The sequence below is a fragment of the Pseudarthrobacter sp. NPDC080039 genome (genome assembly GCF_040702335.1).
In the GTDB taxonomy this organism is placed as follows: Bacteria; Actinomycetota; Actinomycetes; order Actinomycetales; family Micrococcaceae; genus Arthrobacter; species Arthrobacter enclensis_A.
In genome coordinates this window covers 182,869-402,826 of the sequence record NZ_JBFBKY010000003.1, presented here as the reverse complement: position 1 = coordinate 402,826, position 219,958 = coordinate 182,869, and the positions used below count along the sequence as shown (strand labels likewise).

The 219,958-nt window shown below is 66.8% G+C and carries 211 protein-coding genes and 4 tRNA genes (1 of these 215 cut by a window edge); 113 read left to right on the top strand and 102 right to left on the bottom strand.

The annotated features are described in order from the left end of the window. Positions 1 to 165: 165 nt before the first annotated feature. A complete protein-coding gene (locus tag AB0313_RS05865) occupies positions 166 to 642 on the bottom strand; it encodes an Hpt domain-containing protein (RefSeq protein ID WP_366304234.1) in 477 nt (158 codons plus the stop codon). 594 nt (positions 643 to 1,236) lie between these two features. On the opposite strand from AB0313_RS05865, the gene AB0313_RS05860 reads away from it, so the two are divergent. From AB0313_RS05860 to AB0313_RS05850, 3 genes are read left to right on the top strand one after another with little or no spacing between them, the layout of a single operon-like run. Further along, positions 1,237 to 1,887: a hypothetical protein gene (locus AB0313_RS05860; protein ID WP_366304232.1), complete on the top strand. Its 651-nt coding sequence runs from the start codon at positions 1,237 to 1,239 to the stop codon at positions 1,885 to 1,887. Then, positions 1,884 to 2,303, top strand: a complete 420-nt coding sequence (locus AB0313_RS05855; RefSeq protein WP_366304230.1) for a DUF5305 family protein — start codon at positions 1,884 to 1,886, stop codon at positions 2,301 to 2,303. Before AB0313_RS05860 ends, AB0313_RS05855 begins: the two co-directional genes overlap by 4 nt. After that, positions 2,300 to 3,721, top strand: a complete 1,422-nt coding sequence (locus AB0313_RS05850; RefSeq protein ID WP_366304228.1) for an EAL domain-containing protein — start codon at positions 2,300 to 2,302, stop codon at positions 3,719 to 3,721. The genes AB0313_RS05855 and AB0313_RS05850 overlap by 4 nt, the downstream gene beginning before the upstream one ends. 90 nt (positions 3,722 to 3,811) lie before the next feature. Here the strand turns inward: AB0313_RS05850 and AB0313_RS05845 are convergent, their stop codons facing one another. From AB0313_RS05845 to AB0313_RS05830, 4 genes are all read right to left on the bottom strand, one after another. Further along, positions 3,812 to 3,949 carry a hypothetical protein gene (locus tag AB0313_RS05845; protein WP_366304226.1) on the bottom strand — a complete coding sequence of 46 codons (138 nt, stop codon included), beginning with the start codon at positions 3,947 to 3,949 and terminating at the stop codon, positions 3,812 to 3,814. A 307-nt stretch (positions 3,950 to 4,256) separates the two neighbouring features. Continuing rightward, positions 4,257 to 4,811: a copper resistance protein CopC gene (locus AB0313_RS05840; protein ID WP_366304224.1), complete on the bottom strand. Its 555-nt coding sequence runs from the start codon at positions 4,809 to 4,811 to the stop codon at positions 4,257 to 4,259. A 12-nt stretch (positions 4,812 to 4,823) separates the two neighbouring features. Next, on the bottom strand, positions 4,824 to 5,558 hold the full coding sequence (locus AB0313_RS05835) for a YcnI family protein (protein ID WP_366304222.1): 735 nt from the start codon (positions 5,556 to 5,558) through the stop codon (positions 4,824 to 4,826). 124 nt (positions 5,559 to 5,682) lie between these two features. Beyond that, positions 5,683 to 6,273 (bottom strand): hypothetical protein, encoded by a 591-nt coding sequence (locus AB0313_RS05830; protein WP_366304220.1) that lies wholly within the window; start codon positions 6,271 to 6,273, stop codon positions 5,683 to 5,685. Between the two features lie 171 nt (positions 6,274 to 6,444). On the opposite strand from AB0313_RS05830, the gene idi reads away from it, so the two are divergent. The 3 genes from idi (at position 6,445) to AB0313_RS05815 (ending at position 9,146) form a co-directional block, all read left to right on the top strand. Next, positions 6,445 to 6,999, top strand: coding sequence for an isopentenyl-diphosphate Delta-isomerase (gene idi, locus AB0313_RS05825; RefSeq protein ID WP_366304218.1), 555 nt, complete (start codon positions 6,445 to 6,447; stop codon positions 6,997 to 6,999). Positions 7,000 to 7,165: 166 nt separating this feature from the next. Then, a complete protein-coding gene (locus AB0313_RS05820) occupies positions 7,166 to 8,101 on the top strand; it encodes a lipid kinase (RefSeq protein ID WP_366304216.1) in 936 nt (311 codons plus the stop codon). Positions 8,102 to 8,933: 832 nt separating this feature from the next. Next, positions 8,934 to 9,146 (top strand): hypothetical protein, encoded by a 213-nt coding sequence (locus AB0313_RS05815; protein WP_366304214.1) that lies wholly within the window; start codon positions 8,934 to 8,936, stop codon positions 9,144 to 9,146. Positions 9,147 to 9,327: 181 nt separating this feature from the next. Here the strand turns inward: AB0313_RS05815 and AB0313_RS05810 are convergent, their stop codons facing one another. The 5 genes from AB0313_RS05810 to AB0313_RS05790 form a co-directional block, all read right to left on the bottom strand. Continuing rightward, on the bottom strand, positions 9,328 to 9,771 hold the full coding sequence (locus tag AB0313_RS05810) for a YdeI/OmpD-associated family protein (protein ID WP_366304212.1): 444 nt from the start codon (positions 9,769 to 9,771) through the stop codon (positions 9,328 to 9,330). Between the two features lie 75 nt (positions 9,772 to 9,846). Further along, on the bottom strand, positions 9,847 to 11,115 hold the full coding sequence (locus AB0313_RS05805; protein WP_366304210.1) for a hypothetical protein: 1,269 nt from the start codon (positions 11,113 to 11,115) through the stop codon (positions 9,847 to 9,849). Next, positions 11,112 to 11,615, bottom strand: a complete 504-nt coding sequence (locus AB0313_RS05800; RefSeq protein ID WP_366304208.1) for a hypothetical protein — start codon at positions 11,613 to 11,615, stop codon at positions 11,112 to 11,114. Before AB0313_RS05800 ends, AB0313_RS05805 begins: the two co-directional genes overlap by 4 nt. Before the next feature lies 1 nt (position 11,616). Then, positions 11,617 to 12,753, bottom strand: a complete 1,137-nt coding sequence (locus AB0313_RS05795; RefSeq protein ID WP_366304206.1) for a hypothetical protein — start codon at positions 12,751 to 12,753, stop codon at positions 11,617 to 11,619. Positions 12,754 to 12,829: 76 nt separating this feature from the next. Beyond that, on the bottom strand, positions 12,830 to 13,285 hold the full coding sequence (locus tag AB0313_RS05790; protein WP_366304204.1) for a hypothetical protein: 456 nt from the start codon (positions 13,283 to 13,285) through the stop codon (positions 12,830 to 12,832). A gap of 382 nt (positions 13,286 to 13,667) precedes the next feature. Between AB0313_RS05790 and AB0313_RS05785 the strand changes: the two genes are divergently transcribed. Both AB0313_RS05785 and AB0313_RS05780 read left to right on the top strand, forming a co-directional pair. Further along, positions 13,668 to 15,068 carry a glutamate decarboxylase gene (locus AB0313_RS05785; RefSeq protein ID WP_366304202.1) on the top strand — a complete coding sequence of 467 codons (1,401 nt, stop codon included), beginning with the start codon at positions 13,668 to 13,670 and terminating at the stop codon, positions 15,066 to 15,068. Between the two features lie 23 nt (positions 15,069 to 15,091). Beyond that, the gene (locus AB0313_RS05780; RefSeq protein ID WP_366304200.1) at positions 15,092 to 15,961 is read left to right on the top strand and encodes a class II glutamine amidotransferase; all 870 of its coding nucleotides are present in this window, start codon (positions 15,092 to 15,094) and stop codon (positions 15,959 to 15,961) included. Positions 15,962 to 15,982: 21 nt separating this feature from the next. Here AB0313_RS05780 and AB0313_RS05775 read toward each other — a convergent pair whose 3' ends face one another. After that, the gene (locus AB0313_RS05775; protein WP_366304198.1) at positions 15,983 to 16,720 is read right to left on the bottom strand and encodes a hypothetical protein; all 738 of its coding nucleotides are present in this window, start codon (positions 16,718 to 16,720) and stop codon (positions 15,983 to 15,985) included. A 221-nt stretch (positions 16,721 to 16,941) separates the two neighbouring features. On the opposite strand from AB0313_RS05775, the gene AB0313_RS05770 reads away from it, so the two are divergent. Further along, the gene (locus tag AB0313_RS05770) at positions 16,942 to 18,105 is read left to right on the top strand and encodes a hypothetical protein (RefSeq protein WP_366304196.1); all 1,164 of its coding nucleotides are present in this window, start codon (positions 16,942 to 16,944) and stop codon (positions 18,103 to 18,105) included. 34 nt (positions 18,106 to 18,139) lie between these two features. Here the strand turns inward: AB0313_RS05770 and AB0313_RS05765 are convergent, their stop codons facing one another. Both AB0313_RS05765 and AB0313_RS05760 read right to left on the bottom strand, forming a co-directional pair. Continuing rightward, positions 18,140 to 19,078, bottom strand: a complete 939-nt coding sequence (locus AB0313_RS05765; RefSeq protein WP_366304194.1) for an undecaprenyl-diphosphate phosphatase — start codon at positions 19,076 to 19,078, stop codon at positions 18,140 to 18,142. A gap of 9 nt (positions 19,079 to 19,087) precedes the next feature. Next, positions 19,088 to 19,660, bottom strand: a complete 573-nt coding sequence (locus tag AB0313_RS05760; protein ID WP_366304192.1) for a phosphatase PAP2 family protein — start codon at positions 19,658 to 19,660, stop codon at positions 19,088 to 19,090. Between the two features lie 117 nt (positions 19,661 to 19,777). Between AB0313_RS05760 and AB0313_RS05755 the strand changes: the two genes are divergently transcribed. Next, on the top strand, positions 19,778 to 20,275 hold the full coding sequence (locus AB0313_RS05755; protein WP_366304190.1) for a DUF2127 domain-containing protein: 498 nt from the start codon (positions 19,778 to 19,780) through the stop codon (positions 20,273 to 20,275). Here AB0313_RS05755 and AB0313_RS05750 read toward each other — a convergent pair. Beyond that, positions 20,186 to 21,541, bottom strand: a complete 1,356-nt coding sequence (locus AB0313_RS05750; RefSeq protein WP_366304269.1) for an FtsW/RodA/SpoVE family cell cycle protein — start codon at positions 21,539 to 21,541, stop codon at positions 20,186 to 20,188. The genes AB0313_RS05755 and AB0313_RS05750 overlap by 90 nt on opposite strands. 324 nt (positions 21,542 to 21,865) lie before the next feature. Here AB0313_RS05750 and ftsW (AB0313_RS05745) point away from each other — a divergent pair, with 324 nt between their 5' ends. Continuing rightward, a complete protein-coding gene (ftsW, locus tag AB0313_RS05745; RefSeq protein ID WP_366304188.1) occupies positions 21,866 to 23,122 on the top strand; it encodes a putative lipid II flippase FtsW in 1,257 nt (418 codons plus the stop codon). An 18-nt stretch (positions 23,123 to 23,140) separates the two neighbouring features. Here ftsW (AB0313_RS05745) and AB0313_RS05740 read toward each other — a convergent pair whose 3' ends face one another. The 6 genes from AB0313_RS05740 to AB0313_RS05715 all read right to left on the bottom strand — a co-directional run bounded on the left by AB0313_RS05740 (position 23,141) and on the right by AB0313_RS05715 (position 27,617). Beyond that, positions 23,141 to 23,506, bottom strand: a complete 366-nt coding sequence (locus AB0313_RS05740) for a Sec-independent protein translocase TatB (RefSeq protein WP_366304186.1) — start codon at positions 23,504 to 23,506, stop codon at positions 23,141 to 23,143. A gap of 63 nt (positions 23,507 to 23,569) precedes the next feature. After that, entirely contained in the window at positions 23,570 to 24,043 is a 474-nt protein-coding gene (locus AB0313_RS05735; protein WP_366304184.1) for a cupredoxin domain-containing protein, read from the bottom strand. A gap of 61 nt (positions 24,044 to 24,104) precedes the next feature. After that, the gene (locus tag AB0313_RS05730; RefSeq protein ID WP_366304182.1) at positions 24,105 to 24,833 is read right to left on the bottom strand and encodes a class F sortase; all 729 of its coding nucleotides are present in this window, start codon (positions 24,831 to 24,833) and stop codon (positions 24,105 to 24,107) included. 46 nt (positions 24,834 to 24,879) lie between these two features. Continuing rightward, positions 24,880 to 25,632, bottom strand: a complete 753-nt coding sequence (locus AB0313_RS05725; RefSeq protein ID WP_141940419.1) for a hypothetical protein — start codon at positions 25,630 to 25,632, stop codon at positions 24,880 to 24,882. Positions 25,633 to 25,765: 133 nt separating this feature from the next. Beyond that, positions 25,766 to 26,416, bottom strand: a complete 651-nt coding sequence (locus tag AB0313_RS05720; protein WP_366304180.1) for a hypothetical protein — start codon at positions 26,414 to 26,416, stop codon at positions 25,766 to 25,768. A gap of 19 nt (positions 26,417 to 26,435) precedes the next feature. Further along, a complete protein-coding gene (locus AB0313_RS05715) occupies positions 26,436 to 27,617 on the bottom strand; it encodes a sodium:calcium antiporter (RefSeq protein WP_366304178.1) in 1,182 nt (393 codons plus the stop codon). Between the two features lie 166 nt (positions 27,618 to 27,783). Here AB0313_RS05715 and AB0313_RS05710 point away from each other — a divergent pair, with 166 nt between their 5' ends. Next, on the top strand, positions 27,784 to 28,296 hold the full coding sequence (locus tag AB0313_RS05710) for a hemerythrin domain-containing protein (RefSeq protein WP_366304176.1): 513 nt from the start codon (positions 27,784 to 27,786) through the stop codon (positions 28,294 to 28,296). A 36-nt stretch (positions 28,297 to 28,332) separates the two neighbouring features. Here AB0313_RS05710 and AB0313_RS05705 read toward each other — a convergent pair whose 3' ends face one another. Further along, complete coding sequence (locus AB0313_RS05705) at positions 28,333 to 29,016, bottom strand: VTT domain-containing protein (protein ID WP_366304174.1); 684 nt, start codon at positions 29,014 to 29,016, stop codon at positions 28,333 to 28,335. A gap of 128 nt (positions 29,017 to 29,144) precedes the next feature. On the opposite strand from AB0313_RS05705, the gene AB0313_RS05700 reads away from it, so the two are divergent. Together AB0313_RS05700 and AB0313_RS05695 are read left to right on the top strand one after the other, a co-directional pair. Continuing rightward, positions 29,145 to 29,753, top strand: coding sequence for a hypothetical protein (locus tag AB0313_RS05700; protein ID WP_366304172.1), 609 nt, complete (start codon positions 29,145 to 29,147; stop codon positions 29,751 to 29,753). Between the two features lie 177 nt (positions 29,754 to 29,930). Beyond that, on the top strand, positions 29,931 to 32,159 hold the full coding sequence (locus AB0313_RS05695; RefSeq protein ID WP_366304170.1) for a transglycosylase domain-containing protein: 2,229 nt from the start codon (positions 29,931 to 29,933) through the stop codon (positions 32,157 to 32,159). Between the two features lie 48 nt (positions 32,160 to 32,207). On the opposite strand, the gene AB0313_RS05690 is transcribed toward AB0313_RS05695, so the two are convergent. The 3 genes from AB0313_RS05690 to AB0313_RS05680 all read right to left on the bottom strand — a co-directional run bounded on the left by AB0313_RS05690 (position 32,208) and on the right by AB0313_RS05680 (position 34,720). Further along, positions 32,208 to 33,122, bottom strand: coding sequence for a DMT family transporter (locus tag AB0313_RS05690; protein WP_366304168.1), 915 nt, complete (start codon positions 33,120 to 33,122; stop codon positions 32,208 to 32,210). Positions 33,123 to 33,180: 58 nt separating this feature from the next. Continuing rightward, on the bottom strand, positions 33,181 to 34,074 hold the full coding sequence (gene lgt / locus AB0313_RS05685; protein WP_366304167.1) for a prolipoprotein diacylglyceryl transferase: 894 nt from the start codon (positions 34,072 to 34,074) through the stop codon (positions 33,181 to 33,183). Between the two features lie 109 nt (positions 34,075 to 34,183). Beyond that, the gene (locus AB0313_RS05680) at positions 34,184 to 34,720 is read right to left on the bottom strand and encodes a MarR family transcriptional regulator (RefSeq protein WP_222116058.1); all 537 of its coding nucleotides are present in this window, start codon (positions 34,718 to 34,720) and stop codon (positions 34,184 to 34,186) included. Positions 34,721 to 34,761: 41 nt separating this feature from the next. Here AB0313_RS05680 and AB0313_RS05675 point away from each other — a divergent pair, with 41 nt between their 5' ends. Continuing rightward, complete coding sequence (locus tag AB0313_RS05675; RefSeq protein ID WP_366304166.1) at positions 34,762 to 36,258, top strand: DHA2 family efflux MFS transporter permease subunit; 1,497 nt, start codon at positions 34,762 to 34,764, stop codon at positions 36,256 to 36,258. 28 nt (positions 36,259 to 36,286) lie between these two features. Here AB0313_RS05675 and AB0313_RS05670 read toward each other — a convergent pair whose 3' ends face one another. Continuing rightward, on the bottom strand, positions 36,287 to 36,748 hold the full coding sequence (locus AB0313_RS05670) for an Lrp/AsnC family transcriptional regulator (RefSeq protein WP_141946154.1): 462 nt from the start codon (positions 36,746 to 36,748) through the stop codon (positions 36,287 to 36,289). A gap of 160 nt (positions 36,749 to 36,908) precedes the next feature. On the opposite strand from AB0313_RS05670, the gene AB0313_RS05665 reads away from it, so the two are divergent. Genes AB0313_RS05665 through AB0313_RS05655 form a run of 3 tightly spaced genes read left to right on the top strand, consistent with a single transcriptional unit; the run spans position 36,909 to position 40,833 of the window. Then, positions 36,909 to 38,135 carry a thiamine pyrophosphate-dependent dehydrogenase E1 component subunit alpha gene (locus tag AB0313_RS05665; RefSeq protein ID WP_366304165.1) on the top strand — a complete coding sequence of 409 codons (1,227 nt, stop codon included), beginning with the start codon at positions 36,909 to 36,911 and terminating at the stop codon, positions 38,133 to 38,135. After that, positions 38,132 to 39,256: a transketolase C-terminal domain-containing protein gene (locus AB0313_RS05660; protein ID WP_366304164.1), complete on the top strand. Its 1,125-nt coding sequence runs from the start codon at positions 38,132 to 38,134 to the stop codon at positions 39,254 to 39,256. Before AB0313_RS05665 ends, AB0313_RS05660 begins: the two co-directional genes overlap by 4 nt. Positions 39,257 to 39,258: 2 nt before the next feature. Then, positions 39,259 to 40,833, top strand: coding sequence for a dihydrolipoamide acetyltransferase family protein (locus AB0313_RS05655; RefSeq protein ID WP_366304163.1), 1,575 nt, complete (start codon positions 39,259 to 39,261; stop codon positions 40,831 to 40,833). Between the two features lie 177 nt (positions 40,834 to 41,010). Here the strand turns inward: AB0313_RS05655 and AB0313_RS05650 are convergent, their stop codons facing one another. From AB0313_RS05650 to AB0313_RS05635, 4 genes are all read right to left on the bottom strand, one after another. Next, positions 41,011 to 42,093 (bottom strand): DUF5808 domain-containing protein, encoded by a 1,083-nt coding sequence (locus AB0313_RS05650; protein ID WP_366304161.1) that lies wholly within the window; start codon positions 42,091 to 42,093, stop codon positions 41,011 to 41,013. Then, on the bottom strand, positions 42,090 to 42,482 hold the full coding sequence (locus tag AB0313_RS05645) for a GntR family transcriptional regulator (protein WP_141940431.1): 393 nt from the start codon (positions 42,480 to 42,482) through the stop codon (positions 42,090 to 42,092). The genes AB0313_RS05650 and AB0313_RS05645 overlap by 4 nt, the downstream gene beginning before the upstream one ends. 261 nt (positions 42,483 to 42,743) lie before the next feature. Then, the gene (locus tag AB0313_RS05640) at positions 42,744 to 44,072 is read right to left on the bottom strand and encodes a DUF6596 domain-containing protein (protein WP_366304159.1); all 1,329 of its coding nucleotides are present in this window, start codon (positions 44,070 to 44,072) and stop codon (positions 42,744 to 42,746) included. Continuing rightward, positions 44,048 to 44,383, bottom strand: a complete 336-nt coding sequence (locus tag AB0313_RS05635) for a YciI family protein (RefSeq protein WP_366304157.1) — start codon at positions 44,381 to 44,383, stop codon at positions 44,048 to 44,050. The genes AB0313_RS05640 and AB0313_RS05635 overlap by 25 nt, the downstream gene beginning before the upstream one ends. A gap of 198 nt (positions 44,384 to 44,581) precedes the next feature. Here AB0313_RS05635 and AB0313_RS05630 point away from each other — a divergent pair, with 198 nt between their 5' ends. Then, positions 44,582 to 46,039, top strand: a complete 1,458-nt coding sequence (locus tag AB0313_RS05630) for an FAD-dependent monooxygenase (protein WP_366304155.1) — start codon at positions 44,582 to 44,584, stop codon at positions 46,037 to 46,039. Positions 46,040 to 46,085: 46 nt separating this feature from the next. Here AB0313_RS05630 and AB0313_RS05625 read toward each other — a convergent pair whose 3' ends face one another. Next, positions 46,086 to 46,502, bottom strand: a complete 417-nt coding sequence (locus tag AB0313_RS05625) for a VOC family protein (protein ID WP_141940435.1) — start codon at positions 46,500 to 46,502, stop codon at positions 46,086 to 46,088. Between the two features lie 510 nt (positions 46,503 to 47,012). Further along, complete coding sequence (locus AB0313_RS05620; protein WP_366304153.1) at positions 47,013 to 47,750, bottom strand: GAF and ANTAR domain-containing protein; 738 nt, start codon at positions 47,748 to 47,750, stop codon at positions 47,013 to 47,015. 142 nt (positions 47,751 to 47,892) lie between these two features. On the opposite strand from AB0313_RS05620, the gene AB0313_RS05615 reads away from it, so the two are divergent. Next, a complete protein-coding gene (locus tag AB0313_RS05615) occupies positions 47,893 to 49,098 on the top strand; it encodes an acyltransferase (protein WP_366304151.1) in 1,206 nt (401 codons plus the stop codon). A gap of 17 nt (positions 49,099 to 49,115) precedes the next feature. Here AB0313_RS05615 and AB0313_RS05610 read toward each other — a convergent pair whose 3' ends face one another. From AB0313_RS05610 to AB0313_RS05600, 3 genes are all read right to left on the bottom strand, one after another. Continuing rightward, positions 49,116 to 49,838 carry a cation transporter gene (locus AB0313_RS05610; RefSeq protein WP_366304149.1) on the bottom strand — a complete coding sequence of 241 codons (723 nt, stop codon included), beginning with the start codon at positions 49,836 to 49,838 and terminating at the stop codon, positions 49,116 to 49,118. Then, positions 49,835 to 50,161 (bottom strand): metalloregulator ArsR/SmtB family transcription factor, encoded by a 327-nt coding sequence (locus tag AB0313_RS05605; protein ID WP_366304147.1) that lies wholly within the window; start codon positions 50,159 to 50,161, stop codon positions 49,835 to 49,837. Before AB0313_RS05605 ends, AB0313_RS05610 begins: the two co-directional genes overlap by 4 nt. 87 nt (positions 50,162 to 50,248) lie before the next feature. Continuing rightward, on the bottom strand, positions 50,249 to 51,784 hold the full coding sequence (locus tag AB0313_RS05600; RefSeq protein ID WP_366304145.1) for an LCP family protein: 1,536 nt from the start codon (positions 51,782 to 51,784) through the stop codon (positions 50,249 to 50,251). Positions 51,785 to 51,986: 202 nt separating this feature from the next. Here AB0313_RS05600 and ftsW (AB0313_RS05595) point away from each other — a divergent pair, with 202 nt between their 5' ends. Continuing rightward, positions 51,987 to 53,267, top strand: coding sequence for a putative lipid II flippase FtsW (gene ftsW, locus AB0313_RS05595; RefSeq protein WP_307304706.1), 1,281 nt, complete (start codon positions 51,987 to 51,989; stop codon positions 53,265 to 53,267). Then, positions 53,257 to 54,528 (top strand): MFS transporter, encoded by a 1,272-nt coding sequence (locus AB0313_RS05590; RefSeq protein WP_366304143.1) that lies wholly within the window; start codon positions 53,257 to 53,259, stop codon positions 54,526 to 54,528. The genes ftsW (AB0313_RS05595) and AB0313_RS05590 overlap by 11 nt, the downstream gene beginning before the upstream one ends. Positions 54,529 to 54,995: 467 nt before the next feature. Here the strand turns inward: AB0313_RS05590 and AB0313_RS05585 are convergent, their stop codons facing one another. Further along, complete coding sequence (locus AB0313_RS05585; protein ID WP_366304142.1) at positions 54,996 to 55,769, bottom strand: ANTAR domain-containing protein; 774 nt, start codon at positions 55,767 to 55,769, stop codon at positions 54,996 to 54,998. 205 nt (positions 55,770 to 55,974) lie between these two features. On the opposite strand from AB0313_RS05585, the gene AB0313_RS05580 reads away from it, so the two are divergent. Further along, positions 55,975 to 56,493: a MarR family transcriptional regulator gene (locus AB0313_RS05580; protein ID WP_141940441.1), complete on the top strand. Its 519-nt coding sequence runs from the start codon at positions 55,975 to 55,977 to the stop codon at positions 56,491 to 56,493. Positions 56,494 to 56,555: 62 nt separating this feature from the next. Beyond that, on the top strand, positions 56,556 to 56,996 hold the full coding sequence (locus AB0313_RS05575; RefSeq protein WP_366304139.1) for a hypothetical protein: 441 nt from the start codon (positions 56,556 to 56,558) through the stop codon (positions 56,994 to 56,996). A gap of 174 nt (positions 56,997 to 57,170) precedes the next feature. On the opposite strand, the gene AB0313_RS05570 is transcribed toward AB0313_RS05575, so the two are convergent. Further along, the gene (locus AB0313_RS05570; protein ID WP_307304691.1) at positions 57,171 to 57,494 is read right to left on the bottom strand and encodes a hypothetical protein; all 324 of its coding nucleotides are present in this window, start codon (positions 57,492 to 57,494) and stop codon (positions 57,171 to 57,173) included. A gap of 315 nt (positions 57,495 to 57,809) precedes the next feature. On the opposite strand from AB0313_RS05570, the gene trxB reads away from it, so the two are divergent. Beyond that, a complete protein-coding gene (gene trxB / locus AB0313_RS05565) occupies positions 57,810 to 58,787 on the top strand; it encodes a thioredoxin-disulfide reductase (protein WP_366304137.1) in 978 nt (325 codons plus the stop codon). Positions 58,788 to 58,838: 51 nt separating this feature from the next. On the opposite strand, the gene AB0313_RS05560 is transcribed toward trxB, so the two are convergent. Beyond that, on the bottom strand, positions 58,839 to 59,180 hold the full coding sequence (locus AB0313_RS05560; RefSeq protein WP_141940444.1) for a hypothetical protein: 342 nt from the start codon (positions 59,178 to 59,180) through the stop codon (positions 58,839 to 58,841). 188 nt (positions 59,181 to 59,368) lie between these two features. On the opposite strand from AB0313_RS05560, the gene AB0313_RS05555 reads away from it, so the two are divergent. From AB0313_RS05555 to AB0313_RS05540, 4 genes are all read left to right on the top strand, one after another. Continuing rightward, positions 59,369 to 59,983, top strand: a complete 615-nt coding sequence (locus AB0313_RS05555; protein WP_366304135.1) for a PAS and ANTAR domain-containing protein — start codon at positions 59,369 to 59,371, stop codon at positions 59,981 to 59,983. Between the two features lie 72 nt (positions 59,984 to 60,055). Next, the gene (locus tag AB0313_RS05550) at positions 60,056 to 60,493 is read left to right on the top strand and encodes a hypothetical protein (RefSeq protein WP_366304133.1); all 438 of its coding nucleotides are present in this window, start codon (positions 60,056 to 60,058) and stop codon (positions 60,491 to 60,493) included. 90 nt (positions 60,494 to 60,583) lie between these two features. Continuing rightward, a complete protein-coding gene (locus AB0313_RS05545) occupies positions 60,584 to 61,801 on the top strand; it encodes an MFS transporter (protein ID WP_366304131.1) in 1,218 nt (405 codons plus the stop codon). Between the two features lie 58 nt (positions 61,802 to 61,859). Next, complete coding sequence (locus AB0313_RS05540; RefSeq protein ID WP_366304129.1) at positions 61,860 to 62,561, top strand: alpha/beta hydrolase; 702 nt, start codon at positions 61,860 to 61,862, stop codon at positions 62,559 to 62,561. Between the two features lie 93 nt (positions 62,562 to 62,654). Here the strand turns inward: AB0313_RS05540 and AB0313_RS05535 are convergent, their stop codons facing one another. The 3 genes from AB0313_RS05535 to AB0313_RS05525 all read right to left on the bottom strand — a co-directional run bounded on the left by AB0313_RS05535 (position 62,655) and on the right by AB0313_RS05525 (position 65,583). Continuing rightward, positions 62,655 to 63,770, bottom strand: coding sequence for an ABC transporter substrate-binding protein (locus AB0313_RS05535; RefSeq protein ID WP_366304127.1), 1,116 nt, complete (start codon positions 63,768 to 63,770; stop codon positions 62,655 to 62,657). Positions 63,771 to 63,847: 77 nt separating this feature from the next. Beyond that, positions 63,848 to 64,732 (bottom strand): ABC transporter permease, encoded by an 885-nt coding sequence (locus AB0313_RS05530; RefSeq protein ID WP_307304672.1) that lies wholly within the window; start codon positions 64,730 to 64,732, stop codon positions 63,848 to 63,850. Next, on the bottom strand, positions 64,729 to 65,583 hold the full coding sequence (locus tag AB0313_RS05525; protein WP_366304125.1) for an ABC transporter ATP-binding protein: 855 nt from the start codon (positions 65,581 to 65,583) through the stop codon (positions 64,729 to 64,731). Before AB0313_RS05525 ends, AB0313_RS05530 begins: the two co-directional genes overlap by 4 nt. 186 nt (positions 65,584 to 65,769) lie before the next feature. On the opposite strand from AB0313_RS05525, the gene AB0313_RS05520 reads away from it, so the two are divergent. From AB0313_RS05520 to AB0313_RS05510, 3 genes are all read left to right on the top strand, one after another. Then, a complete protein-coding gene (locus AB0313_RS05520; RefSeq protein ID WP_366304123.1) occupies positions 65,770 to 67,413 on the top strand; it encodes a sensor histidine kinase in 1,644 nt (547 codons plus the stop codon). Then, a complete protein-coding gene (locus AB0313_RS05515; RefSeq protein ID WP_366304121.1) occupies positions 67,406 to 68,074 on the top strand; it encodes a response regulator in 669 nt (222 codons plus the stop codon). The genes AB0313_RS05520 and AB0313_RS05515 overlap by 8 nt, the downstream gene beginning before the upstream one ends. 467 nt (positions 68,075 to 68,541) lie before the next feature. Further along, positions 68,542 to 68,925 (top strand): VOC family protein, encoded by a 384-nt coding sequence (locus AB0313_RS05510; protein WP_307304661.1) that lies wholly within the window; start codon positions 68,542 to 68,544, stop codon positions 68,923 to 68,925. A gap of 192 nt (positions 68,926 to 69,117) precedes the next feature. On the opposite strand, the gene AB0313_RS05505 is transcribed toward AB0313_RS05510, so the two are convergent. Continuing rightward, positions 69,118 to 70,023: a phosphatase PAP2 family protein gene (locus AB0313_RS05505; RefSeq protein WP_366304119.1), complete on the bottom strand. Its 906-nt coding sequence runs from the start codon at positions 70,021 to 70,023 to the stop codon at positions 69,118 to 69,120. Between the two features lie 36 nt (positions 70,024 to 70,059). Then, positions 70,060 to 71,232, bottom strand: a complete 1,173-nt coding sequence (locus AB0313_RS05500; protein WP_366304117.1) for an MFS transporter — start codon at positions 71,230 to 71,232, stop codon at positions 70,060 to 70,062. Between the two features lie 53 nt (positions 71,233 to 71,285). On the opposite strand from AB0313_RS05500, the gene AB0313_RS05495 reads away from it, so the two are divergent. The 9 genes from AB0313_RS05495 to menD all read left to right on the top strand — a co-directional run bounded on the left by AB0313_RS05495 (position 71,286) and on the right by menD (position 83,606). Next, a complete protein-coding gene (locus tag AB0313_RS05495) occupies positions 71,286 to 72,275 on the top strand; it encodes an ABC transporter ATP-binding protein (RefSeq protein WP_366304115.1) in 990 nt (329 codons plus the stop codon). Between the two features lies 1 nt (position 72,276). After that, positions 72,277 to 73,899, top strand: coding sequence for a hypothetical protein (locus tag AB0313_RS05490; RefSeq protein ID WP_366304113.1), 1,623 nt, complete (start codon positions 72,277 to 72,279; stop codon positions 73,897 to 73,899). Continuing rightward, positions 73,896 to 74,390: a MarR family transcriptional regulator gene (locus AB0313_RS05485; protein WP_366304111.1), complete on the top strand. Its 495-nt coding sequence runs from the start codon at positions 73,896 to 73,898 to the stop codon at positions 74,388 to 74,390. Before AB0313_RS05490 ends, AB0313_RS05485 begins: the two co-directional genes overlap by 4 nt. After that, on the top strand, positions 74,387 to 75,403 hold the full coding sequence (corA, locus tag AB0313_RS05480; protein WP_141942967.1) for a magnesium/cobalt transporter CorA: 1,017 nt from the start codon (positions 74,387 to 74,389) through the stop codon (positions 75,401 to 75,403). Before AB0313_RS05485 ends, corA begins: the two co-directional genes overlap by 4 nt. 97 nt (positions 75,404 to 75,500) lie before the next feature. Then, complete coding sequence (locus AB0313_RS05475; RefSeq protein WP_366304109.1) at positions 75,501 to 76,835, top strand: Nramp family divalent metal transporter; 1,335 nt, start codon at positions 75,501 to 75,503, stop codon at positions 76,833 to 76,835. 87 nt (positions 76,836 to 76,922) lie between these two features. Next, the gene (locus AB0313_RS05470; protein WP_366304107.1) at positions 76,923 to 78,383 is read left to right on the top strand and encodes an ornithine decarboxylase; all 1,461 of its coding nucleotides are present in this window, start codon (positions 76,923 to 76,925) and stop codon (positions 78,381 to 78,383) included. A gap of 30 nt (positions 78,384 to 78,413) precedes the next feature. After that, entirely contained in the window at positions 78,414 to 79,433 is a 1,020-nt protein-coding gene (locus AB0313_RS05465; protein WP_366304105.1) for an o-succinylbenzoate synthase, read from the top strand. Between the two features lie 177 nt (positions 79,434 to 79,610). Further along, positions 79,611 to 81,677 carry a PhoX family phosphatase gene (locus AB0313_RS05460; protein ID WP_366304103.1) on the top strand — a complete coding sequence of 689 codons (2,067 nt, stop codon included), beginning with the start codon at positions 79,611 to 79,613 and terminating at the stop codon, positions 81,675 to 81,677. A gap of 150 nt (positions 81,678 to 81,827) precedes the next feature. Then, a complete protein-coding gene (gene menD / locus AB0313_RS05455) occupies positions 81,828 to 83,606 on the top strand; it encodes a 2-succinyl-5-enolpyruvyl-6-hydroxy-3-cyclohexene-1-carboxylic-acid synthase (RefSeq protein ID WP_366304101.1) in 1,779 nt (592 codons plus the stop codon). Positions 83,607 to 83,704: 98 nt separating this feature from the next. On the opposite strand, the gene AB0313_RS05450 is transcribed toward menD, so the two are convergent. From AB0313_RS05450 to AB0313_RS05435, 4 genes are all read right to left on the bottom strand, one after another. After that, positions 83,705 to 84,481 (bottom strand): amino acid ABC transporter ATP-binding protein, encoded by a 777-nt coding sequence (locus AB0313_RS05450; protein WP_366304099.1) that lies wholly within the window; start codon positions 84,479 to 84,481, stop codon positions 83,705 to 83,707. After that, positions 84,478 to 85,434 carry an amino acid ABC transporter permease gene (locus AB0313_RS05445; RefSeq protein WP_366304097.1) on the bottom strand — a complete coding sequence of 319 codons (957 nt, stop codon included), beginning with the start codon at positions 85,432 to 85,434 and terminating at the stop codon, positions 84,478 to 84,480. Before AB0313_RS05445 ends, AB0313_RS05450 begins: the two co-directional genes overlap by 4 nt. Positions 85,435 to 85,469: 35 nt before the next feature. Beyond that, positions 85,470 to 86,423: an ABC transporter substrate-binding protein gene (locus AB0313_RS05440; protein ID WP_141942956.1), complete on the bottom strand. Its 954-nt coding sequence runs from the start codon at positions 86,421 to 86,423 to the stop codon at positions 85,470 to 85,472. A gap of 189 nt (positions 86,424 to 86,612) precedes the next feature. Continuing rightward, complete coding sequence (locus AB0313_RS05435) at positions 86,613 to 88,013, bottom strand: isochorismate synthase (protein ID WP_366304094.1); 1,401 nt, start codon at positions 88,011 to 88,013, stop codon at positions 86,613 to 86,615. Between the two features lie 124 nt (positions 88,014 to 88,137). Here AB0313_RS05435 and AB0313_RS05430 point away from each other — a divergent pair, with 124 nt between their 5' ends. From AB0313_RS05430 to AB0313_RS05415, 4 genes are all read left to right on the top strand, one after another. After that, a complete protein-coding gene (locus tag AB0313_RS05430) occupies positions 88,138 to 88,914 on the top strand; it encodes a demethylmenaquinone methyltransferase (protein ID WP_307304882.1) in 777 nt (258 codons plus the stop codon). Positions 88,915 to 88,917: 3 nt separating this feature from the next. Then, positions 88,918 to 90,249, top strand: coding sequence for a geranylgeranyl reductase family protein (locus AB0313_RS05425; RefSeq protein WP_366304092.1), 1,332 nt, complete (start codon positions 88,918 to 88,920; stop codon positions 90,247 to 90,249). Beyond that, entirely contained in the window at positions 90,246 to 91,346 is a 1,101-nt protein-coding gene (locus AB0313_RS05420) for a polyprenyl synthetase family protein (RefSeq protein ID WP_141942948.1), read from the top strand. The genes AB0313_RS05425 and AB0313_RS05420 overlap by 4 nt, the downstream gene beginning before the upstream one ends. Positions 91,347 to 91,790: 444 nt before the next feature. After that, positions 91,791 to 92,579, top strand: a complete 789-nt coding sequence (locus tag AB0313_RS05415; RefSeq protein ID WP_366304090.1) for a type IV toxin-antitoxin system AbiEi family antitoxin domain-containing protein — start codon at positions 91,791 to 91,793, stop codon at positions 92,577 to 92,579. 167 nt (positions 92,580 to 92,746) lie between these two features. Here AB0313_RS05415 and AB0313_RS05410 read toward each other — a convergent pair whose 3' ends face one another. Further along, a complete protein-coding gene (locus tag AB0313_RS05410; RefSeq protein WP_141942944.1) occupies positions 92,747 to 93,175 on the bottom strand; it encodes a hypothetical protein in 429 nt (142 codons plus the stop codon). A gap of 52 nt (positions 93,176 to 93,227) precedes the next feature. Further along, a complete protein-coding gene (locus AB0313_RS05405) occupies positions 93,228 to 93,881 on the bottom strand; it encodes a trimeric intracellular cation channel family protein (RefSeq protein WP_141942942.1) in 654 nt (217 codons plus the stop codon). A 61-nt stretch (positions 93,882 to 93,942) separates the two neighbouring features. Here AB0313_RS05405 and AB0313_RS05400 point away from each other — a divergent pair, with 61 nt between their 5' ends. Genes AB0313_RS05400 through AB0313_RS05380 form a run of 5 tightly spaced genes read left to right on the top strand, consistent with a single transcriptional unit; the run spans position 93,943 to position 99,678 of the window. Then, a complete protein-coding gene (locus tag AB0313_RS05400) occupies positions 93,943 to 94,800 on the top strand; it encodes a sirohydrochlorin chelatase (RefSeq protein ID WP_366304088.1) in 858 nt (285 codons plus the stop codon). A 54-nt stretch (positions 94,801 to 94,854) separates the two neighbouring features. Further along, positions 94,855 to 96,600, top strand: a complete 1,746-nt coding sequence (locus AB0313_RS05395) for a nitrite/sulfite reductase (RefSeq protein WP_366304086.1) — start codon at positions 94,855 to 94,857, stop codon at positions 96,598 to 96,600. Further along, entirely contained in the window at positions 96,600 to 97,328 is a 729-nt protein-coding gene (locus tag AB0313_RS05390) for a phosphoadenylyl-sulfate reductase (protein ID WP_366304084.1), read from the top strand. The genes AB0313_RS05395 and AB0313_RS05390 overlap by 1 nt, the downstream gene beginning before the upstream one ends. Next, positions 97,325 to 98,269, top strand: a complete 945-nt coding sequence (gene cysD / locus AB0313_RS05385) for a sulfate adenylyltransferase subunit CysD (RefSeq protein WP_141942934.1) — start codon at positions 97,325 to 97,327, stop codon at positions 98,267 to 98,269. The genes AB0313_RS05390 and cysD overlap by 4 nt, the downstream gene beginning before the upstream one ends. After that, positions 98,269 to 99,678, top strand: a complete 1,410-nt coding sequence (locus AB0313_RS05380; RefSeq protein WP_141942932.1) for a GTP-binding protein — start codon at positions 98,269 to 98,271, stop codon at positions 99,676 to 99,678. Before cysD ends, AB0313_RS05380 begins: the two co-directional genes overlap by 1 nt. 90 nt (positions 99,679 to 99,768) lie before the next feature. Here AB0313_RS05380 and AB0313_RS05375 read toward each other — a convergent pair whose 3' ends face one another. Further along, the gene (locus AB0313_RS05375) at positions 99,769 to 100,206 is read right to left on the bottom strand and encodes an SRPBCC family protein (RefSeq protein WP_366304081.1); all 438 of its coding nucleotides are present in this window, start codon (positions 100,204 to 100,206) and stop codon (positions 99,769 to 99,771) included. A gap of 74 nt (positions 100,207 to 100,280) precedes the next feature. Between AB0313_RS05375 and AB0313_RS05370 the strand changes: the two genes are divergently transcribed. From AB0313_RS05370 to AB0313_RS05340, 7 genes are all read left to right on the top strand, one after another. Continuing rightward, on the top strand, positions 100,281 to 101,447 hold the full coding sequence (locus AB0313_RS05370) for an RtcB family protein (RefSeq protein ID WP_366304079.1): 1,167 nt from the start codon (positions 100,281 to 100,283) through the stop codon (positions 101,445 to 101,447). A 130-nt stretch (positions 101,448 to 101,577) separates the two neighbouring features. After that, positions 101,578 to 102,708 carry an ABC transporter substrate-binding protein gene (locus tag AB0313_RS05365; RefSeq protein WP_366304266.1) on the top strand — a complete coding sequence of 377 codons (1,131 nt, stop codon included), beginning with the start codon at positions 101,578 to 101,580 and terminating at the stop codon, positions 102,706 to 102,708. 27 nt (positions 102,709 to 102,735) lie between these two features. Further along, positions 102,736 to 103,461, top strand: a complete 726-nt coding sequence (locus AB0313_RS05360; protein WP_141942926.1) for an ABC transporter ATP-binding protein — start codon at positions 102,736 to 102,738, stop codon at positions 103,459 to 103,461. Next, positions 103,451 to 104,485, top strand: coding sequence for an ABC transporter permease (locus tag AB0313_RS05355; protein ID WP_307304597.1), 1,035 nt, complete (start codon positions 103,451 to 103,453; stop codon positions 104,483 to 104,485). The genes AB0313_RS05360 and AB0313_RS05355 overlap by 11 nt, the downstream gene beginning before the upstream one ends. 221 nt (positions 104,486 to 104,706) lie before the next feature. Beyond that, positions 104,707 to 105,165, top strand: coding sequence for an SRPBCC family protein (locus AB0313_RS05350; protein WP_141942923.1), 459 nt, complete (start codon positions 104,707 to 104,709; stop codon positions 105,163 to 105,165). 74 nt (positions 105,166 to 105,239) lie between these two features. After that, positions 105,240 to 106,502, top strand: a complete 1,263-nt coding sequence (cobA, locus tag AB0313_RS05345; RefSeq protein ID WP_366304076.1) for a uroporphyrinogen-III C-methyltransferase — start codon at positions 105,240 to 105,242, stop codon at positions 106,500 to 106,502. An 87-nt stretch (positions 106,503 to 106,589) separates the two neighbouring features. Then, on the top strand, positions 106,590 to 108,056 hold the full coding sequence (locus AB0313_RS05340; protein ID WP_366304074.1) for an FAD-dependent oxidoreductase: 1,467 nt from the start codon (positions 106,590 to 106,592) through the stop codon (positions 108,054 to 108,056). A 94-nt stretch (positions 108,057 to 108,150) separates the two neighbouring features. Here the strand turns inward: AB0313_RS05340 and AB0313_RS05335 are convergent, their stop codons facing one another. The 3 genes from AB0313_RS05335 to AB0313_RS05325 are packed head-to-tail and all read right to left on the bottom strand — an operon-like array spanning position 108,151 to position 110,539. Further along, a complete protein-coding gene (locus AB0313_RS05335) occupies positions 108,151 to 109,389 on the bottom strand; it encodes an SRPBCC family protein (protein ID WP_366304072.1) in 1,239 nt (412 codons plus the stop codon). Positions 109,390 to 109,417: 28 nt separating this feature from the next. Then, a complete protein-coding gene (locus AB0313_RS05330) occupies positions 109,418 to 110,245 on the bottom strand; it encodes a DUF1206 domain-containing protein (protein WP_141942917.1) in 828 nt (275 codons plus the stop codon). Positions 110,246 to 110,248: 3 nt separating this feature from the next. Continuing rightward, entirely contained in the window at positions 110,249 to 110,539 is a 291-nt protein-coding gene (locus tag AB0313_RS05325) for a hypothetical protein (protein WP_366304070.1), read from the bottom strand. A 159-nt stretch (positions 110,540 to 110,698) separates the two neighbouring features. Between AB0313_RS05325 and AB0313_RS05320 the strand changes: the two genes are divergently transcribed. After that, positions 110,699 to 111,238, top strand: coding sequence for a hypothetical protein (locus AB0313_RS05320; RefSeq protein ID WP_141942913.1), 540 nt, complete (start codon positions 110,699 to 110,701; stop codon positions 111,236 to 111,238). Positions 111,239 to 111,311: 73 nt separating this feature from the next. Here the strand turns inward: AB0313_RS05320 and AB0313_RS05315 are convergent, their stop codons facing one another. After that, the gene (locus AB0313_RS05315) at positions 111,312 to 111,992 is read right to left on the bottom strand and encodes a FadR/GntR family transcriptional regulator (protein WP_366304068.1); all 681 of its coding nucleotides are present in this window, start codon (positions 111,990 to 111,992) and stop codon (positions 111,312 to 111,314) included. A gap of 4 nt (positions 111,993 to 111,996) precedes the next feature. Continuing rightward, a complete protein-coding gene (locus tag AB0313_RS05310; RefSeq protein WP_366304066.1) occupies positions 111,997 to 113,292 on the bottom strand; it encodes an MFS transporter in 1,296 nt (431 codons plus the stop codon). A 135-nt stretch (positions 113,293 to 113,427) separates the two neighbouring features. Between AB0313_RS05310 and AB0313_RS05305 the strand changes: the two genes are divergently transcribed. Beyond that, complete coding sequence (locus tag AB0313_RS05305) at positions 113,428 to 115,029, top strand: CYTH and CHAD domain-containing protein (protein ID WP_366304064.1); 1,602 nt, start codon at positions 113,428 to 113,430, stop codon at positions 115,027 to 115,029. Between the two features lie 34 nt (positions 115,030 to 115,063). Here AB0313_RS05305 and AB0313_RS05300 read toward each other — a convergent pair whose 3' ends face one another. Continuing rightward, positions 115,064 to 116,500, bottom strand: coding sequence for a PucR family transcriptional regulator ligand-binding domain-containing protein (locus tag AB0313_RS05300; RefSeq protein ID WP_366304062.1), 1,437 nt, complete (start codon positions 116,498 to 116,500; stop codon positions 115,064 to 115,066). Positions 116,501 to 116,667: 167 nt separating this feature from the next. On the opposite strand from AB0313_RS05300, the gene AB0313_RS05295 reads away from it, so the two are divergent. Both AB0313_RS05295 and gabT read left to right on the top strand, forming a co-directional pair. After that, complete coding sequence (locus tag AB0313_RS05295; RefSeq protein WP_366304060.1) at positions 116,668 to 118,098, top strand: aminobutyraldehyde dehydrogenase; 1,431 nt, start codon at positions 116,668 to 116,670, stop codon at positions 118,096 to 118,098. 82 nt (positions 118,099 to 118,180) lie between these two features. Further along, complete coding sequence (gabT, locus tag AB0313_RS05290) at positions 118,181 to 119,551, top strand: 4-aminobutyrate--2-oxoglutarate transaminase (RefSeq protein ID WP_366304058.1); 1,371 nt, start codon at positions 118,181 to 118,183, stop codon at positions 119,549 to 119,551. A 79-nt stretch (positions 119,552 to 119,630) separates the two neighbouring features. On the opposite strand, the gene rarD is transcribed toward gabT, so the two are convergent. After that, positions 119,631 to 120,659 (bottom strand): EamA family transporter RarD, encoded by a 1,029-nt coding sequence (gene rarD / locus AB0313_RS05285; RefSeq protein WP_366304056.1) that lies wholly within the window; start codon positions 120,657 to 120,659, stop codon positions 119,631 to 119,633. A gap of 118 nt (positions 120,660 to 120,777) precedes the next feature. On the opposite strand from rarD, the gene AB0313_RS05280 reads away from it, so the two are divergent. The 9 genes from AB0313_RS05280 to AB0313_RS05240 all read left to right on the top strand — a co-directional run bounded on the left by AB0313_RS05280 (position 120,778) and on the right by AB0313_RS05240 (position 131,584). After that, positions 120,778 to 121,773, top strand: a complete 996-nt coding sequence (locus tag AB0313_RS05280) for a DNA topoisomerase IB (RefSeq protein WP_141942898.1) — start codon at positions 120,778 to 120,780, stop codon at positions 121,771 to 121,773. A 75-nt stretch (positions 121,774 to 121,848) separates the two neighbouring features. Continuing rightward, positions 121,849 to 123,279: an FAD-dependent oxidoreductase gene (locus AB0313_RS05275; RefSeq protein ID WP_366304264.1), complete on the top strand. Its 1,431-nt coding sequence runs from the start codon at positions 121,849 to 121,851 to the stop codon at positions 123,277 to 123,279. Between the two features lie 66 nt (positions 123,280 to 123,345). Further along, complete coding sequence (locus AB0313_RS05270; protein WP_366304054.1) at positions 123,346 to 123,960, top strand: TetR/AcrR family transcriptional regulator; 615 nt, start codon at positions 123,346 to 123,348, stop codon at positions 123,958 to 123,960. Then, the gene (locus AB0313_RS05265; protein WP_366304052.1) at positions 123,960 to 125,234 is read left to right on the top strand and encodes a nucleotide disphospho-sugar-binding domain-containing protein; all 1,275 of its coding nucleotides are present in this window, start codon (positions 123,960 to 123,962) and stop codon (positions 125,232 to 125,234) included. The genes AB0313_RS05270 and AB0313_RS05265 overlap by 1 nt, the downstream gene beginning before the upstream one ends. Positions 125,235 to 125,315: 81 nt before the next feature. Beyond that, positions 125,316 to 126,695, top strand: a complete 1,380-nt coding sequence (locus tag AB0313_RS05260; protein WP_366304050.1) for a GAF domain-containing protein — start codon at positions 125,316 to 125,318, stop codon at positions 126,693 to 126,695. A gap of 169 nt (positions 126,696 to 126,864) precedes the next feature. Next, complete coding sequence (locus tag AB0313_RS05255) at positions 126,865 to 128,388, top strand: aldehyde dehydrogenase family protein (protein WP_366304048.1); 1,524 nt, start codon at positions 126,865 to 126,867, stop codon at positions 128,386 to 128,388. Positions 128,389 to 128,427: 39 nt separating this feature from the next. Next, positions 128,428 to 129,450, top strand: coding sequence for an alcohol dehydrogenase AdhP (gene adhP / locus AB0313_RS05250; RefSeq protein WP_366304046.1), 1,023 nt, complete (start codon positions 128,428 to 128,430; stop codon positions 129,448 to 129,450). Then, on the top strand, positions 129,450 to 129,857 hold the full coding sequence (locus tag AB0313_RS05245; RefSeq protein WP_366304044.1) for a DUF779 domain-containing protein: 408 nt from the start codon (positions 129,450 to 129,452) through the stop codon (positions 129,855 to 129,857). Before adhP ends, AB0313_RS05245 begins: the two co-directional genes overlap by 1 nt. 173 nt (positions 129,858 to 130,030) lie before the next feature. Next, a complete protein-coding gene (locus AB0313_RS05240) occupies positions 130,031 to 131,584 on the top strand; it encodes an amino acid permease (RefSeq protein ID WP_141942885.1) in 1,554 nt (517 codons plus the stop codon). Between the two features lie 139 nt (positions 131,585 to 131,723). Here the strand turns inward: AB0313_RS05240 and AB0313_RS05235 are convergent, their stop codons facing one another. From AB0313_RS05235 to AB0313_RS05225, 3 genes are all read right to left on the bottom strand, one after another. After that, entirely contained in the window at positions 131,724 to 132,359 is a 636-nt protein-coding gene (locus tag AB0313_RS05235) for a DUF2461 domain-containing protein (protein WP_141942883.1), read from the bottom strand. A 138-nt stretch (positions 132,360 to 132,497) separates the two neighbouring features. Then, positions 132,498 to 133,994 (bottom strand): catalase, encoded by a 1,497-nt coding sequence (locus AB0313_RS05230; protein ID WP_366304042.1) that lies wholly within the window; start codon positions 133,992 to 133,994, stop codon positions 132,498 to 132,500. Between the two features lie 7 nt (positions 133,995 to 134,001). Further along, entirely contained in the window at positions 134,002 to 134,487 is a 486-nt protein-coding gene (locus AB0313_RS05225) for a Fur family transcriptional regulator (protein ID WP_018769037.1), read from the bottom strand. 80 nt (positions 134,488 to 134,567) lie between these two features. On the opposite strand from AB0313_RS05225, the gene AB0313_RS05220 reads away from it, so the two are divergent. After that, the gene (locus tag AB0313_RS05220; RefSeq protein WP_366304039.1) at positions 134,568 to 135,839 is read left to right on the top strand and encodes an MFS transporter; all 1,272 of its coding nucleotides are present in this window, start codon (positions 134,568 to 134,570) and stop codon (positions 135,837 to 135,839) included. Positions 135,840 to 135,867: 28 nt separating this feature from the next. After that, on the top strand, positions 135,868 to 136,734 hold the full coding sequence (gene htpX / locus AB0313_RS05215) for a zinc metalloprotease HtpX (RefSeq protein ID WP_141942876.1): 867 nt from the start codon (positions 135,868 to 135,870) through the stop codon (positions 136,732 to 136,734). A 184-nt stretch (positions 136,735 to 136,918) separates the two neighbouring features. On the opposite strand, the gene efeB is transcribed toward htpX, so the two are convergent. The 4 genes from efeB to AB0313_RS05195 form a co-directional block, all read right to left on the bottom strand. Continuing rightward, a complete protein-coding gene (efeB, locus tag AB0313_RS05210; protein ID WP_366304037.1) occupies positions 136,919 to 138,295 on the bottom strand; it encodes an iron uptake transporter deferrochelatase/peroxidase subunit in 1,377 nt (458 codons plus the stop codon). Next, complete coding sequence (gene efeO / locus AB0313_RS05205) at positions 138,292 to 139,488, bottom strand: iron uptake system protein EfeO (protein WP_366304035.1); 1,197 nt, start codon at positions 139,486 to 139,488, stop codon at positions 138,292 to 138,294. The genes efeB and efeO overlap by 4 nt, the downstream gene beginning before the upstream one ends. Before the next feature lie 31 nt (positions 139,489 to 139,519). Continuing rightward, positions 139,520 to 140,380, bottom strand: a complete 861-nt coding sequence (efeU, locus tag AB0313_RS05200) for an iron uptake transporter permease EfeU (RefSeq protein ID WP_366304033.1) — start codon at positions 140,378 to 140,380, stop codon at positions 139,520 to 139,522. A 265-nt stretch (positions 140,381 to 140,645) separates the two neighbouring features. Next, on the bottom strand, positions 140,646 to 141,137 hold the full coding sequence (locus AB0313_RS05195; protein WP_141942870.1) for a YajQ family cyclic di-GMP-binding protein: 492 nt from the start codon (positions 141,135 to 141,137) through the stop codon (positions 140,646 to 140,648). Positions 141,138 to 141,322: 185 nt separating this feature from the next. Between AB0313_RS05195 and AB0313_RS05190 the strand changes: the two genes are divergently transcribed. From AB0313_RS05190 to AB0313_RS05180, 3 genes are all read left to right on the top strand, one after another. After that, on the top strand, positions 141,323 to 141,577 hold the full coding sequence (locus tag AB0313_RS05190) for a hypothetical protein (RefSeq protein WP_141942868.1): 255 nt from the start codon (positions 141,323 to 141,325) through the stop codon (positions 141,575 to 141,577). A gap of 166 nt (positions 141,578 to 141,743) precedes the next feature. Continuing rightward, positions 141,744 to 141,825 (top strand) — tRNA-Tyr (locus tag AB0313_RS05185). A 186-nt stretch (positions 141,826 to 142,011) separates the two neighbouring features. Then, the gene (locus AB0313_RS05180) at positions 142,012 to 142,437 is read left to right on the top strand and encodes a CBS domain-containing protein (RefSeq protein WP_366304030.1); all 426 of its coding nucleotides are present in this window, start codon (positions 142,012 to 142,014) and stop codon (positions 142,435 to 142,437) included. 95 nt (positions 142,438 to 142,532) lie between these two features. Here AB0313_RS05180 and AB0313_RS05175 read toward each other — a convergent pair whose 3' ends face one another. Together AB0313_RS05175 and AB0313_RS05170 are read right to left on the bottom strand one after the other, a co-directional pair. Next, a complete protein-coding gene (locus AB0313_RS05175) occupies positions 142,533 to 143,507 on the bottom strand; it encodes a LysM domain-containing protein (RefSeq protein ID WP_366304028.1) in 975 nt (324 codons plus the stop codon). 289 nt (positions 143,508 to 143,796) lie between these two features. Next, positions 143,797 to 144,585 (bottom strand): potassium channel family protein, encoded by a 789-nt coding sequence (locus tag AB0313_RS05170; protein WP_307304520.1) that lies wholly within the window; start codon positions 144,583 to 144,585, stop codon positions 143,797 to 143,799. Between the two features lie 72 nt (positions 144,586 to 144,657). On the opposite strand from AB0313_RS05170, the gene AB0313_RS05165 reads away from it, so the two are divergent. Both AB0313_RS05165 and AB0313_RS05160 read left to right on the top strand, forming a co-directional pair. Then, the gene (locus AB0313_RS05165; RefSeq protein ID WP_366304026.1) at positions 144,658 to 145,212 is read left to right on the top strand and encodes an acyl-CoA thioesterase; all 555 of its coding nucleotides are present in this window, start codon (positions 144,658 to 144,660) and stop codon (positions 145,210 to 145,212) included. A gap of 94 nt (positions 145,213 to 145,306) precedes the next feature. Further along, positions 145,307 to 145,735 (top strand): thioredoxin family protein, encoded by a 429-nt coding sequence (locus AB0313_RS05160; protein WP_141942845.1) that lies wholly within the window; start codon positions 145,307 to 145,309, stop codon positions 145,733 to 145,735. Positions 145,736 to 145,802: 67 nt separating this feature from the next. Here AB0313_RS05160 and AB0313_RS05155 read toward each other — a convergent pair whose 3' ends face one another. Beyond that, complete coding sequence (locus AB0313_RS05155; RefSeq protein WP_141942843.1) at positions 145,803 to 146,081, bottom strand: antibiotic biosynthesis monooxygenase; 279 nt, start codon at positions 146,079 to 146,081, stop codon at positions 145,803 to 145,805. Positions 146,082 to 146,184: 103 nt separating this feature from the next. Here AB0313_RS05155 and AB0313_RS05150 point away from each other — a divergent pair, with 103 nt between their 5' ends. Beyond that, entirely contained in the window at positions 146,185 to 147,861 is a 1,677-nt protein-coding gene (locus AB0313_RS05150; RefSeq protein WP_366304023.1) for an AMP-binding protein, read from the top strand. On the opposite strand, the gene AB0313_RS05145 is transcribed toward AB0313_RS05150, so the two are convergent. The 7 genes from AB0313_RS05145 to AB0313_RS05115 all read right to left on the bottom strand — a co-directional run bounded on the left by AB0313_RS05145 (position 147,858) and on the right by AB0313_RS05115 (position 156,178). Next, entirely contained in the window at positions 147,858 to 148,466 is a 609-nt protein-coding gene (locus AB0313_RS05145; protein WP_366304021.1) for a hypothetical protein, read from the bottom strand. The two genes, AB0313_RS05150 and AB0313_RS05145, sit on opposite strands and share 4 nt — an antisense overlap. A gap of 209 nt (positions 148,467 to 148,675) precedes the next feature. Beyond that, entirely contained in the window at positions 148,676 to 150,475 is a 1,800-nt protein-coding gene (locus AB0313_RS05140; RefSeq protein WP_366304019.1) for a glycoside hydrolase family 15 protein, read from the bottom strand. A 30-nt stretch (positions 150,476 to 150,505) separates the two neighbouring features. After that, positions 150,506 to 151,624 (bottom strand): enolase C-terminal domain-like protein, encoded by a 1,119-nt coding sequence (locus AB0313_RS05135; RefSeq protein WP_366304017.1) that lies wholly within the window; start codon positions 151,622 to 151,624, stop codon positions 150,506 to 150,508. A 3-nt stretch (positions 151,625 to 151,627) separates the two neighbouring features. After that, positions 151,628 to 153,418, bottom strand: a complete 1,791-nt coding sequence (locus AB0313_RS05130; RefSeq protein ID WP_366304015.1) for a thiamine pyrophosphate-requiring protein — start codon at positions 153,416 to 153,418, stop codon at positions 151,628 to 151,630. 2 nt (positions 153,419 to 153,420) lie between these two features. After that, positions 153,421 to 155,076 carry a GMC family oxidoreductase gene (locus AB0313_RS05125; protein WP_366304013.1) on the bottom strand — a complete coding sequence of 552 codons (1,656 nt, stop codon included), beginning with the start codon at positions 155,074 to 155,076 and terminating at the stop codon, positions 153,421 to 153,423. Beyond that, positions 155,073 to 155,714, bottom strand: coding sequence for a gluconate 2-dehydrogenase subunit 3 family protein (locus AB0313_RS05120; protein WP_307304497.1), 642 nt, complete (start codon positions 155,712 to 155,714; stop codon positions 155,073 to 155,075). Before AB0313_RS05120 ends, AB0313_RS05125 begins: the two co-directional genes overlap by 4 nt. Beyond that, on the bottom strand, positions 155,711 to 156,178 hold the full coding sequence (locus AB0313_RS05115) for a hypothetical protein (protein ID WP_222116071.1): 468 nt from the start codon (positions 156,176 to 156,178) through the stop codon (positions 155,711 to 155,713). The genes AB0313_RS05120 and AB0313_RS05115 overlap by 4 nt, the downstream gene beginning before the upstream one ends. 94 nt (positions 156,179 to 156,272) lie before the next feature. Here AB0313_RS05115 and AB0313_RS05110 point away from each other — a divergent pair, with 94 nt between their 5' ends. Beyond that, positions 156,273 to 156,767, top strand: a complete 495-nt coding sequence (locus tag AB0313_RS05110; RefSeq protein ID WP_366304010.1) for a MarR family transcriptional regulator — start codon at positions 156,273 to 156,275, stop codon at positions 156,765 to 156,767. Between the two features lie 100 nt (positions 156,768 to 156,867). On the opposite strand, the gene AB0313_RS05105 is transcribed toward AB0313_RS05110, so the two are convergent. From AB0313_RS05105 to AB0313_RS05095, 3 genes are all read right to left on the bottom strand, one after another. Beyond that, the gene (locus AB0313_RS05105; protein ID WP_366304008.1) at positions 156,868 to 157,869 is read right to left on the bottom strand and encodes an aldose 1-epimerase family protein; all 1,002 of its coding nucleotides are present in this window, start codon (positions 157,867 to 157,869) and stop codon (positions 156,868 to 156,870) included. Then, entirely contained in the window at positions 157,866 to 158,936 is a 1,071-nt protein-coding gene (locus AB0313_RS05100; RefSeq protein ID WP_141942798.1) for a glucose 1-dehydrogenase, read from the bottom strand. Before AB0313_RS05100 ends, AB0313_RS05105 begins: the two co-directional genes overlap by 4 nt. 147 nt (positions 158,937 to 159,083) lie before the next feature. Next, entirely contained in the window at positions 159,084 to 160,070 is a 987-nt protein-coding gene (locus AB0313_RS05095) for a 3-methyladenine DNA glycosylase (RefSeq protein WP_366304006.1), read from the bottom strand. Between the two features lie 156 nt (positions 160,071 to 160,226). On the opposite strand from AB0313_RS05095, the gene AB0313_RS05090 reads away from it, so the two are divergent. Then, entirely contained in the window at positions 160,227 to 160,634 is a 408-nt protein-coding gene (locus AB0313_RS05090; protein ID WP_141942794.1) for a VOC family protein, read from the top strand. A gap of 17 nt (positions 160,635 to 160,651) precedes the next feature. Here AB0313_RS05090 and AB0313_RS05085 read toward each other — a convergent pair whose 3' ends face one another. Further along, complete coding sequence (locus AB0313_RS05085) at positions 160,652 to 161,839, bottom strand: SLC13 family permease (protein ID WP_366304003.1); 1,188 nt, start codon at positions 161,837 to 161,839, stop codon at positions 160,652 to 160,654. A gap of 59 nt (positions 161,840 to 161,898) precedes the next feature. On the opposite strand from AB0313_RS05085, the gene AB0313_RS05080 reads away from it, so the two are divergent. The 5 genes from AB0313_RS05080 to AB0313_RS05060 are packed head-to-tail and all read left to right on the top strand — an operon-like array spanning position 161,899 to position 167,213. Further along, the gene (locus AB0313_RS05080; protein WP_366304001.1) at positions 161,899 to 163,284 is read left to right on the top strand and encodes a cystathionine beta-synthase; all 1,386 of its coding nucleotides are present in this window, start codon (positions 161,899 to 161,901) and stop codon (positions 163,282 to 163,284) included. A 27-nt stretch (positions 163,285 to 163,311) separates the two neighbouring features. Next, on the top strand, positions 163,312 to 164,475 hold the full coding sequence (locus AB0313_RS05075; RefSeq protein ID WP_141942788.1) for a cystathionine gamma-synthase: 1,164 nt from the start codon (positions 163,312 to 163,314) through the stop codon (positions 164,473 to 164,475). Between the two features lie 52 nt (positions 164,476 to 164,527). Next, a complete protein-coding gene (locus tag AB0313_RS05070) occupies positions 164,528 to 165,034 on the top strand; it encodes a helix-turn-helix domain-containing protein (RefSeq protein ID WP_141942786.1) in 507 nt (168 codons plus the stop codon). A gap of 5 nt (positions 165,035 to 165,039) precedes the next feature. Beyond that, a complete protein-coding gene (locus AB0313_RS05065; protein ID WP_366304262.1) occupies positions 165,040 to 166,407 on the top strand; it encodes an MFS transporter in 1,368 nt (455 codons plus the stop codon). Positions 166,408 to 166,442: 35 nt separating this feature from the next. Then, entirely contained in the window at positions 166,443 to 167,213 is a 771-nt protein-coding gene (locus tag AB0313_RS05060; RefSeq protein WP_366303999.1) for an SDR family oxidoreductase, read from the top strand. Between the two features lie 21 nt (positions 167,214 to 167,234). Here the strand turns inward: AB0313_RS05060 and AB0313_RS05055 are convergent, their stop codons facing one another. Next, positions 167,235 to 168,425: an acyl-CoA dehydrogenase family protein gene (locus AB0313_RS05055; protein WP_366304260.1), complete on the bottom strand. Its 1,191-nt coding sequence runs from the start codon at positions 168,423 to 168,425 to the stop codon at positions 167,235 to 167,237. A 42-nt stretch (positions 168,426 to 168,467) separates the two neighbouring features. Next, positions 168,468 to 169,112, bottom strand: coding sequence for a hypothetical protein (locus AB0313_RS05050; RefSeq protein WP_366304258.1), 645 nt, complete (start codon positions 169,110 to 169,112; stop codon positions 168,468 to 168,470). A gap of 223 nt (positions 169,113 to 169,335) precedes the next feature. Between AB0313_RS05050 and AB0313_RS05045 the strand changes: the two genes are divergently transcribed. The 6 genes from AB0313_RS05045 (at position 169,336) to AB0313_RS05020 (ending at position 174,755) form a co-directional block, all read left to right on the top strand. Continuing rightward, the gene (locus tag AB0313_RS05045; protein ID WP_307304471.1) at positions 169,336 to 169,989 is read left to right on the top strand and encodes an MOSC domain-containing protein; all 654 of its coding nucleotides are present in this window, start codon (positions 169,336 to 169,338) and stop codon (positions 169,987 to 169,989) included. A gap of 393 nt (positions 169,990 to 170,382) precedes the next feature. After that, positions 170,383 to 172,383, top strand: a complete 2,001-nt coding sequence (locus AB0313_RS05040; protein WP_307304469.1) for a DEAD/DEAH box helicase — start codon at positions 170,383 to 170,385, stop codon at positions 172,381 to 172,383. Positions 172,384 to 172,683: 300 nt separating this feature from the next. Beyond that, positions 172,684 to 172,755 (top strand) — tRNA-Thr (locus AB0313_RS05035). Positions 172,756 to 172,815: 60 nt separating this feature from the next. Continuing rightward, positions 172,816 to 172,889, top strand: a tRNA-Met gene (locus AB0313_RS05030). Positions 172,890 to 173,188: 299 nt separating this feature from the next. Beyond that, positions 173,189 to 174,142 carry a hypothetical protein gene (locus AB0313_RS05025; RefSeq protein ID WP_366303996.1) on the top strand — a complete coding sequence of 318 codons (954 nt, stop codon included), beginning with the start codon at positions 173,189 to 173,191 and terminating at the stop codon, positions 174,140 to 174,142. 58 nt (positions 174,143 to 174,200) lie between these two features. After that, positions 174,201 to 174,755, top strand: a complete 555-nt coding sequence (locus AB0313_RS05020; RefSeq protein ID WP_366303994.1) for a dihydrofolate reductase family protein — start codon at positions 174,201 to 174,203, stop codon at positions 174,753 to 174,755. Between the two features lie 18 nt (positions 174,756 to 174,773). On the opposite strand, the gene AB0313_RS05015 is transcribed toward AB0313_RS05020, so the two are convergent. Genes AB0313_RS05015 through AB0313_RS04995 form a run of 5 tightly spaced genes read right to left on the bottom strand, consistent with a single transcriptional unit; the run spans position 174,774 to position 182,914 of the window. Further along, positions 174,774 to 176,012 carry an MFS transporter gene (locus AB0313_RS05015; protein ID WP_366303992.1) on the bottom strand — a complete coding sequence of 413 codons (1,239 nt, stop codon included), beginning with the start codon at positions 176,010 to 176,012 and terminating at the stop codon, positions 174,774 to 174,776. A gap of 38 nt (positions 176,013 to 176,050) precedes the next feature. Continuing rightward, positions 176,051 to 176,833 (bottom strand): respiratory nitrate reductase subunit gamma, encoded by a 783-nt coding sequence (narI, locus tag AB0313_RS05010; RefSeq protein WP_366304256.1) that lies wholly within the window; start codon positions 176,831 to 176,833, stop codon positions 176,051 to 176,053. A 17-nt stretch (positions 176,834 to 176,850) separates the two neighbouring features. Beyond that, on the bottom strand, positions 176,851 to 177,471 hold the full coding sequence (gene narJ / locus AB0313_RS05005; RefSeq protein WP_366304254.1) for a nitrate reductase molybdenum cofactor assembly chaperone: 621 nt from the start codon (positions 177,469 to 177,471) through the stop codon (positions 176,851 to 176,853). Between the two features lie 26 nt (positions 177,472 to 177,497). Further along, complete coding sequence (narH, locus tag AB0313_RS05000) at positions 177,498 to 179,204, bottom strand: nitrate reductase subunit beta (RefSeq protein ID WP_366303990.1); 1,707 nt, start codon at positions 179,202 to 179,204, stop codon at positions 177,498 to 177,500. Continuing rightward, on the bottom strand, positions 179,204 to 182,914 hold the full coding sequence (locus tag AB0313_RS04995; RefSeq protein WP_366303988.1) for a nitrate reductase subunit alpha: 3,711 nt from the start codon (positions 182,912 to 182,914) through the stop codon (positions 179,204 to 179,206). Before AB0313_RS04995 ends, narH begins: the two co-directional genes overlap by 1 nt. A 104-nt stretch (positions 182,915 to 183,018) precedes the next feature. On the opposite strand from AB0313_RS04995, the gene AB0313_RS04990 reads away from it, so the two are divergent. Next, positions 183,019 to 183,669 carry an SDR family oxidoreductase gene (locus tag AB0313_RS04990; protein ID WP_366303986.1) on the top strand — a complete coding sequence of 217 codons (651 nt, stop codon included), beginning with the start codon at positions 183,019 to 183,021 and terminating at the stop codon, positions 183,667 to 183,669. On the opposite strand, the gene AB0313_RS04985 is transcribed toward AB0313_RS04990, so the two are convergent. Then, positions 183,666 to 184,898 (bottom strand): ROK family protein, encoded by a 1,233-nt coding sequence (locus AB0313_RS04985; RefSeq protein ID WP_366303984.1) that lies wholly within the window; start codon positions 184,896 to 184,898, stop codon positions 183,666 to 183,668. The two genes, AB0313_RS04990 and AB0313_RS04985, sit on opposite strands and share 4 nt — an antisense overlap. A 96-nt stretch (positions 184,899 to 184,994) precedes the next feature. Here AB0313_RS04985 and AB0313_RS04980 point away from each other — a divergent pair, with 96 nt between their 5' ends. The 11 genes from AB0313_RS04980 to AB0313_RS04930 all read left to right on the top strand — a co-directional run bounded on the left by AB0313_RS04980 (position 184,995) and on the right by AB0313_RS04930 (position 195,902). Further along, positions 184,995 to 186,707 (top strand): glycoside hydrolase family 13 protein, encoded by a 1,713-nt coding sequence (locus AB0313_RS04980; protein WP_307304449.1) that lies wholly within the window; start codon positions 184,995 to 184,997, stop codon positions 186,705 to 186,707. 31 nt (positions 186,708 to 186,738) lie between these two features. Continuing rightward, positions 186,739 to 187,680, top strand: a complete 942-nt coding sequence (locus tag AB0313_RS04975; RefSeq protein ID WP_366303982.1) for an aldo/keto reductase — start codon at positions 186,739 to 186,741, stop codon at positions 187,678 to 187,680. A gap of 165 nt (positions 187,681 to 187,845) precedes the next feature. Next, positions 187,846 to 188,709: a CoA ester lyase gene (locus AB0313_RS04970; protein WP_141942759.1), complete on the top strand. Its 864-nt coding sequence runs from the start codon at positions 187,846 to 187,848 to the stop codon at positions 188,707 to 188,709. 27 nt (positions 188,710 to 188,736) lie between these two features. Then, positions 188,737 to 189,678 (top strand): DUF2797 domain-containing protein, encoded by a 942-nt coding sequence (locus AB0313_RS04965; protein ID WP_366303979.1) that lies wholly within the window; start codon positions 188,737 to 188,739, stop codon positions 189,676 to 189,678. Between the two features lie 43 nt (positions 189,679 to 189,721). Continuing rightward, complete coding sequence (locus AB0313_RS04960; protein WP_141942754.1) at positions 189,722 to 189,946, top strand: DUF3188 domain-containing protein; 225 nt, start codon at positions 189,722 to 189,724, stop codon at positions 189,944 to 189,946. A 68-nt stretch (positions 189,947 to 190,014) separates the two neighbouring features. Then, positions 190,015 to 190,476, top strand: a complete 462-nt coding sequence (locus AB0313_RS04955; protein ID WP_366303977.1) for a MaoC family dehydratase N-terminal domain-containing protein — start codon at positions 190,015 to 190,017, stop codon at positions 190,474 to 190,476. Positions 190,477 to 190,478: 2 nt separating this feature from the next. Next, the gene (locus AB0313_RS04950; protein ID WP_366303975.1) at positions 190,479 to 190,916 is read left to right on the top strand and encodes a MaoC family dehydratase; all 438 of its coding nucleotides are present in this window, start codon (positions 190,479 to 190,481) and stop codon (positions 190,914 to 190,916) included. A gap of 10 nt (positions 190,917 to 190,926) precedes the next feature. Continuing rightward, positions 190,927 to 192,204 carry an MFS transporter gene (locus AB0313_RS04945; RefSeq protein WP_366303973.1) on the top strand — a complete coding sequence of 426 codons (1,278 nt, stop codon included), beginning with the start codon at positions 190,927 to 190,929 and terminating at the stop codon, positions 192,202 to 192,204. A gap of 22 nt (positions 192,205 to 192,226) precedes the next feature. Beyond that, positions 192,227 to 193,294, top strand: a complete 1,068-nt coding sequence (locus tag AB0313_RS04940) for a UDP-N-acetylmuramate dehydrogenase (protein ID WP_366303971.1) — start codon at positions 192,227 to 192,229, stop codon at positions 193,292 to 193,294. Between the two features lie 34 nt (positions 193,295 to 193,328). Further along, the gene (locus AB0313_RS04935) at positions 193,329 to 194,432 is read left to right on the top strand and encodes a winged helix DNA-binding domain-containing protein (RefSeq protein ID WP_366303969.1); all 1,104 of its coding nucleotides are present in this window, start codon (positions 193,329 to 193,331) and stop codon (positions 194,430 to 194,432) included. Between the two features lie 432 nt (positions 194,433 to 194,864). After that, on the top strand, positions 194,865 to 195,902 hold the full coding sequence (locus tag AB0313_RS04930) for a polysaccharide deacetylase family protein (RefSeq protein WP_366303967.1): 1,038 nt from the start codon (positions 194,865 to 194,867) through the stop codon (positions 195,900 to 195,902). Between the two features lie 58 nt (positions 195,903 to 195,960). On the opposite strand, the gene asd is transcribed toward AB0313_RS04930, so the two are convergent. The 11 genes from asd to AB0313_RS04875 all read right to left on the bottom strand — a co-directional run bounded on the left by asd (position 195,961) and on the right by AB0313_RS04875 (position 206,162). Then, positions 195,961 to 197,091, bottom strand: coding sequence for an aspartate-semialdehyde dehydrogenase (asd, locus tag AB0313_RS04925; RefSeq protein ID WP_141942742.1), 1,131 nt, complete (start codon positions 197,089 to 197,091; stop codon positions 195,961 to 195,963). A 205-nt stretch (positions 197,092 to 197,296) separates the two neighbouring features. After that, positions 197,297 to 197,713, bottom strand: a complete 417-nt coding sequence (locus AB0313_RS04920) for a hypothetical protein (RefSeq protein WP_141942740.1) — start codon at positions 197,711 to 197,713, stop codon at positions 197,297 to 197,299. A gap of 2 nt (positions 197,714 to 197,715) precedes the next feature. Continuing rightward, complete coding sequence (locus AB0313_RS04915) at positions 197,716 to 198,360, bottom strand: hypothetical protein (protein ID WP_141942738.1); 645 nt, start codon at positions 198,358 to 198,360, stop codon at positions 197,716 to 197,718. A gap of 23 nt (positions 198,361 to 198,383) precedes the next feature. Further along, on the bottom strand, positions 198,384 to 199,352 hold the full coding sequence (locus AB0313_RS04910) for a WXG100 family type VII secretion target (protein ID WP_366303964.1): 969 nt from the start codon (positions 199,350 to 199,352) through the stop codon (positions 198,384 to 198,386). Positions 199,353 to 199,467: 115 nt separating this feature from the next. Next, positions 199,468 to 199,686 carry an NF038396 family protein gene (locus AB0313_RS04905; RefSeq protein WP_141942736.1) on the bottom strand — a complete coding sequence of 73 codons (219 nt, stop codon included), beginning with the start codon at positions 199,684 to 199,686 and terminating at the stop codon, positions 199,468 to 199,470. Between the two features lie 4 nt (positions 199,687 to 199,690). After that, positions 199,691 to 200,275, bottom strand: a complete 585-nt coding sequence (locus AB0313_RS04900; protein WP_141942734.1) for a dihydrofolate reductase — start codon at positions 200,273 to 200,275, stop codon at positions 199,691 to 199,693. Further along, on the bottom strand, positions 200,272 to 201,075 hold the full coding sequence (locus tag AB0313_RS04895; RefSeq protein ID WP_141942732.1) for a thymidylate synthase: 804 nt from the start codon (positions 201,073 to 201,075) through the stop codon (positions 200,272 to 200,274). Before AB0313_RS04895 ends, AB0313_RS04900 begins: the two co-directional genes overlap by 4 nt. A gap of 25 nt (positions 201,076 to 201,100) precedes the next feature. Then, entirely contained in the window at positions 201,101 to 202,069 is a 969-nt protein-coding gene (locus AB0313_RS04890; protein WP_141942730.1) for an NUDIX hydrolase, read from the bottom strand. 9 nt (positions 202,070 to 202,078) lie between these two features. Then, positions 202,079 to 204,328, bottom strand: coding sequence for an RNA degradosome polyphosphate kinase (locus AB0313_RS04885; RefSeq protein ID WP_307304414.1), 2,250 nt, complete (start codon positions 204,326 to 204,328; stop codon positions 202,079 to 202,081). Between the two features lie 131 nt (positions 204,329 to 204,459). Beyond that, the gene (gene mshD, locus AB0313_RS04880) at positions 204,460 to 205,428 is read right to left on the bottom strand and encodes a mycothiol synthase (protein ID WP_141942726.1); all 969 of its coding nucleotides are present in this window, start codon (positions 205,426 to 205,428) and stop codon (positions 204,460 to 204,462) included. Positions 205,429 to 205,463: 35 nt separating this feature from the next. Next, positions 205,464 to 206,162, bottom strand: coding sequence for a response regulator transcription factor (locus tag AB0313_RS04875; RefSeq protein ID WP_018769102.1), 699 nt, complete (start codon positions 206,160 to 206,162; stop codon positions 205,464 to 205,466). Between the two features lie 339 nt (positions 206,163 to 206,501). Between AB0313_RS04875 and AB0313_RS04870 the strand changes: the two genes are divergently transcribed. The 5 genes from AB0313_RS04870 to AB0313_RS04850 all read left to right on the top strand — a co-directional run bounded on the left by AB0313_RS04870 (position 206,502) and on the right by AB0313_RS04850 (position 211,264). Further along, positions 206,502 to 207,269, top strand: a complete 768-nt coding sequence (locus tag AB0313_RS04870) for a permease (protein WP_366303959.1) — start codon at positions 206,502 to 206,504, stop codon at positions 207,267 to 207,269. A 173-nt stretch (positions 207,270 to 207,442) separates the two neighbouring features. Next, positions 207,443 to 208,051, top strand: coding sequence for an FABP family protein (locus AB0313_RS04865; protein WP_141942722.1), 609 nt, complete (start codon positions 207,443 to 207,445; stop codon positions 208,049 to 208,051). Between the two features lie 131 nt (positions 208,052 to 208,182). Next, the gene (locus tag AB0313_RS04860; protein WP_174237527.1) at positions 208,183 to 209,265 is read left to right on the top strand and encodes a glycine cleavage T C-terminal barrel domain-containing protein; all 1,083 of its coding nucleotides are present in this window, start codon (positions 208,183 to 208,185) and stop codon (positions 209,263 to 209,265) included. Next, positions 209,265 to 209,690 (top strand): ankyrin repeat domain-containing protein, encoded by a 426-nt coding sequence (locus tag AB0313_RS04855; protein ID WP_141942720.1) that lies wholly within the window; start codon positions 209,265 to 209,267, stop codon positions 209,688 to 209,690. The genes AB0313_RS04860 and AB0313_RS04855 overlap by 1 nt, the downstream gene beginning before the upstream one ends. 50 nt (positions 209,691 to 209,740) lie before the next feature. Next, a complete protein-coding gene (locus AB0313_RS04850; RefSeq protein ID WP_366303956.1) occupies positions 209,741 to 211,264 on the top strand; it encodes a DHA2 family efflux MFS transporter permease subunit in 1,524 nt (507 codons plus the stop codon). On the opposite strand, the gene AB0313_RS04845 is transcribed toward AB0313_RS04850, so the two are convergent. From AB0313_RS04845 to AB0313_RS04825, 5 genes are all read right to left on the bottom strand, one after another. Next, positions 211,226 to 211,942, bottom strand: a complete 717-nt coding sequence (locus tag AB0313_RS04845; protein ID WP_366303954.1) for a GNAT family N-acetyltransferase — start codon at positions 211,940 to 211,942, stop codon at positions 211,226 to 211,228. The two genes, AB0313_RS04850 and AB0313_RS04845, sit on opposite strands and share 39 nt — an antisense overlap. A gap of 27 nt (positions 211,943 to 211,969) precedes the next feature. Further along, a complete protein-coding gene (locus AB0313_RS04840; protein WP_141942714.1) occupies positions 211,970 to 212,995 on the bottom strand; it encodes an ATP-dependent 6-phosphofructokinase in 1,026 nt (341 codons plus the stop codon). A gap of 204 nt (positions 212,996 to 213,199) precedes the next feature. Next, the gene (locus AB0313_RS04835) at positions 213,200 to 213,454 is read right to left on the bottom strand and encodes a PspC domain-containing protein (protein ID WP_307304398.1); all 255 of its coding nucleotides are present in this window, start codon (positions 213,452 to 213,454) and stop codon (positions 213,200 to 213,202) included. 3 nt (positions 213,455 to 213,457) lie between these two features. Continuing rightward, a complete protein-coding gene (locus AB0313_RS04830) occupies positions 213,458 to 213,715 on the bottom strand; it encodes a hypothetical protein (protein ID WP_141942710.1) in 258 nt (85 codons plus the stop codon). 1 nt (position 213,716) lies between these two features. Next, complete coding sequence (locus AB0313_RS04825) at positions 213,717 to 215,315, bottom strand: PspC domain-containing protein (RefSeq protein ID WP_366303951.1); 1,599 nt, start codon at positions 215,313 to 215,315, stop codon at positions 213,717 to 213,719. 125 nt (positions 215,316 to 215,440) lie between these two features. Between AB0313_RS04825 and AB0313_RS04820 the strand changes: the two genes are divergently transcribed. Continuing rightward, complete coding sequence (locus AB0313_RS04820) at positions 215,441 to 216,826, top strand: PspC domain-containing protein (protein WP_366303949.1); 1,386 nt, start codon at positions 215,441 to 215,443, stop codon at positions 216,824 to 216,826. Further along, positions 216,823 to 217,512 (top strand): response regulator transcription factor, encoded by a 690-nt coding sequence (locus tag AB0313_RS04815; RefSeq protein WP_174237526.1) that lies wholly within the window; start codon positions 216,823 to 216,825, stop codon positions 217,510 to 217,512. The genes AB0313_RS04820 and AB0313_RS04815 overlap by 4 nt, the downstream gene beginning before the upstream one ends. Positions 217,513 to 217,674: 162 nt before the next feature. Here AB0313_RS04815 and AB0313_RS04810 read toward each other — a convergent pair whose 3' ends face one another. Beyond that, positions 217,675 to 218,892 (bottom strand): pyridoxal phosphate-dependent aminotransferase, encoded by a 1,218-nt coding sequence (locus tag AB0313_RS04810; protein WP_307304387.1) that lies wholly within the window; start codon positions 218,890 to 218,892, stop codon positions 217,675 to 217,677. 277 nt (positions 218,893 to 219,169) lie between these two features. On the opposite strand from AB0313_RS04810, the gene AB0313_RS04805 reads away from it, so the two are divergent. The 3 genes from AB0313_RS04805 to nusG all read left to right on the top strand — a co-directional run. Further along, positions 219,170 to 219,242 (top strand) — tRNA-Trp (locus tag AB0313_RS04805). An 82-nt stretch (positions 219,243 to 219,324) separates the two neighbouring features. After that, positions 219,325 to 219,609 (top strand): preprotein translocase subunit SecE, encoded by a 285-nt coding sequence (gene secE, locus AB0313_RS04800; RefSeq protein WP_141942702.1) that lies wholly within the window; start codon positions 219,325 to 219,327, stop codon positions 219,607 to 219,609. A 113-nt stretch (positions 219,610 to 219,722) separates the two neighbouring features. Then, positions 219,723 to 219,958, top strand: the 5' end (the start) of a protein-coding gene (nusG, locus tag AB0313_RS04795) for a transcription termination/antitermination protein NusG (RefSeq protein ID WP_366303946.1). It continues 577 nt past the right edge of the window; 236 of the gene's 813 nt are visible here — the first part of the coding sequence; its start codon is at positions 219,723 to 219,725; its stop codon lies beyond the right edge, outside the window.

The window sequence follows — 219,958 nt, the reverse complement described above, 5'->3', positions numbered from 1 at the left end:
CTGCCCTCGATACGCCCGTACTTGCTTCTGCCGATTGCGAACCGACATCCAACACCTCCGTAATCGGGTGTTGCTTCGACCGGTTGAATACGCCTAGGTTGCCTGTTCAGAGGCCGTCCCCGTCGCGGCGTCGTGGAGAACGATTCTGAGTATCAGGCCAACTGATCAGGCGGAGGGCAGGTCGTGCTGGCGCCGGAGTTCTGCGATGGTGTCGTGGCCGTGGATGGCTATCAGTGCCAGCAGGGTGGGGGCCTCACGGAGATTGCCTTGCCGGAGGGCCGTATCCAGGGTGTGGGCCAGATGCGCCAGGCGGGAGCCGCCCACCAATGCCGAGGTGACTTTCAGGCTGATAGCCGCGTCGATGGCCATCGTCAGGTCTTCCTGTTCAACGGAGTTCCTTAGCCGGGCGTGGCGCTGGTCCCACAGTCCCGCGAAGTCGCGGGCAAACTGCAGTGCCATGCCAGGCGCACCCGTATCTTCTGTCAGCGCTTCGAGAGCGGCAGGTTCAAGCAGCGGCAGCATCTCCACGGCAGGGTCCCTTACGGGAGTGACCGGGAGTCCCACAGTATCGGCGCCCGTGGAGAGGCCGGCGGCTACCTCCGCCGGGTCCCCGGGGTGCGTTGATGATGTTGAAGCGGCCATCCTCCCACGCTATGACGCCGGAGCCAGGCAGAGGGCCATTGTCGGCTGATCCTGCGGAAACACTTGGTTTGACTTGAGCCTGTGTCGCGGCGGGGTCGGCAGGCCTTTGCTGGCTGACTTTGATCGGGCCATTTTCGAAGCACGAATTTTGCGCAGATTTACCCCGAGATTCCCATGATGCTTTAGCGCGTTCAAAGGTTCGCACAGGTTAATCCAAGGACGGTGCTAATTGTGGTTTGCCGCTGGTAGCTTCGATGAGTCGAAGGGTCTACGGACAGGGTCAGCGATGACAGTGGGGCTGAAAAGTGCTGCTGCCGACGCTCACCGGCCGGCAGTGTCCTTGGCCCCGCCATCCAGTTGTACTTGGGGGTTGCGCCGCCGCGGGGTCCGCTCAGGGGCCTGCCAGCCATCGACCCACTCAAGCCTCAGGCCCATGACCTCGTCGGCCGTGCCATAGTCCATATCCCGCAAGGCGGCCTGTGGCTTCAGGACCTCACGAGCCCCCCGGGCCTGGCCCTTGCCACGTTTGCTCTGTTGGCAGGTGGCAGGGCCGCAGCCACCACCCGCCGCAGCCGAAAACGAAGGAGAACAGCAGTGTCCCGCCACATCAGCTCCAGTCCCACCCCGGCACTCAACCTTGGCGGACTGCCGTCCTCCTTGCGGATCTCGGCAGCTCTGTGCGCTGCTTTCGCCGTCCTGGGCACCGTCCTCGGGATCTTCGCCTGGTCCGGGCCTCTCGAAGCAGCCTCCACATCACAAGTCAAGAGCGGCACCCGAATGGACTTCTCCTACACCGCTGCCGTTGGGACCAGCCCCGCCTACGACGGAACCACAGCCAACTCACCGGACCCCGTCTTCCGTAAACTCAGCGACACCGTGGACGTGCACTTCGCCTACCACGGAGATCCCGGCACGGTGCGCGTCACCGCGGTCCTGTCCACCCAGGGCGGCTGGCACGCCACGACCCCCCTGGCCGGGCCCGTGACCTTGAACGGTTCCGGCGACGACGGGAAAGTCACCCTAGACCTGAAGGCCCTGGAAGCCAAGGCACAGGCAGCCTCGGCCATCACAGGCCTGCCCGCCACCCCACTTTCGGTCGTCGTCACCCCGCAGATCACAACAGCCGACGGAGCCACCTTCGCGCCCGGCCTCAAACTCACTCTCACACCCCAGCAGCTGGCCCTGACCGGGGCCCCCGACACGCTCCGTGTCACCGATACCGCAACTACGGAGAAGACGCCATGACCCCCCGGATGCTCGGCGTCAACGGCCTGAACATCACGGCCGCGGCCGCCCGGTTAATCTCCGGGGTCCTGCTCGCCGCGGCCCTGGCCATCGGGGTGATCGTGGTGGTCTTTGCCCGCCGGACTGCCCCGGTAGATGAGGCTGCGGCGATCCGCCGCCGCTACGCCGCGCTGCTGGTCCGGGTCCACCCCATGCCCGCAGCGCAGGGCAGGCCGGTTATCGACGTCACCACGTTCTCAACCCTGGCCAAACTCGCCGAACGCTACGGTCTGCTGGTCCTGCACTGGTCCCGCAGCGGTGTTGAAACCTTCATCGTCCAGGATGAAAACATCACCTACCGCTACCGGACGGGCCCGAACCACGCAGCCGCTGCTACCGAGCCAGTGGACGCTGACCCTGCTACCGTGCAGTCATGACCGCATCCACAGACGGCAACGGTCCCCCGCCTCTGGCCCCGGCACCACCACGGGACACGGCCGGCCCAGTGCCGATCACTGCCGGACGCCTTCTGCTGTGCGTCCTGTCTGTACAGGCCGCCTTAACCCTCGCGGTTACGACGGCGCTGCATGCTTTCGGCCAAGACTTTCCCGACTCACCGGTCGTTGTCATCCTCCCGGGCTCGATCGCCGCAGCGCTCGTCGCCGCTGCAGTCATCCGAAACCGAACCCATCAGGATCCCCGCGAGTCATTCATCCCCGGGCGCATCGGGGATCTCCTGGGCGCAGGCCCGGACTGGCTCTGGGCCGTGGACAGTAAGGGGATCTTCACTTTTTCCAGCCAGGCAAGCGCTTCCCTGCTCGGCTATGCGCCCTCGGACCTGTTAGGCAGGCCTCTCAGCACTGTCCTTGACGACGCCGACCGGGCCAGCGCGCGCCGAAACGGCGCCCACCTCCACGATCAGCGTACGGGCGAGTGGGCCGGCGTCGTTGTTGCTTTCCGCCACCGCAACGGGACATCAGTGTGGATCGGAGTCACCGGCACCGCCCGCCGGGCTCCCGACGGTACAGAACATGGCTTCGAGGGTGTCGGCAGGCTTCTGCCGGGCCAGACGGTCCGGACCCTCCTCCACGGACGCAGCATGGAACACGCCGGCAAGACGGGCCGGGCACGGGCCATCATCACCGCTTTCCAGCCCGTCCACAACCTCAGCACCGGTACCATCACCGGCGTCGAAGCCCTGGCCCGGTTTCCCGGCGACACGAGCCTCAGCCCCGACCACTGGTTCACCGATGCCACCACAGCAGGCCTCGTCCGCGAACTGGATTTCGCAGCCCTGCAAACGGCACTGCAGGACGCAGCCGGTCTGCCCGCAAACCTCACCGTCGCACTGAACCTTTCACCGGAAACCTGCCTCGACCCGCGCCTGCCCCGCCTCCTGGACGAAGCAGGCATCCACCCTCACCGGATCGTCCTGGAACTAACCGAACGGCAACCCGTGGATGACTACGACTCCCTCCTCACCGCCCTGGCGCCCCTGCGGAACCGAGGACTAAGGGTAGCGGTCGACGACGCAGGCTCCGGCTTCTCCTGCATGCGCCACATCCTGCAACTCCAACCAGACATCATCAAGCTGGACCGCTCCCTCATCACCGGCATCCATGCCAACCCGCGACAGCGCGCCCTCGGTGCCGCAATGGTTCAGTTCGCCCAGGAAACAGGCGCCACCATCGTCGCCGAAGGAATAGAAACCGAAGCCGACCTCGCCACCGCCCGCGGCCTGGGAATCCACGCCGGACAAGGCTACCTCCTCGGCCACCCCACAACCCACGCCGCGGACTGGGCAACATGGCACGCGGCGGCTGCCTGTTCCGCCACAGATGAGCAGGCTGCGTAAGCTGGGCAAGATCAGGCTCTGGCCCGGCACTGCCAGAGGCCAGTCCGTCCCAGGCCGGGACTACCAGCGTGCGTCCAAGTCCCAGCCGCGTTAGGCGCAGGCAGCGCGCGAGAACTGCTCCACGGCCCAGCCCAGGATGACCTCATCAAAATCGTTCAGAATCGGGACGACACGGATGAAAGCATCGAGTTCCATTTCACTGCCCTGCCGCAGAACGAGCTCGGCCACATGGGCTCCTTGAACACGACACAAGCCTCGGGCCGGCGCCGCTCGTCGCCCCCGTCACTACACGCACATCTTCTTCATTCCGGTATGCGTCGCTGATGCCTCCGTGTTGCCGGTGGGGTCCGTCGCCTTGGCCTTGTACGTGAGCCGACCGTCGCTCAGGCTCGAGAGGTTCAGGCCGCCACGGCCAGGGCCGTTCACAACCCGGAAAGCACAGGGATGGGCCAGCCGCCTCGGAGAAGCCCGATTGGCTGCGGAAACTGCTGTTTCCGGATTAGCAACGGGCTGTGGAGGTGGCGGCCGGCGCGCTTTACCCCTCGCCCTCCGGGTTCCGCAGCCGCCGCCGGATCAGCAGCCCGACCACCACCAGCCCGACGAGCAGGACCGCACCAACAATCCCCGCCACCACAAGTTGCGTAGGAAGGCCGGCATCCGCGGCCGCAGCAGGCGCGGCCGACGGCACCGAGTTCGGGCCGCCGGCGGTGAAGATGAACGTCCCCTCAATGGGATGGCCGTCCGAGGACACCACCCGCCACACCACCGTGTACTTGCCTTGCGGAGCCCCTGGCTTCACCGCCTGGCTGACCTGGTTGTCAACGATCGAAACCGGGCCGTCCGCCTGGTCTGTCCCGCTGGCATCCTCCACGCGCACGATCGAGTTGATCGCGATGGGGGTGTGGTCGAAGGTCAGCTCGATCTTCTCGGGCATGGTGCTGACCGTGGAACCGTTGGCCGGGTTGCTGGACTCCAGGGAGTCGTGCGCCTGCGCCGGCGCCGACGAAAACAGCAGGAAACCGGCGGTGGCCAGCGGTAGCAGCACGCGGGCCAGCCACGCCGCCGGGCTTTGGGATTGAGACTTCTTCATGAGTATTCCCTCCTACTTTCCGGCGGCGCGGGTCCGGCGGCCGGCGAGGACCAGGCCCAGTGCCGCAGCACCGAGCACGAATCCTGCCGCCCCCAGTACCACGCCCCACACGGACGCCGCATCGCTTGAATCCTGGGCTGTCCGGCTCACTGTCTCGGCACTGGGCGACGGTGACGCCGTGGTGGCGGCAGCGCCGTCGTCGGCCGTTGTCACGAACGACGGCGCCGGGTGCTGGGGCTCCGGCTGCCCCTCGGCGCTCTCCTCGTCCCACTTCACCACGCTGCCGTCGGTGTACGTCTGGGCCGCCTTCAGGGTGACCCTGGTGCCCTCGGCGGGAAGCCGGCCCACGGACAGCGAGAACGCCTGGTACTGGTTCTGGCCCAGCTGGTGGGCTTCATCGGCAGTCCAGACCACCGAGGTGGGCGCCTTGGTGACCGTGGTGCCGGAGATGGTGACGGGCTTGGGCAGTTCGCCGGTGATCACCTGCGCGGTCCAGCCCTCCACGGGCTTCACGGAGACGGAGGTGAAGGGTGTGTCGGTTGGCAGCGTGACCTCGAGCTTGCTGGTCTTGGCGGTGGGGGACTCGTTGGGGACGTTGAACGTCAGGTGGGAGTAGCCGTTGGCGCCGGTATCGTCCGGGTTCACGCTGACGTGCGCGGACGCGGCGGTGGCGCCGGCGGCGACCAGTCCCGCGGCGGCAGCGGCGGCTGACAGGGTTTTGAGGGTACGGCGGAATGAGGTGTTCAAAGCAAGCCTTCCAAAGGGTGCGCCACAAGGGCCGCGTGGGCGGCGGCGCGGAAAAGAGGGGACAACGCGGGGGCCCACTGCCTGCTTGCGGCAGGTGGGGACGGCGCGGAGAGAGCGGCAGCCGCTAGAGCGCGGCGTGGAAGGCCGGTGGCCCGCGCAGGGCAGGCAGGCGCAGGTTGCGCCACCGGAAAGGAATAACGACGGCGGCCGGCGCGGGAATGCGCGGCCACTCCGGAACGGCAACGGCAGCCAGGATCCGGACCAGCGGGCGCAGCCAGGCGGCCAGCGCCCATACGGCGGCTTCGCCCCGGGCAAGGACCAGGGCGGTGGCCAGGGTTGCCGCGGCGTGCAGGGCCAGCATCACGGCCCCGGGTACGGCGGCGTGTTCAGGTATCAGGGCCGCGGCCGCAGGGGACAGCGGGGAGACGCCGTGGGCATGGGTGCCCGCAGCGGGAGTGAAGGTTGCGGACACGGAGAGCGCGTCGAAGGCCCAGTGGAGGAGCAGTTGGCTGGACCCCAGGAGCCCGATCATCGCCGGGGCGCTGATCGTGGTTTTCGAGAGGATGGTGACTGGCGCCAGCACCAGGGCCACGATCCCTGCCACGATGGCCGGCTGGGGCAGTACCCCGCCGGCCAGCACGTGGGCCCATGCGGCCAGGGCGAACATGGCCGCGGTGAAGGCCACGGCACGGGGGAGGCGGAACGGTGCACTCATGCCACTCGCCGCCCTTCCATCCGCTGTTGCCACCTTCCACTGTAGGGAAAGCCGGGCGGCGGCGGGTAATCCGGGGCGGTGATCGGGCCGGGGAGGCCCGGGGACCGCGGTATCCGCCAGGGCGGCCCCATATCCGTAGGTAAAGTAAGCACGGGCACCATGGGAGGGCAATTGAACCGGAACGCAGAGCAAGTGGTCCTGGCGGCCGACGACGGAACACCTATAGGCGTCCAGGACAAAGCCACCGTGCACTCCGCTGACACACCGCTGCACCTGGCGTTTTCCGCCCACGTGTTTGACCGCGCCGGCCGCATCCTCCTCACCCGCCGTGCCCTCACCAAGCTCACGTGGCCCGGCGTCTGGACCAACTCCTTCTGCGGCCACCCCGCCCCGGGCGAGGACCTCGAGGACGCCCTGCGGCGCCGCGGGGAGTACGAGCTGGGTCTCCGCCTGGAGCAGGTGGAGCTGAAGGTGCCCGACTTCCGGTACCGCGCCGTTGATGCCTCCGGCGTGGTGGAGAACGAGATCTGCCCCGTCTTCACGGCACGTGCTGCATCGCCGCTGACGCCCCGCGCCGATGAGGTCATGGAGTGGCAGTGGACCGATCCCGCGCTCATCACTGCCGCCGTGGCCGCAACACCCTGGGCCTTCAGTCCCTGGCTGACCCTGCAGCTGCCGCTGCTCTACCCGGACCGGTTCGGCGCGGCGCCCTTACCCCTGGGTTGACGTACGACGCCGGACGTAAGCTGATGGGGTGCTGAACGGTTCAAACATAGGTATCAACGTTGGGACGCTGGTGGCAGTGGGCGTTGCCCTGTACATCGTGCTGGTGGTGCGCCGCAGGAAGTGAGCGCCGGTGCCGCTCCCGGTTCCGCCACCTAGGAAGGTCCCCATGAAGGCTGCCCGGGACGCGCACTCCGTTGCGCTGGTGATCAACGCCGGCGCACGCCTTGCCGCAGCCGGGCCGGAGCAGGCGCTGGGCAAGCTGCAGAAGGCCGGCCTGCCCATCTCCTCCGTGCACTACGTGGGGACGGGAACGGAACTGACCGGGGCGCTGGACCGGGTGCTTGCGGCGGAATACGACCTGGTGGTTGTAGGCGGCGGCGACGGCACCGTGTCCTACGCCGCCGGGCGGCTTGCTGGAACCGGAACCGTGCTGGGGGTCCTGCCGCTGGGGACGGCCAACGACCTTGCCCGGACCCTGGAGATCCCGTCCGGCTTGGACGCGGCTTGTGCTGCGCTCGCGGACGGAAAAGTGGTGGACATCGACCTGGGACGGGCCAACGGCGAGCCGTTCCTCAACGTTGCGTCGGTTGGGCTGTCAGTCGGTGTGACCGAGAGCCTGAGCCCGCGCCTGAAGCGGTCCCTGGGTCCGCTGGCCTACGGCGTTGCCGCAGTCCGCGCGTACGCCCGGCACAAGCCGTTCCGCGCCCGGCTTGAGTTCCCCGCGGGGGACCACCGGACGCTCGAGCTGGAGAACATGCTGCAGGTGGCGGTGGGCAACGGCCGGCATTACGGCGGCGGCAACGCGGTCTCGCCCACTGCGGGGATCGACGACCACGCCCTTGATATCTATGCCATCCCGGGGGCGCCGCTGCGCGAGCATATAAGGATCGCCCGCATGCTGAAGGACGGCAGCTTTGTTGAGCGGGACGGCGTGTACCACCTGACCACGCAGCAGCATGTCCGGCTGGTCACCGAGCCGCCGCTGCCGGTAAACCTCGACGGCGAGATCGCCACGGTCACCCCTACGGACTTCACCATTGAGCGGAATGCGGTGCACGTCGTGGTGCCGCACCACAGCAACGCAGCGCGGCTCGACGGGTAGCGGGCAAACGAAAAGCCCCACGGGAAATGTCTCGTCCGCGGGGCTCCTCAGGTGCATCCCTACCCAGCGGGACTCTTCATAAACCCGGCAACCAAGCCGGGCCTTCGACGTGGCCGCGGGCCGGCGTCGTACTTTCCTTCAACGATGAGGGGACCGACGGCTTTTTTCGGATCGACGCTGATCCGTGCCTCCGCCGTCGGCCCCTGGCCTGTGGGATGTGGAATGGGTTGCCTGGCGGCGCCGCTTCTTGGCGCCGCCAGGCATCTGAGACCATCGGTTTTATCCGATGCAGGAGCGGGTTGACTGGGCCCAGTCCCCAGGTGCATTAAGCTGCGTTCCCGTCCTTCACGGATCACTTTGGATGGAGCGCCTCAAGGTCTTGCCGGGATTCGATCAAGACTGCATCAAGGTCGGCGCAAATTTGGTTGGCGGCATTTAGGAGTTGCGGGATTCTCGACGCACTGCCGCATTTTCGACGCGAACATTCCCTGGCGCGGCGGTTATCTGGGCCGCGAAGATGCACCTGTGCGTCGCGGAATGAATTGCGCGTCGACAAAGCCCCGAACTTCTGAGCCCCCGGGCCTATGGGGGTGCCTAGGTGCAGGTCCCCCACGGAAGCTCCTCCTGAATTGGGTATCCGGAGTGGTCATGCGGGGTACCGGCTACCCTTTTGGCGCCCCTGGTGCCCGTGTAGCGTTTGGAACTGCCGGAGAGTTCCGCGTTGGCGGGACTCAGATTTGTGGGGAATCGGCTGGGGGACCCAGTTGCGCCCGCCCAGGTCCTGGGCTGGCCGCATCTTCACCTGCCCTTGCCGAATCCAAGGAGCCAACCCATGTTTAAGCGCAACATGCCCGTTCTTGCTGCCGTCTTCCCTGCGCTGTTCCTTTCCGCAGTGCCCGCCACCGCTAGCGCCGCCTCTGACGATGAAGCCCTCAACACCTACGTGGACTGCCCGTTGGAGCGTATCGGCACTCAGTTGGTCCGCTGCGACAACCTCACCGGCACGGGAGCGGAGGCACCGTTCTGGATACCCGAGCAGAAGTAGCACCTACGCTGCAGCGCCCCTGGTGCCCGGTTCCCGCATCCGAGAGCCCGCTTACCCTTACAATCCCACCAATTAGTAAGTAGACTGATGAATGAGGGCGTGGTGTCCAGCAGTGCGGCGCTGCGTTCTTATCCATTCCGGGCGCTGCCGTCGCCAGCGAAAGCTTCCGCCTCCGCGAATGCTACTTCTTGTTGGCCTTGAGGTCTTCTATCACCTTGGCAATCCGACGCGACCGGGTTTCCGCCGTTTTCGCATCGGCGATGGGCTCCACGTAGCGGCGCTGGCTGCTGTAGTTCAGGGTTGCGTAGAAGGCTTTCGCTTCGGGTTCGGAGTCCAGAGCGGCGGCGAGGTCGACGGGAATTTCAACGACCCGCGGTTCGGTGTCCAGTTCCAGGTCCACCTCGACGGTGTCCCCGGCGGCTACTCGCGTAAGCTCCCGGTGCGCGGCGCTCACGCTGACCATGTTCCGGCCACCCATTACGGCAACGCTGCTGCGGTAGCTTTCGCCGTTGATCGTGACGATCACCGGCGGGCGGCGGCCGGCATCAAGGGCATGGACCACGTGCTCGGGTACCTCGATGCCGGTCTTGTTGCCGCTGCCTTGGATCGTCGTGGTGAATTTCATTCCCACAGTATGCGGTACTGCCTTTCCGGGATGGATGCAGGCGGCGCGGATGCGGGTTCCGCGCCGCCTCTGGCGTCAGAAGCGTGTCGCCGCTGTTGGGGTGGGGCTGGCCGTGGTGGCTAGTGCGTTCCCCGCGAGGTCGGCCAGGCCGGCGGCGGGGGTGTAGATCGGACTGCTAAGTGGAGAGGATGTGGGCACTGAACCTGAGGACAGGGCTCCCAGGGTGATGACCAGCGAATTGCTCGTCGAATCCCAGCTGAGCGTGGACGGGTTCTTGATAGTGGAACTGTTGCCGTTGGACGTGCCGGCAAAGACGGCCGGCGTTCCCGCCACGTAGTCCGCGCCCAGATTAATGGTCCCGATGGCAAGTCCGGCGCAGCCGGTGGTAGTGAAGCTGATGGTGTCCTTGGTGGCATCCGTACCGTTGGTGATCGTGGCGGTGCCGTTGATGGCTGAGCCGGTCCAGCCCGGGCAGAATTTGTTGAGGTTCATGGCCTCGGTGAACGGGATGTTGACCGTGTCACCAGCGTCAATGGTGCCAACTTTCGCCCCGCCGCTTGTTCCGTTCGCCAGCGCCATTGCTTTGGTGCCCGGTGGGGTGGTGTCGATTTTGACTGCCTGGCTCTTTGCGGTCCCCACGTTGCCCGCCTTGTCGGTGGCGAAGTAGGACACGGTGTGTGTCCCCTCTCCGGTCACCGGGACAGAGGCAATGGCGCCGTTCACTGTCTGCTGCGCGCCGCCGTCGACCGTGTAGGAAATGGAGGCGACGCCGGAACCTGACGTCCCGTCGTCGGCGGTGATGGTGACGGTGACCGGGCTGGTGTTGTTCCAGCCCGCGGCGTTGGGCGTGGGTGAGACCGACGCGGTTGCCGTCGGCGGAGTGGTGTCGATGCTGGCTCCGGTGCTGCGCGGGCTTTCCGCGCCGGTCCAGAGGGCGATGGTTGGGGTGACCGTGTAGTACCAGACGCCGCCGGGCACGTTCGATTCGGTGCACGTCAGTGTGGTGACGGTCCCGGCGCAGCCGCCGGTGGCCGCCGTCGCGGTTCCGCCCGTGGCCGTGGAGTAGCGGGAGACCAGGTACCCGGTGGCCGGGCGGCCGTTGCCGGTGCTCCCCGCGGCCCAGCTGACGGCCACGGAGGTGCCGGTGGCGGTCGCGGTTGGCTTGGAGCCTGCCAGGAGGGCGTCGGCAGCGGCGGCTGCGTTGTTGCTGCTGGTGGTGGCGGCCCAGAAGGCGTAGGCCGGGGTGCCGGCGCCGAGCAGGAGGGTCAGGGTGGCGGCGATCCACGGCAGCCTGCGCTGCCGGCGGCCGCTCGTGGACTGCTGGCTTCTGGTGGTTGAGCTCATTTCCGCGCCTCCACAGTGACGGGCAGGCTGAAGGTGGCGCCCTGGCAGGCTGCGAGAGAGGTGGTGTCCATGGCGGCCGCTCCGGGGAGGGTGATGAGCGCTGACGAGTTCGCGGCAACGTACGTTGCGGGTGACAGCGGGGCAGTGGTCCCGGTGAAGCTGACGCCGGTGGTGGTGCAGCCGGGGTGGTTGGCGTCCGCCGCCGCGGGGCCGTTGGGGGCAACGCTGTAAACCTGGACGTCGTAGGGGTTGGGGTTGGTGAGGTGGAGTACGACGTCGGCGCTGCCGCCCGGGATGAGCGTCGTCTTGGGGGTGTCGCCGGCTACCAGGGCGTCCACGGTGACGATCTGCATGGTGGCCGCTGTTGCCGACCCGGACCCGGACCCTGTGGCGCTCCAATAGGCATAGGCGGTTCCGGTGCCCGCCGTCACCAGGAGTGCGGCCAGGGCTGCACCCCCGATGCCGCGCTTGGTGCGGACCGTCCTTGCGGTGCTGGTCATCTCAGTTCCCCTGTCCTGATCCGGAGTATGCGAGCTGGAGGGTTGCGCCTTTGCAGCCGTCCTGGTTGGCGGAGGTGTCCAGCATGCCCACCCTCGGCCACGCCGCCTGGGCGACTCCGATAGTGGAGAGGGAGCTGCTTCCGGTTGGGACAGCCACCGGGTAGGCGCCGCTGAACTGCGTGACGGTGAAGTCCTGCGCGGTGCAGGCGAGGTTTTTCGCCACCGCGTCCGCGCTCCTGGCAACCCCCGTGATGGCTACGGACAGGTTGGTCACGGAGAGGGGCTTGCCGGTGGGGTTGCTGATCTGCAGGTCCAGCCCGGCCGACGTGCCCGGGGACAGTGTTCCCGGGACGTTCCCGGAGAGCGTGAACTGCTTGATGGTGGAGTCCAGGACCAGTTGGACGTTGGCATAGGCGTACTGGGTCTTCCCGGTGGAGTCCACGCCGCTTCCCACCAGATACAGGCTGGAGGTTCCGGTGGGGGAGGCCGCCGTGGTGGCTACCTGCAGCGTGGTGGAGTTACCCGTTGCGGGGTTCGGCGAGAACGACGCCGTCGCACCGGCCGGGAGCCCGCCCATGACGCTGAAGCTGACAGGTCCGGTGAAGTTGTTGCGGCTCAGCTGCAGGGTATACACGGCGGTGGCGCCCGGTGGCATGGTCACCGAGTCCGGGGTGGCGCTGACGGAGAACGAGGCGGAGACCTTGTAATTCACGGTGAGGCTGGCGGTGGTGCTGCCGGAGACCTTGCCGCTGGTGCCCGTGATGGTCAGGGAGCTGGTACCCGCGGGGGTGCTGGCCGTGGTGGCGGCAGTGAAGGTGGCCGTTGCCGTTCCGCCGGAGCTGAGGGAGACGGACGACGGCGAGAAGGCACCGGTTGTTCCTGCCGGCAGTCCCGCGCTGGTCAGGTTGACGGTACCGCTCAAGCCCCCGGTTGAGGTTACTGTCACCGTGTAGGAGGCCGACTGTCCCTGCTGGACGGATTGGCTGGCAGGGGAGACCTGCATTGTTATGCCCGGTTTGGGATTACTCGCTGCCGCGATCAGCGCACCTGCGCTGACAAGCACCAGCATCAGCGCGATCAGTGTCGCCTTGATACCGATCCGCGTTCGCCGTCCTGGCTGTCCGTCCTGGTTGTGCACCCTGTGCCCCCTCGTGTTTGGTGCAGATGACGGCAAGCCGGGGGCGGTTTGTTGCCGCCCCCGGCCCGCCCGCTTGTTAGTGGCTGGTCACGGTCACCGTGATGGTGGCACCCTTGCAGGCGTCCTGGGGTTGGGTGGGGTCATCCTTGAAGGAAATGGTTCCCGCACCGAGAGTCGCGGTACCTCCGGCCGTAATGGTGGTGGTGTTCGTTGGGACCGAGGCCGCGAACCAGTTAGCGTCGCAGCCGTTATTCGCAGTCACGACTGCGTTGTCCAGGGTCACTGTGGTGCTGGACGTGTTCGGGTTGGTCGCCGAGTAGGTGATTGGCTCGGAAGCGCCCGGCGTGAGACCGCCCGCAAAGCCCGCGGAGATCTGGATCGTGGCCGATGTGGTACCGCCCGATGCCACGGCTGTTCCACCGCCGGAACCCGTGGTGCTCCAGTAGGCGTAGGCCGCACCGCCGCCGGCAGCCAGCAGGGCGGCGGAAGCGGCAACGGCTGCGATCTTGGACTTCTTGGTCATTTTGCGCATGGAGAGACTCCTTCTAAATGTGATTGAGAACCCGTTCCCCCATAGGTGGCTCCATCCAGGTGCCTTCCGGTGGATCGATGACCCAATGATTTCGGTCCGGGTCACAGCGCAACAACACGTACCGGTACCCGATTTTCCAGAGAGTCGAGAAATCCGCTACTTGGATTGCCGACCCACTACTCAGCGGCTTCGGGATGTACTTGACCTTCGTAGGCCCAACAAAAGCCCGCAAAGTGAGCGCTGAGAGGGCCGGAATAAGTGGTCGCGAGGCTTCCTCTTCCGTGCCGTTTCCTCCGGCTCCGTGAATAATACGGAGTGCTGGGAACAGCGGAAGTGCAGCGGCAGGCACCTGCCTGCGGCGACGGCGGCGAAGGAGCTGGACATGACAAGGGCACACCGGAGCACACGGCACGAGCCCGAAACGAGCGTTGAGCTGAACCCGTTGTTCAGCCGCCCGGGGGAGTCCACCATCTTTCCGCGCTTCACCATCCCGGACAGCGAGTCCCTCCCGGGCACCGCCTACCAGGTGGTGCACGACGAGGTGATGCTGGACGGCAACTCCCGCCTGAACCTGGCCACCTTCGTGGGGACCTGGATGGAACGGGAAGCCTCCCAGCTGTATTCGGAAACGTTCGACAAGAACATGATCGACAAGGACGAATACCCGCAGACGGCGTTGATCGAGACCCGGTGCTGGCGGATGCTCGCGGATCTGTGGAACGCGCCCGATCCATCGGCGGCCATCGGCACCTCGACTGTTGGATCCTCCGAGGCGTGCATGCTCGGTGGCCTGGCCCTCAAGCGCCGGTGGCAACACCGCCGTCGTGCCGCTAAAAAGCCCACGGACGCACCGAACATCGTCCTCAGCTCCGCCGTGCAGGTGTGCTGGGAGAAATTCTGCAACTACTGGGAAGTGGAAGCCCGGTACGTGCCCGTGTCCGCGGAGCACCCCACCCTGGACGGGCACGACCTGGACCGCTACGTGGACGAGAACACCATCGGCGTGGTGGCCATCATGGGCGTCACCTACACAGGCGCCTACGAACCCGTGGAACAGATTTCCGCCGCCCTGGACCGCATCCAGGCCAGCACTGGCCTGGACATCCCCATCCATGTGGACGGCGCCTCCGGGGCCATGGTGGCCCCGTTCCTGCAGCCCGAAGTGGTCTGGGATTTCCGCCTCCCCAGGGTGGCCTCCATCAACACCTCCGGCCACAAATACGGCCTGGTGTACCCGGGCCTTGGGTGGATCGTGTGGCGGGACGCCAACGCACTGCCCGAAGACCTGGTGTTCCACGTCAGCTACCTGGGCGGCGACATGCCCACCTTCGCCCTGAACTTCTCGCGACCCGGCGCCCAGGTGCTGCTGCAGTACTACCTGTTCCTCCGGCTGGGCTTTGCCGGCTACAGGTCCGTGCAGGCCAGCTCCCGCGACGTCGCCCTGTACCTCTCCCACGAAATCGGGGCCATGGACGCCTTCACCCTGTGGAGCGACGGGTCCGACATCCCGGTCTTCGCCTGGCAGCTCACGGACGGCCATACCGAAAACTGGAACCTGCACCACCTCTCCGAGCGCCTGCGCATGAACGGCTGGCTGGTCCCGGCCTACCCGCTGCCCGACGGGCTCAGTGACATTACCGTGCAACGGATCGTGGTCCGCAACGGCTTCACCCGCGACCTGGCAGCGAGTTTCCTGGCCGACCTGAAGAAGGAAGTGGCCTACCTGGACGCCCTGGAGGCGCCCATGCCCGCGCAAAAACAGAAGCAGGCGTTCCACCACTAGCCGTTCCTGCAGGGGAGTGTCCCATGTGTCGATTGTTCGGGCTGCACGCCGGGTCCCGGCCGGTCCATGCCACCTTCTGGCTCCTGGACGCCCCGGACAGCCTGTCCGAGCAAAGCAGGCGCGAGCCCGACGGCGCGGGGATCGGCACGTTTGATGACGACGGCGGCCCCCGGGTCACCAAGCGTCCGCTCGCCGCATGGGAGGACCACGCCTTCGCCCGGGAGGCACGGCGGCTGACCAGTACCACTTTCCTGGCCCACGTCCGATATGCGAGCACGGGCGCACACACCATGGTGAACACCCACCCTTTCGAGCAGGACGGGCGGCTGTTCGCCCACAACGGCGCCTTCCACGGCCTCGACCGGATCGACCAGCGCCTGGAGGATCTGGGCGCGGCCGGACTGGTGCGCGGCCAAACCGACAGTGAACGCCTCTTCGCCCTCATTACGGCCGAGAGCCGGCGGGCGGACGGGGACGTTGGCGAGGGCATCACCCGTGCGGTGGGCTGGGTGGCCGCCCAGCTGCCCGTCCTGGCACTGAACATCATCGTGACATCAGCAACAGACCTCTGGGCGCTCCGCTACCCGGCCACCCACCCGCTGTACATCCTGGAAAGGGATCCCTCAGCCGAGCCTGCCCCGGCCGCGCCCCTTGACGCCAGAAGCCACCGGATCCGGTCTCGAAGCACCGAACTGTCCGTTTCCCGTTCGGTCCTCTTTGCCACCGAACCCATGAACCACAACCCCGGATGGCGGCCCATGGCGCCGGGGGAGCTGGTGCACGTTGGCCCGGACCTGGGAGTGGCCTGCACCTTTCCCTTCCCGGACCAACCCAAACACCTGCTCACGCTCGCTGACCTGGAACCGTCCGCGGCGGCGTCGCAAACGTCCTGACGGCACGCGTCGGGCTGGTGGCTACGTGGCGGGCGTTGCAGCCTTCTTTTGCAGCGCCTCGGCCATCTTCTGCACCTTGGCACCGTAGCCGCCGTTCAGCGCGGTGTCCTTGATCTTGTTCGCCTGGGCATCCAGGTCAGCCGGGGCGGCGTTCTTCAGGGCCGTCAGGTCCGACTGGAGGTTTGCGGGCAGCTTGGCGAACACCTTCGGGTGGCTGATGAGCTGGTCGGCCACCTGCTGGAGCCCTGCCCCCGGGTTACCCGAGTTGAAAGCGGTGCGCAGTTCCTGGCGCAGGCCTGCCATGCTGGTGGCGGCCTTCTCCACGGCATCCGCGCGCTTCTGGATCTCCGCGCCGTAACCGCCGGACAGCGCGGTGGTCTTGATCTTGTACGCGTCCTTCACCCTGCCCGCCGGAGCGGCATCCTTGAGGGTGGTCACGTCCGCCTGGAGGGCAGCAGGGAGCTTGGCGAACACCTGCGGGTGGTTGACCAGGGCTGCGGCTGCCTTCGCCGCGCGGTCCCCGGCAGCCTGCGGGCTGTTCGCCGTCAGGCTGAGGAAGGCCTGCAGGCCGCCGAAGCCCTTCGCCGTGTGGGCCCTCGTGGTGGCGGTGGGGGAGGGCGAGGTTGCCGAGGCGGGTGTCGCGTTCGATGATGCAGACGCTGCGCCGACGCCGGCAACGGCCATGGCACCGGCAGCCAGGACAGCTGCCGCACCGACGCCGATGCGGGTTTTCATTGACGGAATTGATGGCTTCACCACGGTGTGTCCTTCCAAAGATCCCGTGCCTCCATACCTGACCGCATGGACCGGCACGGGTTCACTGTAGAAGCTCAGGCTGGGGAAAAGCTGGATGCCGGCCCTGCCGGGGGCTGTAAGTTTTCGTTGCGCCCGGCTGTCCATAAGGTGGGAGGGGGCTTGTAGTGTTGTCGCCGCCCGGAGGGCCGGTAGCTGGACTGTTTTCGTGATCGGTGAGGTGCGGCGTGGCTGGAGTTTCTGTCTGGTTGGGTTTTTCGGCGGGCGTGCTCCTGCTCATCTGGACCTGGATAAGCGTGATCGGCACGCTCATTGTGCCGCGCCAGCACAAGGACAGGCTGTCCGCTTCCGCGGCCTGGATGGCCAAGGCGATCTTTGCAGTGGCGCGGCGCCCCATCAGGACCTACTGGCGGCTGGACCGGCTCCTTGCCTGGCAGGCACCCATGTCCCTGTTCATCAGGCTCGGCCTGTGGATGATCCTGTTCTACCTGTCCTTCGCCCTCATGCTCCTGCCGTTCGTCCAGGACGATCCGCACCGGGCGTTCAGCGAGGCTGGTTCCGCGCTGTTCACCCTTGGCTACGCCCCGCCGGACGAGCTGGGAAACACGTTGCTGGTCTACTCGGCAGCCTTTACCGGTTTGGTGGTCATAGCCCTCCAGATCGGTTACCTGCCCACCCTGTACGCCGCCTTCAACCGCCGCGAATCCGAAGTGACGCTGCTGGTGTCCCGGGCCGGGGCGCCGGCATGGGGGCCAGAGCTCCTCATGCGGACCAGGTTCGGCCTCTCCACCGTGGACAGCACTGCCGAACTTGGCACCCTCTACGCCACCTGGGAACAGTGGGCTGCGGAAGTCGCCGAGTCCCACAGCACATACCTGACGCTGTGCACTTTGCGCTCACCCTTGCCGGAGTCCAACTGGCTTACCGCGCTGCTCAGCGTCATGGACAGTGCGGCCCTGCAGCTCTCACTCAGCCCCGGCACGGCTCCCACCCTGCGGGCACGGCTGCTGCTCAGGATGGGTTTCTCCTGCCTGAACCAGATTGGGCACGCACTCTCCATGCCCGTAGTGGAGGACGTGGACCCGGACGGGGAGACGGAACTGACGTTCGCCGAGTTCAACACGGCCGTTGAGATGCTCAAGTCCGTGGGTTATCCCGTGGAGCACACGGCGGAACAGGCATGGCCGCACTTCCGCGGATGGCGCCTTAACTACGAGGCGGTGGCCTATCGGCTTGCCTACGCCATCGATGCGCCTCCGGCCTTGTGGAGCGGGCCGCGGCGACTGGCCGCACCCCAAATCCCGCCGAAGCGGCCGGCGAATCGGGTGGCCACAGAAGCCAAGCCCGAGGATCCCCAGCTTGATATCCGCGGCCCCGGCCAGGTCCCGTAGACCGCGGCGCGGCGCTGCCCTGGGCTTCCTGCACTTACCCCTGTCCCATCACCAGCATGGCCACGAAGTAGATGGCACCGCCGACGACGCAATAGATGGCGAAAGGCTTCAGGGTCTTGGTCTCGAAGAACCTGAGCAGGAATTTGGTGGCGAACCAGGCGGCGACCGCGGAGCAAAGCGCTCCGACGAGGAAGACGCCCCGCTGATCGGCCATAGCGGGGCTGAGCAGCTCGGGGAGCTTGAGGACCGCTGCTGCGCCAATCACCGGGGTGGCCAGCAGGAAGCTGAACCGGGCGGCGTTCTCGTTGTTCAGCCCGGACAAAAGGCCTCCCACCATGGAGGAGCCGGACCTGGAGATGCCTGGCACGAGGGCCGCCGCCTGCGCCGCGCCGATGCCCAGGGCCTGTTTCCAGGAGAGCGCTGTTGCAATCCCGGCGTCGGAGTGCGAAGCGTCCGCTGCCGGTTCCTGTGGTTCCCGTACGCCGTGCGGCCTGGTCTGGGCGGTGGCGGAAAGAGCCTCGACCCGTTGCCGCTCCCGGCTCCGAAGCCGCTCGGCCGTGAACAGGACAAGGCCGTTCAGGATCAGGAAGCCGGCTGCGGTCAGTGGCGAGGCGAACAGTGAACGGATCGGTTTTTCCAGGGCGAGGCCGAGGATTCCGGCCGGGATCGTACCGACGACGAGGAGCCAGCCGAGTTTGGCGTACGTGTCCGTTGGGCTGATCTTCCTGGCGCGCACAGACCGGGCCAGGCCCTTGAAGATCTCAATCCAGTCCTTAAGGAAGAAGATGAACAAGACAATGGCTGTGGCCAGGTGGGTGGCAATGAGGAACGTCAGGAAGGCGCCGGAGTTCTGGTCGAGATTCCACCCGAACACCTTGGGGAGAATAACGCTGTGGCCCAAGCTCGAGATGGGAAAAAGCTCGGTAAGCCCCTGGAGAAAGCCCAGGACGGCAGCCTGGATCATATTTAGCATGGACCGAGCCTATATACGCCGGGTGTCAGGAAGAGAAATGGAGGGCGAATTCCAGATGGGCCAATTCCGGCTCACCAGGGCTGATCCGATTCCGACGGCGGTCCCCAGGATGACATCAGAGGGCCAGTGCGCCCCGATATGGACCCGCGAATAGGCCACCCCGGCGGCGACGGGAATGACGGCGGCGCCCAAAGCCGGGCTGACCATGGTCACGCCGCCGGCAAAGGCTGCCGCAGCCGCTGAATGGCCCGAGGGCAAAGACGATCCCCTGTATTCGGGCGCCCAGGACAGAAACCCGGGCAGCTGCTGCGGCCGCGTCCTGAAGGGAAGGACAAGCTTGAGGGATCCGTTTGCGGCCGACGCCACCGCGAGCGCCACCAGCCCACGCATGGCGGCCTTCCGCGAAACCCCGCCGCGCAAGGCCATGGCACCTGCCACTGCCAGCCACAGCGGGCTCTTGTTGGCGCTGATGGAAAGCCCATGCAGTCCGGCGTCAACGGCGGCGCCCGAGCGGCGGTTGACGCCCTTGACGATCGTTGTGTCCAATGGCTCGGCACTGTCATTGTGTTCGCTCGGATGCATCACCGGATCTTACGCAGGCGGCCTGAGCACAGGCACTGAAAAAGCTGGGAACATGCCTCATCACTGCTTGGCCCGCCGTTGCCGACATAGACTGCAGGGATTGTCGAAGGGAAGCCCATGGAAAAAACGCGGCCGGGAACCGGCGCTCTGGACAGGACCTTCCGGGTCTCCCTTATCCTCAAGGGGCTGGACGGAGTCCTGGAACTGATCGGCGGCCTCCTTCTCCTGCTGGTCACGCCAGAGCAGATCGGAGCCCTGGCGAGGTTCCTTACCCAGCACGAACTCGCCCAGGATCCGCACGACGTCGTTGCCAACAGCCTGCTGCACCTGACCGCCAACCTCTCAGGGTCGGCGTCGTTGTTCGGCGCTGTCTACCTGCTTCTGCACGGCGCGGTGAAGATCGTCCTGGTCTGGGCTGTCCTGAAGGAAAAGCTCTGGGCCTATCCGTGGATGATTGCCTTCCTGCTCGTTTTCATCGCGTACCAGGCCTACAGGATTTCAGTGGCCTTCTCATGGGGCATGGTGCTACTCACCGCGTTTGACATCTTCATCGTGTGGATTACGTGGCACGAGTACCGGCTCAGGCGCGGGCAGAGCCGCGTGTCCGTGGGCTGACCCGGTTCCCTGTGGCCCCGGTTCCCGGGCCGAATGGCTGATGCCCAGCAGCAGCGCCACGATGACCCAGTTGGCCAGCAGGGAGGACCCGCCGGCCGAGAGGAAGGGAGTGGTCAGACCCGTGAGCGGGATCAGGCGGGTCACCCCGGCAATAATGATGAAGCACTGCAGCGCCATGGCGAATGACAGTCCGCAGGCCAGCAGCTTTCCGAACGCGTCCTTTGTTCCCAGCGCTGCGCGGAACCCGCGGGTGAACAGCAACAGGTAGAGCAGCACGATAGCGAAAAGTCCGATCACGCCCAGCCCTTCACCCAGTGATGCCACGATCATGTCGCTGTTGGCAAACGGCACAAGGTCCGGCCTGCCCAGGCCCAGTCCCTCACCTACCAGGCCGCCCGAGGCCATGCCGAACAGGCCTTGGACTACCTGGGAACTTCCCCCGGGGAAGCGCCCGTACACGGCAGGATCAAACGCGTTCTGCCAGGCATCGATGCGCAGCGCGACGTGCGGGAAGATCTTCGCAGCTCCGTACATGCCGGCGGCCATCAGGACAAGGCCGAGCCCGAGCCAGGTGACGCGGCTGGTGGCGACGTAGATCATGACCATGAACAGTCCGAAGAACAGGATGGACATGCCCAGATCGTGCTGGAAGACCAGCAGACCCACGGCGGCGGCCCAGGCGGTCACCATCGGCCCCAGATCCTTCACCCGGGGGAACTGCAGGGGCCCGATCTTCCGGCCGGCGAGCAGAATCAAGTCCCGGTGGGTGGACAGGTAGCCGGCGAAGAACACCGCCAGCGTGATCTTCGCGATTTCGCCGGGCTGGAATGTCATGGGACCAAGCCGGATCCAGACGCTGGCACCGTTGATGTCGCCGGCGGAAATCCCGGGCACGAGCGGCAGGACCAGCAGGAGGACGCTCACGGCCAGCGCGATGAAGGTGTACCGGCCCAGCTTCCGGTGGTCCCGCAGGAACCACACCACGAGGGCCGCGACCAGCATCGAAAGCCCTGTCCACCTGAGCTGGTTCGTGCCGGCGTCGCTTCCGGCTGCCTGGTCAAGGCTTTGGATGGCGGCGATACCCACCCCGTTCAAAGCCACCACGATGGGGAGGATCAGCGGGTCCGCGTATTTGGCGCGCAGCCGCAGAATTGTGTGGATTCCGGCCGCGAGGACGGCCTGGATGCCAACCTGGACCCAGAAGTCCTGCCCCAGCGGCTGATGCCTGTCCAGGGAAACTGTTGCGCTGGCCCCCGCACCGATCATCAAGGCAAGCACCAGGAGCAGTGCCTCTACGTCCCGGCTACGGGCTGCGTTCCCAGACTGGCCACCGCTCAATGCTTGCTCTCTTCTCATAGATCCCGGGGTGGTTCTGGCCTTGCACGGCACACGGGAACCAATTGTTCACTTCACGCCCGCAGTCTGGGAAAAAGCGTGGAATAACCGAAAAAAGACCTGTGAATTGCACGCCCGCGGTGCGTCACGCCTCCGTTTCCCGGGCCGCCGGCCGTAGTGTGACTGGCGGTCGGAGTACGTTCCGCGCTCAGGGCCCCAGGGGAAAGCCGGAATCCACGCTTGAGGAATGACACCATGCCCGTTGGACAAAAGCACCTCCGCCCCGTCAGGAACGTCAGGGGACGGCTGGGGAAACTGGCAGTCTGGTTTGAGGATGACTCCCCGGGACGGTTGCGGCCCCTGATCCTGGCCTCCGTCCTTAGTTTGTCGGCCATCGGCCTCGTGGAGGTGGCATCGGCGTCGTCTGTTGAATCCGTGGCGGCCGGAAACAATCCCTATGACCTGCCGCTGAGGCAGGGCGTGTGGACCATAGCGGGCGTAGCGATCATGCTGGTGCTGGCCCGGCTGCCGGTGGACCGTATCCGGAAGCTTGGATGGCCGCTGCTCATCGGAGCGATCCTCGCCCTGATACTCGTGTTCACCCCGCTGGGCATGACCGTTAACGGCAACCGGAACTGGATAGGAGTGGGAGGCTTCAGCGCCCAGCCCTCCGAATTCGCCAAACTCGCGCTGATCGTGTGGGCGGCCGGAATTCTGGACCGGAAGCAGGCCCTGCTCGGGCAGTGGAAGCACGCGGTGATCCCGCTGCTGCCCGCAGGCGCCGTGATCATGGCGGTGGTGGCCCTGGGCCACGACCTGGGAACCACCCTCATCATCATGATGATCCTTGCCGCCACCATGTTCTTCGGCGGGGTCCGGATGAAGGTCTTTTCCGTGGCGGCACTGATATGCGCGGTGGCCGCCGTGCTGCTGGCAGCCAGCAGCGGCAACCGCATGGGCCGGATCTTCAGCTGGTTGGGCGCAGGCTCCGGTGACGACACCCAGGGCGTGGGGTACCAGGCCACAAACGGACTCTACGCCTTGGCATCCGGTCGATGGTTCGGCGTCGGGCTGGGCCAGAGCCGCCAGAAATGGAACTGGATACCGGAAGCGCACAACGACTTCATCTTCACCATCCTTGGGGAGGAGCTGGGCCTTGCCGGCACCCTGCTGGTCCTGGCCCTGTTCGCCGTCCTGGCCGTCGCCGTCGTTAAGACAATTGCGGGCAGCAGGGACACCTTTTCCCGGATCGTGGCCTGCAGCATCATCGCCTGGATTATCGGCCAGGCAGTCCTGAACATGTCCATGGTCACTGGCCTGCTGCCCGTGATCGGTGTTCCCCTGCCCTTCATCTCCTACGGTGGTTCAGCGATGGTTTCCTCCCTCGCAGGAATCGGCGTGATCCTGGCCGTCACCCGCCCACCCGCAGCACCGCCGTCGTTATCCGGACCCCAGGCCAAGCGGTTCCGCCTGCTCCCGCCCAAACGAAACTCGTCCCGGACCAAGGGGTGAGGTCCTGAGGGGGGCAGATTATGTAGCTTCCGAGTCGAAGGGTGCCTGCCCGGGCAAAGGGTTGCGCGGCGGGGACGAAACCTCGGTGGCGGCGGGTTTGTCTGCGGTGGTGCCCGGGTGGAGGCCGGCAGGGCTGTCCAGGATTGCGTCGCGGAGGATCCGGCGCGGATCGTACTGGCGCGGGTCGAGCTTTTTCCAGTCGATGTCGTCGAAGTCAGGGCCGAGTTCATCGCGGAGCTGTTCCTGGGCGCCAGCGGCCATGCGGCGCACTTCCCTGACCAGGTGGCCGAACTTGGCAGCGTATTCCGGCAGTTTGTCGGGCCCCAGCACCAAGGCGCCGATGATGAGGAGGACGAATAGCTTTTCGGCGTCGATACCGAACACCACAGTATTTTACCGCCGCTGTTGTCACAGTAGTGCGGGGTAAAGTGCGCCGCACTGCCTGGCTCACGTGACGGCCAGGGTTCCGTGCATGTTGGAGTGGTAGGTGCAGTGGTACGGGTAGGTGCCAGCCTTGGCCGGGGCGCGGAACGTGGCGCTGCTCCCGGGTTTGACGACGACGTTGAAGGAACCGTCGTCAGCGGTCACAGTGTGGGCTTCGTTGTCCATGTTCATGACCGTCACTGTCGCCCCGGCAGGGACGCCGTCCGGGACGGTGTAAGCGAACGACTTGATATGGATCGTCAGGCCAGCGCTCATTCCGGGCGACGCCGATGATCCTCCCATCGTGGTTCCCATGGACGATTCCATGGGTGAACCTGGCATGCCCTCCATGGATGCGGACGGGGACGCCATCGACGCCGGAGAATCTGATGATGGGCTGGACCCACTGCCGGTGGTCCCGCAGGCCGCGGCTCCGATGAGGGTGGCCGCACCGATCAGGGCAATGGCCAGGCGTTGCGGAGTCTTTATCGTCTTCATGGTGTTCCCTTTCAGGGAGCGGACGCGGCCTCTGGGCAAAACGAGGGCGGAGGTGCCGGTTTTAGGCGGGGTGGCTGGAGGTGAGGTGGGCGTAGACAACGGTATTGTCCAGGTACTCCCGGCTGGCCGGATCATAGCCGCCGCAGGTGATCAGGCGGACCTCCGGGCGGTCCGCGTTCTGATAGACCTCCACCGTGGGAAACGCTGATTTGTGGTAGATGTCCACCCTGTCCACGGTGAACACGGCGGCGGTGTGGTCCGCACGGGTGACGGTGATGTTCTGGCCGGCGGTGAGCTCGTGGAGCCGATAGAACAGGCCAATATCGCTGGTGGTGCTGTTGACGTGGCCCAGGATCACCGCAGACCCCGTCTGGCCAGGGGTGGGCGAGTCCTGGTACCAGCCGGCGGGGGACCCGGGTTCCCCGGACGGGGTCTGCACTTCGCCGTTGGCTTGCTTCCCCAGGGGAGTCAGGGCCGCGTCCACGCCGATGGCGGGAACTTCCACCCGTACCGGCACGGAGGCGGGCAGCGCGGCGTCCGGAGCGGGAGGAACGGCCGCGGACGGCCGGAGAGGCGATGCAGTGACCGGGTCGGTTGAGGGAGGTGGGGCAGAACTGGTGAGCGCGCCTGATGCAGCCACCGCCGGTGCGTTCAAGGCGGCGGCTCCAGCAGCGCCGGGAGGTTCGGCATGGAGGCCGAGACCGATGGTGGTGATGCCGCCGGCCAGGAGCAGCGCAGCCGCCGCGGACGCGATGGTGCGTCCGCGGCGGCTGCTGTTTTCAGATCCCATCAGATCCCATCAGATCCCTGCTTGTCCCGTGGCCCTTGACCAGGCGTTAGGCTGCCATCTTGCGGCGGAGGGCGTAGGCACCGCCGGCTGCCAGGACCAGGCCACCGCCGGCAGCGAGCAGGCCCAGGTCAGGTCCTGCCGGGGCAGGGGTGGTGATGCCGGTGCCGGGCGCTCCAGCGGGCATGGCCTTCAGGCTTCCGCACAGCGCCGGTGATGTGGCGGCCAGGGGCAGGGACGGCACCAGGTCGCTGGGCTCCTTCTGGGCCGCCGCGGGCAGGGTGGCGGGGTCCAGGCCATGGACAACTACGACGGCGGTCCCGGCCTTGAGCGAATCAGCGGTCTTCGCGTCCAGGGTGAAGGTCCGGTTGTAGGTGTAGGAGGCGCCCGAGGGTGCGACTTTCAGATCGGTGCCGGCCGCGGGGCTGGTGTCCCCGCTGGTGGAGAGGGTGGCGCCGATGCCGCCGTAAAACGGGGCACCTTCGGTGGTGCTGATCACGCCGTCTTTGCTGGTGTCGGCGGACATGTCCGGGCAGGTGCCCTGGGCGCCGATGTGGATGTGCTGGACGTGGGGGTACGGGCTGCCGTTGAACATGGCAGCGAGCCCGGAGACCTTCTCTGTGACGGTGGCTTGGTCGCCGTTGACGGTGATCATGACGGATCCGGAGGCGTTGCTGCCGTTGATCGCGGCGAGGTTGGCCTGGTACATCGTGTTGCTGTCAGCGGCGAGTGCGGGACTGGTGGAGAGTGCGAGGGCGCCCAAGGCAAGGGCCGGGGCGATCAGGAAAGCGGATTTCTTCATGGCATTTTCCTCCGTTGGAAATGGGCGCTCCCCTGATGGGCACGTCCATGATGGTGACACTTAGGGTTCGTTGTGCTCCACATCACGGATGGGCGGGGTGGACGGAAAACTGTTTCCCACGGGCCGTGCCCTCCTATTCGGACCAGCAGGCCAGCACGGCTGTGGCTATCTGGTAAGCCAAAGCATCCCGGGACACGTCATGGGGGCCCAGCGCGCCGGGAAGAGCGGCCGCGTCGACGGTAAGGACGAAGTTGTCTTTTACGAAGACCGCGGAAGCAGGTGTTTGAAACGCCGGAAAGCCCAGGTTTGCCATCCCTTCAATGGGAACCGCCCCGACGGTTTTTTGTTGCAGCCCCTCGAAATAGGCATGGGCAGCCTGCGGATCGGAGGCTTCCTTGACGCTGAGTACCAGCGGGCCTGCGGGCAGGCCATAGGTGCAGGTGTAGAGCCTGTCCGTCCAGGAATTTGTCGTGTCCGGATCGGAAGGGAGGGACAGGATCCGGACGATGTTCGCCCGCGTCTCGTCCCCGCACACCATCGTCGCGGCCGCCGAGGGGCCTTCCGGCACAGCAGCGGCGGTTTGCCCAGCCGGTCGTGGTGCAGAGACGCCGGCGCCGGCAGAGGCATCCGGCGAAGCGGACGTACCCGCCCCAGGGCTCCGGGATACCGGCTCTTCACCGGCAGCCGCGGCGCAACCGGACAGGACCAGCATGAGGGACGCGGCAAGGACGCACATCCGCACGCGGGGTCGGTGGATCTCCTGCGGCCTGCTTTGTGAACCCATGGCTACGCCTTCCCGACACTTATTGGCATGACGTTCCCGTCCCTACCGAGTGTTCGTAGCCGGGGCCAATACGGACCGGTGGGGCGGAATCCGATTCGAGCGAGCCACGGGGTGCGGCCGAACGTGCCTTCGTGGATTCAGGACATCGTGGCCACTGCGAACAGCCCGGCGACGCCGACGAGGTAGAGGACCAGGACCACCAGGGAGTCCACCCCATGCCGAGGCGCTTCTTCTTCGGGCGGAAGAGGAGGCCCAGGAGGTAGGCCAGGGTCAACAGGATCGCCAGGGCGGTGAGGTAGATGTCGGTGGCCTGCGCCTGGGGCAGCACCGGCTTGCCGGTGATGAGTACGGCTACCAGGAACAGGACGGGAAGGAAGGCGTTGCCGCCGAAGATGTCGCTGAAGGCCAGTTTGTAGTCGCCCTGTTTCACGGAGGCCAGGCCGGTGGAAATTTCGGGCAGGGACGTGGCCAGGGCCAGGAAGGTCGCCCCGCAGAGGACCCCGGATAAGCCGATATGCCCCGCGATCGCGTCCCCGCTGCGCTCCAGTACGACGCCGGCGGCCAAGGTTGCCAGGGCCGCGAGGGCGAAGATCAGGGCTGCCTTCCCCGTGCTGGTGTGGCGGTTCTGTTGGCTGGACTTCTTTTTGGAATGGCCCTGGGGCTTGTCCTGGCCTCCAGGTGCGTCCCCTTGCTGGTGCCAGGGAAGGCCCTTCTGTGAACGTTGGACGAGGATCAGTCCGAGCACCCAGATGCCGGCGATCAGCACTGCGGCGGGAGTCAGGCGCAAGGCCACAAGCGAGCCCGGCATTTGGCTGCCGGCGATCACCACGCCCAGGACTGCGATGACAATGACGGCTTCGATGACCAGGGTCAGGGACGCGGCCTTGTAGCTGAGGGGATCGGTCCCCCTGGTTCCGAACAGGTCAAGGATGACCAGTACGACGGTTTGGATGGCGATACCACCCAGGATGTTCCCCACCGCCACGCCGATGTTGTTGGATAACGCCGCGCTGACCGTAATGGCGATCTCCGGCAGATTGGTGGCGACGGCAAGCAGGATGAGGCCGCCCAGCGCCGAACCCAGGTGCAGTCTGTCATCAAGAACGTCCGTCTGTTTGGAGAGTTGAATTCCGGCCACCCAGATCACCGCCGCGCCAGCCGCGAAAATCAGGACCAGAACTGCCACGGGCAGAGTCTCCATGCCTTCCCCTCCTGGGTTTTTGTCGTCTTCCAAGAGAACCCCTACCCAGTAACGGGGGTGGAACCCTGAATCCAAGCTGGGAATCGTGGCCTGGCAGTTGCGGGGTGGTGAATGGCTGCATCGAGGGTAAGGGTTAAGGGATACCTCCCCTGCTGAAAGGACCACCATGGACATTGTTGAAGTGATTTTGAGCGACCACCACGAGCAGCGGCGCCGGTTCGCCTTGCTTGATGAGATGCACGGCAGCGACCCGTCCAGCCTGGAAGCTGTGTGGAAGCAACTCCGTATCCTGCTGGAAGTCCACGCCAAGGCAGAAGAAGAGCTCTTCTATCCGGAGTTGATGGAACTGGGGAAGGGCGCAGGCGGGAAGGATTCCGCCGCGGACGAAACCACTGACGCGATCCATGACCACAACGAAATCCGGGACGCCATCAGCGAGGTGGACGGGCACCCGGCGGGTTCCCCCGAGTGGTGGGCGGGGATAGCGAAGCTCAACGAAGCCAACGGCGACCACATGGCGGAGGAGGAACGCGAAGGCCTGACCGACTTTCGGCAGCACGCGGCCCTTGAGCTGCGGCATCGCCTTGGCCTGTCATTCAGCATTTTTGAGTCCCGGCATGCCGCGGGGATTGAACCGGAGGATGTCAGCCCGGAAGCGTACGTCCGCGAGCACGAGTAGGGCCAGGGCCTGCCACACCGATGCCGCCAATCAGGCCTACTGGCTCCGTTTCTGCCGCCGGCTCTTCAGCAGTTCAACGCCAACCGGGACGAATGAAACCACGACGATCACTACAAAGATCAGGTCGATATTGGCCCCGATCCAGGCGTATCGGCCCAACCAGAAACCGAGGAGCGTAACGCCTGCGCCCCAGAGCAGGGCGCCCAGGGCGTTGTAGGCAAGGAAGGCGCCGTAACGCATTCTTCCCACGCCTGCGGTGACGGGAAGAAAGGTCCGCACTATTGGAACGAAGCGGGCCAGGACCACGGACCTGCGACCGTACTTGAGGAAGAAGTTGTGCGCCTTGTCCGCGTATTCGCCGCGCAGAAACCTGGAACCGGGCCTGTTGAAGACCGCCGGCCCTGCTTTCCTGCCGATGAGGTACCCGGTTTGGTCCCCGCCGAGCGCGGCAAGAAACGCGGCGCCGGCGAGGACGCCGACGGGGACCTGAATGATTCCCGTTGCCGCCAGGAGTCCCGACGTGAACAACAGGGAGTCCCCGGGGAGGAAGAACCCCACCAGAAGGCCTGTCTCCACGAAAAGGAATGCGCACACGATCAAGACGAGCCAGGGGGCCAGGGCCGGATCACGCAGGAACTCGTTTGGATCCATCCAGGCAGGCAGCAGGCCCGTCACCGGACGGACGGAAGAGGCCGTGGCGGCCAGGGGGAGAAGGCTCATGGGCCCAAGTTATGCCACCAACGTTAACGCTGGCTTGCGGGTGCCCGTCCGTCCTCGTGTCCCAGGTGCCGTGCCGGCATGCCCGCCCATCACCCGAAGCTTCGCAAAATTACTAATCATGCTTACTGGTGCCTGCTGAGGAGGCATCGCCTGGTACCGCCCGTGGTGGCAGGACCCCTTCTGCTGCCGCTCCGTCCTGGGTGTTCCCGTTTGATAGGCCGGCCGCCCCGGCCGCCGACGGAAACCAGGCGCTCGCCGTCAATACCACCGACGGCTCGGTGAAGTACAGCGTTGCCTTCGCGCTGGTGTGGGCAGACGACGGCGGGCCTGTCACCACCAACAATGAGGCTTACGCATTCGCCAGCTGTTCGGGCTGCGCGGCCAGCCAATTGGTACTGACCCTCAACGGGCCGCTGGACGGGGACAGCAAGCAGCAACTCGAGGCCCTGTGGGCGCAAATCGCCGAATACGGGCGGAATATCCAGAACGTTCCGCTCTCTGACATCCAGTCGACCCTTAACGGTACAAGGAACAGATCGCGGCCATGTTCAGGATGGGCCGTCCGCTCCCGCGGAGGCACCCGCTCCGGCAGCGACTTACATGGGCACTGCCCCGGCGGCCGGGAACATGGAAGGGGGCAACCGACGTCGTCTGTTGACGACGCCACGCCGGCACCTACATCAGGTACCGGGACGGGGGAGACCCTGGCGGCGACGCCGTCGTCCAGCGCAGGTTAAGCAGGATGACCTGCCGGTACCCGTCGCCGGGGAGCCTTACCGGGGCCTATCAGGTTCGAAGAGTAGGGTGAAGGCACGGTTGCCGGCATGGACGCAGGTGTGCGACGCCCGTGACGGGGACCTGTCCGGGGAAAGGCAACCGTTGCAGTAATACGACGTCGGGAACCGGAGATACACATGTCCAAGGGAGCCTCTTCCACATCCACGCCGAACGCGCACCGGGGCCGGAACCTGTTCCGTGCCACCGGCATAACGCTGGGCTGGTTCCTGGGCTTCATTGGCGTGAGCGCACTGTGCGGCGCCCTGGTGGCCGGGTTGATGGTTCCGGCCGCAGCCCTGGCGGAGACGGCGGTTACGGGCAGCACTGCAGCGCTGTCCACCAACCTCCCCAAGGATGTGTTCGCGGCGCCGCCGGCCCAGATGACGCGCGTGCTTGCAGCGGACGGGTCCCAGATTGCCACTCTTTTCAGTGAGAACAGGACCCGGATAACGCTGGATCAGATGTCCCCCAACATCAAGAATGCGATCGTGGCAATCGAGGACTACCGCTTCTACCAGCACGGCGGTATTGACCCTGCGGGCATCCTGCGGGCCGCGATGATTGACGCCGCCGGCGGCCACCAGGGGGCTTCCACGCTGACCCAGCAGTATGTGACCAACATGCTCAACGAGAACCTGATTGCCCAGGGCAAGGACGCCCAGGTAGTGCTCAACGGGCAGAAGAGCATGAACAAAAAAATCCAGGAGATGAAGCTCGCCATCGGCCTGGAGGAGCAGTACTCGAAGGACCAGATCCTTGCCGGATACCTGAACGTCGTTGGTTTCAACGCCAACGCATACGGGATCCAGGCGGCGAGCCAGTACTTCTTCTCCGTGGATGCCAAGGACCTCACCTTGCCCCAGGCCGCGCTGTTGGCCGGCCTGGTGAACGGCCCCTCGCTCTACGATCCGACAGTGCACCCGGAAGCGTCCAAATCCCGGCGGGACCTGGTGCTGGACGCAATGCTGGAACACGGCTACATCGACCAGCGGCAGCACGACGACGCCGTGAACACCCCCATTCAGCTCAAACTCAATCCCCCGAAACAGGGTTGTGCCTACGCTTCCCAGGCGCAGTACTTCTGCGACTACGTCCTGCACCAGATCGAGAATGACCCGTCCTACGGGGCCACCCAGGACGAGCGGGACCAGAAGATCATGGCCGGCGGCCTGACCATCAAGACCACGCTGGACCCGCGCCTGGAGGGGCCGGCCCAGACCCAGGTGGACGCCACGACGGGCGCGAACCCGGACAAGTGGGGCACCTCGCTGGTAACCATTGAACCGGGCACCGGGAAAGTCCTGGCCATGGCGCAGAACTCCCGGAAGCTGCCCGGCGAAGGCACCGGTTTTGTGTCCGACTACAACTTCAACGTGGACAGCGCTGACGCGGCCGGCAACAGCCTGGGCGGTGTGGGCGGCATGCAGCCCGGCTCGACGATGAAACCCGTCACCCTCGCCGCCTGGCTTGGCGAGGGGAAGTCAACCAACCAGGTTGTCGATGCTTCCCGCCGCCGTTATGGCATCAACTATCCGTGGAAGACCACCTGCCATCCCGTCCAGGGCTGGTTCGACAGCACCGTGCCGCAATCGGCGGACCTGCAAAACGATGAGCCCAACTGGTACCGGCCCATGACGGTCCGTGAAGGCATCTACCAATCCATCAATACGGCCACGTTCGCCTCCCTCGCCGGGCTCAATGATGTCTGCGACGTCCAACGCGCCGCAGATGCCATCGGCCTGCACCTGGGCAGCGGTAAAGACGAAAAGATCGACCTCTCAACCCTGGGAAATATCCTGGGCAGCCAAAACGTGGCCCCTCTGACCATGGCCAACGCATTCGCGACGTTCGCGGCCAACGGCACCTACTGCGCCCCCATGTCCATCACTGAAGTTGATGACGCCCAGGGAAACAAGATCGGCGGCCAAACATCGTCCTGCCAGGCCGGCGCCCTGAAACCGGATGTGGCCAAGGCGGTCACCAACGTGCTCCAGGACGTCCTCACGAAAGGCTCCGGCCTGTTGATCCCGCAGAAACTCGGGGTGCCGGATGCCGCCAAGACCGGTACCAACGAATGGAACAACCAGACCTGGGTGGTGGGCTACACCAAGGGCCTGGCCACGGCGTCCTTCTTCGGGGACCCCTTTAACGGTGGACCGGGCCGGTTGGGACGGAACGTCACCATCAACGGCAAGTTCTACCCGGCCGTCGATGGAGCCTTCATTGCGGGCCCGCAGTGGGCCCAGTACATGCAGGCGGCCGTGGGCCTCTACGACCATGGCAACTTCGACGCACCGCCGCAGAACCTCATCAGTGGCCCGTCAGACCAGCGCGGGAAGACTGCTTCACCGAGCGCAGGCCGCTGAACGCCGGCCTGGAGCCTGCCAGGCTGACGGACGGAAGAGAAGCCGGCGCTATGGTTTCACTCCCGGCCTCGCCGGCTTCCGGACCCCCGCGAGCAGGAAGACCCCGGCGATGGCGGTTGCACCGGACAGGAGGAACAGGACAATCGCAAGCGGAGGCGCCGTGTCCGCCTCGCCGAGGATGGTGACACCGATCGCCACGGCAACCAGGGGGTCGATGACGGTGAGTCCGGCGACCACCAGTTCGGGCGTTCCCCGGCTGTGGGCGTTCTGGACCAGGAAGCTCCCTGCGAGGCCGGCAACGACCAGGCCGGCGACGCATGTCAGGGACAGCCACTCGAAATCGCCCTGGAACAGCCGGCCGATCACGGTTTTGGCCAGGGCCGCGACGAATCCGAACAGGACCCCGGCGCCGGCGGTGAAGACCACCGCGCCCGCCCGGTGGCGCCACAACACAAAGGCGACGGCCACGCAGGCAAGGACCGCGGCCAAAACGATGAGGATGGTGACCAGGTGCCGGTCGCTGATCTCCACGTCCTGTGCTGACAGCGCCGCTACCGCAACGAACACCCCCACGCCGCCCATGCACAACCCGACGGCGGTGAGGGACCGGCGGCCGGGGGACCTGCGGGTTATCCGCGCCGTGGCCAGCGTGGTGACCACCAGGGCCACCGCACCGATGGGCTGGACCACGATCAACGGGGAGAACCGGAGGCTGGTGAGCTGGAGGAGGATGGCGCCGCCCAGCATCGCTGTCCCGGCAAGCCACTTTGGATTTCGAACGAGGGCCTGGAGGCGTCCTCCGCCCATGCTTCCGACAGCACGCCCGGAAGCGGCAGGCTGGTCTTCCACGGCCCGGTGCTGGAACAACGTTCCAAGCGCAAGCAGGATGGCGCCGGCCACCGCGATAGGGATCCCAAGCCAGTGGTAGGACGTTAGGGCGGACACCGACGCTGCCTGGATCATGATCAGACCTTACCCAAGCCTGCGGGATCACGTCGGTATCCCGGGGACCGCTGTAAGTCTAGGAAAGTTCGTTCTGGGAAACTTTTCCTGACGCCGGAATGGGCCCTGGATCCACGGCCGTCGATCGTCTGCGCCGGAACAACAGGGCAAAGGCGGCAGCGCCGGCCAGGAATATCAGTCCTGCCACCCAGGTGTTTACCCGCAGGCCCAGAATCACGTTGGCGTAGTCGGACCTCATCAATTCAAAGGCGAAGCGTCCCGCCGTGTAGCCGGCAACGTAGAGTGCGAACACGCTGCCCGCACCCAGAACGAAGCGCCGGTCCAGATACAGCAGGACGGCTCCGACCGCTACGCACCAGATCGATTCGTAAAGGAACGTTGGCTGAAAATAGCCGATGACCACGGGAGCTCCCGAAGGGCCCAGAACGGCGGAACCGGAAGCGGGATCCATCTGATGGATCTGAAGCTTCCAGGGAAGGGTGGTGGGATCCCCGTACAGTTCGTTGTTGAACCAGTTTCCCCACCGGCCCAGGGCCTGGGCGAAGACCAGGCCCGGCGCCGCGGCGTCCATGAACGCCACCAAAGAGACGTGCTTCCGGCGACAGCCAACCCAGGCGCCGACGATACCCAACGCCACGGCACCCCAAATCCCCAGTCCACCGTCCCAGATTGCAAAGGCGTTCCACGGATTCCTGCCTGGCTGGAAGTACAGCTCGGGGTCGGTGATGACGTGGTAGGCGCGCCCCCCGATGATCCCGGCCGGGACCGCCCACACACAGATGTCCAGGACCTGTTCGGCCTGGCCGCCCCTCGCGTGCCAGCGCCGGGACGTCAGCCAGACAGCAAAGATGATGCCGGCCATGATGCAGAGCGCATAGAAATGGATGGTCAGCGGGCCGATGTGAAAAGCGCTAACCGTCGGGGAGGGGATGAATGGGCCGTTGTCGGTCATGGGGTCCTGTTCTGGAGGTCTGCTGCGGTCGCTCTTTTCGGGGCCGGTTCGTCCCGTACGACGAGGAGGCCGGGCCGATACTGGGGCGCCGGCGACGCAGTACCGTACATCATGGTGTCTGGTTTTGCTGGCTGTGGTTCTGGCCTTGGAGTTCGTCCTCCAATTCCAGCAGTGCGGCGAGGGCTGCAAGGGCAGGGATGGCGTCTTCTATCGCCTGCTGTTCTGCTGGAGTGAGTTGCCGCAGTGCCTGGCCCAGCCTTCGGTGGTTGGCTGCCTGCCACCCCGAGAGGACTTCCGCTCCGGCGCTGGTGAGTTTGAGGGTCACGGCCCGGCGGTCTCCGGGCCTGGGGGTACGGGTGACCAGCCCTGAAGTCACCATTTGTTGGATGAGGCTGCTCACGGTGTTGGTGGCCAGCCTTTGACGCTCCGCCAGGTCGCGGACTCCGATGCCCGGCTCATCGGCCAGCCGCTGAAGGACCTCCACCTGTGCCATGGGCAAAGACTCCCATGGGAAATCCTGCCGGACGCTCGAGCGCAGGACCCGGCGAAGGCGCGTTATCACTCCCGTCAGCGACCATGCATCCGCGCCGGAAGGGTCATGCGCAGGTGCCGCAGCGGGGGAAGAGGGGACACGCATCGTGTTCATACCGTGAGCTTATCCTTTTAGTTCCCACGTAGAATAGTTCTGTGACAGAACAAGATGCCCGCCAGGGAGTCCCCTTAGCCCCCGATTCAGCCGTCGGCTGGGGGAAACTGTTGCGGGAACCGGCCCGGCCGGACTGGGTCCGAAGGCGGCCGGGGGCTGCCTGGCTGGTGGTTGCCACCGTGTGCATTGGTGCTTTCATGGGCCAGTTGGACGCCAGCATCGTGACATTGGCGGTCCCAAGCATCAGAACCGAAATGAACGCTTCGCTCGCGCAGGTGGAATGGGTTGCCCTGATCTACCTGCTGGTGCTGGTGGGCAGCATCTCGGCCGTCGGCCGCCTGGCAGACATGGTGGGGCGGAAACTGCTCTACACCTACGGTTTCGCTTTGTTTACCCTCGCTTCCCTGGGCTGCGCGCTGGCGCCGGACATAACCTGGCTCCTGGTGGCCAGGGGGGTTCAGGCGGTAGGGGCGAGCATGCTCCAGGCGAACAGCGTCGCGCTGATCCGGACCAGCATGCCCGCCGGGAAGCTCGGCAAGGCCATCGGGCTTCAAGGGGCCGCGCAGGCGGTTGGCCTGGCCATGGGCCCTTCCGTGGGCGGCATCCTCATTGGCCTGGGCGGCTGGCGGTGGGTCTTCTTCGTCAACATTCCCGCAGGCGTGATCGGGGTGGTGCTGGGCTGTTTGCTGCTGCCTCGAACCCGGGTCAAGGCTCCCCTGGTGAGGCTGGACTGGCCAGGGCTGGTGGCCCTGATGCCGGCTGTTGGTGCCCTCCTTCTGGCATTGTCCGAGGCATCCCGGTCCGGTTTCGGTAACCCTCCTGTTCTGGGCCTGCTGGCATCATCAGCTGTTCTGTTCGTCGTGTTTGTCCTGCTCGAACGCCGGGCGCGGCATCCCTTGGTGGATCTCTCACTGTTCCGCACCGGGACCTTCAGCCGGGGCATCGCGACCGGCCTGCTGAGTTATCTCGTGCTCTTCGGGGTTCTGTTCGTCACGCCCCTGCACCTGGAGTCCGAGTATTCCCTGCCACCCGCCCAAGCAGGTTTGCTGCTGACGGTGCTTCCAGTGGCACTTGGACTCGTGGCTCCTGCTGCGGGTTTTGTCGCGGACCGGTCCGGAGCCCGGCTGCCCACCTCGGCCGGTATGGGGCTGGCCGCGGCCGCCCTGGCCATCCTGGTTTGGCCTTCGTCGAGTCTGTGGATTACTGCGGCCGGCTTGGCTGCCCTGGGCCTGGGATTGGGCCTTTTCACGCCGGCAAACAATGCTGCGGTGGCAGCCGCCGGACACGATCACCAGGCGGGCATGGTCAGCGGCGTGATGAACATGACCCGGGGAGTGGGAACCTCTCTCGGCGTGGCATTGGGGGCAGCAGCATATTCGCTCGCCCCTGCCCTTGCAGACAGTGCAGGGGTGCCAGGTGGGTCCGGTCTCGGTTTCCAGATGGCCGCCGCACTCCTGGCGGTCCTTGCTGCCGTGGCGGCAGCCCTGTCATTACTCGGACGGCCCTCCGTGCCGGCCTCGGCACGCCTCAGGAAGTAAGGGGGCCGGCCAGCGGCGGAGCCGCTTCCTACCGCGTATCCACGTCCTCGAATACCAGGAACGTCTGCGTATCCAGCACGCCCGGCATGGTCTGCAGCTGGTCGAAGATGACCCGGCGCAGGTCGATGTTGTCCACGGCGCGGACCAGCAGGATGACGTCGAAGTCCCCGCCCACCAGGGCGATGTGGTGCACCTCGGGAATGGCTCCCAGCTGGTCCCGCAGTTCACGCCAGGAATCCTGCTTCAGCTTCAGCGTCACGTACGCGGAGGACTTCAGCCCTGCCTTGATGGGATCCACCAGCGCGGTAAACCGGGTCAGCACCCCATCAGAAGTCAGCCGGGAAATCCGGGAGTAGGCGTGCGCACGCGAGATGTGCACGTTCTCGGCCACCTGTGTCACGGACATCCGGCCGTCCCGGGTCAGCTCCGAAATAATGCGGCGGTCAATCTCATCCAGCGGAACCTCGGCAGCAGCATCCTTGCCCGGCATTTTGTCCACGACTCCCGTCGGTAATCCACGTCACAGTTACAAATCGTCTTCCATAGTAGGGACTTCGGAGCAGCTTCTCCATGATTCGCCCAGGTACTGGATACGAAACCTCCGCCAGGACAATACTGGGAGGGAATAGTGGCTACCGAAGGACGGACCAATGACGATCTCCGCAGACCACACCGTGCCGGACACCACCAGCACCGCAGCGCCAGGAAACGCGCTCACGGAAGCTGTGAAGAAGTTCGGCATCACGGTGGAGGACTACATGCTCCCCGCCCGGCACCAGATCCAGATGGTGGACCCGGACGGCCGGCTCATCCCCGAAGGTGAGCAGGGCACCCAGCCGGGCCACGAATACCCCGTACCCGGCGACAAGGAACTGCTGGCAGCGTACGAGCAGCTCGTCGTCGGCCGCCGCGTCAACGACCAGAACTCCGCCCTGGTCCGGCAGGGCCGCATGGCCGTGTACCCGTCCAGCCACGGCCAGGAAGCCTGCCAGGTGGCCGCGGCCCTCTGCCTCTCCGAGGGTGACTGGATGTTCCCCACCTACCGCGACGCCGTCGCTGTGATGACGCGCGGCGTTGACCCCGTCCAGGTGATGACCATCTTCCGCGGCGACTGGCACAGCGGCTATGACCCCCTCAAATACAAGGTGGGCATCCAGTGCACGCCGCTGACCACCCAGCTGCTGCACGCCGTCGGCGTCGCCCACGCCGCCAAGTTGCGCGGCGAGGACACCGTGGTGCTGGCCATGTGCGGTGACGGCGCCACCAGCGAAGGTGACTTCCACGAGGCGCTCAACTTCGCCGCCGTCTTCCACCTGCCGGTGATCTTCTTCGTCCAGAACAACAAGTACGCCATCTCGGTGCCGCTGGCGCACCAGTCCGTGGCGCCGTCGCTCGCGCACAAGGCCGTGGGCTACGGCATGGCGGGCGAACGCGTGGACGGCAACGACGTCGTGGCGCTCCTCGCCGTCCTGGACCGCGCCGTGAAGCTGGCCCGCGAAGGCTCCGGACCGCTGCTGGTGGAGGCCAACACCTACCGCATGCAGGCCCACACCAACGCCGACGACGACACCCGCTACCGGGAAAGCGCCGAGGTTGCGGAGTGGCGGGCCAAGGACCCCGTCAACCGTATGCGCACCTACCTCACGGGGAGGGGGCTTTTGGACGACGACGGCGAGGCCCGGATCCGCGACCACGCCGAGGCGGTTGCCGCGCAGCTGCGCGAGGGCCTGGGCGAGGACGTGCCCGTGGACCCGCAGGAACTCTTCCGCCACGTCTTCGCTGCGCAGACGCCCCAGCTGAAGGAACAGTCGGCCATGCTCGCCGACGAGATGGCCCGCGACGCCGCAGCAACCGATTCGAAGGAGGGCGGCAAGTGAGCCCCACCATCACCACATCGTCCGAGGCCAACGGCAACGTGTCCGTCGCCACCGCCCGCGCGGCAGCTTCAGCCGCCGCGTCCGCCGAAGCAGCCGGACCGCAGCCGGTCACCATGGCCAAGGCACTGAACACCGCACTCGCCGACGCCATGTCCGCCGATTCCTCCGTCCTGGTGTTCGGCGAGGACGTGGGCATGCTGGGCGGCGTCTTCCGCATCACCGACGGACTCACCGCCATGTTCGGGGAGCAGCGCTGCTTTGACACCCCGCTGGCCGAATCCGGCATCGTGGGCATGGCCGTGGGCATGGCGATCAACGGGATGCGCCCGGTGATCGAGATGCAGTTCGACGCCTTCGCGTACCCCGCATTCGAGCAGATCGTCAGCCACGTGGCCAAGATGCACAACCGCACCAAGGGCGCCGTGAAGCTGCCCCTGGTGATCCGCATTCCGTACGGCGGCGGCATCGGGGGAGTGGAGCACCACTGCGACTCCTCCGAGTCCTACTACGCCCACACCGCCGGCCTGAAGGTCTACACCCCGGCCACCGTTGCAGACGGTTACCGGATGCTCCGCGAGGCCATCGACTCCGACGATCCGGTGGTCTTTATGGAGCCCAAAAAGATGTACTGGACCAAGGACTCCGTGGACCTTTCGGAGCTCCGGCGCCTCCACGAGGACTCCCGTGCGGAAGGCACGACGGCGGGACTCGGCACTGAGGGCCGTGCCGCCGTCGCGCGTCCGGGCACGGACGCGACGCTGATTGCGTACGGTCCGTCCGTCCCCACCGCGTTGGCCGCCGCCGAGGCGGCAGCTTTGGAGGGGCGTTCGCTCGAAGTAATCGACGTGCGGACCATCGTGCCGTTCGATGACGCCACCGTGTGCGAATCGGTGCGCAAGACTGGCCGCGCCGTGGTGATCGCCGAGGCCCACGGCTTCGCGTCCGTGTCCTCCGAGATCGTGGCCCGGGTGCAGGAGCGCTGCTTCCACTACCTGGCCGCCCCCATCCGGCGCGTGACCGGGTTCGACGTCCCCTACCCCGCACCCAAACTCGAGAAGTACTACCTGCCCGGCGTGGACCGCATCCTCGACGCCGTTGACGACCTTCAGTGGGAGAACTGACCATGAGCGAACCACGTGTGTTTTTGCTGCCGGACCTCGGCGAAGGCCTCACCGAAGCCGAGCTGGTGTCCTGGCACGTTGCCGTCGGTGACGAGATTTCCGTCGATCAGCCGATCGCGGAGGTTGAGACCGCCAAATCCGCCGTTGAGGTGCCGTCCCCTTACGCCGGGATCGTGGCCGAGCTGCACGGCCAGCCGGGCGAGACCATCGACGTGGGGAAGCCGCTGATCTCGGTGACGCCCTTTGGTTTCGCTCCCGTGGGTGCCGCGGATGATGCCGCCCCCGCCCCTTCGCCGGACAGCAGTCGTCCTGCGGACGATGCTGCCGGCTCAGGAAGCGGCCCCGGACTTCCCAATGCTCGCAAGCTCGCATCGGGTCCCTCGTCCGGTTCCTTAGAAGCCACTCCCGCGGCGGCATCATCCGCGGCGACCGAGGCGGAGACCTACCGCGAAGAGGAGAAGGCCGGATCCGGGAATGTGTTGATCGGGTACGGAACTCCGGGCGGCCATGGCCAGGCCCGGCGTACCCGTGCACGGAAGTCTTCCGTAGCTGTGGACGAGCGGACTGAATCCGCTTCCGCCGAGCTGTCCAAGGAGGATGAGCTCGCACTGCTCCGCACCCGCGTACCCGGGAAGTTGGGGGCTGTGATCTCGCCGCTGGTCCGGCGCATGGCCCGGGAGCACGGCGTGGACCTGGGCGACATCTCCGGCTCCGGCGACAGCGGACTGATCATGCGCCGCGACGTGGAGGCGGCGATGAAGACGGCGGCGCCGGCGGCAGCACCGGAAGCCGCGCCTGAAGCCGAGCCTGTTGAAGCGCCGTCGGGTCCTGTTGAGCCCGTCGAAACCAAGGGCACCGACCCCCGCACCGGCCTTGGCGTTGCCGCCCGCACTCCGGTCCGCGGGGTCCGGAAGGCTGTGGCCACCAACATGGTCCGCAGCCGTTCCGAGATCCCAGAAGCCACCGTGTGGGTGGATGTGGATGCCACCGCGCTGATGGAGCTGCGCGAGGGGCTGAAGGCGGGCGGCGCGGAGGTCCCCGGCCTGCTCGCGTTCATTGCGCGGTTCGTCACGGCAGGCCTGAAGAAGTACCCGGAGCTGAACACACGCATCGAGACGGCGGAGGACGGGACTCAGGAGATCGTGTCGTTCGACGGGATCAATCTGGGCTTCGCCGCCCAGACCGACCGGGGCCTGGTGGTCCCGTCCGTGCGTGGTGCCGAGAGGCTCAGCGCCAGGGAGCTGGATGCGGAGATCCGCCGGCTCACCCAGGTGGCCCGCGATGGCAAGGCGACTCCTGCTGAGCTGGGCAGAGGCACGTTCACGCTGAACAACTACGGCGTGTTCGGCGTCGACGGCTCAGCGGCGATCATCAACCACCCGGAGGTGGGCATCCTCGGTGTGGGGCGGATCATCGACAAACCATGGGTGGTTAATGGTGAACTGGCTGTCCGGAAGGTCACCGAGCTAACTCTGACGTTTGACCACCGGGTCTGCGACGGCGGCACGGCCGGCGGCTTCCTCCGCTTCGTCGCCGACGCCATCGAAGCCCCGATGTCGCTCCTGGCAGACATCTAGCCTCGCTCCTGTCGACGCGCAGAACTGTCCCCGACGCGCAAACAGGCCGGCGCACCCCATATGCGGGCAGCGCCGGCCTTTTTGCGCCTCGAAACTTCGTTTGGGTATCCCCCGGGGGTAGCCCGCCACACGAATGGCGGACGTGCGACGGCGGACGCCTGCCGCCGTCGTACGTGCTCATCCTTCAAAGCGGAGCGTGACCACCAAGCCGATCAGCGCGACTATTCCGGCCAGCAGCATCGCTGCCCGTGGGTTACCGAAGTTCAAAGTCCACCCGATGCCGAATCTGCGGGGGACCAGCAGCGCCGGGTCTTCCCGGTTGATGTAGATCACGCCGCCGCGCCAGTACCTGTCATCATCGCGGTGGGTAAGCCCCGTGTCCTCCCCGTTTCCGCCGCGGTCCCTGTTGTTCCTGGCCAGGACCGCGACTGCTGCCGCCACGGAGGCCAGGACGGGGACCACGATCACCAGCGGCGCCCACCGGGTAACAGTCCCGGTCCACATCAACAGCGACGACCCCATCAAGCCCAGATCGATCATGGCGACCAGTCCAAGCAGCGCCTTGGCACTTAGCGTCATGTAGTGCCGGCCCCAGCGCGAGGATCCCACCGGGCGGGCCGGGTCCAGATCGGGTCTGCTGCGGACGATCGCCGCCGCAATCCCTGCCAGCAGCGCTGTGAGGCCGAGCTGCAGGAAGACCAGCGAAAAAGCCGAGCCGACTGACTTCACTTCCAGCCTGTTGGGCAGACCGTTGGCGCCATAGTGCACTGCGAGGGTTTGGGGCATGGAGGGGTACATCACGACGCCGATGACCGCCGTCGCAGCCGTGATGACCGCCGCCGGCGCCACCCAGCGCCAGGGGAACCGCGGAGGACTGGTTCGCAGCTCCGTGTCCACCGCGATGCCCTGGTGCAGCCCCTCGAACCAACCACCGGCACGCTTCGCTGCCCGGATCTCCTGATGCGCCAGGAAGAAGCAGCCGTACCAGGTACCAACCAGCACCAGCACCGACAACGGCAGCAGCAATGGCTGCCCGGTTACCGCCACGCTGCCCACACCGGCTGCGGCAATGACACCACCGCACAGCAGGACCCGCCGCCGGTAAATGCGCGTTTGCCTGGTAACCACCTGGTTGGCAGCGTATTGTGCCGGGACGCGGACCCCGAAGGGAATGGTGTCACTGGTCACCGATGGCAGCACCAGGGCCAGCAGCAGTACCAGTCCCAGCAGCACGAAACCCAGAATGACGGAAACAATCATCGCGTGTCCTCCTGCTTTGCGGGACCAAAGGAAGTGAGCAGTGTTTGGCAGGTCCTGAGCACCTCGTCGGGAGGTATTCCACGGGCCACGGCCTCGGCCAGGAGGGTCCGGGCCCTGGCGGTCCAGTCGGAGGGGAGGACCTGGTCCGTGGCAGCCGCGGTCACCACCGCCCCGGTCCCGCGGCTAAGGCGGATCAGCCCTTCCTGCCGAAGGAGGTCGTAGGCCTTGTTGACCGTATGGAAGTTGACGCCGAAATCAGCGGCGAGCGTGCGGGTGGGCGGCAGCGGGCTGCCTTCCGTCAGTGCGCCGTGCGCGATCGCTTCCACGACCTGGTCCCGGATCTGCTGATAGATCGGTACGTCGGCGCTCAGGTCCACGTTGAGGATCAACGCACCTCCAACCCTTCCCTTTGTTCTATTAGTTATAGAACAAAGTTGTGGCCGCCGCCAGGGGTCTGAACATAGGGGAAAGACGGGAGGCCGGGGTGGAGGTTTCGGTTTTTTCCGCCAGGGTCTTTACGCCCAGGCTGCAGGTTATTAAAGTGATAGGCGTCATAGTCCGGATGGGCGCCGGGGAGCGTCCGGGAAGGGGGAGTGCATCACCGCTGACCATTACCTGATGACAATTGACAACTACGTTGAAAGCCCCTCCTAGGAGGGGCTTTCCCCTTGTCCCGGAAGGCCCCGGCTTTCGGGCGGCTCGCTTATCCGAGACCGGAGGAATCGCCGCTCCGCTTGGTTGTCGGTGAGGATCAGAGCCTCCTCAAAAGCCAGCCGGGCCTCCGCCGCACGCCCAAGCCGCGCCAGGAAATCACCCCGGGCCGCGGCCAAGTACGGGTAACGGGCCAGTTGTGGTTCGGCACCGAGGGCATCCAGCTCTCCGAGGGCTTCCGCGGGGCCCAGCGCGAAGCCCAGGGCGATGGCCCGGTTGAGCCGGACCACGGGGGAGGGCCACGTTGCCAGGAGCAGGTCGTAGAGGCCCAGGATCTCGTGCCAGTCCGTGTCCGCCCAGGATCCACTCTCGTCATGCACCGCTGCAATAGCTGCCATGAGGGCGAAGCGGCCTGGCGGACGCGCCGCCAGTGACGCACCCAGCAGCCGCACCCCTTCCTCGATGGCCTGCCGGTCCCACATCGACCTGTCCTGGTTTTCCAGCAGGACCAGATCCCCTTGTCCGTCCAGCCGGGCGCCGGTGCGGGCCCCGGTCAGCAGGATCAGCGCCAGCAGCCCCGCCACGTCGGGGTCCTCCGGGAGGAGCGCGCGCAGCATCCGGGCCAGCTCGAGCCCGCGCCCGGCCAGGTCTCCGCGCATCAAGTCCGCTCCCGACGGAGCCGTGTGCCCCGTGGTGTAGACCAGGTACACCACCGCCAGCACCCCATCAACCCGCTCGTGCAGCTCCGACGCCCCCGGCACGCGGTACGGGATGTGCGCGGCCGCGATCTTCTTCTTTGCCCTGGTAAGACGGGCCGCCATCGTGGTCTCCGGGACGAGGAACGCCCGGGCCACCTCGGCGGTGGAGAGCCCGCACAGGAGCCGCAGCGTCAGGGCCACCTGGGCCTCGAGTGCCAGGGCCGGATGGCAGCAGGTGAAAATGAGCCGGAGGCGGTCGTCCGGGATGTCCTCTCCTTCCGGACCCGCTCCTTCCACAACGGCCTCGTCAACGCCGCGCTCTCCGGGGCTGACCAGCTTGGGCAGGGCACGCTCCGCCGTGGCTGTCCGACGTCGAACGTCCAGGGCCCGCCGTCGGGCCGTCACCGTCAGCCATGCCCCGGGGTTGGTGGGGATCCCGCTCCTGCCCCACGTGGACAACGCGCTGGCGTACGCGTCCTGCACAGCCTCCTCTGCGGCGTCGATGTCACCGGCAACCCGTACCGTCGCCGCCAGCACGAACGCCCACTCCCGGCGGTGCGCATCCGCAACCGCGGCAGCAACTTCTGTCCTGGCGGCCCCCGGCATCAGCTGGCCACCCGCACCGGCCATACTTCGACTCCGACGCCGGCGGGAACCTCCTTGGCGATCTCAAGGGCCTCGTCAAGGTCGGCTGCTTCGATCAGGTAGTAGCCGCCCAAGGTCTCCTTTGACTCCGCGAAGGGTCCGTCCGTCACCGCGAATCCGCCGGACCCATCACGCCGGATTGACGTCGCCGTGGAGGACGGGTGCAAGGCGGCTCCGCCGATCAGGCAAGAGCCGCGCCGCCGCTGGAACTCCTGGTAGCTGGCGCTGATGGATTCCCCTTCGGCCTGCCGGGCCACCGCCTCGTCCTGGTAGATCAGGATCAGGTACTTGGACATGTCATGCTCCCTTCTGTCGTGGTCACGGGCTCCTCATTGGAGAAGCTCCTACCCATACGACGCACACGGGAAGCGGAAATCGACACCTGCCACAAAATCTCCTCGCATTTTCAAGATACCGCGCAGCGGGGGCCTTGCCGCAAGGCCCCCGGGCTGCCCCATACTGGCGGTCCACAACAAAGGAACGGCGGGGACAACATGCGCGATGTAGTGATCGTGGGCTGCGGACCGACGGGACTGATGCTGGCCGGGGAACTGCGGCTGGCTGGTGTGGACGCGCTGGTCCTGGAGCGGCGCCGGTCCCAGGAGCTGGCCGGCTCCCGGGGCGGCGGAATCCATTCGCGCACCATCGAGCTGCTGGACCAGCGCGGCATTGCGGACCGGTTCCTGGCCGAGGGCAGGACAATCCAGACGGCGACCTTCGGCGGCACCCAGCTGGACCTGGCCGGCCTGCCCACGCGCCACCCCTATACGCTGGCGCTCTTCCAAAACCACATCGAGCGGCTGCTGCTGGAGTGGGTCCAGGAGCTGGGGGTGAAAATTTGGCGTGGTGTGGAGGTCACGGAAGTTTCAGTGGACGACGCCGGCGTGGAGGTCCGGCTCGCAGGTGGCGGGACGGTGCGGGCCAGGTACGTTGTGGGCGCCGACGGCGGCCACAGCGTGGTGCGGCGCTCGGCAGGAGTTGCGATGGCGGGCCCGGGCGCTACCCGCAGCACCCTCATTGCGGAGGTCAGGGTGGCGGGGGAGCCGGTCCAGCAGGGGAAGGTGGACAGCCGGGGGATCCACGGGCTCTATCCGATGGGTGACGGGTTGGTCCGGGTGGTGGTCACGGAGGCCTCGCTTGGGCCGGCGTCCGGACCCACCTTGGCGGACTTGAAGCAGGCGTTGACCGATGTGTTCGGAACGGACTTCGGCGTGCACAGCCCTGTCTGGCTCTCGCGGTTCACGGATGCCACCAGGCAGGCCGAGTCCTATCGGAAAGGCAGGGTGCTGCTGGCCGGCGACGCCGCGCATGTCCACTCACCCACCGGCGGCCTTGGCATCGGGCTCGGACTGCAGGACGCCGTCAATCTCGGCTGGAAGCTGGGGCAGGTGGTGCGGGGGAGCTCCGGCGAGGAACTGCTGGACACCTACCACGCGGAGCGCCACCCGGCAGGGGCGCGGGCCCTCAAATACACCATGGCGCAGTCCCTCTTCCAGAAGTCGGACCCGCGGCAGGAAGCATTGCGTGATCTGCTCGACGAGGTGCTCGGCGTTGATGCTGCCGGCACGCCCATCGCCGCACTCATCGCGGGGCTGGACGTGGCCTACCACCCGGGAGCGGGCCATCCGCTGCTCGGCCGGCGCATGCCGGACCTGGACATCACCTCTGATGATGGCCCGGTGCGGGTGTACGCGCTGCTGCACCAGGCCCGGCCGGTGCTGCTGGATTTCGGTGGCCCGGCCCTGGAAGCCGGCCGCGCAGGAAACGCGCTGTACGTGCCGGCAGCGTACGACGGCGAATGGCAGCTTCCGGTATTGGGTTCGGTGGTGCCGCCCACGGCGGTCCTGGTGCGGCCCGACGGCTACGTCGCGTGGGTGGGTGGAGGCACTGCGGACGGCCTTGCCAACGCACTCAAATCATGGTGTGGCGACGTGCCGCCGCGAATCACCTAAACGCCGACGTCCGGCGGACGTGCCGCTGCGGACAGCTGCTGCCGCGCTACTGCTTCGGGCCTGCGATGTTGACGAGCCAGGGAATGCCGAACTTGTCGGTGCACATGCCAAAGGCATCGCCCCAGATGGCCTTTTCCAGGGGCATGGTGACCGTGCCGCCGTCGGACAGCTTCTCCCAGTACCCCCGCAGTTCGGCTTCGTCGTCGCCGCTGAGGGAAACGCTGAAAGTGTTCCCCGGGGTGTAGTCCATGCGCGCCGGCGTGTCTGAGCCCATCAGGGTGAGCCCCGACGGGCTGTCGAGCTGGGCGTGCATGACCAGGTTGTCTTCGGAGGGATCCTGGCTTGCGTGGAAATCGGCGAAGGTGCTGACGTTCAGCTCGCCGCCAAAGACGTCCTTGTAGAACTCCATCGCCTCCCGGGCGTTGTTGCGGAAACTCAGGTAGGGGTTGAGACGCGTGGCCATGGGGGCTCCTTTATTAACGGACGTCGGTGTCGGCACCGGCCATGCTAGCAGCGCGATGCGCGGACATAGAAGGGGGGCGGCAGTGGAAAGGGGGAGCGCACTAACCCGCTGTTGCGCTCACCGTATGGTCCCGGATCGGGGCGGCCGCGATCTCCCGGAACGCATTGATACCGCCAGGGCGCCGGTGCTGCTCGCTACAGATCCATTAATTGGGGGAAATTGAGCAAAAATTGGGTATTTAGTCCCTACACCGGAGTGGCAGACCATTGTTAGGCTGGCTGAAGGTCAGGCAGGTGGCCCGATTTTTGCCATCGGAGGAATGCCCTTGACCGTCCTGTCCCCACCCCAACTTTCCTTTGGCGCGCCGCCGCCCTTTTAGCCGGCGCGGGTGTGGCCCAGGGAAACCATATTTCGGGGGTGGGCCACATCCGCGCCTTATACTCCGGGGGCCATCAGCGTCGCTGGCTCCCGGGCCCGTCTTTATCAGTGCGGCCGTCCAGCGCAACCGTGTCAGTCGTCGAAGTGGGCCGTCGCGTCTGCCGGGCCTGAAAACCGGTTGACCAATGCTTGGGCAAGCTCGTTGAGCTTCTGGTTGCGGGTGTTGGAGGCGCTGCGCAGCAGGTCGAAGGCCGCGTCCTTGCTGCATTTGTTCTGGGCCATGATGATGCCGCAGGCCAGGTCAATGACCGTCCTGGTGTCCATTGCCGCTTTCAGGTTCTCGGCGCGCTGGTCTGCGGAGGCGATCCGGATGGCAAGGCGCAGCGCTTTGGCCGCCATGTCGGCAAACCTTACTCCGCTGGCCACCGCCTGCTCATCGAACAGTCCTCCGGCGGGGGCGAAAAAATCCAGGACCGCACCAGACTCACTGTCCAGTGCCATGGGGATGCCAAGGGCGCTGGCGACGCCGGCGGTGGCCAGTGCGCTGCGGTACTCTGGCCAGCGCCCGTCTGATGACACATCGCCCATGAGGACGGGGACGCCGGTTTGCAGGGCTTCCACGCAGGGGCCATCACCCAGCGTCTGCTCGATCCGGTCAAGTACCACGGCCCTGCCGCTGCTGCCTCCGATAGTGGCGGTGTGCTTGCGCCGGTGCAGCGTTATGGCGCATTCAATCTCTACACCGATGCTGCCGGTCATTGTGGCTGCTGCATAGTCCGTAATGCCGTCCAGCACAGATTTGATGTCCTCCGTGCGGGCGATCAGGTCGACAATGCCTTCAAAATCGTCCGTGATCTGTGGTTCCGGCATGTCTTCAATCTAGGAGCGCCGGGCACCTCCCACAAGCCGCAGTTCTGTGCGCACACCCATGCTTCTCCCAGCCGGGACACAGCCCGGTTATGGAAACGTTATATATGCTTGCTTAGTGGTTTTGAGGTCAAGCAGTGGAACTTTGTCAGCAGCGGACGGCGAGGCCGTGCCCGGAGCAGGACTCATCGCGGGGCGGAAGCACGCCCTGGACGGGCTTCGCACCATCGCCGTGGCAGGCGTCTTCTTCTTTCACACGGCTACCGAGTCGATGCCCGGTGGCTCCATCGGCGTCGACGTCTTCTTCACGCTGAGCGGTTTCGTCATCACCCTGTTGATCATGAAGGAATGGATGGCCACTGGCCGGCTCCGCCTGGGCATCTTCTATGCCAGGCGCTTGGCGCGCCTTTGGCCCGCGCTGCTGGCACTCTGCGCGGTGATCGTGGGCGTCGGCCTCGTGTTCCCGGCCTCAGGCTGGGGCGGCCAAACGGGGTTCGTCCTTCCGGCCGCCGGCTACGTGATGAACCTGGCGCACTTCGGCGCATTCGGCCAGTCCATCGCCGGCGAAACCCTCGGCCCCACCTGGACGCTCGCCGTGGAGGAACAGTTCTACCTCGTATGGCCGCTGCTCCTGCTGGCGATGCTCCGATTCTGGAGGGTCCGCACCGCAGCGGTGGCTACCGCAGCCGTGGCCGCCGCTTTCGTGCTGAACCGGTTCCTGCTGGTCAATGCCGGCCAGCCGCTGGCCCGGATTTACAACGGACCGGACACCAGGGCCGACGAACTGCTGGCCGGCTGCACGCTCGCCCTGCTGTTCACCGCAGTCCGGAAGGGCTCCCGAGTCCACAACGCCCTGGCGTCCGCCGCCCGCTGGGCCGCCCCGGTTGCCGGCGCCGCCCTGGTTGCAGCATTGTTCCTGCTCAAGGAACCGGACGCCCCGGGTGCCTGGTTCAACACTTTCTGGAGCGTTGGTCCCACGGTGCTGGCCGTGCTGGCCGCCGTGCTGATCGGATCCCTGGTCCTGCAACCTGCCGGGTTCTTCTCGCGGTTCCTCAGCCACCCCTGGCTGTCCCGTCCTGGCCGGGACTTGTCCTACGGCATGTATCTGTGGCACCTGCCTGTCTACCTGCTGCTGATGCGGCTGATTCCGTCCCTGCCCCTTCGCATCGCCCTGACTGCAGCGCTTACCGTGCTGCTGGCCTACGCGTCCTTCCGCTTTGTGGAGCGGCCGCTCCGGCGCTGGGCGAACAAAAGGCTGGATCCCGCCGTCGTGCCTTCCCCGCCTGCAGGCACCGGCCCGGCCAAACCGGCAATGCCGGAACGTGAGCCGGAGGGACAACTGGCCCGCTGACAAAAGGAGTTTGTCCGTCAGCTCTCCCTGATCCCGGGAATGCCGAGCACGCTCCGGGACGCTGTCGCTGAGTATCCCGGGCAGCACGCGGCAACCTCCGGTTCGCTGCCGGCGGCGCCTGGAACACCGCAGCAGGCCTCGCCGTGCCACGCGTTGATGCCCTCGCGGACGGCGATGGCCGCAATCACCAGGGCCGCTCCGGCATCTGCCCACCACCAACCCAGTGTGCTGTTCAGGACCAGTCCCACCAGCAGTACGGCGGACAGATAGGTGCACAGCAGGGTCTGCTTCGAGTCCGCCACCGCAGATCTGGATCCCATTTCGCGGCCGGCCCGGCGCTGGGCCCAGGACAGGACGGGCATGACGGCCAGGCTCAGTGCTGCGATGGCGATGCCGGGCGCCGAGTGCTGCGCTTCACCGCCGCCGGCCAGGGAACGGATGGAGTCCGCGGCGACGAAGGCCGCCAGGGCGAAGAACGACACGGCGATGATCCGGAGCGTCAGATGCTCTCGCCGCTGGGGATCCTTGGCCGAAAACTGCCAGGAGAGGGCCATTGCGGAGGCCACCTCTATTACCGAGTCCAGACCAAACCCGATCAGCGCTGAGGAATCCGCGGTGCCTCCCGCCCACAACGCCACCACCGCCTCGACGATGTTGTAGCTGATGGTGGCTGCCGCAAAAATCCTGATCCGCCGCGTCAGTATTCGCCGCCGCGTGGCAGATACATTCATGGCGCTCATGCCAGGCACTCTCCGTTGGGGGCGCAACAGGCGGGGTCCACGGCAAGGACAACGGTGATTAGGTCCTTTATGGCATGGCCGATCCCGGCATCCGCGAGTTCGTACCGGGTGCGGCGCCCGTCCGGAACGGCAACCACCAATCCGCAGCCCCGCAGGCACGTGAGGTGGTTGGACATGCTCTGCCGGGAGACACCCACGCTGTCCGCAAGATCAGAGGGATAGGACGCGCCCTCCGCCAGCGCCAGGAGCACGCGGGCGCGGGTGGGATCCGAGACGGCGTGGCCGAAGCGGGCCAGTACCGGGGCATGGGTGAGGGTTTGCATGGATCGAAAGTACAGCGGATGCTGTATTCACGCAAACGTGGATTGCGGGGTCTGGGGCCCCGCAATCCACGTTCCGCGAACGGTCTTCTATCCCATCGGGTTGGTGGACTCGCAGGTCTGGTCGCTGCCGGTCTGCGCCACCACGCCGCCGGAGGAATCCGCGGGCGACGGCGGAGCGGCGGGTTTGGTGCCCGTGGCAAAGTCCGTGCCGGCGTACAGTTGCACGCCCTGGATGTTCGCCACCTTCTGGACACTGCTGGCCGGCAGGCCGAACAGCGAGGCCACATCCGCGGCGACATCTTCGAACCCGGCGGAGTAGTAGACCATGGTCTGGCCCTGCGTCTGGGCCGGCAGCTTGGTCAGCTTGGTGAATCCAGCCCCGGAGAGCATCCCGGCGATCGCGTTGCTGCGGCCCGATATGCCTGTGCCGTTGGCAATGGAAACCGGCTGCAGGGCCTTGTCATAGGCAGGCGCCGCGGGTGTTGCGGGCGTGCTGGCGGGGGCCTCCGGGGCGGGCTGGCTCAGGTCCGGGCTGTTGCGCAGCGCCTTGAAGAAGTTGGACGCCGCCGGTTCATCCAAGGCAAGCCGGTTGGGGTCCTGCGGCGCCGGCACCGTGGGTACGGTGATGAAGTTGACGCTGGCGGGATCGATGTTCTTCAGCCGGTTGGAGATGGTCAGCAGCGAGGGAACCGAGGACAGTCCCGGATCCACCGTCAGGTTCTTGGTGACAACATCGGCGATGGTCAGGACCTTCTCCGGGTTGCCCAGCGTGCCCTCGGACTTCAGTTTGCGGGTGAGTGAGGCGAGGAAGCCCTGTTGGGCCTTGATCCGGCCCAGGTCCCCGCCGTTGGTGAAGGCGTGCCGGGTGCGCAGGAAGGCCAGGGCCTGTTCCCCCTGCACCTGCGAGGTGCCGGCGGGCAGGTGCAGCCCGGAATCGGGATCGTCCACCGCGGAGCTGACGCACACGTCCACGCCTCCCACGGCGTTGGACAGCTCCTTGACGGCGTTGAAGTCCGCCATCATGAAGTGGTCCACTTCCAGCCCTGTGAGCTTGTTAACGGTGTCCACGGCGCAGCCGATCCCGGCCTGCTTCATGGCGCTGTTGATCATGGCATCCTGCTGTTCCGGGTACTTCTGTCCGGTTTTGGAGTCCGTGCACGCAGGGACGTCCACCAGCAGGTCGCGGGGAAAGCTGACCACGTTGACGTGCTTGTTGTCGGCTGAGATGTCCAGCAGCATCATCACGTCCGACTGCCCGTAGCCGGAGGAGTCATCGGGCGAACCGTACTGGCTGTTGTTGCCGCTGCGGGTGTCCGAGCCCAGGACCAGGATCTGCAGACGGTCCGTGCTGTCATTGACGGCCCCTTCGGTCCGCTGTCCGCCTGCCGAGAGCTGGGAGGTGCTGATGTTGGACTGCAGCCGCCACACCCAGTAGCCGCCGAACGCCAGCACGCCCAGAAGCAGCACGGACACCACCCCGGTGATGACCTTGACCCACCGCGGGGCACGGCGGGAAGGCCGGAGGTGGCGCGAACTGGCGGCGTACAGCTGGCCTTGGCCCGGGTAGGCTAAGGGGCTGGAGCCTTCCTGTTCCGGGCTTGGGGATTTTCTGGAACCGAACACGACAAGATGACCTTCGGGAGGGGACAGGTTTCCGATACCCTACATGCCGAAGCTGGCAATTTCCCTAGAACTGGTGGCGCGGCGCGTGTGCCTGCGCCCTATGCCCCGGCGGAGGCGTACTGTGTTTTCTCGGCGGTACCCGCCCCCGGTGACGGACCCGACCATGCGGGAAGCCCGGGTGTGCAGGCTGAGGAACGGACGGATGAACACAGGACACAAGCAGCGCGCGGGCGGACGTCCTGCCCGGCGCGGGCTGGGCAAGCTGGCGGTGTGGCTGGAAGATGATTCGCCCGGACGCCTCCGGCCGCTGATCCTCGCCGTGGTCCTCACGCTCTCGGCGATCGGACTCGTTGAGGTGGCCTCGGCGTCGTCAGTGGAATCCGTGGCGGCCGGAAACAATCCGTACGATCTTCCCCTGAAGCAGGCCATGTGGACCGTGGCCGGCGTGGTGATCATGCTGGTGCTGGCACGGATGCCGGTCCCCCGCATCCGGAAACTGGGCTGGCCGCTGCTGATCGCCTCCCTGGTTGCCCTGGTGCTGGTGTTCACGCCCCTGGGCATGTCAGTGAACGGAAACCGGAACTGGTTGAGCGTGGGTGGGTTCACCGCGCAGCCGTCCGAGTTCGCCAAACTCTCGCTGATTGTCTGGGCTGCCGCAATCCTGGACCGCAAGCAGGCGCTGCTGGGCCAGTGGAAGCACGCCGTCATTCCGCTGGGGCCCGCCGGCGGGCTGATCATGTTCATCGTGGCGCTGGGGCATGACCTGGGCACCACCATGATCATCATGATGATTCTTGCCGCCACCATGTTCTACGGCGGAGTGCGCATGAAGGTGTTCTCTGTTGCGGGCCTGATCTGCGCGGTAGCGGCCCTGGCGCTCGCGGCCACCAGTGGAAACAGAATGGGGCGCATCTCATCCTGGCTGGGCATGGGGTCCGACGAGGACGCGCAGGGCATGGGCTACCAGGCGCAGCACGGTGCGTATGCGCTCGCCTCCGGCGGTTGGTTCGGCGTGGGCCTGGGACAAAGCCGGCAGAAGTGGAACTGGATCCCCGAAGCCCACAACGACTTCATCTTCTCCATCCTCGGGGAGGAGCTTGGCCTGGCCGGCACACTGCTGGTGCTGGGCCTGTTCGCCACCCTGGCCGTTGCGGTGTTCAAGACCATCGCCCGGACCACTGACACATTCTCCCGGATTGTCGCCTGCAGTGTGATCACCTGGATCCTTGGACAGGCGGTGGTCAACATCGCCATGGTGAGCGGGCTGCTTCCGGTCATCGGCGTGCCACTGCCGTTCATCTCTTACGGCGGCTCGGCCATGGTGTCCTCGCTCGCCGGAATTGGGGTGATCCTGGCGGTCACCCGCCCTGAAGGCGATGTTCCGCACCCTCCCCGTTCCCGTGCCTTCCGCCGTCGCCGCAACCTGCCGGGCCCGGCCGTCCCCAGCTCCGCCCCGAAGCAGGCCCGGGAGCATGCGCACTAGCGGCAGCGCCGGCGGGACGATTCCCGGGGCGCCCCTGACCGCCATACGCTTCATCCTGGTTTTCGGGATTGTCAGTGCGCTCATGGACATGGTGTACGAAGGCGCCCGGAGCGTCACCGGACCCTACCTTGGTGCCCTGGGGGCGTCTGCGCTGCTGATCAGCGTGGTCACCGGTGCCGGCGAAGCGGTTGCACTGGTTCTCCGGCTGGTGTTCGGGCGGCTGGCCGACCGTCCGGGGCTGCGCTGGGCGCTGGCCATCAGCGGCTATGCGCTGACCGCCATTTCCGTCCCCTTGCTGGGAATTTCCGACGCGCTGTGGATTGCCTGCCTCCTGGTCCTCGCCGAGCGGCTGGGCAAGGCGGTGCGAAGCCCGGCGAAGGACACCATGCTCGCGGAGGCCGGTTCGGCGCTGGGTCAGGGAAAGGCGTTCGCCCTGCATGAGGCGCTCGACCAGGTGGGCGCCTTGGTGGGGCCGCTGCTCGTGGGGGTTGCCTTGGCGCTCTCGGGCAGCTATGGGCCCGGATTCCTGCTGCTGGCCGTTCCCGGGATTGCAGCCATGCTCATTCTGTTCTGGCTTCGCCGCAGGGTCCCTGATCCTGCTGTGTATGAGGCCCCCACCGTGCAGCCCGCCGCCGTATCCCCGGGCCCGCAGCCGGCAACGCCCGGCGTCGATCCTGCCCAGGCCGTGCCCGGGGACGTTCCTCCCATGCCGCGCCAGTACTGGGTCTACGCCGCGTTCAGCAGCCTGACCATGTTCGGCTACGCAACGTTCGGGCTGCTCTCGTTCCATTTGGTGGCCGCCGGGCTCCTCCCGCCGGCGCTTGTCCCGGTCCTCTACGCCGGTGCCATGGGCGTGGACGCGGTGGCAGCACTGGTATCCGGTTGGCTTTTCGACCGCATCGGGCTGAAGGTCCTGCTGGCGCTGCCGGTGCTGGCCGCAGCTGTCCCGTGGCTGGGCTTCAGCAACAACACCGCGGCTGCCGTCGTGGGGGTGCTGGTGTGGGGAGCGGCCATGGGGGTGCAGGAAAGCACTATGCGGGCCGGTGTGGCGGGCCTGGCCCCCGCGGTCCGGCGGGGGAGTGCCTATGGCATGTTCACGGCCTGCTACGGGCTCGCCTGGCTGGCCGGAAGCTTCGTCATCGGCCTGCTCTACGAGCGCTCAATTCCTGCCTTGGCCATCACCATCACGCTCATCCAGGCAGCCGCACTGGGCGTCTTCGCCGTGCTCCGTCTGCACGCTCCGTCCAACGAAACTGCCTAGGCAACAGCCGCCGCGGTCTCCGGGCACTCGGCGCAGTGGACGTGGGCAACCAGGGAACCGGCGTCGTCCTTTTGGAAGTGGGTGACGTGATTGGTGGTCCTGCCGCAGGTGGGGCAGAAACTCTGGCTTTGTTTAGTCCACATGCATGAATAATACGGAACGCCATGGCAAAGGAAAGGTCACGGTGGCCAAGTATGTGGATCCCCGCATTCTTCCTTTACCGGATCTTGACCGAACCTGCTGGCGATCCTTCAGGCAACACTGAGTTTCGCCGCGTAGCTTGGGCTCATCGGCAGGACGGAAGGAGCGCAGGACAATGACCATTACCGACTACTTCATGGCTCTCGGCGGCATGCTGGCTTCACTTGGGTGTGCAGGGCTGGTGGCGGCCGGCCTTATCCGGGCACGGGCGCGCCACTAAGGCATCACGCCGCCGCAGCGGGCGTCTGAGGCGTCCCGCGTCTGTATCAGGCAATTGCCGGGGGCTCGAACCGGGTTCCGGGCGCGCCGCTGGGCATCGCCTTGAGGATACTGTCCGCCACACTGCGGACCTTGAGATTGCGGTTCCTGGAGGTACCTGCGAGCTTGCCGAATGCCTCGGCATAGGAGCAGCGGTTCTGCGCCATGAGCACTCCGCAGGCAACGTCAATGCTGGTCCTGCTTTCCAGTACCTGTTTGAGGTTGTCCCCGGCACGGATAACGCCATGTACGTCAAGGGCCAGTTTCAGGCTTTGTGAGGCGACTCCGGCGAACCAGGATGCCTCATGGACCACCCTGGCGTTGAAGCCGAAGTTTGGCGGGCCCAGGAATATGACGGCGCCGGCGGAGCCCGCCTGGAGTTCCAGGGGAACGGCGAGTGCTGAGCCGAAGCCTCTTTCCAACAGCCGCCTGCGGTACGCCTGCCAGCGTGAACCGCCCACATTGACCACTGCGGGCGCAGCCAGTGCCGAGCCGAGTGCCGCCGGTCCGTCCGCCTGCTCATCTTCGGCCGCGGCAACGCTTGCCGCCTCCGGAGTGCTTCCGGCGATGGAAGGACAGCATCGCTGCCGGTGCAGCACCGCGGCGCACTCGACGGGCGCACCGGCCGTGGTACTGATCCAGCGGGCGGCGCCGTCGGCGAGCTTTTGCAGCGATCCCGCCTCCCCGTCGGCCCCTGTCACCAGGTCCAGCAGGAATCCCTGCCGCTCGGGCCCCTTGTTGTTTGCCGGGCCAACCGCCACCCTGCACCCCCGTCCGGTCATACCCCGTCAGCCTCCTGCCGCGGGTTTCCTAGAAACTTATTGGCGACCGGGTGGTGGCGGCACGAGTAGCAGGTACTCTACTTTTCCCCGGGCCCTGCGTGAGTGCCTGTGCGGCCTTTTCAACGTGGTGAAGGTGGGATCCGTCCAAGTGGGCTACCATTGGTTTGTTAGACAGCCAAGCAAGTAGGATATCGAAGGAATTCGCATGAACCCGCACGGTGCAAGCGAAGGCCACAGCTACCCACCTGTGGAAGGCGGACAGCCCGGACCCGTTGACATCATCAACGCCCTCCGGGAGTTCCGGACCTCAGAAAGCGCCATGCGCCGGCGCACGCGCTCCTCCGTTGCGATGGGGGAGACCGACCTCCTGGCGCTGCGCTACCTCATTGACGCAGATGCTGCCGGCGCAGGAATCCGTCCCACCGAGCTCGCGGGCCGCCTCGGCGTGACGTCAGCGTCAATGACCAGTTTGGTGGACAGGCTGGTTGCCGGCGGCCATGTCACTCGTGAGCCCCACCCTTCGGACCGTCGGGCCGTCATCCTCCGTCCTACTCCCGGTGCGGAGGAGGAGGTCCGGCACAACCTCAACCAGATGCACCAGCGAATGCTGGAGGCAGCCGAGTCGCTGACCCCGGACGAGGTTCAAGCGGTGATGAACTTCCTGATGCGCATGCGGGAAGCGGTGGAGGCTGTCAATGCCGCGTCCGCTGCCGTCCGCAGGTAGACAAGGGCGTAATCCTAGTTAGACTAGCTACATTGTTAGTTAACTATCGGATGGCGGCTCGCATGACTGCAGTACTTGAACCCCAGGCACCGGGAGAGTCGCTCCCCGTCCCGGGACATGATGAAGTTCCGCGCCATGCATCAGCGCCCATGGTGCTCGAGGACCCGGCTGCTCCCTTCCACTGCGGCGCGGCGATGACGGCCGCCCCGGTTGCCATAGCCGAACTGGGATGGGCGCCGCTGGAGCTGGGCGCAGCCGAATGGACCTGCCCGTGCGGCCACAGGGTGGACGGGGGGACAGACGGTGAGCCCCTCGAAGCCGTCCGCCTGGCCTCGGCCCGGCTGGAGAGCCTTCAATGGGAGCTTGACGCAGCGCAGGAACGGTTCGAGAACGCTGTCCGGAGCGCCTCCCGCGCAGGCGTGGGGCAGGAGGCTCTGGGCAGGGCGGCCGGCCTCAGCGCACTGGAGCTCCGGGAATTCCTGGCCGGCGGCCCGCTGGCCTAAATGTGGTTGCAGCCCCGGGCCGGGAGGGCTGGGGCTGCATAGTCCGCGTGTCCCCGAAGTGCAGCCATCCGTCTGTTCAGATGCAGCTGCACTCCGGGTCGTCTGGAGTGGATAAGGAAAGAGTGGACGGCCGGTTCTGGCCCGAAAGGTGGGCGCCGCGAGCGGCCGGGACTGCTAGGCGGCCAGGCGGCCTGCGGAGGGACGTGGATGTCGGCGCCCGGCCAGCACGCTGATGGTGCAGGGCACCTGCGCCGGATCGATTTTGGCGGGCAGGTGCCTTGTTTCCGAGGCGGTGCGGAGCATGTCCAGCGCCTCCTGGTCCACCAGGGCGCTGGAGACATCCAGTTCCAGGTCCAGTCCTCCCTTGAGGGATTTGGCACGCTTAGCGACGACATAGAGGGCGTTGACGCTGTGGATGGTGATATGCCCCTTTGCAATCACCTGGGCCTTGCTGTGGTCCAGATCAACCCGGACCACGATGTTTAGCTTTGAGTTCAAGTTGTAAAGCCTTCCCCGGCATTGGCTGCGACGCTGCAGCTTCTTGCATGGCCTGTTTGCTTAAGCCTCCATTAGATTAGGCAACCAATGTGATGCGCGCAACACAGTGACGTTTATTACATCGAGTGCAGTTTCCTCTCAGTTGGGCGGCCGTGGGTAGGTTGGAACCACGCTCCGGCCTCTTTCGCCGCCCAGCTTGCAGGGGCGTGCACCCGCAAGCAGTGAAAGAATCGGACCTGGTGATTGACTAGTCATCGAACCCCCGCCCGAGCAGCGCGGGCACGCCCCCGCAGTACCGCCACCGAAGGACACCCAATGAGCAAAGAACAGCTGATCATTATCGGCTCCGGCCCGTCCGGCTACACCGCCGCCATCTACGCCGCCCGCGCCGCCCTGAACCCCTTGGTCCTGGCGGGGTCCGTCACTGCCGGCGGCGCGTTGATGAACACCACCGAGGTGGAGAACTTCCCCGGTTTCCCTGCCGGAGTCCAGGGCCCGGAACTGATGGACGGCCTGCAGCAGCAGGCTGAGAAGTTCGGCGCACGGATCGAGTACGACGACGCCACGTCCGTTGACCTCAAGGGTCCCGTGAAGCGCGTGGTCACCGGGGGAGGGGAGACCTACGAGGCCCCGGCCGTCATCCTGGCCACCGGGTCCGCGTACAAGGAACTGGGGCTGCCGGAGGAGAAGAAGTTCAGCGGCCACGGTGTCTCCTGGTGCGCCACCTGCGACGGGTTCTTCTTCCGCGACCAGGACATCATCGTGGTGGGCGGCGGCGATTCCGCCATGGAGGAAGCCACCTTCCTGACCCGCTTCGGAAAGTCCGTGACCGTCGTGGTCCGCAAGGGTGAACTGCGCGCGTCCCGCATCATGGCCCAGCGCGCCAAGGACAACCCCAAGATCCGCTTCGCCTGGAACTCCGCCGTCACCGCCATCCACGGCGACGGAAAGGTCACCGGCGTGACCCTCACGGACACCCGCTCCGGCGAAACCCGGCACCAGGACGCCACCGGCATCTTCGTTGCCATCGGCCATCTGCCGCGCACTGACCTGGTTGCCGGCCAGGTGGACCTGGACGAGGAGGGCTACATCAAGGTGGATTCGCCCACCACATGCACCAATTTGCCGGGAGTCTTTGCCTGCGGCGATGCGGTTGACCACCGGTACCGCCAGGCCATTACCGCCGCCGGTACCGGCTGCGCTGCCGCACTGGATGCCGAGCGGTTCCTCGCGGCGCTGGAGGATGCCGCCAGTATCGCCACCGCGCTGGTGGAGGAACCGACGCACAGCTAGGGCTCCTGCCCGGGTACCAACCGCGCCCGGGCAGGACGAAGACTCCCCGGTTCAGACGACCTCGGGGAGTCTTCCTGTTAATACGGAAACGGGTGCAGCCGACCACCGCTCACGTTCGGGCTCATATGAGATCACTATGGAGGCCTCGTTCCCGCGTGCTTCGTCGATGGCCAGGAGCAGGGCATCCTCCATGTGCCTTGCGTATTCCAGCCGCTCGGGCAGCGAACCCTGCAGGTCGCCGTCGTCAATCAATACGTGGCCCTTGCCGTCCACGATGACCTTCAGTGAAAACCCCTGGTTCTCATGAAGGGACCCGCGGGTGGAAGATATTTCGGTGACCCGGTCCGCGCGGACCAGCCCGTTGCCCAGCGTGCGGATCCATACTTCACCCATGAATTGACCTCCCCTTGGATTGGGACGCGCTTCAGTGCCCCATAAGGCGAACGCTACTCCTCGCGGGGCCTTTTGTGACCCCCGCTTTTTGCCGACCCCGGGTCTTTCGCCTGCTTCGCGCGGAAGGAATTTGGGCTAGTGTGATGCCGATAGCCGACTGGGGTGTTTAGCCGACTTTGGAGAAAGATATGTGGTCAAACCATGATACCTACCTTTTTCCGCTTCGCGCCGGTACCGAGTGCCCGTCCGGCACCTTCGAACTGGATGTGGCCACAGGAAAGATGAAATGGTCCGAGGGGATGTTCCGCATCCACGGACTGCGCCGGGGGGAGGTGGTTCCCACCTTCGACCTGCTGATGGCGCACAAACACCCGCAGGACCGCGAGCCGCTCCGTGCCGTGTGGAAGAACCTGCTGCAGTCGGGAGGCCAGGGAGCCCTGCTGCACCGCGTCATCGACGTCCCAGGGAGGGAACGGCGCGTGTTTTCTGCTCTGCAGGCAGAGGCTGCAGCCTCCGGCCGGGTGGAGCAGGCGCGCGGGTTCATGGTGGATGTGACCCAGAGCCTCCGCATCGAATCCCAGCAGGCGGCTACTGAAGCAATCGAGGGCGCCTACGCGCACAAGGCCGTGATTGAGCAGGCCAAGGGAATCATCATTGCACTGCAGGGGGTGGAACCGCCGGTTGCGTTCCAGATGCTGGCCGCCCGTAGCCAGCACGCCAACGTCAAACTGCATATTGTGGCCGAGGAACTGGTGAACGCCGCCGTCAACGGCAAAGCCAGGGAACTTCTCGAGGGATACTGACCACCGGCTGACCCTTGCCGGTGGGACCTTCGGCACTTCCGGCCCCGCTGCACACAGGGCGACCCTGTTGCCATGGCGGAGAGGACCTCAATCCACCCGAGCCGCAGCGGCAGCGTTGGCTCCGCCGTGGTGAACGCCCTGCTGCTCTACGGGATCAACATCTGGCCCGGCTGGCAGGTTCTGCCCTTCCTGACGGCGGACATGGCCCGCGTGCTGGACCTCATCAATGCCACCCTGGTTGCAGGCATCATCGTGAACGTGGTCTGCGCGGTGATCCGTTCCAGGGCACTCCTGGCCCTCGGGAACCTGGTGGCTATGGGTATTGGCCTGGCGGCGGTGCTCCGGCTTTGGGAGTTCTTCCCCTTCGACTTCGGCGGGAGCTGGTCCGGCTGGCCGGTGCTGGTGCGGGTTTTCCTGGTGCTTGGAATCGTGGGCTCGATCATCGGTGCTGTGGCGGAGATCATCAACCTGTTCCGCGCGCTGGCCGGGTTCTCGCCCAAGGCACGCTGAGCCTGCCTATGCACGCCGCCCGGCACGGGATTTGTCGGGTGCCTCACACCCCATCCTGCGGCGAAAGGGAGCGGCCATAGGATAAATCCGATGACTTCCCCGAATGATCCCCAGCCCTTCAGCCTGCGCGAAATTGCCGTGGCCGCTTTTGGTCCCACGCTCCTGTTCGGCATCGGGCAGGGTGCCATCCTCCCGGTAGTGGCGTTGTCGGCCCGCGAACTGGGTGCCTCCGTGGCTGTCGCGGCATTGATCGTCACCCTGATCGGGCTGGGGTCCTGGTTCTTCAACCTCCCTGCATCCCTGGTGACCCTCCGTTTCGGTGAGCGCTGGTCCATCGTGGGCGCCGCCGTCGCAGCCGGCCTGGCCCTGGCCGCCGCCGCCATGTCCGCCCTGGCCCCGAACGGGCTGTGGCTGCTCGCCGCGGCGATGACCGTCGTGGGGATGTCCGGCGCGGTGTTTGGCCTGGCCCGGCAGAAGTACCTCACCGAGGCCGTGCCCGTGCCCTTCCGCGCCCGGGCGCTGTCCACCCTGGGCGGCGTGAACCGGATCGGTGTGTTCATCGGCCCGTTCGCCGGGGCGGCTGCGATGCAGTTCCTTGGCATCGCGGGTGCCTACTGGGTGGGGGTGGCGGCGATGGCGGCCGCCGCGCTGCTGTCCCTCACCATCCCGGATCTTACGACGCCGGACGTCCAGCCAGGCGGGGACGCCGGCCCCCAGCCCACGCTGCGGAGGGTCGCCGTCTCACATGCGGGCGTGTTCCTTTCGCTCGGCATGGGCATCCTGCTGCTCAGCGCGCTGCGGTCCTCGCGCCAGGTGGTGATTCCGCTCTGGTCCGACCACCTGGGCATGGACGCCACCTCCGCGTCCCTTATCTACGGGCTGTCCGGCGCCATCGACATGCTGGTGTTCTATCCCGCCGGAAGACTCATGGACCGCAAGGGGCGGCAGTGGGTGGCGGTTCCGTCCACGCTGATCATGGGCACCGCGCTGCTCCTGATCCCGCTCACCGGTTCCTTTGCGGGGCTGCTGCTGGCGGCGCTGCTGATCGGCTTCGGCAACGGCATCAGCTCCGGGCTGGTGATGACCCTCGGCGCCGACTTCTCCCCGGACCGCGGCCGCGGCCAGTTCCTGGGCCTCTGGCGGTTCATGGCGGACGCGGGCTCCACCGGCGGCCCAGTCCTGCTCTCCGGGGTGACGGCGCTCGCCTCCCTGGGCCCGGGGATCTCAGCCACGGGCATCCTGGGGTTTGCGGCGGCGGCCGTGTTCGCCGTCGTGATTCCCCGCCTGAAGCACCGCCGCAACTACTAAGGGTGTGTTTGCGGCCCGGTTTGGTGGGTAGGGCGTTGGCCGAGGCTATTCTCGACACATGAGTGATCCCGGCGCCGCCGCCCGCATCAGTCCGCTGCAGAAGGCTGTGTGGTGGGCTCAGGACTATGTGTACGCCGCGGGGTGGCAGGTCCGCGGATTCCTGTCCCGCGTGCAGCCGGAGTCCTTCCGCAACGGCACCAAGGCGCCCGTGCTGATCATCCCCGGAGTGTACGAAAACTGGCAGTTCATGATGCCGCTCATCCAGGCAATCCACGATGCCGGGCATCCCGTGCACGTGGTGACGGTGCTTCAGCGGAACAAGCTCAAGGTGCCGGACGCCGCCAGGCTGGTGGCCCAGCACGTGGAGGAGGCGGGGCTGCACAATGCCATCCTGGTGGCGCACAGCAAGGGCGGCCTGATTGGCAAATACACCATGCTGTCCCTGGATCCCGAGCACCGGATCGACCGGATGATCGCCGTGTGCGCCCCCTTTTCCGGATCACGCTACGCCCGCTACATGCTGCTGCCCAGCCTGCGGATCTTCTCCCCGCGGAACCCGCTGACGCTCCAGATGTCCCGTGAACTGACCGTCAACAGCCGCATCACATCCCTGTACGGGCCGTTCGATCCGCATATCCCCGAAGGCAGCGTCCTTCCCGGTGCCACGAACATCGAACTGCCGGTGGCGGGCCACTTTCGTATCCTGGGGGACCCCGGAACGGCCCGCATCATCGTGGAGCAGCTGGACCTTCCTGCCTGACGGCGCTGCGTGGCCGCACGCGCGGTAAAGGCCGTGCTCCCCCGGAAAGCGTGGGCTTTCCGGGGGAGCACGGCCTATCATTTTTGGGCTTTCCTAGCCGTCGGTACCTGCGGGGGTGGTGGTAGCCGTGTAGCCCTCAAGCTTGAGTGCCGCCAGCGCGTACTTCTGGTCGAACGTGTCGGCGATGTTGACCTTGGACGTGTCCACCCCGATGGTCTTCTCCTCATCGAACACTGTCTTCGGGCCACCGGCGGGCATGATGCCGTCCGGGAGGAACTGGCCCTTGTCCTGGTCGAGGGCCTTGACGTAATCGTCCTTGCTGATGGTGCTGTTCTGGACGAAAGCCGGTGGCAGCTTGTCCGCAATTTCCCGGGCTGAGTGGGTGCTGATCCAGTGCATGGTGTCCACCAGCGCGTCCACTACCTTCTGGGCTTCATCCTGGTGGCTGTTCACCCAGTCGGTCTGGGCGAGCAAACCCGCCGACGGCAGCGTGCTGCCAAGGGCCGCTTTGGCGCCGTCCGCCGATGCAAGGTCAATGGCCGGCACCGCCAGGTTTTTCGATTCCAACGCGCCGACCGTCGGCTGGGTGGTCATCACGCAGTCCGCGGAGCCGCGCTGGATGGCGGCGATGGCCGTGGCACCGGCGCCCACGGCAATGGTGTGGTAATCGTTCTTGGACAGGCCGGCTTTGGACGCGATGAACTGGGTGAGCTCGTCAGTCCCTGAGCCGAGGTCCGTCACGCCGACGGTCTTGCCCTTGAGGTCGGCGCCGGAGTGGACGTTGGCGTTGGGGCTGCACATGATGCGCTCGCCGGGGGCGCCGGACAGCTGGATGAGGTTGGTGACCTTCTTGCCCTTGGCCTGGAAGTCCACGGTGTGGATGTACCAGGCTCCAGCCATATCCACCTGTCCGGACGCCATGGCTTCCTCAGCACCAACGCCGCCCTGCTGCTCGGTGGAGAGTTCCATCTTGACCCCATACTTCTCGTAGTAGCCCAGCTGTTGCGCCAACTGGTAGGGGAGGTAGATCTGCTTGTCGATGCCGCCCACCATCATTTTCACTGTGGGCATGGTGCTGCTGTCAGCGGAGGCACTTCCGCTTGCCGAACCGCCGCTGGCTGCGGGGGTGGTGCTGTTGCCGCACGCTGCCAGGCTGAGGGCAACGGCTCCGGCAGCTGCGGCGGCGAGGATAGGGCGCTTCATCATCATTGTTGTACGCATCCTTTTGTTGGTCCCGTCAGGGACATGTTTTTTCTTGGTACTGCGGGGGGAAGGCTGTTCCGGGCTCAGATTGCCTGGGCCTCTGAACGGTTCGGCGGACGCCACTTGAGGAGCCTGTGCTCAAGCATGTTGATCAGGGATTCGGCAAACAGGGTGACGACGGCGATGATCACCATGCAGGCGAAGACAGTGTTGGGGTCGAACGTTCCCTGTGCCTGGCTGATGATGAGGCCTATTCCTTTCTGTGCGCCGAGCACCTCGGCAACGAGGGCGCCGATGATCGCGAAGCCGAATGCCGTGTGGAGGCTGGCGATAATCCACGTCATGGCGGACGGGATGGTTACGTGCATCGCCACCTGGTAGGGCGAGGCTCCCAGTACCCGGACGTTCGCCACCAGGTTCTGGTCCACCTCGCGGACGCCCTGGAAGGCGTTGAAGAACACGACGAAGAAGACCAGTACGGCCGCGAGCAGGATTTTCGGGAAGACGCCCAGGCCGAATGCCACGATGAAGATCGAGCCGAGCACGATGCGCGGAATGGAGTTCACGATCCTGATGTAGGGGCCCACGACGGCGGACAGGTATTTGTTGGAGCCCAGGAGGATGCCCAGAACCACGCCCACGGTGGTTCCGAGCAGGAAACCCAGGAACGCCTCCTGTGCAGTGACCCCCAGGTTCTCCCAGATGGTGCCGAAGGCCGTGCCTTCAGTGAAGAGCCGGACCAGGCTGTCCCAGATCTCGGATGGCTGGCCGAAGAAGAACTTATCCACCCACCCTTCGGTGGTGAACCATTGCCAGCCGCCGACCACCGCGACGGCGAGGGCTATCCGGCCAATCCAGATGGACGTGGAGCGGCGGCGCGCTTTCAGCCGGCCCGCATCCTTCGCTGCTGCCTCTGTGTCCACTGCTTTTTCGCCTTTGCGCGTTTCATTGTGGGTAAGTGCCGTCATGCCGCACCTGCCGTCAGTGCGTACGCGCGCGTGACCTCATCCTTGAGGGATTCCCAGATGCGGCCCTGCAGGTCAAGGAACTGCTCCTCGTGGCGGATTTCCTGGACGTTGCCGCGGGGCCGGGGGAGGTCGATGTCGAAGACGTCCTTGATGGAACCGGGGCTGCTGGTCATGATGACCACCCGGTCGGAGAGTGCCACGGCCTCGTCCAGGTCATGGGTGATGAACAGGACCGACGGGCGCAGTTCCTCCCACAGCTTGAGGAGTTCGTTCTGCATGATGGCCTTGGTCTGCACATCCAGTGCTCCGAACGGCTCATCCATGAGCAGGATCCGGGGATTGTTGATCAGGGCAGCCGCCATGGCGACGCGCTTGCGCATGCCGCCCGAGAGCTGGTGCGGGTAGCGGTCCTCGAATCCGGCCAGCCCAACACGGCGCAGCCAGTCCCGGGCAAGGTCGGTGGCCTCCCGCTTTGGCATTCCCAGCAGGATGGGCCCCATCATGACGTTGCTGAGGACGCTCTTCCAGGGAAACAGCGCATCTGCCTGGAACATATAGCTCACTCCGTTGGTGATGCCTTCGACCAGGTTTCCGCCGACCCTCACCGATCCCGCGCTGGGGTGCTCAAGGCCGGAGACCTGGGCCAGGGTGGTGGATTTGCCACACCCAGTCGGTCCGACGATGGAGCAGAACTGCCCGGGTTCGACCGTCATGCTCACGTCCCTGATGGCGGTGAAGGTCTCGCCCTTCGGCGTGAGGTAGCGCTTGGTCAGGCCCGTGACGTCAATGCGGGCGCCTTCTCCGGCTATATGGGGCAGGCCGGGCGGCCGGGCTGTGTGGGGTGTCTTCATTGCAAGACCTCGCTGTCTTCTGTTCATGTAGTTCAGGTTCGTGATGTGCATCACTGGAACTGTGTGAAGCTTAGGAAGTGATCATTCCGGCCAGAAAGACTTCAGTAAGATGTGTGCTTTAGCCGCAAAAGTGCACGTTTTGTGCATTTTCTGCTCCCCAATCAAAACCCTTCAGCAGGGGCCGGAATGAGCCAGGGATCCTGGGCCCGGCGGCGGTTCCGGACAGGTCGGCGATTTTCCACGCTGACAGCCCAAATCCTCCTGGCCTCGCTGTCGCTGCTGCTCTTCACGGTGGCCCTGGGCGGCTTCCTGTTTTCGATGGTCAGCAACCAGACCCTGGACCAGCAGTACCAGCTGCGGGCGCTGGGCATTGCGACAACCACCGCACAGATGGCGGAAATCCGCTCAGCCCTCCCGGCCGGGGACCCTGACCACGTCATCAATGGAATCGCCCGTCAGGTCATGACTGCCGCCCGGCCTGACTACGTGGTGGTGACCGATACAGAGGGCACGCGCTTCTCGCACCCCGACCCAAGCCTGATCGGGCGCAGGCTGGAGGAACCGGTGGCGGTCCTGGACGGTCAAACCCACGTTGGTTTCGACCCAGGAAGCCTTGGCCGGTCCGCCAACGCCAAGGCTCCTGTCTTCGGTGCGGACGGCGCGGTGATAGGCCAGGTGTCGGTGGGTATCGAGGACACGCAGGTCCTCAGTAACCAGTTGCAGAACATCTGGCTGATCACGGGATTCTCCGCGCTGGTCCTGGCCCTGGGGGTCGCGGGGTCGCTGCTGCTTTCACGCCGGATCAAACGTGTCACCTTCGACCTGGAGCCGGCCGAGATCGCCTCCCTGTTGCAGGAACGGGAGGCGCTGCTGCACGGTATCCGTGAGGCCGTCGTCGGGCTCGATGACCACGGCAAGGTGACAGTGATCAATGAGGAGGCCCGGCGCCTCCTCCACCTGGAGGGGGAAGCTTTGGGGAAGCCCATTGCAGATCTGCTGCCGCACGGCCGGCTCCGGGACCTGCTCGCGGGCGGGCTCCCGGGGGCCGACCAGGTGGCGCTGACCGATGACGCACTGCTGGTTGTCAACCGCATGCCCGTCTCCACCGCAGGCCGCAGCATCGGTTCCGTGGTCACGCTGCGGGACCGCACCGAGATCGAAAGCCTGGTGCGGGACCTGCATTCCATCCAGGGCCTGATGGAAGCGATGCGGGCCCTGGAACACGAGTACGCCAACCGGCTCCATATCGTTGACGGTCTGCTGGAGATGGGGGACCTGGAGCAGGCCAAGAGGTATGTTTCGCAGGTGTCCGCGATGTCCAGGTCGCTGGGTGAACGGCTGCGCGCCACCATCGCCCCGCCGGAGCTCGCGGCGCTGTTGCTGGCCAAGGTGGCGGTTGCCGCCGAACAGGACGTGCAGATGGAAGTGACCGAGGACTCCCGTTTGGAACATCCGGAAGTGGATCACGCAGAACTGGTGACCATTGTGGGGAACCTCCTGGACAATGCCGTGGATGCGCTCGCCAATACGCCCAGGCCGCGCGTGGTGACGGTGCAGTTCGACGACGCGGACGGGGTCTTCATTTCCGTCAGGGACAACGGGCCCGGCGTCCCGGCGGACAAGATCGACCAGGTGATGGTGGACGGGTACTCCACCAAGGACTCCCGGCCGGGAATGCGGCGGGGCATCGGGCTTGCCCTGGTGAGCAGGATTGTGCGCAGGGCAGGTGGAACGCTGGATGTGTTCCCAGGGCCGGGCGGTAACTTTGAGGTATGGCTGCCGGCAAAGACGCAGGCAACGGTTGACGACAGGAGCGCACGCGTTGATTAAGACGCTCGTAGTGGACGACGATTTCCGGGTTGCGGGCATTCATGCGTCCCGGGTGGCGCGGGTGGAGGGGTTCGAGTGCGTGGGCCAGGTGTACAGCGCGGCCGCCGCGCGCGAGGCAATTGGGCGCCTGGACCCGGACCTGCTCCTGCTGGACATCCACCTGCCGGACGAAGACGGGCTTTCCCTCCTGCGGTCTTTGCAGGCGGCCGGCACGCAGGTTGACTGCATCGTGATCACGGCCGCCCAGGAATTGGCAACGGTGAAGTCCGCGATGGCCAGCGGAGCCGTCTACTACCTGGTCAAACCGTTCGGTTTCGAGCGCCTTCGTACCCAGCTGGAGGCCTACCGGAAGTGGCGGGAAGAGCTGGAATCGGTGTCGACGGCAAACCAGGCAACGATCGACAACCTGTACAAAGCGCGGCTGGCAGGGATCAAGGCTGCGGCCCCGGCACCGCGCCTGCAGCCAACAATGCAGAAAGTGTTCGACGCCGTCCGGGCAGCACGCAGGCCCGTCAATGCCGCCGAAATAGCCGAGCAGCTCGGGGTCAGCCGCCCAACGGCCCAGCGCTACCTGAGCACCTTGGAACGCAAGGGCCTCCTGGTCCTGGACCTCACTTACGGCAGCACGGGCAGGCCGCTGAACTCCTACACGGTTTCCTGAGCCGCGGGCACCCAGCCTGCCCAGTCGGCGCCTTCGGGTATCAGCGCAGCCCAGAACTGCTTGAAATTTCAAATACCTTGAGCATTTGTTGACTCTTTACCCCCTCGCGTCCTGAGGTTGCCCGGGCATTGTTGTCCGCAGCTGGACAAACCGAACCCATAAAAGTCCGGGGTATCCACGATGAAGAACAGCACTCCAGGCACAGGCCGCCAAGTCTGAAGCCCCTGATTCCTCCGGCCAGCTCGGCGGAAGAAGGTGCCGCTGCCTCCCCCCATGCAGTGGCACCGTCTCCCGCCGAGCTGGCGATCCACATCTTCATTTCCGACGCGCAGGTGCATTTCCGCTGCCGGCATGCGGGCCGCGAAAAGTAACACGCTGCTCGAGTACGAATATCCGCGTCGGCGGGGGGTGCGCGTCCCTTCCGTGTCCTACGGCAGGCAGCTGTAGCCCTTCCGTACACTGGCACCATGTCATGCCGAATCAGCGAACTGGTCCTGAACTGCTCAGACCCCGAGCTGCTGGCGCGGTTCTGGTGCGGCGTCCTTGGCTACGTGGAGCTCGACCGGGAGGACGGCGCGATTGAGATCGGGCCGCCGGACGCCGGATTCGGGGGAGCGCAGCCAACGATCTTCCTGAGCCCCAGCAGCAATCCACGGACGGGGCGGCTTCCGCTGCACATCGACGTCAACCCCGTGGACCGGGACCAGGATGCCGAACTGGAACGCCTGCTGGCTCTTGGAGCGCGGCCGGCTGATGTAGGGCAGACCGGGGACGAGCAGTGGCACGTCCTGCAGGATCCGGAAGGCAATGAGTTCTGCCTCCTGCGTAAGCGGCTGGATCCCCTGCCGTAAGGCTGGATCGAGGTATGACGCGGGAGGGAGTACCCGGCGGCGCCTGCTTCAAGACGCCGCCCGGGCACCTGTAACTATTCACACCGCGGCTCAAGCTGCCGTGTTCAATTCGCTCAAGGTCTGATCAGGATTTCCCTGCGCGGAGCATTCTCGTGCCAGCCCAGCGGGTGATACCCAACCCGGGGTGACCGGTCAGAGGCGCGGCGCGTCCCGCCGTCGCGCCGCAAACGCGAACAATGACGTAGTGGCAACGGTGGCCAGGTAGCCCGCGATCACAATCAGTGAGATCCCGGCCCAGAAGTAGTTGGTGGTGCTGGTCTCCTGCCAGGGGCTTGGCGCGATCCTGATCAGCGAATACACCGCGACGCCGGCCGAGGCGAGCCCGATCAGCACCGGCAGCGCGAGCCAGATCCGGGCAGAACCGAGGTGTTGGCCAAACCCGTCCCACTCGTTCCAGGAGCCGCGGCGGAGGATCAGCCAGCCGGCCGGAATCATGAAGGCCCCCACCAGCAGGAAGGCAGCCACCACGTCGGCCGGGCGGTGCCACTGGTTGATCAGGGTGGACGCTCCCGAGGCGATGGCGAAGGTCCCCCCGACGAAGCCCGCCATGGGGCGCCAGCGCGGGGACGCCATGAGGAACACGGCCGCCGCAGCGGACGCCGCCAGGGTGGTGTGCCCGGAGGGCAGCGAGTTCAGTTCCAGCGTCAGTACGCCTTTGTCCGGGCGCGGCGGCAGCAGGTCCTTCAGGACCTGGGTGGCCACGTTGGCCGCTATGCAGGCGGCCACGGCAATCCCTGCCTCTGCCCAGTGCCGCCGGATCACCGTGACGAACAGCACCACGACGGCGGCCATCACCAGCGAGATGGTGGGCAGCCAATCGAGGAACTGGGTGGCAGCCTTGCCGGCAGGCCCATGGATGTCCACGGCTTCCACCAGGGCCGACTCATCGATGAACTGTCCGGTGGCCGTCTGGACAAAGAACCAGTAGGTGGCAACCAGGCCCGCAATGCACCCCACGGTGGACAGCACGAACAGGAACGCCGAGCCCGGGGCGGGGCGGGCCAGAGTCCTGGTGGGCAGTTGCCGTGAAGAAGTCATCGCGGTTAAGGGTGACACAAAAAACTGGAAGGCTGCTCAGGAAGCGGGCTTGACCGGGTCCAGGCGGGGGATGCTTGCGGCGGCCACCAGCAGCGCCAGGGCGGCCAGCCCGAACGGCAGCGCCGTGGCCGTGGCGATGCCGCCCACCAGCAGGGGTCCGCCGGCGTCGCCCAGTTCCCGGCCCAGTTCCGCGGAGCCCATGGTGCGGCCCATCCGCTCGGGTGGCGTGGTGTCCGCCAGGTGGGCGAAACCGAGCGGCGTCACCGCGCCGATGCCGGTTCCTATGCACGCCGCGGCCAGGAAGATGGTGACCACGCCGGGGGCGGCGGCAACCAGTCCGATGCCGGCGGCAATCAGCAGCAGGCCCGTCGTCGCGCCTTTATTGTCGGTGACGGCGTTCCGGTCCCGCAGCCTGCCGATCCACGGCTGGGTGAGGACGGAGCCCAGCGCCACCACGCTCACCGCGGCCGTGCCCGCGAAGGCGTCCATGCCGTGCCGCGTGGCCAGCGCCGGGAGGAAGCCGACGGCGGCGCCCAGGGCGCCCGTCGAGGCGGCCAGCACCAGCGTGGGCACCAGGAAACGGCGTTCGCCCACCTGGCGGGCGAGGTCCATCACCGTATACCGTTTCCGGGGCAGCGGCGCCAGGTGCGGCACGGACACCAGCACCCACAGCGCAGTCACGGCCGCCAGCGCCGACAGCGTGCCGAACAGCAGCGGGAAGCCGCCGGCCAGGATCAGCCCGGCTCCCAGCGGCGGCCCGACGATGTAGCCCAGGCTCTTCCACGATCCGTAGCGGCCAAAGTAGGTCCCAGCCTTGCCGCCCCGGGCCATCCTGGCCACCATCGCTGATGACGCCGGTGAAAACGCCGAGGCGGCCGCACCCTGTCCCAGCCTGGCCAGGGCAAGGACCAGGGGGTCCGCCGCCCCCAAACCAATCAGGGACAGCGCGGCGAAGGCAACGAGTCCGCCGACGACGACAGGCTTGGTTCCGACGCGGTCGCTGAGCGCTCCGAAGACCGGCTTCAGGAACACCTCCGCCACGTCGTAAAGGGCCAGCAGGATACCGAGGTTGAGCAGGGTCAGGCCGATGTTGCCGCTCTGCGCGCCCAGACCTGCGGCGATGCTGTGGGCCCCGAACGCGGTGACGAACCCTGCCGCATAGAGAGGCGCCGTGGCCTGCGCGCCGGGCGTCGGGTTGTCGGGGGTCATAGGTGGGACTTTAGTACCTTCACAAAATTGTGAAAACTTCGAAGACTTGAAGGATGAACGCGGTTGTCCAGACAGCAAACCTGCATAAGCACTTCGGCCAGGTCCGGGCCCTGGACGGACTGGACCTGGAGGTCAGGAGCGGCGAAATCCATGGCTTCCTGGGGCCCAACGGGGCCGGGAAGTCCACCACCCTCCGCGTTCTCCTGGGCCTGGCCAGGGCGACGTCCGGGTCCGTTAGCGTTCTTGGCTTCGAGCCGTGGACGCAGGCGGCAGAGCTGCACCGGCGGCTGGCCTATGTTCCCGGCGACGTCCGGCTCTGGACCAATCTTTCCGGCGGCGAAACCATTGACCTGCTCTCCCGGCTGCGCGGCGGTACGGCGGACGGCCCCGCCTACCGGCGCCGCAAGGACCGCCTGTGCCGGGTGTTCGACTTCGACCCCGCCAAGAAGGGGCGCGCCTATTCCAAGGGCAACCGGCAAAAGGTGGCCCTGATCGCAGCCCTTGCCACCGAAGCCGAGCTGTACCTGCTGGACGAGCCCACCAGCGGCCTTGACCCCCTGATGGAGGAGGTCTTCCGCGGGGAGCTGCTGGCCGCCGTCGACCGCGGGGCCACCGTGCTGCTCTCCAGCCACATCCTGTCCGAGGTGGAAGTGCTGTGCCACCGGGTGAGCATCATCCGTGCCGGCAGGATTGTCGACGGCGGCACGCTGGAGTCCCTGCGCCACCTCACCAGATCCGAGGTCTCGTTCGCCGCGGACGGCCTGGAGCCGGAGGCCCTGGCCCGCCTTGCCGCGGTGCACGACCTGGCCGTCGACGCCGGCAGGGTCCGGTTCAGCGCCGATTCGGACCGGATTGCGGAAGTGCTCCCCGCCCTGGGCGCCTTGGGCGTGCAGGGCCTAACCATCGTGCCGCCGTCGCTGGAGGAGCTGTTCCTGCGGCACTACGGGGATGCGTCCGTCAGCGCTGAAGCCCCGGCCCAACCGGTGGCTGAAGGCAACCATGGCGGCCGCCGGCACCTGCTGGGCGCGAGGGGGCGGAGCTGAAATGGCGGTCCTCCTGGTCCTGTGGGGGCAACGGCTGCGCCGGGACCGCTGGCAGCTGCTCAGCTGGGTGGTGGCCATCGGAGCCTTCGCGCTGTTCGCAGCCGCCGCTGTCACCCAGACCTACGGCAGCGTGGCCAGCCGCACCGAGATCCTGCAGGTGGCCATCGCAACCCCCGCCATCCTGATGCTGCGCGGGCTGCCCCGCGGCGCGGACCAGGGGGCCTTCACCTTCTTCCTGATCTACGCGTTCCTGGCACTGTTGGCTGGCCTGATGAGCACCTTCCTGGCGGTGCGCCACACCCGGGCGGACGAGGAAACCGGTGCAGCGGAACTGGTCGCTTCTACTCCCGCGGGCCGCCTGCTCCCCAACACCGCCACCCTGCTCCATGGCATCACCGCCAACCTCCTCGTGGCACTCGCGGTCTACGGCGGCTTCATGTCGCAGGGGCTGGAGCCCCAAGGTTCCCTGACAGCCGGAGCCGCAACGGGCGTCGTCGGCCTCGCCTTCCTTGGCGTGGGACTGCTGGTGGCCCAGTTCATGGGGACCTCCCGCGGCGCCAACGGCGTGTCCGCTGCCCTGGTGGTCCTGGCCTACGTGCTCCGTGGGATCGGGGACGCCACGGGAACGCCGGGTGCCAGCGGGACCACCATGACCGAGGGGGCTGCCAGCTGGTTCTCTCCCATCGGCTGGGGCCAGCAGACGTTCGCCTTCTCGGGAGACAGGGCTTGGCCGTTGCTGTTGCCACTCGCGCTGGGCGCCGCCTGCCTTGGGGGAGCGTGGGTGATCCTCCGCACCCGGGACAGCGCGGCCAGCGTGTGGGGCACCAGGCCGGGACGAGCCGCCGCACGTCCCGGACTTCGAAGCCCGGTGGCCCTTGCCCTGCGGCTGCAGGCGGGCTCCATCATTGGCTGGGGCCTGAGCGGGCTGGCCCTGGGGTTGCTGGCGGGCTCACTGGGAAAGGCCATTGCCGCCGTCGACACCCCGGACACCAACATCACCGCCATGCTGCGCGCCATGCTCCAGTCCCAGGGGACCTCGCTCACCCAGCTCATGGTTTCGGTGCTGTTCTCCATGGCCGGGGTCCTGGCCGCGGCCTGCGCACTCCAGGCCGTCATCAGGCTGCGCCAGGAGGAAGCGGCCGGAACCGCCGAACTCCTGCTGTCCGCCCCGGTGGGGCGGGTCCGGTGGCTGGCCGGGTACCTGGTGCTGGGCGCAGCAGCCGTGGTGCTGGTGGTGGGCCTGGCCGGCGTCGGGGCCTGGGCCACGCTCGCCGGCTCCGGTGACGGGACCATGCCGGCAGATGCGCTCTGGCAGACCGCCGTGGCCCAGCTGCCGGCGGCGCTGATCTACCTGTCCGTACCGGCCCTGGTGTTCGTTCTCTGGCCCGTCGCTACCATCGCCGCCGGCTGGGCGCTGCTGGCCCTTGGCGTGGTGTTGGGAATCCTGGGGGCCATGCTGGGCATCGACCAAAGCCTGCGCGACCTGTCCCCATTCGCCCATACACCGGTCCCGCGCGGGGCTGCCACGGACTGGAGCGGTGCGTGGTGGATGCTGATGATTGCCGCCGCTGCAGGCGCGCTGGCGGTTGCAATGATGCGGCGGCGGGAGGTTGCCTCGGAATGAGCGCGGACACGGGCGTGGCCGATACGCAGACTCCGGAACTGACCGCCGCCGCTGCCGAAAGGACTGCTGCCGCCTTCGCCGCGGCCGGCTTCCCCAAGATGCCGGCACGGACGCTGCTGGCGCTGGTGTCCTCGGAACAGGGGAGCCTTACCGCCGCCGAACTCGCGGAGCGGCTGGGCGCCAGCGCCGCCGCCGTGTCAGGGGCCGTGCGCTACCTGCAGACTGTTGGGTTCGTCCACCGCGTCTCCCAACCGGGCAGCCGCCGCGACCTCTACGCCCTGCACGAGGATGAGTGGTACGTGGTGTCCATGCGGAACAGTCCCATCTACGACAAACTCGCGGAACTGACGGACGCCACAGCCGGAACCCTCCCCGAAGGCTCGCCGGCACGCAAACGGGTAGCGGAAATGGCGCGGTTCTACCGCTTCCTCAACTCCCGGCCGCCGGCACTGCTGGACGACTGGGAACACGAGCGGGAGGCCGGGCAATGACCATCATCGACAACGCGGTCTACGTCAACGGACTGCGCACGGAGGACCCTGAGGACCTGGACGAGACCTACTTCCTGCTCCGCCAGCGCGAGGGAATGGCATGGATAGGCCTGTACCGGCCCGACCCGGAGGAACTGCAGTCCGTGGGGGAGGAATTCGATCTCAACGCCCTGGCCGTTGAGGACGCCCTTGCCGGCCACCAGCGGGCCAAGCTGGAGCACTACGGCGAGTGCCTGTTCCTGGTGCTGCGCCCCGCCCGGTACCGCGACGACGAGGAGAAAGTGGACTTCGGCGAGATCCACGTCTTTGCCGGCGACGAGTACGTGGTCACCGTCAGGCATGCCGAGTCCCCGGACCTGGCCAAGGTCCGCCGGCGCATGGAGTCCATGCCGGAGTTCCTGGCCCTGGGGCCGGACGCCGTGCTGTACGGGATTTTGGACCAGGTGGTGGATGAATACGAGCCGGTTGTGGCCGGCCTGGAGAACGACATCGACGAAATCGAGGACGACCTGTTCGGGGCCGATCCGGACGTTTCCCGCAGGATCTACGAACTGTCCCGCCAGGTCATTATCTTCCAGCGGGCCACGAGTCCGCTCTCGGGAATCCTGCAGGCCCTGATGGCCGGAACCCCGGACCGCGAGCAGGCCGGCGAGCTCAGGGACCACTACCGGGATGTCCTGGACCACGTAATCCGGCTCAACGAGCGCGTAGCCTCCTTCCGGGCCCTGCTCCAGAACGCGCTCGCCGTCAACGCGGCCCTGGTGGCCCAGCGGCAAAACGATGAGATGCAGCGCATGACCGAGTCCAGCTTTGAGCAGAATGAGCAGGTGAAGCGCATATCCTCCTGGGCTGCCATCCTTTTTGCTCCCACACTGGTGGCGTCCATCTACGGCATGAACTTCACCAATATGCCCGAACTGACGTGGACGTATGGCTACCCCTATGCGCTGGGCCTGATGGTGGCCATGGGTTTCGTCCTGTACCTGGCGTTCAAGCACAACAAGTGGATCTAAGACGACGCTGATCCCCTCTTCCCAGCTTCTTGCCCTACTATGGGCTACTAAATCCTAAGCTTGCTTAGTATTTGAAGGCCGATGAGGGAGGATAAGGATGACGTCGAAAGCAGTTGTGCCTGAGGAAGTGCCTCCTCCCCAGAAGTCCCGCCTGCGCCGCTTCGGCTCGCTGCTCGGTCCCGGACTGGTGACCGGAGCAGCGGACGACGATCCGTCGGGTATTGCCACTTACGCAAAAGCCGGCGCGACGTTTTCCAACGGAATGCTGTGGACCGTGCCGGTGACGCTGCCCATGATGATGGCCGTCCAGGAGATCTGCGACCGCACGGCGCTGGCCACCGGCGAGAGCCTGGGCAGGCTGGCCCGGCGCAAGTTCTCCCGCCGCCCCCGGGTGGTGATTGCCGTGCTGATCGTCGCCCTCCTGGTCGGCAACATCCTCAACGCGGCGGCGGACCTGATGGCGATCGGGCAGGGCATGGAGATGCTCGGCGCCGGGCCCGACCACCTGTGGAGCGCCATCGCCGGGGTTGGGATCGCGGTTGCGCTCATGAGTGGATCGTTTGCCGCCATCGCAAAAGTCTTCAAATGGCTGTGCGTCACGCTGCTTGCGTATGTGGCGGTCCTGTTCGTTGCCAATGTCAACTGGCCCGACGTGCTGGAGGGCCTGCTGGGACTGAAATTCAGTTTCGCCCCGGAGTACCTGGGCCTGATCGTCGCTGTCCTGGGCACCACCATCTCGCCCTACCTGTTCTTCTGGCAGAGCGCACACCGGGTGCAGGAACTGCGGGCGGAGGAACATGGCGGCGAGGAAGCCGTGGGACTGAAGGACCGGCCGGACGCTGCTGCCGCTGCCCATACCCTGCGGAAAGCGCGGGCGGACGTTTTCATCGGCATGGTCTTTTCCGTCCTGGTGATGTTCTCGATCATGGCGGCCACCGCGGCAACCCTGGGCAAGGACGGCACGGACGTGAACACCGCGGCCGACGTGGCCAAAGCCCTGCAACCGATAGTGGGACCGGCCGCCACGTTCCTGTTCGCCGCCGGGTTCATCGGCACGGGCGTCCTGGGCGTGCCGGTGCTGGCCGCCTCCGGCGCAGCCGGACTCGCCGGCCTGCTGGGCAAGGACTGGGGCCTTGACCTCAGCCCCCGGCGCGCCCCCTTGTTCTACGCCCTGCTGGGCGTAGGCATGGTTGCCGGTGTCCTCATCAGCTTCTTCTCAACCGACCCCATCGGGCTCCTGGTTTTCAGCGCCACCGTCAATGGCATCGCTGCGGCCCCGTTCCTGGTGGTCACCATACTGATCTCCAGGGACAAAGCCATCATGGGCGATTACAAAAACGGCCGGCTCGCCGCCACCCTGGGCTGGTTCACGGCGGCAGTGATGCTGGTGGCCGGCAGCATCGGCGTCTGGACCACCCTTACCGGAGCCTGACCGCCTGGCTGGACTGCGTCGTCGTCCGCCTTTACGAGCAGCATGCGCAACGAAACCCGACCGACCCCCCACCGAAAGTGAGTGACCATGGACCACAACGAAGCGCCGTTGCTGGACGCACTGGACAGCTACCACAAGTTGGACCGCTACGGCTTCACACCGCCGGGCCACCGGCAGGGGCGCGGGGCTGACCCGCGCGTCCGGAACATCCTGGGGCCGGACACTTTTCGTGCCGACGTCCTTGCCTCGGCAGGACTGGACGACCGCTCGTCATCCGGCGGGTATTTGAAGAAGGCTGAACAGCTCATGGCCGATGCCGTGGGTGCGGACCAGGCCTTCTTCTCCACCTGCGGCAGCTCACTGTCGGTGAAGGCAGCCGTCATCGCCGTGGCCGCCGGCAAAGGTGATCTGCTGGTCAGCCGCGATGCGCACAAATCCATCACCGCCGGGCTGGTGTTCTCCGGCATCCAGCCGCGCTGGATCCGGCCGCGCTGGGACCCCAACCTGCACATTGCCCACCCGCCGTCCCCCGCGGACGTGGAGGAGATGTGGGAGCGGTATCCGGATGCCGCCGGCGCGCTGATCGTCAGCCCCACACCCTACGGCACGTGTGCGGACATCGCCGCCATCGCCAAGATATGCCACGACCGCGGGAAACCCCTGATCGTTGATGAGGCCTGGGGCGCACACCTGCCCTTCCATAAAGGCCTGCCCACGTGGGCGATGAGCGCCGGCGCTGACGTATGCGTGGTGTCGGTGCACAAGATGGGTGCCGGTTTTGAGCAGGGGTCGGTCTACCACCTCCAGGGGGACCTGGTGGACGCCGCGCACCTGTCCCAGTGCGCGGACCTGTTGATGACCACCAGCCCCAACGCCATCCTGTACTCGGCCATCGATGGCTGGCGCCGCCAGATGGTCCAGCACGGGAAAGAACTGCTTGGCAACGCCCTGGACCTTGCCAAGAGGCTGCGCAGCGACATCGACGGGCTCCCCGGGATCCATGTGCTCGAGGACGAGCTCCTCGCCGAGGAATCCTCGCACGACCTGGACCGGCTGCAGATTCTCATGGACCTTTCGGGGCTGGGGATCAGCGGCTACCAGGCGGCGGACTGGCTGCGGGAAAACTGCCGGATCGACATGGGGCTCAGTGACCACCGCCGCATCATGGCAACCATGTCCATGGCCGACGACGACGCCTCCGCAGAGCGGCTGCTGGCGGCGTTGCGCGCGCTCATCGACGCCGCTCCGTCACTTCCGGCCCCTCCGGAGGTTTCCCTGCCCTCGCCGTCGGACCTGGAACTGGAATCCGTGGCCCTCCCGCGGGATGCCTTCTTCGGGCCCCGCGAGGATGTGCCGGCGCGGGAGGCTGTGGGACGGATCGCCGCGGAGCAGATCACCCCGTATCCGCCGGGTATCCCGGTGGTTGTTCCCGGCGAACGGATCAACGAGGCCATCGTGGAATACCTGGAATCGGGGCTGAAGGCGGGCATGGTTCTGCCCGACCCTGCCGATCCGTCGCTGGGCACCATCCGGGTGGTGCGGGAGTAGGGGCGGCGTCCCCGGCGTACAGTAAACGGCATGCCCAACACCGGTCTCCCGCCTGCTCCCGGCTTGCCCGCCCCGCCGCTCGAGGAACTGCTGGCGGGCGCGCACGTGGTGAGCCTGCCCATGAGGGTAAAGTTCCGCGGCATCATGCAGCGCGAGTCCCTCCTGCTCCGCGGGCCAATAGGGTGGGGGGAGTTTTGCCCGTTCCCCGAATACGGCGACGCCGAGGCTTCACGCTGGCTGGCCGCCGCCATCGAGGCAGGGTGGCAGGGCTTCCCCGCTCCTCTGCGTGACAGCATTCCCGTGAATGCCACGGTGCCCGCCGTCTCCGCGGACCGGGTGCCGGAGGTGCTGGCCAGGTTCGGCCGGGTGGACGCGGTGAAGGTCAAGGTGGCCGAGCAGGGACAGTCGCTGGACGACGACGTCGCCCGGGTCCATGCGGTCCGCGCCGCGCTGCCGGCTGCGGCCATCCGTGTGGACGCCAACGGGGGCTGGGACGTGCCGGGCGCCGTGGCGTCACTGACCCGGTTGGCGCCGGTGGGGCTCGAGTATGCCGAGCAGCCGGTCCCGTCCATCGAGGGTCTGGCAGAGGTCCGGTCCCTGTTGCGGGCCGCCGGGACACCCGTGCTGATCGCGGCGGACGAGAGCGTCCGCAAGGAAACCGACCCCCTCAAGGTGGCACGGGCCGGCGCCGCCGACCTTCTCGTGGTGAAGGTGGCACCGCTAGGGGGAGTGCGGCGCGCCCTGGACATCGTGGCACACGCCGGACTTCCCGCCGTCGTGAGCTCCGCCCTGGACACGTCCGTGGGCATCCGCGCCGGCCTGGCGCTCGCTGCCGCCCTTCCCGAACTGCCTTACGCCTGCGGCCTGGGAACGGTGTCCCTGTTCGAATCGGACATCACCCTTGACCCGTTGGTGGCGGACGACGGCGCCATCCGCCTCCGGGACGTTGCCGCCGACGCCGGGCTGCTTGAGCGGTTTGCGGCTCCCGCGGAACGCCGGGACTGGTGGCTGGACCGGCTCCGCCGCGTCCATGCCCTCCTCACCCACTGACACGCGCCCGTCTCCCCGGACGCGCCATCACTTGTCGTGCCTTTTTCCCGGATGCGCCATCACGTTCCCGCGGGTCACGGGCGGTTAACCGTAACTTCACCGAACGGACGGTTTTCGGTAGGAACGGGCTGGAAGGGTGAACGGGCACCCAAAAGACATTCCTTTGAAAGGTTCCCCATGTCTGAAACTGCCCGCAAATTCACCCTGCTGCCCATGCTCGGCCATACCAAGGGCAAGCGCAGCCCCGTTACATGCGCACTCAAATGCGACAACGCCTGCGCCGGCGAGGTCTGCAACACCAGCTCCAACAGCTACTTTCGCGACATCGCCTCCACCACCCTGTCCCGCCGCGCCGCCCTGGGCCTGGGCGCCGCCGGTGCTCTCGCCGTCGTCCTCGGTTCCGCCGTGACTTCCAACGAACCTGCCTCCGCCGCCGGCCTGTCCAAGGCCGCCAAGGAAGGCTTCGGCAACTCCAAGCTGCAGTTCACCGCCATCAAGCCGGTGGACAAGGCCGTTGACGCGTTCACCGTGCCGGAGGGCTTCACCTGGCAGCCCATCATCCGCTGGGGTGACCCGCTGTTCAGCGATTCCCCTGAGTTCGACCTGGACAACCAGACAGCGGCAGCCCAGGCGCGCCAGTTCGGGTACAACAACGACTACACGGACATTGTGGAAATCCCCGGCAGCAAGGGCCGCCGCGCCGTGCTGTTCACCAACCACGAGTACACCAACGAAAACATCATGGTTCCCGCCGGCTATGACGCCGCCGAAACCCGTGCCATCGGCCGCGCAGCGCACGGCCTGGCCGTGGTGGAACTCGAGCGCAAGAACACCACCAAGCCGTGGAGCTACGTCAAGGGCGCCCCGCTGAACCGCCGCTACCTCTCCGACACCACCTACGAATTGACCGGCCCCGTTGCCGGCTCGGCCCTCGTCAAAACTGTCGCCGATCCCTCGGGCCGCGCCATCAAAGGCACGTTCGGCAATTGCTCCGGCGGCACCACACCCTGGGGCACCATCCTCTCCGGCGAGGAAAACTTCAACGGCTACTTCGTGGCCGGCGGCACCTCCGCCAGCGACAAGCGCTACGGCCTCACCGCCAAGCCCACCGCCCGCAAGTGGGAACTGGACGATCCCCGCTTCGACACCCGCAACGCCGGCTACGAAAACGAAACCAACCGCTTCGGCTGGATCGTGGAAGTCGACCCCTTCGACCCCACCTCAACGCCCAAGAAGCGCTCCGCGATGGGCCGCTTCAAGCACGAGGGCGCCAACGTGATCGTGGCCGAATCCGGTCACGTGGTGGCCTACATGGGCGACGACGAGAAGTTCGACTACCTCTACAAGTTCGTCTCGGCGGATAAGTACATCGAGGGCGACCGCAGGCACAACATGAACCTGCTGTCCGAGGGGGACCTGTACGTCGCCAAGTTCACGGGCAATTCACCGGCGGCCGAGATTACCGGAACCGGGGCGCTGCCCTCCGACGGCGCGTTCGACGGCGCTGGCGAATGGCTGCCTCTGGTGGTAGGCGGTAAGTCGGCCGTCCCGGGCATGTCCGTCGAGGAGGTCCTGGTGTACACCCGCCTGGCCGCTGACAAGGTGGGCCCCACCAAGATGGACCGCTGCGAGGACGTCCAGCCCAGCCTGCACACCGGAAAGGTCTACGTGGTCTGCACCAACAACTCGGACCGCGGTACCGGCACTAAGGAAGGTGCCACGGAGGTCAACCCGCGCACCCAGAACCGCGACGGGCACATCGTGGAGATCACCGAAACCGGCGATCAGGCCTCCACCAAGTTCAACTGGACCCTCCTGATGGTCTGCGGCGATCCCGCGCAGGGCGACGTCACCTACTTCTCCGGCTACCCGGCGGACAAGGTCTCGCCCATCTCCTGCCCGGACAACGTGGCCTTCGACTCCGTGGGCAACCTCTGGATCTCCACCGACGGCGCCCCCTCCGGCATCGGTTACAACGACGGCCTCTTCAAGGTCACCCTTGACGGTGCCGAGCGCGGCAAGGTGGAGCAGTTCCTTTCCGTCCCCCGCGACGCCGAAACCTGCGGCCCGGTCATCCACGACGACGAGCGCACCGTGTTCGTCTCCGTGCAGCACCCGGGCGAGGAAGGCACCTTCGAGGCACCGCACTCCTTCTTCCCGGACTACGTCCCGGCAGGCACGACGCCGGCACCCGGCAAGGTGCGCGCGCCCCGTCCCGCCGTGGTCCAGGTGTTCCGCGGCTAACCCCCTCCCCACCGGGACGCGCCATCACTTTTGGCTGCTTTTCCGTAAACGCCCCATCACCTTCCGGCCTTCTTCCGGCAGAAGGTGATGGGGCGTTTCGGATTTTGGTGCAGGAAGTGATGGGGCGTTGGAGGGTGGCAGACTGGTTGGGTGACTTTGCCGAACGAACCTGCACCGGACACCTCCGCCGACACCGTGCCCGGAAGCTCCACCGAACCTGCCGGCGCCGCGCCTGAGTTGAGGGCGCTTGCTGCAGCGCGGATCGCCGTCGAAGTCCTGCTCGACGGCGGCGTGCGGCACGTGGTGGTATCGCCGGGTTCGCGATCGGCCCCCATGGCCTACGCACTGGCCGAGGCGTCCGCCGCCGGCCGGGTGGACCTGCTGGTCCGGATCGATGAGCGGTCCGCAGGCTTCACGGCGCTGGGCCTTGCCCTGTCCACCGGCTCCCCGGTGGCCGTCGTCACCACGTCAGGGACCGCCGTCGGGAACCTGATGCCTGCCGTGATGGAGGCGAACCACGCCGCCGTCCCGCTGATCGTCCTGTCTGCGGACCGGCCTGAGGAACTGCGGGGGACGGGCGCCAACCAAACCACGGTGCAGCCGGACCTGTTCGGCGAGCAGGTGAGGTTCGCCGCGGATGTTCCCGCCGGGAGCAGTCCCGAGCGCGCCATCCAAACCGGACTTTCCGCGGCCACGGGCGCGTTCCCCGACCTGCCTCCGGGCCCGGTCCAGCTGAACCTCGCGTTCCGTGACCCGCTGGTTCCTTCGGCGGAAGAGGGCCTGCCGGAGGCCGTGGAGCGGCAGCATTACCGGGTGGGCGCCGAAGCGCTGGTCATGAACCTCCCGCCGGCACCGGAGACCCTGCCGGAACGGCGGACCGTGGTGCTGGCAGGGCATGATGCCGGCCCGGTCGCCGAAGCGTTCGCCCGCGCCCATAACCTCCCTCTGCTGGCCGAACCGTCCTCCAATTCCCGCTTCGGCCCAAACGCGGTAGGCCCGTACCGGCTGCTCCTGGAGCATTTTGGGCCGGACTCGCCGCAGCCGATCGAACGCGTGGTGCTGTTCGGGCGGCCCACACTGTCCCGGCCCGTGGCCCACCTCCTGGCCCGCGCCGATGTTGAGGTAGCGCTGTACCAGCCGGTTCCCGTCGCCTGGTACGAGGCCGGCCGCCGCACCGAACTGCCGCTGGAAAACCTCGCCGACCTCGCGGATTTTGCCGGACGCGGCACCTCCGAGTGGCTGGACACGTGGCTCCTGGCCGGATCTGCCGCGCAGCATGCGCTGGACCAGGTGGTATCCGCCGAGGCCGCCGCCACCGGGCCTTCGGTTGCTTCCCTGGTCTGGAGAAATGCCCGCGGCCAGCTGCTGCTGGGTTCCTCCAACGGCATCCGCGATGTAGACCTCGCGGGCCTGCCCGCCCCGGATCCCGCCGCCACCGTCTATGCCAACCGGGGCCTGGCCGGGATCGACGGCACCATTTCCACCGCCACCGGCATCGCGCTGGGCGGACGGCAGGAGACCACCGCCCTGATGGGCGATGTCACCTTCCTGCACGACGCCGGCGGCCTCCTCCTCGGCACGGGGGAGGAACAGCCGGACCTGCGCATCGTGGTCCTCAACGATGCCGGGGGCGCCATCTTCGGGCTGCTCGAACACGGGGGAGTGGAAGAAGGCGGACACTACGGGGACGCCGTCGAGCGACTCTTTGGCACCCCGCACTCCGTGGACATCGCGGCACTCGCCGCAGCGTACGGCGTCGGACATTCCCTGGTAAGTACGACGGCGGGACTCGCCGAGGCGCTGGCCCGCCCCATCCAGGGGCGCAGCATCGTGGAGGTCCGCACGGACCGCCGGTCGCTGCGGCAGTTGCACGCCAGGATAAAGGATGCCGTGTCCGCCGCCGTGGAGGCCGTGCTCTCCGGCCAGTAGCAACGACGCGCAAAATTCCCCATGACGCGGAAATGCCCTGTCGCTGCCGGAATACCGGCAGCGACAGGGCATTTGCGCGTCGAAACTGTGGAACCGCGTCAGAGCACGCGGCTTAGGAACTCCTTGGTGCGTGCGTGCTGCGGGTTGGCGATGATCTCGCGCGGATCGCCCGACTCCACCACCACACCGCCGTCCATGAAGGTCAGGGTATCGCCGACTTCACGGGCGAAGCCGATCTCGTGGGTCACCACGATCATGGTCATGCCCGACTTTGCCAGGTCCTTCATCACGTTCAGGACATCGCCCACCAGCTCCGGATCGAGCGCCGAGGTGGGCTCGTCGAAGAGCATGAGCTCCGGCTCCATGGCCAACGCCCGGGCGATGGCAACCCGCTGCTGCTGGCCGCCCGAGAGCTGGGAGGGGTAGTGTCCGGCACGGTCGCCGAGCCCCACCCGGTCCAGCAGCTCGAGGGCACGCTTCTGCGCCTCGGACTTGGACTGGCCCTTCACGTGCACGGGTGCTTCCATGACGTTCTGCAGCGCGGTCTTGTGCGGGAACAGGTTGAAGCGCTGGAAGACCATGCCGATCTCGCGGCGCTGGGCGGCGATCTCCTTGGTCTTCAGGTCGTGGAGCTTGCCGTTGACCTCGCGGTAGCCGATCAGCTGGCCGCCTACCGAGATCCGGCCGGCGCTGATGGTTTCCAGGAGGTTCACGCAGCGCAACATGGTGGACTTGCCGGAACCCGAAGGTCCGATCACCACCGACACCTCGCCCTGGTTGACGGTCATGTCGATGCCCCGGAGCACATGGTGGTGCCCGTAGTACTTGTGGAGGCCTTCGATCTTCACCAGCGGCTTTACTGCTGTGATCGTCATCGTGCACTCTCCTCGGGGAAGTCCGTCTTCATTGAGCGGTGCGCGTCGGCGCCGGCACCTGCGGCCTTCGCCGCAGCCGGGTTCACCGCTGCGGGGGCGGCGTTGTCCACGCCCTTGCCGTAGTAGGCCTCAAGGTAATGCTGGCCGACCATCAGGACGCTGGTAACCAGGAGGTACCAGAATGCCGCAACGATCAGCAGCGGAATGGGGAGGTAGATGCGGTTCGCAAGGGCGTTGGTGGCGAACGTCAGGTCCAACGTGAACGGAACCGCGAGGACCAGCGAGGTGGTCTTCAGCATGCCAATGGTTTCGTTGCCGGTGGGCGGAACGATGATCCGCATGGCCTGCGGCAGGATGATCCGCCACATGATCTTGCCCTTGGACATGCCCAGCGCCTCGGCGGCTTCCTGCTGGCCCTTGTCCACGGACTTGAGGCCGGCCCGGAAAATCTCCGCGAGGTAGGCGGATTCGTTGAGGCCCAGGCCGAGGATCGCAGGGATCAGCCCCTTGCTGGGATCCGACAGTGCGTAGCTGAAGAGTTCCGGTCCAAACGGGATGCCCAGGGTAATGGCAGGGTAGAGAACCGTCACCAGGCCCCAGAACACGAGCTGCGTGTAGACAGGCGTGCCGCGGAAGAACCACACCCACACCCAGCTGGTCCAGCGGAACACCGGGTTGTCGGACTGCCGCATGACGGCCAGCAGGATGGCGAGGACGATGGCCAGCACCATGGACGCGACCGTCAGCAGGAGGGTCCACCCCACACCCTGGACGACTTTTACGTCCAGGATGTAGGTGCCCACAACATCCCAGCGGAAGTTGGGGTTGGTGAACAGGCTTTGCAGGAATCCTGCAACCAGCAGAAGGATGATGATGGCGCTGACCCACCGGCCGGGGTGGCGCACCGGTACTGGGTTGTTCAGTACCGGTGTATCCCGATGTTGGTGTTCCATGTGCACGCCTGACTTGTCGTCGGTAACGCGAAAACTCAAGACTTAACCGCCGGGTTGACCTCGGACTTGCTGATGGCGCCCTCGGAGTTGCCCCAGCCGTCCAGGATCTTCTTGTAGGAGCCGTCCTGCATCAGCTTGGTGACGGTCTTCTGGATGACGTCTGCCCAGGCGGTGTCAGCCTTGGCCACGGCAATGCCCTGCGGAGCGGAGTCGTAGACGTCGCCCAGCTTCTCAAGCTGGCCGTTGGTCTGGGTCAGTGCGTAGCCGATGATGGGGGAGTCGGCGGCCATGGCGTCGATGCTGCCGTTCACCAGGCGGGTGGTGACATCCGTCTGGTTCTTCAGGGTGACGATGTCGATCGGCTTCTTGCCGTCAGCAACGCACTTCTTGTTCCGGTCGGCCAGGTCCGGGTCTTCCTGGACGGTGCCGGTCTGCACGCCGATGGACTTGCCGCACACGTCGTCCAGGGAGAACTTGTTGGGGTTGCCCTTCTTCACGGCCCAAGCGGTGCCCGCGTTGAAGTAGCTGACCATGTTCACTGCGCCCAGGCGCTCCGGGTTGATGGTGAAGGAGGAGATGCCCAGATCGTATTTGGGGCCCAGTGCCGGGAGGATGCCGGTGAACTCCGCGGTCTGGACCTGTACCTTCAGGCCCAGGGTGGCGCCGATGGCCTTGGCGATGTCAACGTCGTAGCCGACAGGAGTCTGGCCGTCCGGACCGAGGAATTCGGCGGGGGCGTAGCTGGTGTCGGAGCCAACGGTGATGGTGCCCTTGGACTTGATGGCGTCCGGCACCATGGCGGCCAGGGCGTCGTCCTTCTTGACCGTGGTGGGATCAAAACTGGTGCTGGCGCTGGCCGATGAGGAGGCCGCGCTGGAGGGACCCGTTTCCGAGGCGTTGGTGCACGCTGAGAGGGCCAGGGCGCTGATGGCGATCATAGTGGCGGCGGTCAGCTTGGTGGTGCCCAGGAGGGTACGGGGAGTCTGCATTTCTTACCTTTTGTTGCAGGGGCTATGAGGTACTAACGCGGCTTATAGTGTAACGCTCAACAAGAGAGGTACGTCACACGCAACTAAGTTTCACTATTGGATAACTGTAGTGGGGTGAAAATCAACCCCTTCCGCGACGGACTTGTCTGGCATCCCGGACTTCTTACCCATTCGGGCGGGAAAGGAACGTCAGCTGCTGATGCCCAGGGACTCGAGCATCGGCCGGAACTTGGCCCATGTCTCCGCCAGTTCAGCCTCCGGCTGGGAGCCATCCACGATGCCGCAGCCGGCATACAGCCGTACGGTGTCTGCAGCTTCGATCACGGCACCGCGCAGCGCAATGCCCCACTCACCGTTTCCTGCAGCGTCCAGCCAGCCCACAGGTCCGGCGTAGGGGCCGCGGTCCAGATGCTCCAGCTTGCGAATCAGTTCGCCGGCCACCAGCGTGGGGGTACCGCAGACTGCGGCGGTGGGATGCAGGGCGTTGATCAGGGCCAGGCAGGTGGGGACGTGGCCTTCCACCTCGGTGAGTTCGGCCTTGACATCGGACGCCAGGTGCCACACGTTGGGCAGCTCCAGGATGAAGGGCTCATCGTGGGCATTCATCGCCTCCGAGAACGGCGCCAGCTGCTTTGTCAGCGACTGGATGGCGATCTCATGTTCGTGCCGCTGCTTTTCCGAGCCGGCCAGCACGCGCGTTGCGTAGTCCATCGGCGGCCCGTCCTCGCCATGCGCGTCCCGGCGGTCCAGGGTGCCGGCCAAAACTCGGGCCTGGGCGGTGCGCCCTTCCACCTGGATCAGCATCTCTGGGGTTGCCCCCACCAGTCCGTCCACGCCATAGGTCCAGCATTCCCGGTACCTGGCGGCGAGCTCGCGCAGCACGTCTGCGGCATGTACGCCGGAAGGAATAGTTGCCACCACGTCCCGGGCCAGCACCAGTTTCTCCAGGGCGCCCGTGCGGATCTCGGCAACACCCGCGGCAACGGCCTCCATCCAGGCTTCCTCGCTCAGCGAGCCTGTATGCAGCGTTGCGCCGGCAGCCAGCGGAAGGGGGCGGACGACGGCGCCGCCTGCCTGGCCGGCCACGTCACCCAGGGAAGCGTCCCCGGCGGAGTCCGCTGCCGCCGTCGTGCCTTCCACGGCCCGGGCAGTCGCGGAACCGCCGCCCAGCCAGCGGTCCAATGCCGCGTGGGCGCTCTCTCCGGTGAGCGGCCCGCCGTCGAACGTCAACTGGGTAAGCCACGCCTGGTTGTCCCGCACGCCCACCACGATCTCCGGCACGATCAGCCGCGACTCGTGGGCGGAGGTCTTTGAGAAGGCAAAGGAGCCGAAAGCGACCGGTCCGGTGCCGGGCAGCTCCACGGAGTCCGCCACCTCGGCTTCGAGGACCAGGTGCCGCCACCAGATGTCGGCCTCCAGGAACCGGTCGGGCCCCGTGGAGGTGAAGCGTGCGATCTCGCCGAAACCCGCCAGTCCGGCTTCGCGGCGCGTCCAGCAGAGGACATCGTCCCGGACCAGAAACGAAGGCAGTCCCCCGGGGAATGCTTTGCCATCCAGGGGGACCGTCAGGGTGCGGAACGTGCTCGTCATGATGAGACAACACTACTCCCGCGTACACCGCGGCCTTCCCTGTGCCTCCGGCACGCCCGCACGGTGCCTCCGCCGTGAAGCAGGGCTGGTCAGCAGGCTGCCGAACATTTGAGACAATGTCATGGTGAACCGAGCATCCTTGGATAAGCGTCCGGACGAAGTAGCCACGATGTTTGACGACGTCGCACCGAAATACGACGTCGTCAACGATGTCCTGTCCCTGGGGCAGACCCGCCGCTGGCGGAAGATCGTGGTGGACGCCATGGAAGTTTCCAAGGGCCAGCGGGTCCTGGATCTGGCGGCCGGAACCGGCACCTCCAGCGAGCCGTATGCCGATGCCGGCATAGACGTGGTCGCCTGCGATTTCTCCCTGGGCATGCTCAAGGTGGGCAAGCGCCGCCGCCCCGACATCAACTTCGTCGCGGGGGATGCCACCAACCTCCCCTTCGCGGACAACACCTTTGACGCCAGCACCATCTCGTTTGGCCTGCGTAACGTGAACGAGCCCAAGAAGGCGCTGAAGGAGATGCTGCGCGTCACCAAGCCCGGCGGCCGTGTGGTCATCGCCGAGTTCTCGCAGCCCGTGGTTCCGCTGTGGCGCACCATGTACACCGAATACCTGATGCGCGCGCTGCCCGCGATCGCCACCAAAGTGGCCTCCAACCCGGACGCCTACGTCTACCTCGCCGAGTCCATCCGGGCCTGGCCGGACCAGGACCACCTGGCCGCATGGCTGCAGGAGAGCGGCTGGGAGAACGTCACGTACCGCAACCTTACCGGCGGCATCGTGGCCGTCCACCGTGCGTTCAAGCCCGCGGATTCCGCATCCAACGGCGCCGCTGCCGCCATCGCCGCGCACAAGGGCCCGGTGGCCAAGCTGCGCCGCAATATCGTCCGCTGACCTGTGAAGGTACTGATTGTCGGCGCGGGGCCGGCCGGATCCACCGCCGCGTACTACTTGGCCAAGGCCGGCATCGACGTCACGGTCCTGGAGAAGACCTCGTTTCCGCGCGAGAAGGTGTGCGGCGACGGGCTGACCCCGCGCGCCGTCCGCGAGATCCAGAAGCTGGGCCTGCCGCACCCCGAGAACGACGGCTGGCGGCGGAACAAGGGCCTGCGCCTGATCGCCGGCGGCCGCACCATCGAGCTGCCCTGGCCCGAGGTGTCCGATTTTCCGCAGTACGGGCTCATCCGGACCCGGCTGGGCTTTGACGAGGAACTGGCGCGGCACGCTGAGGCTGCCGGCGCCACCGTCCTCGAGCGGCACAGCGTCACCGATGCCCTCCGGAACGACGCCGGCCGCGTCACCGGGGTCCGCGCAGCGCTCCTTGACGGGTCCGGACGCAAGACGGGGGAGACGCGCGAGTTTCCTGCCGACGTCGTCCTCGCTGCCGACGGCAACTCCACCCGCACCGCCGTGTCCCTTGGGATCCAGAAGCGTGACGACCGCCCCCTCGGCGTCGCCGTCCGCACCTACTTCACCTCGCCGCGGACCGATGACGACTGGATGGAAGGCTGGCTGGAGCTTCCCGGCCGCGACGGGAAGCTGCTGCCCGGCTACGGCTGGGTGTTCGGCGTGGGCGACGGCACCTCCAACGTGGGCCTGGGCATCCTGAACTCCTCCAGGGAATTCGGCAAGCTCGACTACAAACAGGTCCTGCGCGAGTGGACCGCCGGGATGCCCGCCGAGTGGGGCTTCACGCCGGAGAACCAGGTGGGCGAGATCCGCGGCGCGGCCCTGCCCATGGGCTTCAACCGCACCCCGCACTACGCTCCCGGCCTGCTGCTGCTCGGCGACGCCGGCGGCATGGTCTCCCCGTTCAACGGCGAGGGCATCTCCTATGCCATGGAATCGGCGCGCTTCGCCGCGGAATTCATCATCGACGCCTCCTCGCGCTTGGCTGCTTCGGGCGGGGCGTACGACGCCGACGCTCACCTGTCGAGGTACGCGGACTACGTGCGGGGCCAGTGGGGATCGCACTTCACCCTGGGCCGGGCCTTCGCCGCGCTGATCGGGAAGCCCGCCGTCATGAAACTGGCCCTCCGGACCGGCATGCCGATTCCGGTGCTGATGAGGTTCGTGGTCCGGCTCCTCGCCAATCTCACGGACCCCGCCGCGAAGGGCTTCGAGGACCGGGTGATCCGCGTCCTGGAAGCGCTGGTTCCAGCCACATCCAATACCCCGCCAGCTCCGAACCAGCGGTATCCGCAACAAAAAGTTAGGGTTAACCCGTGACCAAATCCGCAGACCACAGCTGGACGCACGCCGGGCACGGCCTGCCGGACTCCGAACCCAGCCTCAACACCACGGCCATCGCCACCGGACTCCAGCTGCCGGCAGGCTTTGCGGCCATCGCGGGGGATGCCGAGCTGGGCCCGGCCATCACCACCAACCTGGCCAAGGTGGAGAAGAAACTCCGCGAAGCCATCGCCAACTCGGATCCCCTGGCTGACGCAACGTCGCGCCATCTGGTGGAAGCCGGGGGCAAGCGTATCCGGCCGCTGCTGACCCTGCTCTGCGCCCACCTCGGTGATGCGTCGCTGCCCGCCGTGGTGCAGGCCGCCGTCGTTGTGGAACTGACCCACCTGGCTACCCTTTACCACGATGACGTCATGGACTCCGCCCCGCTGCGCCGCGGAGCGCCCACGGCGCACGAGGTGTGGGGCAACTCGGTGGCTGTCCTTACCGGTGACCTGATCTTTGCCCGCGCCTCCATCCTGGTCTCAGAGCTGGGCGGCCGCGCGCTCGGCATCCAGGCCCGCACCTTCGAACGGCTCTGCCTGGGCCAGCTGCACGAGACCGTCGGCCCGCGCCCCGGCGAGGATCCGGTGGCGCACTACCTGTCGGTTATCGCTGACAAGACCGGCTCGCTGGTGGCGGCCTCAGGACAGTTCGGTGCCATCTTCTCCGGGGCCGACGCCGCCTATGAGGACGTGCTGGTGGAGTACGGGGAGAAGGTGGGCGTGGCGTTCCAGCTCGCCGACGACGTCATTGATGTCACCGGCGTCAAGGTCAAGTCCGGCAAGTCGCCGGGGACGGACCTCCGCGAAGGGGTGCCCACCCTGCCGGTGCTGCTCCTGCGCAAGGCCGCCGAGGATGGCGACCAGTCCGCCGTCGACCTTTTGACGCTCATCGACGGCGACCTGTCCTCCGACGAAGCCCTGGCTGCCGCCGTCGCAGGCCTGCGCGAGCATCCGGTCACCGCCGAGTCCTGGGTAGTGGCGCGGCAGTGGGCCGACGAGGCCATCGCCGCCCTGGCGCCGCTGCCCGATGGCGTGGTCAAGGAGTCCTTGTCCAACTTCGCGCGGGCAGTGGTGGACCGCGCCAGCTGATTTTCAGGCAGGAGCCCCGGTGCCGCTGGTGTGAGTTTGCCACCCGGCGCCGGGCTTCCTGCTTTAACGGGATAGCCCCGGTTCCCAGCATCCGAAGTTGCTGTGAACCGGGGCTATCTCTCCGTTCGCATCAGACCCGCCGGAGGCGTTTAGCGGATCCGTGAATAGCTTATGACAGCTTTGTCACAATATGCAAGTCGCTTTTTACCGGAGATGTCATCGGCTTTTCCCGCTGGGCATGCGGCTGTCGTGGGGCATGCGATGCGGGGCTCGTTCGGAATGCGTGACTTTTGGGCGCCGGAATTCCCAAACACGCCTGCTTACGGCTTGCCGGTCGCAGAAGAAGCGCATAAGTAACGCATTCCGGTTGGCGACGAGGCCGAAGTATCCACATACAACCGCCCTCCACCGGCGGTTGCGCGCTCAGCAGGCCACCATCGACGAATGGACATCACCGATTACCTGCGGCGGCGCGGGGGAGTGGCCCGGTCCGGGGACCTGAGGAAAGCAGGTTTCAGCCGCGCGGGGGTGAGGCAGGCCGTGGAGCTCGGTCTGGTCACCAGAATCCGGCGGGGCATCTATGGAGCGCCGGAGGGAGGCATTCTCACTCCCGCCCTGTCGGCGGGCGGCCGGCTCACATGCCTGTCCGCGGCGCCGGTCTACCAACTCTGGACGCTCACTGAGGCTACGTCAGTACACCTTTGCCGCAGCCATCCGACCAAAACGCCGGGCCTGACCGACCACGGCCGTCCAAAGCATCCCGCTCACAGTTGGCTCCCCGTGGTTGGCCTTGCAGATGTCCTGCTCCATGCTCTGCACTGTCTGCCGGCATTCGAGGCTCTTGTCATGGTGCAATCAGCTGTGGGAAGCGGCAGTATCTCGTTGGACTTCCTCTATTCAAAATGCTGCGGCCGCCGCAACGGGCGGGTGCGTTCCACCCTCGACCTGGTTATTCCACGGGCCGATTCACTGCTGGAGGTCCTCGCGAACACGCATTTCATTCGTGCAGGATTGCGGGTTAAACGGCATGTGGTGATACCCGGGGTTGGTGAGGTGGACTTCCTGGTGGAGGACCTGATTGTCGTCGAGACTGATGGCGCCACCCATTTTGAGCCAAAATCCGTCAAGCGGGACCAACGGCGCAACAACCGCAGCATTCTGGGCGGCTACTTGGTGCTGCGGTACTACTACGAGATGTTGTTTACGCGCCCGAGTCCATGGTGGCTGAGGTGATGGCAGTGCTGGAACTCTGGCGAAGCGGACAGGTTCCTGCCGGTGTGCGGCCGGAGGCGTGACCGGAATGCGTAGCTTACGTACTGCTGCTGGGCCGGCGCCCGTGCAAACTCAGTGGGCGCGGGAATCAGCAGGCCCGAAAGTGACGCATTCCGGGTAGGCGAGGCCTACTCTTCCTCTTCGTCCTCGAACGCCCACTCGAACATGTCGAAGACGAACTCCGAGAAGGTGCCTTCCTCTGACTTCCACTGGCCGCGGGCATTGTTGCGTCGGTACACGATGGGGTCCGGGACGCTGAGGTCGCCTACGCGGAAGCCCCAGGTGAACTGTTCCTCTTCATCCTCGAGGAACATGAGGAAGCCCTCGTCATCGACTTCGAGCTCCTCGGGGTCCCAGAAGTAGTGGTACGCCTCCATGAGGTCCTCGCAGCCGCCCAGGGCCAGGTAGAACTCGCGCAAAACCAGGGGGATCTGGAACTGGTGGTCGGCAAGGGCCTTGTCCAGTTCCTCGGGGGTCAGGCCGTCCGCTTCCTGCCATTCATCCTCGAGATACTTCGGAACAAGCGCTTTGAACTTCTCGAGGAACATGTCAGTCATGCTCATATCCTAGCCAATCAGGACCACCCCAAAATGACAGGCAGGATAACTCTCAGAGCCCCGAATCGGTGGCCCGCCGGTGCCAGCCCCGGACGGCCAGGGGCGCCTGCCAGGACCGGCGCCATGCCAGGACCCGGAACGTGAAAACCACGGCGGCGATTCCCGCGGCGGTCAGCACGTTGAACACGCCCAGGACCCACAGCACCGCGGTCAGGGAGGAACCCAGGAACGCCGGCAGCGCATAGATGTCTTTTGGGTTGAACAGCTCCGGAACCTCGTTGGCCGTGATGTCGCGCAGCAGCCCGCCGCCCACGGCCGTGGTCACGCCCAGCAGCACCGATGCCACAGGGTTCAGTCCGGTGGCCAGGGCCTTGAGCGTGCCAGTCATGCAGAACAGGGCCAGGCCTGCGGCGTCGAAGAGGATCAGCAGGGACGTGTACCGCTGGACGCTGGAGAACAGGAAGAACACCAGGACCGTGGCCAGTAGCGGGGGTGCCAGGTACGCGGGGTTGGTGAAGGCCGCCGGAACGATGACGAGGATGACATCGCGGATCACGCCGCCGCCCAGGCCCACCAGCGATGCCAGGAGCAGGGATCCGACGATGTCGATCTGCTTCCGCGCCGCCAGCAGCGAGCCCGAGACGGCAAAGAAGAACACGCCCAGCAGATCCAGCCACACCGGGGAGTTGTCAAAGGCGAATGTCATAGGGCGTCCCGGGTATTTCAAAGAGCGCGGACAGGGCGGCTCCAACGTTACGCTAGCCCCTATGAACAGCCCCATCATGATCGCCTGCGCCCATGGGACGTCGAACACACAAGGAGCTGCCGAGGTCAACGCCCTGCGGGCCGCCATTGCGGAACTGCGCCCCGGGCTTGACGTCCGCGAAGCCTATGTTGACGTCCAGCAGCCTGACCTGGTGGACGTGGTGGCAGGCCTGCCGGAGGGGGAGGCCGCCGTCGTTGTTCCGCTCCTGCTGAGCGTGGGCTACCACGTGAAGGTGGACATCGCACGAGCCGTGAAGAGCCGGCCGGGCAGTGCCGCCGCCGCGCCGCTCGGCCCCGACCCGCGTCTTGCCAAACTCCTGGACCAGCGGCTGCGCGAGGCCGGCACCACGGACAACGACGTGATTGTCCTGGCTGCCGCGGGTTCGTCCAATCCCAACGCTGCCGTCAGTGTCGAGGAACTGCTGGGCCAGCTTCAGCGGCTCCGGTCCAACCGGATGGTGGCAGCCTATGGTGCCTCCGCCCAGCCGTCCGTGCCCGACGCCGTCGCCATGCTCCGCGAGGAGCTCGCCGGAGGTGCCGGTGCGGGGGAGTCCGCCGGAGCGGTCGACGTCGGCGGGCGCGTGGTGGTTGCCTCGTACCTCCTGGCGCCGGGCTTCTTCCACGACCAGCTGGCCAAGGCGGGTGCCGACGTTGTCACCGAACCCCTGCTGCCGTCCCCGGTACTCGCCGAGATTGCGCTGGACAGGTACGACGCCGCCGTCGCCACCCTGAACCAGATGACCGTGGCGCCCGCTCCGGAGGTGCCCTCCCCACCCCATAACCAGGCTCCGGCCGATGCACAGCAGGGTGGGTTCTTCAAGGCCGTCCGGCGTTTCGTGACGAAATATTTCCCTAGGTGACTTAGCGTTTCCGGGCCTTTGTGACGGTATTCGGCCCCGCCCTACAGTCGATGCATGACTGATACAGCTCTAGCCGGAGCGTCCGCGGACTCCGCTGCTCCCAAGCGCCCCGCCCGCCCGTCCCGCCCCGCCGCAAAGCCGCACGGGCAGTGGAAAGTGGACGGCAAGACGCCGCTGAACGCCAACGAAACCTGGAAGCAGGAAGACGACGGCCTGAACGTCCGCGAGCGTATCGAGTCCATCTACGCCAAGGAAGGCTTCGACGCCATCCCCAGCCAGGACCTGCATGGCCGGTTCCGCTGGTGGGGCCTCTACACCCAGCGCAAGCAGGGGATCGACGGCGGTAAGACCGCCACGCTGGAACCGCACGAGCTTGAAGACAAGTACTTCATGCTCCGGGTCAGGATCGACGGCGGCGCGCTCACCACCGAGCAGCTGCGCGTCATCGGACAGATCTCCGTGGACTTTGCCCGCGACTCCGCCGACGTCACCGACCGCCAGAACATCCAGCTGCACTGGATCGAGGTGGAGAACGTCCCCGAAATCTGGCGCCGGCTCGAAGCGGTTGGCCTGTCCACCACCGAAGCCTGCGGCGACGTCCCGCGCGTGATCCTTGGTTCGCCCGTGGCCGGCATCGCCAAGGACGAGATCATCGACCCCACCCCTCTCATCGCGGAGCTGGGGGAGCGGTTCATCGGCAACCCGATCGTGTCCAACCTGCCGCGCAAGTACAAGACCGCCATCACCGGCCACCCCAGCCAGGACGTGGTCCACGAGATCAACGACATCGCCCTGGTGGGGGTCCGCCACCCGGAGCTCGGCGCAGGCTATGACCTGTGGGTGGGCGGCGCGCTGTCCACCAACCCGATGCTGGGCAAGCGCCTTGGCGCCTTCGTCCAGCCCGACCAGGCCGCAGACGTCTGGCTGGGCGTCACCAGCATTTTCCGCGACTACGGCTACCGCCGCATGCGCACCAAGGCCCGCCTGAAGTTCCTCCTGGCAGACTGGGGCACGGAGAAGTTCCGCCAGGTCCTTGAGGACGAATACCTGGGCTACAAGCTGGCCGACGGCCCGGCAGCGCCCAAGCCCGCCACCCCGGGCGACCACGTGGGCGTGCACGAACAGAAGGACGGCAAGTTCTTCATCGGCGCCACCCCGCTGGGCGGCCGCCTGTCCGGCTCCGGCCTGGTCAAGCTCGCCGACACCCTGGAGGCCCGCGGCTCCTACCGGCTGCGCACCACCCCGCACCAGAAGATCGTGGTGCTTGACGTCGATAAGCAGCATGTGGAGCCGCTCATCGCGGAGCTGGACGCCCTGGGCCTGTCCGCCCGACCGTCCGTGTTCCGCCGCGGCACCATCGCGTGCACCGGCATCGAGTACTGCAAGCTGGCCATCGTCGAAACCAAGATGACTGCCGCCACGGCCGTGGCCGAGCTGGAGCGCCGCCTGGCCGACCTCGCGGACTCGGGCCAGCTGCCCGCAGCCCTGTCGCTGCACATCAACGGCTGCCCCAACTCCTGCGCCCGCATCCAGACGGCGGACATCGGTCTCAAGGGCATGATGCTGCCAACGCCCGACGGCGATCCCTCCCCGGGTTTCCAGGTGCACCTGGGCGGCGGCCTGGCCAACAACGACCGCGAGGAAGCAGGCCTGGGCCGCACCGTCCGCGGCCTGAAGGTGTACGTCGACGACCTGCCCGACTACGTGGAGCGCGTGGTCCGGCGTTTCGTGGCCGACCGCGCCGAAGGCCAGACCTTCGCCGAATGGGCCCACGCAGCAGACGAGGAGGCACTGCAGTAATGGCAAAGCATCTCGCACCCGCACCCAAGCTCCGTTCCAAGGAAGAGCTCAAGGCCCTGGCCGAAGCCGGCGCCGGCGAGCTCGGCTGGGACGCTCCCGCCCGCGACGTGATCGCCTGGGTGGCGCGCAACTTCGACCTGCCCGCCGTCGCCGTCGCCTGCTCCATGGCCGACGCCGTCCTGCCGGCCCTGGTCGCGGACCAGATGCCCGGCGTCGACGTCCTGTTCCTGGAGACCGGCTACCACTTCCCGGAAACCTACGCCACCCGTGACGAGGTAGCCGCAAACCTCCGCGTCAACGTGGTGGATGTGCTGCCCGAGAACACAGTCGAGCAGCAGGACCGGCTGCTGGGCAAGGACCTCTTCGCCCGCGATGCCGCCCAGTGCTGCGCCCTTCGCAAGGTGGCGCCGCTGCAGCGCACCCTGGCCGGCTACGAACTCTGGTTCACTGGCGTCCGCCGCGACGAGGCCCCCACCCGTACCAACACGCCGCTGGTCAGCTGGGACGAGAAGAACGGCCTGGTCAAGGTCAACCCCATGGCCGCCTGGAGCTTCGACCAGCTGGTCCAGTACTCGGACGACAACCTTTTGCCCGTCAACCCGCTGCTTTCCCAGGGTTACCCCTCCATTGGCTGCCAGCCCTGCACCCGCAAGGTGGCGCCCGGCGAAGATCCCCGCGCCGGCCGCTGGGCAGGAACCGACAAGACAGAATGCGGACTACACGTATGAGCACTTCACTTACCGAGGAGACCCAGGTGACCGAGGCCGGCGTCTCAACCCGACTGTCCAGCCTGGACACCCTTGAGTCCGAGGCCATCCACATCATCCGCGAGGTGGTTGCCGAGTTCGAGAAGCCCGCCCTGCTGTTCTCCGGCGGCAAGGACTCCGTGGTGATGCTGCACCTGGCCACCAAGGCGTTCTGGCCGGGCAAGGTGCCGTTTCCCGTGCTGCACGTGGACACGGGCCACAACTTCCCCGAGGTCATCGCCTTCCGCGACCGCACCGTTGAGCGCCTGGGCCTGAAGCTGGTGGTGGGCTCCGTGCAGGAGTTCATCGACCGCGGCGAGCTGGCAGAGCGCGCCGACGGCACCCGCAACCCGCTGCAGACCGTCCCGCTGCTGGACGCCATCCAGCAGAACAAGTTCGACGCCGTGTTCGGCGGCGGCCGCCGCGACGAGGACAAGGCCCGCGCCAAGGAGCGCATCCTGAGCCTCCGCGACGAATTCGGCCAGTGGGACCCGCGCAACCAGCGCCCCGAGCTGTGGAACCTCTACAACGGCCGCCACACGGTGGGCCAGCACGTCCGCGCGTTCCCCATCAGCAACTGGACCGAGCTGGACATCTGGCGCTACATCGAGCGCGAAAACATCGAGCTGCCCGGCCTGTACTACGCCCACCAGCGCGAGGTCTTCGCCCGCGACGGCATGTGGCGGGCTGTGGGTGAAGTCTCCCAGCCCCGCGAGGGCGAAGAGGTCATCACCAAGACCGTCCGCTACCGGACCGTGGGCGACATGTCCTGCACCGGTGCCGTGGAGTCGAACGCCTTCACGGTGTCCGACGTCGTGGTTGAAGTTGCCGCCTCCACCCTGACCGAACGTGGCGCCACCCGTGCAGATGACCGCATCTCCGAGGCCGCCATGGAAGACCGCAAGAAGGATGGGTACTTCTAATGACCACGATTTCTGAGATCCCGGCGGGCTCAATCAACGAAGCCCTGCCCACCACCCTCTTCCGCTTTGCCACCGCGGGATCGGTCGACGACGGCAAGTCCACCCTGGTGGGCCGCCTCCTCCACGATTCCAAGGCCATCCTCGCTGACCAGCTCGACGCCGTCGCCCGCACCTCGGCCGACCGCGGCTTCGGCGGCGACAAGGGCGGGATCGACCTGGCCCTGCTGACCGACGGCCTGCGCGCCGAACGCGAACAGGGCATCACCATCGACGTGGCCTACCGCTACTTCGCCACCGACCGGCGCAGCTTCATCCTTGCCGACTGCCCCGGGCACGTGCAGTACACCAAGAACACGGTGACGGGCGCATCCACTGCGGATGCCGTCGTCGTACTCATTGACGCCCGCAAGGGTGTCCTGGAGCAGACCCGCCGGCACCTGTCCGTGCTGCAGCTGCTGCGCGTGGCGCACGTGATCGTGGCCGTGAACAAGATCGACCTGGTGGACTTCAGCGAATCCGTGTTCCGCGACATCGAAGCCGACGTCCAGCAGGTGGGCCGCGAACTGGGCCTCGGCGCGGACGGCATCTCCGACCTCCTGGTCATCCCGGTCTCGGCGCTCGACGGCGACAACGTGGTGGACCGCTCGGAACGGACCCCCTGGTACACCGGCCCCGCCCTGCTCGAGGTCCTCGAAACCCTCCCGGCCGCGGATGAGCTCGAAAGCCACCTGGAGAGCTTCCGCTTCCCGGTCCAGCTGGTCATCCGGCCGCAGGGCGCCCTGGCTCCCGACGCCGTCGCCGCAGGCCTGGACGTGGAGGCGTACCGCGATTACCGCGCGTATGCCGGGCAGATCACCGAGGGGTCCGTGAAGGTGGGGGACCAGGTCTCCGTGCTGACCCCCGGCCAGGCGCCGCGGACCACCACCGTGGTGGGCATCGACTTCGCCGGTGCCTCGCTGGCGGAAGCCGCCGCCCCGCAGTCGGTGGCCATCCGGCTGGCAGATGAGTTCGACGTCGCCCGCGGTGACACCATCGCCGCCGCCGGCACCGTCCGCGAAGCCTCCGCCGACCTGTACGCAGCCCTGTGCTGGCTCTCGCCCAAGCCGCTGCGCGAAGGCCAGAAAGTCCTGGTCAAGCACGGCACCCGCACCGTGCAGGCCATGGTCCGCAGCGTGTCCGGGAAGCTGGACCTGGCCACCTTCAAGCTCGAGGGTGCCTCCAGCCTGGAGCTCAACGACATCGGCCACGCGCAGCTCCGGCTCGCCGCGCCGCTGCCGCTGGAGAACTACCTGCACCACCGCCGCACCGGCGCGTTCCTGGTCATCGATCCGCTGGACGGCAACACGCTGGCCGCCGGCCTGGTCAAGGACCACCCGGGCGACCACGAGGACGAGCGCTACAGCATCTAGGCTCATCCAATTCGCCGGAACCCTGCGGGGTCGCCGTTCCTGAACGGCGATCCCTGCAGCGTTCCGGCGAATTGGCGGTTAAGGGCAGGACTAACCGCGCCCCTCGAGGATCGCCTTGAGCCGCTGCAGGTCCTTCCGGTTCTCGCGGCGCATCATCGGTTCCATGACCAGCCCGGCCAGCCGGGAGAAACCCGAGGGGCTCCCGCTGTTGCCAAGCGTCATCCGGGTCCCGCCGCCGTCGTCCGTCCACGTGTAGGTGGTCTGCATGGGAAAGGGGCCCTGGTCCGTGCGCATCACCAGCTTGTCGCCCGGGACGTACTCCACGAACTCGTACCTGTAGTTGAGCTCCCGGCCCAGGAACTTCGCGGTGAAGGCTACCTTCGAGCCCGGGCCCAGCGGGCCGCCGTCCAACCGCTGCGAGGAATGGATGTTCACATACCACCGGGGCGCGTTGTCCGGGTCCGCCGCGAAGTCCGCCACGTCGGCGCGCGGCCTGTCGATGTGGATTTCCGTCTGGACGTCGACCATGGCTGCTTCTCCTCTCGAAGGCGGGGTTAGCCTAGGACTTACCCTAGTCCTGGTCACCGCGGCGGGAGGCGGCAGTGGAAACCATCAGCCCCAAGCTCTTGAACTGGGCGTCCATCCTGGATGACAAGACCCGCCAGCAGGCGGTCATGACAGCGGACCTGCCGTTCATCTACCCGCACCTTGCGCTGATGCCGGACGCGCACCTGGGCAAGGGTGCCACCGTGGGGTCGGTTATTCCCACGCTCCGCGCGATTATCCCCGCCGCGGTCGGCGTGGACATCGGCTGCGGGATGATCGCCGTCCGCACCCAGTACTCCGTGCAGGACCTGCCACAGGACCGGAAGAGCCTCCGGGAGGACATCGAGCGGGTCATTCCGTTGTCCGCGGGGCACAACAACAGGACCGTCCTTCCCACGGCGGAGCCCCGGATCGCCGAGCTGAAGCGGCGGGCGGCGAGGGCCGGCTTCAACCCGGCCCAGTACGTGGCCAAGTGGGAGCTGCAGCTTGGCTCCCTGGGCTCGGGCAACCACTTCATCGAAGTCTCGGCGGATGAGCACGACGGCGTATGGCTCTTCCTGCATTCGGGCTCGCGGGGCATCGGCAACAGGATTGCCCAGCACCACATCGGCGTGGCACGGCACGTCGGCCGCAAGCATCAGGCCTACCTGCCTGATCCCGACCTCGCCTATCTGGACGAAGGCACGCCCCAATTTGACCGGTACATCGCCGAACTCCGCTGGGCCCAGCACTTCGCGCTGCTGAACCGGGAGGAGATGATGGACCGCGTCACCGCCCAGTTCAGCCGCTGGGTGGGCGGGAATGTGCGGGAGCTGGAACGGATCAACTGCCACCACAACTTCACGGAGCAGGAGACGCACTACGGCAAGCGGGTGTGGGTATCCCGCAAGGGCGCCATCAAAGCCGACCTCGGCGATCCCGGACTGATCCCCGGGTCCATGGGAACGGCGTCGTATGTGGTGGAAGGCCGCGGCCACCCGGCGTCGCTGAACTCCTCCCCGCACGGCGCCGGCAGGGAGTACTCACGCAACGCCGCCCGGAAGACCTTCACACTGGAGGAACTGAAGCGGGCCATGCGGGGGATCGAGTTCCGTGCGTCGGAGTCGTTCATTGATGAGATTCCTGCTGCGTACAAGCCGATCGACCAAGTCATGCAGGACGCCGCAGACCTGGTGACGGTGCGGCACAAGCTGCGGCAGCTGGTCAACGTCAAAGGCAACTGAATGCGTGAAACCGGGTGGCAGCGCGGCCAAATGTGACGCTAGATGAACGTGCGTGACCCCCCGTTTCCGCGTCATTGAACGGGTTTGGGCCACTCCCTATGGTGAAACAATGACTAGTTCCAAGCCCGGGATGACCCGCATCGTGGCCGGCGAAAGCGCGGTCCCGAAGCGCAAGCGCGCCATCGAGGCTGCCCTGGCCCTCGGGCTTGTCCTGCTGATCGCCGTTGGGGCCGTAGTGGCCTCGAACCTCTCGCGCAATTCCGAAGCCCAGGCCGCCGAACCCACCCCGGCAGCGGAGCTGAAACTTGGCTACTTCGGCAACGTCACCCACGCCCCGGCCCTGGTGGGCGTCAAGAAGGGCTTCCTGGCCGAGGCTTTGGGAAGCACCAAACTCAGCACCGAGACCTTCAACGCCGGACCGGCCGCGATCGAAGCCCTCAACGCCGGAGCCATCGACGCCGCCTACATCGGCCCCAACCCGGCCATCAACTCGTTCGCCAAGAGCCAGGGCGAGTCGGTGCGCGTCGTCGCCGGCGCCGCTGCGGGCGGTGCGCAGCTGGTGGTCAAACCCGGGATCACCTCGGCCGCGGACCTCAGGGGCAAAACCCTCGCAACGCCGCAGCTCGGCGGCACCCAGGACGTCGCCCTCCGCGCCTGGCTAACCAAACAGGGCTACAAGACCGGCGTGGACGGCAGCGGCGACGTCGCCATCAACCCCACGGACAACGCCCAGACCCTGAAGTTGTTCCAGGACGGAAAGATCGACGGCGCGTGGTTGCCTGAGCCGTGGGCCTCCCGCCTGGTGCTCCAGGCCGGAGCGAAGGTGCTGGTGGACGAAAAGGACCTGTGGGACGGAACCGGAACGGGCAAGCCCGGCGAGTTTCCCACCACCATCCTGATCGTGAACCAGAAGTTCGCCGCGGAGCACCCGGACACGGTCAAGGCCCTGATCAAGGGCAACGCGGACTCCGTGGCCTGGCTCAACTCGGCGCCCGCGGTTGAAAAAGCCGAAGTCATCAACGCGGCCCTGCAGGAGTCCGCCGGTGCAGCCCTGCCCGGCGATGTCCTGGCCCGGTCCCTGGCCAACATCACCTTCACCCTCGACCCGCTGGCCGGCAGCTACCCCAAGCTGCTGCAGGACGGCGTGGACGCAGGCACCACCAAGAAGGCCGACATCAACGGCCTCTTCGACCTCCGCGCGCTCAACCAGGTAACCGGCAGCGCCAACAAGATTTCAGCAGCCGGCCTCGGCCAGGACTGACCCACCCAACTAGCTAAGGACGCCACCATGCCAGTGGTACTGGAACACCTGGGCAAGCGCTTCGGCGACGGCGCCCCGGTACTGGACGACGTCAACGCCAACATCCGGCAGGGCGAGTTCGTTGCCCTCCTCGGTGCCTCCGGCTGCGGTAAGTCCACCCTCCTGAACATCATCGCGGGACTTGAAGCGCCGACGTCGGGCGCCCTGGAAGTGCCGAGCGACGGTGCCGCCTTCATGTTCCAGGACGCGGCTCTGTTTCCCTGGCTGACCGCCCGGGAGAACATCGAGCTGGCCCTGAAGCTCCGCGGCGTGGGCAAGGCCGAGCGCCGCGCCAAGGCCCAGGAGCTCCTGGAACTGGTACACCTGGGTTCCGCGGGGGACAAACGCCCGCACGAACTGTCCGGCGGCATGCGGCAGCGCGTCTCCCTGGCCCGCTCACTGGCCCAGGACCGGCAGCTGCTGCTCATGGACGAACCCTTTGCCGCGCTCGATGCCATCACCCGCGACCTGCTGCACGACGAACTGGAACGCATCTGGAAGGAAACCGGGCGCACCATTGTCTTCGTCACGCACAACGTCCGCGAGGCCGTGCGCCTGGGCCAGCGCGTCCTGCTGCTGTCTTCCCGCCCCGGCCGCGTGGTCCAGGAATGGGCCGTCACCGAGGAACACCGAACCGACGCCGGGCTCGCCGGCCAGCTGACCGGGGTCATCACCGCCCGGCTGCGGGAGGAGATTCGCCGCCATGCCAAGTAAGTCCCTGTCCGGCTCCGCGCCGAATGCCGCCCCCGCCCCTTCGCCGGACGGCTTCCGTCCTTCGGACGAAGCGTCCGGCTCCGGAAGGCCCGATGCCACTCCCTGGGCGGCAACCGGCGCTGCGCCCGCAGCCCACGTGCATGCCGCCTTGACCCGCACGTCCAGCGGGCACGAGGACCTCCGGGAGCTGGAGTCCGGCCTGGATTCCCTGCAGTCCGACGCCGACCGCAAGCACCGCATTGACTGGAGCCGCATCCTGCTGCCCGTGGCTGCCCTGGTGGTCCTGGTGCTCGTTTGGCAGTTCTACGTCTCGCTCGGCGTGAAGCGGCGGGACCTGGTTCCCGGCCCGCTGGACGTGGTGGGCCAGATGGGGCTGCTCTGGAGCGAAGGCAAGCTGCAGCAATCCATGTGGACCTCCCTGCAGCGCGGTGTGGTGGGCTTCCTGATCTCGGTTGCGATCGCCACGCCGGTCGGCCTGCTGCTGGCCCAGGTCGCCCCGCTGCGGCGCGCCTTTGGGCCCCTCATCTCCGGGCTGCAGGTCCTGCCCTCCGTGGCGTGGGTCCCGGCCGCCATCATTTGGTTCGGCCTCACGGACGCCACCGTGTATTTCGTGGTGTTCATGGGTGCCATCCCGTCCATCATCAACGGGCTGATTTCGGGCGTGGACCAGATCCCGCCGCAGTACCGCCGGGTTGGAACGGTCCTGGGTGCGTCCCGGCTCCAGATGGCCCTCCAGATTGTCCTTCCGGCCGCGCTGCCTGGTTACCTGGGCGGCCTGAAGCAGGGATGGGCCTTCTCCTGGCGCTCCCTCATGGCCGCGGAGATCATCGCCGTGGGCGGCACCATCGGCTTCGGCCTGGGCTCCCTGCTGGACCAGGGCCGCACTCTTTCCGATATGTCCGTCGTCATGGCCGCCATCCTGCTGATCCTCGGCGTCGGCATCCTCATTGAACTGCTGGTCTTCGGGCCCATCGAGAAGCGGCTCCTCCGCAGCCGGGGCCTCCTGGCCGGCAGCACCCGCTGACCCAGCCCCTCCAAACGCACCGCTAGAGCCCGACGGCGACCTCCCGCCGTCGGGCTCTTGCCGTTCCTGACGCGTTTGCGTGTCTTTTGGCCTGTCCCTATGAAGTCCACCTGCACCGGTGCGGCCGCCAGTCGGTGCAGGTGCCAAAAGTTTCGCATTTGGGTCCGGCTGATTGGGCAGGAGTGCCTCGCGCCATACCGCCCCCATGGCAGACTGGCGCCATGACCGCCAGCTTCGTATGCCGCACCGAGTCGCCCCTGGCCGTGGAAGAGCTGTTCGACAGGGCGCGCAGCATCGACCTGCACCTGGACTCCCAGAAGGACTCGGGGGAGCGGGCGGTGGCAGGAGTGACTACCGGCCTGATCGGGGACGGCCAGGAGGTCACCTGGCGGGCCCGGCACTTCGGGCTCCCGCTCACCATGACCAGCCGCGTCACCCAGCTGGACTTCCCCCGCAGCTTCACGGACGAACAGGTCAAGGGCCCGTTCAAGGCCTTCCGCCATGTCCACGAGTTCGAACCAACAGCCATGGGCAGCGTCATGACGGACCGCGTGGTGTTCACCGCCCCGCTGGGAGTCCTGGGCGGCGCCGTCGAACGCTTCGTCCTGGCCAGGTACCTCAGAAAGCTCATCACCGCGCGCGGCCACTTCCTGGCTGGCTGGAGCCAAAACCCTTTGTGACGCAGCGTTACCTTACGTGAACTGGTGTTGCTCGGCCTTTGTTGGGCAATGTGACGCGGCCATACCGTTGATCCATGGCAATTCAGGACATTTATCCCACCGCGCTGCGGCTGCTCGGCCGCCCGGTGCTGGTGGTGGGCGGCGGCCCCGTTGCTGCCCGCCGTGCCAAGGGACTGCTCGACGCCGGTGCCGTGGTCACCGTCGTGGCCCCGGTTGCCTCGCCCGCGCTCCAGGAGATGGTCGACGCCGGCCTGCTCACCTGGGAAGCGCGCCCCTACCTTTCAACTGACATCGACGGCGCCTGGTTCGTCCAGACCGCGACCGGCGACGCGGAAGTGGATGCGAAGGTCTCGTCCGACGCCGAGGCCCAGCGGATCTGGTGCGTTAACGCCTCCAACCATGAAGCGTCAGCCGCCTGGACCCCGGCCGTCGCGGAGGTGGACGACGTCAAGATCGCCGTCAACGCCGGGGGAGACCCCCGCCGCGCGATGGCCGTCCGTGACGCGGTGGCCACCGCCCTGGAGACCGGCGATCTCCCGCTGCGCCGCCGCCGCGCCCACCAGGGAAGCGTGGCGCTCGTGGGCGGCGGTCCCGGCGACACCGGCCTCATCACCGTGAAAGGCCGCCGGCTCCTGGGCCAGGCCGACGTCGTGGTCGCCGACCGCCTGGGACCCCGCGAACTGCTGACTGAACTCGCCCCCGACGTCCGCGTCATCGAGGTCGGCAAGACGCCCGGCCACCACCCCGTGCCACAGGCGGAGATCAACCGCATCCTCGTTGAGGAGGCCCTCAAAGGCCACCGTGTGGTCCGGCTCAAGGGCGGGGACCCCTACGTCCTGGGCCGCGGCGGCGAGGAGGCCGAATACTGCCGGCAGCACGGCGTCGAAGTGGAAGTGGTTTCCGGCGTTACGTCAGCCATCTCCGTTCCCGCCGCCGCCGGCATCCCGGTCACGCACCGCGGCCTGGCCAAGGGCTTCAGCGTGGTCACTGGCCACGAGGAACTGTCCGAGATCCCGGCCCGCGCAGACCACACCATCGTCCTGCTCATGGGAGTGGGCCAGCTGCGCGAATCCGCGTCCGCGCTGGGCGAAGCCGGACTGCCCCTGGACACCCCTGTTGGTATCGTGGAAAACGGCTATTTGCCGGACCAGCGCGTCACCATTGGCACGCTCGGCTCCATCGCCGACCAGGCCCACGCCGCCGGCGTCGCAAATCCTGCCGTTGTTGTCATCGGTGACGTGGTGCGCGTAAGCCCGTTCGCGCCGGCGCACTTCAAAACCGCTGACTACAGCACCACCACCCCGAACAGCCCCCGCAAGACCGCCCTTACCCCCTGAAACCCATCGATTGCTCCGTAACTGCCGTTATGAGCCTTCAAAACGGCGATAACTCAGCAATCGATGCAGAAGAAAAGGAACACAGCCGTGTCATCCAGCACTACCGTAGGTTCTGCCGAACGTCCGCTGCGCGTCGCCGTCGTGGGCTCCGGCCCGGCCGGCGTCTACGCCGCTGACATCCTCACCAAGAGCGAAGCCGTCAAGAGTGGAGAGCTGACCGTCAGCATCGACCTCTTTGACCGCTACCCGGTACCCTACGGCCTGATCCGCTACGGCGTGGCCCCGGACCACCCCCGCATCAAGGGCATCGTCAACGCCCTGCACAAGGTGCTGGACCGCGGCGACATCCGCTTCTTCGGCAACGTGGACTACGGCACGGACCTCACCATCGAGGACCTGCGCACCCACTATGACGCCATCATCTTCGCCACCGGCGCCATCAAGGATGCTGACCTGAACATCCCCGGCGTGGAGCTGGAGGGCTCGTTCGGCGGCGCAGATTTTGTCTCCTGGTACGACGGACACCCGGACGTCCCGCGCGAATGGCCGCTGGAGGCCAAGGAAATCGCGGTCATCGGCAACGGCAACGTGGCCCTTGACGTGGCCCGCGTCCTGTCCAAGCACGCGGACGACCTTCTGGTCACCGAAATCCCGGACAACGTCTACGCCGGCCTGAAGAACTCCCCCGTCACCGACGTGCACGTCTTCGGCCGCCGCGGCCCCGCCCAGGTCAAGTTCACCCCGCTGGAGCTGCGCGAACTGTCCCACTCCAAGGACGTGGACATCATCCTGTACCCGGAGGACTTCGAGTTCGACGAGGAATCGGACCGCCAGATCCAGACCAACAACCAGACCAAGACCATGGTGGGCACCCTCACCAACTGGATCGCCGAGCAGCCGGAGGACCTCTCCGAGCTGAAGGCTTCCCGCCGCCTGCACCTGCACTTCCTGCACAGCCCAGTGGAGATCTACGACGACGCCGAGACCCCGGGCAAGGTTGCGGGCATCAAGTTCGAGCGCACCGAATTGGACGGCACCGGCAACGCCCGCGGCACCGGAGAATTCGTGGACTACCCTGTCCAGGCCGTCTACCGCGCCATCGGCTACTTCGGCTCCGCCCTGCCGGACGTCGAGTTCGACCACAAGAAGGGCGTGGTCACGAACGACGGCGGCCGCGTCCTGGACGCCGACGGCCAGCACGTGCCCGGCCTCTACGCCACCGGCTGGATCAAGCGCGGACCCGTGGGCCTGATCGGCCACACCAAGGGCGACGCCCTGGAAACCGTGACCTACCTGCTGGAAGACCGCGAAAACCTGCCGGTGGCTTCCGCCCCGCAGGAGGACGCCGTCGTTGAACTGCTCGATGCCCGCGGCGTGAAGTTCACCAGCTGGGAAGGCTGGCTGGCACTGGACGCCCACGAGCTCGCCCTCGGTGCTGCGGCCACCGAGGCCGGCGGCTCGCACGGCGTCGAGGTCAAGCGTGAGCGCATCAAGGTGGTGCCGCGCGGGGACATGGTGGACATCTCCCGCGACGGCGTCTCTGCGCAGGTCTAGGACCTGAAAGCCGGTTAGCGGCTAAAAGCGAAGGAACCCCAGGGCCATTGGTCCCGGGGTTCCTTCGCTTTGACGGCTGTTTAACCCGGCCGCGCTATTTGCCCGCGCCGCCAACGGCCATGAGTTCCAGGCGCCGCAACGTCTCGCGGTTGCGCGCCGAAATCACGGGGTCGCGCAGGAACTTTGGCATGAGCCTGCCGGGCCCGCGGATGGCGTCCTCGGCAATGGTTACCCGGCACTGGTTGCCCCGGTCCTCCAGCCTGATGTCCACCTTGGCCTCGCCCATTGGCCAGCCGCGCGCCACGAGCTCAAGGGAACGGCCCGGTTCGACAGCGGTGACGCGGGTGCTGTCGTTGATGACCAACGGCCAGGCGCCTACGGAGTGGTGCAGCTGGGCTCCGGGCCCTGGCCACTCGGCGTCCACGTCCCGGATCCGGGACGCGCCCACCACCCACCCGGAGTAGAGCCAGCCGTCGGCGATGACGCGCCAGACGTCGGCAGCGGAGGAATTGAACAGCAGCGAGACAGTGGACATGGGCTTCCTTCCGGTTCCGGTGGTGCTTTTCCCGCGCTTCGCAAGGGAGCCCGGGTGGGGTACGACGGCGGGAGGTGCGGGCTGCCGGGCCGCCAGGTAGGACGGCTTCCGCAGGCGGCGCGTCCACCCGTAGGCCTCGGCCCCGGGCGGCTGGTTCGCCAGCGGATCGAAGCGCAACGGGATGTCACCGGGACTGGGGCCCGCGTTCAGCCGCAACTCGCCGCACTCGCGCCATGCGCCGCCCGGTGTGGCCCAATGCAGCCCAAGGACCCACTCCCCGGAAGCCAGTGACCCCGCCGGGAGGCTCCGCGTCCGCAGGCCCAGCAGCACGGGACCTTGCCGGCCGCGGTACGGCATGAGCGTGGTCATGGTCGCCCCGGCGACATCCAGCCGCGGCACCAGCAGGAACCGGCCGGGCAGCCCCCACCCCGTGGAGGCGAAAAGGACGTCCGCGGGCCCGGAACCATCGGACCCGGCGCCAGGGGAGCCAGGGCCGGCGGCTGCATCGCCGGACGGCGAAACGCGGAGGGCCAGGCCCAGGATGTCCGGCAGCGCCTGCGGCAAACCCAAAGACCTGGAGAACCGCGCCACCACCTGGTCGGCGCCGGGGGAGTCCAGCCAGTCGATGCCGCTGGCCCCCGCAGGGTTTCCGGTCCTGTCCAGGGTCCCGCTGAGCCCCAGGCCCTGCGGATGGATCGGCCGGTCAGGCCTGGCAATCTTCAAAAGCCGGAAGAGGGCAGCAAAAGCCTGCCCGGCACTTCCGGTGACGGCGGAATCAACGCGCAGCTGCTGGGTCATACTTTCTTCCTACCCACAAACCTCCGGACTACATGCGGCCGAACCGGGCCCGGATCAGCGCGAAGATGCCGTAGGCGATGAAACCGGCGCCGATCAGCGTCAACAGGGGTGGCCCGAAAGGGTGGCCCTGCAGGGCCTTGAGGCTGCCGTCCAGCCCGGTGGACTCATCCGGCCGGTGCTTGGCGGCGGCAACGATGAAGAGCAGTCCGGTGAGGTCCAGCGCAATACCCTTGGCCACATGGCCGGTGACCCCCAGGGTGTCGATGAGCCTGCCGCGCCGGGTGCCCTCGAAGCGGAACAGTTCCTCCTTGAAGCCCCGCCGGAATCCTTTGGCCATGAAGTAGATGCCAATGCCCAGGACGGTCAGGCCCAGGGCCACGAGGACCCACGGCCCCAAGGGGTTGGCCATCAGGCGGGCGCTGAAGTCCCGTGTGTTTTCGCCGGAGTCGCTGCGCTGCCCCAGGGCAAAGCCCGCAAAGGTCAGCCCCACACTGCCATAGGCAACGGCCAGGAACCCCGACGACACCAGTTTGGCCAGCCGCTCCTTACGCGGAAGGCTCCGGGCGCGCAAGGTTGCTTCGCTGGCCTGCCACACTGCCAGGCCGAGGCACGAGACCACGCAGAACCACATCACGGCGGGGCCCCACGCGTTGTCTGCCAGCTGGGCAATGGCACCGGTGGGTTCCGCATCGCCCGGATGGCCGAAAGCGATCGCAACGGCGATGGCGCCGACAATGATGTGGAGCAGTGCCATGACGGCAAATCCCGCGCGGGCCAGGACGTCCAGGGCCTTTGCGTTGGACGCCTCCTCGACAACGTCCGCTGCCTGGCTGAGGGTGGATTCGCCGTCGGACATCTCTTAGCCGTTCATCGGCCCTTCGGCCCGCAGCTTCTCCGCTCCCGGGCCCTCGACGAGCACGGTGCAGCGGACCACCAACTGCCCGGGGGCGTTGTCCAGCTCCACCAGGGACTCGTCCGCGCTGAGGACGGTGAATACCTCGGACCCTGCCACCACGTCCACACCCTTGGACTTCGCCGTTTCCCGGGCATTCCGCAGCGCCTCGCGCTCCAGGCCGTCCACGTAGCCGCTGTCACTTTCCCGGGCCGGGTTGCCGAAGGCCCAGCCGAACAATGTCCCTGTATTTCCCATGGCGACGATATTACGCGGTCGCTCCGCTGCCGGGACGGGCTTTCGTAATATTAGTAAGTGTGCTTACCATGGGCGCACCATACCTCGATGGAACACGGCAAGCGAAGTCCGCAGCACAGCGGCAACCGGATCCAGTTCACTACGTTAGGAATGCACATCATGGCAGGAAATCTCATTGCCCGTTCAGTTCACGACCTGACGGCGGCAGCATGGTTTGGTGGATCCCTGATGGGCGCCATTGGGCTTAACGGGGCAGCGGCCCAGGCCAAGGACCCCGCCGAGCGCACCCGGCTGTCCAGCGCCGGCTGGATGAAGTGGGCGCCGATCCAGACCGCGGCGTTCGCCTCCCACCTGGTGGCGGACCTCGCCATCGCATGGGAGAACAAAGGCCGCATCGCCAAGCAGGAAGGCGTGGCCCGCGATACCGTCATCAAGACGGCGGTGACCGTGGTGGGAGCGGCGGTGACCCTGTACTCGGGCATCCTGGGCAAGAAGGTGGACAAGCTGGCCGGTGAAGGCGCCGAAGGTGCAACGGAGCCGCACGCCGCGGCCTCGGATGAGCTGAAGAGCGCCCAGCAGCAGCTCAAGCTCCTGCAGTGGGCCATCCCCGGCTTCGCTGCCCTGGTGATCATTCTTGGTGCCAAGCACGGCGAGATGCAGCGTCCCAAGAACGTCCTGGTGGGCCTCCGCCGCGACTAGGGCGGGTCAGGAACACAGCGCTTGCGACGGCGGCCCGGTACGAAAGTGCCGGGCCGTCGCCGTGTCCCCGGGGCTACTCCGCCAGCCACTCAGCGCAGGAGTTCAGGTTCCGGTTCACGGTGGCCACGGCAGCGTCCGGGTCCCGCTGTTCGATGGCCGCCAGCAGGGTTTCGTGGCCGTCGCGGGGGAGCCCGTTGAAGCCGGGGCGGCGCTGCTGCTTGAGCAAATCCTGGTGGAACACCGTTCCGAAGCTCGCGTAGAGCTCGTGCAGGAGCGGATTGCCGGACGCCCGGGCCACCCCTTCGTGGAAGCGCCAGTCGGCGTCCGCCCAGGCCTCGAAGTCCCCGTTGTTCCAGGCCCGGTCCCGGGCGGCGAGCAGGGCGCGCAGGGAGGCGGCGTCGTCCTCCGATGCGTTGCGTGCGGCCAGCCGGGCGGCCTGGGTGTCCAGGCCCAGCCGCACCTCCAGGATGTGCTGCTCCGTGTGGTCCTGGTACATGCGGCGGGCCGCGCCGGACATCTCGCTCGTGGCGCGAACGTAGGTACCGTCCCCGCGCCGAACCTCCAGCATGCCGCCGTGCGCCAGGGCTTTGACTGCCTCGCGGAGGGTACCCCGGGAGACGCCGAGGGTGGCCATAAGCTCGGGTTCGGGCGGGATGCGCTGGTTCAGCGGCCACTCGCCGGAGTGGACCATTTCCCGCAGCTTTGCCGTCACTTCGGCGGCGAGCGGCTGCCGGACTGAAGGGCTCAGGGACATGGCGCTACTTCCCTTTCGCTGTCCGGCCGGCGGCGGCGCCCGCGGACCTGCCGGGCATCAGGGGCCCGGTGATCAAGTGGGATACCACCACCTGGGCCAATGACAGCACCAGCAGCAGCACCAGCGGCAGGGCCCAGCCGCCCGTGGCGCTGTGCAGCAGGCCCATGCCGAACGGTCCGGCGGTGGCCAGCAGGTACCCCGAGGACTGGGCCAGGGTGGACAGCGCGGTGGTCTCGGCGGTGCTGGTACCGCTCCGGCTGATCATCACCATCACCAGCGGGAAGATGCCCAGCCCAAAGCCCAGGAGGACAGCGGGAATGGCGGCCAGCGCCCCGGGGAGGGCCAGCAATGCCGCGATCCCCAGGACCATGGTGATGCTTACCAGGTAGAACGCAGGGCGCAGCATTCCCGGCCGGGCACCGATGGCGATCAGCACCATGCCTGCCGGCACGGACACCAGCTGCATCAGGCCGAACATCAGCCCGCTCGCGGACGCGTCCATGCCCATGGTGGTCAGCATGTACGGGAACCAGCTCAGCAGGGCGTAGGCCAGCAGGGCCTGAAGGGTGAAGATCGCGGTAAGGAGCTGGCCTTTCCGGCTGCGCAGCAGCGGCCACGGGGACACGTGGGCGGACGGGCCCGGGACGGTGCTGCGGTGCGCCTGCAGCGCCACGGGCAGGAAACCCAGGAAGGCGGCCACAGCCGCGATGCCCACGGCGCCCACTGCGGCGGACGGGGAACCCAGGGCCTGTGCCAGCGGTACCACCATGACCGAGGTCAGGGTGCCGCCCGTGGTCATGGTCACCGTGTAGACGGCCGTCATGAGCGAGGTGCGGGCGGCAAAGTGCTCGCGGATGAAGGAGGGCATGGCAACGTTGCAGACGGCCAGCCCGGACATGCCCACCACGCTGCCCGCCACGAGCATCCCGGTGGCGGGAATGCCTCGCAGCAGCAGTCCGCCGGCCAGCATTGCCAGGGACAGCAGGATGGCCTTCTCTACGCCGAGCCTGCCGGTCAGCCAGGAGGTGGCCGCGCCGGCAACGGCAAAGCAAAGCGTGGGGATGGACGGGATCACGGCTGCCACCAGTGCCCCGTAACCCAGTACTGCCTGGAGGTCGTGCAGCAGGGCGGATGCTCCGGTGATGCCGGCACGCAGGTTCAGCCCGATCAGCACCAGCGCAATCACTGCGGACACGACGGCGGACCGGGGCCTGGCAGGGGCCGTGGATCCGGGGGCGGCCCGGGCTGCCACTGGTGCGTCTGCGTGTGCGGGGGCGGAGGCGGGGGGACTGGCAGGCATACCCTCCACCCTAAAGGTTAGACGTTTGATGTTTCGGATTTTGTGGGCAACCTCTCGCAGGTTCCCCTCCTGGAATAGACTGCCAACGGACTGTCGGAGGGCCTGGCACAGACCAGGCAGGGCGGAAGGACGGCTGTGGAGGCATCCCGGGGACTCGAGATTGAGAAGAAGTACGAGGTCGACACCGGCGCCGAGGTGCCGGCCTTGGAGCAGGCCGCAGGCGTGGCCCGGGCCGGAAAGCCGCACACCGACCTCCTCGAGGCCGTGTACTTTGATACGCCCAGGCACCGCTTGGCTGCCCGCCGCATCACGCTCCGCCGCCGCACCGGCGGCAAGGACGCCGGATGGCACCTGAAGCTGCCCCCGTTAGTGCCCGTCCCGGGGGATGGTCCCCAGCAGCGGACGGAACTGCACGCACCCCTCGGCCGGCCGGACGTCGTCCCGGACAGCCTGCTCACCCACCTCCACGCCTACCTCCGGGGGGCGGAGCCGGTGCCGGTGGTACGCCTGGAAACCCGCCGCACCACCTACCCCCTCTACGGGGAAGACGGCGTGCACCTCGCCGACCTTGCCGACGACCAGGTCACCGCCGTGCGGCTGGAGGACGGGCATGACGACGAGGCAACGCGGCAGGAATGGCGCGAATGGGAGCTGGAGCTGGTCCACGGGGACCCGGAAATCTTCGGGCCGGTGGAGGAACTGCTGAGCGCTGCCGGGGCCCGGCCCGCCGGGCACGCCTCCAAGCTGGCCCGTGCCTTGGGCACCGGAAAGGCATCCCGGAAGCTGGGGGCGGCCGGCGCGGACGGCAATGGCGCTGCGGAGGACGAGGGCAGCCCCGCGCTCCTGGCGGGAAAACGTGCCCCCGCAGCCGCCGTCGTCACCGTTTATGTGGCCGCGCAGATCGACCAGATCCTGGCCGGAGATGCCGCCGTCCGGCTGGAGGAACTGGACGCCGTGCACGCCATGCGGTCCGCCACCCGCCGCATCCGCTCCGTCCTGGCTGCCTACGGCAGGCTCTACCGCGCCTCTCCGGTGCGGAAGCTGCGGAGCGAGCTGAAGTGGCTGGGCCAGCTGCTCGGCCAGCCGCGGGACGCCGAGGTCCTGCGGGCGGAGCTCCGCGAACAACTGGCAGGACTGCTGCCGGGAGATGACGGCGTTGCCGCTGCCACGGCAAGGATTGAAGAGCGCACCGGCGGGGATTACGACGGCGGGTACCGGCTTTTGCAGGCAGCGCTGCAGTCGCCGCGCTACTTTCGGCTCCTGGACAAGCTCGAGGATTTCCGCGACAACCCGCCGGTGCGGGCCGAGGCAGTGGCGCAGGGACGGCGGGTGGCAGCGAAAGCGGTGGACAAGGCCGCCAAGCGGCTGCGGCGTTCGCACAAGGCGGCCAAGGCAGCACGGCGGGGCACGGACCAGGAACTGGCCCTCCACCGGGTGCGCAAGGATGCGAAGCGGCTCCGCCACGTGGCCGAGTCCGCAGCACTGGTCCACGGCAAGCGCGCCGGCAAGGTGGCAAAGGCCGCCCGCCGGCAGCAAAAAATCCTGGGCAGGTTCCAGGACGCCGTGGTGGCCCGCGACCTGCTGGCCGCCATTGCCGGCGAGTACAGTGACCCGGCCACCGCGGGCATCTACGCGCAGCTGCTCAACCAGCAGGAGGAGCGGATGCTGGCCGCCCAAGCCGGGCACCGGAAGGCGTGGAAGAAGTCCCGCGACCTGCTGGGCCGCGGCGTCATTTGAGCCTTGCCGTTATTGGTCCTGCGGGACGGCCTGCCTACTTTCCCTGCCGCGCGGACAACCGGGCCACGGCCAGGGCCAGCCACAGCTGCACCCGGTCCGCGGTGACGGCGGGGTCATAACCGGTGAGCTCGGTGATCTGGGCCAGCCGGTACCGCACCGTGTTGCGGTGCAGCGTGAGTTCCTCCGCCACCGCGGCCACGGATCCGTTGTTGTTCAGGTAGCTCTCCAGCGTGGCCATCAGTTCCGAGCCGTGCGCGGCATCGAAGGCCCGCAAAGGGTTCAGCGACTCATGTGCCATGTCAGCCAGCGGGACATCCTCGCTGGCCAGCAGCAGCGACGTCAGGCTCAGCCGCTCCGGTTCGTTGACCGGCAGGCCATGGCTGGCGGCGTCGCGCGCCTCGAAGTAGCTCCAGCGCAGGCCGTTCGGCTTCGTGTACGCCCCGCCGATGCCGATCGTGGCATGGATGCCGGCTTCGGCGAGGTGGTCGCTGAGCTTGCGTGCCAGCGCAGGTGCCGTCCCGCCGTCGTCATTGACCACCAGCACCAGGTCCTTGCCCACGACGGCGGCCACGGACTTCTCCAGTTCGTGCGGCACCGACGTGCTGCCCAGGGCCTTCCCGTGCGCCGCCGAAACGGCCAGCAGCACCACGTTCTTGCGGGTGCTGTTCACCCCCACGCCCGCCAGGCGGCGCTGCGCCTCACTGGTTTCCAGCGCCCCGTGGATGACGTCCTCCAGCACCTGGCCGCACAAGGCGCGCTGGGCCTGCCGCTGCTTGACCATGTTGTTCAGCTCCACGCTGATCAGGTTCTGCGCGTAGCCGATGATGCCTGTGTCCTCGAACGGCTGGCGCACCCACAGGGTGCAGGCGTCGCGGCGTCCCGTGGGCACGGGGTAGCTGGCCCAGGTATCCGCCGACGGGTGGGCGGTGCTGCTGTTGTACAGCTGCGCCGTGAACTGGGTCAGTGCTACGTCTGTGCGCAGCATGCCGCCCAGGTTCTTCAGCAACTCCGCCAGGCCCCCGCCGGTCAGCAGCGCCCGCGCCAGCACCTGGTGGCCCGCAATCAGCCGTTCCAGTTTGGCGTAGTGGTCCGCCGACTGGGCGTCCGCCACCAGCTTGGTGATGGCGATGAAGGGTGTTTCGTAGGGCACTTCCACCACGGGCAGGCCCCACCGGTTTGCCTCGGCCAGGAGGGCGGGGGGCACCACCTCATGTGACAACCCCACCCCGAATCCGATGCCCACCGCCCCCGCGCGCTGCACTTGGCGGACAAAACGGCGCTGCTCAGGGGCGGACCGCAGCCGCAGGCCGGTGGTGAGGACCAGTTCACCCCCATTGAGGAACCGCTGCGGATCCTCCAGTTCGGTCACCGCCACCCAGTTGATGTCCTGGTTCCAGGTCGTCTCCGCCACGCCCGCCTTGGACAGCTTCAAGGAGGTCACGCCCACCAGGGCAGCAAGGGAAATGGCCATGAAGCAAGGATAAACGTGAGCTGGGCAACCGCACTAAACCCCTTCGGCAAGGGTGTGCAGGTGGCTATTCACCCGGCTTGGGCGCTGGCATAGGCTCAAGGCAGTTCCATCCATCCGTCCCGGTCTCCGCCCGGCGCCGATGGCCCTTACGAAAGAGGTTGCACACCGTGGTCCAAACCTTGCAGAACTTCATCAACGGGGAGTTCGTCACCCCCTCCGGCACCACCCTGCTGGACGTCGTCAACCCCACCAACGGCGAGGTCGTGGCACACGCCCCCGTCTCCGTGCAGGCCGACGTGGACGCCGCCATGGACGCGGCCAAGGACGCCTTCAGGACCTGGAAGCACGTCACCCCCGGTCAGCGCCAGCTGATGCTGCTCAAGCTTGCCGACGCCATCGAGGCCAACAGCGACGAAATCGTCGAGGCCCAGCACCGGAACACCGGGCAGGTCCGGTCCCTCATCGCCTCCGAGGAAGTGGCCGCCGGCGCCGACCAGCTGCGCTTCTTCGCGGGTGCTGCCCGCATCATGGAAGGCAAGTCCGCCGGCGAATACTTCGAGGGCCACACCTCCTACGTCCGCCGCGAACCCATCGGCGTGGTGGCCCAGGTGGCGCCGTGGAACTACCCCTTCCTCATGGCCATCTGGAAGATCGGCCCTGCGCTCGCGGCCGGCAACACCGTGGTCCTCAAGCCCTCCGACACCACCCCCGAATCCACCCTTGTGCTGGCGCGCCTGGCCGGGGAAATCCTGCCGGCGGGCGTCCTGAACGTGGTACTCGGGACCGGAGAAACCGGCGCCATGATGGTGGAGCACAAGGTTCCCGGCCTGGTGTCCATCACCGGGTCCGTCCGTGCCGGCATCGCGGTCGCTTCCGGGGCGGCCAAGGGCCTCAAGCGCGCCCACCTGGAGCTGGGCGGCAAGGCCCCGGCCATCGTCTTCGCGGACGCGGACATCAAGAAGAGCGCCGCGGCCATCGCCGAGTTCGCCTTCTTCAACGCCGGCCAGGACTGCACCGCCATCACCCGCGTGCTGGTGGAGGAATCAGTGCACGACGACGTTGTGGCCGCCATGGTGGAGCACACCCGGACCCTGCACACAGGCTCGCAAAACGATGAAGACAACTACTTCGGCCCGCTGAACAACGTCAACCACTTCAACGCCGTGACCTCCGTGGTGGAGAACCTGCCCGCCAACTGCCGGATCGAAACCGGCGGCCACCGGGCGGGGGAGAAGGGCTACTTCTTCGAACCCACCATCATCACGGGCGCCAAGCAGACCGACGACGTGGTGCAGAAGGAAACGTTCGGCCCCGTCATCACCGTCCAGAAGTTCAGCACCGAGGAAGAAGCTGTGGCCCTGGCCAACGACGTGGACTACGCCCTGGCCTCCAGCGTCTGGACCACCAACCACGGCACCGCCATGCGGCTCAGCCGCGACCTGGACTTCGGTGCCGTCTGGATCAACACCCACATCCTCCTCACCGCCGAAATGCCGCACGGCGGCTTCAAGCAGTCCGGCTACGGCAAGGACCTCTCCATGTACGGCGTGGAGGACTACACGCGCATCAAGCATGTGATGTCCGCCCTCGACGCCTGACCCCGCCAGCACCCTAACCTCGCTTCGCTTCGGCCAGGGAACCCGGCCGGCGTAGGCCCACCAGTAAGAGAAAGTAATCGCAATGACCACCACAGCATCAGACATCACGTACCGACTGGAGCAGAAGCGCAACGTCCAGGCCGACTTCCCGGGCCCCAAGTCCGTGGCACTGACCGAACGCCGCAAGTCCGTGGTGGCAGCCGGCGTCGCCTCCAGCGTCCCGGTCTACGTTGCAGACGCCGACGGCGGAATCATCCACGACGTCGACGGCAACTCCTTCATCGACCTCGGCTCAGGCATCGCCGTGACCAGCGTGGGTGCCTCCGACCCCGCCGTCGTGGGCGCCGTCAAGGAAGCCGTGGAGCACTTCACCCACACCTGCTTCATGGTCACGCCGTACGAGGGCTACGTGGCCGTCGCTGAGCAGCTGAACCGGCTCACCCCGGGCGACCACGAAAAGCGCACCGTCCTCTTCAACTCCGGCGCCGAGGCAGTGGAGAACGCCGTCAAGGTGGCCCGCCTGGCCACCGGCCGGGACGCCGTCGTCGCCTTCGACCACGCCTACCACGGCCGCACCAACCTGACCATGGCGCTGACCGCCAAGGCCATGCCGTACAAGACCAACTTCGGCCCGTTCGCCCCCGAGGTCTACCGGATGCCTATGAGCTACCCGTACCGCGAGGAAAACCCCGCCATCACCGGTGCCGAGGCAGCCAAGCGCGCCATCACCATGATCGAGAAGCAGATCGGCGGCGACCAGGTTGCCGCGATCATCATCGAACCCATCCAGGGCGAAGGCGGCTTCATCGTCCCGGCCGAAGGCTTCCTGCCGGCACTGGCCGCCTGGGCCAAGGAAAAGGGCATCGTCTTCATCGCCGACGAGGTCCAGTCCGGCTTCTGCCGCACCGGTGAATGGTTCGCCGTCAACCACGAAGGCGTCGTCCCGGACATCCTGACCATGGCCAAGGGCATCGCCGGCGGCATGCCGCTGTCCGCCATCACCGGCCGCGCCGACCTGCTGGACGCTGTCCACCCGGGCGGCCTGGGCGGCACCTACGGCGGCAACCCGGTAGCCTGCGCCGCTGCGCTGGCCGCCATCGGCTCCATGGAGGAGTACGACCTCAACGGCCGCGCCCGCCACATCGAGGAACTGGCCCTGGGCCGCCTCCGCGACCTGCAGGCAGAACTGGCCGGTGCGGGTACCGCCGTGATCGGCGACGTCCGCGGCCGCGGTGCCATGCTCGCCGTCGAACTCGTCCAGGCCGGCTCCAAGGAACCGAACCCGGACCTGACCAAGGCCGTGGCCGCCGCCTGCCTGAAGGAAGGCGTCATCATCCTCACCTGCGGCACCTACGGCAACGTCATCCGCCTGCTGCCGCCGCTGGTCATCACCGATGAGCTGCTCTCCGACGGCCTGGAAGTCCTCGCCGCCGCCATCAAGGCCCACGCCTAACCGGGACGACTCCTCCCGGCAACACCAGGAGGGCGGCCCCGCAGATGCGGGGCCGCCCTCCTGCTTTAAACGTTTCTATTCAGCCGGCCCGGCGGAGCGCGGCCCTGCGCGCCAAGGAGTTCCTGCGGGCGGCGCCCAGCATGTCCAGGGTCAGCAGCAACAGCGCCAGCCATACCACCCCGAATCCGATCCAGCGCTCAACGGTCATTGACTCGCGGAACACCAGCAGGGCCACCAGGAACTGCAGGACGGGAGCAAAGTACTGGAGGAGCCCGATAGTGGTCATGGGCAGCCGCCGTGCGGAAGCGCCGAAGAAGAGCAGCGGCACAGCGGTGATCACGCCGGAAGCCAGCAGCAGCCAGAAGTGTCCCGCACCCTGCGACGTCAGGGTTGAAGTGCCCCCGGCCGCCAGGACCACCATGGCCACGGCGGCCAGCGGGGCGAGCACCATGGTCTCCACGCTGAGGCTGGTGATGGCATCCACCTTCGACCCCACCCGGTTCTTTACGAAGCCATACAGGCCAAAGCTGAACGCCAGCGTCAGGGCGATCCAGGGCAGTTTTCCGTAGGAGTAGGTCAGGACGCCCACAGCCACGAAGCCGACGCCGACCGCGGCCCACTGGAGCGGGCGGAGTTTCTCCTTCAGGACGAGTACGCCCAGCAGGACCGAGACCAGCGGGTTGATGAAGTAGCCCAGTGAGGTTTCCACGGCCTGGCCGGTGGTCACGCCATAGGTATAGGTCAGCCAGTTGATGGCGATCAGGAAGGCGGCCAGCGCCAGGGAACCGAAGACCCGCCGGTCCTTCAGCGCCGCGCCCAGCACCCGCCACGCCCTGGTGACGGTGATCAGGAGCGCGCAGAACAGCAAGGACCACACCACTCGGTTGGCGACGATTTCGACGGCGCCCGCGGGCATGAGGATGAAGAAATACAGGGGCAGCAGCCCCCACAAAACGTAGGCGCCGATGCCGAAGAGCATTCCCGTCGTCGTGTCCTTCGCCGCCGGCTTGGGACCCTTCGCTGAAGGGTTATCCGCCGGGGAGCCCGGCGCCGGTGAAGCGCCGGTAGGGGAGGTGGCTACGGACGTGGCGGGGATTCCTTCTGGCATGGGCACGATGTCCATAACAGCAGCCGCCGGACAGGTATTCCAGCACGCAGGCAGCAATCCGGAAAATAATCAGTAGGCTTGCTTTCATGAAATGTGCGCCTTTCCCGGAGCCCGCCCCATGAGGCTCCGGCGCAGCAACGCTTCCGGCCGCGGCTACCGCCGGGTGGCCGCCGGCACGGGCTTCAGTTATCGGGACCTGGATGGATCCACCCTGCCGCCCGGTCCCGTCCGGGACCGGCTGGAAAGCATCGGCATCCCGCCGGCATGGACGGACGTCTGGATTGCACCCTTTGAGAACGGCCATATCCAGGCCACCGGGGTGGACGCGGTGGGCAGGCGCCAGTACATCTACCATCCGGAGTGGCGCGAGCGTAAGGACCGGGTGAAGTTCGACCGGTCCCTCCAGCTGGCTGAATCGCTGCCCGCAGCCCGCCGCCGCGTCACGATGGACCTCCGCAGCGACGGGTTCACCCGGGAGCGCGTGCTGGCCGGGGCGTTCCGGATGCTGGACAGCGGCTCCCTCCGGGTGGGGTCGGAGCGGTACACCAACGAGAACGGCAGCCGCGGGCTGGCCACCTTGTTGTGCGCACACGTCCAGGTGCGGAAGGACCGGATCCTGCTGCGGTTCCCGGCCAAGAGCGGCAAGGACTGGGAATCCGAAATCCGCGACCCCGACCTCGCCGTCCTGCTGCGGCTGCTCAAGCGCCGCGGGCCCAACGCCCGGCTTCTTGCCTACAAGGAGGGCAGGAGGTGGCGTCCGGTCACCAGCGCTGACATCAATGCCTATGTGAAGGAGCGCACCGGCTCCGACTTCACGGCCAAGGACTTCCGGACGCTCCGCGGGACCGTGGCCGCTGCCGAAAGCCTGGCCCGTACCGGCCCGCAGCGGACGGCCGCCAAACGGAAGCGCGCCATCAGCCGGGCCATGCACGACGCCGCAGAGACGCTGGGAAACACTCCTTCCATTGCCCGGAAGAGCTATGTGGACCCCCGGGTGGTGGATCATTACCACGACGGCGAAACCATCGATCCCAAGCGGCTTGACTCGGCGGAAGCGGAACTGCGGGCGCTGCTGTACCGCGAAGGCAAGGTGGTGGCGCTTGCCGCCAACTAGAATGGGGGACTGTGCGGGGCACCATGCTGCGCACCCTCATGGATCATGAGCAGGACCAGTTCAGAAGGGCTCCCGGTGTCCAACCACAGCGAAACCGCCGCCAACCGTCCCCTCCGCGTCGCCATCGTCGGCGCGGGACCGGCAGGAGTCTATGCTGCGGACATCCTCACCAAATCCAGCGGGGTGAAGGACGGCGACTTCCAGGTCAGCATCGACCTCTTCGAGGCCTACCCGGCCCCTTATGGCCTGATCCGGTACGGCGTTGCCCCGGACCATCCCCGGATCAAGGGCATCGTCAACGCCCTGCACAAGGTTTTGGACCGGGGGGACATCCGCTTCCTGGGCAACGTGACCTACGGCCGGGACCTCACGCTGCACGATTTCCGCGCGTTCTATGACGCCGTGATCTTCTCCACCGGCGCCATCAAGGATGCGGACCTGGACATCCCGGGCATCAACCTGCGGGGCTCCTTCGGCGGCGCGGACTTCGTGTCCTGGTACGACGGCCACCCGGATGTCCCGCGCGAATGGCCCCTGGAGGCCAGGGAAATCGCCGTCATCGGCAACGGCAACGTGGCGCTGGATGTGGCCCGCATGCTGGTCAAGCACCCCGAAGAACTGCTCACCACGGAGATCCCGGACAACGTCTACCAGGGCCTGAAGGCCTCGCCGGTCACCGACGTCCACGTATTCGGCCGCCGCGGACCGGCCCAGGTCAAGTTCACCCCGCTGGAGCTGCGCGAGCTCAGCCACATGGATGACGTGGACATCGTCCTGTACCCGGAGGACTTTGAATTCGACGAGGCCTCGGACGAGGCCATCCGCAGCAACAACCAGGTCAAGACCATGGTGAACACCCTCACCAACTGGCTGGTGGAGGAGCATGCGGAGTCGGAAAACCCTTCCTCCCGCAGGCTGCACCTGCACTTCCTGCACAGCCCCGTTGAAGTGCTCGACGACGGCACGGGCAAGGTGGGCGGCATCAAGTTTGAGCGCATGCAACTGGACGGGACCGGCAATGCGAAGGGGACGGGGGAGTACGTCGAGTACCCGGTCCAGGCCGTATACCGTGCCGTTGGCTACCATGGCTCGGCCCTTGATGAACTGGAGTACGACGCCAAGCGCGGCGTCATCCCGAACCAGGGCGGCCGCGTCCTGGACGCCGCGGGCAACCCGGTTCCCGGCATCTACACCACGGGGTGGATCAAACGCGGTCCGGTCGGGCTGATCGGCCACACCAAGGGCGATGCGCTGGAGACCATTGGCTTCCTGCTGGAGGACCGGCTGAACCTCCCGGCCGCGCAGAACCCGGACCCGCGGGCCATCATCGACCTGCTCGAGGAGCGCGGCATCGAGTACACCACCTGGGAAGGCTGGAACAAGCTTGATGCCCATGAGGCAGGGCTTGGCGCGGCCTGGACCGGGCCTGAGGGCCTGGACCATGTGGTGCGCGAACGTATCAAGGTGGTGCCGCGCGAGGACATGATCCGCATCTCGCGCGACTGAGCCCTATCCCGGGACCTTGTGCCCTGTCCCGTGAGCCGTATTCGAGTTAATCTGATTAACATGAATATGGCCGCGGCAAAGAGCCGAGCCTACGATTCGCCCAAGCGGGCTTCTTCCGCCGCCCAAACCGGGCGCCGGATCCTGCAGGCCACCGAAGACCTCTTCGTTGAGCGGCCGCTGAGCGAGGTCACGCTCAATGCAGTGGCGGAACGGGCCGGCGTGACGGTCCAGACCGTCATCCGCAGGTTCGGTGACCGGACACGCCTTATCGGCGCCTGCGCCAAAGCCGCCATGGACCGGGTGGGCAGCCAGCGCAATGCTGCTCCTCCCGGGGACGTGCCCGCCGCCGTCGGGAATCTCCTGGAACACTACGAAACCACCGGACGCCTGGCCTTGAAGCTGCTGGCCGAGGAGCAGGCTTCACCCGAGCTGGCGCAGATCACCGAGGCCGGCCGCAAGCTGCACCGCCAGTGGTGCGCGCGGGTCTTCGCCCCCTTCCTGGACCCCGTGTTCCTGGCAAGCCTGCAGGGCAGCCCGGACCGCGGCCGCCGGCTGGCCCAGTTCGTCGCGCTTTGCGACGTCTACACCTGGAAGCTGCTCCGCCTCGACGCAGGGCTCAGCCGCGACCAGGTGGGACAGTCCCTGCTCGAAATGCTGGAACCCTTCACCCGGAGGTCCTGATGTCCACCGTCCTTGCCTACACCTCACCCGCCATCGGCCACTTGTTCCCGATGGTTCCGCTGCTCCAGGAGCTCAAGGCCCGGGGCCACGCAGTCCACGTCCGTACCCTCGGCCGGCAGGTTCCCGTGCTCCGGAAGGAAGGGTTCCAGGCCGAAGCCGTGGATGAGCGCATCCTGGCGATCGAAGCCACCGATTACCGTGCCGGAAGCGCGAAGGCGGCGCTCGCTTCCAGTGTGGAAACGTTCACGGCCCGCGCACGCTTTGATGCACCTGACCTGCAGAAGGCCATCGACGCCGTTCGCCCGGACCTGCTCCTGGTGGACATCAACGCATGGGGAGCCCGCATCCAGGCTGAGTCCTCCGGCCTGCCATGGGCCACTTTCAGTCCGTACACACCCCCGCTGCAGTCGCGGGGGACACCCCCGTTTGGCCCCGGGCTGGCCCCGATGTCCGGTCCGCTCGGCATGGCCCGGGATGCGGTGGTGCGACGCCTGGTGATTGGCGCGGTCGAAAAGTTGATGCTGCCGCGCATCAACTCCCTGCGGGCGGACCTGACCGGCGGCAGCCTTCGTCCGGTCAGCGGTGCGGACGACATGTTCCGGACCGCGCCGCTCATGCTCGTTGCCACATCCGAACCGTTCGAGTACCCGCATCCTGACTGGGGTCCGGACGTGCGCATGATAGGCGCGCTTCAATGGGAGCCGCCGGTGGAACCTCCCGCCTGGCTGCGGGACGGAGCGGATCCTGTCGTGCTGGTGACCACCTCCTCCGAATACCAGGCGGACCAAGCCATTGTCAGGGCCGCGCTGACCGGCCTCGCTGCCGAACCCTTCACCGTCGTTGCCACCGTTCCGGCGGCGGAAGCCGGATCGGCCGGAGCGAACCGGGCATCCGGGACCGATGGCTTCGGACCGGTGCCGTCCAACGCCCGGCTGGAACACTTCGTCCCGCACGGGCCCGTCCTTGACCGCGCCGCCGTCGCCATCACCCATGGCGGGATGGGGGCAACCCAGAAGGCGCTCTCCAAAGGGGTGCCCGTGGTGGTGGTTCCGTTCGGGCGCGACCAGCACGAGGTTGCAGCAAGGGTGGTAACGGCCGACGCCGGAGTGCGGCTCAGCCGGAAGCACCTCACCCCGGAGCGGCTCCGGGCCGCCGTTCACCAGGCGCGGACCAAAGCCCCGGGCGCGCGGCGGGTCGCCCAGGGCTACTCTGCGGCAGGCGGTGCGGCAGCAGGAGCGGATGCCTTGGAGGCGCTGGTTCGCGTACACCCATGACACCGGGTTTTTGTCCGGCTATGCTGGCTTGGCCACCCCCAGCCCTGCAAAGCAGGGCAAAAATTCCGGAACGGGAGTTCGATGACGAACCTGCTCCATCCTGAACCCCGCCAGCGCGCCGCGCTGGCCGGCCATGAGCGCCTGGACGGTGCCATTTACGAAACTGCGGGCCGTGGCGATGCCACCCCGGAAATCCCCGGCCTCCGCAACCTCATCCGGGAGTCCTGGCAGCGTTCCGCACGCTTCAAAGCCAACCCGGACAACGCGGCCGCCCCGCTCGCCTTCGACTGGGACGAGCTGGAGGACTACCGCCGGCGCCACCCCCTGGCTGCGATCATGCCGGTCATCAACAAACTCCTGGTCCAGCCCAGCCATGACAGCGGGCTCCTGGTTGCCGTGGGTGATGAGGTGGGCAGGCTGTTGTGGGTGGACGGCGACCCCGCCCTCCAGCGCCGCGCAGAAGGCATGATGTTCGTTCCCGGTGCAGACTGGTCCGAGGCCAGCGTAGGCACCAGCGCGCCGGGCACCGCCCTTGCCCTTGGCCGGGGAATCCAGATCGCCGGAGCCGAGCACTACCAGCGGGCTGTCCATCCCTGGAGCTGCACCGCCGTCCCCTTCCACGATCCGGATTCCGGTGCGGTCCTCGGCGTCGTGGACATCACCGGGACGGCCACGGCGGTGGCGCCGCACACCCTGTCGCTGGTAGAGGCCACAGTGGCCGCAGCCCAGGCCCAGCTGCGGGTGGAGCGGCTGCAGCATGCTGCGGAGCTGGCCAGGAAGCCCGTACGACGCCGGACCCCGGCTGCCGCCGGCACGCAGGGCAAGAGTGCCGGGGCAGGCAGCCGTGCCAGGGAAGGCAGCCTGTACCGGAACAGCCTGCAGTTGCTGGGCCGCGACCAGGCGCTGCTGAGCCTGGGAGGACGGACGGTGTCCCTGTCCGCACGGCACAGTGAGATCCTTGCCCTGCTCAGCACGCACCCGGAAGGGCTCAGCGCCGAGGAGCTTGGCACGCTGCTGTACCCGGGGGAGGGCTCCACCATCACCCTCCGGGCCGAGATGGTGCGCCTCCGCAAAGTCATCCAGGAATTGAGCCCGGACGCGATTCCCGGTTCGCGACCGTACAGGCTGCCGCTGGACCTGGTGCCGGACACGGGCCAGGTGCTCAGTTGCCTGCAGCGCGGTGCGCACCGGATCGCCCTGGAGATTTACCGCGGCGAGGTGCTGCCCCGCTCTGAGGCGCCTGGGATCGTGGAGCTGCGGAGGAGGGTCTCATCCCTGCTCCGGGAAGCGGTCCTCACCGACGGCAGTGCCGAGTCCCTGCTCAAATTCGCCGCGCTGCCCGAGGCAAGGGACGACGTCGGGATCCGCCGTGCGGCGCTCCGCCTCCTGCCGCCGCGCTCACCCAAGCGGGCCGCCGTCGTGGCCGACCTGGAACGGCTGGAAGCCGAACTGCGCGCCTGACCGGCGACCGGTGGTTGAGCTTTTCGAAACCAGGTTCCGGCACCTTCAACCATGTGTTGTGATTCAGCTCTCACCGTTGCAACCTTGCTGCAACCTCCCCGCTCCTACGCTGGCTTCATTGGCGAGCGCCCCTACGGGCCAGCCTTCTGCACAGCAAAGGAGCTAAGCAATGACCGTTTACGCACAGCCGGGAACCGACGGTTCGAAGGTCACCTTCAAGGACCGGTACGAAAACTGGATTGGCGGCGAATGGGTGGCCCCGGTGAAGGGCGAGTACTTCGAAAACGTCACCCCCGTGACGGGCAAGGCGTTCTGCCAGGTGGCACGCGGCACGGCTGAGGACATCGAGCTCGCCCTGGACGCGGCACACAAGGCCGCACCCTCCTGGGGCAAGACCTCCGTGGCGGAACGCGCCGCCATCCTGAACAAGATCGCCGACCGCATCGACGAAAACCTCGAGATGCTCGCCGTGGCCGAAACCTGGGACAACGGCAAGCCCATCCGGGAAACCCTCAACGCCGACCTGCCGCTGGCCTCGGACCACTTCCGCTACTTCGCCTCAGCGGTTCGCGCCCAGGAGGGCAGCCTGTCCCAGCTCGATGACAACACCACCGCCTACCACTTCCACGAACCGCTCGGCGTGGTGGGCCAGATCATCCCCTGGAACTTCCCCATCCTGATGGCCGTCTGGAAGCTTGCGCCCGCGCTCGCCGCCGGCAACACCGTGGTCCTCAAGCCCGCAGAGCAGACGCCGTCGTCCATCTTGGTGCTGATGGAACTGATCGGGGACCTGCTGCCCGCCGGCGTGATCAACGTGGTCAACGGGTTCGGCGTGGAGGCCGGCAAGCCACTGGCATCCAGCTCCCGGATCCGGAAGATTGCCTTCACCGGTGAAACCACCACCGGGCGGCTCATCAGCCAGTACGCCAGCCAGAACCTCATCCCCGTCACCCTGGAACTGGGGGGCAAGAGCCCCAACATCTTCTTCAACGACGTTGCCCAGGAAAACGACGCCTTCTACGACAAGGCCCAGGAGGGCTTCGCGCTGTTCGCTTTCAACCAGGGCGAAGTCTGCACCTGCCCGTCGCGGGCACTGGTCCAGGAAGACATCTATGAATCCTTCATGGCCGACGCCGTGGCACGGGTGGAGAAGATGATCCAGGGCAACCCCCTCGACACCGAAACCCAGGTAGGCGCGCAGGCCTCCAACGACCAGCTGGAAAAGATCCTGTCCTACATCGACATCGGAAAGCAGGAAGGTGCCAAGGTGCTCACCGGCGGCGCGCGTGCAGAACTGCCGGGCGACCTCGCCGGCGGCTTCTACGTCCAGCCCACGGTGTTTGAGGGCCACAACCGGATGCGGATCTTCCAGGAGGAGATCTTCGGCCCGGTGGTGGCGGTGACGAAGTTCAGTGACTACAACGACGCCATGGGCATCGCCAATGACACCCTCTACGGCCTGGGCGCGGGCGTCTGGTCCCGCAACGGCAACGTGGCCTACCGCGCCGGCCGCGAGATCCAGGCCGGACGCGTCTGGGTCAACAACTACCACGCCTACCCGGCAGGGGCCGCGTTCGGCGGCTACAAGTCCTCCGGCATCGGCCGCGAGAACCACGCCATGATGCTGGACCACTACCAGCAGACCAAGAACCTCCTGGTCAGCTACGACGAAAACAAGCTCGGCTTCTTCTAGGCCGGCCCGTACCACTACAACGACGCAAGGATTTCGCCAATGACGACGACAATGCAAGCAGCAGTAGTAACCGAATTCGGCACGGACCTGCAGGTCCAGACCCTCGACGTCCCCACGCCGGGGCCGGGTCAGGCCTTGGTCAAGGTCCTGACCACCGGGGTCTGCCACACCGACCTCCACGCAGCGGAAGGCGACTGGCCGGTCAAACCCTCCCCTCCGTTCGTGCCCGGGCACGAGGGCGTGGGTGAAGTAGTGGCCCTGGGTGAGGGGGTTTCCGGCCTCGCCGTCGGCGACCTGGTGGGCAACGCGTGGCTGTGGTCAGCCTGCGGCGACTGCCAGTACTGCCGCACCGGGTGGGAAACACTTTGCGAGGCGCAGCAGAACGGCGGGTACAGCGTGGACGGCTCCTTCGGGGAGTACATGCTGGTGGACTCCCGTTTCGCGGCGCGCATACCGGCGGGATCCGACCCCGTCGAAGTGGCGCCGGTGCTTTGCGCCGGCGTCACCGTCTACAAGGGCCTGAAGATGACCGAGGCCCGGCCGGGCCAGTGGGTCACCATTTCCGGCATCGGCGGCCTGGGCCACATCGCCGTCCAGTATGCCGTGGCCATGGGACTCCGGGTTGCGGCCGTGGACATCGCCGACGACAAACTGGCCCTGGCCAAGGCCCACGGTGCTGAACTCACGGTCAACGCCCTGCATGAGGACCCGGCGGAGGTGATCCAGCGGGAGACAGGAGGCTGCCATGGAGTTCTGGTCACTGCGGTGCACCCGTCAGCGTTCGGACAGGCCATTGGGATGGCCCGACGCGGCGGCACCATCGTGTTCAACGGACTGCCGCCGGGGGATTTCCCGGCGCCGATCTTCGAGATTGTGCTCAAGGGACTGACGGTCCGCGGCTCGATCGTCGGCACCCGGCAGGACATGGAGGAAGCCCTGGACTTCTATGCGCGGGGGAAGATCCACCCCACCGTGTCCGTGCGGGAACTGTCGGAGGTCAATGCCGTGCTCGATGAGATGAAGCACGCCAAGATCGACGGCCGCGTGGTTCTGAGGTTCTGATGCCGGCGGAAGGACTCGACGCCGCCGTGACGCTGCCCGGGGAAGATTTTTCCCGGGTTGCGCTCGCGCCGGCCGCGGTGGACCTGCTGCGGATGCTGTGGGACCGGCACGGCCCGCTCATGTTCCACCAGTCCGGCGGCTGCTGCGACGGGTCCTCGCCCATGTGCTACCCGGCCGGGGAGTTCATCACGGGCGACTCGGATGTCCTGTTGGGGCTGTTCGACCTGTCCGGCGGCCTCCAGCCCATGCCGCTTGAGTTCTGGATGTCCAGGGAGCAGTTCAACTACTGGAGCCACACCCACCTCACGGTTGACGTGGTGCCCGGCAGGGGGAGCGGCTTTTCCGTTGAAGCGCCTGAAGGTAAACGCTTCCTGATCCGGTCAACACTGATGGACTGGCCTGCCTAGGAAGTTCGATCAACGACCACTCGGGGCTCTCCATTCGGAGGGCCCCGAGTGCGTTGGCAGAAGAATGTTCGGCAAAGGGGCCGTCTCACTATTCGGGACGATTGGGGCCGTCCAGTGGATGGACACTATCGTTGATAGGTCTGTTTCCCTCACAAACCAGGATTGTGACCCCTATGAATCTTCTGCGGACAAAATCCATCGAGCAGTCGATCGCCGACGCCGATGAGCCCGGACGCAAACTCAAGCGTTCCCTCAGCACCTGGGACCTCATGATCATGGGCGTCGCCGTTGCTGTCGGTGCCGGCATCTTCTCGGTTGGCGCGAAGGCCGCGGCCAACTTCGCCGGCCCTGCCGTGACGCTCTCCTTCGCCATCGCAGCTGTAACCTGTGCGCTGGCCATCATGTGCTACGCCGAGTTTGCCACCGCCATCCCCGTGGCGGGCTCCGCCTACGTCTTCACGTACGCCACCATGGGCGAACTCCTTGCCTGGATCATCGGCTGGAACCTGATCCTTGAGCTGTTCACCGCCGCGGCCGTGATCGCCAAGTACTGGGGCATCTACCTGAGCAAGGTCTTCGCCCTCACCGGACTCGACGTCCCGCCGTCCATCTCGCTGGGCGGGGTGGACCTCTACTGGGGCGCCTTCCTGATCGTGGCCATCTTCACCGTGCTGCTGGTGCTGGGCACCAAGCTGTCCGCACGCGTGGGCAACATCTTCACCCTGATCAAGATTGCCGTGGTGCTGTTCGTGATCGTGGTGGGCTTCACCTACGTGAAGTTCGAGAACTACACGCCGTTCGTTCCCGCTGCCGAGCCCACCGCCGGCACCGGCGCCGCAGACGTTCTGAAGCAGTCCTTCTTCGGCTTCCTCACCGGCGCAGCCCCCGCACAGTACGGCACCATGGGCATCTTCGCCGGTGCCGCACTGGTGTTCTTCGCCTTCATCGGCTTCGACGTGGTGGCCACCTCAGCCGAGGAGGTGAAGAACCCGCAGAAAACCCTGCCGCGCGGCATCTTCGGCGGCCTGGCCCTGGTGACGCTGCTGTACATCCTCGTCTCCCTTGCCCTGACCGGCATGGTCTCCTACACCAAGCTGGCCGAAGCCAAGAGCCCCACCCTCACCACCGCCTTCGAAGCCGTAGGCGACACGTCCGCCGCCAAGGTCATCGCCTTTGGTTCCCTGGTGGGCCTGACCACCGTGATCATGGTGCTCCTCATGGGCCTGTCCCGCGTGGTGCTGGCCATGAGCCGCGACGGCCTGCTGCCGCGCGCGCTGTCCAAGACCAGCGACAAGCGTTCGACCCCGGTTCGCCTGCAGATCATCTGCGGTGCCGCGGTTGCCCTGGTGGCCGGCCTCACCAACGTGGACCTGCTCGAGGAAATGATCAACATCGGCACCCTCTCCGCCTTCGTGGTGGTCAGCCTGGGCATCCTGGTGCTCCGGAAGAAACGGCCGGACCTGAAGCCTGCCTTCCGCGTGCCGTTCGGCAAGGTGCTTCCCATCGTCTCTGCCGTGCTGTGCCTGTACCTGATGACCAACCTGGCCGTGGAGACCTGGATCTTCTTTGCCTTCTGGCTGGTCCTGGGCCTGGCGATCTACTTCGCCTACGGCCAGCGCCACTCACGGCTCAATGAGCGCTTCGCCGGCGCAACCGCGAGCGTCAACGGCACCGCTCCCCGCGTTGCCGCCGAGTCTGATGACGAGGAGGAGCTGAGCCGCACCTGACGGCCCGCAGCTCCTGCTGTTGAACTGCCCGTCCGGCCTGTGCCGGGCGGGCAGCGGCATCTCCGGCCGGTCCGCAGTTCCGGCCCATCCCTGTATCCCGGGCCCGGGGTGTTCCCGCTGGGTCAGAGTTCCGGGCCGGTTACGGCGCCGCATGCCTGCCCACCCACTCCACCAGCGGACGCAGCTGCCGCCAGCGGGCCGCAATCTCCTCCGCGGCCGCTTCCGAGGACACCCACCCGGGCACGCCCAGCTGCGATCCGGCGTACAGGGTCTTGTGCTTGAGGAGCTCGGCGCGGGGGTGTTCCCGGTCGAAGCCGCGGGGGACCGTCTTGAGCTTTTCGCCCTCAATGCTGAAGCCCGCGGCTGCGATCGACTCCACGATCTCCTGCAGCGCCGCACCGCTTCCGGAGGCATCGGCGGCAGCCCGGAACCTGGCGAGCTGCGCCGGCGTGTGGGAGCGGTAGCCGCCTCCCACCAGCAGGCCGTCCGCGCTGACCTGAAGGTAATAGCCCACCCCTTCCTGCCGGGTGGCGAAGGCGCCCTGGGCGGTCTTATAAGGCGACTTGTCCTGGGAGAACCGGACGTCGCGGTAGGGGCGGAACAGTTTGGCCGCCCCGAACTCCGGCTCCAGTCCAGTAAGCAGCCGGGCAAGGGGTTCCTTGACAGCGGCCTGGTACGTGTCCTTGTGCGCCAGCCACCACTCGCGGTTGTTGTTGCCTTCCAGCTCCTCATAGAAGCGGAAGGCTTCCGGGGGAATGCCTGCAAAAGTGTCCATGCCTGGAGCCTAGGGCCGGGCCCGCGGGCAGGCCAGGGAACCAGGACCGTATGTGCAAAACGCGGCAGCAAAAAGACCACCCCGCCACGGAAAACCCGTGACGGGGTGGTCTTTCAGTTCAGCGGACAGGAAGCCTGGTCAGCCAACCTTGTTGGCGGACTCCGCGTCCGAGGTGGGAGCCGAGGGTGCATCAGCTGCGCCCAGGTTGGCGCGCAGCTTGGCGCCCAGTTCGGCGTCGACATTGGTCCAGTACTGGATGGCGCGCTCCTTGATGTCGGAGCGCTTCACGCCGCCCACGGCGCCGGTGATGGTCTCCAGGAAGCGGGCCTTCTCGGCTTCGTTGTAGACCTCGCGGTACAGCGTGCCGGCCTGGACGAAGTCGCCGTCCTCGGCGTGGAGGGAGTGCGCGGAAAGGGTCAGTTCGCCGTCGTTCTCCCAGCCGCCGGCCGGGTTCTGCGGCTCAAGTGCAGCCGGTCCACCAAACGTGTTGGGGGCATACACGGGAACGGAAGGGGCGTTGAACAGGAAGCGTCCCTGGCCGTCCTGGCTGTAGTTGTTCACCTGGTTCTTTGGCTGGTTCACCGGGATCTGGGCGTGGTTGGTGCCCACGCGGTAGCGGTGTGCGTCCGCGTAGGAGAAGATGCGGGCCTGCAGCATCTTGTCCGGGGAGGCGGCGATGCCGGGCACGAAGTTCGACGGCGCGAAGGTGGCCTGCTCGATCTGCGCGAAGTAGTTCTCCGGGTTGCGGTTCAGCTCCATGGTGCCAACCTTGATCAGCGGGTAGTCGCTGTGCGGCCACACCTTGGTCAGGTCGAACGGGTTGAAGCGGTAGGTCTTGGCGTCCTCGTAAGGCATCACCTGGACGTGCAGGTCCCAGGACGGGAAGTTTCCGGCCTCGATGTTCTCCGACAGGTCGCGGATGTAGAAGTCCGCGTCGGAGCCGGCAAGCTGTTCGGCCTGCTCGGAGCTCATGGAGTTCACGCCCTGGTTGGACTTGAAGTGGTACTTCACCCAGAAGCGCTCACCGGCTTCGTTGATCCACTGGTAGGTGTGCGAACCGTAGCCCTGCATTTCACGCCAGGAGGCGGGCAGGCCGCGGTCGCCCATGAGCCAGGTGACCTGGTGTGCGGACTCGGGGGAGAGGGTCCAGAAGTCCCACTGCATGTCGGCGTCGCGCAGGTGGGTGCCCGGCAGGCGCTTCTGGGAGTGGATGAAGTCCGGGAACTTGATGCCGTCGCGGATGAAGAAGACGGGCGTGTTGTTGCCCACGAGGTCGTAGTTGCCCTCGGTGGTGTAGAACTTCACGGCGAAACCGCGGGGGTCGCGCCAGGTGTCCGGGGAGCCGTTTTCGCCGGCCACGGAGGAGAAGCGGATGAGCATTTCGGTCTCGGCGCCGGGCTGCAGGAATGCAGCCTTGGTGTACTTGGAGACGTCCTCGGTGGTCTTGAACGTGCCGAATGCACCGCCGCCCTTGGCGTGCACTACGCGCTCCGGGACCCGCTCACGGTTGAACTGGGCGAGCTTTTCGACAAGGTAGTGGTCGGTCAGAATGATGGCACCGTCGGCACCAACTGACTTCGAGTGTGCGTCGGATGTAACCGGCGCGCCTGACTGGGTTGTGGAAACGGCAGTCATTGTTCTCCTATTTCTCTTTTTCTTGCGAGGGACTATGGGGAGGAAGTTGCTGGGCCTGCTGGCATTCCTGGCAGATGCCCTGGTACATGACATCCGCGATCTGGATGGTCATGGGCTTGGCGTCCGGGTTCCAGTGCGGCGTGAGGCAGGGGGCATGGCCGACGGCGCAGTCCACGTCCTCCACGCGGCCGCAGCTGATGCAGATGGCGTGGTGGTGGTTGTCGCCCACGCGCGTCTCATACAGTGCGGGGGAGTGCGGCGGCTCAAACCGGCGCAGCATGTGCAGGTCCGTCAGGTCACCGAGCACCACATATACGGACTGGGCCGTCAGTTCCGGCAGCTCGGCGCGGGCGGCGGCAAGGATGCTTTCGGCAGGGGAATGCGGGTGGCGTTCGACGGCGGCGAGTACAGCGAGCCGCTGCTTGGTCACCCTGCGGCCGTGGGCACGCAGGGCTGCAGCCCACGCTTCCTGGCCGTCAAAGTGCTCCATCATGGCTCCATTGAAACACTTATTATTACTAACTCACAATAAGGCTTGGCTTACCTTCCCGTGTCGCCCGCTAGTGTTGCGGGGTGGGGAAAATACTTGCCGATGTCACGCCGCTCAAGGAAAGCCCCTCCTTCCGCCGGCTGTGGCTCGGATCGGCAGTGTCCGCCGTCGGCAGCCAGCTCACGTTGGTGGCCGTCAGCCTCGAGGTGTACCGCCTGACCCAGGACAGCTTCTACGTGGGACTGCTGGGCATCTTCGCGCTGGTTCCCCTGGTTGTGGGTGGACTGATGGGCGGCTCCATCGCCGACGCCCATGACCGCCGGCGCATCGCCCTCCTGGCCTCGACGGTGCTGTGGCTGACTACAGGGCTGATCGCGCTCCAGGCCTGGCTGCACCTGGGCAACGTATGGGTGCTGTACCTCCTGGTGGCACTGCAAAGCGGCGCCCAGGCCATCAATCAGCCGGCCCGCAGCGCCATCATCCCCACGCTCATCCGCAAGGAACTCCTGCCGGCGGCCAACGCGCTGAGCATGCTCTCCCTGGGCCTTGCCATGACGGCAGGGCCGCTGCTGGCCGGGCTCCTGGTGGCGTGGGTCGGGTTCGGCTGGACCTACACCGTCGACTTTGTCAGCTTCGCCTTCGTCCTCTGGGCCGTCTACCGCCTCCCGCCCATGCCTCCCGCCGGCACGCGCAGCAAGGTGGGGCTCCGCTCCGTCATTGAGGGGTTCCGTTTCCTGGGGACGCGGCCCAACCTCCGGATGACCTTCATCATCGACATCGTGGCCATGGTCCTTGCCCAGCCGCGGGCGCTGCTCCCCGCCGTCGCCGCACTCATGATCGGCGGCGGCGAGGCAACCGTGGGCATCCTGCTGGCCAGCACCGCCGTCGGGGCCTTCCTGGCCGGCCTGTTCTCCGGTCCGCTGGGCATGGTGCGCCGCCAGGGGACCGCCGTCGTCATCTCCGTGATGGGCTGGGGCGCGTCCATTGGTGCGTTCGGCCTGGTGGTGCTGCTTGCCGGCCGGGCGCCGGACGGCACGGTGACGGTGTGGCTGCTGCCCGCCGCACTTTGCTGCGCCCTGGCCGGGATCGCCGACTCGATCAGCAGCGTCTTCCGGAACACCATCCTGCAGGCGGCAGCCCCGGACCACCTGCGCGGACGGCTGCAGGGCGTGTTCATTGTGGTGGTGGCCGGCGGACCGCGGATCGGTGACCTGCTGGCCGGCGGCGCGACTAGGATTTTGAGTGAGGGCTGGGTCCTGCTGTTCGGCGGTGTGCTGTGCATCGCGGTGGCGTGGCTGGCGGCGAAGCTGCAACCGGGCTTCCGGAAATACGATGCGCGGAACCCGGTGCCCTAGCCGGCCGTTCCCTTAGTAAGGAGGAAACGTGCACAACCATCACAACGGCCTGAAGACGGCGGCACTGTTCGGGGTGCTCTGGGCCGTACTCCTCGGCCTCGGCGGCCTCATCGGCGTCGGTACCCGCAGCTCCGCGCCCATCTGGATCATGGCGCTGGTCGGCGTCGGCACCACGTTCTACGGCTACTGGAACAGCGACAAGATCGCCATCCGGTCCATGCAGGCCTTCCCGGTGACCGAAGCCCAGGCCCCGCAGCTCTACCAGATCGTCCGCGAGCTCTCCATGCGCGCCAACCAGCCCATGCCGCGCATCTACGTCTCGCCCACCATGAACCCCAATGCCTTCGCCACCGGCCGCAACCCGAAAAACGCGGCCGTCTGCTGCACGGAAGGCATCCTGCAGCTCCTGGACGCGCGCGAACTCCGCGGCGTCCTGGGCCACGAACTGATGCACGTCTACAACCGCGACATCCTCACCTCATCTGTTGCGGCCGCCGTCGCCGGGGTCATCACGTCGGTTGGCCAGATGCTGCTGTTCTTCGGCGGCGGGGACCGGCGCAACGCGAACCCGCTGGCCATGATCGCCATGGCGCTGCTGGCGCCCTTCGCGGCGTCGTTGATCCAGATGGCCATCTCCCGCACCAGGGAGTACGACGCCGACGAGGACGGTTCGCAGCTCACCGGCGATCCGCTGGCACTCGCCTCAGCCCTGGGCAAGATTGAGCGCGGCGTCAGCCTTGCCCCGTTGCCGCAGGACCAGCGGCTGGTCAACGCCTCGCACCTGATGATCGCCAACCCGTTCCGCGGGGGCGCGATGAACAAGCTCTTCGCCACCCACCCGCCAATGCGGGACCGCATCGTCCGGCTGGAGCGGATGGCGGGCCGGCAGGTGTAGCCGGGATCCCGCCGTCGGACGCCTGCGTGGCGACGCGCACCTTTGTTTCGACGCGGACCCTCGCTTTCGCTGCACAAAATCCCTGGCGCACCTGGTATTCCGGGGGCGCCGGGTTATTTGCGCAGCGGTTAACCTTTTGCGCGTCGGGAACGACGGCGGGGCGGGGCCGGCTTGAGCGGTCCGGCTACGTGAACAGGCCCTCGCCGATGTACCCGCCGGGCTGGACCCCGCCGGGAACCGCGAACAGTCCCGAGCCCGTGTGCTTCAGGTACTCCACGGCCAGGGTGTCGCCCTTGGCCATCGCCATCTGCATGGGGATGTAGTGCGTCCGCGGATCGGTGACGAACGCGATGAAGAGCAGGCCGGCGTCGAGGTGGCCCACGCCGTCGGAACCGTCGGTGTAGTTGTAGCCCCGGCGCAGCATCCGCACTCCGCTGTTCTGGTTGGGGTGGGCCATCCGGACGTGGGAATCGATCGGGATGAGCGGTTTGCCGCCCTTGCCCTGCCGGTTGAAGTCCGGCTCGGTGAACTCCTCGCCACCAGAGAGCGGTGCGCCCGTGCCCTTGGTCCGGCCGATCAGGCCTTCCTGTTCGCCCAGCGAGGTGCGGTCCCACGTTTCGATATGCATCCGGATCCGGCGCGCCACCAGGTAGCTGCCGCCCGCCATCCAGGCATCCTGCGGGCGGGCGGCTTGGGCCCACACATGCTGGTCCAGCAGTTGCTCATCTTCCACTTTCAGGTTGGCGGTGCCGTCCTTGAAGCCGAAGAGGTTCCGCGGGGTCTGCTGGGCACGGGAGGTGGAGGATGTCCGGCCGAACCCGAGCTGGGACCAGCGGACCCGGACCCTGCCGAAGCCGATCCTGGCCAGGTTCCGGATGGCGTGGACGGCCACCTGCGGGTCGTCGGCGCACGCCTGGACCACCAGGTCGCCGCCGCTGCGGGCCGGGTCCAGGTCGTCGCCCGGGAAATGCGGCAGATCTATCAGGGCCTCGGGCCGCCTGCCGTCCAGGCCGAACCGGGCCACGCGGTCGCGCTCGAACAGTCCGGCGCCGAAACCGAACGTCAGGGTCAGCTTCCCGGCGTTGAGGTCCAGGGCTTCGCCCGTGTCCTCGGGAGGAGCGCCGTAGGGGCCATCCACTGCGCCGGTCGCACCAGCGGGGCGGCCCCCGGTCAGGGCTTCCGCTGCCCGCGTCCAGTCCTTGAGCAGCTGGATGAGCTCCTCACGGCTGCTGGTGGTGACGTCGAACGCGGCCATGTGCAGGCGGTCCTGTGCCGGGGTGGTGATGCCGGCCTGGTGGTCGCCGTGGAAGGGGACCACGTCGCTGTCCGCGGCCATAGGTGCGGCAGTAGCCGCCACCGCGTCGCGTCCCAGGAGGCCTGCGGCGAGTCCGACGGCGGCGCCGCCCAGTCCGGCGACGCCAAACAGGCCCCGCCTGCTCAGGCGGGCTCCCGCCGTCGGGCGTTCCCCGTCCCTGGAATCCAAAGACGCCCCGACGGCTGCGTCGGCGAGGTCCGCCCCGGAAGCGTCCTGCGCGCGGCCACCAAAGGGGCAGCCGGTCACAGGACCACCGCCGCGGTCAGCCGGGACAGCGGCTCCCCGAGCGCGTCCACAAGTGAGGCGAGCCGCTGGACCTGCTCAGGGGACAGCTTGTCATAGGACGTGAAGCCCGCGCCCTGGGCATGGGTGGCAAGTTCGGCCTGCAGCGCGGCGAACTTCCCGTCCAGCGAGGCGGCCAAAGCGGCGTCCTTCAGCTGCAGGGCCGGCTTGAGGTTCTCGAACGCGATGCGGGCGCCGTCCACGTTCGCCTGAAAGTCCCAAAGGTCCGTGTGGGACCAGACTTCCTCTTCACCGGTCACTTTTCCGGTGGCAACCTCGTCCAGGAGTTCCTTGGCGCCGTTGCCCAGCATGTCAGCGGAGATTTCCACGGTGCGGGTGCGTTCCACCAGGTCCTTGGTGTCGGCCACCAGTTGGTCCGCGATGGCCGAGCGCCCGGCAGCGGTGAGGGCCGTGTAGGCGGCCGGCGGGAACAGGTCCTTTTCGGCACGGTGCCAGCCGGTCCACTCCTGGCCGGGTTCCAGGTCCGCCTCGCGTGCGTCAAGTTTCGGGTCCAGGTCGCCGAAGGACTCGGCGACGGGTTCAATCCGTTCCCAGTGCTGCCGCGTTGCCGCGTAGAGGGAGCGGGCTTGGTCGGTGTTGCCCGCTGTGAAGGCCGCGGCGAACTGCTCGGTGCCGGCAAGCAGTTGCTCGCTCTGGTCCTTGACGTAGGACGCGTACTGCGTGCTGGCCGTGTCCAGGAGTTTCTGGAAGTCCGCGTCCGCCGTCGGCTGGTCTTTTGACGGGGTCACTTCGAGGGCGGCCCGGATCCCGTCGCCCTCCATGCCTGGCTTGCACGCGGTGGTGTAGGTTCCGGCGGGGGCGGTGACCACCAGGTTGCGGCTCAGTCCCGGGCCGATGTTTTCCACCTCGCCCATGATGCGCAGCCCGTCCGCCGCCAGGAGGTAGAACTCGGTGACTTCGGTTCCTTCGTTCTTGACCGAGAACGTGAGGTTGCCGCTGGGCACGCTGGCGGCGGAGACCTTGCAGTCGGTATTGGAGCTGACCACGTCGATGGTGCCTCCGGAGGTGTCCGCCGCCCGGGTATTGTCAGTGCACCCGGTGAGGACCAGCGGGACGGTGACGACGGCGGCAGCCAGGGCGGGAAGCCGGGTGCGGAAGGCGTAGGGGCTAATTTTGGGCAGGCTGAAGCCAGGCATGGGGATTTCCTTAGGTGCGGGTGAAGGGGATTTAGGCGGCGGCCGCGGCCTTGGCGGCGGCGGTGGTGCCGGAGCCGGCAGGGGTAGCCGGAGTTTTGCCGTTGGTGCGCAGGTACAGGAACAGCACCGGCAGCACGTAGAGGAGCCAGGCTGCGGCTTCCAGCCAGGTGGTGGCGGAGGAGAAGTTGAGGGTGCCCTTGAGGAGCGTGCCGTACCAGGACGACGGCGGGACGGCGCCGCTGATGTCGAAGGCCAGGGAATGCAGGCCCGGAAGCAGCCCGGCCTCCTGCAGGTCATGGAGGCCGTAGGACAGGACGCCGCCCGCGATGACGATCAGGGCGGCCCCGGTCCAGGTGAAGAACCGGGAAAGGTTCACTTTCAGGACGCCCCGGTGCAGCAGGTAGCCAAAGCCGGCGGCCGCGGCCAGGCCAAGGAGGGCCCCGACGAGCGGCTGCGTGGATTCGCCCGTGGCCTTGGCAGCCGCCCAGAGGAAAAGCGCCGTCTCCAGGCCTTCGCGTCCCACCGCGATGGCAGCCACTACGGCCAGCCCCCAACCGGCCCCGCCGGCGGATCTGTCCACGCGCGTCTTCAGGTCGCTGCCGAGGGTCCTCGCGGTGCGGGCCATCCAGAAGACCATCCATGTCACGAGGCCGACGGCGGCGACGGACAGGGTGCCGCCGATCGCCTCCTGCGCTTCAAACGTGAGGCCCCTGGGCCCGAAGGTGAGGAGGGCGCCGAAGGTGACGGACACTGTAACCGCTGCTGCCACGCCCACCCAGAGCCGGGGGATGAGGCGGCGGCGGTCCGTTTTCGCCAGGTAGGCCATGAGGAGGACCACCACCAGGGTGGCTTCGAGTCCTTCGCGCAGGCCGATCAGGAAGTTGGCAGTCATGATGTTCTTTCAGTCAGGTAATCCTTACTTAGGAAGGCCTAAGAAAGAGATTACCCGGCGTCGGCTATTACGCAAACTAACTGTGCCGTAATTGCATGCCGTTACGCCCGAGGGGTACCGTACCGCGGGGCAGGCAACCCTCGTGTTAGCACTGTGCAAGGGCGTCCGCGACACGCAAAAAGGCTGGCGTACCCGGGATATCAGGTGCGCCAGCCTTTCTGCGTAGCGGGAATCCTCTTGCGCGTCGAAAACGACCGCGGGAGGGCTAGCTGCGGAAGTTCACGAACTGCAGGTCGGCTTCGTCAAAATCCTTGAGGAGGGCCATCGTGGCCTGCAGGTCGTCGCGGGACTTGGAGGACACCCGGAGTTCATCGCCCTGGATCTGCGACTTGACCGACTTGGGGCCTTCGTCGCGGATCAGCTTGTTGATCTTCTTGGCCAGGTCCTGGGCAATGCCTTCCTTGATGGAGGCCTCCAGCCGGTACTCCTTGCCGGAGGCGTAGGGCTCGCCCTCGTCCAGCGACTTCAGCGAGATGCCGCGCTTGATCAGCTTGGACTGGAAGACGTCCAGGACAGCCTTGACGCGTTCCTCCGAGTTGGCCTTCATGAGGATCTTCTCGCCGCTGAAGTCGATCTCGGCGCCCACGCCCTTGAAGTCGTAGCGCTGGGCGATTTCCTTCTGCGACTGGTTGAGCGCGTTGGCCACCTCCTGCTTGTCCACTTTGCTTACGACGTCGAACGTTGACTCGCCTGCCATGACTCTCCTTTGTTGATGGGAGCCCTGTGCGGGGACAGGGCCGGGATCTCTGCCATCCAGCCTAGTACGGATGCCCTGCCGGGTGGGGGTGCGGGATTCACAGTTCCCTCTCAGCGGACGTAATGGCGGAATGAAGGAGGGGTGGCGAGAGTTGGAGAAGCAGTACCGCAGTTGAAGGGAACCCCATGCACCGCAAAGCCGCCCAATATGTCACCCGGACCACAACCGCAGCGGCAGGGGCGGTGGCCACGGCAGCAACCTCGGTGGCGGCGGCAGCGGTGGCGGCCTCCATCGTCCTCAGCCCGGTGGCGGATGCCTCCTCCCGGCTGGACGGCGTCCGGGCAGACCTGCAGAGGGCGGTCCAGCTGAACCAGATCACCCAGGAGCAGGCCATCAGCTTCGAAGCCAAGCTGGCCGGACGCATTCTTGGTGAGGCGTAGGGTCTGACTTTTGCCGACATTCCGGGGCATTTGGCGTGGTGCGGGACCCGATTCGATTCTTCGCCGGAAGTTCTGTAAAGTTGTCTTGCCCGCGGTTACTGAAGCGGAAAGCGCCGGAAACGGATGCTTCCCAACACTGCATCGGCGGGTACTTCTTTTGAAGTTCGGCAGATTACCCGAGCGGCCAAAGGGGGCTGACTGTAAATCAGCTGGCAACGCCTACGGGGGTTCGAATCCCTCATCTGCCACCCAAGGAAAAACCTCCGGAACCACCAGGTTCCGGAGGTTTTTTTGTTGGCCGGCACTCCTCGTGAACACTCCGAAAGAAGCCTCCACCCGCCGTCGACACCCTGTTGGCACGGGCGTAGGCTGGCAGGATCGGCGCATGTGCTCCGATGCCCTGCGTCGATATTCCATCGATGAAGGAGGATTCAATGAGTGCCGTACGTGAATTCATGACCACTGATGCGCGATGCATTGGGGAAAACGAGTCCCTCGCGGACGCAGCCCGGATGATGATGGACCTCGACTGCGGAGCCCTCCCCATCTGCGGTGATGACGGCAAATTGAAGGGCATGATCACTGACCGTGACATCGTGCTCAAATGCGTCGCCGCCGGCCGCGACCCCGGCCAGATGATGGCCCGGGAACTCGCTTCCGGCAAGCCCTACTGCATTGACGCCGACGCCAACGTTGATGCAGCCATCGACATGATGGAACAGCATCAGGTCCGCAGGCTTCCGGTGATCTCCGACCACAAGCTCGTGGGCATCATCAGCCAGGGCGACATTGCCCGCAATTACTCCGAGCAGCGCGTAGGCGAACTGGTGGAGCATATTTCAGAGCGCCACGGCGTGTAGCTCCGGCAGCGCGTCATGGCCTTGTCCGCGGATCCAGGCCCCGAAGGTCCGGACCCGCGGACAAACTTTTGAATGCCGGCTTCAGCCCACCCGGGTCAGTTCAGTGCGATCAGGAGCATCTGGCTGGTGCCCGGGATGCAGGTCTGCAGGATTGCCCGGGGGAAACCGCCGAAGACCGCGATCACATCGTTGGTGGTGCCGGGATTGGGGACGGTGCCGCGGCCGGTGGCTGTGAAGGTTCCGTAGCCGGGAATGCTCACGGTCTCACCCACGCTGATCCCGGAGAACCGGGCCCATCCGCCGCAGAAATCATGCTCGGTGATGAAGAGCGAGTAGCCGTCATTGGGGGTGTAGTGGATGGGCCCGATGCAGGCGTCCACCATGGACTGGCCGCCGGAGCCCGCCACGTAGATGGTCCGTACCGCAGGCGCTGCGGGAGCGGCCGCGGGAGCCGGGGCCGGCGCAGCAGCGGGAGCCGGTGCCGGTGCAGGGTCGGGAGCGGCCATGGCGACAGCCGGGCCGGTCAGCAGGAGGGTCTGGCCGGGGTAGATGGTGCTGTAGGCAGAGAGCCCGTTCGCGGCAAGCATGCCGTTCATGTCCACGCCGTGGCTGGCGGCAATCGCGCCCACGGTATCGCCGGGCACCACCGTGTACAGGTTTGGATCACCTGCAGGTTCGGGGGGCGGCGCAGGTGCTGGTGCCGGAGCGGGTTCGGCCGCTGCCGGCGCTTCGGCGGCCGGCGCAGGCGCTGCCTCTGCAGCTGGTGCGGCAGCTGAGGCGGCTCCCTGGGCCGCGACCGCGGCCACGGCGTCGCCGGCGGCGGCGGCGCTTGGCGCCGGTGGTGCGGCGGTCTCTGCAACCTGGACTGCCGGCGTCGTGCTTGCGCTGAGGGAGGTGGGCGGTGCGGCCATGGCGCCCACACCTACAGCTGCCACAACGGCCGCCGCGGCCATGCCGGCCCACAATTTGTTGCTGATGAGCGGACGGCCGGTGCTGAGGTCCGTGCGCGGTTCGTCGGTGACGAAACTCCGGCTGGAGCCGTCGGGGGAGGTGGAGATCTTCTGGTTCATGGGTAGCCCATCCGGGGACGGTCCGGCCAGGCAGTGCCTTGCGGGCACGCCAGGTCGCCGGACGGATCGAGATGTTAAGGCGCCGCAGGCCCCGGCAGCTGCCGGTGGCCGCGGGCGGCGCCGGATGGAGGCCTCCGCATACCCAGAAAATACGGAGCTCCGCATGAAGGCCGGTTTCCCGGAAGCCACCCGGGAGAACCTGCCAGACGTGTCGGTCCTAGGAATCCCGAGTCTAGGAATCACGCCAAGCAGGCAGCACCAGTAGGAATTACCCGAGTTTTGCGGTCTGCTACTCGCCCGTCCCGGCCCCGCTACTCAAGCCAGGGCGGTCCAATACTTGCGGCGGCTGCATGCGGTGTTCCCGCAGGTCTGCGATTTCACGACGCAGCAATGCGATCTCGGCCACGAGCTCCGCAACCTCCACCCGGACCGGTTCCTCCACGGCCTCTGCCACCGACTCGGCCGTATCCTCGACCCGCTGGACGAGCCAGGAAGCGATGGAAGCGGTGACCACACCCAGCACCGCGATGCCGCTCATCATCAGCGCCGTGGCCACCAGCCGGCCTATGGGCGTGACCGGGTACATGTCCCCGTAGCCCACGGTGGTAATGGTGGCCGTTGCCCACCACAGGGCATCGCCGAACGATGTGATCTTGGCATCCGGCGCCCACTGCTCCACATCCAGCACGGCCAGGGCGCCCACAAAGACCAGAAGCGCCGCAGATGCCGCCACATACGTCACCACCCGGCCGCGCAGCGTCTCGCCCACGGTCCGGTGCAGGACGGACAGCAGCGTCACCAGCCGCAGCAGCCGCAGGGGCCGGAAGAACGGGAGGGCCACGATCAACAGCTCATGCAGGTTCCGGACGAACCATTGCCGGCGGTCCTCGGCCAGCCACAGCTTCGCCGCATAGTCCAGGACGAACACGCACCAGGTCACCCACATGACGGTCTCGAGCCAGTCAGCCCCGCTGCCCTCAACCCTGCCGATGACCTGCCACGCGTACGCGCCCAGGAACACCAGCGTGGTAGCCATCAAGGGCCACTCGGCAAGGGCCCGGTAGCGTTGCTGCGTCATTCAGGAAATCATACGGCGGTTGGCGTGCCGCCCCGGAGCCTGCAGGATGTTACCCGCGGGTAGCATTGGTCCATGCACCTGCTTCTGAGAACCCTGCTTCTGCTCTTCCGGTCCAAACGGCGGACGCCCGTCACGGTGTGGGAGGCGTCGTCGCTGCCGCTGCGCGTCCTGCCCACGGACATCGACATTGCCATGCACGTAAACAACGGCATGTACCTCTCGCTCATGGACCTGGGCCGGTTCGACCTGATGGTCCGCAGCGGCATCTGGCAGCGCATGCGCCGCCGCGGCTGGAGCCCTGTGGTGTCGGCCGAGACCATCTCCTTCCGGAAATCGCTGCAGCTGTGGCAGGACTACACCATCGAGACGCGCGTCATCGGACTGGACAGCAAGGCGATCTTCTTCGAGCAGCGCATGGTGGCCGACGGCGAAATTTACGCCCGCGCCTACATCGCCACCCGGCTGGTCACCAAGGCCGGCCCGGTCAGCCAGGAGGACATCCTCACCGAGTTCGGGGCCCCGCCGGCGGACCTCGTGCTCCCCGTCTGGATCCACAGGTGGCGCGCCTCCAGCGCCCTTCCCGGCAGCCGCACCCGCGCCCCGCACCTGTGGGACACCAACGCCTGAACCCTGGTGCCGCCGTCGTACCTCCCGTTATTCCCAATGACGCGGGGAGCGAACACCCGCGACATGGCCCGGGCCGGGCGCGTAGCGTGGACACATGGCTACCCTTGACATCACAGGTGAACAGTTCGCATCGACGATCGAAGGCAACGACATTGTCCTGGTCGATTTCTGGGCAGAATGGTGCGGCCCCTGCAAGCAGTTCGGCCCTACGTATTCGGCAGTATCCGAGAAGCACCCCGACGTCGTCTTCACCAAGGTGGACACCGAAGCGGAGCAGCAGCTCGCGGCAGAGGCCGGCATCACCTCCATCCCCACGTTGATGGCCTTCCGCGAAAAGGTGCTGGTGTTCTCCCAGCCCGGCGCGCTGAACGCCCAGCAGCTGGAACAGGTGGTGGACGCGGTGAAGGCGCTGGACATGGATGAGGTCCACGCCCACGTGGCCCGCCAGCAGGAGGAGGCAGCGGGCAAGCCGGCCAGCCCCCAGGGCGGTGCCCAGGACGGCACGCAGATCCCGGACTTCTAAAACCCAGTAGACGCAGAATGCGGGGCCTCCGACAGGGAGGCCCCGCATTCTGCGTTTAACGGGTGCGCTAGACGCGTTCCACCTTGACGGGTTCGGCCAGCAGCGCGCTCAGTGACTCGTTCAGGTCCTGGACGGCGATGCCCTTGGAGTGCCTGTCCAGGTCTTCCTCGGATGCCCACTGCTCGGTCAGGACGAGCTTTTCCTCGGTGGCTTCAGTCAGTTCGTACTGGATGCAGCCTGGTTCCTTCACCACCTCATCGATGGCGATTTCCAGGGCCAGCTTGACGCGGTGGAACTCGCCTTCGTTGGGGATGAACGTTGCTGTCAGGTCAATCGGTGCACTCATGAATGTCACAATACCGGGCGCCGCCTTGCCGTCCCGTTCCGTTGCGCGCGTTCCCGGCCCCGTCCTCCTTCTCCAGCGCCGTTCCTGTTGGTAGCGTGCCCTCATGCGTGCTTATACAGCCGGGGACACTGACGTCCCGCTCCTGGCGGAAACCATTGGCGAGAACTTTGAGCGCACCGTTGCGCGGTTTCCGCTCCACGACGCACTGATCGAGGCAGCGCCGGTGCCTGGCGGTGACGCCCGCCGCTGGAGCTACACCAAGATGAACGACGACGTCGACCGGCTGGCGCGGGCACTGCTCGCCATGGGCGTCGGCAAAGGGGAGAGGGTGGGCATCTGGAGCCCCAACTGCGCCGAATGGACGCTGCTGCAGTACGCCACGGCGAAAATCGGCGCCATCCTGGTCAACGTCAACCCGGCCTACCGCAGCCATGAACTTGAGTTCGTGGTCAAGCAGAACGGGATGCGGATGCTGGTCACGGCACCGTCGGACACCAACAGCGATTACGTGTCCATGGCACGCCAGGCGCTCCTGACCTGCCCGGACCTGCATGAGCTCGTGTTCCTGCCGGACCATGGACTGGACGCACTGGATGCCGGCAACCCCCAAAGTGACGCGGAACTGACCTACGCCGAGCTGCTCAGGCGGGCGGACGGCGTCGCCCATGCGCACCTGTTGGCCCGCATGGCCGAACTCCGGCCGCACGATCCCATCAACCTGCAGTACACCTCGGGCACCACAGGATTTCCCAAAGGCGCCACGCTGACGCACCACAACATCCTGAACAACGGCTACGCCATCGGCGAGCTGCTCGGCTACACCGAGCATGACCGGGTGGTTATCCCCGTGCCGTTCTACCACTGCTTTGGCATGGTGATCGGCAACCTCAACGCGCTCAGCCACGGCGCCGCCACCATCATCCCCGGGCGGGGCTTCTCGCCCGCTGCCGCGCTTGAGGCAGTGCAGGATTTCGGCGGGACGTCCCTGTACGGGGTGCCCACCATGTTCATCGCCGAACTGGCGCTGCCCGATTTCGGCTCCTATGACCTGTCCACGCTCCGCACCGGGGTGATGGCGGGTTCGCTGTGTCCCATTGAGGTGATGAACCGGGTGATCTCGGAGATGCACATGGTGGACGTGGCCATCTGCTACGGCATGACCGAGACCTCACCGGTGTCCACCATGACCCGGAAGGGGGACACCCTCCAGCAGCGGACCGAGACCGTGGGCCGGACCATGCCGCAGCTGGAGAGCCGCATCGTGGACCCCGTCACCGGGGAGGAACTGGAGCGCGGGCAGATCGGCGAGCTCTGCACCCGTGGCTACGCCGTCATGGCGGGGTACTGGAACCAGCCGGAGAAGACGGCCGAGGCGATCGATGCCGACGGGTGGATGCACACCGGCGACCTCGCCCGGATGGATGAGGACGGGTATGTGGTGGTGGAAGGCCGGATCAAGGACATGGTGATCCGCGGCGGAGAAAACATCTACCCGCGGGAGATTGAGGAGTTCCTCTACACACACCCATCAATCCAGGACGTGCAGGTCATCGGCGTACCGGACCCCAGGTACGGCGAGGAACTCATGGCGTGCATCATCCTCAAGCCCGGCGCGGAACCGCTGGACGCTGCGGCGCTTGCGGACTTTTGCCGGGGGAAGCTGGCGCACTACAAGATCCCCCGCTATGTCGAGGTCCGCGAGAGCTTCCCCATGACGATTTCCGGGAAGATCCGCAAAGTCCAGATGCGCGAGGAAGCAGTGGCCCGGCTGGGACTCTAGGTGTCCAGCCGGCGGCGCCGGCCCGTTCCCGCCCTGGCCACCAGCACGGCTGCCAGGGCAACCGCGGCCAGCGCCGCCATGGCGGGCACAGCGCTTCCTTTCCACCGGTCCGGGGACGTGGTCCGGTTGCTGCCGACGGCGGCGTCGCTGCCCGGAATGTTCCAGTCGGATGGAGCGGGAAAGATGCCTGCCGGGAGCTTTTCCTGCTGCAGCTGCCGCCGTGCGGCGAGGCGCTCGCGGACCTCATCGTTCGGCGCGGGCACGATGGTGTCCGCGATGGCCGCGACCGAAAGGTCAACGATGTAGGGCTCGCCGTAGTACGCCGAGGAGGCCACTGATTCCAGCCAGGTGCCCGGCGGTGTCGCCACGCGGTGCCGGGCAAAGGCAGCGCGGAGCATCTCCTGGATGTCGTCCAGGCTTTTGCCGTCGGCGTCCCGGGTGACCTCGAAGATGGCCAGCTGAAGCCGAACCTTTTCATCCGCCATGGGGTCCGTGGCTGACGGGTCCAGGCCTGTGACGTCCTGCCCCGTGGGATCCTGTGCGTCGGGTGTGACAGCCACCAGCTCCGGAGCGGCCGGATCTGCGTTGCGTTCGTTGGTGCTCAATGGATCCCTTTCAGTACGTCATGCCCGGGCGGCCGGGCAACAGGCCAGTGTCAGCGTCGGCGGCCGGCAGGCTCAGTCCGTTACCGGGTCTGTCTTCGTGCCGTACCCATCCGCAGTCCGGCTCAAGCGTTCCGTCGAAGAACAGGTTCTCGATCCTGACGTGGTCGTGAACCATTCCAGGTGGCGGAAGTTGGGTGTGGCGGCGGCCGTCAGGTTGGGCTGGGAATGGGCTTGTTGCTTTGTTTGGAACGTCCCTGGTGGAGCTGCAGGGCGCAGTGGATGAGGGGAAAGTGGCTGAAAGCCTGAGGGGTGTTGCCCAGCTGGCGCTGGTGCTTGGGATCCCATTCTTCGCTGAGTAATCCAAGGTCGTTGCGGAGGCCGAGCAGGCGCTCGAAGAGTTCCTCGGCTTCATGTTGGCGTCCTATGCCCAGCAGGGCGTCGACAAGCCAGAAGGAGCAGGCGAGGAAGACGCCTTCCGTCCCGGGCAGGCCGTCGTTACTTGCTTGCGGGCGGTACCGAAGGACGAAGCCGTCTTCGGTGAGGTGCTTCTGGACGGCATCCACAGTACCGACCACTCGCGGATGGTCGTGCGGCAGGAATCCCACACGGGGAATCAGCAGGAGGCTCGCGTCAAGCTCTTTGCTCCCGTAGGACTGGACGAAAGTGTTGCGGTCGCTGTCGAAGCCATGTGCCATGACGTCTTTATGGATGGTGTCGCGCAACGCAGACCAGCGATCGACCGGGCCGGGCAGGCCGTAATGCTGGACTCCCTTGACCATGCGGTCTGCTGCCACCCAGGCCATGACCTTTGAGTGGGTGTTGTGGCGGCGGGGACCTCTCATTTCCCAGAGTCCGTTGTCGGGCTGGTCCCAGGCCCCCTCGAGGTATTCCATCAAGGCGACCTGGATATCCCAGGAATCGTCTCCCGCTCCGGCCGGCCCGGCGGCGCGGGTCAGGGAAAGCCCGTCCAGGACCTCGCCCCATACATCCAGCTGCAGCTGCGGAGCCGCGGCGTTTCCTGTCCTGACGGGTTTGGATCCCTCGAATCCGGCGAGCCAGGGCAGTTCTGTTTCGGGAAGGCGGCGCGTGCCGTCAATCCCATACATGATCTGAAGGTCGGCCGGATCGCCGGCGACGGCCCGCAGCAGCCATTCCCGCCAGGCGCCCGCTTCATCGACATAGCCCGCGGCGAGCAGCGACTGAAGCGTCAGCGTCGCGTCGCGGAGCCAGCAGAACCGATAGTCCCAGTTCCGCGTCCCTCCCGGATCCTCCGGCAGGGAAGTGGTGGGAGCTGCCACGATACCGCCGGTCGGCGCATAGATCAGCCCTTTGAGGGTTATGAGGGAACGCTCTACGGCATCCTTGTACTCACCGTCAATCCTGCTGCGGGAACTCCACCGTTGCCAGTAATCTTCGGTTACCTGCAGCGCCTGGTGGGAGTCGGTTTTCCGCGGGGCCGGTTTGCTGCTGGGGAACCACCTCAACACGAAAGGCACCTGTTCTCCGGCCCGGACAGTGAACTCGCTGATGGTTCGCATGTCCCGGCCCTCGAGTGGCGCTGCGGTGTTGAAGTAGGCCGCGTCAGGACCGGCTATGGCGCTGAGGCCGTGCTCACCGCGCCTCACCCACGGCACGATGCGTCCATAGTCAAAGCGCAGGCACAATTCTCCGTACATCTGCACGGTGCCGGTCAGGCCTTCCACAATCCGCACCATGTCGGCGGCGTCGTCGCGGATCGGCATGAAGTCCGTGACCTTGACGCTGCCCTGGGCAGTTTCCCATTCGGTTTCGAGGATCAGGGTGCCTGGCCGATACCTCCGGCGGGTGCACTTTTGTGCCCCTGCGGGTGCCAGGAGCCACCGGCCTGCGGCGGGGGTGTCCAGCAAAGCTGCGAAGCAGGCGGGGGAGTCGAACCTCGGCAGGCACATCCAGTCGATTGACCCGCTGGTGCTGATCATCGCGGCGGTGTGAAGGTCCCCCACGAGTGCGTAATCACTGATGTCTGACATTGTTCCCTTCCTGATCCGTTGTGGTCAGCATTAGCGGACCCGGAATTTGTCGGCCTCAGCGGTACGCAGCGACAGCCCGTTGCCGGGCGCAGCACCGGGCCGCAGCCACCCGCCGTCGGGGTCCAGCGTTCCGTCGAAGAACAGGTTCTCGATCCTGACGTGGTCGTGGAACCATTCCAGATGGCGGAAGTTGGGTGTGGCGGCGGCGACGGCGGCGCTGAGGTGGGGTGCGCAGTGGCCGGAGAGTTCCAGGCCGTTGGCTGCGGCCACTGCGGCGATACGCAGCCATTCGGTGATCCCGCCGCACCTGCTGACATCGGCCTGCAGGCAGTCGATGGCATCGGCCGCGCACAGGCGCTGGAAGTAGGGGAGGCCCGTACCGTATTCACCGGCTGCCACGTCCGCGTCCACAGCGTCCCGCACCACCCGCAGCCCGGCCAGGTGGTCGCTGGAGACGGGCTCCTCGAACCAGGTCACAGCCTCGGCGGCCACCTCCCGCAGGACGCGGACCGCCTGCTTTGCGGTGTAGGCGCCGTTGGCGTCGACGAACAGTTCCGTTCCGGGGCCGACGGCGGCACGCGCCTGGCGGATGCGTTCCAGGTCGCGCGGGACGTTCGTTCCGTTGTCCTGGCCGATCTTGATCTTCACCCGCGGGATGTTTTGGCTACGGGCCCAGCCTTCGAGCTGGCTGCGCAGCTGGTCTGCCGTGTAGGTGGTGAAGCCGCCGCTGCCGTAGACCGCCACCTTGTCCCGGACGCTGCCGAGCAGCTTGTGCAGCGGCAGGTCCAGGAGGCGGGCTTTGAGGTCCCAGAGGGCGCAGTCGACGGCGGACACGGCGTAGGAGGCCAGCCCTGTGTTTCCGGGGTTGCGGACTGCCCTGGCCATGGCGGCGGCAGCAGCCGGGACGTCAATGGCATCCACGCCGCTCACGGCGGGACTGAGGAGTCCTTCCACCAGGCCTGCTGCCGCAGCCGGCGCGTAGGTCCAGCCCAGGCCGGTCTTCCCGCCGGCGGCGGCCTGCACCAGCACCATGGTGGTGGAGTCCCAACTGTACGTTCCGTCCGCTTCGGGACCGTCGGTGGGGACCGTGTAAGCGGCCGCCTGGACGGCGGTCACGGGAGCCTCCGCAGTGGCCCTGGCCGGCCTCATGGTTCAGCCCTCCTTGTGCGGCAGGAATTCCTGGATTTTGGTCTTGACCCCTTCCTTCACCACGCCCCAGGCGCTGTCATCGCCCTGGACCATGGCTTCTGCCGTCTTCCTTGCCTGCTCCAGGGTGGCGTGCGGCGGGATGGGCGGGATGTTGGGGTCGGTCCGCACGTCCAGGAGGGTTGGCCTGTCCGCGGCGAGGGCTTTCTCCCAGGCCGGCCCCACGTCGTCGGGGTTGTGCACGTGGATGCCCTGCAGCCCCAGGCTTTCGGCGAACCCGGCGTAGTCCACGTCCGGGAGGGCCTGCGATTCACGGAAGGCCGGAACCCCGCCCATGGCCCGCATTTCCCAGGTGACCTGGTTGAGGTCGTTGTTGTGGAGGACGGCCACCACCAGGCGGGGATCGTCCCATTCGGGCCAGTAGTGCTTGACGGTGATCATCTCGGCAAGGCCGTTCATCTGCATGGCCCCGTCGCCTGCGAAAGCGATGGCGGGGCGCCCGGGATGGGCGAACTTCGCCCCGATGGCATAGGGAACGCCGGGGCCCATGGTGGCGAGGTTTCCAGACAGTGAGCCCCGGACTTCGCCGCGGAACTTCAGCTGCCGGGCATACCAGTTGGCTGATGACCCCGAGTCCGCGCTCAGCATGGCGTTCATGGGCAGGCGGGTGGAGAGCTCGGCAAAGAGGCGCATGGGGTTGACGGGATCCGCGCTGACCATGGCCTCGTCATGCATGGTTTCCCACCACCGGCTGATGGAGGACTGCAGGCCCTCCTGCCAGGAGCGGTCCTGCTTCCGGTCCAGGTGCGGGATCAGTGCCCGCAACGCTGTGCGGGCGTCGGCCACGATGTTGAATTCGTTCGTGTACCGCAGCCCGATCATTTTCGGGTCAACGTCGATCTGCACGCCCCGGGCCTGTCCCGGCTCGGGAAGGAACTGGGTGTAGGGGAAGCTGGAGCCCACCGTCAGCAGCGTGTCGCAGTCACGCATCATTTCGTAGCTGGGCCTGGTGCCAAGCAGCCCGATGGAGCCCGTGACGTACGGCAGGTCATCGGGAAGGGAGTCCTTGCCCAGCAGGGCCTTGGCCACGCCCGCGCCCAGCAGTTCCGCCACTTCCCGCACCTCGGCGGCCGCCTCCCGGGCACCCTGGCCTATCAGGATGGCCACTTTCGAGCCCTCGTTGAGGAGTTGGGCGGCACCGCGGATGGCCGCGCTGTCGGGCTCGATGTCGGGCCACTTGATGCCGAGGCTGGAGGGGACCATCTTGAATTCGTGGGTGGGGGCGGCGTATTCGAGTTCCTGCACATCCGCCGGGATGATGATGGCCGTGGGGGCCCGCTGCGCATCGGCAATCCGGATGGCCCTGTCCAGGACATTGGGGAGCTGCTGCGGGACGGTGACCATCTGGACGTAGTCGGAGGCCACGTCCTTGAACAGCGTCAGCAGGTCCACCTCCTGCTGGTAGGAGCCGCCCATGGCGCTGCGGGCGGTCTGCCCCACGATGGCCACCACCGGAACGTGGTCCAGCTTGGCGTCGTAGAGCCCGTTGAGCAGGTGGATGGCCCCGGGCCCGGAGGTGGCCATGCACACCGCCACCCGGTCGCCGAACTTGGCGTAGCCCACCGCCTCGAACGCGGCCATCTCCTCGTGCCTGGCCTGGATGAATTTCGGTTGGTTCCCCGCTTTGCCGAAGGCTGCGAGGATGCCGTTGATGCCGTCTCCGGGGAACCCGAAGACCTTGTCCACACCCCACTCACCCAGCCGGGAGAGCAGGTAGTCAGCCACTGTAGTTGCCATGATCAGTCTTCCTTCGTGCTCATCGGGGTGCCCCTGCGGGCACCTTGGACCAGGACGCCCGCGGCACGGGCCGCAAGCGCCATGATGGTCAGTGCGGGATTTGCGCTGCCTTGGGTGGGCAGCACGCTGCCGTCGGTGACCAGGAGGTTGGGTACCGCGAAACTGCGCAGGTTGCGGTCCACCACCCCGTCCTGCTCGCCCGCGGCCATCCGTGCACCACCTACCAGGTGCGCGTAGCGGTTGATGGTGATCACTTCCTGTGCTCCCGCGGCGGTGAGGATCCGCTCCATGACCTGCTGGGCCGCGGACATCAGCTGCCGGTCGTTGTCGCACTGGCTGTAGATGAAGCGGGCCACGGGAATGCCATGGCGGTCCGTTTCCTCCGCCAGCGTCACCCTGTTCTCCCGGAGGGGGAGGAACTCGCAGAGGGCACCCAGGCATGCCCAGTGCGGGTAGTCGCTCATGTAGCGCCGAAGCGCGGCGCCCCAGTGTCCCTGTGCTGCCACGTGCTCCGCCCACGTGATGGGAAGCGGGGAGACGCACTGGATGGAGAATCCGCGCTTGTACGGCTTCGCCGGGTCAGTTTCGTAGAAGTCCTCCGTGCTGACTTCCGGGGGCGGCGCCTTCCACATCCGCACCTCGGCCTGGAACCGCCCGGCGGTTTGGGGTGCGCCCTGCACCATGAGGTACCGGCCCACCTGGTCAAAGTCGTTGCACATGCCCTCCGGGAAGCGCGGCGAGGTGGAGTTGAGCAGGAGCCGTGGTGTTTCGATCGAATACCCTGCCACGGCAACAATGCGGGCGCGCTGGAACCTGTTGATTCCGTCGCGGACATATTCGACGCCGGTGGCCAGGCCGGTACGCTCGTCGAACCCGATCCGCGTGGCCATGGAGTCGGGGCGGATTTCGGCGCCGTGGGCCAGGGCGTCCGGGACGTGCGTGATCAGCGGCGAGGCCTTGGCATTGACTTTGCAGCCCTGGAGGCAGAAGCCCCGGTAGATGCAGTGCGGCCGGTTGCCGAAGCGGCCGTTGGCGATGGCCACCGGACCCACCTTTGCGGTGATCCCGCAGGCGTTGGCGCCTCTCAGGAAAAGTTCCCCGTTCCCGGAGACGGGGTGCGGCCGGTGCGGATAGCCGTGCGGATCGCCCCAGGGCCAGCGTTCGCCCGAGACTGGAAGTTCGGCCTCGATGTCCTCGTAGAAGGGCCGGAGTTCCCCGTACTCCAGCGGCCAGTCGGCTCCGACCCCGTCCCAACTGAAGGTACGGAAATCGCTGGGATGGAACCGTGGTGTGTAACCGGCGAAATGCACCATGGATCCGCCCACGCCCCGGCCCGAATTGTTCGACCCCAGGGGCACGGGGTCTGAGCCGCCGATCACCCGCGGCTCAGTCCAGTACAGGTGGTGCGAGCCGGCTTCGTCACTCACCCAGTCCTGCTCGGGGTCCCAGAACGGGCCGGCGTCCAGGCCCACCGCCCGCCAGCCTGCGCGTGCAAGGCGCTGGAGCAAGGTGGCGCCCCCGGCACCGCAGCCCACAATGACCACGTCCACCTCATCGTCGTCGGCATACCGGCGCATCCGGTCCCGCAGTTTCGAGTTCGTGCCTGGACCCGCGGGCAGCAGCCAGGCAGATTCGTTCCGCTCACGGAGGCCGCTCATCTGTCAGCCCTACGGGTCGGATCCGCTTCAGGCCGCACGTCCCGCACTTCGAACGGTTCCAGCCGGTCCACACCCAGGTTCTTGTAGCCGCGGGGATAGGCCGGACCGGCGAAGCCGATCTCGTCCCACGCCAGGGGATGGGAGTAGAACGCGGTGCAGGCGTACCGCGTCCACAACCCCCACACCCGGTCAGCCGGCAGGCCGTGCCAAAGGTCCTGGCCGCGGTCGCAGATGTCCTGCAGCAGCCTGGCCTGCCCGTCCAGTGGGAGCAACGCGAACGTGCAGCCTTCCCGCGACTGCGCCTCCCGGTCGAGTGCACCGAGGGATGCGCGCCAGGCCGCACCGTCCCGGGGCATGTTGTCGTAGTGCCAGCCGTCGGTTTCATCTTCCGCCAGCCGCGCGTCCACCATGTTCACTACCGGCACCCTTGGTTCGGCATGCTGGTCCAGCAACTGGTCGAAGAGGGCCCGCGCCGCGGCTTCCTCCGCAGGGGTGAAGAAGCGGACGTCCGGAGGCAGGGCCATCCTGCCCTGCACGACGGCGGCCGTCACCGGGTCCCAGTGCGGCGCCTGGGCGAGGGCACTGAAACCAGGGTAACGGCCGCCGCCATCGGCATCTGCCAGGGGGAGGCCGGTCACGGTTCCCTCCTCAGGACCGCCGCCAGCAAGCCCATGCCGCCTACCATCGTGACCAGCAGCGGTGCGAACAGCGGCGGCCCCATCTCCAGGTTGTAGCGCAGGTTGGACAGGCCACCCGGCTTCTGCCGGATGCCCCGCAGGTGCAGCCACGTGCCCTGCAGGCCGTTGGCCACGATCGCCGCGCTGGCCAGCGGCAGGGCTGTCTTGGCCATACGGCGGCTGAAAACTCCGGCAACCCCCGCTGCCGCACCCAATGGGCCCAGGGCAACCGGGGCCCACATCCATTTGTTGCCGAAGCTCGCCTTGTCATGCTCAAGGAAAATTTCCGCCGCCGTGACCAAGGCGCCGACGGCGGTCAGGGCCGACAGCGAGCGTTCAAACCGGCCTGTCTGAACGTTCCTGACCAGCCGGTCGATACCGTGGACGGTCTCCGCCACGGTTCGCTGTGCGGGGTGTGTTCTCACGATTTTTCCTTTCTGCCGGGCGGTCCCGTCACCGCGGACCGCGTGCGCACCCGCAACCTTTGCGGAGCATCAACTATCGGAGGAAACTGGTGTCATGGATATTTCCCCAGCAACCAACGGAGTGCCCTCCAGCCGCGAGGTCGAAGCAGTGATGGGCGCGGCGGATGTCCTCCTGCGGGTTGTGGCCCACTCGGTTGCTGAGGTGGAGGACGTCGTGAGTACCCCGCAACTGCGGGTGCTGGTGCTGATTCACTCCCGGGGTCCCCAGAACCTTGGCGGAGTGGCCGCTGAACTCGGCGTGCATGCATCCAATGCCACCCGCATTTGTGACCGGCTGGTGATGGCCGGTCTGCTTGAGCGGCGGGAGGACCCGGCTGACCGCCGGTACATCCGGTTGGAGTTGAGCAGGAAGGGCAGGGATCTGGTGGATACCGTGCTGGAGCACCGGCGGCAGGCTATTGCCGAGGTGGTGTCGAGGATGCCTGCCGGCCGGCGCCCTGCGCTGGCCGCGGCCCTGGAGGCCTTCGCAGCCGCCGCCGGGGGCCAGGGGACCTCCGACGGTCGCTTTACGTTGGGAGCCGGGATCTAAACTGGCCGGCATCCGGTGCGGCAACCCCATACTCATCATTCAACGCCTACACTTGCGTTAGCGCAATAGTTGTTGTGCTACGGAACGGAGCACGCTTCGTTCACGGCTGGAGCACGGGGTTGGGGTTGATGCCCCATGCCGCGCTGTGGGACTGGCCGGGTTCCAGCGTGATCAGGCCTTCGCCGGAGTTGAAGGCATCCGGGGCGCAGGTCATTGGTTCCACTCCCAGCCCGGTCCGCCGCCGGTCCGGCTGCGGCAGGGTATCGCCGGTGAAGATTTCCAGGTAGGGGTAGGCCCTGTCCACCCAGAGTTCCACGCCTGACGAGCGGTCCGCGTGTACCAGCTTCACCCTGGCGACCCCGTCCTCATCCCGCAGCAGGTCCGTGTAGGCCACATCGATGTGCCGGCCACCCAGCTGCTGCAGTTCCCTCACGTCATACTCCGTGCCGTCCACCCGCTCGTGTCCCGTTGGAATGCCGCGCCCGTCCACCGGCAGGAAGGTGCGCCCGGGCACCTGCACCAGGCCGGCGTCGATCGCTCCGGTGACGGGGGCGGGGCCTCCGGTCCCGCCCCGCACACCAAGGCTCAAGTATGGGTGCGCGCCCGTGCCGTAGGGGCAGGGCGTGGGACTCCGGTTTACCGCCGTCGTCCGGACGCTGAGCCCCTCGGCGCCAAGCCGGTAGTCCAGCCGGCAGTCAAGCACCCAGGGCCAGCCCTGGCAGGCATGCAGGGTGTACGCCAAGGAAATGGCGTCCGGGGTATGTTCCAGGACGGTCCAGTTCCGCCAGCGGGTGAGTCCATGGATCGCCCCGCCCTTGTCCGGTTCGCTCAGGTCCAGCTGGAGGCGTTGGCCTTCCCACTGGTAGCTGCCGCCCCTGATCCGGTTGGGCCATGGGATCAGTAACTGCCCCCGGGCGCCGGTGCAGGTGTCCTCCGGGCCGTACCCGTCCACCAGGTCTCTCCCGTCCTGGCGGTATTCCCGCAGTGCCCCGCCCACTTCGGTCACCGTGGCGGTCTGGCTGTCGAAGGAAATGCGGTATTGCCTGCCGGAGGGGAGCAGGGGCGTTCCGCCGGTCTGCTGTGAGTCGGCCGGGGTGGTCATGGCTGCTGGTTTCCATGACCGGTGGCCTTTAGGTCCAGGACCACCTTGACGTCGTCGGACTGGTGTTTGAAGGCGTCCGCGTAGCTTTCCAGCGGAAGGCGGCGGCTGATCAGGCGCCGAAGCCAGTCCCGGTCCGCCGCCGCCAGTGCCTGCGCGGCCGCGTCGTAGTGGCGGCGGTTGGCGTTGACGCTGCCGAACACCACGCCGTTCATCAGCACTTCCTCACGGTTGAGCGCACCCACGTCCACCCCTGTTTGCTTGCCCGTTCCGGACACGCCGGTCAGGCAGGTGACGGCGTCCTGGGCCCGGCATGTCAGGGCCTCCAGCACCACTGGAGTGACGCCGGTGCATTCCACCAGGACGTTGGGCTTGATTCCGGAATCCGGCAGCGGTTCGCTGTGGTAGGTGGCGCCCAGGTCCCGGACAAGCTGCGGTTTGGGTCCGTCCGTGACGACGTCGAAGACGTGGACGTCCAGGCCCTGCTGGACTCCCAGCAGGGCGGCAAGCAGCCCAACGGGCCCCGCGCCGGTCACCACGGCTGTATGGGGATCGAAAAAGGCCCGCTTCCCGATCCGGTTGATCTGTTCCCAGGCCTTGGCCACGATGGTGGTGGGCTCCAGCAGGACGCCCACGTCCTCCAGGTCGGGGTCCAGCTTCACCATTGCCTCCGCATCCGCCCGCCAATGTTCCCGGGCAAAACCGTCGAGGCCCTTGATGCCGTGCTCGGTGTAGTTGCCGTTGAGGCACATGTCCCATTCCCCGGCGGCGCAGGCTTTGCAGGGCTCCGGGTCCGGCCTGCGGACGATGCCCACCACCAGGTCACCCTTGGCCAGTCCGCAGTCCGGGGGAGCGTCCAGCACCCGGCCCAGGTTCTCGTGCCCCAGCACCAGGTAGTCCTGGCCCGGGGGCGCCTCACCGTAATCCGCAGCGATGATTTCGCTGTCGGTTCCGCACAGGCCCACGGCCAGCGCCTCCACCAGCACGCCGCCGTCCCCCTCCGCGGGCTCCGGAACCTCGCGCAGGCTGAGTGAGTCTTTCTTTCCGGGAGTTACCGTCAATGCACGCATCGTTTCTCCTCAAGCAGAAGCCGTACTGCCAGTCTCTTTCATTACTTGCGCAGACGCAACGGTTTTAGGAGGGTTTGGGGCTACCCGGCATTCACCGGAGGGCTGGGTGCATGGTCGGGGGGGGTGCGGCAACTCGCCGGAGGCAGGTCAGTGCGCCCGGTGGTCCTGGATGGTCATCCTCGGGCCGAACGTGGGTTTGCGGAAGCCGGTGGACTGGATCATCCGGACTACGCGCTGCCGGTGCCCGCGCCAGGGTTCGAGCAGCCGCAGCATCCCGGCGTCGTCGGTCCTCCGCCCGGTGAGCGCAGCGCCCACGTAGGCCGCGAGATGGTAGTCGCCGACCGAAATCGAATCGGGACAGCCGTGGGTACGCTGCACCACTTCGGCCGCAGTCCAGACCCCGATGCCCGGGATCACCTGCATCTTCGCAGCTGCCTCCAGCGCAGGCGCCGCAGCGAGGCGTTCAAGCGCCGGGGCGGAGCGCAACGCCCGCATCACCGTGGCCGAGCGCTGGGGTCCCACCCCTGCCTTGTGCCACTCCCAGCTGGGGACCTGCAGCCACTGCGCAGCCGCTGGTGCCACCACCAGCCCGGGCGGCGTGGAAATTCCGGCGCGGGGTGCAGGGGTCCCGAACCGGTGCACCAGGTAGCGGTAGGCGCGCCGCGCCTCAAGGACCGTCACCTTCTGCTCCAGGATGATTGGGACCAGCTGGTCCACCATGCGGCCGCTTGACGGGAGCCTGACGGCCAGGCTGCGCCGCCGGGCTTCCCGGACCATGCGCGGCAGCGTGGCATGGAAAGCCGGGTCATCGAAATCCTGCCAGTCGTCGTCGGATCCCAACAGCCGGGGCGCCGCCTTGGTGGCGGCGGCGGCGCCCGGGCCCCACGCCTGGACGTCCACGAACGGGCCGCCCGCGTCCCCGCCGCCCGCGGGCGCGAGCCGCATGGTGGCCGGACCGTCCGCCGTGGTGAACGCGTTCCAGATGACGTCCCCCTGCACGCAAAAGGAGGGATCGCTGTTGCCCCGCAGGAGGGGCGCGAGGGTGCGGGAAAGGCTGTATGGCGCCTCCGGATACCAGCGCAGGGACATGTCCGCCGCGGCTGCCAGCCGGGGAGGTGCCTCTGCGATCGTCATGCCTTCCATCGTCCCACGCCCCGCCGACAGCGGCGGGACCATGGGCCCTTATCCGCTTCCCGTCCCCGCGCTAGGATCGCCGCGTGTGGCACCCGGGCAACCGGCACGCAGGGGTGCCCAAAAGAACTGCGACCCACAGAAACACGGAGGGCAGCCATGGGCGGCGTAGTGCATTTCGAGATCCCCGCTGACGACCAGAAGCGGGCCAGGAAGTTCTACCGGGAGGTGCTCGGTTGGCGGATTGAGCCCGTCCCGGGCATGGACTACAGCATGGTCATCACCACGGACATGGATGATGCCGGCCAGCCCACGGCGCCGGGTGCCATCAACGGCGGCATGATGGCCAGGGGAGGACAGATCACCGGCCCGGTTGTGACGGTCGATGTGCCGGATATCAACGCCACGCTCAAAAGCGTGGAGGAGCAGGGCGGCGCGGTGGTCATGCCCAGGAACGAAATCCCGGGCATGGGTTACACCGCCTACTTCAGGGACCCTGAGGGCAACGTCATGGGCCTCTGGCAGAACCTGCCCGCCGGCGACGGCGGCGAGGCCGCAGGCAGCTGACCCGCAACCCGGCGGCGTCAGGGCATACCGGACGCCGCCCAAAGAGCAAGGACGGCGAGCGGCAGCGTCAGTATCACGGCCACCAGCCCCGCAACCGCGAACCCGCCCCACCTGATGGGGACGTTCAGCACGCGGAGCCGCTCATGCCACAGCAGCGTGGCAAGAGAGGCCCAGGGAGTCACCAGCGGACCGAGGTTTACCCCGATGAGAAGGGCGGCGAGCCTGGCCGGCGACCCCGCCACGGGTTCCAGCGCCAGGTAGGCGGGAAGGTTGTTTGCTGCGTTGGCCGCGCCTGCGCCCAGGGCCGCCAGCTGCAGCAGGGCAGGCAGCCCGTCACCGGTTCCCGCCACGCCTGCCAGCAACGCCGTCAGGCCGTGCGAGTGCAGGGCTTCCATGAGCATGAACAGGCCTACCGTCAACATCAGCGGCCGCCAGGGGACCATCGACCACCGGAGCGCGGAGGGCCGGCGGCGCAGGAAGCCCGCCAGCAGCACGGCCGCGGCTGCCAGCGCCGGGTATTGGACCGGCAAACCGGACACCAGGGCCGGCAACAGGACAAGGAGTGTGATTGCGGCAGCCTTCAGCAGGGTGCGGTCCCGGACGGGATGCGCCGGCTGCGGCCCGTAGGTTCCGCGCAGGTCCCGCCGGAACGCCAGCCACAGCAGGATAAGGGGAACCAGCAGGCCAACCAGGGCTGGAGCCCACACCAGCCCCGCGAAGCGCCACGGACTGAGGCCCAGCCGGTCCTGCGCCAGGAGGTTCGTCAGGTTGGACACCGGCAGCAGCAGCGAGGCGGTATTGGCCAGCCAGATGCTGGTCAACGCGAACGGCAGGGGCGGAATCCGGGCATGGACGGCCAGCAGGACCACCACCGGGGTCACCAGCACCGCCGTGGTATCCAGGGACAGGAACACCGTGGACACCGTGGCCACCGCAACCACCAGGAGCCACAGCAGGAAGACCCGTCCGCGGCCCAGCCCGGCCAGCCGGTCCGTCACCACCTGGAACAGCCCTGCCTCGTCCACCAGTTCCGTGACCAGGGACATGGCCAGGACGAAGGCCAGGATGGGAAGGGTACGCCCGGCCAACTCACCGAAAGCCCGGACGGGGAGGGCGCCGGCGGCGAGGGTGGCCAAACCTGCCGCCAGGGTCGCGCCGGGCAGCAGGTAGCTCCGGGCGGCTTTCAGCCATGCGAACTGCTTCACCGGCCTATCCTCGCACCCCGGACGGGGAAGGGCGTGCAGGAAGCGGTAGCTTTGTACCTATGAAGTACGCCCAGTCCATCCTGGACCTCATCGGCAACACCCCGCTCATCAAACTCAACCACGTGACGGAAGGCATCAAGGCCACCGTCCTGGTCAAAGTGGAGTACCTGAACCCCGGCGGATCCATCAAGGACCGCATCGCGGCGCAGATGATCGAGGACGCCGAGCGTGACGGCAAGCTGAAGCCCGGCGGCACCATTGTGGAGCCGACGTCCGGGAACACCGGTGTGGGGCTGGCGCTGGTGGCGCAGCAGAAGGGCTACAAGTGCGTCTTCGTGGTCCCGGACAAGGTGGGCGAGGACAAGCGGGCCGTACTGCAGGCCTATGGCGCCGAAGTGGTGGTCACCCCCACGTCGGTCCCGCCGGAAAGCCCGCAAAGCTACTACGGCGTTTCGGACCGGATCACCCGGGAGACGCCGGGCGCCTTCAAGCCGGACCAGTTCTCCAACCCGGCAGCCCCGGGCAGCCACTACAAGACCACCGGTCCCGAGATCTGGCGGGACACCGAGGGCAAAGTCACGCACGTGGTCATCGGCGCCGGCACCGGCGGCACCATCACCGGCACCGGGCGGTACCTCAAGGAAGTTTCGGCTGACCGGCCGGAGTCCGACGGCGGTGTGGTCAGGATCATCGGCGCGGACCCCGAAGGTTCGGTCTACTCAGGCGGCACCGGACGCCCCTACTTTGTCGAGGGCGTCGGCGAGGACATGTGGCCGGCGAACTACGACAAGTCCGTCCCGGACCAGGTAATCGCGGTCAGCGACGCCGACTCCTTCACCATGACCCGCCGACTGGCGCGCGAAGAAGGCCTGCTGGTGGGCGGCTCCTCGGGGATGGCCGTAGTAGCCGCATTGCAGGCGGCGCGCGATCTGCCGGAAAGTGCCGTCGTCGTCGTCATCCTGCCCGACTCGGGCCGCGGCTACCTGGCCAAGATCTTCAACGACCAGTGGATGCGCTCTTATGGTTTCCTCTCCGGGGGCGAGGAAACCTCGGTGGGGGAGGTCATCAAGTCCAAGAACGGCGAATTGCCGGACCTGGTGCACATCCACCCCAACGAATCAGTCCGCGACGTCATCAACATCATGACCGAGTTCGGCGTCAGCCACATCCCGGTCCTGTCGCAGGAACCGCCGGTGGTCATGGGCGAAGTCCTCGGCGCCGTCGATGAGCGGACGCTGACCGCCAAGCTGTTCCGCGGCGAAGCGAAACTCACGGACAAGATTTCCGAGCACATGGGCCCCAAACTGCCCGTCATCGGATCACTGGAAACCATCTCCGCGGCCAGGGAACTGCTCTCGGACTCGGACACCCTGATGGTCACGTTCGTGGGCGCGCCCGTGGGCATCCTCACCCGGCACGACCTGCTGGCCTACCTCAGCAACTAATTTGCGTTACCCCGTAAAGGAGCACCCATGACTGCCTCTGAAAACCAGGGTTTCAACACCCGTGCCGTGCACGCCGGCCAGGCGTTCGAGCCCCGTACCGGCGCCGTGGTCCCGCCGCTGCACTTCAGTTCCACGTATGCCCAGGACGGCATCGGCGGCCTGCGCAGCGGCTACGAGTATGGCCGGGGCGGCAACCCCACCCGGGACGCCCTGCAGGAACAGCTCGCTGCGCTGGAACTCGGTACGCACGCGTACAGCTTCAGCTCAGGCCTTGCCGCCGAGGATGCCCTCATCCGTGCACTGACCCGCCCCGGGGACCACATCGTGCTCGGCAACGACGCGTATGGCGGTACCTACCGGCTGATCAACCGCGTGCTGGGAGACTGGGGGATCGGCAACACACCGGTGGACATGGCGAATTTGGACCGGGTCCGCCACGCCGTGGCAGCGCACAAGACCCGGTTCGTCTGGGTGGAGACGCCGTCCAACCCGCTGATGAAGATCACCGACATCGTGGCGCTCGCGGACATAGCCCACGACGCCGGTGCCCTCCTGGTGGTCGACAACACCTTCGCGTCCCCGTACCTGCAGAACCCGCTCGCCCTGGGTGCCGACGTGGTGGTGCACTCCACCACGAAATACATCGGCGGCCACTCCGACGTGGTGGGCGGCGCCGTCGTGGTCAAGGATTCAGAGCTGGCGGAAAAGATCGGTTTCGTCCAGTTCGCCGTTGGGGCTGTGTCCGGCCCCATGGACGCGTTCCTCACCACCCGTGGCCTGAAAACGCTGGGCGTTCGCATGGACCGGCACAGCGAGAACGGCCAGGCCGTGGCGGAGTGGCTGCTGGAACGTCCTGAGGTGGAAGCCGTGCTGTACCCGGGCCTGCCCACGCACCCGGGCCACGAGCTGGCCAAGCGCCAGATGCGCAAGTTCGGCGGCATGGTCTCCGTGCAGTTCAAGGGCGGTGAAGCAGCTGCCCGCAAGGTGGCCGAGTCCACCTCCGTGTTCACGCTGGCGGAGTCCCTGGGCGGGATCGAATCGCTGATGAACTATCCGTCCGAAATGACCCACGCCTCGGTCAAAGGCACCGAGCTGGCCGTCCCGGTCAACCTGCTGAGGCTCTCCTGCGGCATCGAGGACGCGGAGGACCTCATCGCGGACCTGGACCAGGCCTTCTCCAACATCCCGTAGCCGCCCCCGGGGAACCCTGGCTTTCTTGAAAGAAGTCAGCTAGGGTTCCCCTATGCCTCTTCGATCCGACTGGTCCCAGCGCAGCTGCAGCATGGCGCGTGGCCTGGACATCCTGGGCGACCCCTGGTCCATCCTGGTCCTGCGTGAAGTCTTCTTCGGCAACGGCCGCTTTGACGCGATGAAGGCCCGGCTGGAAGTGGCCGACTCGGTCCTCACCAAGCGGCTGGCAGGCCTGGTGGAGTCCGGGCTGCTGGAGAAAAAGGCCTACGACGACGGCGGCCGCACCCGTCAGGAGTACGTGCTCACCCCCATGGGTGAAGACGCCCTCCCGGTCCTGAACGCGGTGACTATCTGGGCGGAGAAACACCTGCCCGCGCCCTCGGAGCAGGCCCACCTCCAGGTCATCCACGCCGGCTGCGGGAAAGTGACCAGCTCGGCGGACACCTGCACCGAATGCGGAGAACGGCTCACCGCCGCGAACACCAGCTGGCACAGCCGCGCACGGTCAGAGCGGCCCGTCCCGTTGTCCACCGCTTCCGGGAAAGGAACAGCCGCGTGAGTGCCGTGCCGAAGAAGGCAGCTGACGTTGCCGCCGAAACCACCGCCGGACCGGGCACCGGACAGCGCCGCCGGCTCCATCCCGCCTGGATCGTCGCCGCCGTGGCGTTCCTGGCCCTGGTGGGGGCCGCCGGCTTCCGGGCCGCCCCCGGCGTCCTCATGGTCCCGCTCCAGCAGGAGTTCGGCTGGTCAACCACGGTCCTGTCGGCAGCCGTCAGCATCAACCTGGTGCTGTTTGGCCTGACAGCCCCCTTCGCCGCCGCACTGATGGAAAGATTCGGCGTCAGGGCCGTCACCGCGACAGCCCTGGTCCTGATCGGCATGGGCAGCGCCCTCACCGTGCTGGTGAACCAGTCCTGGCAGATCCTGCTGACGTGGGGGCTGCTGATCGGACTCGGGACTGGTTCCATGGCCCTGGTCTTCGCCGCCACCATCGCCAACACCTGGTTCACCAAAAGCCGCGGACTGGTGATTGGCATCCTCACCGCCGGCAGCGCGGCCGGGCAACTGGTCTTCCTGCCGTTCATCGCCCTCCTGGCCCAGGATCCCGGCTGGCGTCAGGCGTCCCTGCTCATCGCCGCCGGTGCCCTGGCCGTGGTCCCGCTGGTGCTGAAGTTCCTCAAGAACTCGCCGGCCGATGTCGGGGTCCTGCCGTACGGTGCGGATCCTGCAGCCCTCGAAGCTGAAGAGCCGAAGGCCGCCAGCGGCGCCAACGACAGCGGGCCCCGCGCCAACGCCGCCGTCCGCGCCCTCCAGGTCCTCCGCCGCGCCAGCAAAATCCGGACCTTCTGGGCACTGGCCGCCGGGTTCGCCATCTGCGGCGCCACCACCAACGGCCTGATCGGCACCCATTTCATCCCCTCCGCACACGACCACGGAATGCCCGAAACCGCTGCTGCGGGACTGCTGGCCGTCGTCGGGATCTTCGACATCATCGGCACCATCGCCTCCGGCTGGCTGACGGACCGCTTCAATCCCCGCGTCCTGCTTGCCGTCTACTACCAGTTCCGCGGGATCGGCCTGCTGGTGCTCCCGCTGCTGCTGAACGCCGAAGTGCAGCCCAGCATGATCGTGTTCGTTGTGATCTACGGCCTGGACTGGGTGGCCACCGTTCCACCTACGGCAGCCATCTGCCGCGAAACGTTCGGAGCTGACGGCAGTGTGGTGTTCGGGTGGGTCTTTGCGGCGCACCAGCTGGGAGCTGCTGCGGCCGCCATCGCCGCGGGCGCCCTCCGCGACGCCACCGGCCACTACACCTACGCCTGGTTCGGTGCGGCGGCCATGTGCACCATCGCCGCGGTCATCAGCGCCACCATCCGCAAGCAGCGGGCAGAGGCTGCCACGGCGGGGGACGCGGAACCGGCGGCCGCCTGAACGCCGGTGCTCCAGCCGGCCGCTAGGCTGGTCCGATGGAACCCGACGCACCTGCCCCCGCCCGCCCCGTTGCCCTGGTTACCGGCGTGGGGCGGATGGCCGGCATCGGCGCAGGCATCGCGCGCCAGCTCGCGGCCGACGGCTGGGACCTGGTGCTGTCCTACTGGTCCGACTACGACGCCCGCATGCCGTGGGGGAGTGAACCCGAAGACGTGGTCCGGCTGACAGCGGAGCTCGAAGCCATCGGCGCCAAGGTCCACGTCCTGTCGGCCGATCTACAGGATCCGGGCGTGCCGGACCGGCTCGTGGCGGAGGCAGCGCAGGCGGCCGGTGCCCTGCAGGGCCTGGTGCTCAGCCATGCCGAGTCGGTGGATTCCGGGGTGCTGGATACCACCGTTGAATCCTTCGACCGGCATTTTGCGGTTAACACGCGCGCCAGCTGGCAGCTGATCGCCGCCTTCGCACGGCAGGCCACGGGCGACGGCGGCGCGATCGTTGCGCTGACCAGTGACCACACCGCGTTCAACCTTCCCTACGGCGCGTCCAAGGGAGCCCTGGACCGGATCGTGATTGCGGCCGCCCGCGAACTGGGACCCCGGGGCATCTCCGCGAACGTCCTGAACCCGGGCCCCGTGGACACCGGGTGGATGACCCCGGATGTCCGGGACGAGCTCACCGCCCAGCAGCCCACCGGCCGCCTGGGCACCCCTGCCGACGTCGCCGGAACCGTGGCCTTCCTGCTCTCGCCGGCTGGCCGCTGGGTGTCCGGGCAGCTGATCAAGGCCGACGGCGGCTTCTCCGCCTGAGCCCTTCCGGCCGCGCCTATCTCAGTGGAAGGCGTCAAGGCCCGTGATGTGCCGGCCCAGGATGAGGGTGTGGACTTCGTCGGTGCCTTCGTAGGTCCGGACCGATTCGAGGTTCGCGGCGTGCCGCAGGGGTGGGTAGTCCGTGGTGATGCCGTTCCCGCCCAGGATTGACCTCGCCTCCCGGGCGATCGCGATGGCCTCCCGGACGTTGTTCAGCTTGCCCAGCGAAATCTGCTCCGGACGGATGGTTCCAGCGTCTTTCAGCCGGCCAAGGTGGAGTGCCAGCAGGGTGCCCTTCTGGATTTCCAGCAGCATGTTCACCAGCTTCTCCTGCGTGAGCTGGTAGCCGGCCAGCGGCTTGCCGAACTGCAGCCGGTCCATCGAGTATGCCAGTGCGGCCTCGTAGGAATCCCGGGCTGCACCCATGGCACCCCATGCGATGCCGTACCGCGCCTCGCTCAGGCAGGTGAACGGGCCGCGCAGCCCCCGCGCCGCCGGCAGCAGGGCTTCGGGACCCAGCCGGACGTCGTCGAACACTACATCGCACTGGATGGAGGCGCGCATGGACAGCTTCTGCGCGATGGGTGTCGCCGTGACGCCCGGGGTTCCTGCCGGTACCAGGAAACCGTGCACGCCGTCGTCCGTCATGGCCCACACCACCATCACGCCGGCCACGGAGGCCAGCCCGATCCAGCGTTTGGCCCCGTTCAGCACCCAGCCGGCGTCGTCCTCGGTGCCGTCCCGCCGCGCGAAGGTGGCCATGGAGGCAGGGTCTGAACCGGCGGTCGGTTCAGTCAGCGCGAAGCAGCCGATCACCTCGCCCGCGGCCATCCTGGGCAGCCACTCCTGCTTTTGCTCCTCCGAGCCCCAGGTGTGGATGGCGGTCATGGCGAGGGAGCCCTGGACGGACACAAAGGTACGGATTCCGGAGTCGCCGGCCTCCAATTCCATGGCTGCCAGGCCGTATTCAACGGCGGACCGGCCCGGGCAGCCGTAGCCGTCCAAGTGCATGCCCAGGACGCCCAGCTCACCCAGTTCCGTTGCCAGGTCGAAGGGGAAAACGGCATCCTCATACCAGCGGGCGATGCCGGGTTTGATCCGCTGCCGGGTGAAGTCGCGGACCTTTTGCCGGAGCTCCAGTTCCCCCGCCGACAGCAGGGAGTCCAGGTCCAGGACGTCCGACGCCCCGGTGGCCAGGACTTCAGCGGTCATTTCTTCAGCCGTCACTTTGTCATCCTTCATTTCTTCGCCTGGTCATTTCGTCCCCAGGAAGTAGCCCCGGGTGGCGGGGAGGAGCCGGCAGGCCGCGGCGAGCACCACGCCGCTCACAAAGGCACCGCCTACGCCGAAGGTCCGGGTGTCACCGTACGCCGGGTCCCACATCTGGATCGCCGAGATGAAGAATGCGGCGGTCAGCAGAAGTGCGCCGGCCAGCGGCAGGATGCCGCGGAACCACAGGTTGCGTACCGTCCTTGTGTAGTTGGGGGCTGAGGCCGGGTTCTGGCCGATGCACGGAACGCTGGCCCCGCGCGAGTAGAAGTACCAGGCATAAATGCCGCCACTGCGGCTGGCGGAACTGTCGCAGTTGGTTTCCGCCACGCGCTCGCCGGTTTCGTCATTGAAACAGACCTGTGCGTACTCAGGGTCGTCCTCGTTGCTGGCAATCACCGCCGTGATGGTGCCGGTCAGGAACGCTGTTACGCCGAGGCCAACCACCATGGTGCGCCGCTGGGACCGCTTCTTCCGGGCCGCTGCATCGTTGAGCTGTTTCTCCCGTTCACGGGCAAACGGGTCTACTGGGGTAACTGGTTCGTTGGGGAGCTCAGGACGCAGGTCCGGCTTGGGGACCTGCCAGGGCGGCGGCTTGGCGGTGTTGCCGGCGCCGGCCGGCCCGGGCAACGGCCCGTTCCCGGCATCCTCTTCCGGATCTTTCTGGTTCGAGTCCACGGCGTCCCCTTCATTTGTCCACGCGAACCGGGCCCAGCGCTGCACCCCAATGCAAGTCTCGAATCAGAGTAGTCCCTGCGGGTTCCGCCTGCGAGCACAAACCCCTCCCGGCAGTGGTGGAGAACTGCCCATCACCCGGCCCGGGCACCCTGCCGGAAAACCCTAGACTGATGCCATGCAAACAGGTTCCGTCCTTGCCGTCTGCCGCGTCCACCAGCTTGTCGGGGACCAGGGAAACGTGGGCGTCACGGCCATCGACAAGCGTCCGGCCGCTGGTCCGGTGAAGGTGCACAAGCTGGGCCTCCGCGGGGACATCCAGGCCAACCGGGCCCACCATGGCGGTTTGGACCAGGCCGTTTATGCCTATTCCCAGACGGACGCCGATTTCTGGGCGGCCGCCCTGGGACGGGAGCTGCCGCCGGGCATCTTCGGTGAGAACCTGCGGGTATCCGGTATCGAGGCCACCCATGCGGTAATTGGGGAGCGCTGGACACTGGGCTCCGGCGTCGAACTCGAAGTCACGTCCCCGCGAACCCCCTGCGCCACGTTCCAGCGGCGGATGAAGGAACCGCAGTGGGTGAAGCGGTTCACCGAGGAGGGGCGGGTGGGGGCGTACCTGCGGGTCATACGTACCGGCAGCATCCAGGCCGGAGACGCCATTGAACGCACTTTCGTTCCGCGCCACGGCATCACCATCGGAAAGTGGTTCAGCGAGCCGGACGCCGGCGTCATCGAAGCGCTCCGCCGTGCAGAGGCCGACGGCGAGATCAGGCTCCAGGATGAATACCACACCAAGTTTCAGGCACTGCTGCGGCGCCTGGGGGAGTAGCAGCGCCCTCGGGGCGGCCCGTGTGCGCAAGCTCACCGCCGCCGTGGCCCGTTCCGATTAACGCTGAGGCACCTCCGTGCCCTACACTGGAAACATCCCCCACTCCGGAAATCCCTTATTCCTGCCCAATTTTTGAGGCAGGACTGGCAAGTGTTGGGGCCCGCGCAAGCGATGCGGGCATTTTCATAGGGAGAGCCGGCTAAAGAAAACGCTGTACAGACTGCTGGGATAGCAGCCAAGAGATGCAGCGCGAAGTCCTGCCACGGGATTGCGAAAGCGCCGGACTTCTGTGACCGGCCGGTCAACGTTTGCCCGGCACCATCGGCACGTGTACTGCGGCTCCGCTCACCTTGGGTAGTGCCGCCTGGCCCCCTATGGATGAGGAATATCCCTATGCCCGAAAACCTGAACGAAACCACCGCCGTCATTGAGGAAGCCCCCGCTGCTGCCGTGACGGACGCCGCCGACGAAGTTGCCGCCGCTGACACTGCCGCTCCTGCTGCGGAGCAGAACGACGACGAAAACACCGTGAAGTTCGCCGATCTCGGCATTGACGGCCGCGTCCTGGCCGCCCTGCAGGATGTCGGATACGAAAAGCCGTCCCCCATCCAGGCAGCCACCATCCCGCTGCTGCTCGAAGGCCGCGACGTAGTGGGCCTGGCACAGACCGGTACCGGCAAGACTGCAGCATTCGCAGTGCCGGCACTGTCCCGCCTGGCCGAACTCCACGACCTCAACGGCCCGTCCCGCAAAACCCAGGCCCTGGTCCTGGCCCCCACCCGTGAGCTGGCCCTGCAGGTTGCCGAGGCCTTCACCTCCTACGCCAAGCACATCGATGACTTCACCGTGCTGCCCGTCTACGGCGGCTCCGCCTACGGTCCCCAGCTGGCCGGCCTGCGCCGCGGCGCCCAGGTGGTTGTTGGCACCCCCGGCCGCGTGATCGACCACATCGCCAAGGGATCCCTTGACCTGTCCGAACTCCAGTACCTGGTGCTGGACGAGGCCGACGAGATGCTGCGCATGGGCTTCGCCGAAGACGTGGAGCAGATCTTCCAGCAGACCCCCGAGGACCGCCAGGTTGCCCTGTTCTCGGCCACCATGCCCAGCCAGATCCGCCGGATGTCCAAGCAGTACCTGAACGATCCCGCCGAGATCTCGGTCAAGACCAAGACCTCCACGGGGACCAATATCCGCCAGCGCTACCTGCAGGTCATGGGCCCGCACAAGCTGGACGCGCTGACCCGCATCCTTGAGGTTGAGGAATTCGACGGCGTCATCGCCTTCGTGCGCACCAAGATGGCCACCGAGGACCTGGCTGACAAGCTGAAGTCCCGCGGTTTCCAGGCTGCCGCCATCAACGGCGACATCCCGCAGCAGCAGCGTGAGCGCACCGTTGACGCGCTGAAGGAAGGCCGCATCGACATCCTGGTGGCCACCGACGTCGCCGCCCGCGGCCTGGACGTGGAGCGCATCAGCCACGTGGTCAACTACGACATCCCGCACGACACCGAGTCCTACGTGCACCGGATCGGCCGCACCGGCCGCGCGGGCCGCAACGGTGACGCGATCCTGTTCATGACGCCGCGTGAGAAGTACCTGCTCCGCGCCATCGAAAAGGCCACCCGGCAGCCGGTGGAGCAGATGCACCTGCCCACCGCCGAGACCGTGAACACGCTGCGCCTGGGCAAGTTCGCCGAGCGCATCACCGAGACCCTCGAGTCCGAGGACGTTGCGATGTTCCGCGACCTGATCGCTTCCTACGAGGAAGAGCACAAGGTGCCGGCAGCAGAAATCGCTGCGGCCCTGGCCGTCATGGCACAGGGCGGGCAGCCGCTGCTGGTCAAGGAACTGCCTGCTGCTCCCGAGTTCCAGAAGCGCGAACGCTCCAAGGACGGCTTCGGCTCCCGCGGGCCGACCCGCGCCCTGACCGAGGGCAACGCCACCTACCGCATTGCGGTGGGCCGGCGCCAGCGGGTCATGCCCGGGTCGATCGTGGGCGCCATCGCCAACGAGGGTGGCATCTCCTCCGCCCAGATCGGCGGCATCGACATCCGCTCGGACCACTCCCTGGTGGAGCTGCCCGCGGACCTGAGCCAAGACCAACTGCGCGCCCTGTCCCGCACCCGGATCGGCGGCGAGCTGATCCACCTCGAACTGGACAACGGCCGCAGGCCTTCCGGTGACCGTGGCGCCTACCAGGGCAGCCGCGGCGGCAACTTCAAGGGCAACGGCGGGTTCAAGAAGGAATTCCGGAAGAACGACGGCGAGCGGTCCTCCGCCGACCGCGGCGGACGTTCGTACAGCGAGCGTTCCGAGCGTTCCTTCAGCGGCCACGGTGACGGCTCCCGCAAGCCCCGCAGCGGCGGCGACTTCAACCGCAAGAGCAAGTGGTAAACCTTCGCGCAGTTTGACCAACTGACGACGGCGATGGGCCGGCTTTCGAGCCGGCCCATCAGCATTTAACCCAGGAGTGAATGTGGGGCTGGACACATTCTCTGCCCGGCGCGGTGGTGGGGGGCCCAAGGAAGGCGCCTGCCGGCGTCGTCCGGTCCCCTCGTGGGGCCCTTAAAGCCCCGGAATTCCGCGGAAAATGCGGTCTTTACGCCAGGCGGAACCCAGCATATTGCGGGCCTCTCAACGCTTGGAGCGCCGATTTGTTGGTGCGTAAATCTTCCGGTAGAGTATTTACTCGTTGCCCCCCTAGCTCAGTGGTAGAGCGCGTTCTTGGTAAGAACGAGGTCACCGGATCGATTCCGGTGGGGGGCTCTGAATGAGGGCCTGCGTCAAGGCGGTTTGACCGGCTTGACGCAGGTTTTTCTCATTCGTGGCGGTGTAGCTCAGTTGGTTAGAGCGCACGACTCATAATCGTGAGGTCGGGAGATCGAGCCTCCCCACCGCTACAGGCTAAGCCCCCGGAATTCCCGAGATTCCGGGGGCTTTTCTGTTTAATTCCCGAACTGTCCTTCCCCTCACCCGGCCGACACGCGGCATGCCCCCCGATTGGCCAGTTGCGCTTGGTACAAAGTAACGTTTAGGTCACCGGTTGGCGCACACGCTTGGGGGAGCACTCCGAATGCTCTTGCGTGTGGTAAGTCCCAGGCCCATGGGCCTTGCGTTCCGCAGGCCGCGACCCAGCCCGGGCAGGGCATCTGACGTGCCGCTGCCCCGTCCGCACTCCCATGAAGAGGCTTAGTTTTCCATGCGCAGGAACCATCTGCTCGCCGCCGGTATGCTCTCGGCAGCCCTCGCCACCACCGCGTGTGGCGCCATCACTGCTGCTCCCGGTGTCCCCGCACAGTCATCCAGCCCGGCCCCGGCAGGTGTTGAGGCCAGCGCCGGCACCCGGGGCGACGTGTCATCCGACGTGGTGGGCGCCTCCCAGCGGGTTGCCGCGGAAAAGGCTGCGGCGGCATCCCGCGCCGAAGCAGCAGCGGCTGAAGCTCAGAAGGCCGAAGAGGCTGCTCCTGCCCCCAAGGCTCCCACCGCCGATCCTGCGGCTGCCGCTGCTGCCCCGCAGGCCGCCGCCGGTGCCCCGGGAGCGGGCACAGGAGCAGCGGTGGCTCCCGCCGCCGCTCCGGTCCTTCCCCCGGCCCCGCATCCTGCCGTGGCGCCCGCAGCTCCGGCCCCAGCCGCGGCATCGTCCCCGGAGCGGGTTGTCACCACCACGTACACCACCGCCTACACCTGGTACGACAACACCCCAGCCGGTTCAGCCACCATCAGCCACCCCGTGCTGCACACCACGGCCGGCGGCAAAGGCACGTATGAGGAGCCCATCACCATTGCGGTGGGCCACTCACTCGCAACAGGCCAGGACGTCCTGGACTTTCCCGCCGGCACCCGTATCTATCTCCCGGACGTCCGCCGTTACTTCATCGTCGAAGACACCTGCGGCGACGGGAACGATCCCCAGAACGGGCCGTGCCACCAGGGCGTCAACGCGAACGGAACCAACTCCACCATCTGGATCGACATGTGGATCGGTGGTCAGGGTGTCAGTGCCGGTGCCGCCGACGAATGCGCCGGGAGGGTGACAAACGTCAATACCGCCGTCTTCAACCCGGCCGCCAACTACGCCGTGGCACCGGGGACAGGCGTTATCCATGACGGCAAATGCGATGCAGGCTATGGCAACGCGCTCGTGAAGCAGTAGGGCTGGAGAAACCCACCAGTTCCTATCCAGACGGGATTCCCGGCGGAAGAATGGGCCCATGGCGCAGCTGATCTACTCCGCAATCATGTCCCTGGACGGTTACACGGCGGACAAGGACGGCAACTTTACCTGGTCGGCGCCGGACGAAGAGATCCATGCCTTCGTGAACGACCTGGAGCGGGGCGTGGGCACGTACCTGCTGGGGCGCCGGATGTATGAGGTGATGTCCGTTTGGGAAACCATGGAAACGCAGGATGAGCCCCCCGTGATCAAGGACTACGCCGCCCTCTGGCGTGGGGCGGACAAGGTGGTGTACTCCAGCTCGCTGGGGAGCGTGGCCACCGCCCGGACACGGCTGGAGCGGCAGTTCCTCCCGGACCGGGTGCGGGACCTGAAGGAGTCCGCAGACAAGGACATCAGCATCGGCGGCCCGACTCTTGCCGCGCACGCCCTGAAGGCCGGCCTGGTGGACGAGTGCCAGCTGTTTATCAACCCCGTCACAGTGGGCGGCGGCCTCCGCTTCCTGCCGGCGGGGCTGGAGGCACGGCTGGACCTGCTGGACGAGCGGCGGTTCGGCAACGGCGTGGTGTACCTTCGTTACCGCGCCCGCTGAGTCGCTGACCCCGCGGTATCACTGGGCCCGCTGGACCGCCGGCGCCCCGGCCCGGGGCTGTACTGCGAAGAGGGTGAACACCAGGGCCAGGAGGGCGGTGCCCACCAGCAGGAGCAGCCCGATGGAATAGCTGCGCGTCGCCGCGTCGTACGTGGCGCCCATGACCAGTGGGGGGAAGTAGCCGCCCAGGCCGCCGGCGGCGCTCACGATGCCGCTGATGCTGCCCATCTTTCCTGCCGGCGAGAGGACGCCCACCCACGCGAACACGCCGCCCGTTCCCAGTCCCAGCGCCGCAGCCATGGCAACGAAAGTGGCACCTGCCGGGACCTCGCCGTCGGGCCGCAGGTTGACCAGCCAGCCCAGGAGGGCCACGGCTCCCAGGGCAAGCAGCACCACGGGCTTGGGGCCGAGCCTGTCGGCCAGCACCCCGCCCACGGGACGGGCGAGGACGGCGGCAAGGGCGAACCCCGCCGTCCGGGCACCGGCACCGGCGGGGTCGAAGCTGTAGACGTCGCGCAGGTAGGTGGGCAGGTAGGTGGCAAAGGACACGAAGCCGCCGAAGACCACGGCGTACAGGAAGCACATCTTCCAGGTGACGGCCGTCCTGGCGGCGTCCAGGAGCTTGGGCAGCACCGGCGCGTGGTTGGGGGCCCAGTCCGGGGCTTCCTTCATGAGGAACCAGACCAGTGCGGCCATGAGGGCCAGGACGCCGGCGATGAGCAGGTGGGTGGGGAAGTAGCCGATCCCCGCGACAAGCCGCGGGTTGAGGAACGCCGCCAGCGCCGTCCCGCCCATTCCTGCCCCGAAGACGCCGGTGGCGAAGCCGCGCCGGGCGGGGACATACCAGGCGCTGACGAACGGAATCCCGACGGCGAAAACGGTTCCTGCCACGCCGAGCACCAGTCCTGCCCCGAGTACCAGGGCGAAGGAACTGAGGAGGCCCCCCACGGACACCAGCAGAATGGGCGGGATGGCGGCCAGCAGCACAAACGTGAACATGGCCCTGCCCCCGTACTTGTCCGTGAGTGTCCCCACCACTATCCGTCCCAGCGATCCGACGAACACCGGCATGGCCACCAGGACCCCCGTGGTGGCGGGCTTCAGTTCGAGGTTCTGCGTGTAGAAGGCCCCCAGGGTTGCCACCGAGTTCCACGCCCAGAAACCTGCCACGGACGCCGCCGTCGCCAGCGCCAGGTTCAGTGCCCTGCCGCTGTTCAGCGCCCTCCCGGTGCCTGGTGTCGGGATTGTTCCGGCCACTGCCTGCTCCTCACCACGTATCGAAAACGCCCCGCCGGTCAGCGGTTGCGGGTGTCCCTGTCGGGCGTGCCGACGGCGGACCAGCCCCTGCCTTTGGTCTCCCTGTCCCGCGACCGGTAGACGATGTACGGGCGGAACAGGTAGTGCAGGGGCGCGGTAAACGCATGCACAAGGCGGGTGAACGGCCAGATGACGAAGAGTGCCATCCCCACCAGCGTGTGCAGGTGGAACGTGAACGGCGCGTCGGCCATGGCGGCGATGTCCGGCTGGAAGATGAACAATGACCGGAACCAGGGCGCCACGGTTTCGCGGTAGTTGTGGCCGTGTTCACCTTCGAAGACGCTGGCCAGCGTGGTCCACAGGCCGAACACGATGGCCGCGGTCAGCACCACATACATGGTCTTGTCGTTCTTCGTCGTGGCCATGAAGACGGGGCCGGTGGTCCGGCGCCGGTAGATGAGCAGGGCGATTCCCCCAAGCGTTGCGACACCCGCGATGCCGCCCACCAGGAGGGCATTGAAGTGGTAGAACTCCTGGCTCATGCCCACCGCCTGCGTCCAGGCCATCGGAATCACCAGGCCGAAGAAGTGTCCGGCAATGACAGCCAGCAACCCGAAGTGGAACAGCGGGGAGGCGATCCGCAGGAGCCTGGACTCGTACAGCTGGGAGGACCGGGTGGTCCAGCCGAACTGGTCGTACCGGTGGCGCCACACCAGGCCGCCCACCAGCACCACCGCCATGACGTACGGCAGGACGCCCCACAGGACAATGTCCCAGGCGTTAAGGACGACGGCGGGTGCGGGCTCCGTCTCCAGCGCCATCCAGGGTGCGGGCATGGTCAGCCCTTCCTGACCGGCAGCAGCCGCGGGTCGTAGGGGTCCAGGCCCACGCTTTCGGTGGGTGGACCGAATCCGGCCATGCGCATCACTTCCTGCTCGTCCTGCGGCGACTTTCCGGGCAAGGTGGCGCACAAGGCCGACAGGACAGCGGCGTGCGGCAGGGTGTCCCGCAGCAGGCCGAGCCGCAGCATCTCCAGGCTGGCCCGGTACCGCTGCAGCAGTTCCCGCCCGGCCCCGCCGTCGACCCTGGCGGCGAATTCCAGCACCATGGGCAGGTAATCCGGAAGTTCCCCGTCCAGGTCCACCAGGACGCCGCTGCTCCGGTAGGCCGCCTTGAAGGAGCCCAGCACCTCGCCGCGGCGCCGGGTGTCCCCGTCCGTCCAGTAGCTCAGGTGCAGGGCGTGCCGCCTGCCGAGGTCGAACTCTCGGACGTACTGTGCCTGCAGTTCCAGGGGCGGGGTGGCTTCGAGGAGGTCCAGGACCGGGGAGAAGTCCGCCGGCGCTCCCGGAAACTCGGACAGCGCGGCCCTGATGAGGGGAACCCGCCCCACCAGTTCCTCGTCCGGGTAGGACAGGCACCAGGCTGCGGCCAGGTACACCACCCGTTCGCGGCGGTTCAGGGCTGGCCCGTTCAGGGATGGACGTTTCATGACTCGTCCTCGGCGGCCGCCAGGGTGTCCGGGGAAAGCCTGTCCGGGTAGGTCTTGTCCGGGAAGAGGCCGGGCGGAGCGCCGCGGCCGTCCCAGTTCAGCAGGTTCACCCGCCCTTTCAGGCTGGTTCCCGCCGCGATCGTATCGGTGCTCTGCCGGTCGCGCAGGGCGTTGAACGTGTCCACGGCCACCGGGACGGGCCGGCCACTCGCTTCGCCGAACGGTGCGGAGTCCTGCATGCCTGGTCCGCCGTCGAAATCCAATGAACAGCCCAGCTCCTCAAGGTCGTGTGCCTGTTCCAGATGGGCCGTGGGAATGACGTAGCGCTCGCCGTATTTGGCGATGGCCATCAGCCGGTACATGTCGTACATGCTTTGGCCGTCCATGCCCACGGATTCCGGGATGGCCTCGTCCGGGTCCTCGCCCATGCTGATGCCGCGCATGAAGGACCGCATGGCCGCGAGCTTCCGCAGCACGGCGGCGACCCGTTCGGCGTCCCCGGCGGTGAAGAGTTCGGCCAGGTACTCCACCGGGATCCGGAGGGCATCGATGGCACCGAACAGGTTGCCGGCGTCCTCGCCGTCGTGGCCCTGGTCGCGCAGGAGGTCCACCACGGGTGACAGGGGCGGCACGTACCAGACCATGGGCATGGTGCGGTATTCCGGATGCAGCGGCAGGGCCACCCTGTAGACCTTGGCGAGCGCATAGACGGGGGACCGGCGGGCCGCATCGAGCCAGTCCTCCGGGATGCCCTGGGCCCGGGCTTCGGCCTGGACGCGGGGATCGTGCGGGTCCAGCAGCACGTCCATCTGCGCATCGTAAAGGTCCTGCGGGTCGGCGACGGACGCTGCCGCGGTGACGGCGTCGGCGTCGTACAAGAACAACCCAAGGTACCGCAGCCGCCCCACGCAGGTCTCCGAGCAGACGGTGGGCAGGCCAACCTCCACCCGGGGGTAGCAGAAGGTGCACTTCTCGGCCTTGCCGGTCTTGTGGTTGAAGTAGATCTTCTTGTACGGGCAGCCTGTGACGCACTGCCGCCAGCCGCGGCATCTGTCCTGGTCCACCAGTACGATCCCGTCCTCCACCCGCTTGTAGATCGCGCCGGACGGGCAGGACGCCATGCAGGACGGGTTCAGGCAGTGCTCGCAGATCCGGGGCAGGTAGAACATGAACGTCTGCTCGTAGGCAAACTTGATCTTGTCCTCGGACTCCCGCCGCACCTTCTCCACGATCGGATCCAGGTGCCCGTGGTCCTGCGAGCCGCCCAGGTCGTCGTCCCAATTGGCGGACCACGTGATCTTGGTGTCCTTCCCGGTGATCAGCGACTTGGGCCGCGCCACCGGGAAATCGTCGCCCAGCGGCGCGTCCACCAGGGTCTTGTAGTCGTAGGTCCAGGGTTCGTAGTAGTCCTTGAGCTCGGGCTGGACGGGGCTGGCGAAGATGCCGAACAGTTTTTTGACCCGGCCACCGGCTTTGAGGACCAGCCTGCCGCGCCGGTTCAGCGTCCAGCCGCCGTACCAGCGCTCCTGGTCCTCGTACCGGCGCGGGTAGCCCTGCCCGGGCCGGGTCTCCACGTTGTTGAACCACACGTACTCGGTGCCTGCCCGGTTGGTCCAGGCCTGTTTGCAGGTCACGGAGCAGGTATGGCAGCCGATGCACTTGTCCAGGTTCATCACCATGCCCATCTGGGCCATCACGCGCATCAGTACTGCACCTCCTGCGAGCGCCGGCGCACAGTGGCTACCATGTCGCGCTGGTTTCCGGTAGGACCGAGATAGTTGAAGGCGTAGGCAAGCTGGGCGTAGCCGCCTATCAGGTGCGAGGGTTTCACCAGCAGCCGGGTGACCGAGTTGTGGATGCCGCCCCGCCGCCCGGTGGCCTCGGATTTGGGCACGTCGATGGTGCGCTCCTGGGCGTGGTGGACGTACACCACACCGGCAGGCATGCGGTGGCTGACAATCGCGCGGGCCACCAGGACGCCGTTGACGTTGGTGCATTCAACCCAGTCGTTGTCCCGGACCTTGATGGCATCGGCGTCCGCCGGGCTCATCCAGACGGTCGGCCCGCCGCGGGACAAGGACAGCATCAGCAGGTTGTCCTGGTATTCGGAATGGATGGACCACTTGGAGTGCGGCGTCAGGTACCGGACCGTCACCTCCATGGCGCCATCGGACCCCAGCCGCGGCTCGCCGAACAGCCGGTGCATGTCCAGCGGGGGCCGGTAGATGGGCAGGGATTCGCCGATGTCGGTGATCCAGTCGTGGTCGAGGAAGAAATGCATCCTGCCGGTCAGGGTGTGGAAGGGCTTGAGCCGTTCGATGTTGATGGTGAACGGGGAGTACCGCCGTCCGCCGGTCTCGGATCCGGACCATTCCGGCGAGGTGATCACAGGGACCGGACCCGCCTGGGTCTGGGCGAAGGTGATGAACTTTTCCTCCGAGCCTTCGGCCAGGTCAGCCAGCCTTTGGCCCGTGCGTATTTCCAGGTCCTTGAAGCCCTGGACGGACAATGCCCCGTTCGTGGTGCCGGAGAAGGCCAGGATCGCTTCGGCCATCTTCGCGTCCGTGTCCATGGCAGGCCGTCCGTCCGCCGCGCCGCCCAGCATCACGCCATTGGAGTGGCTGAGCCTGGCCACCGGCTGGGCCACGTTGTAGGTTACGTTCTTGACGGTGAAACCCAGCTTGTCAGCCAGGGGTCCCACAGCCGCCAGTTTGTCCGCGATGGCCGTGTAGTCGCGTTCCACCACGGCAAAGACGGGCATGTTCTGACCGGGTACCGCCCCGATGCCGGCGTCCCGCCAGTCGCGGACCCGCCCGCCGGGCTGGGCCAGCTGACCCGGGGTGTCGTGCATCAAAGGCACGCTGACCAGGTCCTTCCGGACGCCGAGGTGTGTCCGGGCCTGGCGGGAGAATTCCCGTGCCAGAAGGTGGAAAGTGTCAAAGTCCGTCTTGGTTTCCCACGGCGGGTCGATGGCGGGGCTGAAGGCGTGCACGAACGGATGCATGTCCGTGGAGGAGAGGTCGTTCTTCTCGTACCAGGTGGCGGCAGGGAACACGACGTCGGACAGCAGCGTGGTGGACGTCATCCGGAAGTCCGCGGACACCAGGAGGTCCAGCTTTCCCTCGGGCGCCTTGTCGTGCCAGGCAACGTCCCGGGGTTTGAGTTCCCCGGCGCTGTCCGCTCCCAGGACGTTGTTGTGGGTCCCCAGCAGGTTGCGGAGAAAGTACTCGTTCCCCTTGGCGGAGGAGCCGAACAGGTTGGACCGCCACAGCACCAGGGTCCGCGGCCAGTTGGCAGGAGCGTCCACGTCCTCAATGGCGGGGTTCAGCGAGCGGTTCTTCAAGGCTTCGGCAATGTAGGACGGCGCATCGGCCGCGGTGCCGGCAGCGACCGCGGCGTCCGCCTCGTCAGCCACATCGAGGGGATTGCGGTCGAACTGGGGATAGAACGGCATCCAGCCCAGCCGCGCGGACTGGGCGATGGCGTCCGCGGTGTGCATTCCGTCCAGCTTGCCGGTGGACAGCGGGGACTTGAGGGCGTCCGCCGAATACCCGTCCTGCCGCCACTGGTCCGTGTGCATGTACCAGTAGCTGGTGCCGGTCATGGTCCTTGGCGGCCGCGACCAGTCCAGGGCGTTGGCCAGGGACACCCAGCCCGTCACGGGCCGCGTCTTTTCCTGGCCCACATAATGCGCCCACCCGCCGCCGTTGCGGCCCATGCAGCCGGTGAGCATCACCAGCGCGAGTACCGCCCTGTAGGTGGTATCGCCGTGGAACCACTGGCAGATGCCGGCGCCCATGATGATCATGGAGCGGCCCCTGGACTGCTCGGCGTTGCGGGCAAACTCGCGCGCCACGCGGATGCAGGCCTGTGCCGGAACGCTGGTGATTTCCTCCTGCCAGGCGGGCGTGTACGGGGTGGCAGCGTCTTCGTAGCCGGCCGCCCACTCGCCGGGCAGGCCTTCCCGGCCCACCCCGTACTGGGCCAGCATCAGGTCGAACACGCTGGTCACCAAATGGCCACCTATCTCCATGACGGGGACACCGCGGCGCAGGATGCTGCCTTCGCCGCCTGCGTCCTCGAAGCAGGGGAGCAGGATTTCGGCGCTGTCCCCGGACACCTCCCGGAGGGACAACGCAGGTTCGATCCCCTCAAGGTCCAGGTTCCACTTGCCTTCTCCGCTGCCCGAGTACCGGAAGCCCATGGACCCGTTGGGCACCGCCGGCCGCCCGGCTGCCTTGTCGTACACGACGGTGCGGAACGCTGCGTCCTCGGCCGCGGCCTCGCCAGGGAGGTCAAGGGCGGTGAGGAATTTCGACGGCGTGAGGGCGCCGTCGCCGTTCTTCTCCAGCCTGACCAGGAAGGGAAGGTCGGTGTACCGCTTCACGTAGTCGGTGAAGAACGGCACCTGCCGGTCCACGAAGAATTCCTTGAGCATCACGTGCCCCATGGCCATGGCCAGCGCGGCGTCCGTTCCCGCCTGGGCGGGCAGCCACTCGTCCGCGAACTTGGTGTTGTCCGCATAGTCCGGGCTCACCGTGACCACCTTGGTGCCGCGGTACCGGACTTCGGTCATCCAGTGGGCGTCCGGCGTCCGTGTCACCGGAACGTTGGATCCCCACATCATGAGGTAGCGGGCATCCCACCAGTCCCCGGATTCCGGGACGTCGGTCTGGTCGCCGAACACCTGCGGGCTGGCCACGGGAAGGTCCGCGTACCAGTCGTAGAACGAGGTCATCACGCCGCCAATGAGCTGGATGAACCGGGTTCCCACCGCGTGCGAGACCATGGACATCGCCGGGATGGGGGAGAAGCCCGCACAGCGGTCCGGCCCGTAGGTCTTGATGGTATTGACGTGGGCTGCGGCAGCGATCTCCACGGCCTCCTGCCAGGACACCCGCACCAGGCCGCCCTTGCCGCGGGCCTGCTGGTAGCGGCGCCGCCGTTCGGGGTCAGCGGCAATCTCGGCAAAGGCCAGCACGGGATCCTTGAGCCGGGCCTTGGCCTCCCGGTACATCTCCACCAGCACGCCCCGGGCATAGGGGAACCGGACCCTGGTGGGGGAGTAGGTGTACCAGGAAAACGCCGCCCCACGCGGGCAGCCCCTGGGTTCGTACTCCGGGCTGTCGGCACCCACGGAGGGGTAGTCCGTCTGCTGGGATTCCCAGGTGATGATGCCGTCCTTGACGTACACCTTCCAGGAACACGAACCGGTGCAGTTCACCCCATGGGTGGAACGGACCACCTTGTCGTGGCTCCAACGGTCCCGGTAGAAGATGTCACCTTTGCGGCCACCCTCGCGGAACACCGCCCTGCCGTCCTCTGTCTGTTCCCACCTGGTAAAGAAACGTCCCAGTTTCAACAGTGCGTCTGATGCGGGTCCATCCAACCCCGCCTGGGGTCCGGCAGCCATTCACCCAAGCTAGACGTGTGCGGGAAAGCCGGTATAGGGCACAAAGGCCCTGTTCAGGCGGGTGGGGCTGCCCGAAGAGCTGCCCGGGCAGGCACAATGGGGGCATGACACGCATCGCCATCATCGGCGGCCACGGCAAAGTGGCCCTCCTCCTGTCCGCACTCCTCGCCGGCGAGGGCCACTCGGTAACCTCGTTCATCCGCAACCCGGACCACGCGGATGACGTCGCAGCCACCGGCGCCACGCCGTCGGTCCTGGACGTGGAAAATTCCTCGACGGCGGCCATCGCCCAGGCGCTCGCCGGCCACGACGCCGTGGTTTGGTCTGCCGGCGCGGGCGGCGGGAACCCCGGGCGCACATATGCGGTTGACCGTGACGCCGCCATCCGCTCCGTGGACGCTGCGGTCCAGGCCGGTGTCAACCGGTACATCATGGTGTCCTACTTCGGCGCCGGCAAGGACCACGGGGTACCGGAAGACAGCAGCTTCTTTGCCTACGCCGAAGCCAAAGCGGCCGCGGACGAGTACCTGCGCGGCAGCGGGCTGGCGTGGACCATCCTGGGCCCCGGCGCCCTCACGGACAATCCAGGAACGGGGCGGATCGACGTGGACCCCTCTCCGGACGGGGAACGGGAAACGTCCCGGGCCAACACGGCAATCGTCGCAGCGGCGGTGCTGGACCTGCCCCAGACCGCGGGCCGGACCATCGAATTCCGCGACGGCACCCTGCCGGTGGCTGCTGCCCTGGGCAACTAGGGCCAGCCAGGGTCCGGCGCCCGGCTGCCGGAAGGCGCGGCCAGTTCCAGGTCCAGGGAATTCCTCTCCACGTAATCCAGGGCGCAGCGTACGGCTCCGACCGTCACGATGGAGTCACCCAGCGGGGACACTGCCACGCGTGCAGGCGTGGCAGTGAACTTCTTCAGGCGCTCGCTGATGTTCGCCAGGAGCACGTCGGCGGAACCGGCCACGCCGCCTCCTATGACCACCAGTTCCGGGTTGAGCATGGTGGCCACCGTGCCCACCACCCGGGCCATCCTCTCCGCCAGCCGGTCCAGGATGTCCAGTGCCACGGCATCCCCGTGGGCTGCTGCGGCGAAGACCTGTTCGGCCTCCACCCGCCCTGGCCGGCAGTCACGGAGTGCCGTGGGGGCGGAGCCTGCCAGGGCTTCGGCCGCCCACGTCCGGGCCAGGTAGGCGATGCCGTAGGTGTCACCCACGCCCTCCACCATGTTCAGGTACGCAAGCTCGCCGGCGCTCCCGCGCGTTCCATGGACCAGCCTGCCGCCTTCCACGATGCCGGAACCCAGGCGCTCACTGGCCAGGATCACCACCACGTCGTCGACGCCGGCTGCGGCCCCCTGCCACCGGTCACCGAGGGCGGCAAGGTTGGCGTCGTTTTCCAGCAGCACCGTCCACCCGTGGGTCGCCATGAGGGCCGGCCGCAGGCCAAGGTCAAACAGTCCCCAGAACTTCTGCGTGGCCACCACCTCCCCGTGCCGGTCCACGGGCGCGGCCACCCCGGCACAGACGGCCAGCACCTGGCCAGGTTCGGCATCCGCGGAGCCAAGGGCCGCCATGGCCACCGCGTCAATGAACGCAGTGCGTTCGGCCGATGCGACCTCTCCCGCCTGGAAGGGGCGGCTGGAGCGCCCCAGGGTCCTGCCCCGGAGATCGGACACCACTACAGTGACCTTCGAGTACCCAATGTCAACGCCAAGGACTACGCCGGCCCGCTCGTTGAGCTCAAACCGCCGGGCGGGGCGGCCCTTCCGGTAGCCGCCGAACTCGCGCTGGTTCTCCAGTTCCAGGAGCCACCCCCGGCGGACCAGGTCCTCGCAGACGGCGATGGTGGTGGCCCGCGTCAGGCCCGTTGCAGCAATGACGTCCGTGACCGTCACCGCCGCCGAAGCGCGCATGAACTCCAGGACTGCGCCGGCGCTGACCCTGCGCAGCAGTTGAGGAGTCGCCGGAACCGGTTCGGGCATGCTGTTGACCTTCCTGGACGAATCACCAGATAATACTTGGGGAAGTAAATTTAGACTCAATATAAATATAACCGCACTGAAGAAAAGGGTCAGTCCTTGTCCACCACCGCCACGCTGGCAACCCTGTCCGATTCCGACCGCCTGGCCGACCCCAACTGGTGGCGCCAGGCCTCCGTCTACCAGATCTATCCCCGCAGTTTCGCGGACTCCAACGGCGACGGCATCGGCGACCTTAAGGGCATCACCGCCAAGGTCCCCTACCTGAAGACGCTGGGCATAGACGCCGTGTGGCTCAGCCCGTTCTACCCTTCCGCGCTTGCCGACGGCGGCTACGACGTGGACGACTACCGCGACGTGGACCCCAAGCTGGGCACGCTGGCGGACTTCGACGAGATGGCCAAGGCCCTGCACGACGCCGGCATCAAGCTCATTGCCGACATTGTCCCCAACCACTCCTCAAACCGGCACAAGTGGTTCCAGGAGGCCCTGGCTTCCCCCAAGGGCTCGCCTGAGCGCGACCGCTACATCTTCCGCGACGGCAAGGGTCCCAACGGCGAGTTCCCGCCGTCGGATTGGGACTCCGTATTCGGCGGCCCGGCGTGGGAGCGCATCACCGAGCCGGATGGCACCCCGGGTCAGTGGTACATGCACATCTTCGCCAAGGAGCAGCCGGACCTGAACTGGTCCAACCGCGAAATCCGCGAGGACTTCCTGAAGACCCTGCGCTTCTGGTCTGACCGCGGCGTGGATGGCTTCCGCGTTGACGTGGCCCACGCCCTCACCAAGGACCTCACCGAGCCGCTGCTGTCCAAGCTGGAACTTAGTGCCGCCAACACCGGCGTGGACGGATTCGACGACGGCTCGCACCCGTTCTGGGACCGGGACGAAGTCCACGAGATCTACGCCGAATGGCGTGAGGTGTTCAACGAGTACAACCCGCCGCGCACCGCGGTGGCGGAGGCTTGGGTCCACGCCACCCGGCGTGCCCGCTACGCCAGCCCGCAGGGCCTGGGCCAGGCGTTCAACTTTGACCTGCTGCAGGCCGATTTCGACGCCGCCGAGTACAAGGAGATCATCACCCGCAACCTTGCCGAGGCTGCTGCCACCGGTGCCTCCTCCACGTGGGTGTTCTCAAACCACGACGTCGTCCGGCACGCCACCCGCTACGGCCTGCCGCAGGTTGCCAAGGCAAAGGCCGGTGCCAAGGGCCAGGACGGCAAGGACTGGCTGCTCGCCGGTGGCCCCAAGGACCAGTTGGACGTTGAGCTCGGCGAACGCCGCGCCCGTGCCGCAACGCTGCTGATGCTCGCCGTCCCCGGATCCGCCTACCTGTACCAAGGCGAGGAACTGGGCCTGCAGGAAGTGGCCGACATTCCAGAATCCGAGCGCCAGGACCCGTCCTACTTCCGCAACAAGGGCGTGGAGATCGGCCGTGACGGCTGCCGCGTGCCGCTGCCGTGGAAGGTTGAAGGCACTTCCTTCGGCTTCGGCGACGGCGGATCCCACCTGCCGCAGCCAGACTGGTTCAGCAAGTACGCCGTCGAGGCGCAGGACGGAACCGAAGGTTCCACCCTGGAGCTGTACCGCAAGGCACTGAAGCTGCGCCGCGAACTGCTCACCGGTGAAGAGCTGGAGTGGGTCGGGAACGACAACCCGGATGTCCTGCACTTCAAGCGCCCCAACGGCTGGCAGTCCGTGACCAACTTCGGGAACGCCGCCGTCGATCTCCCTGCCGGGGAAGTCCTTGTCAGCAGCGCGCCGCTGGAAGACGGCAAGCTGCCGGCCAACACCACCGCATGGCTGCGCTGATGGCGGGGGCACAGCCGGGCGGGGCGTCCTGATGCAGGAAGTTATTTACGGCTGCATGGGCCTGGGCGGCAGCTGGTCCGATGAGCCGCATAATGCTGCCCATGTGGACCAGGCCGCCGCCGCCGTGCAGGCCGCGCTGGATGCCGGCATCACCTTGTTCGACCACGCGGACATCTACCGCAGCGGCAAGGCCGAGGCGGTGTTCGGCGAGGTGCTGGCTGCCACTCCGGGCCTGCGTGAGCGGATCCGGCTGCAGACCAAGTGCGGCATCCGGCTGAACGAGCGCGGCCTGAAGACCCACTATGACCTCAGCCGGGAGGCCATCCTGGAGCGGGTCGACGGCAGCCTCAAACGGCTGCAAACGGACTACGTGGACATCCTCCTGCTGCACCGCCCGGACCCCCTGGCGGATCCGGCGGAGGTGGCTTCCGCCGTCGGGCAGCTCATGGCTGAAGGCAAGGTACGCCAACTGGGCGTCTCCAACATGTCCGCCGCGCAGATCGAAGCGCTGCAGGACCGGCTGGAGACGCCGGTGGTGGCCAACCAGCTGGAGATGAGCCTGCTTAAGCGTGCGTGGCTGGAAAGCCAGGTCCTGGTCAACCACGCGAAACACCTGGACTACAGCTTCCCCCATGGCACGCTGGAGTACTGCACCCGCAACGGCATCACCCTGCAGGCCTACGGATCACTGGCCAAGGGCATCTACACCGGTGCCGAGCCGGAGAGTCCCAGTTCCGCGGAAGCGGCCACCGCGGAACTGGTGGCCGATCTTGCGGGGGAGTACGGCACCTCCGGCGAGGCCATCCTGTTGGGGTGGCTGATGAAGCATCCGGCGGGGATCGCGCCGGTCATCGGCACGGCCAATCCGGACCGGATCGGTGCGTGCCGCGACGCTGAACGGGTGGCCCGGGCCATGACCCGTGCCCACTGGTACGAACTCTGGGTCACGGCGCGCGGAAGCAACATCCCGTAAGCGCCAACTGGCTGGCAGTAGTTGCCGTTTTGAAGCTCCAAAACGGCAACTACTGCCAGCTGCTTTCCCCGCCAAGCCGGTCACAACCCGTTTAGTTCGTATTGATCCTCACAAGCGGGCCGTTTTCTTCGCCGTGCCACTGGCGGGGCGGATACTGTAGAAGGCATGACGTCTACCATCGCCGCCGAAACCGTTAGGCCGGAACGGAATATCCCCGCCGAGATCGCCCGTTCCTGGCTGCTGGTCAATGCCATGAAGCCCGAGCTCTTTGACCAGTCGGCAGTGTCCCGCGCCGACTCGATCATCCTGGATATCGAAGACGCCGTGGACCCCTCGCAGAAGGACCAGGCCCGCAACAACGTCATCGACTGGCTGACCGCCGGCGGCAAGGCCTGGGTCCGGATCAACGACGCCACCAGCCCCTTCTGGGCGGACGACCTCGCCGGCCTGCGCGGCACGCCCGGGCTGCTGGGCGTCATGCTGGCCAAGACCGAGTCGGCTGACCAGGTGACCGAGAGCTACCACCGCATGGACGGCAAGACGCCCGTCATTCCGCTGGTGGAATCCGCCCTCGGCATCGAGGAAGCCAACCACATCGCCAAAGCCCAAGGCGCGTTCCGCCTGGCGTTCGGCTCGGGCGACTTCCGCCGCGACACCGGCATGGCAGCCACCCCGGAGGCCATGGCCTACCCCCGCGCCAAGCTCGTGGTCGCCAGCCGCGTCGGCAACCTGCCCGGCCCCATCGACGGCCCCACGGTGGGCACCAACCACCCCATCCTGCGCGAACAGACCGGCATCACGGTGATGATGGGCATGACCGGCAAGCTCTGCCTGGCCATCGACCAGACCCCGGTCATCAACGAGGTCATCAGCCCCACGCCGTCGGACGTCGCCTGGGCCACCGACTTCATGAACGATTTCGAAGCCAACGGCCGCGTCATCCGTGACGGCTCAGACCTGCCCCGCCTGGGCCGCGCCGAGAAGATCATGAAGCTCGCGGTAGCCTTTGGGGTGCAGCCCGCGCTGTAGCGCCAAACCGCCACTTCAGGAGACCCCGTGACCGATACCCGCTATCTGGTCCACGGGGTCTTTTGGCATGCAGCGGACCCTTCCAAAGAAACGGACGACGGCGGCAGCCCGGTCTTGCGGCTGCAGTCGCCTGAGGGGGAATTCCGCCAGGTGGGCCTCAGCCCGGGCCAGCGCCTTGGCTTCGAAGTGGTGCAGCCCGGCAGGTGGTGCCTGGGCCATGTCACGGTCCAATCAGCCGGCTCGCGCAGCCACGTGCTCTGCAGCTCCGCTGCTCCCGCTGTACGGGGAAAGCAGTGTGAGCGGTGCTTTGTGCTTGACGAGTCCCGCCTGATGCACGATTTCCACCGTGGGGGCCGGGTCACGCCAGGCCTGCGGGACTACCTGATGCAGGAGCACTGGCTCTACGTGGCCACCTTCGCCGGTGGCGCCACCAAGGTGGGCACGGCGTCCGGCCCCCGCAAGTGGACCCGGCTCGCGGAACAGGGGGCGGCTGTGGCGAGGTATGTTGCCAGGGTCCGGGATGGCCGGGTGGTGCGGATCCTCGAGGACCTGGTGACGGCCGACGTCGGCCTGACCCAGCAGGTGCGCTCGGCCGCCAAAGCGGAAGCGCTCCTGCAGCCGCTCACGGAGAAGGAGATGGATGCCGTCAACGCCCGTGCCGCCACCGACGTTCTCTCCCTGCTGGCCCGCACCGCCGTCGACGGTTTCGAGTCTGTGGAGGAAAGGTGGAACAGGCCGGCACCTGCTGACGGCCTGTACGGCAGCAGGCCACGCCACGCCTACCCGCATGCCCTGGATGGCGGCCGGCATGGGTTTGGCATCGCTGCGGTGAGCGGGGCAAACGTACTGGCACGGCTGGACGGCACGGACGCCGAGTTCGTGGTGAACCTGTCACAACTGGTTGCCCGGACCGTCGTGCTGGGCAGCTTCTCCTCCGAGGTGCCCGCCGTGCAGGAAGCGCTGTTCTGACCGCTGCCCCGGGGCGCCCGGCAAGGGCCGGTAGACTTGGACGGTGCTGAACGAATTCTGGGCCACCGCGCCAACCCGTTACAAAGTCCTTGTCTTCAGCGCCATGGGACTGATTGCCGTCGGCATCATCCTCAACCTCATAGGCAACACCGGTGGCAACCAGGGCCTGGCCATGGCCTCCCTGCCGCTGATCGGGCTGGGCCTGGTCCTGCACGTCGTGGGCATCGTGGTCCGCGGCCAGGCCATCCGCAGGCACCTTCGCCGGTAGCCACCGCCATAAGGGGTGCGGCGGGGCGATTTTCTGCCCGCCAACATGCGGGCGATAGGCTGGAATCCATGACTATCAATCCGGATCTGCAGGGCCGCCGCTACCCTGCCGCAGAGGTGTACGACGTTGGCCGCGAAAAAATCCGCGAGTTTGCCCGCGCCGTGAAGGCCGCCCACCCTGCACACTTTGATGTGGAGGCGGCCAAGGCCCTGGGCCACACCGACCTGGTGGCGCCGCCCACCTTTGCCATCATCATCGCCCAGCGGGCCGACGCCCAGCTCATCGAGGATCCCGACGCCGGGATCGACTTCTCCCGCGTGGTCCACGCAGACCAGCGCTTCACCCACCACCGGCCCATCATCGCCGGCGACCGTCTCGTTGCCGAGCTCCATGTGGACGGCGTCCGGGCCATGGGCGGAGGTGCCATGATCACCACCCGGTCGGAGATCTTCGCGCTCGGGTCCGGCGACTCACGCGAGCCCGTCACCACCACCACGTCATCCATCCTGGTCCGCGGAGAGGGACAGTAACCATGAGCCCCAGCTTCAACGAACTCAGCGCCGGCCAGGAAATCGGCAGCAGAACCATCGAAGTCACGCGCACCGACCTGGTCAAGTACGCCGGTGCCTCCGGTGACTTCAACCCCATCCACTGGAACGAGGCCTTCGCCACCAGCGTGGAACTGCCCGGCGTGATCGCGCACGGTATGTTCACCATGGGCTCCGCCGTGCAGCTGGTGACGGACTGGGCAGGCGACCCCGCCGCCGTCGTCGATTTCCAGACCCGCTTCACCAAGCCCGTCCTGGTCACCGACACCACGGGCACCGGCCAGCCCGGCGCCACCATCGAGGTCAGCGGCACCATCGGAAAGCTCGACGCCGACGCCGGCACCGCCCGCGTCGACCTCACCGTGATCTCCGCCGGGCAAAAAGTCCTGATGAAGGCCCAGGCCCTCGTCAAGCTGTCCTGAGCTGCACCTTGTGACCACCCCTGCAGGAACCGCCGCAACCGCCGCCCAGGTCACGGCGTGGCGCAACGCCGTTGTGGTAGCTTACGGCGCCAGCGGCCTTGCCTTTGCCTCCTGGGTATCCCGGCTGCCGGCCATCCGGGACGCGCTGGGCCTTACCCCGGGCACCGTGGGCGCCATCCTGCTCTGCATGACGCTGGGGTCCTTTGCCTCCGTCTCCGTCTCCGGACTGATCGTGCTGCGGCTCGGGTCCAAGCAGACCATCCGCACCGGCAGCATCATGGTGGGGGTCGGACTGCTGACCGCGGGTTTTGGCACAACCGTGCTGGCAAACCCGGTGGCAACAGCAGCCGGCCTGGCCATCATCGGCCTTGGCACCGGAAGCTGGAACACGGCGTCCAATGTGGAGGGCGCAGCAGTGGAACGCGCGGTGGGCAGGCATATCATGCCGCGGCTGCATGGCGCGTTCAGCCTGGGGACCGTGGCCGGCGCGGGACTGGGCGCCGGTGCCGCGGCAATCGCCATGCCGGTGTTCTGGCACCTGGCGGCCGCGGGCGTGGTGGTTGCGGTGTCGGTAGCAACGGCTGCCTCCTGGTTCCGTGCCGATGCCACCCCGGTGGCAGCGGCGCGGACCTACTCCCCGGACAACTTCGAGGACCCCACCACGGGGCCCATTCCCGTGCTCACTGCGGGAACCACTGCCGGTGATGCCCCGCTGGACAACAAGCGCAAGATCGCCCAGGCGTGGCGGGACCGGCGGACCCTGCTGCTGGGCGTGCTGGTCCTGGGCCTCGCCCTGGCCGAGGGCGCGGCGGGGGACTGGGTGGCCCTTGCCCTGGCGGACGGCCACGGGCAGAGCGATGCCGCCGGAGCCGCCGGTTACGGACTCTTTGTCACCTTCATGACCATAGGGCGCTTTGCCGGGACGGTGCTGCTGGATAGATTCGGCAGGGTCCCGGTGATGCGCTGGTGCGCTGCCGCGGCCGTTCTGGGACTGGGCGTCTTCGTCTTTGCGCCGGTGCCGTGGCTTGCGTACGTGGGGCTCGCGTTGTGGGGCCTGGGAGTCTCCCTGGGCTTCCCGGTGGGCATGTCCGCTGCAGCCGACGATCCTGCCAAGGCCGCGGCCCGGGTCTCGGTGGTGTCCACCATCGGCTACGGGGCTTTCCTTTGCGGGCCGCCGCTGCTGGGCCTGCTGGCCGAACACGTGGGTATCCTGCATTCGCTGCTGGCCGTGATGGTGATGCTGGCGGTGAGCTTCGTTCTGTCCCCGGTGGCCCGGAAGGCCGGTTAGCTTTCCCTTGTATTGTGGACTGGTGACTCCCACGCTGCTCTCCTCCCTGACCACGTCCGCCGTCGGCGGCCCTGCCGGCAAGTTCGTCGAGGCCCGCACCGAGGCTGAGATCATCGACGCCGTGCGCTCCGCGGATGCCGCCGGGGAACAGGTCCTGATCATCAGCGGAGGATCCAACCTCCTGGTGTCCGACGACGGGTACCCCGGGACCGTCATCAGGATCGCTTCGGAAGGGTTCACGGTCAACGCCGAAGACTCGTGCGGGGGAGTGTCCGTGGTGGTGCAGGCCGGCCACAACTGGGACAAGCTGGTGGAGCACGCGGTACGCCACGCCTGGTCGGGGATCGAGGCCCTGTCCGGCATCCCCGGTTCAACGGGCGCCACGCCGGTCCAGAACGTGGGTGCCTACGGCTCGGAAGTCTCGCAGACCATCGCCGCGGTCCGCACGTGGGACCGTGAGCGGAACGCCGTGCAGACCTTCACCAACTCCGAACTGAAATTCGGATACCGGGACTCCATCCTCAAGCAGGCCACCGTCAACGGCTCGCCGCGGTACGTGGTGCTCACCGTGGAATTCCAGTTGCCGCTGGGCCGGATGAGCGCCCCTATCCGTTACGCCGAGCTGGCACGGGCCCTCAACGTGGAAGTGGGCAAACGTGCCTACGCCAACGACGTGCGGCGCGAAGTGCTCCGGCTGCGCGCGTCCAAGGGAATGGTGTGGGACTCTTCCGACCGGGATACCTATTCCACGGGATCGTTCTTCACCAACCCCATTGTGTCGGCTGAGGTGGCGGACAAGCTGCCCGAGACCGCGCCCCGCTATCCCGCCGGCCAGGACGGCCTGGTCAAACTCTCGGCAGCGTGGCTCATCGACCAGGCAGGCTTCGGCAAGGGATTCGGGCTGGAACAGGACGGAGTCGCCGGCGGCCGGGCATCGCTGTCCACCAAGCACACGCTGGCCATTACCAACCGCGGCTCGGCCAGCGCCGCCGACATGGTGGCTGTCGCGCGGGAGGTGCGTGCCGGCGTCGAACGCCAATTCGGCATTTCGCTGCACCCGGAGCCGCTGCTCATCGGCCTCGGACTCTAGCCGCTCCCGGCTCTACCCGGCCTAGGATGGGCGCATGGCTGCACAAGCTGTTCTGCGCGACCGAAGGGTCATGGGGCGGTTGAGGCTCGCGTCACAACGGCTCGCCGGGACTGCCGGCACCTCCGTGCCGGAGCTGGTGCAGTGGATGACCGCCATGCAGGCACAGGACTTGCCCGCCGCGCTGTGGGCAGTGGGCGCCCGCGTACCGGGTACGGGAATTACCGATGTGCGGGCCGCCATCAATGCCGGGACGGTGGTGCGGTCCTGGCCCATGCGCGGAACACTGCATTTGGTGGCTCCCGGGGACTTGCGCTGGATGCTGGACCTCACCGCGGAGCGGCTCACCAAGAGCATCGCGGGGCGCCACCGGCAGCTTGCGATCACTTGGGCGGATATCGAGAAGGCCCGCGACCTGGCCCTGGACCGCATTCTGGCTGAGGGGCCCGTCAGCCGCCCTGCACTGTTCAACGTGTTCGACGCCGGTGGCCAGCCGACGCAGGGCCAGAGGGGCATCCATCTCCTGGGTGCGCTGTGCCGGCACGGGTGGCTGGTGCTGGGGCCGCTGGCCGGCAACCAGCAGCTGATCGCGGCCTTCGACAACTGGATTCCGGCGTCCCGGGCCATGGAGCGTGAGGAGGCGGTTGCCGAGTTCCTGCTGCGTTATTTCCGGAGCCACGGGCCTGCCACGCTCCACGACTTTGCCTGGTGGACACGGCTGCCGCTGACCGAGGTGCGTGCGGCGTTTGAGAACGTCCGCCACGAGCTCGTGGAGCTGGAGTTGGAGGGCATCAGCTATTGGCTGTCCCCGCAGGTGGCGACCCTCCTGGACTCCGGCGTGCCAGGTGCACGATCGGTCCACCTGCTGCCTGGTTTCGACGAATTCGTCCTCGGCTATACGGATCGGACGCTCGTCCTGGACCCTGGGCATTCCGACCTGATCGTGCCTGGCGGGAACGGCGTCTTCAAGAAGACGGTGGTTGCCGCGGGGAAGGTGATTGGTACCTGGGCGCTGCATGGCACGGGGCCCGGCGCCGCCGTCGTACCCGAACTCTTTGGTGATATCCGGCCCCTGAAGGCAGAAGCCCAGGCAGCTCTTGCCCGCGCTGCCAAGCGCTACCTTGCCTTCCTTGGTGACTGATAAAGGACCACTGTGCTTGCTGTTCGCCTCCTGCTGGATGGCCCGGTTGGACGCGCGGGGGTGGCCAACAAGTAATTTGGGTAGTGGCTACCCTAGCCCTCCCGGTCAGACGGGCTTACCGTGTTTTCATTGCGCTGGCGCGTGCCGCCGGGCTCGCCGGGACCGTGGACGACGATGCCTACGTGACCAGGCAGTACTCTCCGCCAGGGCACGAACCACTACTGCAGGGGCGGCGACGAGATGAACATTTTGAATCGAATCCGGGAGATGGGGGCCGCCCTTCGGCGCAGGCCTGACCGTCCGTGGTCCTCACAGCCGCCGTCGACCAGGGTGCGCCCGGCGAACAGCATAAGAAACCGGTCGCCGAAATGGTTGGTTGCCCCCTTCTCCGTCACCCTGATACTCGGTGCCGTTTCGCTTTGGTTTGCCCCCGTGGCCCATGCCGCAGGCGGTATGGTGAGCGTGACATTCGACGACGGATGGGCCAGCCAGTACACCAACGGGCTTCCCATCCTGAAAAAGTACGCGGTTCCGGCCACGCTTTACGTTCTCCCGGGATCGATCAACACGCCCGATTACATGTCGCAGGCCCAAATCCAGGCCTTCGCAAGCCGTGGCGACGAGATCGCGTCGCACACAGTCACCCACCCCGACCTCACCAAACTTTCCGCCGCCCAACTCGAAAACGAGCTGGCGCAGAGCAAGGCCGCTCTGCAACAGATGTTCGGTCCGTCCGCGGCGCTGGATTTTGCCTCTCCCTACGGGGCGTATAACCCGACCACCACTGCGGCCGTCCAGAAGTTCTACGCTACCCAGCGCAACACCGATGACGGTTTCAACAGCCAGGCCAGCTTCGACCCGTACAACATCCTCGTGCAGAACGTCGATGCCGGCACTACTGCCGCCACGGTGCAGGGCTGGATCGATGCCGCGAAGGCAAACAACACGTGGCTGGTATTGGTCTATCACGAGGTGGGAGCGAGCATCGGCCGGGACATTTACCATACAGACACTGCCGTGCTCGATGCGCAGATAGCGGCAGTTAAGGACAGCGGCTTGCCACTGGTTACCATCCGACAGGGCGCCGACGCTCTGGCCGCGCCGAACACACCGCCACCGGGGGCAACACCGCCGCCCGGCGCTGCTGCAGCCATGAATGCCGTGGCGGCAGCCAACCCAAGGCTCGGAGCACCGTCTGGCAGCACCGTCTGCGGGCTGGTCAGGGGCGGCTGCTACCGGACGTACCAGCGGGGTGCGGTCATTTGGTCCCCGGCTTCCGGTGCCCACTATTCTGTCGGTGCGATCCGCCAGGCGTGGGCAGCAACGGACTTTGAGAGGGGACGGCTCGGGTATCCCGTCACCAACGAGTTTGCCTCCGGCAGCGGCGTGGCCCAGGACTATCAGGGCGGCCGGATCTCGTGGACAGCCGACGGCGGCGCGGTCATCACTTTTGGCAGCCGTCCCTCATAAGGGACACCCGTAATTCACGCCGGCCGGTCCGAGGGCCGCTTGTCGGGCAGCTATAGGGCTACAGGTTGCCGGTGGCGATGTTGAGCATGCGGCGCAGCGGCTCGGCGGCGCCCCAGAGGAGCTGGTCGCCCACGGTGAAGGCGCTGATGTACTGAGGACCCATTTCCATCTTGCGGATGCGGCCCACCGGGATGTCCAGGGTGCCGGAGGCAGCCACCGGGGTCAGCTCCGCCATCGAGGCTTCCTTGGTGTTGGGAACAACCTTTGCCCACTGGTTGTCCTCGTCCAGGAGCTTCTCGATCTCGGCGACGGACAGGTCTTCGCGCAGCTTCAGGGTCAGGGCCTGGGAGTGGGAGCGCATGGCGCCGATGCGGACACAGAGGCCGTCCATGATGACGCGGTTTTCGTCCGTGGTGCCCAGGATCTTGTTGGTCTCCACCCCGGCCTTCCACTCTTCCTTGGACTGACCGTTGCCCAGGTCCGCGTCGATCCAGGGGATCAGGGAACCGGCCAGGGGGACGCCGAACTGCGTGGCGTCGACATCGGTGCGCTGGTGGGCCAGGACTTTGCGGTCGATGTCCAGGATGGCCGACGCGGGGTCGTCCAGTTCCGTGCTGACCTCGGCGTTGAGCGTACCGAACTGGGTGAGCAGTTCACGCATGTGCCGGGCGCCGCCGCCGGACGCAGCCTGGTAGGTCATGGACGTGCCCCACTCCACCAGGCCGTTCTTGAACAGGCCGCCGAGGCCCATGAGCATGCAGGACACGGTGCAGTTTCCGCCGATGAAGTCCTTGGTGCCGTTGACCAGGCCCTTGTCGATGACATCGCGGTTGATGGGGTCCAGCACGATGATCGAATCGTCATTCATACGGAGGGTGGAGGCGGCGTCGATCCACAGGCCGTCCCAGCCGCGGCTGCGCAGCTCGCCGTGCACCTGCTTGGTGTAGTCGCCGCCCTGGGCGGTGACGATAATGGGCAGCTTGGCCAGGGTGTCGAGGTCGAACGCGTTCTCGAGCTTGCCCGCGCCCTCAGCAAAGGACGGCGCGGCACCTCCCGCGTTGGAGGTGGAGAAGAACACCGGGTTGATGTTGGCGAAGTCGCCCTCGTCCTGCATGCGCTGCATCAGGACGGAGCCGACCATGCCGCGCCATCCGACCAGGCCGACGGAAGGGGTAGCTGCTGTAGTCATTGGTCCAGTTTAGACTTCGCGTCCGGTAGGGCGCAGTCGGTTACGTCACGCCCGGGCTGGGATAAATTCACGACGGCGGCACGCGCGTTGGGCGTTATTCCACGGGCCGCGGGAGATTCCCGGCCAGGCGATGCTTCATGGGCGTCTCCGGGGGCGGCGGGTGGGGACGTAGCCCGGTCCCTGGGGCACGCCCTTGCCGTGCGGTTCATTCGTTGACATGTCCAGCCCCAGGTTCCGGTGCTTGCCGTTCCTTGCGCAGTTTTTTGGCCCGGTACTCGTCCTTTGCCATGCCGAAGGTGTACCAAGCCCCGAGACTGCTGAATGCGGTGAGGACCAGGGCGCCCCAGAACGGCTGGCCCCCATCAGGCAGGGGACGCAGAAGTATCACCAAGGAGAGAACGACCAGGACCACCATGACGGCAGTGAGGATTCCCATGCCCCACCACGATCGGACCTGCACGTGGCCACGCCCGGGAGAAAAGCCGATCTCGTCCCCAGGATAGCTGTGCAGTTCACCTGCGCTGGTCCTCCGCAGTACGCGCTTCTCACCCCGGGCGAGCGCGGCCTTGTGCTCGGCATAGACGTCATCATTGCGGCGTTCACGGTCGCGGTCGAATGTCACAGTCAGTCCTGACGGATGGTTTGGATATGGTGAAGGAGACTGGCGTCGTCCACGCCCCTGGTTTCAGTGATGTCTGCCTGCTGGGGTGTGGAGATACCGATGGTCCAGGATTGGTCGCCGCCGCTCTTCACGTACAGTGTCTGCCCCTTGGGATCTTCGCGCCGTCGGAGAGTGGCGCCACCCTGGGGGTTGTCGCGCAGGTGCTTCTTGATGACCATGAAGTTGGCCTCGGCGGCTGTGACATCGGGTCTCTGCGCCATAGCCCACCAGGTGAAGTAGGCCCTGGGCTGGAACAGCAGATGAATGCCTCCGCCTTCCATACCGATGACGCTGTCGCCTCCCTCTGCCGTCAGCAGAGAGATTTCAATCCGACGGCTGGCAGAGGAGAGGAGGGCAGCAACGGCGGCAGTGGGGCCTGACACGGAGAGAAGCCCGTCACTTTCGGCTTTGGCCAGGCCTCGGGCCACCAATGAAGACGCACCGGCGCTCACCATGTCCGTGTTATTCAGGTAGCCGTCCACCCTCAGTGCTTCAGCGCTGAGCACGGCAGCGTCCCCGCCCTGCAGGCTTGCAAGGGTAACCATCTCGGCAAAACCATATCCGATGGCATCCGGGATGGAGGCGGTTTCCGTTGTTGTCTCAGTCATCGTCAATACCTCTCGTTGTGGGCTCAGAAACCAAAGAAGTCGCCGACTTTTTCGGCGGCATCCCCAGCGCCTTCCCAGACTTCCTTGGCACCATCAGCGATGGATCCGCCGATGGCATTGACTGTTTCCTTGACTATCGGAACATTGTCATAGATGGCCAACGCTCCGGACGCCACCATTGCCGCCGTTCCAACAGGCGGGGGAGCGAAACTGGCCACTCCCAGGCCGGCCTTGATTCCGGAGTAAAAGGCAGCACCGGCATCGCCCTCTTTGATGTTGTTGACAGTGTCCAGCACATCAAGGCCCACTCCGACGCCGCCCAGGGCTTTGCCGCCGAACTCGAAGAACTTGGCCGCCTTGCCGCCCTCGGCGAGGTTCAGAGCGGTGTCCCACCTGCCGTCGAACAGCTCGGAGGAAGTGTTGAAATACTGGCTGAGCATGTTTGTGTCCTGGAATGCCTTTGCCACATTCCGGAAGTCCTTGGAAAACAAGAACTCGGGCACGTTGTCTGCCTTGCTGATGAAATGGGGAAGATCGAACAGTCCTGCCCGGAGATTCGGCAACGCCTTGGTGAGGTTGTACATGTCCCAGCCGCCGCGGAAAGGGGAGTTGGGATGCGTGAGCCAGTCCGGGCCCCACGGATCGTTGCTGCCCTGCCCCGGGATTGGCGGGCGGGGACCGTTGCTGCCGGCAGGCAAACCGGCGCCAGGTCCGCCACCGGCGGTGCTCGCCTCCTCCTGCTCATCAGCGTTCTTGAGGAGGACCTTTGACTCCTGCTGCAGCCGCGAGACGGTCTGTTGTAGAAGGGTGCGATGGCTGGTGTTCCAGTCAGACCGGAACCGCTGGGCGTCTGCGCCCTTCCAGGCCGGGTTGTTGTTGATCTGGCTGCTCAGCTGCGTCGCCTGCTGCTGCAGCAGGTCCGCCGTCTTGCTGAACTGCTGCGCGAGGGTCCGCAGTTGGTCGACGTCGGCGCCCCACAAAGTTCCTGCCACCAGGATTCCCCCCCCAATATTCATCCGACAGCCCCCAGAGTGCTGCGTGCCCCAGCCTAGGGCAGGAGCAGCCCGGCCGCGATGGGTTGGCCTCCCCATGCCGCTGCCGTAAGCGCTAGCTCCGGTCCGGCTGCTCCAGCATCGCCGCCTTCCGCGCGCGGAGCGCGAAGAACGCCCCGAAGGTGAAGACCTGCGTGACCACCACGAGCACGATGGCCCCGGCGATCTTGTTGCCGCCCAGGATCATGGTCAGCCCGACGATCGCGGACAGCAGCGCCAGCAGGGGCAGCAGCATGTAGCCCAGGACGAACAGGGTTTCCGGTTTCTTCAGCATGTTCCTAGCCCTCGGTCCGTGACCATTTGGTGAATCGGTAGCGCGTGCCGTTGGCGGCGGTCAGCCAGCCGTCCGGCGGGACGGAAGCGGTGGCCTCCCAGCTGGGCCCAAGCTCGGGAGCGAACGTGTCGCCGTCGGCCTTCACATCGATGGTGGTGACCACCGCGACGTTGGCGAGCTCGGTGGACTGGCGGAAGACCTCACCGCCGCCCAGGATCCAGACGGTTTCGCCGCCGTCGACAAACTGCGACTCAAGGAGCGCGTCATCCAGGGAAGGGACCACGACGGCGCCCTCCGCCTCAGGCGTGCTGGCCCAGCCTGGCTGCCGGGTGATGACGATGTTGGTGCGGCCGGGCAGCGGGCGGTACTTGTCCGGGAACGAAAGCCAGGTCTTCCGGCCCATGATCACTGGGTGCCCGGTGGTGAGGCGGGTGAAGTGCCTGAGGTCCTCGGGCAGGTTCCAGGGCATGTCCCCGTCCTTGCCGATAACCCCGTCGGAGGTCTGCGCCCACACCAGCCCCACGCCGGTGATCGAGGCGGCCAGTTCCTCGGTAAAGGACTGCGGGTCAGTGAAGTTTCCTGTGCTCATACGGCGATCGGTGCCTTAATCGTCGGGTGGTGCTGGTAGCCGATCACTTCGAAGTCCTCAAGGGTGTAGTCGAAGATCGACGCCGGCTTGCGGGTGATCCTCAGCTGCGGGTACTCGTAGGGCTCGCGTTCCAGCTGCTTGAGGACCTGGTCCATGTGGTTCTCGTAAATGTGCACGTCACCGCCCGTCCAGACGAACTCGCCGGGCTCAAGCCCCACCTGCTGGGCAACCATGCAGGTGAGCAGCGCGTAGGAGGCGATGTTGAACGGCACCCCCAGGAACATGTCCGCGGAACGCTGGTAGAGCTGGCAGGACAGCTTGCCGTTGGCCACGTAGAACTGGAAGAACGCGTGGCAGGGCGGCAGCGCCATGTCGTTGAGCTCGGAGACATTCCAGGCGGATACGATGTGCCGGCGCGAGTCCGGATTCGACTTCAGGTTCTCGATGAGCTCGGCGATCTGGTCGATGTGGCCGCCATCAGGGGTGGGCCAGCTGCGCCACTGCACGCCGTAGACCGGCCCCAGGTCGCCGTCCGCATCCGCCCACTCATTCCAAATGGTGACGCCCTGGTCCGTCATCCACTTGATATTGGTCTCGCCGCGCAGGAACCACAGAAGTTCCACCGCCACGGACTTGAAGTGGACCCGCTTGGTGGTGATCAGCGGGAAGCTCCTGGAGAGGTCAAAGCGGATCTGGCGGCCGAAAACACTGGTGGTTCCGGTGCCCGTGCGGTCCGATTTATGGGTGCCGTTGGCCAGGACATCGCGCAGGAGGTCTTCATAAGGCGTAGGGATGCTCACGCCTCAAGTCTACTGGGACCGCTCCTTAGTCATCGAAAGGCTTGAGCTGTTCCACGGCGACCACGCGCTTGCTCCCGCCGTTGGCCACATGGCAGACCACCAGTTCGCCCGGCGACAAAAACGGCTCGTGAGCAGGCAGCAGCTTCGCCAGGTCGGACGGCATGTGGGTACCCACTTGCTTGAGCACGGTTGGCAGGGCAGGCCGGTGGGTGCAGACCACCACGGCCCGCTGCTTGTCGAAGAGGGCTTCGATGACGGCAGCCGTCTTCTTGGGGCTGCGCTGGTGCTTGTGTTCGGTCAGGCCCTCCGCCAGCTTCACTTTGGCCCCGGTGGACCGCGCATAGGGGGCAACGGTGGCAACACAGCGCAGCCACGGGCTGGTGACTACACGCATGGGCTGCCAGACCTGCAGCAGCCGGCCGACAGCCTGCGCCTGCCGCGTGCCGGTGGCCGCGAGTGGACGTTCGCCCTCGGCCTTGCTCCAGGAGGCCCGCGGCTTGGCCTTGGCGTGGCGCAGCACCAGCAGGGGCCACGTGTCCAGCGTTCCCCGTTCGTGCGCGTCGCGCAGGAATTCAAGGGGTGCGACGTCGGAGGGGTTGGACAGCAGGCGGGCGGCCTTCTCGGGGACGCACCACATGACGCTGTCCACTTCCTTGCCATCGGGCACCAGTCCGTTGCCATTGACCTTGACGGCCCAATAGTGGACCTTCTTCAGGCCCGAGGCCACGTGGTAATGGATGGGCGGCAGCGGTATGCCCAGCGGCGCGGTGAGCCCTATTTCCTCGCTCACCTCACGGACGGCGCATTCCGGAACCGTCTCACCGGCGTCGATCTTTCCCTTGGGCCATGACCAGTCGTCATAGCGGGGCCGGTGGATCAGCAGGACTTCAAGGCGGTCCTTGTTGACCCGCCAGGGGATGGCTCCCGCGGCGGTAACGGCTACGGGTTCCCCCGGATGGTCGGTCTGGTCGGCTACGAGTGCATCGCTCGACAACGCGGCTGCCTATCGCCGGCTCAGGCTGCGTTGCCGCGGCCGGGATGCCAACAGCCAGGACTGGACGTCTTCAAGCGGTTTTCCGTCCTCGGACAGGTGGTGCCGCGTCCAGCGACCCTCGTTGTCAAGGTGCCAGCTGGAGGTTTCCGGGTCCATATAGCGGCGCATGAGGTCAAGGACGTACGTAACGTCGTCAGCACTGGCCAGCTGGACCAGGGCCTCCACCCGGCGGTCCAGGTTACGGTGCATCATGTCCGCGGAGCCGATGTACACCACGGGGTCACCGCCGTTGGCGAAGGCGAATACGCGTGAGTGCTCCAGGAAGCGCCCCAGGATGGAGCGGACCGTGATGTTGTCGCTGAGGCCGGGAACTCCGGGGCGCAGCGAGCAGATGCCGCGGACCACAACATCCACCTTCACCCCTGCCTGGGACGCGCGGTACAGGGAGTCGATAATGGCCTCGTCCACCATTGAGTTGACCTTGATCTGCACGTGCCCCGGGACCCCGGCCCGGGCATTGCGGATCTCCGTCTCGATCCTGTCGATGAGCCCCGACCGGACGGAACGTGGCGCCACGAGGAGCCGCTTAAACGTGGACTTGGGCGCATAGCCGGAAAGCTGGTTGAACAGCTTGGACAGATCCTCGCCCACCTGCTCGTTGGCGGTCAGCAGGCCCAGGTCCTCGTAGTACCGGGCCGTGCGCGGGTGGTAGTTGCCGGTGCCGATGTGGCAGTAGCGGCGCAGGCCGTCCACTTCCTGGCGGACCACCAGTGAAAGCTTGCAGTGGGTCTTCAGGCCCACGATGCCGTAGACCACGTGCACGCCCGCCTGTTCCAGCTTGCGGGCCCAGGAGATGTTGGCCTGCTCGTCGAACCGTGCCTTAATCTCCACAAGCGCCAGGACCTGCTTGCCGGCCTCCGCAGCATCGATCAGGGCGTCGACAATGGGGGAGTCGCCTGACGTGCGGTACAGGGTCTGCTTGATGGCCTGGACCTTGGGGTCCGCGGCGGCCTGTTCCAGGAACGCCTGCACCGACGTGGAGAACGAGTCATACGGGTGGTGCAGCAGGATGTCTCGGCGGCGCATCGCGGCGAAGACGTTCGCGGCCTTGGCGGTCTCGGATTCGTTCAGGTACCGGGAGGTGTGCGGGACGTGCTTGGGATAGTGCAGGTCCGCCCGGTCGATGCCCGCGATGACTGACAGGCCCCGGAGGTCAAGCGGAGCCGGCACCGAGTACACCTCGGATTCCTCCACCCCCAGCTCCCGGATCAGCAGGGCGCGGATGTTGGGGTTGATGTCGTTGGTGACTTCAAGCCTGACGGGCGGCCCGAACCGGCGGCGCAGCAGTTCCTTCTCCAGGGCCTGCAGGAGGTTTTCGGCGTCGTCCTCCTCCACCTCCACGTCCTCATTGCGGGTGACGCGGAACGTGTGGTGCTCCAGGACCTCCATGCCCGGGAACAGCTTGTCCAGGTGGACGGCGATGACTTCCTCGAGCGCGATGAACCGGGCCACGCGGCCCGGCACCGCGCCGGCACGGGGGCCGTCGATGGAGATCAGCCGGGGAAGCTGGTCCGGGACCTTGACGCGGGCAAAGAGTTCCTTGTCGCTGACAGGGTTGCGGACCACCACGGCAAGGTTCAGGGACAGACCCGAGATGTACGGGAAGGGGTGGGCCGGATCAACAGCAAGGGGAGTGAGGATGGGGAAGACTTTTTCGGCGAACATCGCGCTCAGCTGCTGCTGGGCGGTGTCGTCCAGTTCATCCCACTGCATGAGGTGGATGTGCTCGTAGGCCAGGGCCGGCCGGATCTGGTCGGCATAGACCTGCGCGTGCCGCTCCTGAAGCCGGTGGGCTTCCTCGCTGATGCTTTCCAGCACCTCAACAGGGCTCAGCCCGGCCGGCGAGGGGACGGCGAGTCCGGTGGCGATGCGGCGCTTGAGGCCCGCCACACGGACCATGAAGAACTCGTCAAGGTTGGACGCGAAGATGGACAGGAAGTTGACGCGTTCCAGCAGGTGCAGGGTGGGGTCCTCGGCCAGCTCCAGCACGCGGGAGTTGAAGGCAAGCCAGCTCAGCTCTCGGTCCAGGAACCGGTCCGGCCTGATGTCCCCTTCCGGCTGCAGGTTAGGGGCGAACTCGGGAATGTCGATGCGGTCCTGCGTGGCCCTGGACGCCGGTACTTCGGAGGAGCCGAAGCGCGCCCGTACGGGCACCGCAACATCCTGGGACGTGGCTGTTCCGGACGGTTCCGGGTTCATGGCAACTCCTTTTGCTGGCGCTTTGGTGCCGGCGCTTCCGCCCCGCGCGGTTCCCTTTCAACCTTACAAGCAATCGGTGGGGCCACAGCCCTTGATTTAAGTGGTGGCAGCGTTTGTTGAGGCCGTCCTGTTCACCCTGCTGCGGGGCCGTACATGACGTCCATGTCCCACCGGGTGAAGCCCAGCCGCCGGTACAGGGCAACCGCAGCACTGTTGTCGGCATCGACGTAGAGCATGACGGCGGTCAACCCGGAGTCACGGAGGTGCCTGATGCCGGTGAGCGTCAGAGCCTTGCCGAGCCCCATGCCCTGCGCGGCCGGCGTTACCCCCACCACGTACACCTCGCCGATTGCCGGGTGGGCGCCGTGCCCCGGATGGACCTTGGTCCAGTGGTAGCCCAGCAGGCGGCCGTCGCGGTCTTCCGCCAGGAAGAACCCGGCAGGATCAAACCAGTCCTCGGCCATGCGCGCTTCGAGGTCGGCCCGTGTCAGGTGTCCCTGCTCCGGGTGGTGTGCGAACGCCTCCCTGTTGGCAGCCAGCCAGGAGTCCTCATCCTTCCCGGGCACGAAGGTGCGGATGGCCACGCCGTCCGGAAGGCCGGCGTCGGGCAGGTCCGCGCCCGCCGTCGTCATCCTCATCTTCCACAGCTCACGCACCGGCTTGTACCCGTAGCGGGCGGCGAGGTCAGCGGCTGCCTCGTGGTTGCCATGGGACCAGGCCTTCAGCCCCTCAAAGCCCCGGGCTTCCTTGAGCGCACCCACCAGGCGGTCGGCAACCCCCTGGTTCCGGTAGGAGGGGTGGACGGCGATTTCGAGGACGCCGTTGCCGTCCGGCTCCTCAACCACCACAGCGAAACCCGCCAGATCCTGGCCGGTCGCGGGATCGGAGTCCTCGTCCGGCGCGTACAGGGCCAGGGTCAGCAGGCTGTGTTCCGCGGTGTCCCCGGAACGCATGGTCACCAGGGTCTGTTCGGAAATTGACGGGTTGCCGTCCGATTCCTCTGCCGCGGCCAGGAGCACGCGGCAGTCCCTCAGGAGTTGCTGGTCAACTCCGCCCCGGACGGCATGGACGGGCCACTTCTGCGGATGCGCTGGAGTCATGTGCCAAGGCTATACGTCGCTGGCCGCAGGCCGGTTCAGGCCTCGGTAAGTTCGTCTTCCTGCTGCCGGACCAGGGTGAGCCGGTAGCCCACGTTCCTGACCGTGCTGATGAGGTTTTCGTGGTCCGCGCCGAGCTTGGCCCGTAGCCGCCGGACGTGGACATCCACGGTCCGGGTGCCGCCGTAGTAGTCGTAACCCCAGACTTCAGTCAGCAGCTGCTGGCGGGTGAAGACCCGGCCGGGGTGCTGTGCCAGGTATTTCAGGAGCTCGAACTCCTTGAAGGTCAGGTTCAGTGGCGCTCCGTTGACCCGGGCCGTGTAGCTTGCTTCGTCGATGATGACGCCCGCGGCACGGATTTCGCTGGGCGCGTCCTCCTGTTCGGGTACCGCGCGGGCAACGGACAGCCGGATGCGGGCCTCCACCTCGGCCGGTCCGGCGGAATCTAGGACGATGTCGTCAACAGCCCAGGCCGAGGAAACCGCAGCCATGCCGCCTTCGGTCAGGATCAGTACCAGCGGGGCGCTGAGGCCTGTGGCCTTCAGGAGCTGGGTGAGGGAGCGGGCGCCCACCAGGTCCTTGCGGGCGTCCAGAAGGACAATGTCGCAGGGGTCCGTTTCCAGGAGGGCCGTGGGTTCGGCGGGGAGGATATGGACGCGGTGGTTCAGCAATTCGAGGGCAGGCAGGATGTCCACCGAAGAACCGGTGCTGTTGGTCAGTAACAGGATGTGCGACATTGTTCCTCCAAGGGCCGTCCGCGCATCATTGGGCGACTGAACCGGATTCTCACCGGCCGGTACGGGCTTCCTGCAGGAGGTTTTGGTCCGTCAGCACGCCGCCGGCCAGCCACCTCAGCAGGGAGCGTAGCTGAACCTTGAGTATACCCGGCGGCCCCCTTGGGACCACAGATCCGCGCCATCGGAAGGCACGTTTTGCGACATATCCGGGTCACATAAGGCAGGATTGAACCAGGGCGGACCAGCCCTGCCATGAGGGGGCGGACCAGCCTTCCGGCCGATGCCAGGATGGGAAAACAGCGCAGTGAGTGCACCGACGAAGCACAGGCCGGACCCCGCATGACCGCGGAATTGCAGGCGCCCGTGCGTTCGCTCGGTTCCTGGACCATCGGCGTCGTGGGAATAGCAGGCCTCATTGCCATCGTCGCCGGCGTCTACGCCTCGCCGGTGGCCCTGGCCGCGGTGGGCATCGTCATTGCCGCCGCCGTGGGGATCGGCTGGCCGCACTTCCTGCGCATCCCGGCCAAGAAGACCCTTGCCGCCGTCATTGCCCTGCCGGGTGCCGGCGCGGCGGTCGCCGCGGCCGTGGTGCCCGCGCCGGGATACCTGGACTGGACGCCGGCGTTTGTTGCCCTGGGAATGATGGCCGTCTTCGTGGTGCAGCTGATCCGCGGAACAGGCCAGGCCCAGCGTCTGGAGTCCACCCTCGGCTGCTGCGCCGGTGTGTTGCTGTCCTGCCTCGGCGCGGGCTGGATTGCCGGTGCGCGGTTCAACGGGGTGCGCGAGATGCTGCTGGTGGCCGCGATCAGCGCCGCCGTTGCCGTGCTCGCGGGGCTCATCCGCTGGCCGGACAGCATCGTTGCGCCGCTGGGAGTTGTGCTTGCCGGCCTGGCCGGTCCACTTGCCGGGCTGGTCCTGTCGGACATCGCTGTCCTTCCGGCCGCCGTCTTTGGCATCGTGGTGGGCGCGGTCCTGGCGAGCTTCCGCCGGCTTGCCACGCTCCGCGGGGCGCCGCTGAACATTCTTGCTGCCCTTAGCATGGGCCTCGCCCCGGTTTCGGCCGTGGGATCGCTCGCGTACTTCATAGACAAACTACTCATCTACTAACGGGTTAGGATGGCACCATGTCCGTACTTGCTTTTGAAATCTTCTTCCTTGTCCTGCTTGGCATCGCGAGCGTGTCCATGGCCTGGTTCGCCGGGTTCGTGGTCTACCGCCTCTTCAAGGGCCAGAAGTAACCAGACCTATTCCAGTACCAGCCGTATCTGGAGGTAATGGCAATGCCCATTGAGATTCCAACAGATCTGACCCCCGAACTCGTTCCCCTCTCGTGGCTCATCGGTGAGTGGGAGGGCCGCGGCCGGCTGGGCAGCGGCGACGAGGACTCGGAACACTTCCTGCAGCATGTGTCCTTCACCCACAACGGCCTCCCGTACCTCCAGTACCGCGCCGAAAGCTGGCTGACGGACGACCAAGGTGTCCGCCTGCGCCCGCTCACGGTTGAGACGGGCTTCTGGGCGCTGGAGCGCAAGCAGTTGGACGCCGACGGCGGCCCAGGCCTGGTGCCTGCGGACATCGTGCCGGTGTTGAAGAGCGCCGACGAGGTGGAGGCCCTGCGCAACAAAGACGGCGGCTTCGACATCTCTGTGTCCATCGCGCACCCCGGCGGGATCACGGAGCTCTACTACGGCCAGATCAAGGGCCCGCAGATCCAGCTGACCACCGACATGGTGATGCGCGGCAGCCACTCCAAGGAGTACAGCGCAGCCACCCGGATCTTCGGCCTGGTGGACGGCAACCTCTTGTGGCGGTGGGACGTGGCCACGGGAGGAGAAGCCGGCAAAGGCCTTGAAGCCCACGCGTCCGCCTTCCTGCACCGGGTCTCCTGATACAGCGGTCTGACACTGCAGGGGTCTCCTGAGGCAGTGGGCTTCCCGGGCAGTGCCTTCCAGCGGCCGGGGTGCGGAAACGAACCCGCAGATCACGGAATACCGCCGACCCCAAAGGACTTCTACTTCATATGACTACGCCCAGCCCTTTGTTGTCGCGCCCCGGCGCCGTCGAGGCCGCCGGCCCTGACGCCGGTGTCGCCGCCCACTACGGCGAGCCGCTGCGTGAGCAGCGCGCACTCGCTGCCGGAACCGCCGTCGTCGATCTTTCCCACCGCGGCGTGGTCACCGTCACCGGGCCGGACCGGCTGAGCTGGCTCAACACCCTGTCCTCCCAGCAGGTGGCAGCCCTGCAGCCGGGGGAGTCCAGTGAACTGCTGCTCCTCAGCGTCCAGGGCCGCATCGACTTCGATGCCCGGGTGGTTGACGACGGCGGGACCACCTGGCTGATCGTGGAGGCCGCCGAGGCCGCGCCGCTGGCAGAGTACCTGGACCGGATGAAGTTCATGCTGCGGGTGGAAATCGCCGACGTCTCCGCGGACTGGGCCGTGGTGGGCAGCACCCGTGCCGTTCCGGAATGGTCCGGCCACCTTGCCTGGCAGGATCCGTGGCCCCACGTTTCGGCGGGCGGATATTCCTACGCCACCGTCCCGGAGGAAAAGCATCCAGGACTTGAACGGCCCTGGTTCGAGTACCTCATCCCCGCCGGCGAGCTGGAGGACGCCGTTGCCGGGCACGCACTGGCGGGCGTGCTCGCGGCCGAAGCCCTTCGCGTCGCAGCCTGGCGTCCGCGCATCGGCGCCGAAACGGATGACAAGACAATCCCGCACGAACTGGACCTGCTGCGCACCGCCGTGCACCTGGCCAAGGGCTGCTACAAGGGGCAGGAAACCATTGCCCGGGTGCACAACCTCGGCCACCCGCCGCGCCGGCTGGTGTTCCTGCAGCTGGACGGCTCGCAGCACACCCTCCCGGCAGCCGGCAGCCCGGTGATGGCGGGGGAGCGGAAGGTTGGAACGGTGACCTCCGTGGCCCAGCACTACGAAATGGGGCCGGTGGCCCTGGCGGTCATAAAGCGTTCCGTGGCACCGGATGAAATACTGACGGTCCTGGACGGCGATGAACCCTATCCCGCCGCGCAGGAGCTCATTGTCGCCCCCGACGCAGGCCAGGTGGTGGGGCGCCAGACCGGATTCCTGAGGGGGCCACGCTGATGACCGAGAACACCACGCCCGTCCACGCCGGCGCGCAGCGCGCGGAAGCGCACGACGACGACGCGCTGGCGTTGGCGCACGAGCTCTTCCAGGCTGCGCGCGAAGGAAACAGCGCGCTGCTGGGTGCGTACCTGGACGCCGGCGCTCCGGCCACCATGACGAACGCCGCCGGTGATTCCCTGCTCATGCTGGCTGCGTACCACGGCCACGCCGGTACCGTTGAGCTGCTCCTGCAGCACGGCGCCGACGCAAACACCGCCAACGACCGGGGCCAGACCCCGCTCGCCGGAGCGGCATTCAAGGGTTACCCAGACGTGGCCCGGGTCCTGTTGGGCGCCGGAGCGGACCCTGATGCCGGGGCGCCCTCGGCGCGGGCTGCGGCGCAAATGTTCGCCCGCACGGAGATCCTGGACCTGCTGGGCTAAGGCTCCCCGGGCTCCGCCCGGCACCAATAAAACTCCAGAAGGATGACAGAGTGGAAAACGTAGAGAAGCCGTGGCCGGCGCTGTGGTCCCTGGTGATTGGGTTCTTCATGATCCTGATCGACAGCACCATCGTTTCGGTGGCGAATCCCCGGATCATGGAAGGCCTGCACGCCGACATCAACTCGGTGATCTGGGTGACCAGCGCATACCTGCTGGCCTACGCCGTTCCGCTGCTCATAACCGGACGACTTGGGGACAGGTTCGGACCCAGGAGGCTGTACCTCCTGGGCCTGGTGGTGTTTACCTTGGCGTCCCTCTGGTGCGGCCTTGCCCAGAACGTTGAAACCCTCATCGGGGCACGCGTGGTCCAGGGGCTCGGCGCGGCCGTCATGACGCCCCAGACCATGGCGGTCATCACCCGCATCTTCCCGCCCGACCGCCGCGGCTCTGCCATGGCCATCTGGGGTGCCACTGCCGGCATGGCCACCCTGGTGGGCCCCATCCTGGGCGGTGTCCTGGTGGACGGACTCGGCTGGGAGTGGATCTTCTTCATCAACGTACCCGTCGGCGTCGTTGGCTTCATCCTTGCACTGCGCAACGTCCCGGCGTTGAGCACCCACCCGCACCGGTTCGATATCCCCGGCGTGCTGCTGAGCGCCGTGGGGCTTTTCCTGCTGGTCTTCGGCATCCAGGAAGGCGAGACGTACAACTGGGGCACCATCACCGGATTCATCAGCGTGTGGGGCCTGATTATCGCCGGCCTTGTTGTCCTGGCCGCTTTCGTGGCCTGGCAGCGGTTCAACAAGGGTGAACCACTGTTGCCGCTGGGGCTGTTCAGGGACCGGAACTTCTCCCTCGCCAACCTGGGCATCACCATGGTGGGGTTCACCGTCACGTCATTCGGCCTGCCGCTGATCTTCTACTACCAGCTGGTCCGTGGCCTCACGCCCACCCAGTCCGCACTCCTGATGGTCCCCATGGCCCTGATTTCGGGCGGCATGGCACCTGTGGTGGGGAAGATCGTGGACCGGGTCAACCCGAAATACCTCGCCGCTTCCGGCCTGGTATTGATGGCCGTCGCCCTGGTCTGGAACGGCCTGCTGATGCAGCCGGACACGCCCATCCTGCTGTTCCTGCTGCCCAGCGCCGTCCTGGGCTTCGCCAACGCCGGCATTTGGGCGCCCCTAAGCACCACCGCCACCAGGAACCTGCCGCCGCGCCAGGCAGGAGCCGGTTCGGGCGTTTACAACACCACGCGCCAGATCGGGGCCGTGCTGGGCAGCGCCGCCATTGCCGTCCTCATCCAGTCCCGGCTCGCCGCCGAACTTCCGTCCGGCGGCCCCGCGGCATCAGCCGGTGGGGGAATGGCCATGGGCGGCACGCTGCCGGAGTTCCTGAAGGCAGGGTTCTCCACGGCGATGGCACAGTCCATCCTGATGCCCGCCGCGGTGGTGCTGGCCGGCGCGGCGGTGGCCCTGTTCTTCGCCAAGCCCAAGCCGGTCCAGGACTGGAGCGCCGCTGCCGGTACCGGTACCTCAGCGAAGGTTGACGCTGGTCTGGATTCCGCCGGCTGAGAGGCCCAGTTTCCGGGCCAGGGCCAGGCAGCCGGTGTTGCTCACATCGGCACGCCACTGCAGGGTCAGCCCGGCGGCCAGTGCCTCGTGCGCCGCGATGGAGCCGGCCAGTGAGCCCAGGCCGCGCCGCCGCCACTCAGGGTCCACCAGCACGCCCATGTTGCCCAACAGGCCCTCCCATTCCCCGTAGGCCCCGCAGGCCAGGGGAACACGCCTGCCGTCCAGTTCGTGCACGATGGTGTAGCGGTTTTCCAGGTCGGAGAGTCCCACTTCGTTGACGTCGTCCGGTGGGCAACGGCCCTCCAGTTCGATGGCCTCGGGATTTCCGTGCGAAACCGTCAGCTCTTCGGACGGCTGCTGAAGTGGCAGGTCGTCGGCGAAGAACAGGGCGGAAGCCCCGAGTCCATGGCCGCCGCGTTCCCGGGTGAGCTTCAGGAGGGTCACGTGCTGGGCCATTTCCTCATCCGGGATGCCGGCGGCGGCATCGATCACGCTCTGCGGGCCCACCAGCGCGGAACTTCCGAATATCCGCACGAACTCGACGGTGCGGCATGACTCGTCGGCGCGGACAATCCGTTCGCCGGAAGCCAGGGCGTCACCGAAAGCATCGTCGTCAAGGCCAAGACGGCGGGCCCATGCCAGCTGGATGATGGCCGCGGAGCCGGGATCGAGTGTCATGCTCCCAGCCTAGGGCGGCACGGTGGCTCAGCCGAACAGGACCGCGGCCTCGTCATAGCGGTTCTGCGGGACGGTCTTCAGCTGGCCAAGGGCTTCCTCGAAGGCCACATGCCGGATGTCGGTGCCCTTCAGCGCCACCATGGTGCCCCAGTATCCTTCAACCACGGAGTCGATTGCGGCCATGCCCAGCCGGGTGGCCAGGACCCGGTCGAAGGCGGAGGGGACGCCGCCGCGCTGGATGTGGCCCAGGATGGTGGCACGCGTTTCGATGCCGGTCCTTGCCTCCAACTCGGGGGCCAACTGGTCGGCGATGCCGCCCAGGCGCGGCCGGCCGAATGTGTCCAGTCCACGCTCGGAGTGCGGGCTTTCCATGTGCTCCGGCACGAAGCCTTCGGCCACCACCACCAACGGCGCGCGGCCTCGGGCATGGGCCTCCTTGACCCAGTCGGTGATCTGCTCGATGCTCACCTTCTGCTCCGGAATGAGAATGGCGTGCGCGCCGGCGGCCATGCCCGCGTGCAGGGCAATCCAGCCCACGTGGCGGCCCATGACTTCAGCGATCATGCAGCGGTGGTGGGACTCGCCAGTGGTACGGAGCCGGTCGATTGCTTCGGTGGCGATCTGCACGGCGGTGTCGAAACCGAAGGTGTAGTCGGTGGCGTCAAGGTCGTTGTCCACCGTCTTGGGGACGCCCACGATCTTGAGGCCGGCGTCGGTCAGTCGCTTGGCTGCTGCCAGGGTCCCTTCACCGCCGATAGCGATGATGGCATCGATGCCCAGGCGGTCCATGTGGGCCTTGATGGCCTCGGGTCCGCCGCCGTTTTCGAACGGGTTGGTGCGGGATGTGCCCAGGATGGTGCCGCCCTGCTTGGCAATGCCGCGGACCATGGTACGGGGGATTTCGATGATGTCGCCCTCCACCACGCCGCGCCAGCCGTCGCGGAATCCTACGAATTCCTGGCCGTGGACGGCGATGCCCTTCAATACTGCGCCTCGGATAACGGCGTTCAGTCCGGGGCAGTCGCCACCGCTGGTGAGGATTCCAATTTTCATGTTCGGCTCAAATCCTGGGAAGAAGGTTTACAGGCAGAGCGCCACGCTGAGCTCACCTAGAAGTGTAGTGGGGTGTGTGGGGTACGACACAAACCGGTTACATGCGGGCCCGGCACGCTGCGGAATCAGGGCAACCAAAAGCCCCCGCCCGATGAACGGATTCACCGGGCGGGGGCTTTGGGCTGGCGGCGGAAGCCGGCCCGGTCAGCGACCGAGTGAGCGGCGGTCCAGGAACGTCTGCAGCGGAATCTCGTTACGCTGGTCCGGGAGGATCACCCACGCGAGGACGTAGAAAACGAAGGCCGGCCCCGGAAGCAGTGCGAAGAGCAGGAAGGCGATACGGACAAAAGCTACGTCCACATTGAGCTTGGCAGCGATGCCGCCGCAGACTCCGCCAAGCCACCGCTCCGGGCCGCGCTTCAGGCCAAGGCCCCTGACAATGCTGAAGAACTTATCCATGGTTCAAGACTTCCCTGTCGTCGGTTGGTTGTCACGTTTCCGGGCTGAGAGCAGGCCGCCCACCACCAGGGCCACGCCCGCCCCAATCATCAGGCCGATCAAGACGTAGGTGCCGTTGAGGGTGACGATGCCCAACTGCGCCACGATGATCAGCACCGCCAGCGCCAGGACGATCAGTCCCCACACCACCGTCCCCACCCTGGCAGGTGCCCGGCCCTCAAGGTCCTGGTCCGCCGTCGTCGGAATGTTGCCGCTGTCCATGTCAGTTGCCTTCCTGGATGGTGACGTTGCTGAAGGTTCCGTCGATCTGCACCACCAGGTGGTTGCCCGGTTTGTCCGTGTTGTAGGTGCTCTCGCGGGTGGTGGTACCGCCGCGTTGGCCGCTTGGCTCGTTCAGGTTCCCCATGGTCATGTCCGCCTTGATGTCCACTGGCACGTTTCGCGGGATGACCACCGTCACGTTGCTGGCCGTGATGTCCAGGGGCACCACGACGTCGGAGGTCAGGGGGGTGTTTGGGGAGAGGTCCATGAGGTTCACGGTTCCCCGCCCGGCCGTGATGTCGATGCCCCCGCGCGCTTCCTCGATTCCGGCAGGGCTCCAGTCCACCTGCTGGAACCGCATCCGGCCGTCGTCCAGGGTGTTGTAGATACCGCCGGTGACCAGTGCTATCACGGCAAACAGGCTCAGGATGCCGGCGGTCCGTCCGCGGAAGCCGGCCACCAGGATGCCCAGGCCAAGGACTGCTGCCGCGCTGGCCCACACGATGGCGTTGGCTGAGCCGCCCAGGTTGATGATGTTGGCGGCGTCCAGCGCCTTCAGTCCGCCGCCCACCACAAGGGCAGCGCCCGTTGCGATGGCCACCGCGGGAGCGCCCGGTCCAGCCGGCCGCGGCTTCGACGGCCGGGGCGGGCCCCACGGGGCGGGGTAGCTGCCACCGCCAGTCGCCGCGCTGCCCGGGCCGCCGAACCCTGTGCCGTTCCCGGCCCCGGCGGGGCCTGTGGCGCTGGGCCCGGGTCTTCCAGGGCCTGCGCCGGTGGGAGGCCCGTAGCCTCCGTCTGTGCCCGCTCCGATGGTGGGCGGGCCATACTGAGGCGTTGCCGGGTGTCCCGGGGCCGGTGCGGAAGCCGTGCCGGTGGAAAATGCCGAGGCAGCTCCTGTTCCCGGGTGTCCCGCAGGATAGGTGGTCCGGGGTGGAACCGAGTGGCCCGCCATGGTGGGGTGTGCCTTGTTTCGCTGCGTCAGGTAGTAGATGAGGTAGATGGCGCCGCCGACCCAGAAGACGGTCCACAGCAGCCCGCTCAAGCCGTTATGGCTCCAGCCCCAGTAGCCTCCGCCCAGGCCTGTGAGGCCCAGCACTGTGGCGATGAGGGCCCCGGTCATGCCGCTCGACCAGCGGCCCGCGCCGGCCTCCTGGACGTGGATCCTGCCGTCGGGTTCCGGCAGGAGGGCCCATGCAAGGCCGTAGACCAGTACGCCGATGCCGGCAAGGAGGGTCAGGACGATCGCGGCGCCGCGGATGATGATCGGATCAACGTTGAGCCGGTGGGCGATGCCGCTGCAAACGCCGCCGATCCACCGGTCGTTTCCCCGGTGAATGCCCTGGCTGCGGACCCAGCCAAAGAAATCGGTGGAGGCCGCCGGCGCCGGGCCGTCCGGGAAACCGTAGTTCGGGCCGGGACCGGCCTCCTGGCCCCCAGGCGCCGCCTCCGGGCCGGGGGCGGGGTGTTCTGGGCCGGGGTGTTCTGGGCCGGGGGAGGGAAGCTGGGCGGAGGGCGGGAGCGGCTCAGTGGGAGGCTGGCTTTCCGGGCCGGGCAGAGGCCCGGACGGTTCGTCGTCGGAGGGAGGGATCTGCGAGTTCATACCTCGATCCTCCGTCCCTGCCCATCCGGCCCTCTATTGGGGGAAACCCTGAACGGTCCCTGAGCCGTCCCCGGCAAGGGCCTTGATCCGGTCCGGTCAACCCTGATCCATGTTTGGATTGATCCATGACAACCCTCCCGGTGCGCCCGCCCCTGGCGCGGAGCAGCGACCGCGTCATCGCGGGCGTCTGTTCCGGGCTGGCCGCGCACCTGGGCTGGCCGGTAAGGAACGTCCGGTTGGCTATGGTCCTCGCCGCCTTCGCGGGAGGGGCGGGCCTGGTCTTCTACGCCTGGCTCTGGATTATGGTGCCCACCGCGGACGAGGCCGCACGCCGCAGTGCCCGCCGGCCGGCGTCGCCTATTGCCCCGGCTGTGAGCCGACCGGGGCAGGGCCAGGCCGTTCAGGCCCCGTCGCCTCAGCGAACGGCGCCCGGCGCCGGCATCCCCGCAGGTGCCAACGGTCCGGCGCCCGACGCCGGCAACGACCAGGATCCGGGCGCGGAGGCGGCCCATCCACCTTGGTTCCGGGCCGGCGGGATGCGCTACGGCAAGGAGATCCTCCTGGGCTGCGGGCTGCTGCTGGTGGCCGGCATCATGGTGGCGCAGATGCTGGGCGTGGATGTCTCCCTGGGGACCCTGATCCCCGCGGCCGCGGTGCTGAGCGGGGCCTCGATCGCCTGGATGCAGCTGGACGAAACCCGGCGTGCCGGGCTGGTGGACAAGACCAAGGCTGACCAGGCCGGCGGATGGGGCCGGCTTGCCGCCGGCCTGGCCTTGGTGGTGGCCGGTGTGCTGGTGATGGTGTCCGGTTCCGGCTCGTGGGAACAGACCTGGCTTGCGCTGCTGGCATCGGTTGCCGTGCTGGGCGGCGTGGTGCTGGTCCTGTTGCCGTGGGCGCTGAAGTTTTGGCGGGACCTGGAGGCCGAGCGTGCAGGGCGGATCCGGGAGACGGAGCGGGCGGAGATCGCCGCCCACCTGCACGATTCCGTCCTGCAGACGCTCGCCTTGATCCAGCGGCGGGCAGGCAACGAGCACGACGTCGTCCGCCTGGCCCGTGCCCAGGAACGTGAGCTGCGTGGCTGGCTGTTCCAGGATCCGGGCCGGGAAAGCGGGCAGCTTTCCGCCCGCGTCAAGGCCGCCGCCGCCGAAGTGGAGGACCTGCTAGGCAACGCGGTGGAGGTTGTGACCGTTGGCGACGCCGCCATGACTGAGGCAAACGAAGCCCTGGTCCAGGCGGCCCGGGAAGCCATGCTCAATGCCTCGCGGCACGGGGGCGGGACGGTTTCGGTCTACCTTGAGGCGTCGGACGGGCAGACGGAAATCTTCATCAAGGACAGGGGGCCCGGCTTCGAGCTGGGCGAGGTGCCGGCGGACCGGCTGGGCGTGCGCGAATCGATCATCGGCAGGATGAAACGGCACGGCGGCTCCGCGGCAATCCTCAGCACCGCGGACGGCACGGAAGTCCGCCTAAGGCTGCCTGCTGCAGCGGAACATTGGGAAGGGAAAACATGAACATGACCCAGGGGACAGGCCCCGGAAGCACCCGGCCGGCCAGTTCCGTGCGGGTGGTCATCGTGGACGATCACGCCATCTTCCGGTCCGGGCTTAAAGCGGACCTTGACGCCAGCATCCACGTGGTGGGGGAGGCAGCAACGGTGGAGCAGGCCATCGCCGTGATTGCCGGACAGCGCCCCGACGTCGTCCTCCTGGACGTGCACCTGCCCGGCGGACTGGGCGGCGGGGGCCGCGAGGTCATCGCAGGCTCGGCAGCTCTCCTGTCCACCACGCGTTTCCTGGCGCTGAGCGTCTCAGACGCCGCGGAGGACGTGGTGGCAGTGATCCGAGCCGGGGCGCGCGGCTACGTCACCAAGACCATTTCCGGTGCCGAGATCACCGACGCGGTGCACCGCGTGGCCGGTGGCGACGCGGTCTTCTCGCCCCGCCTTGCCGGCTTCGTCCTCGACGCCTTCGGCACGGCCCCCGCAGACATTGCCGACGATGAGCTGGACAAGCTCTCGGCCCGGGAATTGGAGGTCATGCGCCTCATCGCCCGGGGGTACAGCTACAAGGAAGTGGCCAAGGAACTCTTCATCAGCATCAAGACCGTGGAAACCCACGTGTCGGCCGTGCTGCGCAAGCTCCAGCTCTCCAGCCGGCACGAGCTCACCAAGTGGGCCGCGGAGCGCCGCCTCCTCTGAATCGCCCGCTCCCTTTGGCCTAAAACCCCCACGCCCCATCACCTTTGGCAGCTTTTCTCCACACGCCCCATCAGCTCCTGCGCGTTAAATCCAAACGCCCGCTCACTTCCCTAAGGAAGTGAGCGGGCGTTTGGATTTTGGCCTGCGGAAGGTGATGGGGCGTTACTGGGCCTTGCCCAGGAAGTCCTGCAGGCGCTGGACGCCGGTGGCAAGGTCCTCATCGCCCAGGGCGTAGGAGAGACGCAGGAAGCCGGAGGGACCGAAGGCCTCGCCGGGAACCACTGCCACCTCAACCTCGTCGAGGATCAGCGACGCCAGCTCGGCGGAGGTCTGCGGGGTGGCGGTGCCGGACGCCGTCGGGAATTCCTTGCCCAGCAGCGCACGCACGTCCGCGTACACGTAGAAGGCACCCTTCGGCGTCGGGCATTCCACGCCCTCGATCGCGTTCAGGCCTGCGACGATGGCCTTGCGGCGGCGGTCAAACGCAACCTTCATCTCGTCGACGGCGGTCAGCGGGCCGGAGACGGCAGCGAGGGCGGCGACCTGCATGATGTTGGACACGTTGGAGGTGGCGTGGGACTGCAGGTTGGTGGCGGCCTTGATGACATCGGCCGGGCCGATCATCCAGCCCACGCGCCAGCCCGTCATGGCGTACGTCTTTGCTACGCCGTTGAGGATGACCACCTTGTCGCCCAATTCGGGGGCCGCCGTTGCGATGGAGGTGAAGGGGACGCCGTCGTAGGTCAGGTGTTCGTAGATCTCGTCCGTGACAACCCAGAGGCCCTTGGCCGCTGCCCACTTGCCGATCTCCGCCACCTGTTCCGGGGAGTAGACAGCGCCGGTGGGGTTCGACGGCGAGACGAACAGCAGGATCTTGGTGCGGTCCGTTACGGCTGCTTCGAGCTGTTCGACGGTGACCAGGTAGTCCTGTTCCGGTCCGGCGAAGACCTCCACGGGCACACCGCCCGCCAGCCGGATGGCCTCCGGGTAGGTGGTCCAGAACGGAGCTGGCACGATGACCTCGTCGCCTGGATCCACCAAGGTGGCGAAGGTGTTGTAAACCGCCTGCTTGCCGCCGTTGGTGACCAGCACCTGTGACGGGTCCACGGTGTAGCCCGAATCGCGCAGGGTCTTCTCCGCGATGGCCTTCTTCAGCTCAGGCAGCCCGCCCGCAGGGGAGTAGCGGTGGTACTTGGGCTGGCCGGCAGCCTCGATGGCGGCCTTGACGATGTAGTCCGGCGTGGGAAAGTCGGGTTCGCCCGCGCCGAAGCCGATAACCGGCCGGCCAGCTGCCTTAAGCGCCTTGGCCTTGGCGTCAACGGCCAGGGTTGCGGATTCGGCAATTGCGGAAATGCGTTGGGAAACGCGGGCGGCAGACATGGCAGGTCCGTTCTTCGCTTGCAGCCGGGATGGCTGGAATGTGGGATTCGACGAGTTCTACTCTATGCTGTTCACCGGACCCTCCGGGGTGCCGGTTTTGATTTATGACTGCCCAGCGCGGCAGGTTTCAGGCCGGACTCCAGATGGGCCGGCCGGGCCGGTTTTACCTACGCGGACTTCTTGCGTAGACTGGTTCACCGGTGTTGAAACACGGATGATGGCGTGCGCCCCAGTTCAAGCTGGGTGTTGGGCCGTCAAAGAGTGGATTTCACTCCATAGGGTAGTGGCGCAATTGGTAGCGCAGCGGTCTCCAAAACCGCAGGTTGCAGGTTCGAGTCCTGTCTGCCCTGCGCAAGCTGCTCCGGGCGAAAGCCCGGGGCAGGCGCAGCAACCATGGTTCTGATCAGGGCCGGGTAATCCACCATTGCAAAGATGAGCGAGGACCAGGTGACCGAAACAGCTGCCAGCAGCTCCAAGGGCCGCCCAGCTAAGAAGGAAGCCAAGGCAAACTTCTTCGCCCGCATTGCACTCTTTGTCCGCCAGATCATTGGCGAACTGAAGAAGGTTGTTGCCCCCACCCGCAAGGAACTGATCAACTACACGCTCGTGGTGCTGGTGTTCGTGGCCATCATGATGGTCATCGTCAGCCTGCTGGACATTGGTTTCGGAACCGCTGTCGGCTGGGTCTTCGGCGGTACCGGCCCCACGGACCACTAGGGCTGGACGGTCCGCAGGCCGCGTGTTTCCCCGGGAAACCGGAAGGAAGCGCCGGTGTGCGGAATTGAGCCATTTAAATAGGCATGTTAGGCAATGAGGAAGCAGGAGACCAAGTGTCTGAGCAGGAGCTCGAGGTAACCGAGACCGGGTTGGAAGAATCCCAGGACGTCACGGCGGAAGCCGGTGAAGAGTCCGAGGTTGAGTTCTCCGCGCCCGAGTCCGATGATGCCGCCTCCGACGATGCAGAGGCATCCGAAGCCGACTCAGCGGATGTCGATGGCGAAGAGACCGACGCCCTTGCCGCAGCGGCAGCCACCGCGGCCGCGGACCCCGCAGAGGAGTTCAAGGC

Coding starts and splice junctions, on each gene's coding strand:
- AB0313_RS04820 (WP_366303949.1), top strand. CDS start 215,441: ATGACAACCCTCCCGGTGCGCCCGCCCCTGGCGCGGAGCAGCGACCGC.
- AB0313_RS05240 (WP_141942885.1), top strand. CDS start 130,031: ATGAATCTTCTGCGGACAAAATCCATCGAGCAGTCGATCGCCGACGCC.
- AB0313_RS04985 (WP_366303984.1), bottom strand. CDS start 184,898: ATGCCCGAACCGGTTCCGGCGACTCCTCAACTGCTGCGCAGGGTCAGC.
- AB0313_RS05620 (WP_366304153.1), bottom strand. CDS start 47,750: ATGCCGGAACCACAGATCACGGACGATTTTGAAGGCATTGTCGACCTG.
- AB0313_RS05445 (WP_366304097.1), bottom strand. CDS start 85,434: ATGGAACACCAACATCGGGATACACCGGTACTGAACAACCCAGTACCG.
- AB0313_RS05110 (WP_366304010.1), top strand. CDS start 156,273: ATGGATATTTCCCCAGCAACCAACGGAGTGCCCTCCAGCCGCGAGGTC.
- AB0313_RS04950 (WP_366303975.1), top strand. CDS start 190,479: ATGAGCCCCAGCTTCAACGAACTCAGCGCCGGCCAGGAAATCGGCAGC.
- AB0313_RS05095 (WP_366304006.1), bottom strand. CDS start 160,070: ATGACGATCGCAGAGGCACCTCCCCGGCTGGCAGCCGCGGCGGACATG.
- AB0313_RS05785 (WP_366304202.1), top strand. CDS start 13,668: ATGACAAGGGCACACCGGAGCACACGGCACGAGCCCGAAACGAGCGTT.
- AB0313_RS05805 (WP_366304210.1), bottom strand. CDS start 11,115: ATGAGCTCAACCACCAGAAGCCAGCAGTCCACGAGCGGCCGCCGGCAG.
- AB0313_RS05790 (WP_366304204.1), bottom strand. CDS start 13,285: ATGCGCAAAATGACCAAGAAGTCCAAGATCGCAGCCGTTGCCGCTTCC.
- rarD (WP_366304056.1), bottom strand. CDS start 120,659: ATGCCAGAAGGAATCCCCGCCACGTCCGTAGCCACCTCCCCTACCGGC.
- AB0313_RS04990 (WP_366303986.1), top strand. CDS start 183,019: ATGACACGCATCGCCATCATCGGCGGCCACGGCAAAGTGGCCCTCCTC.
- corA (WP_141942967.1), top strand. CDS start 74,387: ATGACCATCATCGACAACGCGGTCTACGTCAACGGACTGCGCACGGAG.
- AB0313_RS05505 (WP_366304119.1), bottom strand. CDS start 70,023: ATGACTTCTTCACGGCAACTGCCCACCAGGACTCTGGCCCGCCCCGCC.
- AB0313_RS05225 (WP_018769037.1), bottom strand. CDS start 134,487: ATGATGGAGCACTTTGACGGCCAGGAAGCGTGGGCTGCAGCCCTGCGT.
- AB0313_RS05465 (WP_366304105.1), top strand. CDS start 78,414: ATGCCCAACACCGGTCTCCCGCCTGCTCCCGGCTTGCCCGCCCCGCCG.
- AB0313_RS05765 (WP_366304194.1), bottom strand. CDS start 19,078: ATGCTAAATATGATCCAGGCTGCCGTCCTGGGCTTTCTCCAGGGGCTT.
- AB0313_RS05125 (WP_366304013.1), bottom strand. CDS start 155,076: ATGAGCGGCCTCCGTGAGCGGAACGAATCTGCCTGGCTGCTGCCCGCG.
- AB0313_RS05410 (WP_141942944.1), bottom strand. CDS start 93,175: ATGACTGACATGTTCCTCGAGAAGTTCAAAGCGCTTGTTCCGAAGTAT.
- AB0313_RS05365 (WP_366304266.1), top strand. CDS start 101,578: ATGACCCGCATCGTGGCCGGCGAAAGCGCGGTCCCGAAGCGCAAGCGC.
- AB0313_RS05495 (WP_366304115.1), top strand. CDS start 71,286: ATGAACGCGGTTGTCCAGACAGCAAACCTGCATAAGCACTTCGGCCAG.
- AB0313_RS05130 (WP_366304015.1), bottom strand. CDS start 153,418: ATGGCAACTACAGTGGCTGACTACCTGCTCTCCCGGCTGGGTGAGTGG.
- AB0313_RS05090 (WP_141942794.1), top strand. CDS start 160,227: ATGGGCGGCGTAGTGCATTTCGAGATCCCCGCTGACGACCAGAAGCGG.
- AB0313_RS05180 (WP_366304030.1), top strand. CDS start 142,012: ATGAGTGCCGTACGTGAATTCATGACCACTGATGCGCGATGCATTGGG.
- AB0313_RS05705 (WP_366304174.1), bottom strand. CDS start 29,016: ATGAGCCTTCTCCCCCTGGCCGCCACGGCCTCTTCCGTCCGTCCGGTG.
- AB0313_RS05485 (WP_366304111.1), top strand. CDS start 73,896: ATGAGCGCGGACACGGGCGTGGCCGATACGCAGACTCCGGAACTGACC.
- AB0313_RS05635 (WP_366304157.1), bottom strand. CDS start 44,383: ATGTCCAAGTACCTGATCCTGATCTACCAGGACGAGGCGGTGGCCCGG.
- AB0313_RS05265 (WP_366304052.1), top strand. CDS start 123,960: ATGTCCACCGTCCTTGCCTACACCTCACCCGCCATCGGCCACTTGTTC.
- AB0313_RS04845 (WP_366303954.1), bottom strand. CDS start 211,942: ATGACACTCGATCCCGGCTCCGCGGCCATCATCCAGCTGGCATGGGCC.
- AB0313_RS04865 (WP_141942722.1), top strand. CDS start 207,443: ATGCCCATTGAGATTCCAACAGATCTGACCCCCGAACTCGTTCCCCTC.
- ftsW (WP_307304706.1), top strand. CDS start 51,987: ATGAACACAGGACACAAGCAGCGCGCGGGCGGACGTCCTGCCCGGCGC.
- AB0313_RS05755 (WP_366304190.1), top strand. CDS start 19,778: ATGGAAAAAACGCGGCCGGGAACCGGCGCTCTGGACAGGACCTTCCGG.
- AB0313_RS05165 (WP_366304026.1), top strand. CDS start 144,658: ATGCACCTGCTTCTGAGAACCCTGCTTCTGCTCTTCCGGTCCAAACGG.
- AB0313_RS04835 (WP_307304398.1), bottom strand. CDS start 213,454: ATGGATAAGTTCTTCAGCATTGTCAGGGGCCTTGGCCTGAAGCGCGGC.
- AB0313_RS05350 (WP_141942923.1), top strand. CDS start 104,707: ATGACCGCCAGCTTCGTATGCCGCACCGAGTCGCCCCTGGCCGTGGAA.
- asd (WP_141942742.1), bottom strand. CDS start 197,091: ATGACTACAGCAGCTACCCCTTCCGTCGGCCTGGTCGGATGGCGCGGC.
- AB0313_RS05160 (WP_141942845.1), top strand. CDS start 145,307: ATGGCTACCCTTGACATCACAGGTGAACAGTTCGCATCGACGATCGAA.
- AB0313_RS05415 (WP_366304090.1), top strand. CDS start 91,791: ATGGACATCACCGATTACCTGCGGCGGCGCGGGGGAGTGGCCCGGTCC.
- AB0313_RS04885 (WP_307304414.1), bottom strand. CDS start 204,328: ATGAACCCGGAACCGTCCGGAACAGCCACGTCCCAGGATGTTGCGGTG.
- narH (WP_366303990.1), bottom strand. CDS start 179,204: ATGCGCGTGATGGCCCAGATGGGCATGGTGATGAACCTGGACAAGTGC.
- mshD (WP_141942726.1), bottom strand. CDS start 205,428: ATGACTCCAGCGCATCCGCAGAAGTGGCCCGTCCATGCCGTCCGGGGC.
- AB0313_RS05710 (WP_366304176.1), top strand. CDS start 27,784: ATGGACATTGTTGAAGTGATTTTGAGCGACCACCACGAGCAGCGGCGC.
- AB0313_RS04995 (WP_366303988.1), bottom strand. CDS start 182,914: ATGGCTGCCGGACCCCAGGCGGGGTTGGATGGACCCGCATCAGACGCA.
- cobA (WP_366304076.1), top strand. CDS start 105,240: ATGGCAATTCAGGACATTTATCCCACCGCGCTGCGGCTGCTCGGCCGC.
- AB0313_RS05320 (WP_141942913.1), top strand. CDS start 110,699: ATGGCAGGAAATCTCATTGCCCGTTCAGTTCACGACCTGACGGCGGCA.
- AB0313_RS05395 (WP_366304086.1), top strand. CDS start 94,855: ATGACTGATACAGCTCTAGCCGGAGCGTCCGCGGACTCCGCTGCTCCC.
- AB0313_RS05470 (WP_366304107.1), top strand. CDS start 76,923: ATGGACCACAACGAAGCGCCGTTGCTGGACGCACTGGACAGCTACCAC.
- narI (WP_366304256.1), bottom strand. CDS start 176,833: ATGGCGCTGGAGACGGAGCCCGCACCCGCCGTCGTCCTTAACGCCTGG.
- AB0313_RS05490 (WP_366304113.1), top strand. CDS start 72,277: ATGGCGGTCCTCCTGGTCCTGTGGGGGCAACGGCTGCGCCGGGACCGC.
- AB0313_RS05325 (WP_366304070.1), bottom strand. CDS start 110,539: ATGGGAAATACAGGGACATTGTTCGGCTGGGCCTTCGGCAACCCGGCC.
- AB0313_RS05655 (WP_366304163.1), top strand. CDS start 39,259: ATGAGCGAACCACGTGTGTTTTTGCTGCCGGACCTCGGCGAAGGCCTC.
- AB0313_RS05270 (WP_366304054.1), top strand. CDS start 123,346: ATGGCCGCGGCAAAGAGCCGAGCCTACGATTCGCCCAAGCGGGCTTCT.
- AB0313_RS05460 (WP_366304103.1), top strand. CDS start 79,611: ATGTCTGAAACTGCCCGCAAATTCACCCTGCTGCCCATGCTCGGCCAT.
- AB0313_RS04855 (WP_141942720.1), top strand. CDS start 209,265: ATGACCGAGAACACCACGCCCGTCCACGCCGGCGCGCAGCGCGCGGAA.
- AB0313_RS05695 (WP_366304170.1), top strand. CDS start 29,931: ATGTCCAAGGGAGCCTCTTCCACATCCACGCCGAACGCGCACCGGGGC.
- AB0313_RS04815 (WP_174237526.1), top strand. CDS start 216,823: ATGAACATGACCCAGGGGACAGGCCCCGGAAGCACCCGGCCGGCCAGT.
- AB0313_RS05390 (WP_366304084.1), top strand. CDS start 96,600: ATGGCAAAGCATCTCGCACCCGCACCCAAGCTCCGTTCCAAGGAAGAG.
- AB0313_RS05435 (WP_366304094.1), bottom strand. CDS start 88,013: ATGACGAGCACGTTCCGCACCCTGACGGTCCCCCTGGATGGCAAAGCA.
- AB0313_RS05815 (WP_366304214.1), top strand. CDS start 8,934: ATGTTTAAGCGCAACATGCCCGTTCTTGCTGCCGTCTTCCCTGCGCTG.
- AB0313_RS05230 (WP_366304042.1), bottom strand. CDS start 133,994: ATGACTGCCGTTTCCACAACCCAGTCAGGCGCGCCGGTTACATCCGAC.
- AB0313_RS05540 (WP_366304129.1), top strand. CDS start 61,860: ATGAGTGATCCCGGCGCCGCCGCCCGCATCAGTCCGCTGCAGAAGGCT.
- AB0313_RS05450 (WP_366304099.1), bottom strand. CDS start 84,481: ATGACGATCACAGCAGTAAAGCCGCTGGTGAAGATCGAAGGCCTCCAC.
- efeO (WP_366304035.1), bottom strand. CDS start 139,488: ATGCCTGGCTTCAGCCTGCCCAAAATTAGCCCCTACGCCTTCCGCACC.
- AB0313_RS05670 (WP_141946154.1), bottom strand. CDS start 36,748: ATGCCGGGCAAGGATGCTGCTGCCGAGGTTCCGCTGGATGAGATTGAC.
- AB0313_RS05580 (WP_141940441.1), top strand. CDS start 55,975: ATGAACCCGCACGGTGCAAGCGAAGGCCACAGCTACCCACCTGTGGAA.
- AB0313_RS05020 (WP_366303994.1), top strand. CDS start 174,201: ATGGCGCAGCTGATCTACTCCGCAATCATGTCCCTGGACGGTTACACG.
- AB0313_RS04935 (WP_366303969.1), top strand. CDS start 193,329: ATGGCTGCACAAGCTGTTCTGCGCGACCGAAGGGTCATGGGGCGGTTG.
- AB0313_RS05590 (WP_366304143.1), top strand. CDS start 53,257: ATGCGCACTAGCGGCAGCGCCGGCGGGACGATTCCCGGGGCGCCCCTG.
- AB0313_RS05025 (WP_366303996.1), top strand. CDS start 173,189: ATGCGCAGGAACCATCTGCTCGCCGCCGGTATGCTCTCGGCAGCCCTC.
- AB0313_RS05545 (WP_366304131.1), top strand. CDS start 60,584: ATGACTTCCCCGAATGATCCCCAGCCCTTCAGCCTGCGCGAAATTGCC.
- AB0313_RS05720 (WP_366304180.1), bottom strand. CDS start 26,416: ATGGGTTCACAAAGCAGGCCGCAGGAGATCCACCGACCCCGCGTGCGG.
- AB0313_RS05100 (WP_141942798.1), bottom strand. CDS start 158,936: ATGCGTGCATTGACGGTAACTCCCGGAAAGAAAGACTCACTCAGCCTG.
- AB0313_RS05055 (WP_366304260.1), bottom strand. CDS start 168,425: ATGACCGCTGAAGTCCTGGCCACCGGGGCGTCGGACGTCCTGGACCTG.
- AB0313_RS05840 (WP_366304224.1), bottom strand. CDS start 4,811: ATGAAGAAGTCTCAATCCCAAAGCCCGGCGGCGTGGCTGGCCCGCGTG.
- ftsW (WP_366304188.1), top strand. CDS start 21,866: ATGCCCGTTGGACAAAAGCACCTCCGCCCCGTCAGGAACGTCAGGGGA.
- lgt (WP_366304167.1), bottom strand. CDS start 34,074: ATGACCGACAACGGCCCATTCATCCCCTCCCCGACGGTTAGCGCTTTT.
- AB0313_RS05650 (WP_366304161.1), bottom strand. CDS start 42,093: ATGATTGTTTCCGTCATTCTGGGTTTCGTGCTGCTGGGACTGGTACTG.
- AB0313_RS05045 (WP_307304471.1), top strand. CDS start 169,336: ATGCAAACAGGTTCCGTCCTTGCCGTCTGCCGCGTCCACCAGCTTGTC.
- AB0313_RS04875 (WP_018769102.1), bottom strand. CDS start 206,162: ATGTCGCACATCCTGTTACTGACCAACAGCACCGGTTCTTCGGTGGAC.
- AB0313_RS05475 (WP_366304109.1), top strand. CDS start 75,501: ATGACGTCGAAAGCAGTTGTGCCTGAGGAAGTGCCTCCTCCCCAGAAG.
- AB0313_RS05355 (WP_307304597.1), top strand. CDS start 103,451: ATGCCAAGTAAGTCCCTGTCCGGCTCCGCGCCGAATGCCGCCCCCGCC.
- AB0313_RS05440 (WP_141942956.1), bottom strand. CDS start 86,423: ATGCAGACTCCCCGTACCCTCCTGGGCACCACCAAGCTGACCGCCGCC.
- AB0313_RS05500 (WP_366304117.1), bottom strand. CDS start 71,232: ATGACCCCCGACAACCCGACGCCCGGCGCGCAGGCCACGGCGCCTCTC.
- AB0313_RS05310 (WP_366304066.1), bottom strand. CDS start 113,292: ATGCCTGCCAGTCCCCCCGCCTCCGCCCCCGCACACGCAGACGCACCA.
- cysD (WP_141942934.1), top strand. CDS start 97,325: ATGAGCACTTCACTTACCGAGGAGACCCAGGTGACCGAGGCCGGCGTC.
- AB0313_RS05105 (WP_366304008.1), bottom strand. CDS start 157,869: ATGACCACCCCGGCCGACTCACAGCAGACCGGCGGAACGCCCCTGCTC.
- AB0313_RS05640 (WP_366304159.1), bottom strand. CDS start 44,072: ATGGCCGGTGCGGGTGGCCAGCTGATGCCGGGGGCCGCCAGGACAGAA.
- AB0313_RS05535 (WP_366304127.1), bottom strand. CDS start 63,770: ATGATGATGAAGCGCCCTATCCTCGCCGCCGCAGCTGCCGGAGCCGTT.
- AB0313_RS05530 (WP_307304672.1), bottom strand. CDS start 64,732: ATGACGGCACTTACCCACAATGAAACGCGCAAAGGCGAAAAAGCAGTG.
- secE (WP_141942702.1), top strand. CDS start 219,325: ATGAGCGAGGACCAGGTGACCGAAACAGCTGCCAGCAGCTCCAAGGGC.
- AB0313_RS05080 (WP_366304001.1), top strand. CDS start 161,899: ATGAAGTACGCCCAGTCCATCCTGGACCTCATCGGCAACACCCCGCTC.
- AB0313_RS05780 (WP_366304200.1), top strand. CDS start 15,092: ATGTGTCGATTGTTCGGGCTGCACGCCGGGTCCCGGCCGGTCCATGCC.
- AB0313_RS05525 (WP_366304125.1), bottom strand. CDS start 65,583: ATGAAGACACCCCACACAGCCCGGCCGCCCGGCCTGCCCCATATAGCC.
- AB0313_RS05195 (WP_141942870.1), bottom strand. CDS start 141,137: ATGGCAGGCGAGTCAACGTTCGACGTCGTAAGCAAAGTGGACAAGCAG.
- AB0313_RS04955 (WP_366303977.1), top strand. CDS start 190,015: ATGACTATCAATCCGGATCTGCAGGGCCGCCGCTACCCTGCCGCAGAG.
- AB0313_RS05075 (WP_141942788.1), top strand. CDS start 163,312: ATGACTGCCTCTGAAAACCAGGGTTTCAACACCCGTGCCGTGCACGCC.
- AB0313_RS05040 (WP_307304469.1), top strand. CDS start 170,383: ATGCCCGAAAACCTGAACGAAACCACCGCCGTCATTGAGGAAGCCCCC.
- AB0313_RS05550 (WP_366304133.1), top strand. CDS start 60,056: ATGGCGGAGAGGACCTCAATCCACCCGAGCCGCAGCGGCAGCGTTGGC.
- AB0313_RS05730 (WP_366304182.1), bottom strand. CDS start 24,833: ATGGGATCTGAAAACAGCAGCCGCCGCGGACGCACCATCGCGTCCGCG.
- AB0313_RS04840 (WP_141942714.1), bottom strand. CDS start 212,995: ATGAAAATTGGAATCCTCACCAGCGGTGGCGACTGCCCCGGACTGAAC.
- AB0313_RS05820 (WP_366304216.1), top strand. CDS start 7,166: ATGAAGGCTGCCCGGGACGCGCACTCCGTTGCGCTGGTGATCAACGCC.
- AB0313_RS05140 (WP_366304019.1), bottom strand. CDS start 150,475: ATGTCAGACATCAGTGATTACGCACTCGTGGGGGACCTTCACACCGCC.
- AB0313_RS05245 (WP_366304044.1), top strand. CDS start 129,450: ATGCCGGCGGAAGGACTCGACGCCGCCGTGACGCTGCCCGGGGAAGAT.
- AB0313_RS05175 (WP_366304028.1), bottom strand. CDS start 143,507: ATGAACCAGAAGATCTCCACCTCCCCCGACGGCTCCAGCCGGAGTTTC.
- AB0313_RS05335 (WP_366304072.1), bottom strand. CDS start 109,389: ATGACCCAGCAGCTGCGCGTTGATTCCGCCGTCACCGGAAGTGCCGGG.
- AB0313_RS05760 (WP_366304192.1), bottom strand. CDS start 19,660: ATGCATCCGAGCGAACACAATGACAGTGCCGAGCCATTGGACACAACG.
- AB0313_RS05575 (WP_366304139.1), top strand. CDS start 56,556: ATGACTGCAGTACTTGAACCCCAGGCACCGGGAGAGTCGCTCCCCGTC.
- AB0313_RS05850 (WP_366304228.1), top strand. CDS start 2,300: ATGACCGCATCCACAGACGGCAACGGTCCCCCGCCTCTGGCCCCGGCA.
- trxB (WP_366304137.1), top strand. CDS start 57,810: ATGAGCAAAGAACAGCTGATCATTATCGGCTCCGGCCCGTCCGGCTAC.
- AB0313_RS05280 (WP_141942898.1), top strand. CDS start 120,778: ATGAGGCTCCGGCGCAGCAACGCTTCCGGCCGCGGCTACCGCCGGGTG.
- AB0313_RS05405 (WP_141942942.1), bottom strand. CDS start 93,881: ATGACATTCGCCTTTGACAACTCCCCGGTGTGGCTGGATCTGCTGGGC.
- AB0313_RS05235 (WP_141942883.1), bottom strand. CDS start 132,359: ATGGACACTTTTGCAGGCATTCCCCCGGAAGCCTTCCGCTTCTATGAG.
- AB0313_RS05610 (WP_366304149.1), bottom strand. CDS start 49,838: ATGAGCGCCATGAATGTATCTGCCACGCGGCGGCGAATACTGACGCGG.
- AB0313_RS05665 (WP_366304165.1), top strand. CDS start 36,909: ATGACGATCTCCGCAGACCACACCGTGCCGGACACCACCAGCACCGCA.
- AB0313_RS04860 (WP_174237527.1), top strand. CDS start 208,183: ATGACTACGCCCAGCCCTTTGTTGTCGCGCCCCGGCGCCGTCGAGGCC.
- AB0313_RS05520 (WP_366304123.1), top strand. CDS start 65,770: ATGAGCCAGGGATCCTGGGCCCGGCGGCGGTTCCGGACAGGTCGGCGA.
- AB0313_RS05725 (WP_141940419.1), bottom strand. CDS start 25,632: ATGAAGAAATCCGCTTTCCTGATCGCCCCGGCCCTTGCCTTGGGCGCC.
- AB0313_RS04970 (WP_141942759.1), top strand. CDS start 187,846: ATGACGTCTACCATCGCCGCCGAAACCGTTAGGCCGGAACGGAATATC.
- AB0313_RS05260 (WP_366304050.1), top strand. CDS start 125,316: ATGACGAACCTGCTCCATCCTGAACCCCGCCAGCGCGCCGCGCTGGCC.
- AB0313_RS05070 (WP_141942786.1), top strand. CDS start 164,528: ATGCCTCTTCGATCCGACTGGTCCCAGCGCAGCTGCAGCATGGCGCGT.
- AB0313_RS05150 (WP_366304023.1), top strand. CDS start 146,185: ATGCGTGCTTATACAGCCGGGGACACTGACGTCCCGCTCCTGGCGGAA.
- AB0313_RS05255 (WP_366304048.1), top strand. CDS start 126,865: ATGACCGTTTACGCACAGCCGGGAACCGACGGTTCGAAGGTCACCTTC.
- AB0313_RS05810 (WP_366304212.1), bottom strand. CDS start 9,771: ATGAAATTCACCACGACGATCCAAGGCAGCGGCAACAAGACCGGCATC.
- AB0313_RS05330 (WP_141942917.1), bottom strand. CDS start 110,245: ATGTCCGACGGCGAATCCACCCTCAGCCAGGCAGCGGACGTTGTCGAG.
- AB0313_RS05855 (WP_366304230.1), top strand. CDS start 1,884: ATGACCCCCCGGATGCTCGGCGTCAACGGCCTGAACATCACGGCCGCG.
- AB0313_RS04825 (WP_366303951.1), bottom strand. CDS start 215,315: ATGAACTCGCAGATCCCTCCCTCCGACGACGAACCGTCCGGGCCTCTG.
- AB0313_RS05060 (WP_366303999.1), top strand. CDS start 166,443: ATGGAACCCGACGCACCTGCCCCCGCCCGCCCCGTTGCCCTGGTTACC.
- AB0313_RS05155 (WP_141942843.1), bottom strand. CDS start 146,081: ATGAGTGCACCGATTGACCTGACAGCAACGTTCATCCCCAACGAAGGC.
- AB0313_RS05170 (WP_307304520.1), bottom strand. CDS start 144,585: ATGACGCAGCAACGCTACCGGGCCCTTGCCGAGTGGCCCTTGATGGCT.
- AB0313_RS04900 (WP_141942734.1), bottom strand. CDS start 200,275: ATGAGCACAGGAAACTTCACTGACCCGCAGTCCTTTACCGAGGAACTG.
- AB0313_RS04810 (WP_307304387.1), bottom strand. CDS start 218,892: ATGTCTGCCGCCCGCGTTTCCCAACGCATTTCCGCAATTGCCGAATCC.
- AB0313_RS05800 (WP_366304208.1), bottom strand. CDS start 11,615: ATGACCAGCACCGCAAGGACGGTCCGCACCAAGCGCGGCATCGGGGGT.
- AB0313_RS04975 (WP_366303982.1), top strand. CDS start 186,739: ATGCAGGAAGTTATTTACGGCTGCATGGGCCTGGGCGGCAGCTGGTCC.
- adhP (WP_366304046.1), top strand. CDS start 128,428: ATGACGACGACAATGCAAGCAGCAGTAGTAACCGAATTCGGCACGGAC.
- AB0313_RS05715 (WP_366304178.1), bottom strand. CDS start 27,617: ATGGAGACTCTGCCCGTGGCAGTTCTGGTCCTGATTTTCGCGGCTGGC.
- AB0313_RS05400 (WP_366304088.1), top strand. CDS start 93,943: ATGAACAGCCCCATCATGATCGCCTGCGCCCATGGGACGTCGAACACA.
- efeU (WP_366304033.1), bottom strand. CDS start 140,380: ATGACTGCCAACTTCCTGATCGGCCTGCGCGAAGGACTCGAAGCCACC.
- AB0313_RS05585 (WP_366304142.1), bottom strand. CDS start 55,769: ATGACCGGACGGGGGTGCAGGGTGGCGGTTGGCCCGGCAAACAACAAG.
- AB0313_RS04915 (WP_141942738.1), bottom strand. CDS start 198,360: ATGACTGAGACAACAACGGAAACCGCCTCCATCCCGGATGCCATCGGA.
- AB0313_RS05750 (WP_366304269.1), bottom strand. CDS start 21,541: ATGATCGGTGCGGGGGCCAGCGCAACAGTTTCCCTGGACAGGCATCAG.
- AB0313_RS04870 (WP_366303959.1), top strand. CDS start 206,502: ATGACCGCGGAATTGCAGGCGCCCGTGCGTTCGCTCGGTTCCTGGACC.
- AB0313_RS05690 (WP_366304168.1), bottom strand. CDS start 33,122: ATGATCCAGGCAGCGTCGGTGTCCGCCCTAACGTCCTACCACTGGCTT.
- AB0313_RS05360 (WP_141942926.1), top strand. CDS start 102,736: ATGCCAGTGGTACTGGAACACCTGGGCAAGCGCTTCGGCGACGGCGCC.
- AB0313_RS05555 (WP_366304135.1), top strand. CDS start 59,369: ATGTGGTCAAACCATGATACCTACCTTTTTCCGCTTCGCGCCGGTACC.
- AB0313_RS05380 (WP_141942932.1), top strand. CDS start 98,269: ATGACCACGATTTCTGAGATCCCGGCGGGCTCAATCAACGAAGCCCTG.
- AB0313_RS05625 (WP_141940435.1), bottom strand. CDS start 46,502: ATGGCCACGCGTCTCAACCCCTACCTGAGTTTCCGCAACAACGCCCGG.
- AB0313_RS05190 (WP_141942868.1), top strand. CDS start 141,323: ATGCACCGCAAAGCCGCCCAATATGTCACCCGGACCACAACCGCAGCG.
- AB0313_RS05560 (WP_141940444.1), bottom strand. CDS start 59,180: ATGGGTGAAGTATGGATCCGCACGCTGGGCAACGGGCTGGTCCGCGCG.
- AB0313_RS05735 (WP_366304184.1), bottom strand. CDS start 24,043: ATGAAGACGATAAAGACTCCGCAACGCCTGGCCATTGCCCTGATCGGT.
- AB0313_RS05135 (WP_366304017.1), bottom strand. CDS start 151,624: ATGAGGCCGGCCAGGGCCACTGCGGAGGCTCCCGTGACCGCCGTCCAG.
- AB0313_RS05680 (WP_222116058.1), bottom strand. CDS start 34,720: ATGAACACGATGCGTGTCCCCTCTTCCCCCGCTGCGGCACCTGCGCAT.
- AB0313_RS05630 (WP_366304155.1), top strand. CDS start 44,582: ATGCGCGATGTAGTGATCGTGGGCTGCGGACCGACGGGACTGATGCTG.
- AB0313_RS05375 (WP_366304081.1), bottom strand. CDS start 100,206: ATGGTCGACGTCCAGACGGAAATCCACATCGACAGGCCGCGCGCCGAC.
- AB0313_RS05315 (WP_366304068.1), bottom strand. CDS start 111,992: ATGTCCCTGAGCCCTTCAGTCCGGCAGCCGCTCGCCGCCGAAGTGACG.
- AB0313_RS04905 (WP_141942736.1), bottom strand. CDS start 199,686: ATGCTGAAGAAACCGGAAACCCTGTTCGTCCTGGGCTACATGCTGCTG.
- AB0313_RS05605 (WP_366304147.1), bottom strand. CDS start 50,161: ATGCAAACCCTCACCCATGCCCCGGTACTGGCCCGCTTCGGCCACGCC.
- AB0313_RS04830 (WP_141942710.1), bottom strand. CDS start 213,715: ATGGACAGCGGCAACATTCCGACGACGGCGGACCAGGACCTTGAGGGC.
- AB0313_RS05830 (WP_366304220.1), bottom strand. CDS start 6,273: ATGAGTGCACCGTTCCGCCTCCCCCGTGCCGTGGCCTTCACCGCGGCC.
- AB0313_RS05300 (WP_366304062.1), bottom strand. CDS start 116,500: ATGGCCATTTCCCTTGCTGCCCTGGTGGGCGTGACCTCCTTGAAGCTG.
- AB0313_RS05865 (WP_366304234.1), bottom strand. CDS start 642: ATGGCCGCTTCAACATCATCAACGCACCCCGGGGACCCGGCGGAGGTA.
- gabT (WP_366304058.1), top strand. CDS start 118,181: ATGACCACCACAGCATCAGACATCACGTACCGACTGGAGCAGAAGCGC.
- AB0313_RS05510 (WP_307304661.1), top strand. CDS start 68,542: ATGTCATGCCGAATCAGCGAACTGGTCCTGAACTGCTCAGACCCCGAG.